The following is a 216,117-nucleotide window of genomic DNA, read 5'->3' as shown; positions in this document are numbered from 1 at the left end:
ACACCATCCCAGCCTAGGATGTCGATATTTTCTAAGTAAAAAGTGTTTATTTTCTATTTTCTGATATTAATTAGTGAATTGAGAGCAATCGTCGCTTTTAAAGCCACTACTGGGTGTTTTTTTTTGTTAAAATAAGTCTAACTGGCCAAGAAATTAGTTTTTTATTAATAATGCTGTTACCTGAAACGTTGATTACATGCTTGACATGCGGGACGTGCAGTCATGATGAATATGATTTAAAAGGTTTATGCACTAAGTGGGTTGTTAGTAGGGATATGAATGTGCATATCCGGGGTGGTTTATCATCAGATCTTTTAGAATAATTGCTATCGCATGCCACTTTGTTATTTTTTGAGTCGGTATGTTGTTTTTTCTCTTGTTATATCCCCTGCGAGGGCGATGGTACTTTATCTCAACATGAGCCGGCATCGCCGGGGGCATTAGTTGGTAGTATATAAAATGTTGAATTAGAAATTTTACTGGTTTGTTTTCTTCCCTGCGAAGGCAGGGATAATAAAATTCAAGACTAATAACGTATACCATGTGAGATGGTATCGTTTTTCTGCAAGTCTAATAGTAATAAACCAACTTAATGATATTAAGTTTTTATTAAAATTGAATCTTTGATTCAACCAACTTATATTATTTATAATAACATTATATTATCATCGATCACTAATTCGGGTCAGTAACTGAAGTTTCATTTACTTAGTGAGTGAGTAAATGCGGTGATATTGTTTATAACTTTGATAGTGATTTCGTTTTATTAGAGAACGTACCAGAAATCCCGTACGTTTTAGTTAGCATTAATTACTAAACTGTTATCGTCTGTAACAATTAGTAGGTAGACAAGTACCTATTATCAGTGAGATGAACACAAACTTCAAAGCATTTCAGAAACGGTGTTTTGGGGATGTGCGAAATAGATTTCGCGTTGTTTTTAAATAATGTAGAGTTGTTGATATAAACCAACTCATGTTCTTTTAGAAAATTATTTAGATTCCAATCTAATCATATAAATTAATTTTAATCTTTTATTTGTAGATACTTAATGATTGTACCAAATCTAATTTCAGGGTTAAAGAATTTAATTCTTTAACCCTCTCGCAGAATAACCATGTTACACCAGATGTCATTTCGTAAGATATAAAAGATTAATGCATGTATAGAATACATGATAATTACATGGTGTAATGTTATATTTAAATTAACCAACACTTGATAATGTTCTAGTCATTATTTAATACAGCATTTTTAATCTTACGTTATCCTGTGGATAAACAGGATAGAAGCTTTTCTTCTTATACCCGAGAAAGTCACTGATAATTCACAGGATTAGAAAATGTATACTACATTGTATCTAAACATTAAAAACAACTTATCCACAGAAAAGCAAGATCGTAATAATAGATGTTATAAAAGATCTTAGAAAAAGATCTTTACTTTAATGCCCTCTGTTTCTGCGCTTGTATCTCACTAAAACAAGCGTAGAATGCTTTTTCCCGGACTACTTGATGATCCTTCGTTTTTATCTGAGGTATTTTATGTTTTACCCTGATCATTTTGACGTTATTATTATTGGTGGCGGGCATGCGGGTACAGAAGCTGCAATGACTTCAGCACGGATGGGATGCAAAACGCTACTTTTGACACATAACATTGAAACGCTTGGGCAAATGTCTTGTAATCCGGCGATTGGTGGTATAGGTAAGGGACATTTAGTAAAGGAAATAGATGCTATGGGTGGGTTAATGGCGAAGGCTATTGATCAGGCAGGTATTCAATTTAGAATACTAAATGCAAGTAAAGGTCCAGCAGTCCGCGCTACTCGTGCACAGGCAGATCGAGTGCTTTACCGGCAGGTAGTATATAGAGCTCTAGCTAACCAACCTAATCTAATAATCTTTCAGCAGGCAGTGGAAAATTTAATTCTAAATGGTGATTGTATTATTGGTGTTATTACAAAAATGGGCGTAAAATTCCACGCTCGTACCATTGTGTTAACGGTTGGTACTTTTTTAGACGGTCAGATTCATATCGGCATGGATCATTACAGCGGCGGTAGAGCGGGCGATCCAGCTTCAGTTTCTCTATCCCGTCATTTACGTGAGTTGCGATTTCGCGTGAATCGACTAAAAACTGGAACTCCACCCCGACTTGATGTGCGTAGCATTAATTTCTCACAGTTGACACCACAGCATGGAGACAATCCACTTCCAGTTTTTTCATTTCTTGGATCACCGGACAGCCATCCTTCTCAGATCCCGTGTTATATTACCCATACTAACAATCGAACCCATGAGATTATCCGTCGCAATCTAGATCGTAGTCCGATATATTCAGGTACCATTGAAAGTATTGGACCACGTTATTGTCCTTCTATTGAAGATAAGGTCATGCGTTTTCTTGATCGGGATACTCATCAGATTTTTCTAGAACCAGAGGGGTTGACTAGTAATGAAATTTATCCAAATGGAATCTCAACTAGCCTACCCTTCGATGTACAAATTAAAATTGTTCATTCTATAAAAGGATTAGAGAATGCGCGTATTGTTCGACCAGGTTATGCGATTGAATATGATTTTTTTGATCCACGTGATCTGAAATTAACCTTAGAGAGCAAACTAATCGGAAGGTTATTTTTGGCTGGTCAAATTAACGGCACCACCGGTTATGAAGAGGCGGCTGCTCAAGGTATGCTTGCTGGACTGAATGCAGCGCGATTGGCAATAGGTAAAGATGGGTGGACACCACGTCGTGACCAGGCTTATTTAGGTGTTTTAGTCGATGATTTATGCACGCGAGGCACCAAGGAACCTTATCGAATGTTTACATCACGTTCTGAATATCGTCTATTATTACGGGAAGATAACGCGGATCTTCGTTTAACGGAAATAGGTCGAAGATTGGGAATGGTCGATGATATCCGATGGGCACATTTTTGTACTAAGCGGGAGTTAATTGAGTGTGAGCGTCAGCGTTTGCGTCAGATTTGGGTAAATCCTGAAACTAAGGGTATTAAGGAGCTGAATTCGCAACTTAATTCGCCGTTGGTACATGAAGTAAATGGTGAAGAACTTTTGCGTCGTCCAGAAATGAGTTATGTGAAACTAACTCGCTTGGATCAATTTAGGCCAGCACTCACTAACAACCAAGCAGCAACTCAGGTTGAGATTCAAATAAAATACCAAGGGTATATTGCTCGTCAACAGCTAGAGCGTGCATACCAGATACGTAATGAACATATTTTACTTCCTGCGTCTATGGATTTTAATGCTGTATCAGGTTTGTCTAATGAAGTTATTACCACCCTGAATGATCATAAACCAAACTCTATCGGTCAGGCTTCAAGAATTTCGGGTGTTACGCCGGCTGCCATTTCTATTTTATTAGTATGGTTGAAAAAAGAAGGACTGTTTTTCCCTTTATCTAAATGTGACAGAGAAAAGCAATCGTTATTGTGATTTAGATTTTCAAAAGAACATCTAACCTAGCTCATCAGGCACATGATCTTTTAGTATGTTCATGTTTGATGTTGTTTTTTTATCGAGGTGATTATTCTTAAGGCTAAATTAACGGGTACTTTATAAATAAGTGTTTTTATTATAAACTTAAAGAATACGGAATAAAACTCTAACGTTTCGGAACGACATAGAATAAAAAAATGATTTTATGCTGCATTTCCTATGTTTATGATAAATTAGTAAGAAGATATTTTTTTGAAGCAGCGGTGTAATCATACATTATTATGCTACATAACTTTTATTTAATCAGTTTAATGTAGATTGTTTTTTTTGAATTACGAAGTTTTTATATGATGAAAATTTGGGGTATAAAGTGTCCAAATCATATATAGACAGCTATATGTATAGATACAGAAGATACATTAATGATAAATTTTTTAACAAAATTGAGGTATTGGTCCGGTCTTGGTTGTGTAACCATAGGTTATAACTAATCGCAGTTTGTTATGGCAAATTTATAACAAAGCATTGTTTTAATGTATTTAATATATCTAAAATAATTTAATTTAAGTATATCAAATAAGATATAAAAGATTTCCGATTTTATGTTTGTAACAATTAAGATATATCAAATAAAATGTCTATGAGAGATACAAGTAATTTTACAAGATTTATTGTGAATAAGATAAATGGCGCGTCTATTTTCCTAAAAATATTAGAAGGAATCCTGCTTCTTAAATAAGAATAGAATTATTTAATAGGAAAAAGTATGTATATTACTATGTAACATAGTAGTAAGAAGTAACAAATATCCGCGTAGATTACTCTACTGTAACTGACTTGGCTAGATTACGCGGTTGATCGACGTTAGTTCCTTTGATTAGGGCAATATGATAGGCTAGTAGTTGCATTGGGATAGTATAAAAAATAGGAGCGAGAATTTGTTCTATTGGCGGTAAAGAAATAATTTGCATATTTTTACTTGGTTTAAAACCAGTATTTTTCTCCGCGAAAATATAGAGTAATCCTCTACGGGCTCGTACTTCTTCAATATTGGATTTTAACTTTCCCAGTAATTCATTATTGGGTGCAATGACAATGACTGGGATAGCCACATCTATCAGTGCCATCGCTCCATGTTTTAGTTCTCCTGCAGCATAAGCTTCGGCATGGATATAAGAAATTTCCTTTAGCTTTAAAGCGCCTTCCATCGCGATAGGATAAAGAATGCCCCGACCTAGAAATAGTGCATGCTGTTTATTAGAGAAGCCTTTGGCTAGTATTTGAATACGCTTATTAAGCGATAACAGTTGTTCAATTCGATTTGGAAGCCCCTGTAGAGCGTGGACGATATCTTCTTCCTCTTTTTTATCCATTCGACGTAGGCGAGCGAGATGCACCACGAGTATTAGTAGTACCGTTAATTGAGTTGTGAATGCTTTGGTAGAAGCTACACCGATTTCTGTGCCGGCGTGGGTCATTATCACCATGTCTGACTCACGAACTAGTGAAGAGCTAGCGACATTACAAATAGCAAGTGAACTAAGATATCCAAGAGTTTTACTCAACCGAAGTGCCGCCAAAGTATCAGCGGTTTCGCCAGACTGAGATAGGGTAATTAGTAAACTACCCGCGCGTACTGCAGGTTTTCTATAACGAAATTCGGAAGCAATTTCCACATCACAAGGAATATCAGCGAGCGATTCAAACCAATAGCGGGAAACTATTCCGGCGTGGTAGGATGTCCCGCAGGCAATAATCTGAACATGTTGAATTTGGTTTAATAAGGCATGAGAAGTATGATTATTCAATTCCGCGAGTGTCACCTGTCCAAATTTAAAACGTCTGGATAAAGTATTTTTAATTGCTTCCGGTTGCTCATAAATCTCTTTTTGCATATAGTGTTGGTATAACCCTTTACCATCGGCGTTATATTGTATCTGGGATTGAATTTCCGGCCTTTCTACGCTGGTACCTGTTTTATTCCATACTTGAATTGTATGAGGAGTGATTTCTGTAATATCCCCTTCTTCAAGGAAGATAAATTGACGTGTCACGGGAAGTAACGCTAGTTGATCGGAAGCCAGAAAATTCTCACCGACACCGCGACCAATTAGAAGTGGACTTCCGGAACGTGCGGCTACAAGTACGTTCGGTTCAAGGGTATTCATAATAACCGTACCATAACTACCTTGAAGCGCACTAATTACTCGTTGCATGATCTTAACTAGTGTCCCTCCTTTCTGGCTTTGTTCCCAATGTGCCAAATGTGCAATTACTTCGGTATCAGTTTCGGTAAGGAACAAATAACCATGTTTCCGCAGTTGTTCTCGTAGTGATTCATGATTTTCGATAATACCGTTATGGACGACAACAATATTTCCAGAAATATGGGGATGCGCATTGTTTTCCGTTGGCTCGCCGTGAGTCGCCCAGCGAGTATGGGCTATACCGGTAACGCCGAACACAGGATACGCTTGGGTGGCTTCGGTTAGGGCACTAACTTTTCCCACTCGTCGTAGACGTTGAAAATGTCCATCGTTATCCAATAGAGCTAGGCCGGCAGAATCATATCCACGATACTCAAGACGACGTAAGCCGTCCAACAGTATTTCAGCAATGTTACGCCGTGAAACGGCGCCTACTACTCCACACATTTTAGTTATTCCTTATTGAAGGATGGCTATTAGCTTTATAAGCTTAAATAAAATTTAAGTGGTTCATTAGGAAAACGGCATATTGGTCATAGTTGATTCTTTATTTTTTTTTGGGGGGTCGTGTCCAATTAGCAATGGGAAATTGAGGTATTCGACTGATGATCATTTCTCCGTCGTTAACATCGTGTGTTATGGTTGTCCCGGCGCCGATAGAGGCGCCATGCCCGATAGTTACTGGTGCTACTAATTGAGTATCGGAACCAATAAATACATCATCGCCGATGTGTGTCTGATGTTTTTTAGCCCCATCGTAATTACAAGTGATCGTGCCGGCGCCGATATTAACCTTTTTACCAATCTCAGCGTCTCCAAGATAGCTGAGATGGCCGACCTTAGAATCCTTACCAAGGTGGGTCTGTTTTATCTCAACAAAATTACCTACATGCACACCTTGTTCAATCTTATTACCTGGACGAAGGCGGGAAAATGGGCCTAAGGTGCTATATGCCGATATATGACTATCTTCGATAATGGTATAAGCATTGATAACTACATCATCACCGATAATCACGTTTTTTAAGATACAACCAGTACCAATCATCACACGATTACCAAGTGTTACTACTCCTTCAATAATAACATTGGTGTCAATAAAAACATCCTGTCCATGGTGAAGTTCACCGCGAAGATCGAAACGGTTTAGATCGGACAGCATTACTCCTGCTAATAGGAGACGCTCCGCCTGCTCTCTTTGATAAACTCGCTCCAATTGTGCAAGTTGGAGTCGGTTATTAACGCCTATAACTTCGCTTGGTTGATCAGGTTCTAGCGCATTAATTTTATGGCCTGATTTTTTGGCTATAGCAATAATATCAGTAAGATAAAATTCGCCTAGAGTGTTATGATTAGTTAACTGAGACAGCCAGCATTGTATATCACTGGCCTTGGCGGTTAGAATACCAGTGTTGATTTCTTTTATTTTTTTCTGTTCGTCATTAGCGTCTTTCTGCTCAATGATACTACTCACCTCACCGTTGGTACGTATGATACGACCATATCCCTCTGGATTCTCCAGCTTCACCGTTAATAGAGCAATCCCATCTTTCGGTTTTGCAGCTAACAAACGTTGTAGTGTCTTGGGAGAAATAAGGGGGACATCGCCGTAGAGGATAAGGACATCTTCCTCTTTGTGAAAACTAGGTAGCGTTTGTTGCACAGCATGCCCGGTACCTCGTTGTGTAGCTTGTAGTACCCAGTTCAAGGGTGTCTTTTGTTGGGCAAGTTTTTCTTGAAGTAATTTTCCACCATGACCGTAGACTAAATGTATGCGAACTCTACCAAGCTGTATAGCGGTATTAATGACATATTCTATCATGGCCTTACCGCCAAGAGGATGCAAGACTTTTGGCAAGGTGGAAAACATACGACTTCCTTTTCCGGCAGCAAGGATAACTACGCTTAATGTTCGATTCGACATTACTATTTTGTTGAACCTTATTTATCAAATAATAGTAAAAACATATTCTTGAGTATCTTCATAAGAAATGTTTTATAGGGAGGCATAAACGCCATTTCGCTAATATTATTAGATAGTTGGAAAGGAAAATGGCAATACGACTAGCATCTTGTAGAGAAAATTTTAGATTATGCCTGTAGGCAGGCAACGATCTACCAATCTAATTTAAAAGTCTAGTCATGAAGAACTGCATGATTTTGTAATTAATAGAAAATATCTATTTTCTTATTAGTTTAATAACCCGTAGTTTTGCAAGCGCTTGAGATAACTCAGCTGCCGCGTGGACGTAATCAATATCACTGTGGGCATTATACATCCGTTCTTCAATTCTACGTTTAGAGGCTATTGCTCTCGCTTCATCCAGATCTTCACCACGAATAGCCGTATCAGCTAGTACGGTAACAGTACTAGGCTGTATTTCAAGCACACCACCAGATAAGTAGACATACTCTTCATGGTCATCTTGTTTTACAATGCGCACCAAACCTGGTTTAATAGTAGTGAGTAATGCTACATGGCCAGGAAAAATCCCAAGTTCGCCTTCGCTACCTGTGACCTGAATTTTTTTAACCAGTCCAGAAAAAATTTTTTTTTCAAGGCTAACCACATCTAAATGGTAAGTTCTTTTAGCCATATTGTTCTCCCTGTAAGGTGTTACAGTGGTTTATTTTTTACGACTTCATCGATAGAACCTACCATGTAGAACATATGTTCCGGGAGATGATCGTACTCTCCATCCATGATGGCTTTAAAGCCACGAATGGTTTCTTTCAGCGGTACATATTTACCTGGTGAGCCAGTGAACACTTCTGCTACAAAGAATGGTTGAGATAGAAAGCGCTGGATTTTACGAGAACGAGAAACTATTAGTTTATCGTCTTCGCATAGTTCGTCTATCCCCAGAATGGCAATAATATCTTTTAATTCCTGATAGCGCTGAAGAATAGACTGCACTCTTCGGGCTACATTGTAATGGTCTTGGCCTACTATAAGGGGATCTAGCTGACGGCTTGTGGAGTCAAGTGGGTCAATAGCTGGGTAAATACCTAAGGAGGAAATATGACGACTTAAAACTACAGTCGCATCAAGATGGGCAAAGGTAGTGGCTGGTGACGGATCAGTCAAGTCATCGGCGGGAACATAAACAGCTTGTATAGAGGTTATAGAGCCCATTTTGGTAGATGTGATACGTTCTTGTAATATACCCATTTCTTCCGCTAAAGTTGGTTGGTAACCAACCGCAGATGGCATCCGGCCAAGCAGCGCTGAAACTTCAGTCCCGGCGAGGGTATAACGATAGATATTGTCAATAAATAGCAGAACATCACGTCCTTCATCACGAAATTTCTCTGCTATAGTTAAGCCAGTTAATGCTACGCGTAGACGATTTCCTGGTGGTTCATTCATCTGACCATATACAAGCGATACCTTATTGATAACGTTAGACTCTATCATTTCATTATAGAAGTCGTTACCTTCACGAGTGCGTTCACCTACACCAGCAAACACGGAATAACCGGAGTGTTCAATGGCTATATTGCGGATAAGTTCCATCATATTTACGGTTTTTCCTACACCGGCGCCGCCGAATAAGCCAACTTTTCCGCCCTTAGCGAACGGACATATGAGATCAATAACCTTAATTCCAGTTTCTAGAAGTTTTTGAGAACTAGTTAATTCTTCATAAGTTGGTGGCGCACGGTGAATAGACCAACGCTGTTCCTCATTAATATCACCTTTCAGGTCGATAGGTTCACCTAAAACATTCATAATGCGACCCAGCGTTGCTTTACCTACCGGAACTTCAATTGCGCGTTCAAGATCTGTGACTTGCAAACCGCGTCGTAGACCATCGGTAGAGCCCATGGCAATGCAGCGAACTAGGCCGCCGCCCAGCTGTTGTTCTACTTCAAGTATTAGTTTCTTGGCGCCGTTTTCTACTTCGAGCGCATTGTATATTTTAGGTACAGTATTTTGCGGGAACTCGACGTCAACCACTGCACCGATTACCTGGATAATATTTCCAGTAGCCATCTTCAATCCTCTACGTAATTCGTAATCTTAGTTTAAACTGCAGCGGCTCCTGAGACGATTTCTGTAAGTTCTTGAGTGATGCTGCTCTGCCGAGCTTTATTATAAATAAGTTGCAGTTCTTTTATCAGACTACCGGCATTATCCGTTGCAGCCTTCATTGCTACCATACGAGCAGCTTGTTCGCTGGCCAGGTTTTCAATAACACCATGATAAACTTGTGATTCTACATAACGATGCAGTAAAGTGTCTAGCAGCGTTTTGGGATCGGGTTCATATAAGTAATCCCAGTTTTTTTTATCCATATCTGATTCCACCACTTCTGGTAAAGGTAGAATTTGTAGAATCTTCGGAATTTGTGACATAGTATTTACGAATTTATTACTAATAAGATAAAGTTTATCTAAGCGCCCTTCATCATATGCCTGAAGCATCACTGTGATTGGCCCGATCAAGTCAGAGAGTAGGGGGTTGTCTCCCAGACCTGTAACTTGGGTGATTATCTTGCTCCCTATGGAGTGGAAGAAAGACACTGCTTTAGATCCAATAAGCGCTAGTTCAATGTCTATACCTTTTTCGTGCCACTTTTTCATATCTACTAAGAGTTTTTTAAAGAGATTGATGTTCAAACTTCCTGCTAAACCACGATCAGTTGCTACTACTAGATAACCTACATGTCTAACATTACGTTTATTTAAATAAGGATGTCTGTATTCCAGATTACCTACTGAAATGTGGCTAATCATTTTTCGCATCATTTCTGCGTAAGGATTACTAGACTCCATGCGTTCCTGAGTTTTACGCATTTTTGAGGCGGCGACCATTTCCATCGCTTTTGTGATCTTTTGCGTGTTTTGGACGCTTGTAATCTTCCTATGGATCTCTTTTTCGCCAGACATTTCGCCATCCCCTTATTGCGTTATACCCTGCAGAAGCAGGTTATAGCGTATTACCATAATTGGGTTGCTTTAAAAGCATCGAGCATACATTTTAATTTCTCTTCAATGTCTTTGTTATAATTACCAGTTTTGTTGATTTTTTGCATTACTTCATTCTCTTCGCGATTTGCGTAAGATATTAGCGCCGCTTCAAAGTCAATGATTTTTTCTAGCGCGATATCTTGTAAATAATTATTTTCGGCTGCAAATAGCATCAGTGCTTGTTGAGCAACGGACATTGGTGAATATTGTTTCTGTTTTAGTAGTTCGGTTAGTTTTTGACCGTAAATGAGGTGCTTACGGGTAGTATCATCTAGATCAGATGCGAACTGAGAAAAGGCGGCTAGTTCACGATACTGAGCTAGCGCGGTACGGATACCGCCAGATAGTTTTTTCATGATCTTACTCTGGGCGGCACCGCCTACCCGAGAAACGGAAATGCCCGGGTTTACAGCAGGTCGGACATTGGCATTAAACAGGTTGGATTCTAAGAATATCTGACCGTCTGTGATAGAGATCACATTAGTTGGAACAAAGGCGGACACGTCACCTGCCTGAGTTTCGATGATGGGAAGAGCAGTTAAGGAACCGGTTTGACCCATCACTTCGCCTTTTGTGAAATTCTTGACGTACTCTGCATTAACGCGTGAGGCGCGCTCCAGTAAACGGGAATGTAAGTAGAATATATCGCCGGGATAAGCTTCACGTCCAGGAGGGCGACGGAGAAGTAGGGATATCTGACGATAGGCTACGGCTTGTTTAGAAAGATCATCGTAAATGATCAGTGCGTCTTCACCTCGATCGCGAAAGTATTCACCCATAGCGCAACCGGCATACGGGGCCATATATTGTAGTGCAGCCGATTCGGATGCGTTTGCAATCACTACAATTGTATTAGTGAGTGCATCGTGTTCTTCTAATTTACTTACTACACTAGCGACAGTAGACGCTTTCTGTCCGATAGCAACGTAAATACATTTAATGCCACTAGCTCGTTGATTAATAATTGTGTCGATCGCTAGTGCTGATTTTCCAGTTTGACGATCTCCTATAATGAGCTCACGTTGGCCACGACCGATGGGCACCATAGAATCTACGGATTTATAACCGGTCTGTAGGGGTTCATCAACTGACTGACGTTCGATAACGCTAGGTGCACTAGCTTCAACTGCGGAGAAGGCGTCGTGCTGGATCGGTCCTTTACCATCGATAGGTACACCCAAAGTATTCAGCACACGCCCTAGCAGGCCACGGCCGACTGGTACCTCAAGAATACGGCCTGTGCACTTGATTTTCATACCTTCGGTTAGATCTTGATACGGTCCCATGACTACAGCACTGACGGAGTCGCGTTCCAGATTTAAAGCAATAGCAAAACGGTTATTGGGTAGTGCGATCATTTCACCTAGCATAACTTCAGATAAGCCATGCACACGGATAATACCGTCGCTAACAGAAACAATGGTACCCTCATTATGAGCGTTACTGACTATGTTAAACTGAGCAATGCGCTGCTTGATCAGTTCGCTGATTTCAATGGAATTCAGTTGCATGCTCCAGTTTCCTTAAGAGTTTAAGACGACTGCGAGTCGCTCCAGACGACTCTGTATACTGCCATCTATCACCATATCGCCAGCACGAATAATAATACCGGCTATGATAGTTGTATCAATTTCACAAGTCAGTGTAACTTTGCGTGATAGTTGTTTCTCCATCGCTGTGCTGATTTTTGCTAGTTGTTCTGCTGTTAATCTTTGAGCGGAAACAATTTTGATCTCTATAGTAGATTTTTTTTCTCTTTCAAGAAGAAGAAACTGCTCTAAGACATTAGGCAGAATCGCTAATCGCTTATTTTCCGCCATTACTCGAATCAGATTTTGGCCGAAAGTATCCAGTTGCTTACCACAGACTGCGATAAACGTTTCTGCCATTTTCTCAGGTGAAACGGCGCCTGAAAACATATCAGTGATCTGCTTATTTCGGCTGACCTCGGCAGAAAACACCAGCATTGATTCCCAGTGTTTTATCTTGTTCTGTTCTACAGCAAAGTTAAAAGCTGCTTTAGCGTAAGGACGAGTTATAGTTATTAGTTTAGACATCAACTTCTCTTTCTTTACAGTTTAGCAATGATTTTATCAATAATATCTCTATGAGTAACTTCGTCGACAGAACGTTCAATAATTTTTTTCGCACCTGTCAAAACTAATTGTGCAATATGTTTACGTAATTCTTCACGGGTGCGTTGGCGTTCCGCATCAATTTCTGCTTTCGCTTTCGTTAGGATTTTATTACGTTCTATCTCTGCTTCAGCTTTAGCTTCATCAATCACTTGTGCTTTATGCTTATTAGCTTGTTCAATGATAATTTGAGCGTCTGTTTTTGCTTTTTTTAGGTGATTGATTGCTTCAGCTTTAGCGCTATTAAGATATTTTTTAGCGCTTTTTGTTGCAGCTAAACTATCAGCGATCTCTTTCTGACGGTTTTCAATAACGGCTATTAACCCCGGCCATACATGCTTCATACAGAACAGAACAAACAGGATAAATGCAATCGTTTGTCCAAGCATTGTTGCGTTAAGATTCACAGGAGCATGCCTCTTTGTAAAGTTAACGGTTCGATATTAGTTGGTTGGATGTTTAATGTTACGTTACGGCGAACATTACGTATAGGCCCAGGCCTACAGCGATCATGGGGATAGCATCAACTAGACCCATAACGATAAAGAATTGTGTGCGCAGTAGAGGAATAAGTTCCGGCTGCCGCGCAGCACCTTCTAAAAATTTACCACCTAGAATGCCGATACCGATCGCGGCACCGATTGCCGCAAGACCCATCATCACACCGGCAGCCATGTACAGCAATTCTATATTTAAATTTTCCATGACATTCTCCAGTTTTTTAGTTAAACGTAGTATTAAAATAAATAGAATTAATGTTCTTCAGATGCCATGGCGAGATAAACAATCGTTAAGACCATGAAGATAAAAGCTTGTAGTGTAATAATCAGGATATGAAAAATAGCCCAAGGCACATGGAGAATCCATTGAGACCACCATGGTAAGAGACTAGTAATCAGAATAAAGATTAATTCACCCGCATAGATATTCCCAAACAACCGCAGGCCAAGAGAAACTGGCTTGGATAGGAGACTAACACCTTCAAGAATTAGATTAATGGGAATAAAAAATGGGTGATTAAATGGCTGTAAGGTGAGTTCTTTGATGAGGCCTTTTATTCCTTTCGTTTTTATACTGTAGTAAAGTATAAGAATGAAGACACCTACTGCCATCGACATTGTGATATTAACATCAGCGGAGGGCACGACTCGGAGCTCGGATAGACCTAGTAAGTGCTGACTGATATAGGGTAAGTAATCAATAGGAAACAAATCCATTAGGTTCATTAGGAAAACCCAGACGAAAATAGTTAGTGACAGTGGGGCGATAAGTTTACTTTTACCGTGGAATATGTCTCGAACGTTACTATCGATAAAGCTGATTACGAGCTCAACGAAGGTCTGCATTTTTCCAGGCACGCCATTAGTTGCATTTTTAGCAATGTTATCAAATATTTTCAGGAAAATCATGCCTAACAGTATTGAGAAGAATATGGAATCTATGTTCAACACCCAAAACGAGGTTATTGAGTGGGGATGTACTAATTCTAATGTACGAAGGTCTAGTTGAAGATGGTGCAGATGGTGACCTATATATTCCTCTTGAGTAGAGATGTCTCCTGATGCAGACATGATGCTTTTTACCCTTTAATGTATTAATTGTGAATTGTATCCAATGCTCATATCTTCTTAATTGGCATCGATAAATAGTTTATTTTCAATAAAATAAGTATAGGCTAACATCTCTTTGTCGCGATAGATGTAGTTATTAGAGATTTAAAAGCGTCAAAATCACTAGGTACATGGTACCTTTCTAACGATTTTACCGTTATATAAGGAGAGAAGATTCTATGAGTATTCTCTAGTAACCGGATGAACTCTGACTGAATCTGTATGAAACTGTCTTTCCTTCGCTCTGTCAAGCAAAGCAATGAAAAAATTAAACGTTATATAGCTCATCATGATACATACAAGGAGCACTAAAGATTCATACTTACTTACCAGAATGCAGTTTTCACTTTCCCGAAGAAAGTGGGGTATGATAACACGTAAAACTTAGTTCTGAAGAAGATTTATTGATTAGACCGACTTACTCTCGAAAGAATTGTATTTTTTTTTGAAATTTAGGTTTGGTGGTCTGTCTATTGCCAATAGATAGACAGTAATCTATGATAATAGGGCCTTGATCCAAATAATATCTATCCATTAAGGATATACGATACTAATATGGTGTGAATCTGAAGCATTTTACTACCATCAACATGGTAGTTGTATAGAACTAGTGCTAGTATGTTGGTTTTATTGTGTGATCAGATAAAATATCCATTTAGTTTTCAGTATATGGTCTAGATTAAGACCAGAATGGATATAATTTGGTCGAGATTGTTTTTTGTGGTTTATTGATGTTTTATTGGACGTTGAGAGAGCGAATATATATGCAATGACTCTATTAGATATCTAGTGTTCATGATAGATATTGAATTAATAATCTTGTATCTCTTTTAATAAAAAATCTGTCTTAATATTAGAAGATGTGATCAAGAATTATTATCTATTGTGTTTAAGTTCTTTAATTTTTCGAGAAAACCATTTGTTTTTTTGGAAAACATTATAATATAGATAATAAGAATTTTGTTCTTGATAGACACCACTTTCGATAATTTAGGCATTCTTGGTGTTTTTATGAAAAATCCGAGATTTATTGATAATGATTGATTGTTTATATCTGAATTGTTCTATCCTGACTTATCTATGTTCAGGTTTGAGTCTCGATTATTGTAGGTATGAATTATAGACGTGTTGTAGAATGATGCAGAAATCACCATGTAATCGTAATCACAAGTTAGATAACCTATATATTTATATGCATCACCTTATGTCAATAAAGACTCATATTTAATATCACTATTTTCATAGGTGTGGAATTAGTAATTCGATGAATTTGCATTCATCGTATCAATGTACCATAGCGATAAAATTACAATGTTTTAAAACATATTAAAGTGTGGATGAGCTATAGCTATTTAGAATGCTAAGAAATGTATAAATTATTTTTTTACCGATAAGAAGAGGGTGGCTATAGCGAAATATGCACGTCTTTGCCATTGTAGATAGGATTGATATAGCATTTCTTTTTGATTTCACGGTCATATCCGACAGCAATATTATGTACTTGAGAAATATTATGTTGTCATGTGAAATAAAAATTCATGGGAACTATTTTTATAGTGGTAAAATTTAGAATATATAGTGTACAGACATATTTTGCTAGAAGAGTTTTTCTTCATGCCTATGAAATAGGGAAAAATACCCTTCTAAAATTCTTTAGAAAAAGAAAGCATCATGTTTTCTGTTTGATTACGAGGAGACGCCTAATCACATTAGGATACGAAAAAATCAATAAAGAGATATTTTTTGTTTTGCACTAACATGTTCAGGTTAGAAAATAGGCTATGGCCTGCCTCATAATGCTATAAGGTCCATCAATACTAGTACCTTTGTTACTAGTGTTGATAAAGGTATCAAGCCGTTTTCTATCATCTTCCAGTTTTTTTTCCGGAGATTATCGTCTCCGATACATTGCTTTACATCCCTTATCTTCGATAGAAATTTTTATGATATAATGTTTGTCTTAGAGTAGATCTCTAACTCTTCCCTTATGTTAAGGGAACTCGATTGATGATGTATGATAAGAACATGATCTTCAGGTGTTTGTAGAATGAAAGAAAGAAGATCTAGTAAAAATTATCACGGTTTTATAAAACTGAGTTGAATAGGCAATAATCGTGCCAAAAAAAACATATGCCATCAGGTATGTTGCAGGCCAGCCAGTTGAGCGTATTTTTCCACCGCTTCTCTCTGACTACATATCTCAAGCGCAGATATTCAGAGAACCTTTACCAGATTCTCGTATTTTACGGGTAATGGTATGGAATATCTATAAACAGCAACTTGCTAATTGGCTATCAGTGCTTCAGGGATTTGGTAAAAATACTCAATTACTTCTCTTACAGGAAGCGCAAAGCACACCTGAACTAATTCGATTCGCTACTTCTCATTATCTGGCCGTGGACCAGGTGCCTGCATTGATTTTTCCTCAACATCCGTCAGGTGTGATGACTCTATCTGCCGCTCATCCAGTTTATTGCTATCCCTTACGTGAACGCGAGCCGTTGTTAAGATTAGCTAAGTCAGCACTAGTGACTGTCTATCCTATTTGCAATAATCAGTTGCTAATGGTGGTTAATATCCATGCAGTAAATTTTAGTCTAGGTATTGATGTGTACAGTAAACAGCTAGATACCATTGGTAAGCAGATCCGTAATCATATAGGTCCGGTTGTAATGGGAGGAGATTTTAATGCCTGGAGTCGACAGCGTATACTAGCGCTATACCGGTTCGCGGAACAAATGAAGCTTAGGGAGGTGAGCTTTATTGATGATCAGCGTAAACGCAGATTTGGACGACCATTGGATTTCGTCTTTTATCGTGAAATGAATGTATGTAAAGCCTCAGTGCTAGTTACTGAAGCTTCAGATCATAATCCTTTGCTAGTTGAGTTTCACCCAGTCTCGTCTCTCACGTGGTCATCAAGGGAGTCAAAAATTATCGGGATAAAGAAATAATTTGGATTATATTGATTGGGAACGAATTTTTTCAATACATATTACTTATGAGATATAAATTATTTAAGAGCAGTGTAGTATTTAGGTGAGGAAGTGGTTTGTGTCTATTGAGCTATGCTATATGACATCCATGGACTGAATTGTTTATAAATAATAAAGATGTCATGCTGTTTCTGATTATGGTTATATTTTCTATCTTTTATATGGAACATTTCTATTTATTCAGGATAGTTGTCATGTTGACTTAAAAAACATTTCCTATGTATATATAAAATAAGGTATAAAGTGGTTAAGTGTATTTAGAATTAAAGAGAAATCACTTATGATTTCAGCATTGTGCGGTTGAAAATTGTTAACTATATCTAAATATAAATGGGATTTATAGCCAAAATATATGAGATTGGGTTAATAATACAGTTGGGGTTTTAATAAATATTTTTAAAGACGTTAATGTTATAAACACTTGGTGAATTATGTAATTTATTATATAATTCAAAATGATATATTAAAAACGAGTTTTTCTCAGATTTTCATCTAGTGATTTATAAAAAATAATATGCAAAATATAGAATTTAAATCGGTGTTTCGATATTAATCGAATTTTATAAAACCAACAATATTTAAAATCTGAGTCATGATAATGAGACTTTTAAAAGTTTATTTTTTGACAATTATACACTGTTAGTGACGATTTAATTATTTCGCATACTAAAAAACTAATATTCTTTTTCAGAAATAAAGTTTTTTATATTTAAAACAAATCAAACTAATTGTACATAGTACAGGTTATAATTTCAAATATTGTTATAACGAAATTTTATAGCAGGGTTATGAACTGATTTGTGCATGCATTTCTTGCAGGGACATAACTTGAGCGGTGGCATCAGCGTTAAGAGACATTACGGTAGCAAACCCTCCGTTTATTGTTGTGTCGTACTGTACTTTGTACTGTAAAGCGCTTCGCCGGATCAGTTTGGAATCTTCAATCGCTTGACGTCCAGCGGTGGTATTAACAATATAGCTATATTCGCCATTTTTTATTCTGTCTTGAATATGTGGTCTCCCCTCATGAACTTTATTCACCAAACGCGGATTGATACCGGCTTCACCTAATATAACTGCTGTACCATGGGTTGCGTCTAGCTCAAAACCGTGTGTAATGAGTTTCTCAGCTAACGCTACTACTCGATCTTTGTCTTCTGTGCGCACTGAGAGGAGCGCACGACCATTTTTTTTCATGTTGGATTGGCTACCGAGCATAGCTTTGGCAAATGCTTCGGCAAATGTCCGTCCTACTCCCATCACCTCTCCGGTGGAGCGCATTTCCGGTCCTAGGATCGGGTCTACGCCTGAGAACTTATTAAACGGTAATACCACCTCTTTTACCGAGTAGTAAGGTGGGATAACTTCATTTGTTATTCCCTGTTCTAGTAGGGATTTACCAACCATCACCCGAGCGGCTATTTTTGCGAGTGGTACACCAGTAGCTTTTGACACAAAAGGTACTGTTCGCGCCGCTCGTGGGTTAACTTCAATTAGGTATACTTCATTATTTTTCACTGCAAATTGAACGTTCATCAATCCCTTAACCTTTAACTCCAATGCTAATCTTTTTACCTGTTGGCGCATGATATCCTGAATTTCTCGGCTTAAGGTATAGGCCGGTAACGAACAAGCTGAATCGCCCGAATGTACTCCAGCCTGTTCAATGTGCTCCATAATTCCTCCGATTAGAACGTTTTTACCATCACAAACCGCATCTATATCTACTTCTATTGCATCATTCAGGAAGCGATCAAGTAGTACGGGTGCATCGTTTGAAACACTAATCGCACTATAGAAGTAGCGAAGTAGATCCGAGTCGTTGTATACGATTTCCATCGCTCTTCCGCCTAGTACATAAGAAGGGCGAACCACGAGTGGATAACCGATTGTCGCGGCTTTTTCCACTGCTAGATCAATACTAGTAAGTGTGGTATTAGCAGGTTGTTTGAACCCCAAATATTTAACGGTCTGCTGGAATCGTCCTCTGTCTTCAGCTCGGTCAATGGAGTCAGGGCTAGTACCTATTATGGGTACACCAGCGGCTTCCAGCTCACGAGCTAGCTTTAGTGGTGTTTGACCACCGTACTGTATAATAACCCCTTTTGGTTTTTCAATGCGCACAATTTCTAATACGTCTTCCAATGTCACTGGCTCAAAGTAGAGACGATCTGCGGTATCATAATCGGTTGAAACTGTTTCAGGATTACAGTTAACCATAATAGTTTCATAACCGTCTTCTCGGAGTGCCATCGCAGCATGTACACAGCAGTAGTCGAATTCGATCCCCTGGCCTATCCGATTCGGCCCCCCGCCTAGTACAATGATTTTTTCACGTTCCTGATTAGGTTGAGATTCACACTCTTCATCATAGGTTGAGTACATATAAGCGGTATCGGTAGAAAATTCAGCAGCGCAGGTATCGACTCGTTTATATACAGGATGTAAGTTGTAGCATGCTCGCAATTTTCGAATATCGCCTTCCAACACACCAACCAAGGTCGCTAGGCGAGCATCGGCAAAGCCTTTTCGTTTTAGCTGCCGTAGATAACTGGGATTAAGGGCGTTGATACCACGTTTAGCCACGTCATTTTCCAGCTGAATTAACTCTTCAATTTGCACTAAGAACCAGCGGTCGATGTTAGTTAAATCGAATATGCTGTTGACCGACATGCCAGCACGAAACGCATCGGCTACATACCAGATACGCTCTCCGCCGGGGTTTTTTAGCTCGCGTCTCAGAGTGGTTAAAGCTTCAGGATCGTTTAGATTGATTTTAGGATCAAAACCATTAGCACCTACTTCTAACCCACGCAGTGCTTTTTGAATCGATTCTTGCTGGGTACGCGCGATAGCCATTACTTCACCTACTGATTTCATCTGAGTCGTAAGGCGATCATTAGTGCCGGGGAATTTTTCGAAATTAAATCGCGGGATTTTTGTTACCACATAATCGATGGAGGGTTCGAAAGATGCTGGTGTCCGATTCCCCGTAATGTCGTTCATAAGTTCATCAAGAACATATCCGACTGCGAGTTTGGCTGCCACTTTAGCGATAGGGAAACCAGTCGCTTTAGACGCTAATGCAGAAGATCGCGAAACACGTGGATTCATTTCAATAACGATCAGTCGACCAGTGGTTGAATTCACAGAAAATTGCACATTTGAGCCGCCAGTTTCTACACCGATTTCACGCACTACTGCCATCGAGGCATTACGCATAATTTGATATTCTTTATCAGTTAGAGTCTGCGCCGGCGCAACAGTTATAGAATCGCCGGTGTGAATGCCCATCGGATCGATATTTTCAATAGAACAAACGATAATGCAGTTATCTTTTCTATCGCGGATGACCTCCATTTCATATTCTTTCCAGCCGATTAGTGATTCATCAATGAGTAGCTCTCTAGTAGGAGACAGATCTAGACCGCGTTCGCAAATTTCTTCAAACTCTTCGCGGTTATACGCAATCCCCCCACCTGTACCACCCATGGTGAATGAAGGGCGAATAATACAGGGGAAACCAATATCGGCTACAACTGTGAGTGCTTCGGACATGGTATGGGCAACATTAGATCGGGCAGTTTCTAATCCAATTTTTTTCATTGCTTTATCGAAGCGTTGGCGATCCTCCGCCTTGTCGATGGCGTCAGCCGTGGCACCAATCATCTCTACACTAAATTCTTTTAATACACCTTCACATTCCAGTTTTAGTGCACAGTTTAACGCCGTCTGGCCACCCATAGTTGGCAACAGTGCATCTGGTCGTTCTTTTTCAATGATTTTACGTACCACTTTCCAATGGATGGGTTCGATATAAGTCGCATCGGCTATGTCGGGATCGGTCATGATAGTGGCAGGGTTAGAATTTACTAAAATTACACGATAGCCTTCTTCGCGTAGGGCTTTGCACGCTTGCGTACCAGAATAGTCAAATTCACATGCTTGACCAATAATGATAGGACCAGCGCCCAGGATTAAGATACTTTTTAAGTCGGTGCGTTTTGGCATCTCAGGCTCCTGATGCGTTAGTCTGTAAACGATAAGTGTCCATTAGTTCAATGAAATGTTCGAACAATGGGAAGGCATCCTGTGGACCAGGGCTAGCTTCGGGGTGCCCTTGGAAGCTAAACGCTGCTTTATCAATGCGACGGAGTCCCTGTACTGTGCCGTCGAACAGTGAAATATGAGTTACCTGAAGTGTGTCAGGTAGTGTGTGCTGATCTACAGAAAAGCTGTGATTTTGGGCAGTTATGATCACCCGGTCAGATTCTAAATCTTTTACTGGATGATTACTACCGTGATGACCAAACTTCATTTTTATTGTTTTGGCACCGCTAGCAAGTGCTAAGAGTTGATGCCCTAAACAAATTCCAAATAAGGGAATATCGGTGCTAAGGAAGGTCTGTATTGAGCTAATTGCGTACTCACAGGGAGCAGGATCGCCTGGGCCGTTGCCTAGGAAGATCCCATCAGGATGCATTGCCAGGACCGTCTCTGCGGGAGTTTGTGCTGGTACAACTGTTAGCCGACATCCAGAATCCACCAGTGCACGCATTATATTTCGTTTAATCCCATAATCATACGCTACAACATGATAAGGCAAGTTGCTTATCTCCGCGGAGAATTCTTCGGTTAAGGTGCCCCTCCCTTGTGTCCACTTATACTGTTTAGTAGTGGTTACTTCTTTTACTAAATCAATGTTGTTTAGACCGGGGAAAGCACGAGCTTTTCGCAGGGCTAACTGAGAATCTGGGATTGCTCCAGCAATGATACAACCGTTTTGCGTTCCTTTTTCGCGCAGCAATCGTGTTAGTTTACGTGTATCAATATCAGCGATGCCAACAATATTTTCTCGTTTAAGATAATCCGATAGCGACAGGGTATTGCGAAAGTTACTGGCGATTTGTGGGAGATCTCGGATCACGAGTGCCTGCGCTTGTATGCAAGATGATTCGTTATCTAATTGATTAGTTCCAGTATTTCCGATATGGGGGTAAGTAAGAACGACAATTTGACGAAAATAGGAGGGATCAGTAAGGATTTCTTGATAACCAGTGATTGAGGTATTGAAAACTACTTCCCCTACTGCTATTCCATTTCCGCCAATGGAACGACCGCGGAATTGGGTTCCGTCTGCTAGAACCAAGATCGCTGATTTTATCAAAACACTCTCCAAAGAATATGCAGTCATGATGTTTTTTCATATTGATTGATTTATTTAAAATAAATCAATCAATATGAAAAAACATTAGCAATCTAGCATTTTGGTGATTTGCCCGAATTTTAAAGATGAACGCGTATTTTGTCCACCTTTAAAGGGGGTTTCTGAATTTCTTTTACTAATTCATAGAAAAAATAGTATGAGGGAGTTTAAAAGAACAGAAAATATACTGAAAATCCAGATGTTCAGTATTGCATACGTTATAACTACTAAGCAGTGAGTACATGTGTCCTGTAAACGAAAAATTCTACATATTTTGTGGTATCTGCCCCCTAGTGAATTCGGACATGATGAGTCTGAGGAAAATAACTAAAATATTCTTATAAAAGTGATTAAAATTAATTAGTTAAATAGATTTGCATGTTCAGAAAAAGAATTCTATAATGTATCGAGATTCAGGACATTAATCATATCGAAAAGACCTTTTTGTTGCTTAGATAACCAGAGAGCAGCGCAAACTGCCCCCCTAGCAAAAGTCATCCTACTTGATGCTTTATGAGTGATTTCTAATCTCTCACCGATTTCGGCGAACATCACAGTATGCTCACCAACAATATCACCAGCTCGTACTGTGCTAAAACCAATGCTTTGTTCTTTACGCTCGCCGCTATCTCCTATGCGACTATAAACTGCATAGTGCGCAAGATCGCGCCCGAGAGTGTCGGCAATGACTTTTCCCATAGCTAGCGCAGTACCAGAAGGCGCATCCACTTTATGGCGGTGATGTGTTTCGATAATTTCGATATCAGCGTTATTCCCTATGACCTTTGATGTTTTTTCTAGTAATTTGAGCATAAGATTAACGCCAACGCTAAAGTTGGCAGCGAAGACAATGCCAGTTTTCTTCGCCGCTTTTCGGATGATCTCCTTCTGCTCATCGCTAAAACCTGTAGTGCCGATAACTATACCTTTATGATAACGCTGACAAAAATCAAGATACATCAGGCTGACGGTAGGGCGAGTAAAATCGATGAGGATATCAAAATCATCTTTTACTTTATGGAGATCACTGTTGAGCGTTATCTTGAGAGGCGTGATATGAGTTAGTGGAGTAGCATCTATATCACTTAATGTCGAATTATCACGGCTTAACATGACAGTCAGTATTGCTTTTGTAGAGTGTCTTACTGCATGGATCAGTTGGCGCCCCATACGGCCCCCCGGGCCGGAAATTGCAATTCGGATGGGTATGTTATTCATAGTGCTTATGACTCTCTTAGTTTATTAGTCATTTTAGCTTAACCGCGATAGAGAATCACTGCTATAGAAATTGTTTCTGACAATACAGAATTATGTTCTGGAAGGTTAATATGATAACTTATGAAGTTGATTTTGATTAAGCATTTAAAGAGAAAAGATAATTTTTACATTTTTCCTGATATTGATTTATCTTGTTTTGGGTTTTATCGGGTTAATATTGAATTTAAGTCTCGCATAAGACTGTGCGATGTTGATGGATGACTGATTAACTATTGTATTTTTATGAATCTAGTCTCGTTTATTACGATCAAATGATTTTAGATGTTTCTATGGAAACTCGTTGGTTAACTTAGTGCAAATAGCTATTTGAAGATACAGGCCATGCATTTAAAAATATTTTATTAGTTATAGATAAGATTATTATCTTTTCATGAGATATGATTGATTGTCTTATAAAAATGTTTTCTTTATCTTTCAGATTATTCTCTATCGGTTATAAGTGATTGATAAATAATGATTAGGTTGTGTATGTCTTGTTATCGAGGTAGTTGGTATAAAATTGCTATACCATGCAGTAGCAGACACTACTGTTTTGGTGTAAAGCATTTACACGCTCAGGATTTGGTGATTTTTATTTAGATCTCAAATATTCTCTATAAATATTCTATAACACTAAATAAAACTTTATTCTATCATAGATTTTCCTGAGAAATTTGTGGATTATTTTTCGGTCTATGAACAGGTATTAGTAAATTGTAAACTTAATATTAAATTGATGATATGGAATTCCATTATAAAAGACGATCTAAGTCTATCCACCATATCACTTAAATAAGTGATAGATTAAAAGAAGAATTTTAGAGATGTATGGCAATATATTAGCGTGTAATGATATTTCTTCTTGTTAAGAAATTAATGACACGTGGTGATAGTATATCAGACTCAACAATCTAAAGTTACTTGAATGGGCATGGCAAAACAATCGGATATTGCAGTTTCTAAAAACATAACACGGATATATTTCTAGCATTTAGGAAAATAGTATTTTTTACAAAATTTCATCTCTAACTAATAATTTTAAAAAAACACCCTCACCTGAGAAGACTAAAACTCTTATTTCATTGCTATCTAAATTAATATCTTTCAGCATTTTTCGGTGGGAAAGGTTTAAAAATAGCCTAGATAAGGGATTGCTTTATCCCATCATTGGGAAACCTTTAACGATCACACGCAGATATGATTTTACATTGTTTCTTTGTTGGATCATCGTATAGATGATGTGCGCTAAGATGCCTCTCTTTTAGAGAATGTCAGCACTTGTTCTTCGGTGATAATATTAACTATCTGAGCTATAAGTTTTAGCAGAGACAATTGACAAAACACCGTTATATTTTGGACAGCGCAGATATAAATTAAGTTCCCAATCAAGACATGGATTGGTAGATGCCGAATATCTAATTAGCCGCTGTTCACCTTATTATGTGTTTAAGTTATGGACTATATATTATCCAGTAATATGTGGTATATATGAATTTAATGAGCACCATATTACCATATTTCTTAAGAGGAAATTCTTCTATAAACGCGATTCTGGGTTCAATTGGATCTTTATTAAAGATGAATAATGTTAGTAGTGGGGGTAATTTATCAATATAATTGTGGAGTGTTCTGTGTTAATAGTGATACTAACCTATGTCATATTTTATATGTTCAACTCGCTATTATATGAATAATTCATTATATTATAGATGGATAAAAGTGTACCGTTAGTGTCATATTGTGCAGAGATACAATATAGTGGAAAGATTGTTCTTGAGCATCCTTATCAAAAGATGAAATATAAATGGTGAGAAACATTATCTTTTGGTATCTTGCATTTATTTTTATTGAAATTCGCTCGTATAGTATATATTATAACATAAATATATATATGTTTAGTGAGCTCTACCTGATTGAGTTTGCAAAGAGTGGGGTGTTTATGTACGCAGTCTTCCAAACTGGTGGTAAACAACACCGAGTAAGAGAAGGTCAAATTTTGCGGATTGAAAAACTGAATGCTTTAACAGGTCAAGTGGTTGAATTTAAACAGGTTATGTTAATTACTAATGGGGATGAGATTCAGGTAGGCGGTCCTTTTATAAAGGATAGCATGGTTATGGCGGAAGTCGTAGCTCATGGTCGCAGCGATAAAGTTATGATCGTGAAATTTCGTCGTCGTAAGCATTTTCGTAAGCTGCAGGGGCACCGTCAGCCATTTACTGACATTAAAATTACTGCTATTTTCGCTTCATAGGAAAGCAAATATATGGCACATAAAAAAGCTGGTGGGTCCACTCGTAACGGTCGCGATTCGGAAAGTAAACGTTTAGGTGTTAAACGTTTTGGTGGTGAAAGGGTAAATGCTGGAAGCATAATTGTTCGGCAACGTGGAACTCATTTTCATCCCGGAAGTAATGTAGGTTGCGGTAAAGATTATACCCTTTTTGCTTTAAAAACAGGACGAATTCAGTTTGAGGTTAAGGGGTTAAAGAACCGAAAATTTATTAGTATTATTGCTGAATAAGTTTTTTGTTTTATGCATCGTTCAGGGCTACTGGTATTGCATGCTGTAGGATTCCGTTCTTTACACTTATCGTTGGTCATGAAAATCCGCAGGAACATTAGTATTAGGCTCGCTTTTAGAAACCATGATATCTGTACAGAACTGTCTTTTTAGAGAGAAATCCATTCTTAATCATTCATGATAGTTGTTTTATTTTATGTCGTATTTTACATGTCTGTTATTAGTTAGTTTCTGATATTTTAGACAGGTAAATATGATCGCGTAGAAAATGCACCTCTGTATGTTTAGAACCCTGACAGATTAAGTCATTGCCATATACTTTAGGACAAGTAGTCAACCATTTTTATAAATCTATTACTCATTCTGTAATCAGTGTGAAGAAAATCAGTGTGTTTGAGGTTTTAGTAACTGCATCTTTTTAGGGGTACGTATTTTTAATAAAAATTATGACAAGTTAGTAAGAACAGAAGATAATTTTTACCATATCTTAATATCCGTGTTTACTCAAATTATGCTAATTTCTTAGTGCTGTTCTGATTCGTTTCTTGTTCGATCTCATTCAAAACTTTTTATTACAACGGCTTCAGTGGAAAAAGAAGAATGTAGTTATTCTTATGGAATCACCTCGCAAGATCTGTTATAGAGAGCGATCATGAAGTTTATTGACGAAGTTGTTATTCTTGTAGGGGCTGGTGATGGCGGAGATGGTTGCGTTAGCTTCCGGCGAGAAAAATATATTCCCCGTGGTGGCCCTGATGGTGGTGATGGTGGCGATGGCGGTGATGTTTGGCTATTAGCGGATAATAATCTCAACACTCTTCTTCATTACCGTTTTGAAAAAAGTTTTCGCGCTGAACGCGGAGAAAATGGGAGAATTCGTCGTTGTACCGGTAAGCGTGGTAAAGATATTCTAATCAGAGTGCCTGTAGGTACGCGTGTGTTAGACTTAAGCACTCGTGAAGTAATTGGTGATATGACTTGGAACACACAACGGTTAATGGTCGCCAAAGGGGGGAGGCATGGTTTAGGAAATACCCGTTTCAAATCTTCGGTGAATCGAGCACCGAGACAGAAGACCGAGGGGACTAAAGGTGAGACACGTGAGATCCAGTTAGAATTGATGTTATTGGCAAATGTTGGAATGTTAGGCTTGCCTAATGCTGGAAAATCTTTATTTATTCGTGCAATATCAGCCGCTACGCCAAAAGTTGCGGATTATCCATTTACCACATTAACGCCAAGTCTTTGCGTCGTGCGTATGGATAATGAGCAGAGTTTCGTAGTAGCAGATATTCCTGGCTTGATCAAGGGTGCTGCCGAGGGAGCTGGTTTGGGCGTTCGTTTTCTGAAACATTTAAAGCGTTGTCAGATATTATTACACTTAATCGATCTTGCGCCGGCAGATCAATCAGATCCGGAAGAAAACGCTCGTATTATCGTTACTGAGCTAGAACGCTATGATAAAATATTAGCAGAGAAACCACGCTGGTTAGTGTTTAACAAAATGGATCTACTACATGGAGAGTCTAGAGAGCGTGCTGAGTGTATTACTCAAGCTCTAGGCTGGAAAGCACGATATTATTTAATCTCAGCTGCTAACCAGGATGGCATCAAAGCATTATGTTGGGATCTAATGGCATTTATTAATGAATACAATAGAAAAAAACAGGTTAAAGAAAAAGATGAATTGGAAAAAACAGAATTTATTTGGAATGGGGCTTACTGAGTGCATTTTTAGTAGACGGAAGACGGAAGATATAAAAAATATTGGATCATAATAATTAAGATTATGGCAGTTTGCATGAAATATGTTGTTAGTGAATAATCTTTATGTTTTCCTCTTATCCTAATGCCTGGGAATGATCAGGATTCCGCTTATTGTATAAGTAGCGGTGATTGAGGGCGTGTACTGTTTATGTTTTTAATATTTTTAATCTTCAACTCTACCACTATATGTGTCTACTAGGAGGCAGTATCTAGAAAAAATTGCCACCACGGTTCCAATATCGCTAAACAATATAACCAGGTGGTTTCAATCTTTATCTGAGACTTAGAAATATCTTGGCGTATTTTACGATAAAGTTTTAATGATTTTTTATATTCTATATTAGAAGACTATGCCCCATGTATTAAGAATCTCTGGATGTGCATGCGCTCGATTATCTTTCCACATACCTAATCAGTAAAGTAATGAAATAACCCCTTAGATTTTATAAGGGAGGTTTTGGGTCAATATTTTCGATATACTGACAGTGTAGACTATGTATCGATAGGATTAAGAACAATTGAATGCCGAGATGATGACCGTTCTAGCATGGATAAGAAGTAGGAGAAGGATTTTTAGTATTCATACCCGGATTAATCTTAGATTGATACCTCTTTCTTATCTGTTGTTTTCTCAGGAGTTCATTTATATATGAGGGGTATTTTTATATCTATCGTATGCTGGGTTATCTAACTGATTTGATTTGTTTACTAAAATCAGTTAGATTTGTAGAGTATTCACTCCGTTTTTTCTAGTAAATATAACGAACAGATTCTCAGAAAGAGGTCAAAACAATTTCGTGATTCAATGGTGGAGATTAATATATATCTCTAGTCTCCATTTAATCTCAATGAGTGTGAAGTGTCATGGAAGTTGTAGAACGCATATTCATCAGCGAATGCGATATCAATACTGTTAAATCTCCTAAAATTTTAAGTCTTATTTTTAACTGTATCTTGCTTAACCCGTGTAAAAATAGAATAGCGTTGTTTTTAAAACGCATATCTCTTCAATTTTTCTATTGACTGATGCTTTGTTGAATAGAGACCTAGGGATATTTTATATGAATAATGGTTTATGGAGAAAAATAATTTTTATGAGAAGTTATTTTTCTCCATCACAACAATATGGTTATTAGAGTATGAGTGATATTTAATTTTTAATTAAAACACTTATCATGTTAATAAAAACACTTATTACCGAGTGAACCAGAATTTCGCTGGACAAGAAATAAAGTCATTGTATAGTACCGAGGCCGTAGAGTACTTGCCTATATATTTATTATATACAACGTCACTCATCATATGCGAATATTAAAACACTTTTACATAAACACTAAAATTTTATATTAAATTTAAATTAATAGCTTATTACGGGAAATAAAACTAGTTAATTATTAATGTCAATTTATTAAGTTATAATAGAATGGATAATGTAAAAGTCAATTAATTATCTTCTTGTCTTAAGAAAAAATATCATTATACGGGAGTAAGAATTTAATTAATGATATATAAGGCTCGATATTAGATAGTATCTAAACCAATTTTACATTAAAAAACCAAGGGTATGGGTGCAAAAAAATATTTATAAAAATCTTATCATTATAAGACATAAAAATATCACATTATAGGGATATATTTATAGCTCCAGAATTAAGTGTTATTATAAACAACATTAGTTTGAGTATGAAGTAATGGGGTGATGTCAGCTCTAAATTATTCTTAAAATATCCCACCTTCTGCTAGAAAATATAAATAGCATGTTGTTTCATGGTTATTTCTTCTGAATATATTCTTCAGAAGAAGGCTTGTTTTCTTGATTGGAGTATGTAATAATAGTATTATTGGTTTGTGATGCAGAACCTATTTATGTAAGCTTTTTTAGTAAAAGAGCATGTTCAGTAAAAAGCGATAGTCCACCATCACTTCTTCAACGAATTTCCTTCTTACATATCTGCCCATAAGTACATTTTGACAAACAAACCCTATTATCGCCGATGGCGGATTTTATCTTAACAAAGGAAAAGAGCGATGTCTAATAAAGTAACTGGTTTAGTAAAATGGTTTGATGCAGGTAAAGGTTTTGGTTTTATCACTCCAGCTGATGGCAGCAAGGATGTCTTTGTACATTTTTCAGCTATTCAAAGTAATGATTTTAAAACATTAGATGAAGGTCAGCGTGTAGAGTTTACCATTGATCAAGGACAAAAAGGTCCTTCTGCTGCTAACGTGGTTGCCTTATAATTTACGAAAAATACCAACCCCGTGGGGGGTCCAACCCAAGACCCATGGAAATTGCTAGTTAATATGTTCGCAAATGTAGATAAGTTCTCACTTTAATTAAAAGCATAACGTTTAACTTAGTACGGTATTAATCATTTGTGGTTTTAAAAAACATTCTTAATAATCTTCTTATAATTTTGAAAAATATGAGGAATCAAGACAGTAAACGATTCCTCTTTAATCTATATTTTATTTTTATAAGCAAGTTGTTTAAAAATAATCCCAAGCATATAAATTTTAAATTTAAGTACATAAATGTCTATTAGTTTTATAGGAATATTTCATACAACTAATAGCATAATAGAATGCATCATCTATTTAGATGATTAGCTTGATATTGCTGCATGAGTATTTTAATGTGCTGTTTTTACCAAAAAAACTATGAGAGAATGTCATCTGTGGAGTTAAAGTCTTCACTTCATGATTATGCTATGGTTTCAGTACTAGAAGTTAGTCATGTATTATCCTTAATAGCTGTATTGGTTTACTAAAATCTTAGTCTTTTGTTATAAAAAAATCTATTTTTAACGTTTTGCATACTATAGAGAGGAAGATAAAAGTAAAGATTTATCTTTCCTATAGTATTGTGTGGGTTAGATCACACCGCTCACCAGCGAATAAAATATTTTAAATTGGCTAATTTATATTTATAAATAAGCTCATTTTAAAGTTGTTTGCAGTATTTTAAGAGGGTATGTATGTCTTAATTTATCTCCATGTGAATAATTACTTAAACTTAGTTTTTTCTAATCATATCTTTTAGGATGTTTATTGGCAAAAAAGGTTATGTAGGGAAAATTTATTTCATGATCTAGTATGCAAGATCATTTTAGATCTCCTAGAAAGACAATAATGCGGTGAATCTATTTTATCTATAATTAGATAGTATGTGTGAAATTTAAACTTCGTTAAAAACATAAATTAATATAATTATCCATAAAAGCTATGATGTTTTATTCCATGATATTGAATGCCGCTTATCTAATTAGGGATATATTCAATATATATACACGATTCTTGTCCCAGAATTTATTTAAAAAAGAAGAAAACGTTCCTTACAACATGGTATGTTATTGCATAATTTATGGTGTAAAAAAACTGGATTTTTTATATGTAAGGTTAAAACTAAAAACACCTCGGTTAGTGTGAACTTGATAAGTGTATTGTATAGGAGAGATAGTTTACAGATATTAAGTTGAACTTGGGTGCATGGGTTTATTCCTGTTCAATGTATTAACAATAAAATAAGCCCCGCTTTGAGATGGGGGGCTTGAAGAGATTTGGCGGTGCGGACGGGACTCGAACCCGCGACCCCCGGCGTGACAGGCCAGTATTCTAACCGACTGAACTACCGCACCACATTTTACTTTTTAGTAAAGCCAGACAAATAATACGGTTAAAGCTTATTAACGTCAATCTTTTTATGAATTAAATATCATCTTTAGTAAAGATAACATCTTGTTTGTATTTTAACCGTATGAACAACTTTTACTTGATTTTCTTAGGTTTTTTTATGCGCCATAAACAACGTCCACCTTTTTTCTGGATTAAATCTAATTGTTGCTCATGAGCTAAAATTTCATCCGTTTTAGCGAGGATAACTTTCAGAGGTTCCCGTATCTGTTGTATACGCTGTATTTTTGGGGTTTCATCCTCTATTTTCGACCACGGTTCCTCTTTCATTGAAAATTTCATGGTGGTCTGACCACCAGTCATCAGTAAAAAAACATCTGTCAGGATGGAGGCGTCAAGTAAAGCACCATGAAAGGTGCGTTTAGTATTATTTATACTATAGCGATCACAGAGTGCATCGAGACTATTTCGCTTACCCGGGAATATTTTTTGAGCTAGAAGAAGAGTATCCGTCACCTTACAAAATGTATCAATTTTGGCGATACCGCGGTTTAACATCTCGAACTCGTAATTCATAAAACCGATATCAAAGGGGGCGTTATGAATTACGAGTTCACACCCCAAAATAAAATTTAGAAGCTCATCTGCCACTTCGGAAAATGTTGGTTTATCTACTAGAAAAGCGTCGTTAATACCGTGTACATCAAAAGCTTCAGAGTCGATAAGCCGGTCTGGTTTTAGATAAACATGAAAGTGTTTGCCTGTTAGTCGCCGATTGATAATTTCTACCGCGCCGATTTCAATAATCCTATGGCCTTCGTAGTGAATACCTAACTTATTTATTCCAGTAGTTTCAGTATCCAAAACGATCTGTCGTATAATATCAGTGCTCATAATGCTCATTTGTGTCAGACTTGATTTTTTAAGATTGAGAAAGTTTATCAAAGATGCGAAAACAGGTTCAGATTTTTATCGATGGTTCGTGTTTAGGTAATCCTGGACCCGGCGCCTATGGTGCTATAGTCCGTTATCAGAATTGCGAAAAAATATTTAGTGCTGGTTATTATCTCACCACTAATAATCGAATGGAGTTAATGGCCGCTATCATTGCATTGGAAGCGCTGACGGATGTCTGCGAAGTAATCATGAGTACCGATAGCCAATATGTCCAACAAGGGATTACTCAATGGATTCATAATTGGAAGAAGTATGGCTGGAAAACCGCAAATAAGAAACCGTTAAAAAACGTTGATCTATGGAAGCGCCTGGATACGGCAATTCTACCGCATACTCTGCGATGGAATTGGTTGAAGGGGCATGCTGGTCATCCGGAAAATGAACGTTGTGATAAATTAGCTCGAAGCGCTGCATCTCATCCGACGTTAGAGGATATCAGATGTTAACCGAGAATGTTAATAGTCAAAAATTAAGAAGATTGAACGTGATCTGTTCTTCTTTTAAGAATACTACTAATTAGTAGTTAGTTGAATAAGGTGCTGACACGTTGTAAAAGGAAGTTTTATTGTAAGGGGTATTAAGTTAAGAGAAAAGTGCATGTTCGTGCAAAAATAACACTTAGTCAACACGAGTGCTAGGAAGTGACTGCGAATAATTATTCCCGGACGTTCCTATTGGTGTTACGGTAATATCTGTAGATGAGTGTGGTATAAAACTTAAAAAATAATTACTCCAAGTCAATTAAAAGAAGTAGTTGTGTATAATAGCCCTGATATACAGTTGATATTGGCAGAGAATAGGACGATTTTCCAAGCGCTAAGACACTTAGACGGTTAAAGGTTGTGGATAATAACAAACCAACTATTATCACATTTCCTGCAAGTCCTATATGTCTCTGGTAAGAAATCGTATATTTACCAGTATTTATCTCGGCGCTCAGTAAGGCGATTTTGAGAAAATGCAACCCAATACTTTAGGCTAGAACGTTTTGAAATTGAACTTTAGTGCCTGACGATAATAAGGCCAACAGGGAATATCGTCCCATGATAAAGGGACGACAATAGTCTGATTGTTTTTCCCAGTTTTATCTTTGTCCTTCTTCTAAGGACTATCGCTAACATACTAAGGTTAATGATGAATCTTATCAGTATTCCCGCATTATCGGATAATTACATTTGGTTTTTATGTAATGATGATAATCGATGTTTGATCGTGGATCCTGGAGAAGCAAAACCTGTATTAGAGGCGCTCACTGCTCGCCAGCTAAGCCCTGTCGCTATTTTATTAACGCATAATCATCAAGATCATGTAGAAGGTATTCCCGAATTACTAAAACATTTCTTGTTACCTGTCTATGGTCCAGAAGAAACACACTCAAAAGGGGCTACTTGGATCGTTAGTGAAGGCGATAGCTTAACATTACTCAATCACAGCTTCACTGTGATAGCGTTACCAGGTCATACACCTGGACATATTGGATTTTATAGTAAACCTTGGCTGTTTTGTGGTGATACAGTTTTTTCTTCAGGTTGTGGTCGATTTTGCAGGAGCATGTCTAAAAGCATGTATCATTCTGTCCAGAAGATTAACCAGTTTCCTTCTGAAACTCTCATCTGTCCTGCGCATGAGTATACCATAAGTAATTTAGACTTTTCTTCTACCTTATTACCTAACGATAGCGTTATCAGAGGTTACCAACGTGCCATGAAGGCGTTGCGGTTTAAAAATAAACCCAGCGTACCTACCACGCTGTATATGGAGCGTCTAATCAATCCATTTTTACGTTGCCATGATATTAAGTTACAAGATAAATTAAATCATTATCCCTCCGCTGGAGAAGAATGGCGTATTTTTTTAGAAATGCGTCTATTAAAAGATTCTTTTAAATAAGTTAATTATAATCGTGCAGGGTGAAAATTATATGAGATATAGTGGTATGAATTGTTATTCATCCATAAATGACATTGATTTTTCATGAATTGGTAAAGAAAATTTGGAACCTGTAGTGAATGTAATTCAATTTATAATTTTGGTGAGAAATATCTTTTTTTGTAAAAATTCACTCTTGATTATAATGAAAGAAGCATGATTACAGAATATTTATGGGTATTGAATTTAGTTACATATTCATGGAGTAATAGTATAGTTACTCTTATTTCAAGAAGCGTTTTTTCTTGATTATATCCATTTTTTCAATTAGATGTGAATCCAATACAGAGTGAAATATTTTTCTGATGATTCTGGTAAGTCTCTAGATAATGTTTAATATTTTTTGATTCCTGCTGTTCAATAGGCAGGGAAATTCTGGATTTATTGCATATCGCTTTTGTGTATAATTTTCTTTATAGCAAATATGGGTTAATATAGAGAGTATTAAAGATCAGATACTGCATCTTTGTAGTTCAGTAAAAAGAGCTTAAGATTAAAGCGGTTAGGAAAAATAATAGTAGATCTATTGCGATCTAATCCTGACGTGGTTTCTGGACTATATTATTCCTATAATAGGATTGAGCAGACTTAATATTTTCCCTTTTTAAGGGATCATGCTATTTTTTATTAGAAAAGTACTCTAGTAGAGTTAGATAAAATTTTCTCTTGAAGATTTTTTTGATAGTCTTTCGTTCATTCCTGAACTGCATCATCAGGATTAGATAGACACGAAATAAGGGATGCATTATACATATGTGATACAACCTTGAAAGTAAAGGTCTTTTTTTATTTTTATATGGATATAATGTGTCTATTCAGATAGGTTAAATAAAAACTTATGAGGCAAGACTTTTTATAGATATGGCTCATATGATAATCTGGTAGTACAGGCTGAATTTGTGTATTTTTGTGAAATAGCGTGATATATAGCGCGATTTAAATCTATCGCTATCCGCCATTTAATAATATGGAATAGCATTAAAGGAATGATAAAATGCATATGGAAATTACTATGTGTATAGTACTTATGAGATTGATCTCATAGCTATAGATGCAGATCTATAATTGAGGATTGTGACAATGGTTTAATAGAGATAAAATAACCCCCAGAATTTATAGAAGTAATGGTGAATAGAACTTCTTGACAGGAAGTCAAGACATAGCCTGGAGTCGTGTGTTTAAGAGTAAGTCAACGCCTAGTTTCTCTCAGTTATCGAAATCCTTTCGCTCGTTTCAGAAGGTCATAAGCTAGTTGGATAGCTTGTGTTTTTTGTTTAGCTATCTCCATCATTTCTGATGGTAAACCTTTTGCTACCAACTTATCGGGATGGTGCTCGCTCATAAGCTTGCGATAGGCGCGCTTAATGGTTGAGCTATCGTCTTGAAGTCTAACGCCGAGTACATTGCAGGCATCGTCTAGGGTGGGTCTCTCTTCTTCCTGTTGTTGTCCTCGTGGTCGATACTGGCTCTGATGAGAATCACGATTTCCACTAAACTGTGAACCCGCTTCAATGATGCTGAGGAAATGATGAAATTGTTCACGGCTAATGCCAAGTTCTTCAGCAATAACATATAATACCTGGCGCTCCTTAGGATGTAGCAATCCATCCGCAAAAGCAGCCTGAATTTGGATTTCCAAAAACATTCGAATAAGATCAAAGTTATCAAAGCAAACCTGGCGAAACTTTCGTAGCTGGTTGCGCAGTGGAAAATAAGGTTTTTTCCCTTCTCGGAAGGCTTCCTGCGCGGTATTTTGTAGCGAGTTATTTAGCTGCATCCTTGTCATTAACATATGAGCATGTAGAATATCTGCTTCTGTAACCCGTCCCTTAGATTTGCTTAAATGGCCCATCACTTGAAAAGTAGTATAAAAAAAGATATCTTGTCGGGTTTGTTGATCAGAAAAAGAATCGGGCCCCATCCGGTGGGCGCTCCATGTTTTATCTAGTATATATCCTATTAGCAGAGCGAGCACTAGCGCCCAAAACCCGAATCCTGACAAAATCACTAGAAGAACGCCCAAAATTTTACCCCAATAACGCATATACTCCTCAATTCATCTATGCCGTCAGTATAAAATTGTTTTATCATACCTGTCATTTAACGCTATACCTAATAGTGTGCGGTTAAACGTCTGGATTTAACATTATCGAAACACTAATGAGAGTTATATAGTTTCTCAGTGTTTGCCGCTATAGTGGTATTTATATTGAAAGACCTGCAAGATCTTTATGAAAAAACGTTTATCTACGTTACTGGTTTTTCTAATCGGGTGCATTTTCTATAGCGAGCAGTTACGAGCCAATCGAGCAGGTAAATGCGCGGTAGGTACACCAATTGATAGCAAACGCCTGGTCAAGAATGATCTTAAGACGCTACCGGTACATATTCAGGCGGATAAAACTTCGCTACATTATCCAAAATATGCAATTTTTAGTGGTAATGTAGTTGTGAAACATGGGAATAACACACTGAAGGCTGATGAAGTTCAGCTTCAAAAAGAACTAGATAAAAACAAACATTCATTTCGTACTCTCATTGCTACAGGACATGTTGATTATTACAGTGATGAGATTAAATTACAGGGTCCAAAAACTTGGAGTAATCTTGAAACAAAAGATATTGATGTTTATCAAGGGTATTACCAGATGCTTGGTCGGCAAGGCCGTGGTAATGCTGACATTATAAAACAACGTGGCCATAATCGCTACACAGTCTTAGAAAATGGCAGTTTTACCTCCTGTTTACCGGGAGATGACAGCTGGATCGTGATAGGATCAAAGGTGATTCACGATCGTGAAGAGAAGGTAGCCGAGATTTGGAATGCGCGTTTCCAAATTAGAAAAACACCGCTTTTCTATAGTCCATATTTACAAATACCCGTGGGTGGGAAGCGTCGTTCTGGTTTTCTAATTACGCATGCTAAATATGGCAGCAATAACGGCTTTGAGTTTAGTGTACCTTACTATCTCAATTTAGCGATTAACTATGACGCTACGATAACACCGAATTACATGAGTAAACGAGGCATTCAAATACAAAGTGAATTCAGATACCTGAGTCAGGTTGGCGCGGGGCTGGTGGAATTAGATTGGCTTCCTAAAGATAAGATGTATAGCAGCGAGCATAGTAGTAAAAATGATCGGTGGTTGCTTTATTGGCGGCAGAATGGAGTAATGAATCGGGTCTGGAGTTTTAACGTTGACTACACTAAAGTGAGCGATGCAAACTATTTGCGTGATCTCTATTCAACTTATGCCCACAGTACAGACGGATATACTACACAAAAATTTAGTTTTAGTTATCCTCATGATAACTGGGATATTATTTTTTCTTATAAGCACTTTCATGTATTTGATGTTAATAATAGAGATGTTTATAGCGCAGCTCCTCAACTGGATCTCACCTATTATAAAAATACTGCTGGTCCGTTTAATTTTAAAGTATTTGGTCAGGTGGTTAAATTTAGTAACGCTAAAAACCATGCTGCCCCCGAAGCTATCCGATTACATATCGAGCCTACACTGAACTTTTTGATAGCTAATAGCAGTGGGAGTCTGAATGCTGCAGCTGCGATTATGGCAACTCATTATCAACAGGAAAATATCCATTATTATAATAACAATACAAGTACCAGTCACCATTTAACAAGATCGGTTCATCGCATTTTACCACAGTTTAAAATCGATGCTAAGATGCTATTTGAACGCGATATAGATCACTGGATAAACTATACTCAAACACTTGAACCGCGGCTCGGATATCTCTGTAGGCTTTATCGAAATCAGAATGATATCGGAGTTTATGATTCTACCATCTTAGAAACTGATTATTTAGGACTTTTTCGAGATCGTATTTATAGTGGTCTTGACCGTATCTCCTCTGCTAATCGATTGGCTAGTGGTATAACAACCCGAATTTATGACGATAATCATATGGAGAGATTCAACGCTTCCTTGGGTCAAATTTACAACTTCTCACGGTCCCGTACTGGTGATCCCACTAGTGATAGGAATCATTATGGTAAGACTGGCAGCGTAGTATGGGCGGGAGATGGATACTGCCATATCAGCAATGACTGGGGAGTTCGCGGGAGATTTCAATATGATTTTTATCTAAATAGTGTAGAACTAGGCAATCTGATATTGGAATACCAGAGTAAACAAAATCGTATCTTACAACTAAATTACCGTTATGCCAGTTCGAAATATATTAAGCAGATATTTTCTGACATGAATCATCCCGGGTATCAACAGGGAATTTCGCAAGTAGGACTCAGTGCTAGTTTACAGGTGGCTCACCAATGGTCGTTAGTTGGAGTGTATTATTACGATATCAAAGCAAATCATCCGTCAGATCAGCAGATTGCTTTTCAATATAATACCTGCTGTTGGGGTGTGAATGTGGGCTATGAGCGAAAAATTATTGGTTGGAATCAGGTCTACAACCCGTCTATTAGCCAGTATGACAAGAAAATCTCATTTAATATCGAATTGCGTGGTTTGAGCAGTAATCATGGAGCAGATCAAGATAAAATGCTGGGTTCTGGTATTCTACCTCACGGTCTGCTGTTTTAATAGTTCATGTTTGATGTAAACACAAACATTAAATCCATATGCGCGACTGATATATATAGGAACGATATGAAAAAACGAAAGTTTATCCTCGCCTTTATCCTTTGTATATGTACTAAAGGCACCTTCGCTGCGCCGCAGGTTTTGGATAAAGTTCTCGTCGTGGTTAATAAAGATGTTATCTTGGAAAGCGATGTCAAGCACATGCTTACTACGATGAAACTTGCCGCTCAAGATGCCAATCAACCGCTACCAGATAAAGCGATGCTATATCGCAATATTCTAGACCGACTTATTATGAACAATATCGTTCTACAACTGGCTCAGAGTGCTAATAGCACCTCTGCAATCAGCGATAAACAACTAGATCAAACAATAATGGTCAATATAGCTGCTGAGCAGCATATGACTCTTGATCAGCTACGTCGCCGATTATTGCATAACGGTATAGATTATGAGATTTATCGCGATCAAATCCGTCAAGAGATTCTAATTGCCGAGATACGTAACGCTGAAATTCGACACCGTATCACAATTCTTCCGGAAGAGGTAGATTCACTAGTATGGCAGATTGCTGCGGAAAGGGATAACTTTGCTGAATTTAATCTTAGTCATATCTTAATCCATTTTCCCAAAAACCCTACGGAAGATCAGCAGGATCAAGTGGAAGCTGTAGCGATATCTTTAGTAAAAAAAATTAAGAATGGTGCAGATTTTAGCAAGTTAGCAAGAATTTACTCTTCTAGTCCACAGGCGAAGAAGGGTGGCCTAATAGGGTGGCGAAAATTTAACGAGCTAGATTCTCTTTTTAGAGAATCTTTAAAAGGTATGAAGACAGGTGCTATTGTTGGTCCGATTCGTTCTGCTATTGGTTTTCATATTTTAAAAGTTAATAATAAACGCGAGGGTGATCAGAAATTAGCGGATACGGTAGTTCATACACGGCATATTTTTTTACGAACTGCAGTGGGTAGGACTGATCAGCAAGCTCTGAGAAAGCTGAAGGTAGTAGCAGCACAAATTAAGAGCGGCCGTATCACCTTTAATGCCGCTGCTAAACAGTTCTCCGAAGACTTAGGTTCAATGAACTTAGGCGGTGATCTAGGCTGGAACTCTGTTAATGAGTTTGATCCAGCATTAGGAAATGTAGTGACACATTTAAAAAAGGGGGAAATCAGTACTCCAGTTCACTCCTCTTTTGGCTGGCATCTCATTCAGCTGCTTGAGACTAGTCCCGTAGACAAAAGCGAATCTGCTAAGAAAGAGCGCGCCTATGTATTGCTCTTTAACCGTAAGTTTGCTGAAGAGACAGAAGCGTGGATACAAGAGCAACGTACAGCAGCTTATGTAAAAATCATTGATAATCATGTTGAATAATCAACGTGTTATTATCTCCCCCGGAGAACCTGCTTGGATTGGACCTGATTTATCGCCATACTGGCTCAGTATGCTTGGCCCGTCGAACTAGGCATTTGTGCTGATCCCTTGCTGCTGATAGCAAGAGCTAATCAGCTTAATTTACCACTTCGGTTACATTTTTATCATCCAAAGCAATCAGTTACCCTGTGTCCTTCCGGAGAACTGACGGTGTTGACGGTTAATGTCCTAGAGCTAGTTGTGTCAGGCTATCTCAACGCTGCTAATAGTAATTATGTTATGGCGACTCTAGCTCGTTCCTGTGACGCCTGTTGCACTAATGAGTTCGAAGCGTTACTTACTGGTTTAGTACATAAAGGTATTATTAATGAAATTGGTCTATCATTTAGCGGCCATACCGAATATTTTTCACATCGCAGTGATCGAAATCAGGTTGTTATGATGTTAGTCCGTAAGTCGTTGCGAGTTACGCTAGCGACCACTCATTTACCTTTGAAGTCAGTTTCAAAGGTAATGACTTGTGATTCTCTAAATCAAGTATTCATGATACTAGTCCAAGAACTTCAGCAGGAATTTGGCATTGTTCAGCCGTGTATTTATGTCTGCGGTCTTCATCCTCATGCCGGTGAAGGTAGTTATATAGGCTGGGAAGAAATCGAGGTAATGATACCAACCCTAAATGCGCTACGAACTAAATGATATAATCTTGTTGGTCCATTGCCTGAAGATACGATATTTCAGCAGAAATATCTGCGAAAAGCAGATGCGATACTGGCGATGTATCATGATCAGGGGTTACCAGTAATGAAGTTTCAGGGGTTAAGTCGAGCGGGTAATATTGCAGTTGGACTACCTTTTATTCGTACTTCTGTTGAGCATGGTACTGCTCTTGAGTTAGCCGGATCAGGACAAGCGGAGGCTCCGAGTATTAAAATGGCACTGAATCTCGTTATAAAAATGATTAAACATTGTCATGAATAAGTGTATTCATAAGTCACGGATATTGCGCAAGCGTTTCGGACAGGTTTTTTTACATGACCGATATATTATCAATGCTATTGTTTCTGCCATACAACCTCTTTCTGGTCAAGTGATCGTGGAAATCGGTCCCGGCCTAGGTGCACTGACTGAGGTGGTCGCTAAGTATGTCGACGTTATGACTGTGATCGAGCTCGATCGTGATTTAGCTCGCCTATTGGCTAACCATCGTTTTTTACATTCTACGCTTAATGTCATACAGCAGGATGCCATGACTGTTGATTTTGCTGCTCTATCTATTGAATTAGGTCAGTCATTACGATTATTTGGTAACTTGCCCTACAATATTTCCACCTCTCTTATGTTTTATCTTTTCAGATATACTCATGTAATTCGCGATATGCACTTTATGCTGCAAAAAGAGGTAGTTAACCGGCTGATAGCCAGTCCGAATGCTAAGACTTACGGTCGTTTAAGCGTGATGGCCCAGTATTATTGTCAGATTATTCCGATTCTCGAAGTGTCGTCTACCGCATTTCGACCAGTCCCAAAAGTGAATTCAGCTGTTGTGCGGCTACTCCCTTATACTCGCCTACCTTTTAGGGTTCGTGATGTAAGCAAACTGGCTACTGTGACTCATTTAGCGTTTAGTCAGCGACGAAAGACGTTACGTAATAGTCTAGGTAATTATTTTAGCGAGAAAGAGTTGGCGGAGCAGGGAATTGATGCAACGCTGAGAGCGGAAAACTTGAGCGTTGAATATTACTGTCGGTTAGCAAATGTGCTAGCGGAGCGCGCTATTTTAGAAGAAGAATCGGAGTGTTTTCATGATTAACCCCCCCCATGTTTGTATTCAAGTTCAGAGTATGTATATCGAGACACAGTCTCAGCCGGAAAAGGAACGTTATGTATATGCCTATACAATTAGATTGCGTAATATAGGACGGTATATCGTCCAGTTAATAGGACGTTATTGGTTGATTACTAATGCTAATGGTCAAGCAAGTGAGGTACAAGGGGAGGGAGTAGTCGGTGAAAAGCCTCATATTCTTCCTGGGGGTGAGTTTCAATATACCAGTGGTGCAGTGTTAGAAACCCCGATCGGTACAATGCAGGGACATTACAATATGGTGGATGATCAGGGACACGCATTTCAGGTTGAAATTCCTGTGTTTCGATTAGCGATTCCTTCTCTTATAAACTAATTCATGTCAACTTATTTTATTGGTGATATTCATGGCTGCTATGAAGAGCTAAAAATTATATTGGCAAAGGTTAAATTCAATGCGGCATTAGATACTCTGTGGTTGACGGGCGATCTTGTTGCGCGCGGTCCCGATTCATTAAAGGTGTTACGTTTTGTCCGAAGTTTAGGTGATAGCGTTCGTATGGTACTTGGTAATCACGATTTGCAATTACTGGCGGTCTATGCTGGTGTGAGTCATAACAAGTTGCAAGATCATATTACATCTTTGCTAGAAGCACCAGATTCTGATGTGTTAATGCACTGGCTACGTCACCAGCCGATACTACAAGTTGATGAGGAAAGAAAATTAGTGATGGTCCATGCTGGTATCACACCGTATTGGGATTTGTCTACAGCACGCCAGTGCGCTCAAGAGGTGGAAATGGTGCTTAAAAGTAATAATTATGCATTATTTCTTAACGCCATGTATGGGGATATGCCGAATAACTGGAGCTCAGGACTAACTGGGCTTTCTCGCTTACGATTGATTAGTAATATTTTTACTCGAATTCGCTATTGTTTTCCCAATGGTCAACTAGAAATGCACTATAAAGACACACCTGAAAAGACGCCGGTGAATCTAAAGCCTTGGTTTGCCTTAGGGGGTCCGATCTCTGACCTTTATAGTATTGTTTTCGGTCACTGGTCCTCGCTAATGGGTCAAGGAACACCGAAGCATATTTATGGACTCGATACTGGTTGCTACTGGGGCGGTCAACTCACCCTACTGCGTTGGGAAGATAAGACATTTACTCGTGTGCCTAGTGAACTTTAAGTAATTATTGCCTTGATTAACTTATATATTCAATGAATTTAAATTTTACATTCAGAGTTACATGTATTTTTTTTATTGTAGTCGTTTCTCTAATATGATTATGAGTCTTAATAATTATTTTGAGTCATTGCATAGATTGCTTTCTGCTTTTTCAGATACCACCTAGTTTTGACCATGTCATTTATAATAAGATGGTATACATTTTATTATAATTTATTATGATACCTAATCATGCATTAGGTCACTATATTTTAACAATGTGTAAGAAAATGAAAGTAATTATATATTTTTATCTACATATGAATGATTAAACAAAAACCTGTTTTAGGTGATAAGAGAAAAATCTAATATGTATTGGATTTTTGCGAACAATGTTTAAAAGGTTAATTAATTCAGTAAATTATTTTTAATATCAAGCCTATTTCTGAGTTGATCGCTTATCTTTGGATGGATCATGGCGCTATGTTACTGTATTGCGTAAATACGTTGGCGTTGCTAGTGAAACCGGTTGTGCTAAACCATGGCGATAGAGACACAGAGCTAGAGGAAGCATGTCCCGTGCGCTTGGGAATCGTGTTGGTCCTTTAGTGAGTATAAATCCGTCATGATGCAGTTGTGTCAGATCACTCTGCCAGCCAGTGCCCGCAGTGATCCATAATCCTTGTAGTTCTGCGCTTACTGCTGGTAGTGAATCGATGGACACAACTACTTCGTGGTCTTCTCCTAACCAGACGCCTAACCCTTGACGGCGATAGGGGGCTAAATAGAGTTCTCCCATACGTGCATCTATCGCACTCATTACTTGGCACATCCTCGTTTGACGAAAAGTACCCTCGGCTAGTGTTGCTAGCGTGGATATACCGATAACTGGTAAATTAGCTCCCAGAGCTAGCCCCTGCGCAATGCTGATACCAATGCGTATACCAGTAAAACTGCCTGGTCCACGGCCAAATGCAAGAACATCAAGATGTTTTAGTAAAATATCTGCCTCTACCAGTAGGCTATCTATCATTGGTAAAATATGCTGCGTATGTTCTTGGGGTGCGATAACAAAGCGTTCTAGCAGAACATCATTCTCAAGCATGAGAGCAGCAGAGCATGCTTCGGTCGCGGTATCAATGGCTAAAATACGAGTGGACATGAAAACCTCAAGTGGGAAACAATAGTATGTTTAAAGATATTCTTCAGAATATAGCAGGTGTACTCTGGAGAAAAACGGTTAGTTTTTTATCAGAAGACTGTATTTTTTAAGTTATTAACTTAATTACGCAGGTAATAGAACCGACAGAAAACCGTTCTCTACGCTTCTTTTAAATATTAAGTAAATCATGTCTCTGCTTTTGCTATTAAAGGTGCGATGCGTTTTTGAGATAATTGCATATCCATAGTAAAATATGAGAATAATTAAGCGTTATGGGTAAATGATCCCCATGCTTTACAAATGACAGGGTATTGCTATTTTTTAGAGAAAAACGGGTTTTCTCTTTCTAAGACTTGTCTAAAAAACATCCCTACATTCCTACAATCACTATATTTCACTAAGATTTAACTTATTATACATGTATTTAATTGGTAAAAGTTTTTTATAAAATAAAGTAAAAAACATGTTTTGTGTAAAGCATTTAAAATACTATCTATTTAATTATTTTGGGGTGGATATAAAATTTCTTTTATAAAGTATAGAAGGTTTCATGGCGCTACCTGTCCTCGGTGGTGATCGTGTAATATGATGTATTTTCTGTTGTATAATATTTAGATAACGGTTAAAAAATAAATTTTTTACTGAAAGTATGGAGATTGATTTTAAATCTTATATCATATTCTTTTAATGAAAGGAATTAGGTTACAACTTGTATATAGATGTGTGAGAGAAAACAGATTTTCTTCACTCTTCGATTTGTGAAAATAGTATAATCAAGAGATTTGAAGGATCTTAAGAAGACGTTCTAAAAAACTGCATTGTATTCTGATCAATAAGTTTGAGATTAGTTGTTTACTGAACATGGTGGTTTGTAATGAGTAATTATCTTATATGTGAATTTACTCGGCAGACTGAAAACAGAGTGTGTGTATCGTATTGGATATCTCTTTTTGTATTTTTCTTATACTTCGTTCAATGTATAGTTAGTGAATATCTGGTTCACTAACACTGTTAATATTTAATTGTTATAATTAGTGATAAAATCATATATTTAATTATAATTAAATGGCGTAGTTATGCAAGAGTTTTTAAAAGGTCTTCTTGAAGTATATTGTATTTGATATTAACTGTTGTGTTTATGACGTTAAGGTAATTTTTTTATTATCTCAGCTGTCGATTACTAGACACTTGTAGAAAATTTAAGGGAAAAGGCACATGGATGCCTTAAGTCATTAAAAGAGTAACAAAAAATATTTTTAAAAAAAAGTAGACAGTTAACATATAAATTCCGTAGTATGCAAACACTAAAGAGTGTTTTGCTAGAATGTGCCCGTAGCTCAGCTGGATAGAGCGCTGCCCTCCGGAGGCAGAAGTCTCAGGTTCGAATCCTGTCGGGCACACTATCTTTTTTTAAAGGTTTACTGAGCGGAATTCCATATTTCGATAATAATTATCAATGGTGATTGTAGCTCAGTTGGTAGAGCCCTGGATTGTGATTCCAGTTGTCGTGGGTTCGAGTCCCATCAGTCACCCCATTATCAATACATAAGTATGCGAAGGTGGCGGAATAGGTAGACGCGCTAGCTTCAGGTGTTAGTGTCTTAACAGACGTGAGGGTTCAAGTCCCTCTCTTCGCACCATATCTAGACACCCCTGTATATTCTTTTTCTTATGAGCTTATGCATTAATCTTTTCATGTTTATAACATCGGCGAGTAGCGCAGCTTGGTAGCGCAACTGGTTTGGGACCAGTGGGTCGGAGGTTCAAATCCTCTCTCGCCGACCATTTTTAAATACTTTTAATATCACGCGCTAAACGGTAGCACATATTGGAAAAATGTTTTAAAATTTCATAATGATTTCGGTAATCTTCAACCTTACGGTTGAAGATCTTAATACAAGATAGTGTAAAATTTCTAACTGCTATGGAATATCTATAGTATACAAGATGTTTCTTATTTGTTAAGAGTATCCTGTCATTATTAATTCTTTTTAGAGATTATGACCTACTAAATATTCTTCTATTTCAAGTGTTGAATTTTATCAGTTAAATTTACTTTCCTTTATGGAATTATATTTTTAGGTTAAAAACATAGTTCTCGGTTAAATAACCTAATGACTGATACAGGAATATAGCCTTGTCTAAGATTTGCTTTCATCATGGCATGATAAGTACTGAGAAATATAGCTGAAACTAGAAATAATCATGATATATTCCTATAATTCTTTTAAAAACTTAAGTTTTACTTAAGATAAAGTATATGCTTATATCGATTTTAATTAATCGTAATGATAGTAATTCACTAATGTTTACACAAAGCAAAAACATAATGGTATTAATACTAAGGATATTTCGGTTGAAATAGAGGTTATATTCTCTCTTTTCAAGAGGTGAGTTATTGTTTCTGTATAAAAATATTTACTTGTTATTTGTATAATATATCAATGATCGTCTATTTTTTTTAATTTCTCAGTAAATTTCGTAAAATTCCAAATCCATTTAAAATGAAGTATGTAAGATACCAGTTTTAAATACATGCTCGGAATTTTATATTTTCTCTATATAATTTGTAAACTTCAATGATATTTTATATCCCTCAAGGAAATTAATCCTGTAATTCATTTGGAATTATTTTACGTGATTTCAATCAAGTATAATCTATGATTATCTGTTAACCGATAATAAATGTGGATTTATAGAGAGTTTTTAAATATACATTAACGTGATAGCAGAATGAATTCAACTGTTTTATCTAAGGATCAAAAGGTCTGACTGATGTGTTGTTAAACCTCTGGTTATATCATGTGACATGTCAAGACATATGTTAATAATATTTATTAAACTGAGAAAAATATTCAAGATATAACTTATTATGTTCTTGAATGTAATACCGAGATTCATTTAAAACTGTGTCTATTACTATTAATAGACACAGTCTTGTAAAAATTCTTACACGGGAAATGAAGTTATTTAATAAATAAAAATAAATGCATCGGGTGATATGATATAATTATATGTATTAATATTAAGTGTATTTTTCGGGATTTCTATCTTCACTATTAAAAGTGATATAGAATTTTTCTAATTACACAAATAATTTGATTCAACTATTTTATTTATAGTAGTAACTATATTGCCCTGTTATAATATATATAACTTTTGTTTGTTTTCATTTAACACTGTTCGTATATGAAAGATATCCAGGATATATATATTGGTACATAGCATGATGCTATCTTAAAATCATAATGGTTTTTAAATTTATTTTCTTGAGTCAGATACCGGTAATCCTTATTTTTCACTCTTTATTTTCAGATTTAAACCTTTCCTATTTAAATGGAGCGAAATATATAATTTTATTTTTTATTACAAGGTGTCACCAGGTAATGATATTATCTCTTCAATAATATTGGATTTTTATAGTTAGCTCTTGATTTTTAAAAACCAAGAATAGATCATGATAAATACAGAGGGTTATATCCTGCGTTTAAATGAACATGGTGATATTGTTTTGTGTTTTTTATTGATTTTTAATTTTTTCTCCGTCATATACTTTTTTCCGGATAAATAAGAGATGAGAGAGTTTTAAGTTTATAAAAAACCGCCCTAATTCTAGGGAATATAGTTGGAGTCGAAATAAAATAGAAATGCTATATTTAGATGAATCGCACGTCTTTGTTTATAAAAGATAGAGTTTAGTTTATATATAAATATGAGGTATCGAGCACATAGATAAAATAGATCTTTATAGATCTATTTATTATTGATATTAATCCTATGCCTAGATAGATTTTTTTCTATCTATTAAAGACTAATATATAACGATTTTTATCGAATAGGGTGGAAGTTGAATACTTCAATCTAAATTAAATCTAGAAAATACATTGAATAGAATCAATCGGATTATGAGATAATCAGAAAAATACATTTTATACGGAGAGAAGTATGCTTAAAAATATACCCACGTTAACCCATCAGCAACAGCAAGAGGCTGTTGAGAAAATTCAGGCACTAATGGCTAATGGCATAAGTAGTGGTGTAGCGATTACAGAGATCGCGCATGAGCTATACGCCAACCACGTTGGTGAAAGAATTTCTCTATATTAGACAGAATAAGGAGAGTTAAAGTTTTTTTTGAAGTACTATGGAAATATACCGAGCGTTCCTCATGATACACGATTGATTGCGATACAATGCAATCAGACTCTATCGTTGTATTATGATGTACCAATATATTATTATCAGACATATTGTCTTAGACAAGAGTGTCTGTGTAACAAGTAATATATTGGTATTTAGAGCTTCCGTGAATATAACAATAGATTGAATTTTTAATCATGTTTTAATCTTAAAATATTTAACTATCTGTTAATATATGAGAAATATATTTCTTTATATTGAAAATGATATATATTGATAATATACGAGTTTCATTCTTATTTAAGCAAGTCTGAATGGATTTCCCACCAAAAATGTTTCCTCTCTCTAAATGTATTAAGATTGATCATGCGTAAATTTTAATAGATAATATTTATCTAACTTTATTGAATTTCTGTTTATACACATTAGATGTGAAGAGATGTTTTTAAGAGTTATCAGAATATGAAAAATCTTAATTAAATACCCATGGACACTCATTATTGTTTATGTACGTATAAGTATACGGAATCTTTTTAAAATTTTAGATAAAAACTCATCATATTACTTTTTCTTTTATATATAAAATATTATATCTTGGGTATGTCTGTATTGATATATCAGAAAAATACTTGCTAATGAATAGCCTTGTTTATACTGTGATTTAATTATGCTCATTGAGCAAATCATACATAGTATTACCTCAGGGTTCATCTATATTTATAAATATATAAAGTAGTGGAATAATACTGTTCGTATAGGAGAGAGATAAATAAAACGTCAGTATTTCCATCTGAATATAATAATTGAGATGGTACCTATTAATAGGTTTGAATTTTAAATTAAAAATAACCTTTATCTCAAGTATGTCGCTACTAAATAAACTATTTAACTCTCTTACTTCCTGTTATTATGTAATAGGAAGGCTTGACGTGATGCTGTGATTTATATTAAAAAGCCAAAGCTAAATTAATATTGATTAGCTAATATCTAGTTTAGGAAAAGGATTGTATCCTGAAGTTTTTTATTATCAGCCTGCGAATGAATGTAGTTTTTCTAGTAGTCATTACACTTTTACTTGAATCGTTCCTGGATTCTTAAATTAATACTAAGACATAAAATGCATCAGTATACGGTATATACATGATAAATATAATTACGATATGATCGAATATCAAAGTTCCATTAATTATAAGTTTTTATTTTAATTATTCATATCTTGGTGTCACTTAAGGGATCTTTTTTGCAAAAGTAACGTTAGCATTATGAATGAAAAAAATTTGGTGGAGCTCTTTTCTAAAAGAATGAATATCTCAGATTCATGATAAGTTTTATTATATTTAATTAGCTTTCTATATTCCATGAATTAAAAATATTATCGGTTAGTTGCGTTGAGTGATCGTTTAATCAAATAAAAAAGGCATAAGTTCATAGTGATCATCCTAAAAAATCTGTGTTTGATTGTTTATTTCGGATTTCAAATATTCATAATCGCAAGGAAATATAATAAATCAACAGTTATTCTTTCATTAATTATTTTAGATAACTTATATTGATAAAATAGATATTTTTAATATGTCAGGTTATAATATTTTTACAGGCTATTGTAGTGTGATATGGCATATCACTAATTATATCTTCTTCCTATATTAGAGTTCGAAATGTCACTGAAGTGTATTCTTTAGCTTTTTGTATAAGAAAATAAGTAATTTTATCATGATTTTTTTATGTTTGTTAAATTTACTTGAAGATGAAATAAAGTTTTGTTAATGGACTAATATTAAAAGACTTAGTAAGATGTATAAAAAGTTTTTTTATTAGGTACGGTTTTTGTGTTAATTAGGAAGGTATGACATTCATCAAGAATGAATTATAAATAAAATGAATAATAAATAATAAATAGGAATAATCAGATAGCCTTCGATTACTTAATGTTCTGGCGTAAGTATTTTTATGCTTGAACTCTATTAAGCTGGAGTACGACAAAGACATACATATAGAATCGATAACTATCTTATGAAGAGACCATCACAGTTTTCTAAAAAGGTAATGAAATTTTTAATAAATATTGGTAAGCATATCGCAAATCTTTAACTATTTCATATTTTAGCATTTATTAATACATCTATCTTATAGATGCTATTATCTTTTCTGGAATTAATATAGACCATTTCTAATATAAAGTATGATTCTGACTACTTTCAAATAGTGTAATTTTATCATAAAGATAAGGGTTTATATAATTATGATTTTTGGTATATAGTGCTTGTTCTTTTAGTAAATATTTTGCTATAAATAATCGGATGGGATAATGGTAAATATAATGATGAAAGATTGAATATTTATCGTGGGACTTATTTTTTAAATAAGATCAAAAAATATTTTTGAAAACTAAGATACCATATCTTTATTATCGTATCTCGGATGACAATAAAGTATCTATCTCAAAAGAATATTTGATTTTATTTTTTGTATATATGCTTTTATGATCGAGGATCATCTTTATCTAAAGATGTAGCGAGATATTAAAATCAATACTCAGCGTCTATTATATCTTTTTACCGTTATCAATTTCATAGAAATTGCGATAAGTATTAATACAAGGTTAATAACAAATGATTTAGAATAAATCATTTATCCATTTAGAGTATCATCGTTTAAGATTGGCGATTATGTATGTTGTCCTCTTTAAGTAAGCACTAAGTCCTACATTATCAATAGCTAGGGCACAAAATCAGAACAAGTTAAGATAGTGTGAGGATATTTTCTGCGTGATTAAAATCACACCGTCTTCTCCAGAATTGAGCTAATTGTTTGATTCGTTGTATTGCGGAAGAGTAACGGACGGGGGGCACAGTACCTGGTGTCCTATACCAGGTCAAAAGACAGGATCCTTGACACAAATCGTGTTATAACTCTCTATCTTAGTTTTTCTCTTACTCATGACTATAGTAGCGAGGATCATGTTCTGGCTGTACTGAGGTATCCTTTACGTCAAGCGGAGTATGGTCAGTTATAACGCTAGATTAGTCATGCTTTTTTATATTTCTCACTATTGCATTTGTTATTGAATGTGGTGTAGTGGTGTCTATCAGGTTTAATCGACTACCCTTGTCGAAAGGTGTCATTAGTAATTTTATTTCTGCTCTCGAATATGATTGGGAGTGTTGTGAAATGTCATTTCAGCGGGAGTCTTTTTGACGGTTTGTCTAGGACAAACTATGCCATTATAATTTATATATCATGGTATGGTAACAAGAATCTTATTGGGTCGTTTTTTATACCCGGGGACTGATTTTTTACTGTAGGTTGGATAATGATTAGTCATTGTAATATTTCATATCAACCTGGTTAATGTTACATATCTAGTCACTTTTTAAACGGGTTTACTAGTAGTGTTTTGGCAAACAGCGTTAAGTTAAAGTTTTAGTAATTTTTTACTATATGGTCTCCTTGTACAAGGACATTCCTATGTATTAATAAAGTTCTATTAGTAGTTAAATTAGTACTAATTTGCTTTCTTCTTAGTTTTCATATGATATGAAAAGTTCTTAATGATTGTTAAGAACTGATATAAAGTTTAGTGCAATCATGAGTGTAATTGTGCGCTGTGGTCAATATTATGATGATGTGGAGTAAGAGATTGATATAAATCTAGCACGGTGGTTCCTTATAGGGAAAAGATTTTATTTGATAAATAATATGGTCTATTGAAAATAAATGATAGGCTTAATAGATATTAAGCCAGATTTAGATGAAATGCTCAATGGTGAAGTATCTGAAAATAATTTAGTAGTATTGCGGTTAATTTATTTATGATTTTGGTTATATTAAAACGCTATAAGCCCAGTGTTGGATAAGTGCATTTCAGTTCTTAAGGATATTACTGATATCTAGAAAGTGTTTAACAAGAACACGAGAGTGTTTAGAGTGTCTTTCTTGAAAAGAAAAAACGCTTGAATTTAAAAACGAATATAATTTTCAAGCCAATAAAATATAGGTAAGGATTGCAATAGTATTGCATCAATTTATCAATGAAATTGAAAGAGGTGAGTTTTATTTAAATGTTTTAAATATGGGTTAAACTCTTTCATAAACCATGAAAGTAGTATCACTATTCCATAGTGATTGAGTACAGGATAAATTATATCATTAGCTTACAATTTTATGTTTGTGATTAAAGTGATGAATAATTGTTGTTCATGATTTTTTATTGGCCTGTTGTGTTCTTCGACTAAAACATTGATTGAGAAATATATCAGTGAGCTGAGAATAGTGTTTTATATTCATCTCTGTGAAGTCTTCTTAATTTAGAAGACGCTTATAAAATACCTGCTGATTTCCTCTGATGACTCAACGGATAGCTATGGAAGATATGCGTTTGAAATTATCTAAACACATTACCCGAATTAATTATCTAAAGTCTTACTTGTATTAGAGATGGATTAGAATTGAAAAAAGTGATTTGATTCATATGGTTAAAAATAGAAAATTGACAGTGATTTTTCTATTTTTTATATTCTTTCCCATCTAGATATGGGTGACGCCTGATTTATCATTTTAATTAAATCAGTGATTAAGCCTGATTGTTATATAGGGAGATATAGCAATTTAAATGTCATTTAAATAAATCATCACGTAAAAGACACGTGTCTTTTCAGGAAAAACCGTCATAAATTCAATAATCAGCTATCGTGTTGTTTTCAAATGATATATGGTGTGACTATACTGTGAAATAATAGTAGTGTTATTACGATTTTCATATGATCCTAGAGGTATACTTGTGACTTGTCTGTGGTAAAAAAATAAGATTTTTAGATCATTTTAATTTAACGGTGAAGGAGAATGTTTGTCATATGATATTTACATCTTGTATCTTTAAAGATATTTTATGGGATATTTTAATATCAAAAGGTTAAGCGATAAGGGGTACTATAATAAAGTGGAGTAATATACATTAGTGTTAATAACATAACTCAATGAGTGTTAGTCATCTTTATAAGGGTAAAGAGCGGTTCATGTACAATGCTTCTTGGTAGATCGTAATACATAATCATGTATTTATAGATGATAGTAAGGAACGTTTAAACCTTCTCTTATATCGTAAGAAATGTTGCTAGTATTGGGAATCCATAGAGTGACTGAGAAAGAGTTCTATCTAGCTTGTTGTCTTTAGTTGTTGTTACCTATATACATATATTCAATCATTGAAAAATGTGTAAGTATATAGGTGAAAATCTATTACTGATATTTTTATAAAAAGCTTACAAGCGTACGCTTTTTATATATTTCACTCAAGAATTAAGTATGCTCAGCATTGATAGTGAATTTACTTTAATTTGAGTAGACTGGTTGTATGCTAATAGATTTCCAACATCTCTCTAAAAGAGAAGTGATCGCATTAGGGGATATTATAGAATAAGGTTATGGTAACTGTACTAGTTAAAACTGATATAGATGATTAGTAACGTGTATCAGAAAAGTTTATTTCCAAATAAAACAATTTAGGAATTACGGTTGATGGCATTGACTCTATGTTTCAGTCACCGAAAGTTTTACCCAATAAACCAGCTTTATTACACACTAGATCTGCGCTTATATGTATCGAAGATATCTCTCCTCATACCCTGATTAATATATATCCACTTCACTCTCTCTGAGACAATCTGCTTAGTACGGTGGGGGGATTGTGTTAGTAAAACACCGGCGTCAGTGAATCGGTATTAATGCCATTGTCTCTATGGTTAAAATATTCCGATCTGAGTTAGTGGCTAGTATTAGTATTTGATATCCATTTAATATTCAGTAGAAAACTGCCTTCTTCTTTTACTAGAAATTTTTCAATGACTATAGAATTTTAAGTTTCTTTAAAAGCGTTTCCGACCAGCAGATTCTTTATAGCAGATTTTATTTTCATAAATGTTATAGAGAGGATCTCCACTTTCTCCGTTGCTAATCTATTTGTTTAAATAACTATTTGTTCGCTGTCCTGTTACATAGCAGCATATAATAGTGCTTGTTGGGTACCTGTGAGATTTTTTATGGCTTAAGGTGGACGCAGTATGGTAGGTAAGGAAGTGTTTTCTAAAAGCCTTGAAGCTTTTTCGTTGATTGGTATTGTTCGCATTGGGTTGAAATTTATAGATTTCCAGCTTAGAAGGTGCGTACTATTCCCTTTACCATTAATATGTCTAGCCTAATAATATTTATCGATATTTTATGTTTTTTGAGAAAGATGTAACCAAAAGAATATTGATCGGGTGATGTTGATATTTTTCATGTTGTCTCTAGAGACTTGTCATTCTCTGACGAGAGATAGATATATATCAGCACGATTAGAGCGTGAAGTTGCCTAAAAACATAGCATATTTATATATGCTATGCTCAAATAATTACAATGTTTATGATATCGTGATTTTTTCTTAATGCCGGAAATGACGCATGTGGGTAAATAGCATGGCAATGCCATGTTCATTCGCGGCAGTAATAACTTCATGGTCTCGAATCGAACCGCCTGGCTGAATGATGCATTGTACACCTATTTTTGCTGCAGTATCAATTGCATCACGAAACGGAAAGAAAGCGTCTGAGGCCATTGCTGCTCCGTTAATATTTAAACCTTCGCTTATCGCTTTAATGGCGGCAATTTTTGCCGAGTAAATTCGGCTCATTTGCCCAGCGCCGATACCGATGGTGCGTTGATCGCGGGCATAAACGATAGCATTAGATTTAACAAATTTTGCCACCCGCCAGCAAAATAGTGCGTCTTGCATTTCTGCCTCGCTTGGTTGTCGTGTGGTAACGGTTTTTAAATTTTGTAGGTTGAGTACATCAATATCGCGTTCTTGTACTAGTAAGCCTCCGTTGACTCGTTTGAAGTCTAACCCCAATGTTTGGTCTTTCCAAGAGCCGCTACTGATTAGTATTCGTAGATTTTGTTTATCGGCAAGGAGGGGTAAGGCGTCCTCATCGACGGCTGGTGTGATAATCACCTCAACAAACTGTCGGCGTAGGATTAGCTTAACGGTATCGGCATTTAGCGGCCGGTTGAAAGCGATAACTCCACCAAACGCGGAAGTAGGATCGGTCTGGTAAGCTAAATCGTAAGCTGCTAATAGGGTTTTACCGATAGCTACCCCGCATGGATTTGCATGCTTAACAATAACGCATGCTGTATCTGTAAAAGTCTTCACACATTCAAGTGCGGTATCGGTATCAGCAATATTGTTATAAGAAAGCGGTTTTCCTTGGAGTTGTTGTGCAGTGGTTACTGATGCTTCATAGATCTCAGGATCGGAATAAAATGCTGCTAATTGGTGGCTATTCTCACCGTAGCGCATGTTTTGTCTTTTGATGAAATTGAGATTTAGAGTTCGTGGAAAGCGCCCAGAAGGCCGTTTTGTGTCGTCATAATAGGCGGGAACTTGACTGCCGAAATAGTTAGCTATCCTATCATCATAAAAAGCGGTATATTCAAATGCCTTTATCGCAAGGTTAAAGCGGGTTTCGAGGGTGAGTGAACCGTTGTTCCGATCCATTTCCGCGATCACTGAAAGATAGTCCGTGTTGTTGACCAAAATCGCTACATCTTTATAATTCTTAGCGCCAGCTCTTATCATAGCGGGACCGCCTATATCAATATTTTCCACTGCCTCTTCACGGGTACAGTCTGTCTGGGATACCTTGGCGGAAAAGGGATAAAGATTGACGACTACCATATCGATCGACGCGATTCCGTGTTTTTGCATAATAGTATCATCAAGGTCACGACGACCGAGAATCCCTCCATGTATTTTAGGGTGAAGTGTCTTTATGCGTCCTTCCATCATTTCAGGAAAACCTGTGTAGTCAGAAACTTCGGTAATCTGAAGACCTGATTTCTTTAGTAGATATGCCGTTCCGCCGGTGGCAAGTAGTAAAACGCCCCGGTGGGATAAAGATTGAGCAAACTCTAAAATACCGGTTTTGTCGGAGACACTGAGTAGTGCGCGGTTGACAGGACGTAGTGGTTGCATAAGAATGACCTTTCATCTGAGTAGTAATTTTAAGGTTAACTAGCCTGGTTTGGTAATACGGAACTGTATTGTCATCTGCAGGCATTCAAGTTTAACTAGAAACATTCATTTACATATATTGAAGAATGCTTGTGAATTTTTACTTGGTGATTCTTGTGAAGAAAAGTCCGTTAAAACATGTACAGAGCTATGTGTTTTTGAACAATAGTGGTTAACGTAACAATATGATTATATAGGTTCTTTTATGTTTAAAAATTTACGATATACAACATATTGTATAGCTACTCAATACACAAGGCATAAATAGATCAAATAATATGAAAGTTGACTTTCTTGACTTGACTTTATAAGAAAAATATCTATTATGTCTATTGGTGTCGGTTGAGGCACATTGGCACATCGTTCTTTAACAATTAATCAGACAATATATGTAGCAGTCACATAGATACTATGTGACTATAAAACGTCACATATTCAAGAGTAAATCAACGCATTTTTATAAAATGCTAGTCTTTATTCTTTAAGCATCAAGCTCGTGCATATAAAGAGCTTGATGATGTTTTAAATTGAATGCTTCTGACAGATCTAACACATTCAAATCATGCAGCGGAGGGGTTAATTCTATCTTGGTATTTGCCCTCGTAGAGAGTAATAACTATTTGAAATGATAGTTAATACCACATAATATCGCACGATCAAAGTGAAGGGATTTTGACATCCTTACACTACCGGATAAACTTAGAGCACTTTACTACCTACTAGTAGGTAACGTACTAATTCACTAGGCAGGATTCTGCGCTAGTTTACGAGGGGATAATCAGCAACACTGGCACTGAGATGCGGTGCAAACTCTTACCAGGAGTTTGGAGTCTAGAAATATTGCACATATAGAGGGAAACTCTGGTGTAGGTATGCCGTGTGTATTGAAGAAGGTTTTCGGGTTATACAGCACTTGCGGTCAGAAAAACAATAGTGTTAATACTGCCATCGATTAATATTATCCGCACAAGAAGCACCGACTCACTCCATGCCAGCATCTGCGGTAATACCGATGGGGATGTAAGCGTTAATCTGAATTATTAAGCGTAAAGCGTACCTAGGGGATATATTAAACTAGATGTAAAATTCCCGAGCTCAACTTAGGAACTGCATTAAAAACTTGGTAAGTTAGAGACTCGTAGTCTGGAGTGGGATGCCACGTGTATCGGTGAAATTCGCATGGATTCCGAAGAATACTAGTAGCGAAAGCAAGTTCCTCTGGAGGTCCAGGTTGACACTCAGGCATGCAAGCATGAGAAGAAAATAGAAGATTCATATACCCTGGTAGTAGTGCAAGACTGTACATGATATTGGTTTGAAAATTGTGGCCTTTCAGTTATTACTTTCCATCCTAACGTGTTAAATCAACCATCTGGAGGAGTACGGCCGTAAAGTTGAAACTAAAATGAATTGATGAGAGCTGTCACACGCGATGGAGCATATAATGTAATTTGATGCAACGCGAAGAACCTTGCCTATTCTTTAATATCTAAAGAACTTGCTTAAGCATACGTGAGCAGCAGCTTCCCCGCAGAAGCGTTAAGAGAGCTACTACATAGCTTGCGGCCGCTTATGTTTTATAATATTGAGTTAAGTCCCACAACAAACGTAGCCCTTATCTTTTTTCCAGCGATAAAGTCGGGAACTCAAAGGAGACTGCCAGAGATAAACCGGAGAAAGGTAGATATGACATTAAGTTATCATAATCCTTAACGGTGTATACAAAGAGAAGGCGTCTCTTACAAGAAGCAAATATTATACAGTGTGTCGTAGTTCGGATTGGAGTCTGCAATCCGACTACACGAAGTCGGAATCGCAGTAATCATTACATCAGAATGCTATGCTGATGTATGTTTCCGTAGCCTTGTATACACTGCCTATAACATTATGGATAGTAGTAAATTGTAAAAGAAGTGAGATGAATAGCTTAACGTACGGGAGAGCGCTCACCATTTTATGATTCATAACTGGAGTGAAGTTGTAACTAGGTAACCGTAGGAGAGTCTGCAGTTAGATCAGTTTCTAATCTAGATGATATGTTAAGTGATATGTCTACAGAGATTGTCTGATAACCATAGTCAGTAAAAAATTTAGGCTTGTAGCTCAGATGGTTAGAGCGCACCCCTGATAAGGGTGAGGTCGGTGGTTCAAATCCACTCAAGCCTACCAGTTAGGTAGGTATTTATGGTTGGGAATGGAAGTATATAGTCCATAAATAGTGAAACCTTATGCTGAATTATACAACATAAGGATGTCCCTTAGATCATGAAGGGACGCTCTTCTTACAATGTCAAATATTATAGGGGCTATAGCTCAGCTGGGAGAGCGCCTGTTTTGCACACAGGAGGTCAGCGGTTCGATCCCGCTTAGCTCCACCATTTTCTAGGCATGAGCAATTCACTGTATTTTGTTAAAAATACAAGAGTCTTAGCATATATTAATATAATTATAAATGTATCTTTAAAATTATTATGAGCGTATTTTTTACGCCTGTCTTTTGTTACAGTAATATTAAAAAGAGGCGTTACATTCACACTGTCTAGTGTTTTTCCGCATAAAGGAGTCACTGTGTGTACAGATTGTATGGTGCACCAACGGTGGTTCCATTTGCCAATATACTACTTATTGATAGTATAAATTCGTCATTTTTAGAGAAAACTGATTTTTTAACAAATTTAAAAATGTTAGTGTGAGGGGTCGACAATATTAAGAGGCGGGATAATTCTTATTTCCTACATCTTGTTTAGGGGCGTAGTTCAATTGGTAGAGCACCGGTCTCCAAAACCGGGAGTTGGGAGTTCAAATCTCTCCGCCCCTGCCAGCTATAAAACCTTTTTCATGTTGGATATCAAACGGTTTTTTCCTATGTAGTGCGTGGGATAAACAGCATCAGATATCTCAAATATTCTATATTATTTAAATTCAATCTAAGCTAAAAGTCGCACTATTCTATGGTTCTACCAAACGACACACTAGCTATGCTAATATGATTTTTGTTTTAAAAATTTAGCTTGAAATTTTGTTGATTTTAGATAGGTAGCACTGTTAATTGATGGTATAGAACGGATTGGATGTTATTTTTCGTTGTATATTTTGATATCTAGACAGATATAGAAGAGACTTCATTAAAGATCGATAATAACAATATAACTACGTAAGATTTTACATAGTGTTGTATTCGTTTTTCGATTTTAAAATTACCAGTACAGTTTAAAGAGAGTAAGTTTTTTAGAAAGATTGCTAGTTTTATTAAAAATGAAGAAAACAAAATATTTTTAAAACGTGAAAGTGACTTCCTGTTATAAAAGGAATAAATCGTGATCTTCTCTTTTTTAACAATATCTTTTTTCATTTTTCTGATTAGAAATTGATGGTGACTAATTAGCATGTATATGAGAATTTATTTATAAAATAGAACATGGTTCAAGATGATTTTATAGTCATGTTTAATATATGACTTTTTTATGTAATGCTATATTTAAATATGATTCAAGAATACTCTCGCCCCCTATCCAGGATCCTACCGGCGTTACATGGGGATATCAGAGTCCTGTTATGCTTTTTCATGAAGTTAACTTTCATCTACAACTTATCCCCGATTTTTTCTCATATCTATTGTATTGCCTATATTAATGCGAGGCACCGGTCAGTCTCTGTGAAGTAATTGGCACTGAAAATCGGTAGTGTAGACAATCTGATTTATTGGCAAGATCACCTTGAGTTTAATTAAAGATGATTATCTGCATACTACTTGTAGTTATGAACTGCTTTTATACCTTAATATAATTTTAAATTCCAATAGGATTGCAGAAGTAAAAAAAATAAAAAAGAGTGTGAGGCATAAAGAAAATAGCACCTGGTACTTATCAGATTAGTAAATAACTCCTCACCTTAAAGCATTTTCTTTTGCTTTCTATTGCTAAATTCCGTTTCTAGATCATGTTCGGTGAAAATTTTTTCAGATTTAGTAGCTATCTATTTTGGATGGCTTAAGTAATTGGTTAAGGGTAGCGATAGCAACAGCCTCTTCATCACGATCATTATTAATGAGATCCCACTATCTATTGTGAATGAATGAATACATCTACCTGTAGAGTTTCTCAACCATATTAACCGTGAATGGAGAGGGATTTGTATTAAAACCAGGTGTCGTTATCGTTCACAATCTGCCTATTCAGTAGATTTTTTCCTAAAAGCATTTCTATCCTAAACATATTCTTTTCCTTGATGATTCTTAGTCTGGAATTCTATGATTTTCATCACCTTACTAAATAGTATTGCGGTTTTTAACTTTTAATTCTATGTATTTGATTGTTTTCTAAACATAATATGTTTGCATCATTATATAGTACTAAAATAATCAGTGGTATTTTGATAAGTCAATGTCAATAATGTTTATTGACATTGATGTCTACTTATACTGCTTAGTCATGATTCATGACAAGATGGTATTAGAGGGATATATTTGGTAATAAAAGTTCAAGATGCTTCATTTTATGAAGAGGTAATAAATGCTTTTTAGCGCGGTATGTTTATTAACATAAGTCAATCACCTGTATTCATTGTCACTAAGTATAACAAAACCGTATAACATTGTCCGTATTCTGTCAATTTAAAATTGCTTTAGATCACTGTGTATATAGCTCTTACATGGGAAGTTAATATAAAATGCAGAAGCCAGATTCTTTTGAGTGTAATACTATACATAAGCATATTGAAGTAATCATGCTATCCGATATCTAACCTTAAAAGTTTAGTAAATAATTTTACTTCTTTGGCTAATTGATATATTTCTCTATATCAAGATTGCTGTGCTTTCTGTTTAAATTGGTCAGGATTTCTTATTTAAGAAATAATCCTATAAAGAAAATATTAATAATCAATCGTAAACGAAGGAAAGAGTCTTATATATGGATTTATTCTTCTACTGTAGGGAGTAATGAAATTTAAATGTTTTGTTTTATATGGTTATAGTTGTTTAATATTTTTATCCGTATCTAAAAAATAAAATCTGGGTGTATATACAATGTTGCATATAGGCATGGCTTCTAACGATGCTATTCCGGATATATCAATAATGGTAAGACATTTACATATCGTTTTTAGTATCAGAGAAAAATGAATGTATACGTTGATCTGAAGAACTGAATATAGCGCGATCTCTGGATCTATCAACTCATTTAAAAATCAAGGTATATGAGAAATACATAAGGTATATAAAATGCATTTGCAAATTAGTTATTACCATTTGAGTGAAGTGTATTCGATGAAACGCTATCTACATCTTACGTTCTATAATCAGAAATGACCGCGATTAGTATTAAGGGGAAATATGTTTTTAATCTATAAGGATGTTTTAAAATTTAATCTAGGAGCTTTAACAAGATATCTTGTTTTTTAGATATTGAATAGAACCTTAGATATATGCATCAATAGTATATTTTGTTATTATTTTGACATTCATTAAATGAGGTCTATTTGCTAGATAGAAAGAAGATATCCATTGACTTTATCGTCTAATTGTTTTAACCAGTAATGAGTGTAATAAAAAATAATGATAACGCCAACCATCATGCCTATCCGCTTCAGCCAAAGAACCATTGTTACCATCACCAATATCACTATGGGTAGCGGCGCGGGCTGAGGCATACAGGAATCTAGAAAAAAGCCCGCACTGTCAAGGTGCGGGCTTTTTTTTCAGCTTATTATCAGGAGATAAAACAGAAATGCGAGTACTGAAATTCGGCGGTACCTCTATCGCTAACGCAGAATGTTGTATGCGTATCGCCGATATCATTGAGAGTAATAGCCGCCAGGGACAGGTCGCGACGGTATTGTCCGCTCCGGCTGAAATTACTAACCATCTAGCGGCGATGATTGATTGCACACTTAACGGGATTGATATTCAGCCGAATATCCTTGCCGCTGAACAGATCTTTACCGGGATTTTAGATGGTCTAGCCGCTGTACAGGCGAGGTTTTCACTCGCGCTACTGCGTAGTTTGGTGCAACAAGAGTTTTCAAAGATTGAGCATTTGTTACATTCAGTTTCATTGCTAAAATATTGCCCAGATAGCCTGAAAGCCGCGTTTATTTTCTGCGGTAGCCAACTATCTGTCAAGGTCATGGAGGCGATTTTACGCGCCCGTGGTTTTGCAGTAACGGTTGTCGACCCAGTGAAAATGATACTTGCAAAGGGCAGTTATCTAGAATCTACGGTGGATATTGTAGAGTCCAGGCAGCGTGCTAAAAACGCTATGATTCCTATTGATCACATCATTTTAATGGCGGGATTAATAGCTGGTAATAAACAGGGGGAGGTAATGGTATTGGGTAGCAATGGTTCCGATTATTCCGCGACACTGCTAGCAGCCTGCCTTCGCGCCGATTGTTGCGAAATTTGGACGGATGTAGATGGTGTCTATACTTGTGATCCCTATCAAGTGCCCGATGCGCGTTTACTAAATCAACTTTCCTATCAGGAAGCGATGGAGCTTTCTTATGTTGGTGCTAAAGTTCTCCATCCCCGTACGATCATCCCGATTGCACAGTTTCAAATTCCCTGCCTTATTAAAGGCATCAATAATCCTCAGGCTCCTGGCACGTTAATTGGGCCGACAAGCGGTAAGGAAGACAATCCAGTTAAGGGAATCACCCATTTAAATCATATGGCGATGATTAATGTATCTGGCCCGGGAATGCCAGGCATGATCGGTATGGCTTCTCGGATTCTTGATAGTATGTCACGTTCCGGTACTTCCGTGGTACTAATCACTCCATCTTCATCGGGATACGGAATAAGTTTTTGTGTATCGCAGTCTGTGGTTCTGGATGCTCGCGAGGTGTTAGAGAGGGAATTCTCTCGAGAGCTTACAGATGGTCTATTAGAACCAATAGAAATCATTTCTAGCTTAGCGATTATTTCGGTAGTGGGCGATGGAATGCCAACACAACGAGGGTTTGCCGCAAAGCTATTTTCAGCACTAGCCCGGACCAATATCAACATTATCGCTATCTCGCAAGGATCCTCTGGGCGTTCTCTTTCGGTGGTGGTGGAGAATAACAATACAAGTACTGCTGTGCGGGTCGCACATCACATGCTATTGAATACGGATCAGGTTATCGAAGTTTTTGTTATTGGAGCGGGTGGTGTTGGCGGAGCGCTGATTGACCAGATCCGTCGTCAGCATTTGTGGCTTAAGGCTAAACATATCGATTTGCGGGTCTGTGGTATCGCTAACTCGCATACGTTACTCATCAATGTACGTGGTATCGATTTGGTTAACTGGAAAGAAGCGCTTACCGAGGCCCGTGAGCCTTTTAATTTAAAGCGTCTCATTCGTTTAGTAAAAAAAGATTATTTGCTGAATCCAGTGATTGTTGATTGCACTAGTAGCGAGACAATAGCCAATCAGTATGCGAATTTTTTAGCAGACGGATTTCATGTGGTAACCCCGAATAAAAAAGCGAATACTGCCTCAATGGATTATTATCGTAAAATACGCGCCACAGCAGCAGCTGCGAGACGTAAATTTCTTTATGATACTAATGTCGGGGCTGGTTTGCCGGTTATCGAAAATCTTCAGAATTTATTGAATGCTGGCGATGAGTTGAGTCGATTTTCCGGTATTCTTTCTGGATCTCTTTCCTTTATTTTCGGTAAACTTGACGATGGTATTTCGCTCTCAGCATCAACACTTTTGGCACGGGATAATGGTTATACGGAACCTGATCCGAGGGATGATCTTTCTGGTATGGACGTGGCGCGAAAGCTTCTGATTTTGGCGCGCGAAGCGGGATATGAATTAGAACTGTCGGATATTGATGTGGAGCCGGTACTACCAGGTAGTTTTAATGCCGGCACTGATATAGCCGATTTCCTTGCGAAATTGCCTGCCCTAGACGATGAATTTGCTGTTAGAGTTGCGAAGGCTGCCGCTAAAGATCGAGTGTTACGTTATGTAGGTAGCATTGATGAAGGGTGCTGTAAAGTTAAAATTCAAGAAGTTGGTGCGAATGACCCGTTATTTAAAGTAAAAGATGGAGAAAACGCGCTGGCGTTCTCAACTCGTTATTATCAGCCGTTACCGTTAGTGTTGCGCGGTTATGGTGCCGGAAATGATGTCACTGCTGCTGGAGTTTTCGCGGATCTTTTACGCACGCTGTCATGGAAGTTGGGAGTTTAACATGGTTAAAGTGTATGCGCCGGCCTCCATCGGGAACGTTAGCGTAGGTTTCGATGTGCTGGGCGCTGCGGTGTCGCCGTTGGATGGGACCCTGTTAGGCGATTGTGTTAGCGTGACGCGTGCTGATAACTTCACCCTTCAGAACGGTGGTCGATTTGTCAATAAATTGCCGATAGAACCAGAGAAAAACATTGTATATCAATGCTGGCAGCGATTCTGTGAGACGGTAGGAAAAACGGTACAGGTGGCTATGCGGCTTGAAAAAAACATGCCTATTGGCTCTGGCCTAGGTTCCAGTGCTTGCTCAGTAGTGGCAGCACTAGTGGCAATGAACGCTCATTGCGGGCGTCCATTAAGTGATGACCAAATGCTAATACTGATGGGGGAAATGGAGGGACGAATTTCCGGTGGTGTGCATTTTGATAATGTAGCACCCTGTTTTCTTGGCGGTATGCAGCTTATGCTTAATGAGAACGGGATTATCAGCCAGGCGGTTCCGGGATTTTCTGATTGGCTGTGGGTAATGGCCTATCCAGGTATTAAAGTAAGTACTGGCGACGCACGGGCAATTCTGCCGGCACAGTATCGTCGTCAGGACTGTATTAGTCATGGTCGTTATTTGGCGGGATTTATTCATGCTTGTCATACCCGCCAGCCGGCACTTGCGGCTAAATTGATGCAAGATGTTATAGCTGAACCTTATCGTACCCGTCTATTACCTGGTTTCGCTGACGCGCGTCAGGCAGTTGGCGATATTGGTGCACTAGCTTGTGGAATTTCAGGCTCGGGGCCGACATTATTTGCTATCTGTGATCGCACAGATACCGCTTTAAGAGTCGCCGATTGGCTACGGAAGCACTATTTGCAAAATGAGGAAGGATTTTTTCATATTTGCCGCTTAGATATATCGGGCGCCCGTATAATAATGGATTAAATAATGAAACTTTACAATATTAAAGAACACAATGAGCAGGTTAACTTTATTCAGGCGATTAAGCAGGGTCTTGGGCGTCAAAGAGGACTGTTCTTTCCTATGGAGTTGCCAGAATTTCCTAAATCTGAGATAGCCGAGTGGCTAAAGATGGATTTTATAACTCGAAGTGCGAAAATTATATCAGTTTATATTGGTGATGAACTACCATTTGAGCAAGTGTTACAGCGAGTAGAAGAGGCGTTTAACTTTCCAGTCCCAGTGATCCCAGTAAGCCAAGATGTCGCCGCACTGGAGCTCTTTCATGGTCCAACTTTAGCATTTAAGGATTTCGGAAGCCGTTTTATGGCACAGATGCTTACTAAAGTTAACCAGGGCTATCCAGTTACTATCTTAACTGCTACCTCCGGTGATACGGGGGCTGCAGTGGCGCATGCGTTTTACGGTTTAGATAATATACGAGTCATAATTCTCTACCCTGCAGGTAAAATTAGCCCCTTGCAGGAAAAACTTTTTTGTACATTAGGCGGTAATATTCAGACTCTAGCGGTTGAAGGGGATTTCGATGTTTGTCAAAATCTTGTAAAACAAGCTTTTGATGATAAATACTTAAGGAAGATGCTCGGGCTCAACTCTGCTAATTCTATTAATATTAGTCGGCTCTTAGCGCAGATTTGCTATTATTTTGAAGCGGCGGCGCAGTTGTACAAACAGACAGAAAATCAATTGGTGATTTCGGTACCGAGCGGTAACTTCGGCAATCTGACTGCTGCGCTACTAGCTAAAACCTTGGGGCTACCTGTGAATCGTTTCATTGCTGCTACAAATATTAATGATACCGTACCGAGGTTTTTAGGTAGCGGAAAATGGATACCTTATCCCACCATGGTGACGTTATCCAATGCAATGGATGTTAGCCAGCCAAATAATTGGCCTCGCGTGGAAGAATTATTCCGGCGAAAACGATGGGAGTTATCGACTCTTGACTATGGATGTGTCGATGATGAAACTACCGCAGAGACAATGCGCGAGCTTTTAGAGCTGGGTTATACTTCTGAGCCGCATGCTGCTATTGGCTACCGTGTCCTACGCGATAGTCTTCAGCCGGGTGAGTTTGGTTTGTTTCTCTGCACTGCTCACCCCGCCAAGTTTAAGGAATCAGTGGAAAAAATCCTCAATAAAAGTATATCGTTGCCACCGGAATTAGCGATGCGAGCAACCTTACCGCTCATGTCATCGTGTATACCGGCGTCGTTTAGCGCCCTGCGTCATTTTATGTTAGGGGTGGTTACATAGAATACCTTGAAAACACTTCGGAGATATTTATCTTGGAATGGCCCCCGAATTGTTTTTTTGATTTAGTCTATTTAGATGTCATATATCTATATGACCATGGCCGTTCTGACTTAACGAACTATATGGCTAATTATAAGAAACATATAGATAAATACCCTGCACTATACTTTACTCGATTACGTTAGCATATAGTGCTAATTAATTTTTAATTAATGAATCTTTTATTTTTGTTATAATACAAGTGTCATCCTATTGCCAATACAGTGATCGTCGATAACGAGTGATTTTATCTTTTTTGGCGATTGTGTTGGTTTTTATTGTGTTTTTGATTTTTAGGAAAAACTATGCACTTTCTTTTGAGTCTATACCAATGACATGATAGTGGTAAGAAGGTACTTCTCATGCGAGATTTGATATTCGATAATTTATCGATCAATATCGAGCATCTAATTGATAGGTTTCTTAACACATTCACCAGATTCACATCGAACGAATATCAATGGGTACAAGTAAAAAGCAAAAAGGATATCTCTTTGAGAGATAAAAACTTGGTTCAAATTCTATTTGGTGTGATTTAGATGTATCTTCTTAGCTATGATTACGGTGAGTAGTTACGTTTAGGCTAGTCATGTTTTCTGTTTGAAAAGGTTGAATATTACTCGGATGAGAATTTTTTTTTCAGTTGTCACTGCTGATGAATATACCTTCACCATTTTATTACTCAACCAGCTTTCTTATATCGATGAGGTAAAACGAATAGGTAGTACATCTTAGCCAAATCATGACACGGTGTATAAGTAAGTTTTCTGTCCTGAAGGATGACATCAGAACAAGTGTTACTTTTTATAGTGCTATCTTTAATTCTTTTAGAAAATATTTAGATTAAATCTTTAAAATGTAGTGCCCTTTTCCTTCTACTTACTAGATAGAAGAAGTTTTCTTCGTTAATTTTAGTGTGCATATTTCTTATTTTTTTTACTTGCTCTGTTTTTAAAAGGTAGAAAATATAATTGTTTCCCTTTGAAATAAGATTAGACGTTGCAGTCTAGGCTGCATAACCTACAGAATCATGAACCGTGAAGGAAAGTAGCTATTTATTAAAAATCGGCCAACTGTTAGGAAGTGGTTAACTATGTATCTTGTCACTGCTATTGAATCCTTACATAAACTTTGGTATGCAAAGGTTTTTTCTTAATATCTAATAAAGGATATTAAGTATAATATGGTTATATACCCTGAATTTTATAAGAAGAATACAGTTAAGATAGATATTTGCTGATGCGGCTATTCATCGTTTTGCGTTAGATAACTAAAGAGAATAAAACTAATTCTACTGTTAATAATGCCTAGTATGCCGTAGTTAAAAGTACGCAAATGAAAGAGAACAGTATTGATGTTTAAATAGACATAGGGTTTTGGAAGTTCATGTGTTCATACGTTGGGAAATGGCCCGTGGTTTCTTGGATAGGCGATTCAAGTGCTGGAAGATATCCTGTGTGTCTTAATGCAGCGGTCATCTAAAACTTTTCTCTAGCTTTTTAGATAAATGTGAAGATAGATTTTACATCTAGTGATATGTTGATATTTCTGATTAGAAGCGTAAACGTTTGGAAATGGGTTTGATTTTACATACATCATACACTACACTTTACTTCAGCAACAGGTGCTGAACGCCTGTTGTAGATAGATGATATGAAGCTTTAAATGCAACTCACGATTACTATAAATCATAAAGATTTGAATTTTTATGAAAGTTTTTTAGAGAGAAGAAAATAAGTTGGTTTAAATAAGTCATCTCATCTTGTATACGTGATGATGATGCGGGTTTACTTTTAAAGTAAACATTTTATCTATACGCATTACTATATTTAAAATTGTATGGAGCTGGCGGGATTTGAACCCGCGTCCGGGATTTCTACACTGTTAGCACTACATGCTTAGTCCAGTTTTTATATTCACTTGTCAACTGCAAGTGGACATGCCGCTAACAAACTAGCCTAATTAGATTTAACGTTTTAGCCTTAGGCAAGACATTTGCGCGATCTCTTATGACTTTGACCTCTCTTGATCCCCTTTCTAAGAGAGGAGACTAGGGAGAGAGGGAATCTTCAGTGTATTAGACTGATTACGCTGCTAAGGCAGCAGATTCGTATTGCGAGTGGTTTGCAATTATTTTTTTTGAGGCTTTTTTCGAGGCCAGCCTCACCTCGGCATGCACCTTGAGCTTCGTAAATCCCGTCAAATCCATAATCAGCCCCATATTGTTATTCCATGATAACTATATTATAGAAGTTAATCAACTCTATTGTTTAGCATGTTTCATGATACGAGCTTTATTGAGTTGCCATTCTCGTGTCTTGATCTCCGTACGTTTATCGTACGCCTTCTTGCCCTTGGCAATGCCAACTTTTACTTTTACCCAAGCATTTTTCCAATAGATTGAGAGGGGCACAATAGTGTAACCTTCTCGATTAACGCGACTAAATAGCGAATCCAGCTCATGTCTATGGAGCAATAGCTTTCGGGTTCGTATTGGATCAGGGAAAACATGTGAAGAAGTAAGAAGCAATGGTTGGAAGGTAGCGCCAAAAAGGTAGGCTTCTCCATCTCTCAGTATAACATAACTCTCCCTGATATTCCCTTTGCCAGCCCGTAGGGACTTGACTTCCCATCCTTGTAATGACAATCCTGCATTAATCTCTTTTTCAATAAAGTATTCGTGCTTTGCACGATTGTTTTGCGCAATCGTGCAAGAATGTGGTTTATGTGTTTTTTTCTTTTGCATGCTAACTAATATTATACATTTAAGTGTGGAGAAGAAAAGCTTTTGCGTCATCTGGACAGGTTTTTATTATAAATCTAGCCTGGCGAGGTATGTGTCATTGTTTTTTATCTTATTGGAGATAAATGATAATATGGTATTGAAGTGTTTAAGATGGTCATTAATATAGTGTATATGACGTGTTTCGCTTTATGTCCATATAGCACAGAGAAAACATGTTTTCATTAATGATCTAAATTTTACTCTAGCATTTATTTTAAATATACTACAAGTGGGATACTGAAGTAAAACAGTAAGGAATTTAGTAGTGAAATGCATCTTTCTAAACTAAGTATCAGTTACTCATTAAGTAATTAGAGATTATATCATTAGCAATACCTACATTTCAAAATTCTGAAATGTAAACTGTTATAGCGTTTTACACTCGATTATGGTTTCACCGTTAGTGAAAAGGTTTCTCATACTGAGAAACCTTGATTTTATTTACCTGCTATAAAAAAACGAGGTTTTATATACCTGATATAAATATCAGGTATATAAAATGGTATTTGGTAACACCTTAATTCTTAAATATATGGATTAAACTCTCTAATGATAGATTGCGTAAAAAAGTATCGAAGATTAATTAAAATCTTAATTTGTATTGTATAGAGACGGATGATGATTTATCGAGTGTCATGATTTATACTAAAAAAACACTGAATATGTTTCTATCTGAAAGAAATTGCGTCACTAATTTTATACAGTTAATTATAAGTCTTGATTTTTTATCTTCGATGAACACTCTGTTTTATGTTCAAATTATGTAACGTGTATTGAAAACTAGTAGTATTCAGGAATTCACATAGCCACTCTTACAGAAAATCTAGTACGAAAAATCACAGGGAAAACAACAAATATTTCTAAAGAGCTGTTATGGTTAAGTTCAAATTATAGAGGATAAGACATATAAAATTTTGTTCTCTAGCACTACCATCTCCTCGTATTAGGTATTGATCGGTTCAGAGAACCCATAACATTTAGTTAAAGTAGATGTTATGGGTTATTTGAGTAAAGTATATTTTTGTTTTTTTTTGAAGTATTCATTGCCTTATTTCAAATATTTTATCGTCATGATATGTGACCTCAGATTGTGTCTCTTCCCAAACTATATTGCTATAGAAACAATTGAATGACGAGAGTTGCTGTCATAACAGGGGGCGATATGTTAGTCAGTATAAGACATGAATTTCTATGAAAGAAAAGAATTTAGTTGAATTTAAATCTTGCAAAATAATCTTATTTTTTTTAGAAGTCACAGATTGCAATAACAAAAAATACGCGCTGTGGTAGGAGAGAATTGTGAAAAAATATCTGGTCGGCGGCGCCGTTCGTGACATGATATTGCAACTTCCTGTTACAGAAAGAGACTGGATTGTGGTCGGGGCAACGCCGCAAGAAATGTTGACTCAAGGTTATCAACAGGTCGGTAAGGATTTTCCAGTATTTCTTCATCCGAAAACCCGGGAAGAGCATGCGCTAGCTCGAATAGAACGCAAATCTGGTCAAGGGTATACTGGTTTTATTTGCCATATTTCGCCATTAGTCACTCTAGAAGAAGATTTGAGTCGCCGTGATCTCACCATTAACGCTATTGCTTGCGACGATTCAGGGAATTTGATCGATCCTTATCAAGGGCAAAAGGATATTCAGCAACGATGTTTGCGTCATATTTCAAGTGCCTTTCAGGAAGATCCACTAAGAGTGTTAAGAGTTGCGCGTTTTTCTGCACGTTTTGCACATTTGGATTTCCGGATTGCCCCAGAAACACTAGCGATAATGAAATGTATGACTGATGAGTTGCCGCTGCTGCCTTCTGAACGCGTCTGGAAAGAAACAGAGCGAGCACTGGCAACCCAGAACCCGCAGGTCTATTTTCAAGTCTTGCGAGATTCTGGTGCATTAAACGTTTTGTTTCCGGAGGTGGATGCGCTATTTGGTGTTCCGTCCCCAGCAAAATGGCATCCGGAAATTGATACTGGTATACATACCCTGATGACGGTGTCAATGGCAGCCCGGTTGACGGATGATATTGCGGTAACTTTTGCCTCGCTTTGTCACGATCTAGGCAAGGCGTTAACTCCGCGTGCACTGTGGCCTAGCCATCACGGTCACGGTCCAGCTGGTGTTAAAGTAGTAGAAAGATTATGCCAACGCCTGAAAGTACCAAACCCGATGCGGGATTTAGCAAAGATTGTGGCACGATACCATGACATATTACATAGTGCTGAGAGCCTGACTCCGAAGATGTTGACGAAACTCTTTAGAGAACTGGATGTGTGGCGTCATCCACAACGCTTAGAGCAGATCATCCTTTCTAGTGAAGCTGATGCGCGCGGGCGTTCCGGATTTGAAAATCAGGTCTATTCGCAGGGTGAGTTTTTACGCGAAGCGTTCCGTATAGTCGATTCAGTCACGGCGCGTGACGTAATTATGTCAGGATTTTCAGGCATGCAAATTGGGGAAGAGTTGAATCATCGACGCCAGAAATTGCTGGTTACCTGGAAGCAAGAGCGGGAGAGTTTGCATGGTGCGATGATTAAAGACTGAATTACCGCTCTTCTATCTCTTCTGGCCTGAATACTTAAAAGTTTCTCTTCGTGGAGTGTTAAAATAGTAGGGCATTCCCATTATAGATTTAGTTATGGTGGTTTCTATCTATTTTAGATGGTTATTTGATTTAACTATACCCATTAAGATTAAAATAATTTATTGTTTGATGAAGCGATTATTATCTGTCTCTTTGAAAGCGGGATCGTTAGTGGTATGCTTTTTCTTTAGATTTATATCGTTTTCTAGAAACCAGATTTTAATTTTACGCTATAAATAAAAAAGAGAGTCTTAAATTGAATGTGTTGAGTGAGTTTTACATTCATTTATGTGGGTTTAGTTTTGTACTATATTTTTATATTATCTACTAATATTGTAGTAGGTAAATTTTGTCTTAAGTAAGACTTAATCATAGTGAGGCGTCTATTGATACGGAATGATTTAATTTTAGTTTTGAGAACAGTGATTATGTTTGTAAAGTATGCATTACATATGTTCTTGAATTTTTTAATTATGCTTTTCTCTATATTTAGCGCTAAACTAAGATAGCGCTCGCTATATTATACTTTATATATCATCGAATGCATTTATGTTATGGGAGGACTGGAATATTTGCGTCGTTTTAAAAGATAACCGATGTATTTTTTGCTGAGCTATAAGTGTTTCCTAAGTTAGTTGCGATGTTGTGCGTTGGCTGTACTTTTCTTTTTTTATGTGTAGAAGACATTGTGTATTTAGATAACTAGTGTTTTTATTTTTTGATAATTTGTTCTCATCAAATATATTTGGTACATGCTTATAGTGCTAATCTAAACAGCAATTCTAGATTAAGTAAGATATAACCTGATACAGGTAGTGATGTATTTTTGTAAGGGTATGACGAGAAGACACAATCCATGTTAGGGAAAGGACAGGTTATTTTAAATCAGTGAGCAATGTTGTCTGTAACCCAGACAGAACAAACGAGTAATTTATCAATAATTATATTTATCGATTGATAGACAAAGTTATTCTGGCAATGTGATTATGGTTAGTAAAAGCGAATCTAGATATGTTAGTTTCCGAACTGATACTGTTGTAAACAGTGGTATGACGACAGTGTTATTCTGTTTATATGATTGTTTATCAGACTGAGTAGAAAACATTAGTATTATCACCAGGAACTACACAGGTGGTTAAACTAAAGTGATGGATAAATTGTTTAAAAATTTTAAGAAGAGTAAGTTTTTTACTTAGATGAATATAGCATAATGATATAATTATAATTTGTAAATTTATAAATACATTGAGTTTAGATTATTAGATACATGATCTAACCCTAAACCCTAGGGTTGACTTAAAATGCAAAATGTAACTTACAATTTAGGTTTTTTATATCATGCTTAAGTATTCCAAGTAACCTTGGCTACCCCGGGGGTAGATAATATGACATTATAAGATATAACATACAGTTAGCGGTTGAAACTTATATAAACTACGTTTTAAATAAACTTAAAACTACGTACTATTATTGCTTAGTATACTCGAAGCACTCAATCAGTGATCTCTTAGTAGAGAGATTAATTCTTTTTCTATAGGACTTCTCTGTATTACAGAGCTGATGTTGAACCTCCATCATACTAAAACACCCTAAAACCACAATTAGTGATTTAGCGGCCCCCTTGACCCAGGCAAAGAGAAACATAATCAATACCAGTCTAGATCATGGTAAAGAAGCTATTTGTGTTCTACAAAAATAATCTTTATTTAATCGCAGGATAACTCTTAAGGTTCTAAGTTCAATTCTACAAAACGTTTACCTCTATGCTGATTTACGTGAAATTATGTTAAAACATGACATTCCATTTCAGAATGAAATATGCATTATTCAAGTCATTTTCCTCTTTCACTAGGTAAACAGTACTACTGAGATAAATTATTACTGTATCTCCTGATTGATATTGTTTGAATATGGGTGTTAAGCGGAAAAAGCTATAGAGGCTGGAACGATAATCCATTCTTGATTGCTGACTGGTTACATATTGCGAGGATTGTTTCTTATTTAAGAATAGTGGCTCTATTCAAGGGTTATTGAAAATAATTCACTAATTCAAGCAGGATTCTTCTATGTTGAAATAGGAGAGCTATAGAGAATGTTTACATGATATCAATAGTTATGATATGGGTGATATACCTAGTTTCGTTACATAAGAATAACAGATGGTTAAAGAATCGTAGTCGATTATCTATATCATGGTATCGGCTATTTTAGGAAAACCTAAATGGATTTCATGCGTATTAGGCGGTTATTGATAAATAGTAATCAATAATATAGTTATGCATTCTGCTCTGTTCTTCATTAGTTCTAACTCGCAAGAGTTACTTCTTAAAATACTGAAAAACTTGTAGACGATATTAATAGCAAGCAAAGGTGTTATTATTTTCTGATTAATTTTAAACTATAAGGAAATTATAAAAGTTTATCTAACAATACATATTGTATATTTTAGCTTGAATATTATTATAACATACCAGAGTAACTGTAAGATAAACAGGTAGTAAATGCAGTAGAAATATACTTATCTAGACCTTCTTCGTTATCATCACGTTTTTTTAAAGTTTAAGAGAGATTGCTAGTGAGATTTTTGATCTGAACATACGGACTGATAGTCCTCCTACTCGTGAAGCCCCAGTAATGGAAAATAGTTATGCCGATACTATGATTCTACTATTAACTTACTGAGTAAGAAGTTGATATATCAGCATCTGATTTACTGGTGATATAAAGGATTAATTAGTTAAAATATTCTCTATTACAGAAATTTTTTCTATATTAAAAAAGGCCTCGCGTATTTTTATGAGGTAATTCGATATAATTGAGTTTAAATATTAGTTTTACTATTGTTATGAACAATCGCTATTGTCCTTATAATATATAACAATACAAATAAATTATAGAGCTGCGTTACTGAAATAACATTTCAACGTTAGGGATCCTGAGATAGATTTTGGTATAGATTTTCGTTAAAAGAGATAAAAGTCCCAGTAGGTACATTTTACTAATAAGCTCTTTAATATAATTAGAATTAATTTAGCATACTGTAGTGATAACTTAATCGTTATTCAATTCCTGGAGTGTCTTATACGGCTAATGAAGTGGGTGGTGATAAATAGATTCCTAGTTTTTTCCTACTATTATAACGAGGTGATATTACTGAAGGAAATTTTATTAATTTATCGGAAATATCCGATAATTCATAATATCTCAGTACTTTGTGTGGTTAAGTAAAAGTAGGAGTAGTACGCTATTGCCATTGAAAAATAAGGTGTTGTCCATTCGAATCTTTTCTTATTATTATAAATAATTTATGGTATCGCGCTTTTCAGTCTAGAATTGGAGCAGAGTTTATCTAAACTACTTTATTCTGGCAATAATACTGTATCTGATTTTTAGATAAAAATAGCATAAATTCAAATGGTGTAGTAGACGTAATTAATATAATTACTGCATCCTTTCAACAAGGCGATACAGGGGGATAATGGGTGGCGTATAGAGTGAAGTATACAGGCTTTGTAATTTGTAGTTTCTAAATTTTTAAGCATCTAATCGATTTAAGATCATCTTAATTTAGTTACGGGTATTGCTAAACTTTTTTATGTCACTGATGTGTTTATAGAAGCGGCCAACCTAGCAATCGGCAATGATGAATGAATTTCATTAGTAACAATTTATTTTGATTCATCGAGACATACATGGATACCATAATAATTATCCACCTTGTTAAAATAGAATATAAAATAGCTATTTTGCTATTTTGCTATTTTGCTATTTTGCTATTTAATTCCTGAAGTGTTTATAGAGTAATCTAGTATGATTAATAAAATATATTAAGCATAAAATATATTAATTAGATAGATCAACATAAGTTTTATATTAAATAACTGTTTCTTGAAGCCATGTATTTATCTGTAAGTAAAATAGCTTTTTAAAGTTAAAATCGTATTGATTTGCAATAATTTTTTAAATTCTGTGAGCAACTCTGTAGTTGATAATTGTAGTTTTATTAAATAAATTCACAGTGATATAAAAACACTAGAGAACAAGAAAGTGTTTCATAATTTAATATTGATAAAGTAATTTTACTTGTCCTGATTGTGTATATATGAAAGCCATTTTATATTTTATGAAGACTAGTGAAGTTAAATGAATCGTTTAGATAGAATTCTGATTATTCTTCTAGAAATATTTTTTAATGTATTGTGGAATATTATTCATAAAAATGATAAGAGTCTGAGGCTATAGTTAATTTTTCAAGTATGTAGTGCGGGTATAAATTTCTTTCGGGTATATGGTATAGTTGAGTGAAAATCAGCGACCGTTAAACGGTTAGCATAAGCTGGACGTAAGTGGATCAGAGAATCTATATCTTGGTAAGACATTCATCTAAAAAAATGTATAATGTGAATTATTATGTTAAGTATGTAGTTTTTCTGAAAAACTAGATATACCATAGATGGGGTATTTTAGTAGTGTTTTCTACCTAACGTTATTAATAATTTTATAAAGATGCAATACTAGCGATACAGGAGAAAATCGTTTTGTCTACTTGTCGAAGACAAGATGTATCTCGCTATTATCGTATGAATAGCGATGATGGTTTATCTTGGATAAATAAAGTGAATCATAGAAATGGTGTTTCAATGAGTTTAACATATAAAAATTTCAGATAAATCTTCTTCTGTTCTGTTAGCAAGGATTATCTATGCGCTTCTGATTCATTTTGATAAAAAATGAAAGCGTCAGTTTTAGTTTCACCATTTTTAATCTTGGTGTTGCTACTCATACGCTATAACTATTTCTATTAATGCAGTGAGAGATATTGTGGCTTATTAATACAATTTTACTAGTCCGTGATGACGTATCTAAGCGATAGGGAAGCAATTTAATTTTTATGATAACACCTAGAGCGAAAACATGGTGGGTATAGATACCGATTCTTCATTATCACTTACACTATGTTGGTTTGAAATTAGGAAAATCAGATACACATATTATTTCAATTTACTAAAGACGTGCTATGTAACTAGGTTACAGAATAATTCCTGTATATAGTTAAGATTTTTATATTAAAAAAAATCAGTTCTTTTCTTGATCCTAATCCTACGCAAGGTTTGATAGTATATTTAATACGGTTTTTTAATATTAAGCTATCCCCCTTTTAGCAAAACTATTAGTTTTGCTCATGCTATCTATTAAGAGAGATTATGTGCGTGTGTTTTTAACAGTCTTTAACATACTTAATTGGTAATATAGACATTCTACTTTTTATAAAAATACGATATTTGATCATTAATTATTGATATTAAATGTATTAATAATCTCAAGGTCTAGTAAATTACAGACTCTGAAAAGTAACGAAGAAGAGAGATCTCTTTCGAGATGCCGCATGTGTATTCGAATTTTATATTAATTTTTTATCAATAAATGTGAATACTATTTCTGAGTGAAGAGAAGATTCAATTGTATATTATAATGGTTTCGATGAAATATGAATAACGTGGTTGCCAGTTTTATCATGGCCGACTTTATTATTATCATATATTTAGGTTCTTCGCGTTATCGGATAATAAAGGGTTTAGGTGGGTTTGTTAAGAAATTTACTGTTGGAAGGTTAATTTTTATATAAAATCTTATCGATTGTCCTTGTTTATCATAAGGAGGATATAAATACTGTTCTTGAGGTAAAATAATATAATGATTTATCTGTATTTTAAAGTAATTAGGGTTACCAAGAGTATCTAGTAATTAATAGGATCGTGTTCGTTGCATCTAACTGGTATAATCACTCAGAAATGACTCCTTTTTATAATAATAGAATATGATATTAAAAAATACAGTGAACTTTATTAATATATAAATTAGGTTCTCGTTGGTTTAAAATTTATGAGACTTATATCTTATAAAACGGTATGTCTTCATAAGAATTTTATGGTGTCTATATTTTAATTCCTGAAACCTGTGATATCAGTGTTCAGTATATTTTCGATTCATGTAGACTCATGTAAACTCATGTAGACTCATGTAGTAAGATTAATTTAAAAGTAATTTTTTAAAATGTATAGCATACAGTATAATTCTCTATGAATTTGTATGTAGAGGTGAATCTTTATATAAAGAAATTACGTAAAATCTTATAATTTTATTTTTATGTTATTTTATTTCATAAATGAGATTGAGTTTTATCCCTCTAACAAAATGAAAGTACACTTAATCTAGCCCGCCCTGAATATCGTTCACTTTATATATCCCATCGTCATATATTGCTTAAAACAGCATTAATACAAAGAAATATGAATGTGTTTTTATTAGAAAATACAATATAGATTATTATATTAGTCGCATAAAATATTTATAAACAAAGGCAATAGTCGGTTGTATTTATGGTGATATAGGAGATGTAGTAGATAAGATGATACTCTTCTTAAGAGTGATGTAGAGATTGAGTTTAAATCGTATTGATATGTTACATGAGATAATTAGGTATTGCTTCAGTTGGAAAAGGATAGTAAAACTTTATTTGAGTTTATGAAAGATGGCTAGGCAGAGAAACATGAATCATTGGAAATAATATGTTGCTGTTGTATAAGTGGAATATGGTGATGTCTACCAATATTTCAATGATAGAAAATAAACCCCATGTCTTCACGAAATGTATAAAATAGATCTTACTTGATTTCATCAATACTCTGTAAAAATAGATACTTCAAAAAAAAGATAGAAGATCCATTCTTCAATTAGACTAACATAATCGTCAAGTATCTTAGTACTCTACTGAAAAACAACTGCATTTAGTGTAGACATAATATTAATATATAGTATTATTTATAATAATTGACAACAAGAGATAAAAAGTTGTTTGCCGCTGTGATCAGTGATAGGAATCTGGATACAGAATCCTTCATACTTTCGATGAAATTTATTTTAACAACCAGAAAACATATTTTTCTATATCTTATTAAGACACTGCCCTTTCTAAACGTGCTCGTTACTTATGCTAGTGACGGTCTTAAATTCATGGAGTAACGCTATGAATGATTTACAGAATTTAAAAAAATTCACTACTGTCGTTGCTGATAGTGGAGATATTGAGTCTATTCGTCATTATACACCACAAGACGCCACTACTAACCCGTCCTTGATTCTAAAAGCTTCTACCTTAGTAGGTTATCAATCACTGCTGGAAGATGCGTTAAGCTATGCTCGTAAACAAGGAGGAACACAAAAAACGAAGATCATTAACGCTAGTGATAAATTTTGTGTAAATATTGGTGTAGAAATTTTAAAAATTGTGCCTGGACGTATCTCTACCGAAGTCGATGCACGCCTCTCCTTTAATCGCGGCATGTGTGTAGCTAAAGCACGTAAATTGGTTTCACTTTATCAAGAACAGGCAATTGATAAATCGCGTATTCTCATTAAGCTTGCTGCTACATGGGAAGGGATCAAAGCTGCGGAAGAGCTCGAAAAAGAAGGGATTAAGTGTAATTTGACATTGCTATTTTCTTTCGCACAGGCACGCGCCTGCGCTGAATCTGGTGTCTATCTAATTTCACCGTTTGTTGGTCGAATTTATGATTGGTATCATCAACGGAAGCCACTTGATCCATATTTAGTCGAGGAGGATCCTGGTGTGGTTTCAGTACGTAAAATTTACACTTATTATAAACAGCATCGTTATCATACTGTTATCATGGGTGCTAGTTTCCGTAAAGTGGAGCAGATTTTAGCTCTTTCAGGCTGTGATCGATTAACTATTTCCCCCTACTTACTGAAAGAATTATCTAAAAACAATCGACATTGTGATCGTAAATTATCTCCTGATACCGGAGTTTTTCATCGGCCGACACCTTTATCTGAATCAGAATTCCGCTGGGAGCATAATCAGGATGCGATGGCTGTAGAGAAACTAGCCGAAGGCATCCGTCAGTTTGCGATTGATCAAGAAAGCCTAGAAAAACTGTTAACGGGAAAATTATAATCTTTGGAGCATCTAAATGACATCAAGAAAAATGCTTGCGAATGCTATCCGGATATTAAGCATGGACGCCGTACAAAAAGCGAATTCTGGGCACCCTGGTGCACCAATGGGAATGGCCGATATCGCTGAGGTTTTATGGCGTGATTATATGAACCATAATCCGTTAAACCCGAAATGGGTTAACCGCGATCGTTTTGTTCTTTCTAATGGGCATGCTTCAATGTTGCTCTATAGTTTACTGCATCTTACCGGTTACGATTTACCAATGGTAGAATTGAAAAATTTCCGTCAGCTACATTCTAAAACACCGGGACATCCAGAATATGGCTATACGGATGGTGTTGAAACGACTACTGGACCCTTGGGTCAGGGTATTGCTAATGCTGTGGGGTTAGCAATAGGGGAACGTACTCTAGCAGCGCAGTTCAATCGTCCTGGATATAATATTGTTGATCATTATACCTATGTTTTTCTCGGCGATGGTTGCATGATGGAAGGTATCTCTCATGAAGTCTGTTCACTGGCCGGTACGATGAAGTTAGGAAAGCTCATAGCATTTTACGATGCTAATGGTATATCCATAGATGGCAATATTGATAGCTGGTTTATGGATGATACTGCTCTTCGTTTTGAGGCCTATGGATGGCATGTTGTGCGAAATATAGACGGCCATGATAGCAATTCCATTAAAGTAGCAATAGAAAACGCACGCTCCGTCAACCAACGTCCATCGCTCCTAATATGTAAAACTGTCATTGCCTTTGGTGCTCCAAATAAAGCCGCTACCAAAGATGCACATGGAGCCCCATTGGGGGAAGAAGAAATTTCTGCTACCCGAAAAGTACTAGGTTGGAAAGAGGCACCGTTTGTAATACCCCCACACATCTACCAGGATTGGGATGCAAAAGAGTTAGGGAAGCAGAAAGAGGCTATCTGGAATGACATATTCATCACCTATGAAAAAGATTTCCCCGAGCTAGCACAAGAGTTTAAACGTCGTATAAACGGTCAATTGCCTACCTGTTGGCAGGTGGAAAGTCAAAAAATTATTGAGCAGTTGCAGGATAAACCGGCAAGCATTGCAAGCCGTAAAGCCTCTCAGAATACGCTGGAGGCGTTTGGCCCCATGTTGCCGGAATTTCTCGGCGGTTCAGCAGATCTGGCTCCTAGTAATCTAACCATTTGGTCTAAATCGCGTTCTATCGCTGACGATGCTGCTGGTAATTATATTCATTATGGGGTGCGTGAGTTTGGGATGACAGCCATCGGTAACGGTATTGCTAACCATGGTGGTTTTTTGCCGTATACTGCCACCTTCCTGATGTTTGTTGAATATGCCAGAAACGCCGTGCGGATGGCGGCGCTCATGAAAATGCGTCATATCATGGTTTATACCCACGATTCTATTGCATTAGGTGAAGATGGTCCAACTCATCAACCAGTAGAACAATTAGCTAGTCTTCGCATGACTCCCAACATGAGTAACTGGCGTCCCTGCGATCAAGTGGAAACCGCAGTCGCCTGGAAGAAAGCCATTGAGCGCTATGACGGTCCTACTGCCTTAATTCTATCACGTCAAAACTTACCGCAACAAGATCGTACATCGCAGCAAGTGCTAGATATTGCGCGAGGCGGTTACATCCTAAAAGACTGTCAAGGAGACCCAGAACTGATTCTGATAGCTACTGGTTCAGAAGTGACCTTAGCGGTAGCTGCTTATGAAGAGTTACAAAAAGAAGGCTGTAAAGTGCGTGTTATATCACTTCCCTCTACCGATATCTTTGATTTGCAGGATGAGGGTTATCGTGAATCAATTTTACCGACGAGGATTACATCCCGTATCGCCATTGAAGCGGGTATTGCTGATTATTGGTATAAGTATGTTGGGCTAAATGGCCAGATTGTTGGTATGACAACCTTTGGTGAATCAGCGCCCCCTGGAGAATTACTCACGTTCTTCGGTTTCACTGTTGAAAATGTGCTAAAAAAAGCGCGTTTGTTGCTGGAATAATTTCCATCTGGATTCTGGGACTCATGATTCCAGATATGGTGATGATTACCATCACCTCCAGGCGTACTGGTTTCCTCCTGACTCACTCGTTAAGAGTGGGGTTGTGTCTATTATAACACGCGGGCGATACGGGTTCTTAAAGTATTTATGATAGAGAAGAAACGACTTGTTTTAAATCTATACGGAAGACTAGCATTAATACTAATGCGTTATGTATAGTTTAGTTGCAAAAACTTTGTTCTATAAAACGTAATAGTTTAATGATTGGTAGATATTGTTGATTTTGTATTAACTAACGCATTTATTTTGGAAGTTTGTTAGAAGCCAAATCTGACAAAGTATCAAAAAAAATAAATATTTCTTGACGATATAAATATAGCTTGTAATGACTTTTTCTATAGTTGGACCATATTAAAATTCTTTCCCATCATGTATCAAAAAATAGAAAAAATCAACTGAATAGTCAGAGAATCAAGACCCTCTTAAGGGATATTTTGTGAAAAACCATATAGCTAGATATTTTATCTAGTGTAAGCCAAAAGATTTTCCCCATAGAATCGTAGTGATAAACTATATATTTTTCACCAAGTGAAAAAAATGAACGATACTTTTTCAGAAAAATTTTGATAAAAATATCAATCTGTGATTTCTTATAACAGATTTTTTAAAAATTAAAATATGGCTTATATATTTCTTGATAGTGCTTAGTCATGCAAAAACTTTCGTAAAAATTTCAAAAAAGTATTCTAGATTTTTATTTTTTTAAAAACCGTTTCAGCGCTAGCGATCTATGTCTAGTAATCATGGAACTCTAAGATTTTATATAATGCTTTTAAGGAAATATTCATATATTACGATGTGAATTACAGAATTTATATCACTGATCAATTGCCTAATATTATATTTTATGTAAATAGTTATTTGAACTTGACTGAGATAAGGTACAGGACAGAATATAGATATAGTCTTTAATTAAAGGAGAGAGATAAGTCCATTTTTAGACTATGAAAATAACTTCTTTTTTTAAGAAGACAAAGAAGATGATTTTAATCTTTAATATTATAATGTTTCGATTTATCGAAAGAATAAGAGTGAATTTATATTAATATAATCTCTTCAATTACCTAAATTATGTATTTCTTATTAAGATGGTTTGTAATTTGTCGAAATAAATAAAAGATCATATCATTTATTATTGATGAATATCGATTATTAGGTATCGTTTTATAAACAAGTGTGATTGAAAAGAATTCAAATAATCATTCATAATATAGGAAAAGGTTTTTGTCTCATTTTAGTGATTATTTTTCAATAAAAAATTTAATGATTTTAAACCTTCTTTTCTATATTTTTATTGCTTATAGATATAGGCTCTCTCTTATTTAGAGAGTGATAACGGTTTTGTAAAAACAGTTTCATATCGATAATAGAAAATAATGTTACTTCAAATAAGGCATAGATCCTTGTTAAAGTAGGAAGATAGTAAATGAAAAACATATTTTGAAGAAATTTTTATGAGTATGAAGACATTTTAAATTATTAATGATTCATCGGTATAAAACCAAGAGCGTTGCTAATTAATAATACTTATTTACCATTGTACTCAGCATTTTCTCTTGCTCTTTATATGTGTTCTTTCTAAAACAAAATAAAAGGAATATATTAGGTTTTTCTGAGCCTAAAAATGTATTTTGTGAAAAAAAACGCATGTACTATGATTATAGTAAAAAGCAATTAGTATCAAAAAAAATATCTTATTCTATGGTTTTATGTGTAATAATAAGAGTCTAGTAAAGTTTGTTTTTATTATTTTGTATAAGATATTAGTGAAAAGTTATCACTGATTTTTGTTAAAAATCTAAGCATCATGCTACTGAAATATATTTTTTATGGAATCAGTATAGGGTGGTGAAATACTGTTGTTTTCTATAAAAACACTAGCGGTTAGATAAACATCATTAAAACTATTTTAGTATCCTGCTATATTATTTAAATATAGTTTTGTTAAATTTCATTTGATTAATTGATTATATTGATGCCGATAGCAGGGTTTGAACCTACGACCTTCGCATTACGAATGCGCTGCTCTACCAACTAAGCTATATCGGCGGAAGAAAAATCATAATGGCGCTGTTCTTCAGGTGAACGTTACGCAAAACCAGAAAAAGAGTCAATAGATAGGTAAGAAACTTTGAAGAAAAATCTGATAAATCACTTCATGAATATTGTAAGTGAATATTGATTATAATCTATAAATATGTTGTATTATGGTTAAGAATTAGTTATTTAGTGTCTTCTTTCCTCTTATTATTTTGATCTTACTTGTTTATGTCATTAATGACTATTAATGAGAAAATATTACTGTGCTTTAGCGTTATAGGAAAAGCAGGCTAACGGCCTAGGTTTTGGCCTGATTGTACTTAAATTAAGTTTAGGTTGTATTTGTTAGCTAGACATTTGGAAATGAACTATCTACATTATGGATGAATAAGTTATCTTTATTTATAGAAAAAGCTATAGTTTTTCCTAGTTGTTATAGGTATTTTTATTTAAAAAATCATAATACTCCCTATGAAAAACACTGTTAAAATTTGAGCATCTAGATGCAGTGGGTTTTAAGCGAGGTTTATTGAACTAAGCATTGTGTAGTTCCTTTATGTATAATATAAAAGAAATCACTTAAGATTAATAATGAAGTTTTTCAAATGCCAAGAGATTAATTATCTATATATACAAAATTAAAACGCATCTGCAAATGCCAATATGACTTTATTATGACACATATTTTATGTTGTATGAATTGTCAGACTTGATGGGTCGTTAATCTGTGCTTTCTGAAAGTAATAGTGAGTAAATTCATACTTATTTGTACGAATATTAACTCAGTATTTTTTATTATTCCATCATGGTCTCATAGAGAATAGCATAAACGGTGTTTTTAACATATTAAGCGTATCCATTTGTATAAATCTGTTATTTTAATAGGTCATCTATGAATATTTATATTTATATTTTGACTGTCAGCCATTCATGGTACTATTATTTATAGTGCCTATAATTTGTATCTAAGATTTAGTACATAGTTAAATTCGACTCATTGAATCAATAACTCTAGCTTATAGAAATATGAAGAACACAGATATACAACAGGTAAAAACGTTTTATAAATAAGATTCTTAATTTAATATATAGTAGTGCTTAAAAAGAAATTACATTACTCTGAATAAAAGATATCTTTCTGATAGAAAGATATCTTTTATTCAGGTAAACATCATTTAAAACTGAATGTTTAGTAGAGTATTTGATTAGCTATTCACGTTATCCCACTTAAATATGGAACTCGGAGAAAGCAACAATATAATTGAGATTTATGTGTTAGATAAAACTTCGTTCCCATTGTTTAATGGAATATTATCAAAATAAAATCACTAAGTGATTTCTACAATCTATAGCACACTCTTTGAGTGATTTTATAGTGAGACTTGTATTAGTCTCAGTATGTATAAGATGATGCGTATAACATAAAATCAAACACAATAAAATAAAAAAAGAAAAGATGCGGTAGAAGTAGTAATAGTATCAACTATATTGATTATAGTGTGAAAATGGTTCATTTATAGCTCAGATATAATATTTTTGATTCGGTGAGAACTTATCCGAGCTATAAGCGGGTAATAACGCTTAAGAAAAAACAAAATTTAAATGTATTACCTTCGCAAACTGTAAGGTATGATATAAATTATTTAATTGTCATGTTGTGTTTTTATTAATTTTTCACCTGTTACTCGGGTGAGTCGCCTGTACTACTAAGTTAGCTTCATAGGCGGAATTGATAAAATCGTTTAACTGAACGCGGTTTTTAAGAGTTAGTTAGGATTAAGAGCAATACAAAAAGTTTGATAAGATATCTTGAATCTTTCACATATTATAACTTTTCCTTTAATCAAGGACATTGTGTTTATGTTGGGTTTTTTCACTGGTTCTCTAAGGGAGTGCGAGAGTGAAATTGTTAACGGTGAGTATATTTATTCCAGTTTATAACGAGTCGCTGCCTTCATTTCGCGTATGAATTTCGTTAGTTTTTTTAGCATTATTGAGGGATGATTGATGTTATTTTCAATAATGTGAATAATAGCTGACCCGGAGATGGCACCAGTTGCGCCAGATTGTAACGCAGCGCGTACATGACTTGGATTAGAAATGCCAAATCCTTGTATCGTCGGTGCAGCATGATATGCTTTTAGCATTTTAATCAAATGCGTAAGTAGTGTTGTATTTTCTGGTTTTGCGCTGCCAGTAACCCCGGCTCGTGAGAGTAGATACGTATATGCTCGACCATGTAACGCAATTTCTCGTAACAAATTATCGTCGATGTTAGGAGGGCAAATAAAAATGGGCGAGATACCATGGCGTGTCGCAGCAATTCGAAATGGTAAGCTCTCTTGAAGAGGTACATCTGCAACTAGCACTGAGTCGACTCCAACTTCGGCACAACGGGCGTAAAAAGCGTCAATACCATGATTATAGACTAGATTGGCGTACATTAGTAACCCAATCGGAATAGCAGGGAATTTTTGGCGAATGGATACTAACATTTTAAAACAGTGCGTCGGCATGACACCAGAGGCAAATGCGCGAAGGGTAGCATTTTGAATAGTAGGCCCGTCCGCCAGCGGGTCGGAGAACGGTATCCCGAGTTCTAAGGCATCGGCACCGGCGTGAATAAGTGTATCAATAATTTTCAGGGAGAGTGATGGATTTGGATCACCAAGCATCACAAATGGTACAAAGGCACCTTCATTCCGGTTCTCCAGCTGATTAAATAGTGTTTGATAACGCGTCATCAAATTTCTCCTCGTGTTGATAGAATATCATGAACGGTAAAAATATCTTTATCGCCCCGGCCAGACAAGTTCACCACCAGGATCTGTTCCTTATACTCCGGCGCTGCTTGAATCATACGAAGAGCGTGAGCTAGCGCGTGAGATGATTCTAATGCCGGGATGATTCCCTCATGGCGAGAGAGCCGCCTAAAGGCGTTTAGTGCTTCTTCATCGGTTGCTGATACGTACTCAGCACGCCCGATGTGTTCGAGATAAGCATGCTGCGGCCCTACCGAGGGAAAATCCAAGCCGGCAGAGATGGAGTAGGACTCTTCAATTTGCCCCTCTTCAGACTGCATTATGGGCGATTTCATACCGAAGTAGATACCTGTGCGACCATGTTTAAGTGATGCACCATGCTGGCCAGTTTTAATACCCAATCCCCCCGGCTCGACGCCTATCAGGCGAACGCTGGGTTCATCAATGAAATCCGCAAAGATACCAATAGCATTAGAACCTCCGCCAACGCAAGCTATCACCGCATCTGGCAGCCGCTGCTCATGCTCATGAATTTGTTCGCGTGTCTCCTGGCCTATTATACGCTGAAATTCGCGTACGATAGTTGGGAATGGATGTGGACCAGCAGCAGTACCGAGCATATAGTGGGCGCGGGAATAAGTGCTAGACCAATCTCGCAAGGCTTCATTGCAGGCGTCTTTCAGCGTAGAAGAACCGCTATGTACTGGAATAACTTCAGCCCCCATTAACCGCATGCGAAAGACGTTTGGAGATTGCCGTTCCATATCTTTAGCACCCATATAAATACGACATTTCAATCCCAGTAGTGCGCAAGACAGGGCTGAAGCAACTCCATGCTGACCCGCGCCGGTTTCTGCGATGATTTCGGTTTTTCCCATACGTTTTGCCAGTATCGCTTGGCCTAATACTTGGTTGGTTTTGTGGGCACCGCCGTGCAGTAAATCTTCACGTTTTAGATATAGTTTTGTTCGAGTACCGATAGTTAAGTTTCGGCACAGCGTCAAGGGCGTTGGACGGCCGGCATAATGGATTAGTAGGTTATGGAATTCAGAATGAAAAGTCGGATCGCCCTGGGCACTGATGAAGGCATCTTCTAACTGAAGCAGTGGAGGCATTAGAATTTCTGGCACGTACATGCCGCCAAATTCCCCAAAATAAGGATCGAGTCGTGTCATGGTTTATTCTCTTACTGACAGTGTCAGACTGAATATTAATAGGCGCGTAGCATTTGAAATGCCTTGGTTAGTTTATGATGGTCTTTAAGACCCGGTGCACTTTCTACGCCAGAGTTAAAATCTAGTCCAGCGCAGCCAAGACGGGCTGCAGCTCTGCAGTTGTCAGGTGAAAGCCCACCTGCTAATATCACGTTATCTAATCTTGTCCCATGTAATAGCGTCCAATCAAAAGTCGTACCGCTTCCTCCGCCGTTATCAAGAACGTACCGCACGACGTGGGCTAAATTACGCAGAGGTAGATTATATCGTACATCTACTGCTTTCCAAATTTGACAATTAGATGGAAGAGCGTGCTGTAGTGCGTTAATATAAGTCTGATCTTCGTGGCCGTGTAGCTGTACCGCTGCCAGTGAAAGCGCTTCGGCTGTCGTGGCTACATGGCTTACTTCCGCATCGAGAAATACGCCAACATAGCGGAGTGAGGCGCCAGTTACCACAATACGGGCAGTTTCTGCATTCACATATCTTGGGGAGCCGGGAATAAAAATAAGCCCGCCATAAATTGCGCCAGCCTCCATAGCGGCATGGGCATCTACAGCTCGGGTTAGCCCGCACACTTTGTTTTCTCCAAGTAGCACCCGTCGTACTGCTATCGTTAAGTCAGGTTCGGCCATTAGTGAACTGCCAATTAAGAACCCAGTAGCATACTGACTCAGTTCACGAATCTGGGAATAATGATGGATTCCAGATTCGCTGATAACTTTAACCCCTTTGGGTAGTCCTAGACCCAAGGTGCGTGTGCGATTCAAGTCAATAGATAGATTGCGCAAATCACGATTGTTAATGCCTACTACCTTCGCCTGTAAGGTAATCGCTCGTTCACGCTCTTCATCGCTAATAACTTCGGTTAACACTCCCATTTTCAGACTCTTCGCTACTGCTGCCAGTTCACAGTAAGTATTGTCATCAAGAATAGATAACATCAGCAGAATAGCATCTGCTTGATATAAACGTGCTAGATAGATTTGCCAGGGATCGATGATAAAATCTTTACATAATATGGGGTGACTCACTGAGTGGCTCACCTGATATAAGAAATTAAAGTTACCCTGGAAGTATTTTTCGTCAGTTAATACCGACATTACATCGGCATATTGTCGGTAAATTCCCGCAATAGCGATAGGGTCAAATTCATTTCGGATTAGACCTTGGGAAGGTGACGCTTTTTTGCATTCTAGAATAAATGCTGTATGAGAACAGGATAGTGCTTCATAAAAACTACGCGTGCTAGGATGAATCTGATGATAAAAACTCTCTAGCGGATATAATTGTTTATGCTCAGCTACCCATTTATATTTGTCTGCGACAATTTGCGCCAGTATCGTTTCCTGCATTGTGTTTATCCTTTTTCTGCTAAAGCTAACATGCCCAAATAAGGAGAGCCGCTATGAATTTCATGTAGTGCCCGATGGGTATTATCACGCAGATTTTCATGCCCGAACAATTTGAGTAGCAAGGCAACGTTAGCAGCGACGACAGCTGCATGCGCGTACTTACCATTACCTTGTAATAAACATTTTAAAATGTCACGATTTTCTTCTGGGGATCCTCCACGGAGAGCGTCTGCTGATTGAGTTAATAGGCCAAAATCCGCTGCGTTCAGGGTGTAACTGTCAATCATCCCTTCTCGCAACTCCGCTACCTGCGTCGGAGCGTGCAGCGCTACCTCATCCATTCCACCGCTGTGTACTACTGCAGCGCGATGATAATCCAGCATCTGTAGGGTTTTTGCAATTGGCAAGACTAGTTGCGGACTATAAACGCCAATTAGAGCTAATGGTGGTCGGGCAGGATTAAGCAAAGGACCAAGTATATTGAAAATAGTACGTGTTTTTAATAGTTTACGTACTGGCATGGTGTAACGCAAACCGGAATTATATTGTGGAGCGAATAAAAAACATATCCCCAGTTCATCCAGTGCCTGACGTGAAATTTCTGCCGGCATATTCGTGCGAATCCCGAAAGCTGTAAGAAGGTCTGCGGAACCTGAACAGCTAGACACACCCCCATTCCCATGCTTAGCTATATGTGCACCGCAGCTGGCACTAACGATGGCGCTAGCAGTGGAGATGTTAATACTATTGCTGCTGTCACCACCTGTTCCGACTATATCTGCAAATAGATAATCAGGACGAGGAAATGAGCTGGCGTGGGCTAGTAGGGCTGATGTGGCGCCGGCGATCTCCTCGGGGTGTTCTCCGCGTACTTTCATACTAATAAGCACAGCTGCTAGTTGTTCGGGGGCTAACTGTCCTTGAATAATGCCTTCGAATAGCTGCTGGCTTGTCTCACGGTTCATACGTCCCCCAACATAAAGATGTTCCAGAATTGTTTGCATAGAGAAGTCCTTGTGGTTATATTTGCGCTGATGCAAATGTTAAATTTAACGAATGTTTTCCAGAATACTTAAAATTCATACAAGGTGGTATTGGAAGCTTCAGATCCACGCTGTGTTATTTTTTAGTTGTTATAACAATGCTGTTGTGGATGTGTATTGACGATGAGAAAAAGCAGAAATTTTGTTATTTGTTAGTACGTGATCATTTTTAGAGGTTCTATTCGTGATAAGTAAGACGGATGCGGATGAAGGGTCACTAGCTATGTAATTAAGTCAGAAATCTTAATATATTGGCAGTTAGTATTCGCTATATCCACAAAGGAAGAAGCAAGATTTATATATTGTATAATAGTAAGGATATGATAAGTTTCTCCGTTAGTGACTTTTGGTAAAGTACTACTGGAAAATTTTATATATTATGGAGTTATCAATTTATAGGTAAGAAAATTCATGTTATCTAGCGATAACATGTTAGATATCAAAATAGATTTTTCTGTACCCTGATGGTGAATAATAAAATTGATAACAATAAGTTCTGTATTTTTCTCTCGTTTCCTAATATGTTAGGGGGCATCCTAATCCTAGCATTAATGTCAGCTTTAAAATTATCAGGCATACCTTTTCTACCCGCACTCGATCTTCATGTTACCTTTTTAGGTTTGTCGTTATCGAGTACACCTGATGAAGTTAAATCGGAATATGGATATTGATTGAGGGTAAGGCATAAATCATCTCAATATCTTGATGTGTATAAATTACCGAAGTAATGGTATCGAGTTTTTAAATAATGAAGCTTTAACGTTATAGAAATTCCTCATGATTAGATGATAGAGTTTATTTACCACTCTGTAGTTTAATCGTAAGGTTTTTCGCTTAGAAATAAGAGGTTTATCTATGTATCATTCATTCAATTGATGCCACCATGCAACGAGGCATGGATAGCGTAAAATAAAGTTATAAATTCCTTGTTATTCACTTTCAATGCGGGATAAATAGTCATTAGAGATATTGGCTACAGATTAAATAGGAAGTATTGTATTCGACCCCTGGTCGTGTAGTCTTTTGAATCGACACGGTAGCAGGCATTAGAGATATAATTTGGGGATATGCCATGTTGGTTTAACTCTTCACGTGAGTAGTAAGCAGCACTTTTATCTAAGCTCAGAGCTGAACTTTAAACTAGTAACGATACCTATATCTAGTTCTAGTATCATGAGAGCGCCATATGATCCAATGATACATAGTAAAAAGGTTATGGTGTGAAAAATCAAATGACAGATATTATTATTGATAGATAAAACCAACATTTTTTCATAACGTTGTTTTGATTTAAAAAAGAAATTTTTCCCTTCTGAATGACTTTCTAGGTATCTGATGTGAATTTTTTCTCTAGAGGTTCCTAACCAGGATGGAATCCTTGTTTTCGTAGGGAGAGTAGCGGTTATTCTTTAAACAAATAAACACAAGTCAGATTGTATCGTAAATTTTTCGAAGATTAAAAATAGTTATTTGAATTAAAATATTCATCATTGTATATATGTATAATGAAATTTATAAATGTTTTTTATATTTCGTGTTTATTAGATAAATTCTTATCCATGTTCTCACACCAAAAGTGTCGTTAATAGACAAGTCTTGTATGCAATTTTTAGCATTTCTATGCTATAAATTTATCTCGGGTACTAAAAAATCATCATAAGATATATATAGACTATCTTTTAGTGTTTAAAAATGTTTCTTTTTTTACTCAATCAATACTTTTCATGATGTTTTTTTCTTGAATCATGGTAACCAAATAAAATTTTATAGAAGTGGATAAAAGACTGATGTATGGTAATAATCTAAACACTGTTATATTATTCAACATAAATAATATCCTATCTGTCATTATTTTAATAATATGATTTTATCAATTAGAATCAAAACATTATAAGTGAAAGTGTGAATATTCCGTTATTTAATTACGGAAAAAAAACACTGATACTGATTCTAATATGTCCAGAACAAAATATCGATCCAATCCAATGAAGATATTTTTAATCTTTATAGCACTTATTTTTAGTTGAGTAACACTAATATTAATTATAGTAATTATTCACATTTTAACAAGTATTATCCAAAGAAATATTTTAAATAAAATAACAGGTTTCGTGTTTTTTATAAATCAATTTATTAACTTATTATTTTTACTTTATACCGACTATATAGCATATAGTGAATTATGATTATAATCATAGTTCTGAAAATACGCATTATTCACTAAATCAAGAGCGTATTTATCAAATAGATTACATATTTATATAATTAATACGAAGTCATTTAGAAATATAATAAGATTTCCTTTTTACTACAATGAGCAATAGGAAAGATCTGGCATGCGAAAGATATTGCTCTGTCTTTAAGAAAGTCGAAGATGATGGTGTGTACTCCTGATTCCAAAAATAATTATAACTTTGGATATTTTAATATTAGGTTCAATCGTATTCATATGTTTTAATATTAAGAGCAAGAGTAGTATTGGCAGCAATGTGGCAATAAGATACAGTCAGTAATAATAAAGTATAGTTGTAAACTAATAATCAAAAACAGTAATATGTTAATTAAGAAGAGTGGTAATGTTAGTCTTAGATATTTATATTAATGTTTTATATAATAAAAATGTGCATGGTTTTATCTGTTTTGTTTTATGATCAAAATCCATCATACATAACACAGCATGCCACTAGTAATGCAATTATCAGTATTGACTGATTGTTATTGTATGATTTAGTTAATATATTCTAAGGTTAATTAGAAAGTTGGTTATGGATTATAAAATCCATACTGTCCAGACAAAACCGTTAATCATTTTATTATATACCAATAAAATTGTACATTAATATGATATAAGCCCTGAATAGATGTAACCTTGTTTTAAGTGAGAAAAAAATATTGCAATACCCCGCACTTCTTAAATTACCATGGTACAGCGGATTAATTTGTTTTCTTAATAGATTTAAATTAGTAATCAGATGATGTTGCGATGGGAATTAATTTTCTTTCATGAGTGAATTCATGATTTTAATCGTACTATTTGGTTTTTAAAACTAAATTATCCGTTATCATAAGACAGGATGGAAATCCAGCATACATGAAGAGAAGATCACCAGTTGATAATATCAATCTTTTTACTCAATTGTCTTTATAGTGAAATGCTTAATGACATATAAGCAGGTATAAATTAACGTTCATAAAGTTATTTATCTAAGCTTTTCTTGAAGTTGTTTTTAGTCATTCAGCTTTAAATAATATAGCAATCTTTTATTTGTTATCATAAATCTACATTTGGTACTATTCTTAATAGTGAAGATTTATCTCTTCATGTTATATCAATTTGAAATTGATATTAGTCTAGAAGTGGTTTTTAGAAGAACTTTCATGCGTCTAGTAGTATTGGCATACTATGCGGTTCGTGTATTGGATATATTGGTCAAGTACCGTATTGTTGTGTATATGAAAATAATATTTTTTGAAGACAAAAGTATATCTACTCTTGGGAAGAGTAATATTAATTTTGGATAAATTGCAATAGTAAATAATTGATTTAGATTAAGTAAAGAACCTTGTGAATGGATGGTAGTTTGTATTATTTAAAAGTAAATGCAAGTATCTTAAATAGTGTATCTGATATTAATGCTAGAATATTGTTTCCTAATATTTTTATAGATATTTAAAAGATATATGCTTCATGGAGTAAAAAATTAACCAGATTCGTAGTTTTTTTATGCTTGATGTTGTCATTTTACTCTCTGTTGATTGAAATTGCATAATTAATGGGATAATTTTAAGTGAGATGTAGTTCAGCCACTGCATATTGATTATATCATTTAGAATACATTTTATTTCTTGAATAGAAAAATCTCTTATTAGCGTTTTTTTTATAGAAAGAAATTTGTTCATGTTCTTTCATTGCTAGGTAATAAGTATCGTTAGATAAAAATTGCATGTTTAGGATGCGACATACTGGTACATACCGACCCCCCCCAGCGTTATAGGTTCGCTGAATTTATCTTTTTAAAATCGTAAAAGATAATACTTTTGAGCAGTATAAGTGGGCATCTCTAGATATTAAAAGCAAGAGGTAAGGAATTGAAATATCGTCTTTTAGGTCTATAAAATGTAAGCTTAAATAGTGATATAACTGTGATCAGTTTTTACTGAATGATATGATTGGTCAGAACCGTCCTTGTATCCATTCGTATCAAAATGGATGAAGTGTTCCTATTTTATATGAAATATATAAAATATACTATATAACAACGAATGGATTTGTAATGAAAGGGTGAGTAGCAAAGTTAAATATTTTTTTACAAAAAAAAGAGAATAAAACTTAGAAGATCCGTATTAAATATTTTTAATTATGTAAAAACATTAAGGTGTCATGAACAATATTCAGCGTCTATTGTAGTAGACGCTTATATATTTTAGATTTCAATACAATCAAAAATCAGAAATATTTAATAACTTTATTTTGACGGAAATCCCTTTTTATTGGTCTACATACTAAACTTAAGATATAGTAAGGTGTCTATTTATTCCTTACATTCCCTTCTATATCGGGAAGGGGTTGTAAGTGTAAACAGGAACAAAACAGATAATCATCTAAATTGGGATGATAGGAAGAATCATAAATCAACATAGATTAAATCTGCTATGTCACTAATGAACCTCGTGAGCTCTGGAGTTAATCAATGCACTACGGTGATGGAATTATGTCGCTGATGATCCATGAGAGAAGCCATCTGCCAAAAACATAGCTTTTATGCCACGTACTGCCTGCCGTATTCGCTCTTGATTTTCAATTAATGCAAAACGTACATGAGTATCGCCATAATCGCCAAACCCGATCCCAGGGGATACACAGACTTTTGCCTCAGCCAGCAACTTTTTGGCGAATTCCAAAGATCCCATTTCGGCATAATGATCAGGAATTTTAGCCCAGACATACATCGATGCTTTAGGGATTCCCACCATCCAGTCTATTGCATGTAATCCCTTTACTAGCATATTTCGTCGTTGGCGATATTGCTCGGCGATACTGTGCACGCATCCTTGGTCTCCCTCCAAGGCAGCGATAGCCGCAACTTGCAGCGGGGTAAAAGTACCGTAATCATGATAGCTTTTTATACGTGCTAGCGCGTTAACTATGACGGAGTTTCCTGCCATACAACCGATACGCCAACCAGCCATGTTATAGCTTTTTGATAAGGTAAAAAATTCTACTGCGATCTTTTTAGCGCCAGAGACTTGCAAAATAGATGGTGCCTTCCAGCCGTCATAAACAATATCGGCGTAGGCTAAATCATGCACTACAATTATATTGTATTGGCTTGCCAGAGCTATGACCCTCTCAAAAAAATCCAGTTCTACGCATTGAGTAGTTGGATTGGATGGAAAACTGAGGATTATCATTTTTGGCGTAGGAACGCTTTCACGAATTGCTCGTTCTAACTCATAGAAAAAATCTACTCCCTCAAGTAGCGGAATAGAACGTACTTGAGCACCGGCAATTACGGCACCATAAATATGAATGGGATAGCTAGGGTTTGGTACTAATACGGTATCCCCATAATCCAGTGTGGCAAGCATTAAATGCGCTAACCCTTCCTTCGAGCCAATAGTGACAATCACCTCGCTTTCCGGATCAATATCAACCATATAGCGATCTGCATACCAGTGTGAAAAAGCACGGCGTAAACTTGGAATACCCCGAGATATAGAGTAACCATGGGTATCTTTTCGCTGAGCTACCGTACATAACTTCTCCACAATATGTGATGGTGTCGGACCATCAGGATTACCCATACTGAAATCGATGATATCCTCTCCACGCCGCCGTGCTGCCATTTTTAATTCTGCGGTAATATTAAAAATATAGAGAGGGAGACGTTCAATGCGCGTAAAGCGATGTAGAGAAGCCAATTTAGTCATAATATCCTCTGATGACGTAGTCTGCCCAGACTATCTGAGCGACGCTCCCCTATATTTGGGGTTACTCTGGAAACGATCTCATTTATTAAAAGTTGTTGGCTAAGATAACTTTTTACGTTTCATACTTCATTTAGTTTAGATAATAAGATTCATTTTTCTTTCCCGTTTTACAAGCGATGATAAAACATCATGTTGATTAGTGTTCATAACTAGGTAAAGTTATCAGGTAAAAGAAGTCTACATCTATTGTTTAAGGTTTATCAATTCCTTTAATTAACTATGTAGAAACATTAAAAACATAAAGATTTTAAGAATTATCGTATTAGTTTCTGAGAAACTTCTAGCGATTGATTTTTAAAAAAAGTTAGTCTCTTCTAAAGAATGCTGCTGTTATTCTGAGTTAATTTCTACACTCTATCACTTCTTGATTAGGAATGAATTACTATTTACGTAGAGACTAAGTGCAAGAATAGTAGAAATGAATAATGGAGCATCACAGTGTCAATTGTGTGTCCAGTACCCTAAATGATCTATAGGAAGATGTTTTTACGCATTCTAAATCATATCCTATACGACGTTTTTTGTAAAAATATAGTAAGTAACTTGATGGTTTCAGTGATCACTACATAACCTACTATTTTCATAGTAGAAATAGTATGCAAGCATAATCCAGAAATATATTATTCTTGAATAATATAATAAGCGTCTATAAAATATACCAAGAGTGACATTTTTAAAAAAACAATAAGATATCTCATGTGGTATCTGATGATACTTTATCTCATCACTGTTTTAAGGGTGTATTTTTTAATAGAAAATATGAGGATGGCTCAGATTTATTAACAATAGTGAGATCTCACATATCATATAATTATATCGCTCGCTAATAGTTATCAGTTTTGACCTCAAGATTGTATTAAGAGATAAATGTGCAATCTGGTGTAAGGATGGGGGGGGTTGACTATGTGCTATTTATAGAAGCTCGTCCATATGCAGATATAAATCTATTTTTATACTGTTGGATACTAGGATTTTGATGTGTTGTACGTGATCCCATATAAATTCTCTACTTCTTTTCTGCTAATACATTGATCTTATATAATTATGAGAAAGATGGGTGGCAGAGATTCAGAATTATGAGGAGTTGCTAAACAATTTCGTTGGAAAAATGATGGAATGGTTTAGAAACATAGGCATGGTAATGATCATGCCAATAGCATGATTGTATTTTGATCAATCACAAACGATAATTGTAATGCCTGTATTTATTATGATCGATACAGAATATCCTCTCTTCTAGAGAATCGCCCTTATTGGAGAGTGATCTTGATCTGGCTGATACAGAGGAGCATTTCCTGAACTTTGATTATAGATCCCGAAGAACTTGCTGATATTAAAGAAAGTTGCGTTATAAGTGTGTATATAGAGCTATGCCCGATATAGCGCAAGATCATGTTTGGTTTCTCCATTACCAGGATATTTGAATATAGTGATTTTTAATAAATTGGAGCTGTATTTTAGCTAGCAGCTAAAATACTAGGGATTATATTTATACTTAGAGCGGTCATTTTCTATATTCACGATAATTGTCTATCTACCGCTGCGTTGAGCGCCTTGATTAAGGAAGGACAGATAAAATATTTTTGATGACTCTTAAGTAATGCTACTAGAGTAGCATCTCTCTCATTACTAAGTAACTATAACATTAAGGGCTATCACTTGTACGAGACAGTTGTTTAGAACCGATAATATTTTGTATACATATATATGTGAATATGTCTATGTAATAAGAAGGATATCCATTTGTGATGTAGAGATTATTTTTTCAGTTGTAATACTCTGGGTGAAATTAATTTACTTAACTACATCGACAGCCCTATTCTCTTTCTTTAGAATATGAAGAAAGTTATTGCTGATAAGGTTTTTTTTATGATTATTAGCTTGATTGCTGCCTTAGCGATAGATCGTGTAATTGGAATGAAAAATGCCATGCCCTGGCATCTTTCTGCTGATCTAACTTGGTTTAAGTATCACACAGTTAAAAAACCGGTCATCATGGGTCGGAGAACATTTGAATCTATCGGACAGCCGTTAGTAGGAAGACGGAATATTGTGTTGAGTAGCTATCCTGTCAATAATAATTGTATTATTTGGTCGGCAACTTTAGCTCACGCGCTCACTGCTGCGGGTGATGTGCCTGAAGTGATGGTAATTGGTGGGGGTAGAGTTTACGAAGATTTTCTCCCAATAGCCACAAGGCTTTACCTAACTCATATAAATACAGAAGTGACTGGTGATGTCTGGTTTCCCGACTATAAGGGAGATGAATGGTATGCTACTTTTAGGGAACGTCATGACTCTAAGGAGAAAAACATTGATGGCTACTGCTTTGAAATCCTAGAACGATATAGATAACAGCATGTATTGTTATCAGCGTTCCTAACGGTGGATTATAACTATAAATTTGAATATTAAGTAACTCAAGGGTTATTAATGCTCATTTTGTTTTGTTGCCAAAGGTTATGATAGAATCAATTTAATATTTATTCTTCTTATGAAGAATCATAACATACATGTTTCGCAATATATATTTTCCCTATCCATATATCTATTTCCTTGATTTTTGGTGAATATATAAAAACCACCATCTAGCACAGAGTTTTTGAAGTGTTAGGAAGCAATAATAATACTTGATGGTAATATCAATAGACCCCGTCTTAATTAAGACTAGCATGAGCTATCCATCTACTAAACAACCATTAATAACTTCAATTTAACCGTCTTAAAATGAATCCATTACTTTTAGTAGTATGTGTGAGAAAGTTGGGATAGAGAAAGACTTATTTCCTAACTGATTCACAGTCTTAGTGAAGAGTTCTGATATTTAAGAACAGCTGAATATTTCACTAGCTATTATAAACCTCATGTATCTGATGAAGTATTGCCATACAGGTTCAACAGGTCTATAGCTAATTAAATTTAATGGAGGGATATGAATAAAAATAAGGAAAATCAAAACAAAGTGTTCTCTGTTATGACAGATATTTGCTTTTTATAATCTATATAATGCAATTTATATTGCGTCATTTATTTATATATTCTAATTCTATAGAATAGCCCTGATAATACTTTTGTATAGGAGTATATATTTTCGATTCAATGGCATTTTATCGATCTATAAAAAAATATAGATAGTTTATCCATATAAGATAATATTGCCTTCATGATTTTAATTGCACACGACTATATAGTCATCTATTGAATCCTGACAGATAATAGAAAAATATTTACATGGGTTTTCTCTTTGACTTGAAATAATACACTGAAAAAGGAAAATATGCATTTTCCTAATTGTATTAAGATCGTGATATAATATGGTTATCGCAAACTTGTTACTGTATCTATACATGAAGGAATATGCGTGCAATGGTATATATCTTTATAAGATGTTCTGAAAATCTATTATCGCTATTTGCATGAAGATGTATATACGCACATTATAGCGATATTTGTAGTCCTACAAATAGGCATTGCCTGCATCAGTTTTTAGGAATAAAGGATTATTGCGGTTTAGCATGAAGTTGGTGCAAATTTTAATGCAAGTTTTTTAAATAATCAATGCAATTACATCATTATTAGCGATGCCTCATTAAAAATCTACGTTATGACTCAATCAGGATATGTTTTATGTCGCAGAATACATTCACGCCGGCTTTTGATTTTATCGCTGCCGGTAAGCAAGTTCTTGCTATTGAGCGGGCGGGTCTAGCACAGCTGGGTCAATACATCAATGACGATTTTCGCTACGCTTGCGAAGCGCTATTTCGCTGTGCTGGTAAAGTAGTTTTAATGGGCATGGGTAAATCTGGCCATATAGGTCGTAAAGTAGCAGCTACCTTCGCCAGTACTGGCACCCCGGCATTTTTTGTGCATCCTGGGGAGGCTAGCCATGGTGATTTGGGGATGGTATCTCCCCAGGATATTGTTATCGCACTTTCTAATTCTGGGGAATCTCACGAGGTATTAACATTGATTCCAGTACTAAAACGTTTGCGCATCCCGCTTATTTGTATGACTGGACAATTAAATAGCACCATGGGTAAAACGGCGGAAATCCATCTTTGTGTAAACGTGCCAGAAGAAGCCTGCCCGTTTGGTTTGGCGCCGACTACTAGCACGACAGCTGCATTGGTGATGGGTGATGCCTTAGCGGTAGCGTTGCTTCGAGCAAGAGGATTTAGCGCTGAAGATTTTGCTTTATCCCATCCCGGAGGTGTATTAGGACGTAAACTACTGCTACGCGTGAGCGATATTATGCATACCGGCCATGATGTCCCCTTAATCGCCCCTACAGCTTCTCTCCGAGAAGCGCTCCTAGAGATCACCCAAAAAAATCTTGGCATGACGGTGATCTGTGATGCAAAAAATATTATTAAGGGGATTTTTACCGATGGTGATTTACGGCGAATTTTTGATATGGGTATCGATCTTAATCGGACGATTATTAGTGATGTTATGACCCCGGGTGGGGTACGGATTTTACCCGATACGTTGGCAGTGGAAGCACTTAATCTCATGCAAGCGTATAATATTACTTCACTGATGGTAGCACAAAGCGACTTCTTAATAGGTGTAATACATATGCATGATATGTTACGTGCTGGCGTTATATAAAAGGAGCATTATTATGCAAGAGAGCTCCATGGTTGATACATGCTATGGACCAGTATCATACCAAGTATTACAAAGTGCTCGCGCTATTCGTCTGTTGATTTTAGATGTAGATGGCGTAATGTCAGACGGTTTAATTTATATGAGCAATACTGGTGAAGAATTTAAAACGTTTCACGTCCGAGATGGTTATGGTATTCGTTGTCTACTAATATCTGGTATTGAAGTGGCTATTATGACGGCACGCTCGTCGGCCAAGCTTTTAGAGGACCGTTGTTCTTCGCTTGGCATTACACATCTTTATCAGGGGCTGTCGGATAAGACTTTAGCGTTTAGAGTGCTCTTGAGTAAACTGACATTCACGGAAAAAGAAGTCGCTTATATAGGCGACGACTTGATTGATGCTAAGGTAATGAATCAGGTCGGTCTAAGTGTGGCTGTGGCGGATTCTCATCCGTTATTGTGGCCCAAGGCTAATTACATTACCCGTCTTACCGGCGGTCGAGGTGCCGTACGGGAAGTCTGTGACCTGCTACTACTCGCACAAGGAAAACTCGATAATGCTACAGGTTAGTCGATATGAGTAGGATGATATATTGGATTACGGCGTTATTAGGATTAGTCGCATTAGTTTTAACTGCTTGGTATGTAACGGACACCGATACAGCGAAAATCTCAAAATCGCCGAATACCAGTGAGCCTACCTATCAGACTGAATATACCACTACGGTAGTGTATAACTCAGAAGGAGGGATTCATTATCAGTTGGTAGCTGCTCATGTAAATTATTTTGCTGAGCCACAGATAACCTGGTTTACTAAACCGTGTGCCACGACTTTTGATGAAAATAAAGTGCCAGCTTGGACGGTGAAGGCGGATAAGGGTAAGCTCATTCAAAACAGACTCCTTTACTTACATGGCCATATTCAAGTAGAGAGCCTGACTGATATCTCTCAGCTTAAACGTATAACAACAAAAAATGCAGTTATTAATTTAATTACGCAAGAGATCTTCTCAGATGATGAGGTGACCTTATCTGGTACTGGTTTTAACTCCACCGGAATGAAGATGCGCTGCAATTTGCGTAACAAAACAGCTGAGTTGATGGAAAGAGTGAAAACTTATTATGCATTTGCTGAATTATAATATCATCTCGAGTCACCTTTTATCGGCTGGTTTTATGATGCTTAGCGCGTCAGCGTTAGCGTTGAGCAGTGATAATCAACAGCCTATTTATATCGATTCTGCAAAGCAGGCAATAGATATGCAGACGAATACTGTTACCCTAACTGGTAATGTTGTGGTTAAACGCGGCTCTATTAATCTTTGTGCCGATCGCGTAGTAATTACTCGTTTCGCTGGTAAAGATGATAAGGAAGTAGCTGAAGGGTACGGGAATCCGGTTACCTTTTCTCAATTGCAGGACGATGGTAAACCGATACACGGTTGTGCACAGAAGGTGCGTTATGAAACCAAAAATAATTTACTGATTTTGACAGGTAATGCGTATCTGGAGCAGTTAAACACCAATGTGAATGCTGATTGCATTATCTATTTCGTCAATAAAAAGCAAATGGAGGCTTTCAGCAACAAAGGTAATCAGGTTACTACTGTACTGTTACCAGCGGAGTTTCCGGATAAAGAAAATAAAAATAAAGATCTCAATAGTTAAGTGAAGCATTTATGGCAACATTAATTACAGAAAATTTAGCTAAAACCTATAAAGGGCGGCGTGTAGTAGAAGACGTTAGCCTACAGGTAAACTCTGGTGAAATTGTAGGATTGCTGGGGCCTAACGGAGCTGGGAAGACAACTACGTTTTATATGGTGGTTGGTATTATTGTTCGTGACGCTGGCCGCATCATGATGGATGATGACGATATTAGCCTTCTACCCCTCCATATCCGAGCACGTCGCGGCATCGGGTATTTACCGCAAGAGGCCTCAATTTTTCGTCGTCTTAGTGTATTCGATAATCTCATGGCAGTATTGCAAATTCGTACGGATCTTACTACTGAACAACGCCATGACCGGGCTAAAGACTTAATGGAGGAATTTCATATCCGCCATCTTCGTAACAATCTTGGCCAGTCTTTATCAGGAGGTGAACGACGGCGAATGGAAATTGCTCGTGCATTGGCTGCGAATCCTAAATTTATATTACTTGATGAACCTTTTGCCGGTGTTGACCCGATTTCAGTGATAGATATCAAGAACATTATTAAACATTTACGCGATAGCGGCCTTGGTGTACTTATTACTGATCACAATGTGCGTGAGACGCTCGAGGTGTGTGAGCGAGTTTATATTGTTAGCCAGGGGAAGCTTATTGCATCTGGTTCACCGGCTGATATTTTGATTAACGAACAGGTCAAACGTGTTTATTTGGGTGAAGAGTTTCGTCTCTAATTCGGTGATATCACTGCCGTAGTGTATAAGAATAGTTAACAAAACATATGCAGTCTATTTATCATTCAAACTAAATGAGCAAGCACTTATGACACCTCTTTTACAAGAGGTAATCCGTCCAGTGCGATTTTCAATGATGAAACTCTACCAGGAAATTTAGATAGCTCTGTAACCTATTCTTTTTCTTAATGAAACTGATCTGGATAACGCGCTGCCGATACAAGATAGGAAATAGCCTGAGTGCTAGATACATCTGTGATAACAGAAGAAGAAATCCGAGGGAATCACTGCAGATTAGGCTTGTGTAGAATAAAACATATTGAAATAGTACAGTATTCACTACTAACTATCAGGATAGATGATTTTTGGTTTATCAGAATAAAACAATCGAAATCCTGCAGGACTATCTTATATGGTAGGAAGAGTTGCTCTTCTTCTGCTACGTCTTGGATCCCACTGTCCTTATTTTGATCGTTGCCGCTTTTTAGCAGCATTGGTTTTTTATGAGTGACGTTAGATGAGAGTGTATAGAATATAGACAGTGAAATTTTAACTTAAGATAACATTAAATTATTGCTAAAAGATATTAAGTACATTTAACTGTATATGTACTGATATAATAATTCTTATTATTTCCCATGCTTGAGGATTTCATCGTCTTTGTTCGATTTTTCTTAATAAATGCGGTAAGACTTCGCGTCAGTCATTATTTTAGTCTTCTGTAGATGCATGATTTTCGTACTCTACTACCTTTAAATAAAGTCAAGAACTATCTTCACGCAAGTGATTGAGCGCTTTCTAACCTCTGCATTTACATTTAAAGCCGTCTATTAATTCTGGTGTATCATAATGTGTGCTTCTCAACTACCAAGTATTCCACTATAAAGCACTCTCTCCGTTCGTTTTATTAAGCATCAGTAGGTAGTGATAAATAGTATTCATAATGCTTTAAATAAAAAGTTCACCTTTTATTCGTTTTTAGAAGATGCCTGAACTGATTAAAAATCCAGAAAATCACTTTTATACCTAAGAAAAATAGAGAATTATCTTTTCCACTGTCAGATATCGATACTCCAATAAAAAAAGAATAGTTTTATCTTTAAGTTAAGACGTTTTCTTTAGTTACATCAAAAGAATAAGGAGAGGAAAATGGTCTTTAACGTCTTTTTATATATCAATTACAAGATCTATTTCTATAAATTATCTAGAAAGACTGTTTAGTGGTAGCTTACTTACCTATTATCTCATCAGGCTAAGATAATGAAAAAATGTTAAAATATCAAACGTCTATATTCATTTCATCTCTGAACTGCCGAAAATATTTTTTAATCTAAACAGGGAAGGAATACACTATGACACTCAAGATGATGGAGGTGATATAAAGATCACAAACACTCTACGAGAATTGATAGAAATAAAAATCACGAAGTGTGATAGTGCTTTAATTATACTTTTAGGTATGTATTGTCTTAAAAACGGGAAAATATAGCAGATTCTTGTAGCGAAGGGATATTGTAAGCGTGTTTAAATAACCTATTTCATAGAAATGAATGATGTGGATGCCGCTATAAATCGATCTATCTATATGATCATGAAACACGCAGAGAAAGAGATGAAAACAGTATTACTTTAACGTAGCCGATAACGCTACCGACACCCCATATTGTCTCGTTATATCTATAATAACTAGCGAGCTAATGAGTCTTAAAGGTTAACCAGCGCCTAAGTGACCTGACATGAGTAACAAGATAACAATGCAAATCGATTCAGTATTAAACATTGAGTGTACCCGTAGCGATATTCACTGCCAAAGCAAAAAGAGAGTGCTGGAAATTATCAGCGAACTAGCGGCAAAGCAACTTAACCTTTCACCACAAGTGGTGTTTGATGCCGTATTAACACGTGAGCGTATGGGTAGTACTGGTATCGGTAATGGTATTGCGATTCCTCATGGTAAGCTGGAAGAAGATACATTGCGTGCAGTAGGGGTATTTATCCGTCTTAAACAGGCTATAGGGTTTGATGCTATCGATAATCAGCCTGTAGATTTGTTATTTGCACTACTGGTCCCAGTGGAACTCTGTAAAGCCCATTTATATACCTTATCACTAGTGGCGCAGCGACTTGCGGATAAAACTATTGGTCGTCGTTTGCGCGCTGCGAAAAGCGATGAGGAGTTATATCAAATCATGATTGAGACGAAAAATGGTAACTGATGTCTCGGTCCCGTTCTGGACGCGGGATGAGGATTGTGGAGGTATTTCTGTATTGCCGTGGAGTCAATCAGTATGGTCGAGTCGGGGAGGGATATATCATGATAATATTTATGATAGTCAGAAGTTGATCCAATTTATTTAAATCTATTGCGCTAGCGCGTACTAAAGAATATGGGTTTTAATTATGTTGATAATCTGTCAGTGCCGTTCCTGCCTCAGATGGTGATAGGTAAGTCACATGTGTACTGCAATGAATATCGATATGCGATATACAGTAGAAGTTTTGAAACATTCCATATCGATAACCTTCCAACAGCTACTATCTCTCCGCTGATTTTTGAGATGCTGAACGTAATTTTTTTAACCGTCGCTGTAATGGTAGCTGTAGGTTGAATTCACTTTCAGTAAGAAATATTTTTTTAGAAATTGCTGTGGATAAAGAGCGATTTCTAGTTGAGCCGCTTCGCTCGGGTGATTATCTGGTGATTTACATCTCTGAGATGTCGGTACATGAGCTTACCGCAATGTTACGAAATCGCCTATTTGGTAACTATAAGTGCATTTGTATTGTGTGGTTGAAAAGATGGCATCCTGATCGATCCTGATTATGTGTTGAATGTGGTGTTTTATCTGATTTCCATTGTAGCATTCTATGTTTGGATTTTAATCTGATTAGATTGCCCTGTGTCAGTATTTCTTCGAGTTATATCGAAATATAGATATTATCTATTAGACCCGTAGTTGCTTATAACTCTGGTTGCCAATGCGGGAAACCAATAATTTTGGTTATCTGATCCTAGCGATACATTGTCCCGGAAGTAAACACTGTTTGGTTTATATTCCCGAGGGATTTACAGGCTATTTTCGTTCCCGTAATAAAACATCTAATCGCGTTATTGCATTTCGGAAAAATAAAACGGATGACGATAAAATAAACGATAGAAGTTAAAATATCTTACGGCGTATACACTCTTCTTTTGTAAAGAAGCTCTGTAAGCTTATACGGTTTTTCGATGCCGACCTCTTCCTCACATAACGATATTGAGGATGAAGCTAATAACGTTAAAATATTGTTGACAATACTAAATTGCTAAGAAATAAATGTTTTATGTCAGCACTACTAGGGTAGTAAAAGAGACGAGTGATCTCGGTATTAATAGTTGTTGTCTAATATCAGATTTGATGATAAGTCATCTTATTCCTTATGCTTCTGTTTTTTGTTGGTACGTATATTCTCTATATTATGCGATTGTTTTAGTGGGATTTGATCGGCCTAGTAATTTATTGATAATAGAATCCATCATAACCCAATATTTTAAAGCGAGTGCTCTCTTTCTTAAAGAGAAGGGTCGTTCTTTTTAAAATCCATCAATTACATTGTTTATTCTATTGTTTATATATTATTGTGGTAGTGTTTTTATTTTTAATCGTCATAGCTATATAGCTAAGTAATTTTATTTTGATTAAACCATATAAACTCAGGATAGAACATTTTTTCTTCTATAAAGAAAACTTCTTTATAAGGAAAAGTTTATGTAAGATACTTTAGCGAGTAGATAATTGGCTTGAAATTGATAATCAATCTGATTGAAAGGATAAGAAAACCATTCTGAATAGAGATAATACTATTATCATTGATAATGATAGAGATAAGGTCTATGTAATTGGTTAGTTAAAATCGCTAAGTGAAAGGAGGAAATTAGTATAATTATCCGTTAATATTAGTGAATCAATGCTTATAGAGTACATGCTTGTATATTTATTGGATATAAATCCGATTGATTTACTAATAGACTATAAATAAAATGAAAAAAAAGAAAGAGCACCTTGCGATTAAAGTGCTCTTTGTGAAATTATTTGATTTTATATCGTGTTGTTTAATATTGAGGAGATTTGAGATAAGTGGGATAGCGTTGCGAGGGGATCATCACGACCTTTATTTTTTTACTTTTGACTTCGACGCCAAAAGGTGCCTTGGGTATTATCTTCTAGCACGATTCCCAATGCATTTAACTTTTCCCGGGCGTAATCTGCTTTTTCCCATTGTTGGGATTGTCGTGCGGAGTTTCGCTGTTGTATTAGAGAAGAAATCTCTTCATGATTATCTAAATCATCTATGTAGCGTTTTTGCAGAAAGGCAATGGAATCTTGATGAAGCAGTCCAAGAATGTTACCAAGATGTCGCAATGTTGCAGCCATGCCCTGTGCTTCCCTCATATCTTTACTTTTCATGCGATTAACCTCATGGGCTAGGCTAAATAGGACCGAATAAGCTTCTGGGGTATTAAAATCGTCATCCATTGCTATAATAAATCGTGATGAAAATTCTTCTCCTCCACTGGGCGCGGCCGTTTTATCCGTATCTCGCAGTGCTATATAAAGCCGCTCAAGTGCTGTTTGCGCTTGTTGAAGATTATCTTCATTGTAAGTTAGTTGGCTTCGATAATGACCACACATCAGAAAATAACGCAGTGTTTCGGCATCATAATTCCTCAAGAGGTCACGTATAGTAAAAAAGTTATCTAATGATTTTGAGATTTTTTCACGATTACACATCACCATTCCGGCATGTATCCAAACATTTACGTAGGGACTGCCATAAGCGCAAGTGGATTGTGCAATCTCATTTTCGTGATGTGGGAAAATCAAGTCTGAGCCTCCACCATGAATATCAAAATGATGCCCAAGTACTCGGTTATTCATAGCCGAACATTCAATATGCCAGCCCGGCCGGCCAACCCCCCATGATGATGGCCAACTTGGTTCGCCGGGTTTAGACATTTTCCACAGTACAAAGTCCATGGAATTTTGTTTGCCATTCTCCCTTGTAACTCGAGTACTTTCCTGAAGTTTTTTGGGGTTTTGGCGGGATAGGCGGCCATAATCGCTAGCGCTTTCTATAGAAAACATCACATCTCCGCTAGAGCTTATATAGGCATGTTTTCTTTTTATGAGCTGGTCAATTAATTTAATAATTTCGTCCATGTAGTGCGTTGCCCGTGGTTCATAATCTGGACGTAGGATATGTAACTGATCAAGATCTCTGTGCATTTCTTTAATCATACGATTACTAAGATACTGAAAACTTTCGTTATTTTCAGATGCACGTTGAATTATTTTATCTTCTATATCAGTAATGTTACGGACATATTTTACTTTAAATCCGCGATAACGAAGATAGCGAGTAATGACGTCAAAAATGATAAAAGTGCGTGCATGGCCAATATGGCACAAATCATACACGCTGATGCCACATACATAGATACTAACGTGACCGGCTTTAATAGGTTTAAATTCTTCTTTTTGGTGCGTGAGTGTATTAAAAATTTTTAGCATTAAAAGTAATTCCATCTATTTATAAAATCGTTTATCTAACACCTCCAATTATAAAGTTTAACAGACTTCACGAGGAAATTACATGTTTGTCATGCAACTTGTTCTAATGCATATGGTTTTATTGTAATTAATGATTGTATATTATCGAGGTATTGTGTACTGGAACATTTCTGCTCTGAAAGGAAGATGGTTTTTCGAGGGAGATGTTTAATATGCGAGGCATAAATTCAAATTGCTTTACTTTATTTTTGAAAACATTTTACTTAAAATAATGTTGTAATATTTATATTATATACTTTTAATGAGGTTTATTTGATTTTATAGATATTTTATGATTGTGATTTGGTTTTTGTAAGCCAACATGGATAAAAAACTGATTGATAAATCATATATACTTTCTTGAATACCACTTAAACTTTATATATCAGTATACACTTATGAATTTTCGAATCTATTGTCTATATAGACAATAGATATTAGTGATATGATTCAAGTAAGTGATACCGTATTTTAAATAAATAGCATGATATTGATATATAATCTTTCGATTTTTATGAAAAAATACACCTTCCATATAAATTAACCTGAAATCGGGTAAGCATCCAATATAGCGATTCTCCATGTATTCCTCATTGTTTATAGATTGTATTGTTATTTATTCTATAATTTATTGCGGGTTCTCTAGTAACCTTGCTTTTCTCTTTTTATAGGTTTTACATGTTCATTCCTGAATTTTCAACCCCACTTGATACCTAACACTGCATTCTATTTAGCCACTATAGGCGTCGATTTAAGTGATGGTGTTGAGATAAAAATCTTTTTCTTTTATTGATCTTATGATTTAATGAGTTTTAATGTATCGGATGTATTGCTAAGAGCGTCATTAGATATAAGGTTCTGATAACATCTTATATGTTATTGTTATTCTTATGAATAAGAGAAATGCTTATTCATATATATAACTTTGATAAAATCCTTAATTTTAAGCGTATCCAACTTAATATTTTCTTTTAAAAATGCAAGAATTCCCAGGAATTAATCTTTTATAGATTAAATGGTATTTTCTACTCAATACTTTTTTTTGGATAACGTCTCTCTTTTAGAGAGAAGTGTATTACTATAATATGATCTTAAGTTATTTTATAGAATAAATAGAGTAGATTAATAGAATATTTTTTTCTTGATCATCAATTTTATCGCTTGATTATAGTTTATCTGTTATTGTGTATTTTAGTCTTAATAACCTAATATTTGGTGTTAGTAGACACATATTTGCGAGTCAGTATCGATATTGCGACGGATTTTCTCATCTCAAAATAGAATTTCTATATTTTTTATAATTACACTATCAATATTTATTAAATAGTTAATTCAGGTGTTTGGTTCAGATCGTATAAGAAGCGTGTTAGATGAATTGTTATCTTGTGTTTTAGAAAGAAATTAAAATCCGTAGTTGTATTGCGAAATTCTTTATGTTCCATTCTTATTATGTGAGTACAGGAAAATTCCCACATTTCTTATCTATATAAGAAAAAATAAATCTAAGCGAGATATGTTAGAGTAAATAAATGTATATAAAATTTTTCATAAAATAACGGAGAGAATAAATGATCTTTTTCAGAAAATTAAGCGTGAATTTTTAATCAAATAATGTCTTTCTGAAGAACATGTAAAAAACATGGTAGTTTTCTACCAAAGAATCCTATTTTAGTTTTTGATAAATCGTTGCTTAATATATTTTATAATCCTATCTAAGGATAGAGAACAGGTTATTAAGCTGTGAAATAAAGTTATTTTCGAACTACAGAGATAAAACTGTATAATGTTTTTGTTTACTGTATTTTTTATTACGATTCTTGTCAGAATAGTAACATTGGCAATAAAACCTATAATTCTTAGCAAGAAAAGAGTGAAGTAATGTGTATCTGAACTTCAAGATTAGATATGGATAAGTCCACTTTCTAAAAGGATTAAGTATTTTATAAGACGTCACATATGAAAAGATTTCACGAAGAGCGATCAAAGTATGTTTTCATCTTGTATTTGTTAAATATAAAAAACGGTATTTATTCTGAAATGGATAGGCTCAGTATAATCTGTATTGATTAAGTAAAATTAGAGTGGTTAGCTATATTTTTTATGAAAATATAAAGATCGTTTTATATGAAAAATGAAATAGACTTATAATTAAATTAGATTAATCTAGTAATTTTTAGATAAATTACAATGCTAGCCCCATGATTGAGGAAGATTAGTGAATAAAAATATTATTTAATTTCTTCATGCATGTGCAATATTTTTTCCATAAGGCGATTATTTTTTAAAATTAAAAACAATGTACAACCTGATCATTCAATGAGACATAACGGGTTATCGAAGCTATCCAAACTGAGCTGAAGAGCTCGTAGGATTGAATATTAAAAGAAAACCACCACCGTACACATCTTACAGGATATACCATTAAAGGTATTTGATTTACTTTTTCATACACGAAGGTAAGCGCGAACGCCGTCTAGGAACATTTGGGTTGAGATCATGACTAATAATAATCCCATTAATCGTTCAAGAGCGCTTACCCCTTTATTGCCTAACAATCGCAAAAAGACGTTTGATAGCATGAGGATGACGACAGAGAGACCCCAGGCGATTAGCAATGCTAGGATCAACTGATTAATTTTTTTAGGATATTGATGAGATAAGAGCATTAATGTGGCTAAAATGGAGGGTCCAGCTACTAGTGGAATGGCTAGTGGTACTAAAAACGGTTCTTCTCCTGCTGGAAGTCCGGAGCTATTTCCCTCTAGCGCAGGAAAAATCATTTTGATAGCGATTAAAAATAAAATAATTCCACCGGAAATTGATACCGTTTCGGTGTGCAGGCTGAGGAATGAGAGAATATGTTCCCCAGAAAACAGAAAAACAAGCATAAGCAGTAGTGCTATTAACATTTCTCGGATGACAATAATTCGTCGCCTTTTTGGTTCAAGATGTTTAAGAACCGACATGAAAATCGGTAAGTTGCCTAAGGGATCCATTATTAAAAATAATAAAACGGTAGCCGATATCATTTCACTCATTATTACCTCGATGTGATTAGCGTTGTTACTCCGGCAAGAGATATAGTATAAACAACACTGTTGAAAAAATTTAAAATTAAACAATTTTAAATCTATTTTTTAAGCACACATTTATAATGTGAACAGAATAATTTGTCACGCAGAACTTTTGATTATGGTGGATGGTCATAGACCCTCGAATAATCTTGTCATATATTGTCTTTGTTTTTAAAAACAAGTGATAGTCTTAAAAATAAGACGTTTAATCTAAAAATGGGAATTTAAGTGATATGCTTCCTTATATGAATCTGTGTGTTAATTATTATATGATAACTGTATTCGATAGTATCTGATAAATACAATATGTTTAGTTAGTAGCTTCTGTATATTAAGTAAAGTTGATGTTATTAAGTATTAATCAAGAGTAAAATAGCCATTTCTTCTCTTCTTTTACAGAAGAGACTAAAGTTTATCTTTATTAGGGCAGCCAATATTCTCTGAGACAGATAACAGTATTAGCATAGCCAGTTACTTGATCATATCTTTTCAATATGGATCAGGAAAGTATTATGCAGGCAATACATTATCCTCCGTATAGTCTCTTGCAATCCAGGCTATGCATATTGATCTCAGTAAGAGTGTAAGATATGCCTATTTAGAATGTCTTGAGAGTAGATGTTCAGCTAAAGAATTTCTAAATATTGCTCATGGATATAATGTGGCAGCGCTTAATGCTAAATGACTATGGTATCTAACCATCTAACCATATGAGTTTTTATTAAAACAAAGACAGATTACATTAATTCTCTTTTGAGATACATTTTAAAAATGTAGAATATACCTAATGAACAAATCTAAGTCACGACTCATTTTTGAAAATTCAGGATACTCAAAAATGGAGTATAGTTGTTTTTTGAAGAGGTTAAGTTTACCGTGTGCTAGCTGGTATAGATTATCTATACTATGTTAACACCTAACATTCTGTGAAGTGACTATTATGATAATAGCAAACATGTTAGGTGAAAGGTAATCTAAAATCACTGCTATAGAATAAAAATAATGAATTTGTAGTTCATGTTTTCCACCCCGATTCAATCAGTTTTGCATTATTCTCATTTTAGGATGAATTCGTAGATCAGCATACAATCATGTACGAGAATATTAATTCTTATCGATTATTTTTATTTATGGATAAGGGGTAATAGGGGAATTGGTTGGGAGTAGAATATTGTAATTACTTCTCTTCATTAGTATAGGTATCAGTACTCTTACGTTTTAAGCGACACTTTAAATAAACAATAAGTCAATATATCGATATTAATTAATCGTTCTGATATCTCTGAAGTAACTCTTTATTAATTACAAAAATATAATGATTATAAAGAACATTTCTATATTCTTATTTTTTAAAGATTTTTTAAAATGTTAGGCTCATTAAGAATATTTTTCTTACGCAACTCTTATCGCGATCACCGTAAGATTATTGCTTATTCTGGTAAAAATTTTAGTGTTATTCTGAAACAGTAGAAATTATGGTCATCCGAGTTCATACAATAAGTTACCTTTGTGTGAATATTGAGTATAGTTAAGAGATGTGATATTGAATATACTTATTATATTAAAAACTGATATTCTGTATTAAGGTAGAAGATCTATTAAATTTTTTATTTATGTCTATCTTAGATATTAACGTTGGGTTAGGTTGTTATTTTATGAAAATATGGATCAATGTTTATTATAAACCTAGGGTTTATGATATCAAAAAAATATTTTTATAAAAAGGGAATCCTTTATCATCTGGATACACGCTTAATAAGCTTGAGGTCATAATGTATCAGACTTCATGTTCTGAGAAGCGTAAGAGAAGACTATAGGATTATTGGAACATAATCAATTTGGGATTAATAATGATCCAGCCTATTCGTAATAAATTCTCTTGTGGTAAGAAAAATTGATTAATTGTTTACGTATAGTAAAGTTATAATTAAATGAGTACCTTATCGCATATTTTTATATGTTAATAAAATAATATTCTGCACTAGTCCCATGATTCCCTTCTTATTATCACACGATTGATGAAGATATTTAAATAGAAATAAACGATTTTTTGTTTTAACTACATTATCTATACATATGTAAGTAATGTGGATTACATAGGGTTTCTATAGATAGAAATGGGAAATATATGACATATTAGTAAAGTGGTCTTTCTATTTTAAAGAAGAGTCGCTCCATTCTGTTCTTGAAAAATCTGGATTCATACCAGTGCCTCATAAATATAATTAGATATTTGTGCTAGATCTTGTTTAAGATGGTTACGTTTTATCCTCTTCTTATATTAAGAAGAGTTACCATATTACAATATTTGATAAAAAAGTCACTTTTATGACATTTCTATAGCGTGCTGACCCCCGTTTTTATAGATAGTGGACTCTAAGTACTATCCTCCATATTAACTTCTATAGATACGTGGGGAACTCTCCTTCCATTACTGATCAGTATCTAATAAAATACATGTTCAAGATGTGTGGTGAGGAATGTTTAAGAAATATCATATATTAGATATGATATTATCTTTTGATAATAGATAAAAATATCAAGTAGTGAAAGTTATATCTATAAAATAACTATTTCTATTTTATTTTTTTATGGAAAACATTCGAAAGTCATGGTGTGCTGAACTTTCAGGTTTGATGCTTAGATTATGGTAATTAATGTTTTATTTTTTCATTCCCCACATTCTATTTATACGAAAATATTTTAAACTACCGCGCAAAGCGGTAAAAAATAGATATTTATCCGCACATTTTTAGCCAGTCTTTTAAAAGACAACGTGTTTGTTTTAGAGGGAGCTATCTCTTTTTTTTAAACGGTATAAGAATCGTCTAGACTCGATATAAAACATGTTTATAATCGTCAACACTATTATATTATCATTGTTTGTAAAATAATAATTTTAGCGAGTTAAGAATATTCAATACGCGGAGTGTGCAATATGATTTATGTCTTGAAGTGTAGAGGTGTTTTTCCTAGCATATAAATAAAGACGATACAAGACTTTATCTTAAATAATCATTTAATACAATAAAATATCATAGACAAGAATTAATATAATAATTGGAGATGGGAGGGATCAATCCAATAAAGTAAAAAATATTTATTATTAATTATTGAATAGATTAATGGATCTGATGGATTTGAACATGTTGAATAATATGTCAATTTTTATAAAAATTTTTAGGTTTGTTTAGTGTTTTGACAATAGGGATGTTGCTCTCTCTTTGTGAGAGACAAGTACACTATTAAAAACTCGCAATTTAATATCATTCGTAATGAGATGCTCGCTATTTATATTCTGTATTTTTCATGTTTAGGATATGTAACATAGTATCAACGTATGGATTTATTTGAACTTAGAAATTGACAAATACTCTTATTTATCTTCTGTATTTTGTGTAGCTTGGTTTGTTTATAAAGTGTTCTTGTACTGAACCCGGCCTCCAGTTATCAATAATATCTATTGGATAAAGAAAACAAGGTGAGCATGCAGTAGAAAATATTTTCCCCAACTTATCGATTCATCAAGACGATAAAAATTCATAATAGGATAATTGAATAATATATAAGAATTTATTATTTGCAATGAGTCTAATATACGAGTAAAATCCTAAATTTTAAAAAACGCTCAATAGTAGTAGGATAAAGAATAAAAAAATCTATTTTATCTAAAAACATTGGTTAAGTTTCAGCTCTCATTACTACGATGCAACCATTATTCGGTAAGTACTAAGTGAATAAATGATTGTATTTTGTTTGATAAAAGATGACAATAGAACATTGTGTGTTTAAGCGATTCACTTTTCGTGTAGATATCACTACATATCAAATATCAGTATTATAGTTTATATAAACTATGTGATTAAAGTTAAGTTGTGTGTCGATATTGACGCTCTCTCACTAGAGAATCTACTATTATGATTAGTGCTGATATCACTTATATATTCCTATCTTCAAAGCCATCTTAACCAATCAATGAAAAGCTGTTTTAGCTAAAAAGTACTAGTATTGACATTTAATTGGATATGAATAATTGCGATACTGATTAAGGCGTTAGTGGTATGAAGCAGAAAGAGCATCACTGGAATGGTAAGTTTGCTGATGGCCTAAGCATTACGTCAATTGTATGATTCATTCCCTTCTTACAGCGTACTGGTATATGCCAGCAGTAAAAATAACCATACGAAATAAATAAAATGTAAATTTTATATTCTACCACTAAGGTAATTTATTACCTAATTTTATATTCTGCTTGAGGATGACTGCAGTACTATCCTTCCCCTAAGGGAAGGATGAATTTTTACTCCTAGCGTACAATGCGAAGATGTAGAATAAAACGCCTTGCTGGTTTTCTTAAGATATAGTAGATATGTCTTATCAAGACTGTACTATTATATTTACATCATGTTTAATTCCCTATATAAGACTGTTCAATGAGTTGATAATATGGATCCGGAGTAAGAAACTTTCTTGGAAACAAATGTATATTTATTGCGCTATCGTATTGCCGATTAGTAAGATACTCTACTAAGTATCGAGACTTATCGGTATGTTATTTCATTCTTGCGCATGAAGTTCATCAAGGAGTGCGTAAAAGCACTCATCGGCAAATCCTACCCAGTTCGTACCCTCAAAGAATGAACGGTTGACAGCGCGTGTTGGATACGGTACCAATGACTTCATTAATTAAATATGATACTGGAACTCAAAGAGTTTATATTCGTGTCTGTTCAACTACTAAGCCTGCCACACGCGAACTTTGTCCGCAGCGGGCTGGTGCAGGGTATTCAAAACTAAATTTAGGGCATTCTAGATTAAAACCCGCGCAGTGCGCGGTTTTTTTATGCCTGCCGTATGCGTAAACCTACAGAATAAGGATCGACCATGAGCCAACAAGTCATTATTTTCGATACGACGCTGCGTGATGGCGAACAGGCGCTGCAGGCGAGTCTTAGCGTGAAAGAAAAACTTCAGATTGCGCTAGCGCTTGAAAGAATGGGCGTTGACGTTATGGAAGTAGGGTTTCCGGTATCCTCTCCCGGTGATTTTAAATCGGTTCAAACGATTGCACGTCAGATTAAAAATAGCCGAGTATGCGGTCTTGCTCGTTGTGTAGATCGCGATATTGATGTCGCCGCTGAAGCGCTGCGAGTAGCGGAAGATTTTCGTATCCATGTATTTCTAGCTACATCAACCTTGCATGTGGAATCTAAACTGAAAAAAAGCTTTCATCAAGTCGTGGAAATGGCAGTGCACTCAGTGAAGCGTGCCCGCGAGTATACTAATGACGTGGAATTTTCCTGCGAAGATGCCGGCCGTACTCCGATTGATAATCTATGCCGTATCGTTGAAGCCACTATTAACGCCGGCGCCCGCACCATTAATATTCCTGATACGGTAGGATACACAACCCCGTATCAGTTCGGTGGTATTATTACTTCTTTATATCAACGGGTCCCTAATATAGACCAGGCTATTATTTCGGTACATTGTCATGATGACCTAGGTATGGCGGTTGGTAATGCTATTGCCGCGATCCAGGCTGGTGCTCGTCAAGTGGAAGGTACTCTTAATGGTATCGGCGAACGTGCTGGGAATACTGCATTGGAAGAGGTGATTATGGCTATTAAAGTGCGTCATGACTTACTAAACGTATATGCTAATATTCACCATCACGAAATCTACCGCACTAGCCAGGTAGTCAGTCAATTGTGCAATATGCCAATTCCCGCCAATAAAGCAGTGGTAGGTGCCAATGCTTTCGCCCATTCTTCCGGGATCCATCAAGACGGAGTGCTGAAAAATCGTCAGAATTATGAAATTATGACACCGGAAACTATTGGTTTAAAAGAAGTACAGTTAAATCTAACTTCCCGTTCAGGCCGTTCAGCCGTGAAACACCGCATGAAGGAAATGGGCTATCAGGAAACGGACTATGATCTGGGAGCACTGTATGACGCTTTCCTAAGACTTGCCGATAAAAAAGGACAGGTTTTCGACTACGATCTAGAAGCGATGGCATTTATCAATAATCAGCAGGAACAATCAGAGCATTTTCGTCTAGAATATTTTAGCGTTCAATCTAGCTCCGCCGATATTTCTACTGCATCGGTAAAACTGGCCTGTGTTGATACAATTCATGTTGAAGCAGCTACTGGTAATGGTCCAGTAGATGCCATCTATGAAGCGCTGAATCGCATTACACATTTCTCCATTCAGTTGGAAAAGTATCAGCTAACTGCTAAAGGTCATGGTCGGGATGCGCTGGGAAAAGTTGATATCGTTGTGGAGTATCAGGGACGCCGTTTCCACGGTGTGGGTCTAGCTACGGATATTATAGAGTCCTCTGCTCAGGCCATGGTGAATGCTATGAATAATATCTGGCGTGCAAAACAGGTTGGCATCGCACTGCAGCGCCTTCACGACCATAATAATACTAATCAAGATATTCAGGAAAGGGTGCGATAATGAGTAAAACCTACCATATTGCAATTTTACCTGGAGATGGTATTGGTCCGGAAGTTATGGAGCAGGCCTATAAAATCCTCAATGCAGTTTGCCAACGGTTCAGCCTGCATATTTCTACTAGTGAACATGATGTAGGGGGTGTCGCTATAGACCGTCACGGGAGCCCATTGCCTGCTTGCACTATCTCCGGCTGTGAGAGGGCAGATGCGATTTTATTTGGATCGGTAGGTGGTCGAAAATGGGAACATTTGTCTGCGGAAGCACAACCGGAACGTGGAGCATTATTACCCTTGCGTAAACATTTTAATTTATTTTCTAATTTGCGACCTTCACGCTTGTATCGAGGGTTAGAAATGTTCTGTCCTCTTAGAGATGATATCGCTAAGCGCGGGTTTGATATCCTATGTGTTCGCGAACTGACCGGTGGTATTTACTTCGGTCATCCGAAAGGTCGCGTAGGTATCGGGTTACATGAGCATGCTTTTGATACTGAAGTATATTATCGCTTTGAGATTGAACGCATTGCCCAGATTGCCTTTCAATCTGCTTGTAAACGACGCAATAAAGTAACTTCTGTTGATAAAGCAAATGTGTTAGAAAGCTCTATGCTGTGGCGTGAAGTGGTGAATCAGGTCGCGAAGAACTATCCAGAGGTGGAGTTATCACATTTATATATAGATAATGCGAGTATGCAGCTGATTAAAGATCCTGCCCAGTTTGATGTGATACTTTGCTCTAATCTATTCGGTGATATTCTTTCTGATGAGTGCGCAATGCTTACCGGCTCGATGGGTATGTTACCCTCCGCGAGTTTAAATGAAAAGGGTTTTGGGATGTATGAACCAGCGGGTGGCTCTGCACCGGATATTGCTGGGAAAGATGTTGCTAACCCTGTGGCACAGATCTTGTCCGTAGCCTTATTATTGCGTTATAGCCTACGGTTGGACATCGTTGCAGAAGCGATTGAGCGTGCAGTAAATCAGGCGCTAGAAGCCGGCAACCGAACTGCGGATTTATCCCGTTTCGCCGCAATCGGCACTCGAGAAATGGGCGATGTGATCGCAGCGTTAATCAGGGGGGGGGTATAATTATTATGGGCAAATCGTTATACCAAAAACTATACGATGCGCACGTTATCCATGAGGCAAAAAATGAGATGCCCTTGCTGTATATTGACCGGCATTTAGTGCATGAAGTCACCTCGCCGCAGGCGTTTGATGGTTTACGCACGAAAAAACGTACTGTTCGACAGCCGGGTAAAACCTTTGCCACCATGGATCACAATGTTTCCACACAAAGTAAAAATATTTATGCTTCTGGAGAGAAGGCTCGTATTCAAATGCAGGAACTGATAAAAAACTGTGCAGAATTTGGCGTCCAGCTGTATGATCTCAATCACCCTTTCCAAGGAATTGTACACGTAATCGGCCCTGAACAAGGTATGACTCTGCCAGGTATGACTATCGTTTGTGGAGATTCCCATACTTCCACTCATGGAGCTTTTGGTGCCCTAGCGTTTGGTATTGGAACCTCGGAAGTAGAGCATGTTCTTGCGACACAGACGCTAAAACAAGGCCGGGCTAAAACTATGAAAATAGATGTTACAGGCCAAATTGGGCGAGATATCAGTGCAAAAGACATAATCTTGGCGATTATTAGGAAAGTTGGCTCGGCTGGCGGTACTGGCTACGTAGTGGAATTTAGCGGTGATACTGTCCGTATGCTCAGTATGGAAGGACGGATGACTCTATGTAATATGGCTATCGAAATGGGGGCAAAAGCGGGGATTATAGCGCCAGATAATACCACTTATACCTATTTGCGAAATAGGCAATTTACTCCTAAGGGTATTCACTGGGATCAAGCTGTTATGTATTGGGATACTCTAAAATCGGATGATGATGCTAGTTTCGATAAGGTGGTTACGATAAATGGGCAGGATATCGCACCACAGGTGACGTGGGGAACAAACCCTAGTCAGGTCATTGCAGTGAATCAGTTTATCCCCTCACCGGAGTCATTCAACGATCCAATAGAGCAGAATTCTGCTGCCAACGCGCTAGCATACATGGATTTGCAGCCTGGTATGTGTCTGACGGACGTAGTGATTGATAAGGTTTTTATCGGTTCCTGTACTAACTCACGTATTGAAGATTTGCGAGCTGCAGCAAAAGCTGCTAGTGGTCGCTTTGTTGCTTCTGGTGTTCAGGCAATCGTTGTGCCAGGTTCTGGTCCTGTGAAAGCCCAGGCGGAAACAGAAGGACTAGATGAAATCTTCCTCACCGCTGGTTTTGAGTGGCGGCTCCCTGGATGTTCTATGTGCTTGGCGATGAATCATGACCGTCTGAATCCAGGTGAGCGCTGTGCTTCTACTAGCAATCGGAATTTTGAGGGTCGTCAGGGTCGCGGAGGACGTACACATTTGCTTAGTCCTGCGATGGCTGCGGGTGCAGCGGTGGCAGGACGTTTTATTGATATCCGAGAATTGCATAAAGGAAAGACAGATGGCTAAATTTACGCAGCATACCGGTATCGTAGTTCCCCTTGACGCCGCTAATGTAGATACTGATGCGATTATCCCCAAGCAGTTTCTACAAAAGGTAACACGTACTGGTTTTGGGCAGCATTTATTTAATGACTGGCGATTTTTAGATGAGGCTGGCCAAGAGCCTAATCCAAATTTTGTGCTGAATCAGCCACGTTACCAGGGCGCCAGTATTCTGCTGGCTCGTGAAAATTTTGGGTGCGGCTCTTCGCGTGAGCATGCGCTTTGGGCCTTAACGGATTACGGTTTTCATGCGGTGATAGCACCAAGTTTTGCTGATATTTTTTATAGTAACAGCTTCAATAATCAACTGATTCCAGTTCGTCTTACAGAAGAACAGGTAAACGCACTGTTTTCTATAATAATGACGCAGGAAGGAATGACTTTAAGCGTTAATTTGGAACGGCAGGAGGTGGTGGTTAAGGATAAGATTTATCCTTTTTCGATAGACCGATTCCGCCGACATTGCTTGATTAACGGTATTGACAGTATCGGTCTAACGCTAATGCAGCATGCAGCTATCAGTCAATATGAAAGGCGTCAACCGATATTTATGCATTAAGATTTTCTCTAATATTACGTCAATATCTTATTGGTTTTCTCTAGCGTTAACTGTATTTTTATAGTGTAGTTATAAGTTGTCATCTATACAGGCTACATGTGTCAATAAGACATAATGTGACTAAAAGCTTAGTTTTATCTGAGCTCTTATCGAGATGGGTCTTATTTTTTATTTTCACAAACCAAAATCACTTCCCTAGAAGTGATGTCTGATATGACCCTTCTAGGAAAGCGCGTGAGACCAGAATGAAATCGGATAAAATAGCGTAATAGTCATTTAATATTAACAGGTTATCACTAGTTTATATATGATAATTTCGTTAGCAGCGATTAGCGCGCTTACGTTCATTTTGAGTCAGGTAACGTTTACGAAGACGAATCGATTTTGGCGTGACCTCAACTAATTCATCATCATCAATAAATGCTATTGCTCGCTCCAGTGACATCTTGATCACTGGTACGAGAGTAGTAGCTTCATCTGTACCGGATGCGCGCATATTAGTCAGCTTCTTACCGGTTAAACAATTTACTGTTAGATCGTTAGAGCGCGTGTGAATACCGATAATCTGACCTTCGTATACCGCAGAACCATGTCCGAGGAATAGACGGCCGCGATCTTGAAGACTATATAGGGCGTAGGCTACAGCTTTACCTTGACCGTTGGAAATAAGTACGCCGTTTTGTCGCTGAGCGATGTCTCCAGGACAGAGGTTATCATAGTGGCTGAAGCTAGAATAGAAAAAACCAGTACCCGAGGTCATAGTGAGGAAAGTACTCCGAAAACCAATTAGTCCCCGGCTTGGCACCATGTAATCTAGACGGATCCGATCTTTTCCTTCTAGTAGCATATTTTTCATCTCACCTTTACGAATACCCATTGCTTCCATGATTACCCCTTGATGCTGCGCTTCAATATTAAGCGTTACTGACTCAAAAGGTTCCTGTTTAATACTATTGACATTGCGAAAAATTACTTTCGGTCGGGAAACGCCAAGCTCGAATCCTTCTCGCCGCATATTTTCAATAAGCACGGAGAGATGCAGCTCGCCCCGCCCAGAAACACGAAAGGTATCAGGATCTTCAGTTTCTTCTACCCTTAGAGCGACGTTGTGTACCAGTTCTTTCTGCAAACGTTCCAAAATTTGACGGGAGGTAACGTATTTTCCTTCTTTTCCACAGAACGGAGACGTGTTTACACCGAAGGACATGGATACAGTAGGTTCGTCAACTGTTAATACGGGTAGTGCTTCTATTTTTCCTGGATCGCAAATAGTATCGGAAATATTTAATTCGCCTAACCCGATAATCGCAATAATGTCACCTGCTTCGGCTAGTGGGGATTCGATACGTTGGAGGCCCATATGACTTAAGACCTGCCCTACTTGAGCGTTACGGCGTTTCCCTTTGTTGTCTACTACGGTTACATTTTGCTTGGGCTTGACTGAGCCTCGTTTGATACGCCCAATGCCAATAATGCCAAGATAACTGTTGTAGTCAAGCTGAGACAGTTGCATTTGGAATGGTCCGTCGACGTCGACATTTGGGGCATCGACATGCTTTACGATGGACTCAAACAACGGAGTCATATCATCTGCCATATCGTCATATTCTAGACCGGCGATCCCGTGGATCGCTGATGTGTAAACAATTGGAAAATCAAGCTGATTATCGGTTGCCCCTAAGTTAACAAACAAATCAAACACTTGATCTACTACCCAGTTTGGACGAGCGCCTGGACGGTCAACTTTATTGACAATGACAATGGGTTTTAAATTGTAGCCAAACGCTTTTTGCGTTACGAAACGGGTCTGTGGCATCGGACCATCCATTGCGTCAACCAATAGTAATACCGAGTCTACCATTGACATAACACGCTCAACTTCCCCTCCAAAATCAGCGTGGCCCGGTGTATCGACAATATTAATGCGGTAATCTTTCCAGTTAATAGCAGTATTTTTAGCTAGGATGGTGATCCCGCGTTCTTTTTCTAAATCGTTAGAGTCCATTATGCGTTCAGTGGCATTGTTACGCTCATCAAGTGTGCCGGACTGTCGCAACAATTTATCAACCAAGGTGGTTTTACCATGGTCTACATGCGCGATGATGGCGATGTTACGCAAGTTTTCAATCACGACGTTGCCTTCGATGTCAGGGGTAACACAATATTATACACGTATTAGACAAGGGACTAAACAATATCTGTCGTTATTGTGGATGGTATTATTTTATAGGTTATCGGGCTCTCCGATTACTAAATTTGGTTTTGGACTCTATTTATTAGTTGTTTTATTTAGATTCCCATAAAGTGTTTTTAGAAAAAATATTTGCATCTTCTTGATTTTTGTGTGCGTGTAATGCAATAAATCATTTGATTTAGATTGGCATAGGAGAGCATGAAAAAGCGTATATCAAACGATCTTGATATACGGGTAGTGATGCGCAACATGTAATGAATGTAATCATGACTACTGCTCGAATTTGTTAAAAGCGATATTGAGCAGATTCATAACAGGATTAATAAAAGAATTATGTTCTGAAACAGATCAGGTACACGATAGTTTTATGCACATTAGAAAGATAACGCTTGTTTGGCTGATATTGACGTATGCCATCTGTTTAATCTTGATAATTTATTTCAACATAAGGCGAAATATTTAACCACTTATTATACATAATTAGCATTAGTTTCTATATCTAATAATTACAATAATTACAAATTTAGTGAAGAATAAAATAAAAAATAAGAGTGATATGCGTTATTACACAGGCTCTCCATCCTGCGTTGATATTGTCTAATTATAATAAAGTTATTGAATAATGGTTGCATAAAGTAGTTTTCTCTTTCTAGGAACTGTATTACTTCGTTGTGGAGATGCATTATCATAAAGTTTTATTTTTAAGCATCTTCTCTGAAGAACAATTCTATTATTTCACCATGTTTATGAACTAGGGTTTGGATAAGTGTTTAAGACAAAGAATCTTTTTTATTTTTAAAGTTTATTTATATGGACTGCTTGATTTTAAAATCAGGAAAATCATTTAAGAAGTGCAGGTTTATTTAAAAAAACAGTACAAAATCGCAACTGCAGAAGATGCTTAGATCAAATGAGACACTACAATAAATAAAAAATCAGATATGGCTTTATTTAAAGCAAGAGATCCTTTATTAATATGAGTAAATATTGGCCAGAATTATTACTTGGGTACAGGTTTGCCTGTGACCAAATCATCATAATATTAGATGACTATCTTAAGGCTGATAGTAGAAAATGCCCAGAAGATTAAGTGGATGCTGGTTTATATTGAGTCAGAGTTATTAAAGATACCGCGGAGGAAAAATAATGTTGGAAAATTGTAGTATTTCCATCTAGCCAGATGAAAACTAATTAGTTTGGTTATTTTAGCTAGTCAAGAGAAACTATTGACGACCAGAATTTCTCTTCCTCAATTCCATATCTGCTTATTTATCAGGTATCTATACCTCTGCTTCAGGAAAAGAATGAATTTATAATAGGGGAGTGTTTTCTTTGTTAATGGAAAAATATTTAGATTGTATTTTAATATTTTTATCTAAAAAATACAAAAACATAGTTTTTAGGTAATCAGATAAAAAGATATTTTTATAATTTCTTTTTTCCTTTTTCTTTTTCTTTTGTTCTCGATTTTATTACCCACAATGCTTATTGTGTATAATATTTCTTATACAAGACACAACCAGCCGGTAAAACTTAATGCGTTTTTAGTTTGAAGTAGGATTTAAATGTTAAACTTACTGACTGTGCTATGTGTTACTGGATATATTATCTGGCGTTTTATCTATATCTGATTCTAGCTTTTCAAGTTTTATATCATGGATGTGTGCTGTACTTAAGGTAAAATGCCTGGAACAGCAGTGTGCGCCAATAGAAACGATTTTCGCTGTCGCTACTAAGTCTCTTGCCTTTTCGCCCAAGGAATAACGCATTATGTTAGAACTGCTGTTTCTACTGCTTCCTTTAGCTGCTGCTTATGGTTGGTATATGGGGTGTAGGAGTGTGGAGCAGGATAAACATAAGGCCACCAATCGTCTTTCTAAAGATTGTGTAGCTAGAATGGATTTTTTACTTGATAATCCGCAGGATAAATCCATAGATTTTTTTCTTGAGATGTTGAAAGAGGAAACTAACGCTCTTGAGGTGTATTTGATGTTAGGGAATCTATTCCGTTCCCGTGGCGAAGTTGATCGAGCTATTCGAATTCACCAGGCGATGATAGAAAGTACTGCCTTAACCTTGAATCAACGTCTTTTGGCGATACAGCAGCTTGGTTGTGACTATATGGCAGCCGGGTTTTATGACCGCGCGGAAAACATGTTTAGTCAGTTGCTTAATGAAGATGATTTCCGTTTTAGTACGTTGAATCTTTTATTAAAAATCCATCAGTCAACTAGTGAATGGTTGAAAGCTATCGACGTCGCTAACAAGTTGGTCAAGCTTGGCAAAGCGCAGTGCTTAGCAGAGATTGCCCATTTTTATTGTGAGTTAGCGCTTCAAGCACTTGGCCGTGATGATATGAACCGTGCTGTCCTTTTTTTAAAAAAAGGAGGCGATGTGGATAAAAATAGTCCACGGGTGTCTATTATACGTGCCAGAATTTACATGATGCAGCAAGATTACGCTGCCGCCGTTTATGAATTGACGCGGGTGCTAGATCAAGACCGAGAAATGGTGAGCGAAACGTTGCCAATGCTACAGACCTGTTATCAAATTTTAGATGAACCGAGCGCTTGGGCAGCATTTCTTAGGCGGTGTGTAGAAAAGAATGGTAGCGCGTTAGCTGAATTGTTGCTAACAGATGTTGTTGAACGTGAAGAGGGAGCTAAAGTTGCGCGGACGTATCTTAATCAGCAATTGCGGCAGAATCCAACGATGCGTATGTTTTACCGATTGATAAATTTTTATCTTATAGAGGCAGAAGGGGGCCTTATTAAGGAAAGTTTACAGATGTTATATAATATAATTGGCCAACAGATTTATACTAAACCTCGTTATCACTGTCAGAAATGTGGTTTTACCTCTCAGAGGATTTATTGGAATTGTCCTTCATGTAAATCCTGGTCATCCATAAAGCCTATACGTGGTCTGGATGGACAGTAACTCAGATTCTTATCTGAGAATCATTTATCTCTTAGCAGAGAGAAATCGGTAATGGCGTTATTATTGCTAAATGAGTACAGTCGTTTTCTGACTAATTTGGTGGAGATAGCAAAACATTTTCAGCGTAATAGAGTATTATTTTTTTATTTAGTCACCATTAGGGAGATAATGACTAAATATAGAGCACGGTATCTCTCTACGCTATAATTTAAAAACCCTCCCGTTGAATGAAAGTGCTGTCATTACATTATATCTTCTCAACACTTCTTTTGTCGCTTGAAGGTGCATTTATTTGCAAAAGACCTCATTGCATCAGAAAGTTATTGTCTATTGAGATAGACAGACCATACTAGGAATGTTTCTTGATTTAAATTTATTTTATTAATGTCAAATATGGTTTGTAAGTTTCTTTGATTATCTGTCTGATCTAATGGATTAGCAGTAAAGATATCCGGTAAAGATTCTAAAATAAAAGTGGTTTATTAACTAGGAATTTGCTTTTTTTTCAAGGAGGAGAGGGGTACAAACTTATTGATATTAACGAACGTGCCCTATTATAAGATTTAGTTTAGTATTTGAAAAGATACAGTGTATTTTCATACACAGAAAATGGGTGTTCGTATCTAACTGCCGTCTTTAGTTTGTCTGGTAAATTTGATATACATGCTGCCATGTTATCTGTACTGAAAGATAGAATCGCTAGTATGTTAACAACAGAGAAAAATTTCTTCATAGATGATTATCGGAGTTTTTCCTAAACGTGTAATAGCATCATTTATAAAAATAGATAGATATTAACGTGATTATGCATGACATTATATGCCAGTGTTAATTAATAAGCGCTGGAATAATATATTCCACTTATTGGTAGAGATAAGTCTAGTGATAGAAAAAATAGTTAATTAACATTACATCATATATATGATAAACGGAGTCTCTATTTTTGACTGGATGTTTTGCGTCTTATTTTTTAACAATTCCTTTAAGATTCCAAGAGTACATAGAGAAATACTATGGTATACACCATATTTGACAATATACTCTATGAGTCGTCTTTGTTTTGTTTGATCAACCTCCGCCCTTAAGGAGGGTAGGGTATAAAGAAGTATGCTGAATTATATGTATAGATGTCTACTTTTGTATTAGTAAGCCGCCTTCTCCCTTTTATAAGGGGGTTTGTAGATTTATGGAATTTTATTGTTAATATTAATTAGATTTTATTCTAATAACCATATTGGCTTCATCTTTTTCTTCTGATAAGAAGCAGATTATATAGATCATTATCTAATCTTTTAAACTTAATTAATGCTGGAGATTTTCTAGACTGTTAGATTTCTATATGGGCCAGTTTATCAAACTAATTACAAAACTCACATAAGAGAAGTTCGATACAGGGTATATCTATCTCCAGAATAATTGATCTTGTACTTGATTGATATAATGCAAGAAAATTAAAGATGTTTAACAGTGAAGCAGTGTATTAACAAACACCTATATTCATTTATAACGGGCATTTTTATTCGATCAAGTAATTATGTGAATTGTGTTTTAAAACCATTATTTCTGTTTTTATGTTATTCTCTTTATCCTAGAGAATTAATATTTTTATCTCTTGAATTTATAATTTTTTAATTTTATGTTTTTCAGTAAAACGCCATCTATAATTTATGGAAAAATTATAGCAAAGTGAAACTTTGACTATGTAAAAAGAAAGAACACTCTCCGTATAAGAGATTATATACAACACGTTCCGTCATGGTGGAGAATTTAGAAAAAATAGAACACAGAGAATTCCGATTGGCGCGTGTCCTGTTTCAGATGCTGGTCAAATGTACGGTAGGTAGTAGGATGCGCGCTATTAATTTGGTTTTGGAGAGCAATATGCAGCTTAAACGTGTGGCAGACGCCAAACTACCGACCCCCTGGGGGGATTTCCTGATGGTGGGATTTGAGGAAATTGCTACTGGACATGAGCATCTAGCGCTGGTGTATGGTGATGTTACTACTGGTGTGGTGCCGATACCGGCGCGCGTCCATTCTGAATGCCTTACTGGTGATGCTCTTTTCAGTCTTCGGTGTGATTGCGGCTTTCAATTGGAAGCTGCGTTAAGTTATATCGCTGAAGAGAAGTGCGGTATTTTGCTTTACCACCGCCAGGAAGGTCGTAATATAGGTCTTTTGAATAAGATTCTTGCCTACGCCCTACAAGATTTAGGCGCTGATACGGTTGAGGCTAATCATCAGCTTGGTTTTGCAGCCGACGAACGAGATTTCACTCTGTGCGCTGACATGTTTAAACTACTGGGTGTGGAAAAAGTACGTCTTTTGACTAACAATCCCCAAAAGGTTGAGAGTCTAATCGAAGCAGGCATTAATATTAGCGAACGGATACCTCTGATTGTTGGTCGTAATCCGCAGAATACTCGCTATCTGGATACCAAGGCGGCTAAAATGGGGCATTTGTTTAATAGGATGCTAATAAGAGATAAATAGCTAATTAAATTGATTTTAAATGCGTAACTTGTATCGAGCATAGAACTAATTCATAACAGACAATGATATTGCTGTGATAAATATTTTTTTAAACAACAATTTCTCAGAAATTATCATGATTACTAAATGTTTAGCATAGTATTCATGCACGTTTTGTTTAAATTATCTTTTATGGTATAATGCTTATTATAAGAAGCATTATGTAGTTGTGAATATTTCATACCGCAACATTAGAGTATGTGTTGGAATACTAGTCTATCGATGCAGTTCGTTGTAACCTTAATTCTGTTTGATACCTTTACAGTAAAGGTTGTTTATTGAAATAATGGGTTATATTATATTTGATACCTCTAGTAAAAAGTTCTTAAAAAACTTAAAAAGGTTTTATAATATATATTATATATGTTCATAACATTGTTTTAATAATAAATTTATTAGCATGTTTTGATATGCGTTTGGATATTTTTATACTTTTACTAGCGCGTTTTAATAAAGACAAGCAGACACTGAGATAAACGAAGAGGTAATATATAACTTTTTTACTGATTTTCATATATAATCCATTGACTTTTATTCTGTTTATATTAACAGTTTCATAAAATCAACAGCATTAATAATATCATAGATATTAATTTACTGTGTAGTACTTTGGTATGTCAGTATAAAACACTTACTTATTTAAGCGATGATGATCAAGCTTAACCAGACAGTAAAGTATAGCCCCGAGTCTTGTACTTGAAATGAAAAAAAATGACTTTATGGTACATCCATACCACGCCAGTAATTTTACTGGTTTATGCTGTGTGTTTATAAATATAGTAGGAATATAAAAGGATAATTTAATATTCAACGCTTCATATAAGCGATGAAAACTCAGTATGCTTATAGGCTTATATAACACCCATCGAATTCCGTGATTCCTATCTAAGATAGATAGAATTATCTAGGTTTAAAGAAGAGTCGATATTAAAACATGGAATGATTTAAAGGTTAGCAGCTTCTTTATTAGAAGCTGGATGAAATAATTAAACGAACTCTAGAAAAATTAAATAAATCTATTGGTGTAGGTTTTTTTTTGATGACATGGGTTTTTATCCTAAGTTATAAAAGCAGATCATACTTAATATTAAACCTCTTCAATATGATTTAACTTACTGCTTTTCGATGGCTATCGATTGTGGATTTAGGGGGCATAGGACAAGTTTCAAAGCATTTTTAAACCTTCTATAATCGTTATTATAAAGACATTAAGACACGGAACGTCCACTATATAATAGTGTCTGAACTCACAGAAATGCTATATATGTACCTATATTTTATAAATTGAGTGGAATTATAAAGGATATTGAATAAGGCTATGTTGTATCTTGAGCACTGTATCAAAACACAAGGTTTATCAACATTCTCTCTCCTAAAAAGAAGAAATTTTCAGAATCAGTGTTGATTAGTAGAATTCCATCATAGTCTATAAAAAATCATTAATAAAAGATTAATGTTTTAAAACATTAATCTTTTAAGTATGACTAAGAGAAAAAAGCATTGTGATCTTTCTTCTCCATTGTGGATATTAATTGAAACTTAATCGTTTTACTGTACTTTTTCTAGTTGGTGAGATTTCTAATGAGTCTTGCTATGTGCATAGCAACCTCCCTACAGACTGCTACCCGCATCCTTCTAGTTAGAAGTGGAGCTTTTATTTTAGAGATCTTTAAATAATAATTGCTATTGTTTATGTTTTACTAATATATGAATTAATACAATAATACGTTTAGAAAACATGTTCGCTACCTAACGGGTCCATTTTTAATAACGAAGTTAGCCGGTGTATAATTAATACACAGCAGTACCTCGTGCACCTGAATGTATTTTTATTTCATCTAGAATTACCATATTAATAGTATATAGCATGTATACAGTTTCGGCCATAGGTATGATGGATAATGGTTATGTTAGTTTGTATTCTGATAACAGTGAGCATAGCCGCCGATCATGTAAGTATTGTAAATCATTTTCTCACTAACTTTTGTTAAACCCCCAAACGTTAATATTCTGTTTATGCTTCGAAAAGTGTGCATACATCTCTAATAGAATGTCCGTTAATACATGTATCAGTCTGTAAAACATAGTACTATCTTGATGGATTCAGGCTAATTATGGTCAGTGTTTCTCAGTATAACCTATCGTAGATGATAGAGAGTGCTAATCTTCATTGGTAGATTCCCACTAAAATTAGACTGAGCAGTTAAGAGTCATGGTAGGGCGCTAGTAGATGCTCATTCTCCATGTTCAGTACTTTTTAGTTGTAAAACCTTTCCATATTTTTCAGTATTTTTTCGGCTATTAGGCTATCTCGTATTGTAGCAATAATGCATATGTAGTTATTTTATTTATCATTACATCAGAATATGATATCTAGATTCATGTTAATGTGTAGTATCTTTTATACAACTCTAACTGTAGACTATTTACCATTATATCTTTAGTGCAGTATAGGAAGATTTATCTGCGAGGTAGAAGAGAGTATAGATGAGAGAAAATCCGGATAATTTATCAGGATAATCAAATTGATAATAACAGAAAGAAGGAATTTTACGAAGATAAGAGTAATAAAGATATTGACACTGAATTTAAGTAGGGCATAAATGAAAGGGATGCCGCTAAATCGGCATCCCCTCGTTCATTGATTAACGCAATAATATAAAAATGTTTGAATTGCCTCGCACAATGTTTAGTGCTATTATCACTGGTTTTTTCTCCAGTATTTTTCGGAACTGGCTGATGCTCTGTATCCGTTCACGATTAATCCCGATGATGACATCATCTTGTTGGAGACCAATTTCAGCCGCTGGTGAGTTTTTGAGAACCTCCTCTACTCGTATTCCCTGTCTGCCGTCTGTTAGGTAAGTGTTACGGAGGGAGGCTCCTTGTAATGCGGGGGTAATCATTCCATTACTACTCACAGTAGATGTACTGTCATCCAGTATTACAGGTATTATTTGGCTCTTGCCGTTACGCAGTAAACCAAGTTTCATCGTTTGACCGGGTGTACTCGTGGCGAGCTTAACCCGTAGTTCAGCGAAGCTCTGGATGGGTTTATTTTCTACTGAGATAATAACATCTCCAGACTTAATACAAGCTTTTTCAGCAGCGGAATGCGGTAGAACTTCACTAATAAAGGCGCCTTGGTCAGTTTCAATATTAAAAACTTTAGCAATGTCCGCGGTTAATTCAGCGCCCTTAATGCCAAGCTGCCCCCGTTTTACTTCACCATATTTAATAATCTGCTGACTTAGGTTTTTGACAATATTACTGGGAATAGCAAAACCGATACCTATATTTCCCCCTCCGGGTGCCAAAATAGCAGTATTGATTCCAATGAGTTCTCCGTTGAGATTAACCAGCGCCCCTCCAGAATTACCGCGGTTCATGGAAGCGTCAGTCTGAATAAAATTCTCTAATGACTCTAAATGGAGACCTCTTCGACCTAGGGCGGATATAATACCAGACGTTACCGTTTGGCCAAGACCAAATGGATTGCCGACTGCGATCACGAAATCTCCGACTTTTAAGGCATCAGAGTCTGCTATCTTGATTTCCTTAAGATTTTTCAAGGAAGGTAACTGAAGCAGTGCCAGATCGGTCGGCTCATCTCTGCCTATAAGTTTAGCCTTGAATATCCGACCATCATTGAGCTGTATTGTTATCTTGTCTGCATGATTTACAACATGATTGTTAGTGATTACATACCCATCCTCGGCATTGATAATCACTCCCGAACCTAATCCTAGTTCTTCAAATTGATGTATTTCACTATTATTTCTTGGGATATCGCCGAAGAAATATCTAAACTCTTTAGGTAATATAGGGCGAAGGATTGATTGGGAGCCTTTAACATGAATGCTCACTACTGCCGGCAGCACTGTCGTAAGGATTGGGGCTAAGCTGGGTATAGATTGTCCTTCAATTTTGATTGGCAGGGCTGCCTTCACTCCTAAAAAAAGGAGTAAATTTAGTCCAATACTGAGGGCTAATACTCTAAATAGAGGTGTTGTTTTCATTATGTGTTAACTCGCTTATTTTCATCTCTGATTTCATGATGTATAAACCCGATAAGGGCATTATAATTGTTATTCCAACTTGATTGGAGAAGAAAAAGTTCACTCAAGAGCCTTATTGATATCAGTGACGATTTGTACGCAGCAAACCGCTGGTAATTTCCGGATAATCTCGTGGCTGCCTTTCTGCTGAAATTTTATCATTACCTTCGCGTGTGTTGACATCTGTGTTTATGTTTTCCTCCTCGTGTGCTACTGTTTCTGTTTCAAGTAAAGCATAGTGGAACGGATTGTCTTCTCTGCTTTGATTTGGCAGAAGACTATTAGAGCTTTTAGCCATATGTTGATAAAGTTGACGGTAACTGTCGGCTATATTATTTAGTAATTCTGCACTTCGAGCGAAGTGACTGGTAAGTTCTTTACGATACTCATCTAATTCAGCTTGGCTTTTTTCTAATTCGTATCGAAGCGTCTGATGTTGACGTATCTGATGAGTACCAAATCGCATAGCGAGAACACCAATAATGATACCAATCATCAATCCAGTTAGTGCATATTCCCAGGTCATAAGACCTCCTATTTTAACTTTGTTATCCCGTAGAGCGTTATATACAGTTAGCTGCACTATAACTGTTAATGTAGTATGAGTGGAACCGGAGAGTATGATGATATATTAGCGATCGTTGGAATTGGGTTATTGTATTCGATCGCACTGCTATTTAAGATGTTCTTTTTATTGCCGTTTAGGAAACATCCGTCATATGCAAACTACTTCTCCGTTGTCTGTTTATCAGAAGTTCCTGGAGCACTCAGAACATCAGCCTGATAGCACTCAAGCTGCTGTTATTGAACGATTAGATTGGATTCACCAGCAGTTATTAAATACGGCACCAACCGCTGCAGTAAGCGGTAAATCTAGTTTGTTTAAACGTCTATTCAAGGTTAAGCGTACAATAGATACATCTGTGAAGGGATTATATATATGGGGGGGGGTGGGCAGAGGGAAAACCTGGCTCATGGATTTGTTTTATTATAACTTACCCGGTAATCGTAAGTTACGGTTACATTTTCATCGTTTTATGTTACGCCTCCATGAGGAAATGACTCGCCTACAGGGTAACCTGGACCCGCTAGAGATAATTGCTAACAGATTTAAAGCCGAAATTGACGTACTTTGTTTTGATGAATTTTTTGTTACCGATATTACTGATGCCATGTTGCTTAGCAGGTTAATGCAAGCGCTATTCGATCGTGGCATAACTCTTGTTACCACTTCTAATACCCCACCCGATAATCTTTACTGGAACGGTTTACAGCGTCCTCTTTTTATGCCAACCATTGCATTAATTAAACGTCATTGCCATGTAATGAATGTAGATGCCGGTATAGATTACCGATTACAATCTTTAACTCAGGCCAATTTTTGGCTAACGCCTCTTGGAGAGAAGACAGACCGGGAAATGATGAAGATATTCCACGATTTGGGAGGGAAGAGACTGTCAATAGAGCGCGACGTGTTCGTATTTAAAATCAACCAGCGGCCGATGTCAATCCTTGGTTTAAATAACGGTGTGATTGCAATAGATTTTAAAGAGTTATGTGTTGCTGCACGTAGTCAAAATGACTATATTGTTCTCTCTAAAAACTTTCATAGCGTATTAATATATAATGTACAACCAATGGACAGCGAGCAAGAAAATACCGCTCGCCGTTTTTTGGCACTTGTAGATGAGTTTTATGAGCGCCGTGTAAAACTCGTGGTTGGGTCCAGTGTATCGATGAGGATGTTGTACCAAGGACAACTGCTGCGTTTTGAGTATCAGCGGTGTTTATCGCGCTTGCAGGAAATGCAGAGTGATAAATATCTTAAGTGCACGCATCAGCCCTGATTTTGTAAAAAAGGTCGATTTTTTTAGATGACTTCTTTATAATAGCTCTATCCAAATACACTATTTATTGAAGCGTTTTTATTTGTTAACGCGTAACCTACATTGAGTAAGATTTTAATGAAAACTTTTACAGCAAAACCAGAAACAGTCAAACGTAACTGGTATGTTATCGACGCTGAGGGGAAGATTCTTGGTCGTTTTGCTGCTAAACTAGCTCATCATCTTCGTGGTAAGCATAAACCGGAATATACACCGCATGTTGATACTGGTGATTATTTGATTGTTTTAAATGCTAAAAAAATAGCCGTCACTGGTAAAAAGCGTAATGAGAAAATTTACTATCATTATACTGGTTATGTTGGTGGAATTAAACAAGCGACTTTTGAAGAGATGGTGACCCGTCGTCCTGAGCGCGTGATTAAAATGGCAGTGAAAGGCATGCTGCCAAAAGGACCGCTAGGTCGGGCTATGTTACGTAAACTAAAGATTTACGCTGGGGCTGAGCATAACCATCCAGCACAGCAACCAGAAGTTCTAGAGATTTAATTCATCGGGATTATAGGAAATGGCTGACAATCAATACTACGGCACTGGTCGCCGCAAAAGTTCTTCCGCTCGCGTCTTTGCTAAGCTAGGAACTGGGAACATCATGATTAACCAGCGCAGTCTAGAACAGTATTTTGGTCGTGAAACTTCTCGGATGGTAGTGCGGCAGCCATTAGAGTTAGTCGGCATGGTTAGTAAATTAGATCTGTATATCACAGTTAAAGGTGGGGGTATATCCGGACAGGCAGGCGCCATTCGTCACGGCATTACTCGTGCTCTACTAGCATACGACGAAACATTGCGTTCTAACTTGCGAAAAGCTGGTTTTGTTACTCGTGACGCCCGTCAAGTTGAACGTAAGAAAGTTGGATTACGTAAAGCACGTTGTCGTCCTCAGTTCTCTAAACGTTAATTTTTCACGTTCATAGGAGTGAGAAGTATCAGTTTTAATCCTAAAGTAGAGATATTGATAATAATGAGTAGTGATACTACTAATCCCATTAGGGATTAGTGTGTATAAGATGTGAAATATAAATTTTACTTATTTCGTTTTATCTTCTAGTTGAATATGCTGTGCTAGCATCGGCGATTTTCATGAACTACAGAGAGATTTTCAAAGTATATGTTTGTATATAGGGGATGATCTTGTTGTGTATAGTATATAATACTAGTCAGTATTAATAATAACTTTTTATACTTATCTGTATATTACAAAAACATCCCGCGTCGAGTTATTAGTGTAGTCATATCTTTAATATATAAAATATTATTTGATATCTCCAAACTCAAATCAAAATATAAAGCCATTTATTTGCATCATACAAAGCAATAAAATAGGAATTATCTCTTTTCAAAAAACTCATATTTTAAAGGTATTAAAACATGATGAAAGTCTATAAAAAATATATATGTTTAAGTTTAAATTGCTTTGGAAATCATAAATCATAAAACTTGAAGGTTGATTTGAAAATCCATAGGAGATGGACCCGGAAGAGGATACAATATATCTTTCTTCAAAGACTTATTTAGGTTGAATTTCTTGTTATGCTAGAAAAAAAGCCATCTAATAAAGCAAATTTTTCTTATGACCGTCAGGTAGAAGAGCTGAAAATTCCCCCTTATTCACTCGAAGCAGAGCAATCAGTATTGGGGGGATTAATGTTAGATAACGAACGGTGGGATAATGTAGCCGAGCGAGTAACAGGTAAAGATTTTTTTAACCGTCCGCACCGTCTTATCTTTACTGAGATGCAGCGGTTACTAGAACTCGGTAAACCTATTGATCTAATTACGCTATCGGAATCTTTAGAACAAAAAGCAGCTTTAGAACCCGTTGGCGGGTTTGCTTATCTGGCAGAGCTTTCAAAAAATACCCCCAGTGCTGCAAATATTTCAGCTTATGCCGATATTGTACGTGAACGCGCCATTGTTCGGGAAATGATCGCTGTAGCTAATGAAATCGCTGATTCTGGTTATGATCCCCAGGGACGGAGCAGCGAGGATCTTCTAGATTTAGCCGAATCTCGGGTCTTCCAAATAGCAGAAAACCGTGCTAATCAAGAAGATGCTCCGAAAAGTATCGAACGTCTTCTTGAAGATACAGTAACACGTATAGAACAATTGTACCAAAAACCACATGATGGAGTTACCGGTGTATCTAGCGGTTATCTAGATCTAGATAAAAAGACAGCTGGATTACAAAAATCAGATTTAATTATTATCGCCGCTCGTCCATCTATGGGAAAAACTACCTTTGCTATGAATCTCTGCGAAAACGCTGCCATGACCGAAGATAAACCAGTATTGATTTTTAGTTTAGAGATGGCTGGGGAACAGATCATGATGCGTATGCTAGCGTCTCTATCTCGCGTGGATCACAGCCGGATTCGCACCGGTCATCTAGATGATGAGGATTGGGCACGCATATCAAGTAGCATGGGAATTCTGCTAGAAAAGCGCAATATATATATTGATGACTCTTCAGGATTAACTCCGACAGAAGTGCGTTCTCGAGCGAGGCGCGTATTTCGAGAAAATGAAGGGCTAAGTTTAATTATGATTGATTATCTCCAACTAATGCGCGTACCATCTCTCTCCGACAACAGAACCCTAGAAATTGCTGAAATTTCGCGATCATTAAAGGCGTTAGCTAAAGAATTACAGGTGCCTGTAGTAGCGTTATCACAGCTGAACCGCGGCTTAGAACAACGAGCAAATAGGCGCCCTGTTAACTCCGATTTGCGTGAATCCGGATCTATCGAGCAAGATGCTGATCTTATTATATTTATCTATCGTGATGAAGTTTATCACGAAAATAGCGATATGAAGGGGATCGCTGAAATTATTCTTGGGAAGCAACGTAATGGTCCTATTGGTACATTTCGGTTGGTTTTTAACGGACAATGGTCACGATTTGATAATTATGCTGGCCCGAAATATCATGACGAGTGATATTATGCGATATATCTTTCTTAGAAGTGACGTTCTCGTAGACGGTTGATCACTCGACTTAAATTTAATCCTTGATCCTGTAATAGAACGAGGAGATGATAAACTAGATCTGCGGTTTCATTGGTGAGTTCTTCCCTGTTATGAACAGTGGCAGCTAGGGCGGTTTCTATTCCCTCTTCGCCCACTTTTTGAGCGATGCGCTTTGTTCCACTAGCGTAGAGGCTGGCGGTGTAAGAACTCTGAGGATCAGAACTTTTACGTTCTTTAATGAGGGTTTCTAGTGTATAAAGAAAAGCCCAATCACTCGCAGCTGGATGGAAACAACTGCTAGTACCATTATGACAAGTTGGTCCTTGGGGAGTCGCTAAGATCAGTAAAGTATCGTTATCACAATCTGGATGGATCTGAACTACCCTCAAAATATGGCCGGAGTGTTCACCTTTAGTCCAGAGGCGATTTTTACTACGTGAGTAAAAAGTCACTTGACCAGATTTTTGGGTTGCCTGTAGCGAATCAGCATTCATATATCCTAACATCAAAACTTCACCAGAGACGGAATGTTGGATGATGGTGGGTAAGATGCCGTTATTTTTTTGCCAATCTATCTGTTGATTCTGTTGCGTAGTTAACATGATCTAATTTTTATTCCTTTTGCTAGCAAAAATTGCTTCAACTCATTAATATTAATAATCCGGTTATGAAATACTGATGCAGCTAGTGTTCCATCTACTTGTGCCTCATGAAATGCTGCTAGAAAATGTTCCATGGTGCCGGCACCACCGGAAGCAATCAGTGGTACGTGACAGCGTTCACGTACCTGCCGAAGTTGCAGAAGATCATAACCATTACACACGCCATCCTGATTCATCATGTTCAGAACGATTTCTCCCGCGCCACGCCGCTGTACTTCTTCTACCCAATCCAGTGTTTGCCATGACGTGATTTTGGTGCGGGTTTCATTGCCAGTATACTGTTTTACCTGATAACACTGGAGGGTGGTGTTAAACCAGGTATCAATACTAAGAACAATACACTGAACGCCGAAGTGATCTGCTAAGCGACTGATAAGTGAAGGATCTTCCAATGCCGGTGAATTAATAGAAATTTTATCTGCGCCATAAGAGAGGATTTCATTTGCCTGCTTTACGTTCTGAATACCGCCTGCTACGCAAAACGGAATATCAATAACTTCGGCAACTTTAGCGATCCAGCGTTTATCCACGACTCGATTGTCGGAGGAGGCCGTGATATCATAAAAAACAAGTTCGTCGGCTCCTTCTTCGGCATAGCGGCGGGCTAGTGATACTATATCGCCAACGATTTTTTGATGACGAAATTGGGTCCCCTTGACTACCCGACCTTGATATACATCCAAACAGGGGATTATGCGTTTTGCCAGCATATGATCGCCTCTGCCATGGTGAATTTATTTTCCAACAGTGCACGACCTACGATAATGTTTTCTACGCCGCTGTGACGTAGCCGTGCGATATGTTCCAAACTTCCGATTCCTCCAGAGGCTTGAAAAGCGATATTAGGCCAGGTATCGCAAAGAGAGTGATAGAGCGATACGTTGCTCCCTGTTAGCGTGCCGTCCCGGGAGATGTCAGTACAGAGTACGTGTTTTAATCCTAATGGATAATATTGCGCTATCACCTGCTCTAGGCTCAATCCAGAATCTTCTTGCCAGCCACTTATTGCCACTCTTCGGTTTCCGTTATCATCGATTCGTATATCCAGCGCTAGAACTAGTAAATCAGGGCCGAAGTGTTCAAACCAACGCGTTACTTCCTGAGGTTGCTGCACCGCAATTGAGCCGATTACTACTCGAGTTGCACCTGCTTCTAGGAGTATTTTGACATCCACTTCACTGCGGATACCACCACCAACCTGCACTATCGCAGGTGATATACTGGTCAGTAGACGCGTGACGAGAGACTGCTGACGCGCCTGTGGATCTCTGGCTCCAGTTAAATCCACGAGGTGAATTACCTCTGCGCCTTCTCGTAGGTACTCCTGTAGACATAGTAGCGGATCAAGGTTGTAATTTCGTCGTGTCTGATAATCTCCCTGATGTAGACGTACCACGGCACCGTCAATAAAATCCAAAGCGGGTATAATCACTGATTACATCTCCAAGAAATTTTTTAGCAGCTGTTGCCCGGCGGCACCGGAGCGCTCCGGATGAAATTGCACGCCGAAGAAATTGTTGTGTTCTATAGCGGCGCTAAAAGGTGCGCCATAACTGGCGTGAGCAATAGTGGCAGTACATATTGGCATGGCGTAACTATGAACAAAATAAAAAAATGCTTTCTCATTAATATCGCGAAAGAGAGGATGACCGGTCTGCTGTTTTACTTGATTCCAGCCTATATGGGGAAGCGGAAGACCGATATCTATTATGTGTGTTACGGGTACGTCAATAATTCCGAGAGTGCTAATTCCATTATTTTCGTCACTGGTTTGAGCGAGTAGCTGCATGCCAAGACAAATACCCAACACTGGTTTTGTACAAGCTTTGATTAGCGAGATAAGCCCCCGCTTATTCAGTTGATTCATTGCTGCCTGGGCAGTACCGACACCGGGAAGAAATAGTTTATCTGCTTGCAAGATTATTTTAGCATCGTGACTGATGATCGGTTGATAGCCTAGGCGAGAGATAGCGGCACTAACTGAGAACAAATTGCCGCAGCCGGTATCCAATATTACCAAGTTCATATTAGAGAACCCCTTTTGAACTAGGTAGGGTGTTGCTTTCTACGCGTATAGCCTGGCGCAGCGTTCGGGCAAAGACCTTAAATAGACTTTCCACTCGATGATGGTCATTTTTACCCTCCGTGTATAAATGGAGGCTGCAGGACATAGCATTAGAAAAGGAACGGAAAAAATGTTCGACCATCTCGATACTGAGTTCTCCGACGCGCTGGAAGCTGTATTCCACTTTGTATTCCAGATGTGGTCGCCCGGAGATATCCATAGCACAGCGTGCCAAGCATTCATCCATTGGCAGCATAAATCCGAAACGACTGATGCCATGTTTATTTCCTAAAGCCTTATTGATCGCTTCCCCTAGTGCTAGAGCCGTATCTTCTACCGTATGATGATCGTCAATATGTAGATCTCCCTGTACACTAATATTTACTCGAATCCCGCCATGTGTGGCTATTTGATGAAGCATATGGTCAAAAAAACCGATACCAGTGTTGATATGGCTTTCACCTTCCCGATCCAGCCAAATTTCAATTTCAATAGAAGTTTCTTGAGTTACTCGCTTAACGTGTGCATGACGATCACGATGGGTTAGTAGTTTACTGATTGCGCGCCAATTGAGGGATTCACGCTGATACCGTAGTCCAGTAATCTCCATATTAGCTGCAAGAGCCATATCGGTTTCTCTATCCCCAATGACATAGCTATGAGTCTTATCTAGTACACCCTGCTTCTGCCATGCCTTGAGTAGTGCGGTTTGTGGTTTGCGGCACTTGCACCCATCGGTCAATAGATGTGGACAAATTAGCACCTCATCAAAAAAAATGCTTTGGGAGGTGAAAATACTCATTAAGAGATTATGGGGTCCATCAAAATCTTGTTGAGGGAAACGAGTGGTACCTAGACCATCCTGGTTACTAATCATAACCAGTCTGAAATTGGTTTGTTGCAGTGCCAGGAGCGCGGGGATAACGTCAGGTTCTAGCGCTAGCTTATCTAGATGGTCCACTTGAAGGTTCTCTATGGGTTCTCGGATAAGCGTACCATCACGATCGATAAAGAGGACTTTCTGATTCACAGAGACTCCTTTTTGGAAGAGGAGATAGGGGTGAGCGCATTGAATGCTTCTACCAGGCTTTGGCATTCTGTCTGGGTGCCAATCGTAATGCGAAGACAATCAAGCAATCCGGGTTGTTTGCTTTGATCCCGTAAAATCGTACCCTGATTCCATAAAGTCTCAAACACCCGATAAGCTGGATTACAATGAACTAATAAATAATTACTAACGCTTGGGTATACTGTGCGTACACTTAAGCACTGCCTCAAGTTGTATGCCAGACTATCTCGAAGAGCATTGATCTCTGCTACTCGAGCTTTTGTTTTTTCTAACCCTTCGGTCGAAAGTGCCTGTTCAGCGATATCTGAAACTGGTAGCGCTAGAGGATAAGGGGTAATGACTTTTAATAATAACTGAATTATCTCTACATTAGCTAAAACAAAACCGCAGCGAAGGCCAGCGAGAGCAAAAGCTTTAGAGAGTGTACGTAAAATAACCAAGTGCGGATAGATAGTGAGCCATTTCACGACGCTTGCCTGGGGACAGAAGTCGATATAGGCTTCGTCCACTACCAGTAGAGATCCACCCTTTTTATAGGTAATCTCTAGTAGTTCTCTCAGGATGTCAGGGTAAATAAGGTTTCCTGTAGGATTGTTTGGATTGCAAATATAAATCAGCTTTACACCATTAAGTTGTGCGCGAATAGCTGAAAGGTTAAGTTGCCAGTCTTGTCGGGTTAAAACGGTACGCCGTTCAATACCAAAGGTTTCGGCGCTAACGCTATACATGCCATATGTGGGCGGACAAAATAGAATAGCATCGGTTCCTGGTTCACAAAAAGTACGAATTAATAGTTCAATACCTTCATCGGCTCCACGACAAACTATAACTTGTTCCGCTTTGACACCAGAATAAACCGCATAGGAGTTGACAACAGCTGTCGGCTGACAGGAAGGGTAACGATTCAGATCACCGTCTCGAAGAGCATAGTACGGTGACCGAGGGAACTCATTAGCGTTTAACCAAATCTTTCCTTGACCGCCTAGTCGGCGTGCTGACTCATAGGGTTCTAGCGCTAGCACATTACTACGAGCTAAGTGAGTAATACTCATAGTATCTCCTTAAGTAAGGAAGTGCGTAGTGTGATGGCATTTTTATGAGCAGTCATCCGTTCAGCTTTCGCTAAAGTTTCGATGGTAGGGGCTAGCGCCAATAAACCGGCAGGCGTTATTTCTTGTACTGTCATCCGTTTTTGAAAATCCGCTACTCCAAGGCTAGAACAGCTGCTTGTATAACCGTAGGTTGGGAGGACATGGTTGGTCCCAGAGGCGTAATCCCCCGCGGATTCTGGCGACCAGTCGCCTAGAAAGACGGAACCAGCATTGGTAATATGTTCTACCCAGCGTTGAGCATCTCTGGTTTGGATAATTAGATGTTCCGGTCCGTAACAGTTACTGATACGCATAGACTCAGTCAGATCGGCTGTAATGATGAGGCGGCTACTCGCTAACGCTTGACACGCAATGGCGGCTCTAGGTAACAGGTGTACCTGGTATTCAGTTTCCTGGGCTACCCGATTCGCTAACAAAGAGTCTGGAGTAAGCAATATCACCTGAGAGTCGGGACCGTGTTCCGCCTGTGATAACAGATCGGCGGCAATAAAAACTGGATTTGCTTGTGAGTCAGCGATGACCATGACTTCGGAGGGTCCGGCAGGCATATCAATAGCAGCACCGTCTAGGTTCTGACTAACCTGACGCTTTGCTTCGGTAACCCAAGCATTACCTGGGCCAAAAATCTTATCGACTCTTTCGATGGATTCAGTGCCGAATGCCATTGCGGCAATAGCCTGTGCGCCGCCGACCTGGTAGATATTTTGGACCCCGCATAGCGCAGCCGCATATAGAATTTCATCGGCGATTGGCGGCGGTGAGCAGAGAACTACTCGCCGGCAGCCGGCGAGTCGCGCGGGTATTGCTAGCATCAGTACTGTTGAAAGCAGGGGCGCGGAGCCACCTGGAATATAAAGTCCTACCGAAGCTATTGCCCGAGTTAATTGGCGGCAGTGTACGCCGGGCTGCGTTTCCACATTTACCTCTGGCAATTTCTGGGCACTGTGAAAACAATCGATATTAGTCATTGCTATCGATATCGCCTGTTTAATTTCCGAGGGTACTCGATACCCGGCTTGGTCTATAGCCGCTGCAGTAACACGTAAATGAGGTGTGTCAGTGCGGTCAAAACGGATATTCAACGCGTGTAGCGCCCTATCGCCTTCGTGGCGGACCTGATGCAAAATCGCACTAACTGTGATGCTGACATCCACCTGGACATTGTTTACTGGACGGGTTAATAACTGTGCCTGGCCTGCTGCATCGAAATCACTCCAGCATACCGGTTGGGAAAAACCAGTAGTAGCCATAACTTTTATTCCATCATCTTTTCAATGGGGAGCACTAGTATTGAGCTGGCACCGAGGGCTTTCAGATTTTCCATGGTTTCCCAAAACAAGGTTTCACTACTGACCATATGCATTGCTACACGGTGTTGATCGCCAGCTAATGGTAGGACGGTTGGGCGCTCTGCACCAGGCAGTAAGTTGATAATTTGATCTAGCTTCTCAGTGGGTGCATGTAACATGATATATTTCGATTCCCGGGTTTGAATTACTCCTTGGATTCGAATGAGCAATTTGTTGACCAGTAATTGCTTGGCTGCTGACAGTTCTCCATCACGCTGGATAAGGCTAGCTTTAGAACGATAAATAACCTCCACTTCTCGTAAACCGTTAGCCTCAAGGGTCGCCCCTGTAGACACCAGATCACAAATAGCATCAGCAAGACCTGCGCGTGGCGCAACCTCTACGGATCCATTGAGTAAACAGGATTTAAAGGTGATATCGAGTTTATCAAAGTATTGCTTGAGTAAGTGTGGGTAGGAGGTAGCAATACGTTTCCCTCGGAGGCATTCGGGACTGCTCCAATGGACGTCTAAAGGCAGGGCTATTGATAGTCTGCAGCTACCGAAATCCATTCGGCGGAGAGTAGAATAACGGGGATTGTCTCCTTGGGCACGACGGGCCAGCACTTCTTCTTCTAACACATTTTCGCCAATGATCCCGAGATCTACCACACCGTCCATTACCAGCCCAGGAATGTCATCGTCGCGTACTCGCATGATATCAAGAGGCATGTTTTCAGCAAAGACTAGAAGGCGTTGCTGCTGCAGATTAATTTTTATTCCGCACTGCTCTAGCAGCTGTTGCGATTCTTTGCTTAATCGCCCCGATTTCTGCATTGCTATCCGTAACCGTGATTTATCCAAGATGATTTCCTCTAGGGTAATTAAATGATTTACCCAAGCCAAAAAAAAACCTCGGAAGAAAGCTGCCGAGTATGCTCTCTGATATCCAGAGTTGCTGGAAGATTAAAACGTCTTGTAACACTTATTGTCCAAAAGACTATTTAGAATGAATGATTATTCAGAAGGTTTTGCATTATCTATTTTACATGTAGTCTTATTGCGCTATCTTGTGAAGAAATAATTACAATAACCTAGCTATGTTTGATGTATAGTGCAACACTTTTTTATCTTAAAGGCCATTACTCACATGATTAAAATTCTTAAAACTTATCGGTAGTGGACATTAATGGGTTTGCGTATAATGAAAAAATGGAAATGATTAGAATAAACTAAGGTGAGCAATATCATTGCTGCTGTTTATTAATGGACTGACCTATTTGTAAGTAGTAATTATTTTAAGTAGAGCTGGTGACGTTAATAAGGATAGAATATTATCAGATAACCCTAATGGTTCTTCTGTAAATCAATCAAAATGATTTAACCATGGTTTTTATTGAATCCTCAATGTTGATCAAAATTATTCTTGATTATATGGCGAATGTTATGATAAGATTTTAATCTTGCGTCCTTAATCAAGATGTGAATGATACCTTTTTCACCAGATGATTTATATTCTCATGAAATCAAGCGTTCATGTTATATGTTTTTGAATGCATGAATTGGAGTAGAAGAGTGTTCTTTATCGAAAGTCTGCGTATCAGTAATTGTATTGCATGTACATTCTACAATGTCTTTTAGTAGGTTAAGCATCGATTTATAGCTTTCCAGCTAGGAAAGTGTGACTGCGCGGATAGCCACATTTTTGTTCGAATTGTGTGGGGTAAATTTATTCTTGATTCTTAGTAATGCTCTATTAAGAGATTTATTTAAAAAATATGTTAATAACAGCTTATTATTTTTACTATGGAAAAGGTATCAATGACTTATTAATGTATTTTTTGTAAAAAAATCATCTATTAGATGTTATCACTCCTTACTGGGGTGTGATATGTCTAAACTTTTCTTGATAAGACATGATGAACTTATTAATACCATAATATCAATTATGTTTATATGTTTTTATTCAAGATATTAATCGTAAGAAAATACGTTCATATAAAAAATTATAGAAAATAAATGATTCAATGGTTTTATTACAAAATTTTAAGAATATGACTTCTGACGTTCATTTTCTATGCAAGCACTCCTTAGCAATTATATATATTGTGATATAACCTTAAAAGGCAAATAAAAACTTGCCATTATGCTCGACTTTTTTAAAAAGTCTTAAAAAACCACTCCCGAAAGAGTGATTTTTTCACTAGTAAGTAATGAGGTTGAGCATTATTTATTATTTCTTCCTAGTCCTGCATTTAGGAGTTCCGATAAGTTAGCTGAAGCTTCATCGGCGGTAATCGGTGGTGAGGCTGCGATTACCCCGGGATTCCGTTGACGATAACGCGCAAGTTCTTGATGATGCGCATAACCAGTACCCGCTGGGATTAAACGTCCAACAATAACATTTTCCTTCAAACCACGTAGCTCATCTCGTTTTCCGGCAACGGCGGCTTCGGTTAGCACGCGCGTAGTTTCCTGGAATGATGCTGCAGAGATAAAGGATTCCGTAGCCAGCGAGGCTTTTGTAATACCTAAAAGATCACGTATATAGCTCATTTGCATCTTCCCGTTATTTAATGATTGACGGTTGGCCGTCTTGATACGTGAGTATTCTGCCTGTTCGCCTTCTAGGAAATCCAAGCGACTGCTGCTAGTAATTGTTGCTTTACGTAACATTTGACGAATAATAACTTCGATATGTTTATCGTTAATTTTAACGCCTTGGAGGCGGTAAACCTCCTGGACTTCGTTGACAATATATCGAGTTACAGCATGTACGCCACGTAAACGCAAAATGTCGTGTGGTGATTCTGGACCATCTGAAATCACATCACCTCGTTCTACTCGCTCACCTTCAAATACGTTAAGCTGACGCCATTTCGGGATCATCTCTTCATAGGTGTCTTTGCCGTCTACCGGAGAGATAACTAGGCGACGCTTCCCTTTAGTGTCTTTACCAAAAGAAATGATACCACTAATCTCAGCTAGAATCGCCGGTTCTTTTGGACGGCGTGCTTCAAAAAGATCAGCAACACGTGGTAGACCCCCGGTAATATCTTTCGTGCCACTGGTCTCTTGTGGTAGGCGAGCTAGCGTGTCACCACCGGTAATTTTTGCACCGTCTTCTAGTTGTACGATCGTTTTCCCTGGTAAAAAATATTGTGCTGGTATATCAGTACCCGGCAGTAGAACATCGTTAATATTAGCATCTACAATTCGTAGTGCTGGCCGAAGATCTTTACCCACGCCAGTACGTTCAGCGGTATCTAGTACCACGATAGAAGATAAACCGGTTAATTCATCAGTCTGTCTAGTAATACTCTGTCCCTCGATCATATCAGTGAGACGTACAAAACCGTCGACTTCGGTGATAACTGGCATGGTATGTGGATCCCAATTGGCAACGATTTCCCCGCTTATGATTTGCTCACCGTTCCCTTTAGCCATGACAGCACCATAAGGTACTTTATAACTTTCTTTTGTACGGCCAAATTCATCAATGACCTTAAGTTCAGTATTGCGTGAAGTAATTACCAGTTTACTACTGCTATTAATGACAAATTTGGCGCTACTGAGACGAATAGTCCCTTTGTTTTTGACTTGGATGCTTGATTCCGCAGCAGCACGAGATGCAGCGCCACCGATATGGAAAGTGCGCATGGTCAGCTGGGTACCAGGTTCGCCGATGGATTGTGCTGCGATTACCCCGATAGCTTCGCCTTTATTTACTAAATGCCCCCGTGCCAGATCTCGACCGTAGCAGTTAGCACACACACCAAAATCAGTCTCACAGGTAACGACAGAACGCACCTTAACGCTATCTATAGAATTTTCTTCTAGAATATCACACCACTGTTCATTTAATAGAGTATTACGGAAGACCAAAACATCTTTGATACCAGGTTTTAGGACGTCTTCCGCTGTGACGCGGCCCAGAACGCGTTCGCGCAACGGTTCTTTAACATCGCCACCTTCGATAACCGGCGTCATTACGATACCCGAAAAGGTACCACAGTCATCCTCGGTTACAACCAGATCTTGCGCCACGTCGACTAAACGACGTGTCAGGTAACCTGAGTTTGCCGTTTTTAGTGCGGTATCGGCTAAACCTTTACGTGCGCCATGGGTAGAGATAAAGTACTGGAGTACATTCAAACCTTCACGAAAGTTTGCTGTAATTGGTGTTTCGATGATGGATCCATCAGGCTTTGCCATCAGGCCACGCATACCGGCCAGTTGGCGAATTTGTGCTGCTGAACCACGGGCACCCGAATCTGCCATCATAAAAATGCTATTAAATGATACTTGCCGTTCTTCTATTCCATTTCGGTTAATCACCGTTTCAGTAGATAGATTATTCATCATGGCTTTGGCGACTCGTTCGTTAGCCGCAGCCCAGATATCTATTACTTTATTATAACGTTCGCCGGCTGTGACTAGACCAGACTGGAATTGCTCTTGAATTTCAGCTACTTCAGATTCAGCTTCATCGATTATTTCGGCTTTTTTTATCGGGATCACCATATCATCGATGCCCACTGATGAGCCAGAACGGGCAGCGTAAGTGAATCCAGTGTACATTATCTGATCGGCGAAAATGACGGTGGGCTTCAAACCTAGTACTCGATAGCAGGTATTAAGCATCTTGGAGATGGCTTTTTTACCGAGTGCTTGATTTACTAATGAAAACGGTAGTCCTGTTGGAACAATCATCCATAGGATAGCCCGGCCGATAGTAGTATCTACTATATGAGTCCTCTTCACTAATTCGCCGTTATCGCATTTTTCATATTCTGTAATGCGTACTTTAACGCGTGCATGCAGCTCTGCTATCTCGGCGCGGTAGATGCGTTCAGCTTCTTTTGGCCCGGTTAGAATCATCCCCTCACCTTTACCATTAACGCGATCTCGGGTCATGTAATATAAACCGAGTACTACATCCTGAGAAGGTACGATGATGGGTTCGCCATTAGCGGGAGATAAAATGTTGTTAGTAGACATCATTAGCGCACGCGCTTCTAATTGAGCTTCTAGAGTCAGCGGGACATGTACTGCCATTTGATCACCATCGAAGTCAGCGTTATATGCCGCACACACAAGAGGGTGAAGTTGAATGGCTTTTCCTTCAATCAGTACTGGTTCAAATGCTTGAATACCTAGACGATGCAGTGTTGGTGCACGGTTTAGCATAACTGGGTGTTCACGGATAACCTCGTCCAGTATATCCCAGACTACTGCTTCTTCTCGTTCTACCATTTTTTTTGCAGCTTTAATCGTAGTGGCAAGGCCACGTAATTCGAGTTTTCCATAAATGAAAGGTTTAAATAACTCTAGCGCCATTTTCTTGGGCAAACCGCATTGATGTAAGCGGAGATATGGTCCGACGGTAATTACCGACCGGCCGGAGTAGTCAACACGCTTACCTAGCAAATTCTGACGGAATCGACCTTGTTTACCTTTAATCATATCAGCCAATGATTTTAGCGGACGTTTATTAGAACCGGTAATGGCGCGGCCCCGTCGGCCGTTATCCAAGAGAGCGTAGACTGATTCTTGTAACATGCGTTTTTCATTGCGTACAATAATATCCGGTGCGGCTAGATCTAGCAGTCGTTTCAAGCGATTATTACGGTTAATGACCCGGCGATACAGATCGTTTAGATCTGAGGTTGCAAAACGCCCCCCATCCAGCGGTACAAGCGGACGCAGATCTGGTGGTAGCACTGGTAGCACAGTCAGAATCATCCACTCAGGTTTGTTACCGGACTGAATGAAAGCTTCTAACAATTTAATGCGTTTAGTCAGTTTTTTTCGCTTGGTTTCGGAGTTGGTTGCTTCTAGTTCTTCGCGTAGCTGTTTACATTCCTGATCTAAGTCCATATTTTTCAATAGATTTTGTATGGCTTCAGCGCCCATCTTGGCGTCGAATTCGTCACCAAACTCTTCTACTGCGTCTAAATACTGCTCTTCTGTTAAAATTTGACGGCAGTGAAGTGTGGTCATGCCACTTTCCACTACGACATAGGATTCAAAATACAAAACTCGTTCGATGTCGCGAAGTGGCATATCTAATAACACACCAATACGGGATGGAAGAGATTTTAAAAACCAAATATGTGCGGTGGGTGAGGCTAGCTCGATATGACCCATGCGTTCACGACGCACTTTAGTCTGGGTTACTTCAACACCACATTTTTCACAGATTACGCCGCGATGTTTTAAACGTTTATATTTACCGCAGAGGCATTCATAGTCTTTTACTGGTCCAAAAATACGGGCGCAGAATAGACCGTCACGCTCTGGTTTAAATGTACGATAGTTAATAGTTTCCGGTTTTCTCACTTCACCGAAAGACCAGGAACGGATCATATCTGGTGAGGCTAGCGCAATCTTAATTGCATCAAATTCTTCAGTCTTAGTTTGTGATTTCAGAAATTTAAGTAAATCTTTCACAGATTGGCTCCTGTCGGAGTTGGAGCTGTTAGGCGCCTGAAACGCTCAAGCGTCCTTATGATCAGTGCAAATTGCACCCGTGCGAACATTAATCGTTTTCCAGCTCGATATTAATACCTAGAGAGCGGATTTCTTTCAACAAGACGTTAAAGGATTCTGGCATGCCGGGTTCCATCATATGATTGCCATCCACGATATTTTTATACATTTTAGTGCGACCATTAACATCATCTGATTTGACGGTAAGCATTTCCTGCAGTGTATAGGCTGCCCCGTAGGCTTCTAGTGCCCATACTTCCATTTCCCCAAAACGTTGGCCACCGAATTGCGCTTTCCCCCCTAGTGGTTGCTGAGTTACTAAACTGTATGAGCCGGTGGACCGTGCATGCATCTTATCATCAACAAGGTGGTTGAGTTTGAGCATGTACATGTAACCTACGGTGACATCACGCTCGAATTTTTCCCCAGTTCGCCCATCAAACAAAGGGATCTGACCGTAGATTGGAAGGTCAGCAAGCTTTAGCATCTCTTTAATTTCTTTCTCTTTAGCGCCATCAAATACTGGTGTGGCGATAGGCATTCCTTCTCGCAAGTTCTCTGCTAGACGGAGAACTTCTTCGTCGGAGAAAGTGCTGAGATCCACTTTTTGGCGTACATCATCACCCAGATTATAGGCTTTCTGGAGAAAATCACGTAGTTTATCCATCGTCTCATGTTGTTTCAACATGACGTTAATTTTATCACCGATGCCTTTTGCTGCCATACCTAGATGTGTTTCTAGAATTTGACCAATATTCATTCGTGATGGTACACCCAGTGGGTTCAGAACGATATCTACAGGTACGCCATTTTCGTCATAAGGCATATCTTCAATTGGATTAATCTTTGAGATAACGCCCTTATTGCCATGACGGCCTGCCATTTTGTCGCCCGGCTGAATCTGACGTTTCACCGCCAGGTATACTTTTACAATTTTTAGCACACCTGGAGCTAGGTCATCGCCTTGGGTGATTTTTCGCCGTTTAGCTTCTAGTTTTTTCTCAAACTCGTTTTTAAGCTCGTCATGTTGCTCAGCTAGTTTTTCGAGTTGGTTTTGTTTTTCTTCGTTAGCTAATCCTAATTCTAGCCATCGCTCACGGGTCAGTGTGTCTAGCATATGCGATGCAATACCGTTGGCGATTAATACTTCACGGATACGGATGAATAGCCCAGCTTCAAATATTTTTAGTTCTTCAGTCAGGTCTTTTTTGATCTGATTCAGTTGCATTTCCTCGATTTCCAGGGCGCGCTTATCTTTTTCGACGCCATCACGTGTAAACACCTGGACATCAATCACAGTACCGGAAACGCCATTTGGCACACGTAGCGATGAGTCTTTCACGTCAGAGGCTTTTTCACCGAAAATGGCCCTTAACAGTTTTTCTTCCGGCGTTAATTGCGTTTCTCCTTTCGGAGTCACTTTACCCACTAGAATATCTCCGCCAGTCACTTCTGCACCAATATACACGATGCCAGACTCGTCTAGCTTGGAGAGCGCTGCTTCTCCCACGTTTGGGATATCAGCAGTAATCTCTTCAGGTCCAAGCTTAGTGTCGCGAGACACACACGCTAGTTCCTGGATATGGATAGTGGTAAAACGATCTTCCTGTACTACGCGTTCGGAAACGAGCATCGAGTCTTCAAAGTTGTAACCGTTCCACGGCATGAAGGCGATACGCATATTCTGACCTAGCGCTAGCTCACCCAGATCTGTAGAGGGACCGTCCGCCAAAACATCGCCACGTTCAATCGGTTCATCCAGCGAAACACAAGGCGTCTGACTAATACAGGTATTTTGGTTAGAACGGATATATTTTGTTAAATTATAAATATCGATCCCCGCTTCCCCCGGACACATTTCATCCTCATTGACGTTAATCACAATACGTGAAGCGTCTACATATTGCACAATTCCACCGCGTTTTGCTACAGCAGTAACGCCCGAATCCACTGCAACCGCACGCTCCATGCCGGTGCCAACTAGAGGTTTGTCAGTACGTAGGGTAGGTACTGCTTGGCGCTGCATATTTGCACCCATCAAAGCGCGATTGGCGTCGTCGTGCTCTAGAAATGGAATCAGTGAAGCGCCAACTGATACTACCTGTTGTGTGGAGACGTCCATGTAGTTAACCTGGTCTCTGCTGAACAAGCTGGCTTCCCCTTTACTCCGGCATGTTACTAATTCATTAATAAATCTGCCGTCTTCACTGAGGTTGGTGTTAGCTTGTGCGATAACGAAATTACCTTCCTCAATTGCCGATAAATAATGGATTTCGTCGGTAACTGTACCCTCTTGCACACGTCGATACGGTGTTTCCAGGAAACCGTATTCGTTGGTTTGTGCGTAAACAGAGAGAGAGTTAATAAGTCCAATGTTTGGTCCTTCGGGAGTTTCAATGGGACATACGCGTCCATAATGGGTTGGATGAACATCTCGTACTTCAAAACCCGCTCGCTCGCGGGTTAGACCACCTGGACCTAATGCAGAGATGCGTCGTTTGTGAGTAATTTCGGATAATGGGTTATTCTGATCCATAAATTGTGATAGTTGACTGGATCCGAAAAATTCTTTTACTGCTGCTGAAATGGGTTTAGCGTTGATCATGTCTTGTGGCATGAGGGTGTCTAGATCACCTAAAGATAGACGTTCTTTCACAGCTCGTTCCACACGAACTAACCCAACACGGAACTGGTTTTCTGCCATTTCACCCACCGAACGGATTCGGCGGTTTCCTAAATGATCGATATCGTCAACTTCGCCTTTACCGTTACGAATATCAATAAGCTTCTTTAATACATCAAGGATATCGTTCTTGCTAAGAATACCGGAGCCTTGAATTTCTTCACGCATAAGAGAACGGTTAAACTTCATCCGCCCGACTGCTGAAAGATCGTAACGATCTTCTGAGAAGAAGAGATTTTCAAACAAATTCTCAGCCGCTTCGCGGGTTGGTGGCTCGCCAGGACGCATCATGCGGTAGATTTCTACTAATGCGCTGAGTCGGTCACTGCTTGGATCTACACGTAATGTCTCGGAAATATAGGCGCCATGATCTAAGTCGTTGGTAAAAAGTGTCTCAAGACTTGTAATTCCCGCTTGGTTTAGCTTGGTTAGCAGGTCTAGTGTCAGTTCGATATTAGCGGGAACGATGATCTCACCAACATTTTTATCAATATGATCTTTTCCTGCCACCTTGCCTATAATGTATTCGGCAGGAACTTCAATCTGCGTTATGTTGTCTTTTTCCAGCTGGCGAATGTGACGCGCCGTAATACGGCGGCCTTGTTCAACATAAACGATTCCATTGACCTTGATATCAAATGAAGCAGTTTCACCACGTAACCGCTCAGGTAGAAGTTCCATTTGTAACTTGTTATCGTGAATTTTATAAATTACTTTATCAAAGAATATATCTAGGATCTGGCTGGTGTTATAATTAAGCGCGCGTAGAATAATTGTAGCTGGTAATTTACGACGGCGATCGATACGGACAAATAAATTATCTTTCGGATCGAATTCAAAATCTAACCAAGAACCGCGGTAAGGAATAATGCGTGCGTTGTAAAGCACTTTCCCAGAGGAGTGGGTTTTACCCTTATCGCTATCAAAAAATACGCCGGGACTACGGTGTAGCTGGGAGACAATAACACGTTCAGTGCCGTTAATTACAAACGTGCCATTGTCAGTCATGAGCGGAATTTCACCCATATAGACTTCCTGTTCTTTGATATCTTTTACTGTACTTTCAGTGGCTTCTCGCTCATAAATAACAAGGTGTAACTTTACGCGCAACGGTGCGGAAAAGGTTATCCCGCGGATCTGGCACTCTTTAACATCAAAGACGGGTTCGCCCAGACGGTAACCGACATATTTTAGTTCGGAGTTACCGCTATAGCTTTGTATGGGAAATACAGAACGGAAAGCGGCTTCCAGTCCGTACTGACCTTCTGGATCTTGCTCGATAAATTTTTGAAATGAATCAAGCTGAACCGAAAGAAGATAGGGAACGTCCAAAACTTGTGGGCGTTTTCCGAAATCTTTTCGAATGCGTTTTTTTTCGGTATAGGAGTAAACCATAGGGTTCCTCAGCTAGGTGACAAGTCGACCTATTCTGTCCGTTGTGTTAGGACAGCAATATGCAACGTGATTGATCGTGATCGGAGAATAAATATTCTCTCCGTCATACCTATTTCTGCCACTCTTAAATCATTTCGCTGAACTTTGCTAAACCAGGGAGAGGGTTTGGCAGACGATGCAGTATATTAAGTCGTCGATAGAAAAATATTAATTTTATTAGTACGTTAATAGAATAAAATCCCATTGATTTTTTTTACACATCGAAAAAAGGCCGCGATGGACAGAAGACTATCAGCTCCGTTTAGACTATAACCTATAAGGTAAGCTTATTTAATCTCAACAGACGCGCCCGCTTCTTCTAAGACTTTCTTCAGTGCTTCAGCGTCATCTTTGCTTATGCTTTCTTTTAGAGTGGCGGGGGCGGATTCTACTAGATCCTTAGCTTCTTTTAACCCTAGACCAGTAGCGCTTCTTGCGGCTTTGATGACTGCAACTTTGTTTGTTCCTATTGCGTTTAGGACAACGTCAAACTCAGTTTTTTCTTCTACGGTTTGAATCGGGTCACCACTAGCTACATTTACAGTAGCCATGGCGGAAACGCCAAATTTTTCTTCCATGATAGAGATAAGTTCTACCACATCCATAATGGACATTTCAGCAACTGCGTCTAGAATTTGTTCTTTAGTGATAGACATAACCAGTGTTCCTAGAATTCAGAAAGGTATTGATGTGTTTGCAATTTGTTTAGAATTAAGCATGCAATTCTGTTTCTTCTTTTTGATTGCGAAGTGCGACTAACATGCGAATTAGTTTGCCTGAAGAGGCTTCTTTCATGGTAAACATTAATTGGGCAATAGCTTCTTTATAAGTGGGGAGAGTTGCTAGGCGGTCGATCTGCGATCCTGGGATAATTTCGCCCTGAAAAGCGGCGGCTTTAACTTTAAAGTTAGTATTTTCTTTAGCAAAATCTCTAAACAAACGAGCGGCTGTACCTGGGTGTTGATGAGAAAATGCAATTAGAGTTGGACCGATAAACATATCGTTTAGACACTGGAAAGGACCATCTTTAACGATCTGGCGCATGAGAGTGTTACGAACAACGCGCATGTAGACACCGGTTTCACGACCTGCCTTACGTAATTCAGTCATTTTATCTACTGTTATGCCGCGAGAATTTGCGACAACAGCAGAAATCGCGTTTTTAGCTATTTCGCTGATTTCTTCAATAATAGCTTGTTTTTCTTGAAGATTTAATGCCATTACGTCGTGCTCCTGGATTTATCCGGGAAATCGCTCCCGGAACTTATTTCATATACCGTTATAGTGACAGTAGGCGTGAACATACTATTGAGCATGATCTAGCAAACAAATATGATATGTAGGCTCTGTCACCATCGAGGTGGAAAAAACAAATGCCATTACAGACACTGGGGGTGTCTTGATGGCGGCTTAGATGGGCTAAGTTGCCACCAAAATAATCTTGGTGTGTTGCGGCCAGGATAAAAAACAAAGTGCTCTGGCGAAGCTTGGGATGATAAATTCTAGACAAATCTAACGTCCGCGTACAGTAATAATTAAGTGGTGACCATAGATAGACTGTTTGGATCAATGGTAACACTTGGTCCCATAGTGCTAGAGAGGATGACTTGCTTGATATAAATACCTTTAGTCTGGGTTGGTTTGGCTTTTTTTAATGCTAGAAGCAAAGCTTCTAGATTTTCTTTTAATTTATCGGATTCAAAATTTATTTGACCGATAGTAGTATGAATGATGCCATGTTTATCATTTCGGTAGCGGATCTGACCTGCTTTTGCGTTATTAACCGCTTCAGCAATGTTCGGGGTGATGGTGCCGACTTTAGGGTTTGGCATCAGCCCGCGTGGTCCGAGGATATGGCCTAGTTGCCCGACGACACGCATTGCATCCGGAGAGGCGATTACTACATCAAAGTTGCATATGCCTTTTTGGATCTGATCTGCAAGCTCATCCATACCAACCAAGTCTGCATGAGCGGATTTAGCCGCTTCAGCGTTAGCGCCCTGAGTGAATACGGCCACTCTTACATGACGACCAGTACCGTGTGGAAGCACAGTAGCACCGCGAACATTTTGATCGGACTTGCGTGCATCTATTCCTAGATTAATTGCAACGTCAACACTTTCAATAAACTTGACGGCAGGTAGTTCTTTTAGTAGTGCTAGGGCTTCGCTGATATCGTACTTCTTAGTAGAGCTGATTTTATCTCGAATAATGCGCATGCGTCTGCTGAGTTTAGCCATTTTTAATCCTCGACAACTAAGCCCATAGAGTGCGCGGTGCCTAGAATGGAGCGGGAGATTGCTTCCAGGTTGGAACCAGTCATATCAGTCGCTTTGATTTCTGCGATTTCAAGTATCTGAGCACTGCTAACGGTGCCTATTTTATCTATATTTGGTTTTCCGGAAGCGACTTTGATGCCTGCGGCTTGCTTTAGCAGTGCCGCTGCTGGCGGGGTCTTGGTTATGAAAGTAAAAGAACGATCGGAATACACCGTGATAACTACTGGAATTGGTAGCCCTTTTTCAAGGTTTTCTGTTTTAATATTGAAGGCCTTGCAGAATTCCATGATATTAACGCCTTTCTGACCTAGAGCCGGACCTACTGGAGGGCTGGGGTTGGCCATGCCTGCGGCAACTTGAAGTTTAATATAGGCTTGTATTTTTTTAGCCATTTTGATTTCCTTGTCATGGGTAATAACGCCAGTTATGGCTCCCCATATATTATAGATAACTGTGTTTTAAAAAATAAAGCATATAAAAGTAAAATGCTATTTTTAATTAATTTAACACCTTGAGCAAGGGAAAGTGACTTAGCCTTTTTCAACCTGACCGAAATCGAGTTCTACTGGAGTGGCTCGTCCAAAGATTGAAACCGATACCTTCAGACGACTTTTTTCGTAGTCAACTACTTCTACTACACCGTTGAAATCAGCAAATGGACCATGGTTAAGTCGAACTAACTCACCCGGTTCAAAAAGGGTTTTTGGTCTTGGCTTGTCCCCAATTTGTTGTAAGCGATTCATAATGGCATCGACTTCTTTCTCACCGATGGGCGCAGGACGATCTGAGGTGCCTCCGATGAAGCCCATGACACGTGGTACACTGCGCACCAAATGCCAGCTAGCATCTTGCATTACCATCTGTACTAAAACATAGCCCGGAAAGAATTTCCGTTCGCTTTTTCGCCGCTGACCAGCGCGAATTTCAACCACTTCTTCTGTTGGCACCATTACTTCGCCAAACAATTCCGTCATGTCATGTAGCTTAATATGCTCACGGAGAGACTGCGCTACTCGCCCCTCAAAGCCAGAAAACGCCTGCACAACGTACCAGCGTTTTTTGTGGAATTTGCACATCTTAGAACCTCAGGCTAGTAATGAATGATATTACATAGACCAGAATTCCATCTAGCCCCCACAGGATCAGTGCCATTACGGCGGTCACTGTTGCAACGATTAGCGTAGTATGTAACGTTTCTTGGTGGGTTGGCCAAATTACTTTACGTACTTCGATGCGTGCTTCACGTGCAAACCCAATTAGAGACTTCCCCTTGGAGGTCATCATAGCCACACCACCCGCAATAGCTAAAATCAAGACTTCGGTAAAAGTGCGTAGAGGTAGGCTAAAGTCGCGATAAAAATAGTTCCCAACGATAGAGATAACCAACAGCATAAAAACAATTAACCACTTAACCATTTCGATGCTGCGTTTACTGCTTTGAGTTATGATATTGATACTCATAGAAAACCTGTCACAATAAAGTTTATTAACTGTAAGCACACGTTAGATGATCAAGAAAAACGTTTGAAGGCTTATACCGCAATATGAAATCGTATTTTACTCATGACAAAAATTTAAATATCAGGAAACTAATAGTATTATTTGTCACGGTTAAAAAAGGATGTGACATGATGCGCTTGCATTGTATCTTGCGTCAAATATTTATTCGATAAATGCTAGGATTTCTTGAATAATAGATGACTTTAGCAACCATACTGCGTTAACAATATTGGCACTTTTGTTTATGGAGAATTGGCGAGCATATTTTATATAATAGCGAAGGTTTATCAGATTAACCTTAATTTGATTTTTTTTCACTAATTTATCGACGGTAGTCTTTAAAGAAGAGGGTGGGGTAGCTCTTGGTTTTATTTTCACGCAGAAATGGCATTTAATTTTTCCTGTGTATGGCTTGGCTGCATTTCGTAAAACTTGATAATACGCAGTAAGTGTTTTCCGTTGTTTTCTCCGGTATATCCTTATTTTTAGCGACACTGGGAATATGCAGCGTTGATGAAGATGATGATGGATATTTTTAAGCAGTACAAATTTAGTGCGTCACCAATTTTCGATGGTGGTCTTTGTGTTGGAGTAGAGCTTCTGAAGGTTTGTGTAAGGTGGGTGCTTTTTTCTTCAGAAAAGCAATGTTTGCAATTTTGAAATAAGTTGTCTCGAGTGAAACAAAGATGTGTAACCTGGAATATCACTATCGTACTAATAATCATTGCATTTTATTTTACGAATTTCATTGATTTTTCATCATAAATCATATCATGTTTTTGTTTGTTATCATCATGTATATTTGCCTAACGATTTAGTAGGTTAGGTGCTGGCTGGTTTTCGTTATGAAGTAGTTGCTAATGGTAAGTGTCAAAATTATACTATCTATTTTAAAATGCAGGTTTATACATGGTTTTTTACATAGTCGATTATGTTCGTAAGAAGCCTATGTATGAATAGTACATAGTCAGGGCATCGTATTAATAACGTGTGTTGTTCCGTGCATTGTTAATAGTAACATCAGGCGTTTTTAATACACTGATGATTCAATTAAATATAGGTATGATGTCGACATGGACCGTGCATAGAGGATTGGTGCTGATGGTATGGATCAAGATCCTTGACATGGAGCAATGTGGTTGATAATAGTGCCGCGCATGTATTGTTTGATATGTAAAGGTTTTTAGAGATTTATTCTGTTTTTGAAGATATAAGTATATCGGTACTTTGACTATATTAATTAAACAATATATCCAAAGATATTTGGTCTTTAAAAATCCGCTTAGAAAGCGCCTAATAGTGGTGCTGATAAGCAGATTTGAACTGCTGACCTCACCCTTACCAAGGGTGTGCTCTACCAACTGAGCTATATCAGCAAAATTGGAGCGGGTAGTGGGAATCGAACCCACATCATCAGCTTGGAAGGCTGATGTAATAACCATTATACGATACCCGCCTCTTGCAATGCACTTATTTAATATTTTTATGGATTAGGACCTGACTCATAGGCTCTGGTTTAATATTATATTAGGGTGCGTTAGTTACTTCAACCAAAAGATTACTGAAAGGTTTCGCTTTCGAGTCCTCTACTCGCTAAATCATAAAATTTAGCATCCTACTGGATAGGAATTTGGTGGTGGGGGAAGGATTCGAACCTTCGAAGTCTATGACGGCAGATTTACAGTCTGCTCCCTTTAACCACTCGGGAACCCCACCGGATTTTGGGGTGCCGGCAGAAGGATTCGAACCTTCGACCTACTAATTACAAGTCAGTTGCTCTACCAGCTGAGCTATACCGGCACTAAGTGCTGCGCATTTTAGGTGAGAGCGGACGATTGATGCAACAAAAAAATTATAAAAATTTCATTTTTTTTAGAAATGACCTGATATTAAAAATACACGTTATTATTTTATTTAAAGCAGTAGCATATTCCATTAAAAGCTATATATTATCATATTGGACGTAATTAGGTAAACTCCTGGTTTAGACTGTATTGAGGTCTTCCTGATTAGATACTATCGGATTATAGATGTCCCTGTAGGTAAGGGACCATGATAGCGAACGAATTATTCTATAAAATAGCAGAAAAATACTCTTCGATATATACGAAGCTGTTGATACCATGCAGTTTCTTGCCTTTTCGGGTTGCTTTACTATGTCTTGATATAGATTATGTGACAGGTTACCTCATGTTATGATAAAAGCTATGCAGCCTCCGAGTACGCCATATCTGCAATTTAATCGAAAACAGTGGGCTGCGTTACGTAATTCCGTGTCGCTGACCCTTACTGAGAGCGAAATCATTAAGTTAAAGGGAATGAATGAAGAGCTGTCTCTTGCGGAAGTAGCAGAAATCTATTTACCCCTATCGCGTTTGCTTAACTTATATATTAGCTCCGATTATCGTCGCCAGACGGTGTTGGAGCATTTTTTAGGCACTGACGATCAGCGAATTCCTTATATCATAGGTATTGCGGGTAGCGTTGCCGTTGGAAAGAGTACAACAGCTCGTGTCCTACAGTCGTTACTTAGTCGCTGGCCCGAACATCGTAAAGTGGGACTGGTAACGACCGATGGTTTTTTGTATCCGAATCGGGTGCTGAAGCAGCGGAATCTCATGAAGAACAAAGGCTTTCCTGAGTCTTATGATATTCGAAGCCTAATTAATTTTCTTTCGCAAGTGAAATCGGGAACACCGCGTGTAACCGTTCCAGTTTATTCCCATTTGATTTATGACGTTGTACCTAACGCAGAAACAGTAATTTCCCAGCCAGATATTGTGATTCTGGAGGGGTTAAATGTATTGCAAAGTAGCAGCGATTATAATTATGATCCTGATCATATGTTTGTTTCCGACTTTATTGACTTTTCTATTTATGTTGATGCGCCTGAAATACTTTTGCGGAGCTGGTATATAAATCGTTTTCTGAAATTCTGTCAGGGAGCATTTTCCGATCCTGACTCTTATTTTCATGATTATTCTGCACTTTCCGAACAAGAAGCAGTGGTGCTTGCTAGCAAACTATGGACTGAAATTAATGGGAGAAACTTGCGGAAAAATATCCTTCCCACCCGGGAGCGCGCTAGTTTGATTCTCGGCAAAAGCGTGAATCATCAGGTGGAAAGCGTTTATTTACGCAAGTAGTCTTCACTATATAGAAGTGTGTTTATTGAGATGTTTTTTATGTATAGTCAGTAGTTCGAAGTCTTTTAAAGTGATTTTTAAAGGTTGAAATGATGCATGAAATTTATTTATTCGAAGATAACGTTTTATTAATAACTGGTATTCATATAGAGACTCTTTAGTCTACATAAAAGCAGCACTATTAATCTAATTAATTAAAAAATCTTTAAATATTTACACAATAGGCATAGAGCACTGTTTTAATAAGAAATGTTATGTGGCGCTCTTTTAAGACAATAGAAACGATTAAAAATAATTCCTCGAAATCATGTGTTTTTTGAATAATAGATATCTTGTAATATACAATATATTATTGATTTCAATCAAATTAACAAACTATATTTTTTTGACAAATATAGTGGTAATTTAAAAAAATCTTGATATTACATACTATATATAAGTGGTGTAATTTAATCGTCTCTCTAAATAGAGAGAATGGTCGCGGACTAAAAAACCGAAAACTTAATATTATTTATCAACAAAATAGATATAGAAGAAACTTGGTTAGGATTTTCAATCAGAATTCGCTATTCATTAAAGTTCTCATATTGTCAAAAGTATTATATATTATACACTTACGATATGTTGTCTGTTTAAGGTAATATGTAATGTTTTTTTGGGGAAAGCAAGTGTATGCATAAATATAATTGATTTTTTACGATTTTTAAATATTTTTTATTGCAGTTTTATATTGTATTTAAATTTCGTATTTCTTTCCTACTGGAAATGCGATTTTTAGTTAATGAATATGTCCTGAGAACAAATAGTTTTCTTAAAATTATTTAGGCCGCCTGAAGAGGCGATATACACTTGTTGAAAAACAATTAGGGGTCTAATCATTAACCTTTAAGTATTAGGAGGTATAGTTCTTACAGTTAAAGCACGACGTATACCCGATACTATCTTTTCAAAAGATTTTGTATAGCATAAAAAATACTTTTTATGAAAAAATGACGTGATAGCAGAAGCTCAAGAGCATAGTGAACCCTGCATCTAACTATTGTAACGATAGTGTGGTAAAAGGATGTCACATGGACGCTTGATTTGAGGTTTCGATGCCAGTTTGATTTATGTAAAATGACGAAAAATATAAAATCAATGGTAAAGATAACGGTGAAGTCATCATCTTCTATAAAAAGAAAAGTACTGCCCATATGAGCCGTGTTATATATTTAACGTTATGCATAAACAATATTTATTATCTGTTAATTCTCTTGATATTCGCACCCATACGCCGCAGTTTTTCTTCGATGCAATCATAACCGCGATCGATATGATAAATGCGATCCACGCTAGTTACACCTTCAGCGATACAGCCAGCTAAAACTAAGCTAGCTGAAGCGCGTAAATCGGTGGCCATTACCTGTGCACCGAAGAGCGTCTCGATACCATGGCAGATCACTGTATTATTTGTCACTTCTGCTTGCGCCCCCATCCGCATCAACTCGGGGATATGCATGAAGCGATTTTCAAAAATAGTTTCAGTGATTATACCTGTCCCGTTGGCTACGAGATTTAATAAACTGAATTGTGCCTGCATATCTGTAGGAAATCCAGGATGGGCAGCAGTGCGTACCCGAACCGCTTTTGGTTGATGCCCGTGCATATCTAGACTAATCCAGTCAGTGCCGACCGTAATATCCGCCCCTGCTTCCCGTAGCTTAATAAGTACGCTATTCAGCATGTCAGGACGGGTAGAGTGACAGATGACACGTTCTCTGGATATGGCGGCTGCCACCAAGAAAGTCCCGGTTTCAATACGATCTGGAAGTATCCGATAAACACCGCCTCCAAGTCGTTTAACCCCTTCGATGGTGATTTTATAAGTGCTAGCGCCGGCACCGCTAATCTTCGCGCCAAGGCTTATAAGAAAATTAGCGGTATCAACAATTTCCGGTTCCCTGGCGGCATTTTCGATAATAGTGGTGCCCATCGCTAATGTTGCAGCGCTCATAATTGTTACCGTCGCGCCAACGCTGATCTGATCCATAACAATATGAGCACCGCGCAAACGTCCAACTACAGATGCTTTAACGTAACCGTCTTCTAACTCGATAGTTGCCCCAAGTTTCTCCAAGCCACTGATATGGAGATCTATGGGTCTCGCCCCGATGGCGCAGCCACCCGGTAATGATACTTTCCCCTGGCCAAAACGCGCGACTAGCGGTCCTAGTGCCCAAATCGATGCGCGCATCGTTTTTACTAGCTCATATGGTGCGAAATACACGTTGACATCGCGGGCGTCTATATATACTGAGTCATTCCGTTCAACTTTAGCACCAAGTTGGCGCAGTAGTGTCATTGTGGTGTCAATGTCTTTTAATTTAGGGACATTTTGTATTTCCACTGGTTCCTCTGCCAGTAACGTAGAAAATAAAATCGGTAGGGCGGCATTTTTGGCACCTGAGATTGTAACTTCGCCGCTTAATCGGGTAGGACCCTGGATATGAAATTTATCCATTATAACTGCTCTTTTATTTAATGCACAAAATGATTACCCCTAAGGGTAATATTTACAAACTATTACAGCGTGCGATGGCTATCCCACTCTTCCTGGGTATAGGTTTGAATCGATAAAGCATGAATGCGATTATCTGATATGTATTCCATCAGTGGTGCATAAATCATCTGCTGTTTTTTTACTCGGCTCATGCCGGTGAAGTGATTGCTGACTGCAATCACCTGAAAATGAGTACCATTGCCGCTTACATGGACTGCGTCTAATTCTAGGGTATTCATTAGTAGGGCTTTAATTTCAACGTGTTCCATACATAGTCTTTCATTTTCTAATCGGGAATTGTAGCTCTATCTTAGAGCAATTCATGAAGATCGGGAACTAGGAATTAGATTAACTATAATTTTATATTGTTATGCTTTGGACTATATTGCCGATTATCTATGAGGGGTGCAAGATTTTTATCTGTAATAAAAGGAGTGCTATAATCACGGATTATATTTTAGAAAGTGGGATGCTTTTATTTTGGATTGCTTAGATTCAGTTGTGTGTCTATTGACATAGACTGTACAAACGTTTTACGACTAAACAATTTGCTTTTTATCCTTGTATAGAGTGATAACAGAGGTAATCTATTGCGATAAACATATTTTGTATTTTTATTGGGATTTATTTAGTTTTTAATGATGATAAGAGTTAAAAAAATACAGATGTATGCTATATTCAATATAACTAAATCTAGGATTTATACTGGTTTATTTTTATGAATGTAAAATAAGAAAAAGATAAAAATGAAATTAGGTTTTTAGTAAAAATAGGATTTTTAAATTTATACAATCCAGTTAAAATTTAATTATTTATCTATGATATTTCTTTTTATTGATGCATGACTTTTCGTCATGGAAATTTCCTAACGTGATTCTCATTGAGAAATGCAAATTGATTATATATGCTCTCAAAAACAAACTGATCCAGGTGATTTATGTTTAACTGATTGTATTTATTTAAATTTCTTTATTTTAATTTGATAGGTTTTCGGGGAAAATAAATTCTTAATTAACTATTATCATTTTTTAAATGTAATAATATTATTTTTTATCACTATTCTAGTGCCGTGACTTTTATTGGTATTGAGAATTGGAATATTTTCTGTTAAATTAAATTTACGTGACATTGTCGATTTTTCTTTGGGGTTGGATATTGTTATGATTATATTATATTTCATAAGTATAACGCAACATTAATTCGAAGATACTCTATAGTAGATTATCTATTTTGTAGATGTCAACTCTGGGTTTTTATAAAAAACAGGTTTTTAAAAAACCTACATAGGATATCATTTAAAGTCAATCAATTCGTAATTGATTTAATAAATACTGAAAACCAAAGACCATATTTTCTTGAAAATATTGGGGAGTTACAATTAATATATTTCCAGGGGACTATATAGGATCACTAGATGTCATCTTCAATTATTTTTCCTTCTCGTTTCCCATTGCCTTCAATCTATTTGCCGTTAACACTTATTTCTCAGGAGGATTGGGGATTAGTCCGGCTTAACGGTGCGGAAAGTATGAAATATTTACAGGGCCAGTTAACTTGCGATGTCGCTTCATTAGATCCTGAGCACTTTAGCTTTGGTGCTCATTGCGATGCTAAAGGGAAGATGTTAAGTTACTTGTGCGTCTTTTACCACGGAGATGGGGTGGCTTTTATTGAACGGCGTAGTGTACGCAATAGTCAGATCGCTGAATTAAAAAAGTACGCTGTCTTTTCCAGAACCAATATTATTGCCGATGATGAAACGGTGATGTTGGGTGTTGCTGGTTTTCAGGCGCGGCGAGTACTTGCCCGGTTCTTTAGTAGAGTGCCAGATGAAATCCATCCCGTTTCGCATAATCAGGAAACCACTCTGCTTTATTTTAATCTTCCTAGGCCTCGGTTTTTGTTAATAACAACTCGATCGGTATGTATTTCCTTGCAAGACCAGCTAATCGGTCAGGCGCAGTTTAACGATAGTCGGCAATGGCTAGCACTGGATATAGAGGCAGGCTATCCAGTAATTGATAGTGTTAATGCAGCGCAGTTTATCCCACAGGCGGCTAATCTACAGATGTTGAATGCTATTAGCTTTAATAAGGGGTGTTACGCCGGCCAAGAAATGGTAGCACGTGCTAAATATCATGGAGTGAATACACGAGGTTTGTACTGGCTAGCTGGGAAAGCCAGCTATCTTCCCACTGTCGGTGACAAGTTGGAGCTGAAGATTGGTGATCATTGGCGCCAAACTGGTACAGTGCTCGCAGCTTGTAACTTGGAGGATGCCACTGTCTGGATACAGGCAGTGCTGAAGAAAAATTTAAAACCTAACAGTCTTCTGCGTGTTAAGGAAGATCAAAGTAGCGTTTTGTCTCTACGACCGTTACAGTATGTGATTGATTAAATGTTTGATAAAATTAATCCGTATGATATCACGGATGAAGTTGTTTTACATTATAGCATATAAATCAGCGGGCGTATATTGCTGAGAATACATTTTTACTATTTTTTTATCTGTATTAGCGACTCGCTTGGAAAGAGAGCTGTTTCATCATTCATTTATAAATATATAAAAAATCTATAGCTAGAGTTTAATATGCTGTATTCCGTAAAGGGATGCAATGATTGTTAGTATTTATTTCAGCCACCGTTATATTCACAAGTGTATTTACGGTTCTTGTATTAATAACGTTAAGACTTCTTGTTATACACATAGTGAAGTAATTATCTGGATGTAAAATGTTATCCGGTGCGGATAATTCCAGTAAAAGTAAAGAATACAAAAAGATAAGTTAGCACTTTATACATCCTCCATAAGGTGAGGGGTAGCGCATGCTTTGTAAGCACTGCACAATATATATCCTAGCGACATGCAGCACTCTGGGATAAGATAGAGTGCTTAAAGCTAACTAATTGTATTCCAAGTATCACGTTTAGAATTAAATTGATCGATTTAATAGAAAAACTATTTTTAGTTAGAGTATATTAGTTATAGTGAATCACAGATATCGTCTCTTTAAGAAAGACGTGATTTGAGTATGGAATTATAAAGACAATTAATTTTAGTGCATTAAAAAGTGATATTATAAATGTTAACTGAATTACTTTTGAGTGACCTGCCATGTAGTATTAATGTAGAAAGCACACCATCCAGTAGCCTTGCCGTCTTTTTTAGAGGCAGCGTATTGTTGCTTTGTTTTACGGCTGAAGCGTACAAAAGTCGCGTTACCCTTGTCATCTTGTAGAGGTGCATCGGCTAAATATCGTAGTTTTTCTGGCAAGCGATCGCGAAAACGGGCTAGTTCTGAAATTAGAGGGGCTCGGGTTTCTCTAGATTTCGGAAATGTGTTAGCGGCCAAAAATATCCCTGCTTCTCCCTCACGTAGTACAAAGTACGCATCTGATTTCTCGCACGGCAACTCAGGTAGCAATACTGGATCTGCCTGTGGTCTTGCGACTTCGCCGGTGCGCAGAATTTTACGAGTGTTTTTACACGCATCGTTTGTACAGCCCATATATTTCCCAAAAGGTCCTACTTTCATCTGCATGTCAGCGCTACATTTCTCACATTGGATGACGGGACTATTTTGACCTTTGATACGGAAATCACCTTGTTCTATATCGTATGTATCACATTGCGGATTATTTCCGCAAACGTGAAGTTGATGATGGCTGTTAATGATATAATTATCCATAGCGGTGCCGCATTTTCTACAGCGGCGGCGTAAGCGCAATGCATTTGTTTCTGCATCCTCACCTTCCAAAACGTTTAGAGCTTCAGATGCTGGAATGAGATTAATAGTGCTTTTGCATCGCTCCTTTAAGGGTAGGCCGTAGCCCGAACAACTTAGGAAGACGCCGGTACTAGCAGTACGGATTCCCATGTTTCGGCCGCAGACTGGACAATCAATGACGGTCATCACGATTGGATTTGGGCGCATGCCTCCGTCTTTCGGATCTTTCGTGGCGTTTTCTAGCTGCTGGGTGAATTTTTCAAAGAATATATTTAAGAGACTCTTCCATTCCTGCTGATTTGCTGCTACCTGATCGAGGGTATCTTCCATTTTAGCAGTAAAATCATAATTCATTAGTTCATGAAAGTTTTCTGTTAGACGATCGGTAACGATTTCTCCCATCTTCTCAGCGTAAAAACGTCGGTTTTCTATATGGACATAGCCGCGATCTTGAATTGTAGAGATAATCGATACATAAGTCGAGGGTCGGCCAATGCCTCGTTTCTCTAACTCTTTGACTAGTGAAGCTTCGCTATATCGCGGGAGTGGTTTGGTATAATGCCGACGTGGCAGCAATTTAGTTAATTGAAGTCTTTGGCCAACTTCTACCGTCGGTAAAGTCTTATCTTCTTCGATCGTACGTATTGCCGGCATTAGTTTTATCCACCCATCAAAACATAGTGTTCTGGCTCGAGCACGTAATTGAAACTCACCGGCGGTTACGGTGAGTGTGGTGCAATTATATTGCGCTGGAGTCATTTGGCAGGTAATGAATTGACACCATATGAGTTGATATAGTTTTTGTGCAGAAGATTCCATGTCTTTTAGTTTTTCTGACAGAGTATATACCTCGGAGGGGCGAATCGCTTCATGTGCCTCCTGGACATTATTTTTAGTGGCATATTTATTAGATCGCTTCGGTAGATAATGGTGTCCGAAAGAAGTACGGATATAATTTCGAGCCATGGTTAGCGCATCCTGACTCAAATTAGTAGAATCGGTACGTATATAGGTAATATACCCGGCTTCATACAGTTGTTGTGCTAACCTCATGGTTTTTTTTACTCCATAGCCCAGGTGGGAACTTGCTGCCTGTTGCAGTGTGGAGGTGGTGAATGGCGCTCCTGGTTTGCTCATGCTCACTTTATCGTCACGATTTCTAACTACATACTCTGAATTTTCCAGAAGATTTATTGCTGATAACATTTCCTGATGATTAATTGGTTTGAAGAGTTTTTTTCCTTGATGTGTTACCTGCATCGTTAGTGCGGTTTGTAGATGAGCGTATAATTCCCAATACTCTTGCGGTACAAATGTTTTAATTTCCCGTTCGCGCTCTACTATGAGCCTAACTGCTACTGACTGGACTCGACCACCTGAAAGGCCGCGAGCAATTTTCTGCCATAATAACGGTGAGATCATATAACCGACGACGCGGTCCATAAATCGCCTTGCTTGCTGAGCATATACTCGGTTCATGTTTAGTGCACATGGATTTTTAAAGGCTTGAGTGATCGCGTTGTGAGTGATCTCATTAAATACGACGCGGCTAAAACGTTTCTCATCACCGCCGATCACTTCACGTAAATGCCAGGCAATAGCTTCTCCTTCTCGGTCAAGGTCTGTTGCTAGATAGATATGATCGGCTTTTTCTGCAAGAGTTTTTAGCTCGGTTACCACTTTCTCTTTGCCGGGTAAAATTTCATATTGCGCTATCCAGTCATGGTAAGGATCAATTCCCATTCTGTTGACTAATGGATGCTGCAGATCGTGTTTGTTTTTTTTCTTGTTACTAGAGTGATTGTGTTTTTGATAGACGGAACCGTTAATCGGCAAATCGCGAATATGACCAACGCTTGATTTCACAACGTAGTCTTGACCTAAATATTTATTAATCGTTTTTGCTTTGGCTGGCGACTCAACGATAACGAGAGCTTTACCCATATTTACCTCTACCGGAGTGATGTTTACTGCAATCAAGAGATGTGGGCGTACTTTTATATTGCTTCAGCACCATCAAAAATCAATTTGTTTTTATCAGTGTCATTTGATAGTAGAGTAACATCTCAAGTTATTATGAATTCGATTATTGATCTAAGAAGCATAAGAAATCGCTGTCTATTTCTTTAGTAATCAGTAAAACAATAACTGTCAGATGTATGAAAGGTATCACTGTACATGATAAAAAAACTGGTGCAACTAATCAGAAGAAAAAAACGGTTTTACCTACTGATTTATTAGAAGAATCATAAAACAAATAAATAAATCATGGTCTGTTTTTAACAGATGCAACTGGGTATGAAATAAGAAATGAGTGAAAATAGAATTGAGGAAAACGCATTTTTAAATATTTCCATTGAAGAAAAAAAATACTAATCACCAGTGATCTAAATATTATATAAACTATAAAGTTTATAGTTAGACATGCTGAACATCAAGAAAGTAAAAAACGGAAGCATTATGGTTTCTTGGTGGTGTTTTTTTTTCTAAGGAAAGCTGAGATAAAAATAACACTCAGATTGTTTAATACGGCGAGATAGCTATATATTGTTCAATAATATTTTATCTATAATATTGAATCATGATCACAGATTTTTTATACGTCAGGTAGTCCTATATAGACTTGTTATGTATATATATTCTATATATCAAAAATATTTTTGATATAGTCACGATTCTTCAAAGTAAAATCGATTTCGTTTAATATCAAGGATCATTTTACATTACATGATACCGTTTGTTTCTATTAGAAATGTTTTTTCTAAAATAGAATATATTCTAAAATTTTAGAAGAGATGGCAGGGATAAAGGCTATACGCCATGATATAAAAAGGCGCCAAAAGGCGCTTTTTACCCCAGGATGAAAGAAAGTTATTGCTTTTTCTTGGCTTTTCTATTAGGTATGTCAGTAATAGCGCCTGTGTAAACTTCTGCCGCCAGGCCAACTGATTCATACAGGGTCGGGTGTGCATGGATACTCAGTGCGATATCTTCCGCATCACAGCCCATTTCAATCGCTAAGCCGATTTCACCTAAAAGCTCGCCGCCATTTGCGCCAATTATTGCACCGCCAATCACTCGATGGTTTTCTTTATCGAAAATGAGTTTTGTCATTCCATCTGGATAGTCGGATGCAATTGCACGACCGGATGCTCTCCATGGAAACGTAGAAACTTCATAGCTAATGCCTTTTGCTATTGCTTCTTTTTCTGTTACACCGATCCATGCTACTTCTGGATTGGTGTAGGCGATAGACGGAATCACTTTTGGATCAAAATAGTGTTTCTTACCAGCAATAACTTCAGCAGCTACATGTCCTTCGTGGATGCCTTTATGTGCTACCATTGGTTGACCGATGATATCACCAATAGCATAGATGTGCGGTACATTAGTGCGCATTTGTTTATCGACGTGTATAAAGCCACGATCATTCACTGTGACTCCAGCCTGGCTAGCATTTAGTAACTTGCCGTTTGGCATACGACCAATCGCCACTAGTACGGCGTCATAATATTGCGTCTCTACTGGTGCGTTTTTTCCATTCATGGTGACATGAATGCCGTTTTGTTGTGGTTCTATTGAGATAACTTTCGTTTCTAGCATCAGATTAAAATGGCAACTAATATGTTTGGTAAAGATTTTTATTACGTCCTTATCTGCTGATGGAATGACCTGATCAAACATTTCTACCACATCGATTACTGATCCCAAAGCATGATAAATAGTAGCCATTTCCAACCCGATAATACCCCCGCCTATGATTAGCAGTCGCTTTGGTATTGAGCTCAGGGCAAGAGCATCACTTGAGTTCCATAAGCGAGGATCGTCCTGAGGAATAAACGGTGGTAAAATTGAGTGTGAACCTGCTGCGATGATAGCATTTTGGAAGGTGATGTTGGTAATACCATTGCTTCCTTCCACTTGGAGGGTGTTGCTACCAGTAAATTTACCAGAACCATGTAGCACCTGGACTTGCCGTGCTGTAGCCATATCTACTAGACCGTTCGTCAGTTGTTTGACTACTTTTTCTTTCCAGGTTCGGATTTTATCAATATTAATTGTTGGGTCGTTGAAGACGACCCCATTTTTACTCATTGCCTTAGTTTCTTCAATCACTTTGGCAAGGTGTAATAAAGCTTTCGAAGGGATACACCCTACATTTAGACAGACCCCTCCTAGAGTGGGGTAGCGTTCTACTATAACGGTCTCTAAACCCAAATCTGCGCAGCGGAATGCTGCGGAATAACCACTCGGCCCTCCCCCCAGCAGCAGAACCTGGGTCTTTATTTCAGTGCTCATCATGACCTCTTAGTTATTTATCCGGCGGGTCAGACGTCTATTTTATTACGTATATTCAGTATAATATACACTCTCCACCCTCCACCGGGGATGTTTAAACCCCGAACATTATACATGAATGTTAATGGACTGTAAAGTATGATATGATGTCGTATATGTATTACGACCACTGAGTGGAAATACTGCAGTCCGATAATATGTTGTAAAAAAGCAGAAAAGATTTGGGCATTATATTAGCAATCGGCGGATGTCTGATATCATGCTATTGATACAGTTAATAAAGCGTGCACCGTCAGCGCCATCGATAACTCGGTGGTTATAGGATAGCGAGAGGGGTAGCATTAGTCGTGGTGTGAATTCTTTACCATCCCACACCGGTTTCATCGATGATTTAGATACTCCAAGTATCGCTACTTCTGGGGCCTTGACGATAGGCGTGAATGCCGCTCCTCCAATTCCCCCTAGGCTAGAAATAGTAAAGCAGCCACCTTGCATATCTAAGGTGGTGAGCTTGCCTTCACGGGCTTTTTTTGAGGTCTCCGCTAGTTCGCGAGAGAGTTCCATGATACCTTTCTTATTTATATGGCGAAAGACCGGTACTACTAAACCATGAGAAGTGTCTACAGCTATCCCGATATTAATATATTTTTTTAACGTTACTTTAAGAGTATCTGGAGATAGTGAGCTGTTAAAGAGTGGCCACTCTTCCAGTGCTTTGGCGACCGCCTTCATAATAAATACTAGCGGGGTTATTTTTACCCCTAGCTTTTTTTTCTCCGATACAGTGTTTTGCTGTATACGGAATCTTTCCATGTCAGTGATATCTACTTCATCGAATTGAGTTACATGAGGAATCATGATCCAATTTCGGTGAAGATTGGCGCCGGAAATCTTTTGAATTCGCTTCAGCTCCACTACTTCAGTGTCGCCAAATATGCTGAAATCCACTGTCGGAGATGTTGGAAATTCCAGATTCATACTACCACCTCCAGCTGATGTGTTTTCGGCATACTGGATTATTTCTTGAATATAATCCTGGATATCTTTTTGGAGAATACGGCCTTTACGTCCAGTTCCTTTTACCTTTGTTAGGTTGATTCCAAATTCTCTTGCTAGCCGTCGGATAATGGGACTAGCATGTACATAGGCATCATTTTCGGCAAATTCATATTTAGTTTCAGGTGGCGAGACGCTGGTATCAGAGATAATCTTAATTTTTTTGAGGGTACCTATTAACGTCGATGGCACTGCTATCGCACCTGTCTCACTTTCTAGGTTCACTAGGGAGTGTGCGGTACAAATTTTATCGCCTACCTTAATCATAATCTTAGTAACTTCTATTTCGGTGTCAGAAGCATCCAGTATGTTCATCGCTTTATTACTAATTCTGGAATTTAGCGAGGTTGTGTCGTTAGAGGTAACCTCCACTACCATGATCAGTGAGTCTTCACTTGTTTTTTCGCTAGTACTAAGCATCGTTGGGGAACGGGAGGGGATCATATCTTCCTCGATAGTAAGAAAGGACTGATCGGTTTTAATTTCATCATCTACCTTTACTAAAACCTCAGCGAGGTTCATTGATTCCTCTTTTATATTAGAGAGTTGATTTTTTATCTCTGGTTCTTTACTAGCAGTATTTTCAGCAATACTTTCTAATTCATCAAAGGTCATAATCAGTTTACCGGTGGTAACTTGATCACCTACCATCACTTTGATCTCTTTTACCTTTCCTTCCTGTGGTGAGGGAATTTCCATAGATGCTTTGTCCCCTTCCACGGTAATCAGTGATTGCTCTGTTTTCACCAGATCACCTACTTTAACCAAGATTTCCGTGACTTCTAGGGCATCTAGACCGATATCTGGTATATTGATGTTAATAGCCATGATTTACTCTACCTTTATGCTAACCGGGGGTTAACTTTATCGGAATGAATACCGAATTTACGGATGGCCTCAGTCACCAGATCGGTACTGATATCACCACGTTTAGCTAATATACCCAGCGCTGCAAGCACTACATAACTAGCATCCACTTCAAAGTGATAACGCAGGTTTTCACGACTATCGGAACGCCCGAAACCGTCAGTACCTAAAACCTGGTATTCATTAGCCGGAATGAAGTTGCGGATTTGCTCAGCAAATAGCTTCATATAATCCGTTGATGCTACTGTTGGTGCATCGTTAAGAATACTGGTTATATAAGGCACGTGCGGCTTTTGAGTTGGATGTAGCATATTCCAGCGTTCACAATCTTGACCATTTCGCGCAAGTTCGGTAAACGAGGTGACACTATAGACATCCGAACTTACCTTATATTCTGTTGATAAAATTTGCGCTGCATCACGGACATGACGCAGAATTGCGCCAGAACCCATAAGTTGTACTTTGCCTTTATTGCCTTTTAGTGTTTCTAACTTGTAAATTCCTCTTCGAATACCTGCTTCAGCCCCATTTGGGATAGCTGGCATAGCATAGTTCTCGTTTAGTGTTGTCAGATAGTAGTAAATATTTTCTGGTTTATCACCGTACATCCGAATCAGCCCATCGTGCATGATGATGGCGACCTCATAAGCATAAGCAGGATCGTAGGAAATGCAGTTCGGGATAGTCAGTGATTGGAGATGGCTATGACCGTCTGCATGCTGCAAGCCTTCGCCGTTTAAGGTAGTACGACCCGAGGTACCTCCAATTAAAAAACCTCGCGCCTGCTGGTCACCTGCTGCCCAGCATAGATCACCGATACGTTGGAAACCAAATATTGAGTAATAGATGTAGAATGGAATCATCGGAAAATCATTAGTACTATAAGAGGTGGCTGCTGCCAACCAAGAAGATGCTGCTCCAAGCTCATTAATCCCTTCTTGTAAGATCTGCCCTTTCTCGTCTTCGCGATAGTAAGCTATTTGCTCCTGATCTTGAGGTGTGTACTGTTGACCGTTTGAGCTATAGATACCTATCTGACGAAATAAGCCTTCCATGCCAAAGGTACGAGCTTCATCGGCGATAATTGGGACTAGTCGATCTTTGATCGACTTATTTTTTAGCATAACGCTTAGTACACGTACAAAGGCGATAGTAGTCGAGATCTCTTTCTTTTGCTCTTCTAGAAGTGAGGCGAAGTCATTAAGGGTGGGTAACTCCAGCGCCTTACTGAAGTCTTTCAGTCGGCTTGGCAGATAACCATATAGAGCTTTTCGCCGCTGATGAAGATAGGCATACTCTTCAGAGTCTTCATTAAAGGTGATATAAGGCAGTGACGCGATCTTTTCATCGCTAATCATGTTTAAATTAAAACGATCCCGAAAGTAACGTATTCCTTCGGTATTCATTTTTTTTACTTGATGTGCGATATTCATGCCTTCTGCGGTTATACCCATCCCGTAGCCTTTAATCGTGTGAGCAAGGATTACCACGGGTTTCCCGGTGGTGATCTTTGCTTTATGTAGGGCAGCGTAGATTTTCTTGGGGTCATGGCCACCACGATTTAGGGCCCAAATATCTTCATCGCTCATCTCTTTTACCAGTGCCGCGGTTTCTGGATATTTCCCAAAGAAATGTTTGCGAACATAGGCCCCATTCTTCGATTTAAAAGTTTGGTAGTCGCCATCAAGAGTTTCATTCATCAGTTGTACCAGTTTTCCGGAGGTGTCTTTACGAAGCTGATCATCCCATTGGCTACCCCAGATTACTTTAATCACTTCCCAGCCCGCACCTTCAAAGACCCCCTCCAATTCATGGATAATTTTTCCATTACCTGTTACGGGACCATCAAGACGCTGGAGATTGCAATTAATGATGAAGACTAGATTGTCTAGTTTTTCGCGCGTTGCAATAGTGATTGCACCCTTAGATTCTGGTTCGTCCATTTCACCGTCACCTAGGAAGGCATAAACAGTTTGATGAGTTGTATCTTTCAACGCTCGGTGGTGTAGATATTTGAGGAATTTAGCTTGATAAATAGCGCTAATTGGGCCGAGGCCCATGGATACTGTTGGGAATTGCCAGAAGTCAGGCATTAGCTTCGGATGTGGATAAGACGAAAGGCCTTTACCATGAACTTCCTGACGGAAGTTGTTCATCTGTTCTTCAGTTAGACGGCCTTCAAGAAAGGCACGAGCATAGACACCAGGAGCAATGTGACCTTGGAAATAAACCAGATCGCCGCCGTCTTTATCGTTTCGTGCGCGAAAAAAATGGTTAAAGCAAACCTCATAAATGGTGGCGGAAGATTGGAATGAGGCTATGTGGCCGCCCAGTTCTAAATTTTTCTTTGACGCATGCAGTACGATCATCATGGCATTCCAGCGAATAGCTGAACGGATACGGCGTTCTAGTTCTAAGTCGCCAGGATATTTAGGTTCCTCCTCAATTGGAATGGTATTGATATAATTATCTAGAGGGCCAGCATGCGCGATGCTTACTCCACCTTTTTTCGCTTGTTTTAGTACCTGTTGAATTAGAAATTTCGCGCGTTCAATACCTTCTTCACGGATAACCGATTCGATCGCCTGAAGCCAGTCTCGTGTTTCGATCGGATCCACGTCATTGTATAAACATTTTGACATGTTGCTATTCCTTATCTACCTTAATATTTGTTTAGTTCCAGTCTATTTTCTTTTGCTTTGGCTCTAAAAGTATATAAATAACAGGTTAATGCCTGTTTAGTCACCAACGCCATCATTTCTCAGCGATTAATTCTGATGTGTCTGGAGACGTCGGAGTGATCGTACATACCGGGTGTATGTTCGGTTTAGAACTAGTAAAACTTCCTCAATGAATGCTAGATAGCGCTATAATGTTTCATTAGCTTTTCCGGTTTGCATTCGACTATAGCTGCGAAGATTTTGGCGCAGTGTGTACTTACTTGCGTTAGCATTTCTCGGCGCGAGTCAAACGATTTAAAATTTTAACGTATATATTTTCCAGCATTGAAGCCATATAGTGTAGTAGATACAATAAAATAGCATTGTGTGTAGTGTCTGTGATGGCGATTTGATCATGCATGAAGGCGCTGGTCTCCGCGTCTAGATTGCTGCTGTCCTGCGCCGCTTGCGTTTCCTGATGGAATTGATGAATTTTCGCAAAATCCTTTTCAGTATCGCATAGTACTGTATAATAGGCAGAAATACCTTCGAGGGTGTGCTGCATTTGTATAAATTATACTTGAGATTCAAGATGTTCCGATAGAAATTCAGTTAAAAGTTTCGCTGAAACCCTACCATGTTTTTTTTGCACACATATCCAATAACCCTGTTGAGTAATAAGGGGGGAAATATTAACCTAGTTTAAGAGAGCACACTTGGGAGGCATTTTTTTACCAGAACGTAGCGTATCTTCTCGCATTAAATATTTTCACTGTTTTTATTATATTCTATTCGAAAATCTTGGTTTCTGAATCTTAGTATAGAACAGATCTAATCTAATTCGTGGATTTCGAAGCAGTCAATTAGTAATATCAATTATATTGAGTCGAAATTAAAAATAACAAGGTATTTATCTTCTATCTATCATAACTTTGAGGCCAATGATTAAAATAGGTGCATTTTTATGAAAATCATATATATTTTACATTATGTTCATTGAACATAATGTCATGTTTTCGGGGTAAAACTGTCATTTTTCTGCCGTTTCGCTAGAATGGTATCATCCGAGTTCAGCTATTTTCATAGAAAGATGCTTAATTATAAATATAATCAAGAGTAAAAAAATCCTTTAGAAGATTGACTATTGAAGTTCAGGTAAATGACAAGTTTCTCTTTGTTTTGTCTATGTATGTTGGCATAGGTTGAGAACCTGATTGTAATTTTAACCTTAGGTTAAAAGACACCGGCGTTGTATTGTGAAATTACTCTCCTTTTTTAGTTTTTTTAGAGTGTAATGAACGGCGGCTTTGCCGACAGTCATATAAATCAGTATTACTATTGAAGTACTAGATTAAAACTATTCGTAGATCGTTGCATTAATTGATGGTTTTAACAGTGCCACTGTAACCCACTAAGATAGAATGGTATTCCTCAGGAATAAGGAATATGCAGTTCTTACTATATATGTCAAACATGTTAATTTTTTATTCGGAAGACCATTTTCAATCCTAACAAGACTATTGTTTAGCAACAGGTATTAGCTTTGAATATCCATTCACTCCTCACTTGGGTAAGATTGGTTGCAGAAATAGTATTATTATACTCCCGATAGAAAAAACCCATCATTGATTTTGATCTTTATAAGAATCATAGTGTATCGAAAACGGGGCTAGAAATATTTTTCTATCCTTCATCCTTTTATTCTTCTATCCCGCATCCTCCTATCGTTAGGGGGATGCGGGTTTTTTTATGGAATCACTATAAGTCTTACGGATATATTGTAAAAACATTCTAAATCTGTAATGTTAGAATATTTTCTATTTTTTATAATCTGAATTAGATTTGTATGTTTTCTATCTAATTTAAAAGGTTTTTTATAAATGTTCTCTTCTTCAAAAAAGAATAAAATTATTTCTTGAAAAATCGAAAAGAATTCGCTCTGTTCTTCGTAGAACAGATCTAGATATTATCCTAGGTGTTACCCATTCGACAGAATGGGGTTTTCGGAGTGGGTAGTGGATGATTGTGGCGCTATTGAATTCACTTAAAGCCATATAGATAACAAGTGAATACGGAGTGGTTTTTCGGTTTCTTAGATTCTCGGTCTTTTTTTGTTTTGATATATATTATATCCAAGATAGATTTAATTGATTGCATAAATCATGTAAAATACATGGGGTTGATTATCTATATCCATGCGTTAATTATTTGTAAATGACTATGTGTAAGGATGTTGAAGAGAAAAAGTATATTCTTTATTTTTTCTGTAAGAGAAACCATCACTTGTTTGATAAGCTAGATATTACTGGAGACGTCTATACGGAATAGATGAGTTTATCTGAAACAGAGCAGACGGCACCAAAGTTGCCGCATGAAATATTTAACAGACAAGAGCTCAATTATCTGTATATAGATCTAAAGTGTAGCTACTTGATGTGCGATTAATCACAGCTTCTAAACTAAGAAGGGGGGCGTATATTAAGATAAATATCTTTTTGATTTTTTCTTGTTTTTAATTGGCTTTAAATCTGTCGAATATATTAGAAATATACTTTATCTGATAATTATCATTATCAGTAGATTTTTGAATATTTTGTCTTTTTGTAGGAGATAAAATGTTTTGTCACTAATAATATTTCTATATTAGAAGTGCTAAATAAGAATTGATATAACATGTCTCTTATGAGAAGAGAAGACCAAAGATTCTTGCATTACTGTAAAGATAATGAGTTTTGGGTGATAAAACTATTTCAAATGGGTAAGAGAGTTATTTTAGAGAAAGACAGTCCTAATCGTATTGCTCACGCAATACGCGAGGTTTATAAAAAGAGGTTTTTTATTATCTATTGATGCTGGTAAGCATCTATGGAATTTAGCAATACGATTCTTTGTCAAAAGTGGTGGGATGGGTATTAACTAAACTAGTTTCTAGATATTTTCTGGATCTGGAATTAACTAAGAAGAAAAAACAGATCTTTTTTTATGTTCTAAGAACTCTGTTCTAGTCTAGATATTTTAATGAGCATTACATATTTTAGCTATAGAGTTTCTAAACATGTTAGAGGAAAACTTGTTCAGGTAATCTTTCTCAATTTAGGGTAAATGGTATGATGAGTATGAATCTGTTTGTATCATTTTAAAATCGTAACAGTTGAACCTTCTCGTACGATCTTAACCAAGTACTCCTTATGACTATATATCGAGTAGTAATCGACAATTAGGATAAGGAATCAAGCGGTTTTTAACCGGTAAAAAGATAATTTTATAAGGAGGCGTGATTTTAACTATTTCACTATATAATAAAATTTTTGAGTGATTGAAGGGCTGTCAGGAGGAGATCTTGAAAATCTACATTTCTATTTTAATGAATTAGTTAAAGTTATACGATGTAAACATATGTCATTCGACAATCTGGAATTGTCGCGATCAGTTTTACATACTAAAACACCGTTGTGATCCAGGGAAAATAAATAAAGAGTTAAATCTGAATCTTTAAAAAAAATCGTATCGAATAAGTAATTCGATAGCAACCATATGTTTTTATATAATCCTCTATTTATATAGGAAGTTTTGTAAATAGGATTACAGTTAAGGCAAGACTGTAAAATCTAGCCAAGCTACTCTATAATTTTGGATATTTACATTGAGGTAAGGGGAAGATTTTTAGGGTGAGACAGTTAACGTGACGTATAAGATAGTTGCCCTGACTGGCGGTATTGGCAGTGGCAAAAGTACGGTAGCCAACGCCTTTAGTATTCTTGGCGTACCCTTGGTAGACTCTGATATGATTGCGCGTCAGTTGCTCCAGATAGATAAAGCAGCCTTACGGGCTATCACTCAATATTTTGGATCTGCTGTGTTAAATCCGGATGGATCGCTATATCGTGCTGCTCTGAGAGAGCGAATTTTTAGAAATAAGGAAGAGAAAATCTGGCTTAATAATTTTCTGCATCCTCTTATTCAAGAGCAAACGAAACAACAATTTAATATTATTCAGGCGCCGTATATCCTTTGGGTGGTTCCACTTCTTTTTGAAAATAACTTACAGAAGTATGCTAATCGAGTGTTAGTAGTGGATGTTGATCGTGAGATCCAAATTACACGTACGCTACGCCGGGATAGCGTTAGCCGTGAGCAATTGGAAAGCATTATTCAGACGCAGGTATCGCGTCAGATACGTCTGGCCTACGCAGACGACATTATTGATAATAGCGGGCGTCCTGAGGAGATAATGGAACGTGTTGCTAGGTTGCATCGATGCTATCTTGCGCGTGCTGCGTTAGTAACTCCACAGGATAAATCACCATGAGTGATGTTTACGCGACAACTGTGTTGTTTGAATACCCCTTAAATGAAAAGATACGTATCTGGTTGCGCTTAGAGTTTCTTTTACAGCAGCTCTATCGACACCAAATATTAAGCAAGATTACGAATGCTTTAATGTTTTTTCGTACATTATCAGATCTTCGAGATATCCTAGAACGCGGCGATATCCGCAGTGAAATGCTCAAAGAGCTGGATCGTCAGCAACAAAAATTATTGTTATGGGAAGGCGTTCCAGGTGTGGATGGCGAACGTATTAGCACCTTGTGTTGCGAATTTAAACGCTGTGCTACAACGTTGATGGCCGCCCCTCGCTTAGGGCAAGTTTTACGTGAGGATCGCTTAATCGGTGCCGTCCGACAGCGCCTATCCATACCCGGTAGTGGCTGTAGTTTCGATCTTCCAGCGCTGCATAGTTGGCTCCATTTGCCATCGCAACAGCGGGATGCACAGGTAGAAACCTGGTTACAAACGCTAGATCCTCTGAATTCAGCGTTAAACCGAATTCTTGATATTATGCGTCATTCCGAACCGTTTAGGAATAAAATGAGTTTAAATGGCTTTTATCAGGATAATGCTGAGGATGGTGATTTACTGCGACTTCGGATCCCGGTTGAGCCTCAACTGTATCCGCAGGTTTCTGGTCATAAAACTCGTTATGCTATCCGTTTTTTATCTTTAGATAGCGAAAACGGTGTGGTGCCTAACCGCTTGGCGTTTGAATTGGCCTGTTGTTAGGAGAACGGGAGGATGAAAAAATATTGAGACTGTCCTCTGTCCTATCTGAGGAAAAAGAGTTGCATGGATTGGGAAAAGCTTCTTTCGACCTTTTGTAGTAAATAGTACTAATTAATTGATTTTATAGAGTAGACTTTAGAAGAAAAGCGTATCTTAATTGATGTGGATAGTGCGAATAGTAATAAGTGGAACCATGAAATTTCAAAGTACAGAGAGTGCCTGAAGAGGATAGGTAGATCACCAATCAACTGGTTATGAATTCAGGGTCTTCTCTATCAAATCATGAAGCACATGGTAGCGGTTTTTATCTGCCATCATTGATATATCAAAAATCAAACGGGTGAGATCAATACGATACTCCCTCTATTTTTATACAGGTCGTAAATAATTCTGCTATTAATTGGAGGGAACTTTTCAGCGAACAACGCGTGCTCTGGTGTCCAGAGCACGCGTTGTTCCTCATTAGCGCAGGGCGTGCCGGACCACTGCTCTACAATAAAGAAATACAATACCATTTTTTGTGCATCAAAGTGCTGCTGGGTAATTGAAAATAGCTTAGAATGTTTAACGTTAATGCTTGTCTCTTCATGCAATTCGCGGTAAAGAGCCTGTACTGGGTGGGGTCTCCCGGGGTTTTATCTTGCCACTTGGAAACTCCCAACCCCCCCCTCCCATGGGGATCTTATCCGGATGACGTGCGATAAATATTTTCTGTTTTAGATTACGGATAATGCCTATCGCGATGATCTGTGTTGACATAGTTGTCAATGCTTCTTAAGGTATCACGCAAGCGTAATCCGAGATTATTAGATAATAAGTAAACTATTTTTAATAAATAGTCTGATTAAAAGTCGACTAGTACTGACCTAAGATAATGAAGTGACTTAATTTTGATGACAGTATCTAGATTGTGTACAGTCTCTATATCGTAACGATATATTCACCATTTGACTTTTAGTTGATGTTAAATTTATTTTAGGTTTTCTGAGTTTATCTATCGGATAAAAATGATATGCACCTTAGAAATATCCTACTAGTTCAGCCTAATAATAGGTATATTGAACTCCCTAACTTTCATCGGCGCTCAATCCGAATTCATAGATAAACCGCTTTCTTTTTCAGCGTGATTTATAACATCTTTATTATCATGTCAATCAGGTTGTCGTCAATATTAAGGGACTAATATTTTTTGTGAGTACATTGATTTCAGGTACTACTTATTAAATATCAGGGGTGTGGTAATTTTAATCTCAGTATTCGTTTCAAACGGCACGATTATAATGAAAATTCTATTTTTATAGCAGGAATAGTATTCACTAGACTATCGTCTCAACTAGGTACTCAGTAAAGTATTTATTGAAACATCAACTATTAAGTAAATTACTTCACCACAAATAGATTTGATAAAAATCATAAAAAGATATACTGATATCTGACACAAAGACAGTATCTTCAAGGTATATCGAGTAATTAAAGCAAGTCATGTTTCACAGTAGCTTACTGTAGTTTTCCGTGGCAGTGTTTAACTTTTTTTCCCGAACCGCAGGGACAGTAATCATGACGTCTTACTGAATGCTTTGCCTGCCTCGAGCCAGTGATCCCCCCTTGGAGGTACTCCTCTCTTGGGAGGATTATGGGTTCTAACTGATATTGTCTGGGTATGCATTGTACTTCCTTGCTTTCCTGAGGTTTTAGCATTACGACTCCTTCTTGCATACAAACCTGTGCTTTGCTAAGAGTGCTTAGCACTTCATATTTTAAAGATTCTAGCATGGCGCTGAACATTAAGAATGCTTCACGCTTGTATTCTTGTTTCGGGTCTTTTTGTGCATATCCACGTAGATGGATACCCTGACGCAGATAGTCCATTGCTGCTAAATGCTCTTTCCATAGAGAATCGAGTGTTTTTAGCATAATGTTTTTTTCGAAGTTGTGCATCAGCTCTCTAGTAACTTTCTCCTCCTTCTTCTGGTACTGAAGGATTGCCTGCTCTAGTACGCGTTGGCGTAGGGTTGTTTCCTTAAGGTTTGGTTCATGCGCTAGCCATTGACTAATAGGAACATCCAGTTCAAAGTCTTCCTTAAGACGTAGCTCTAACTCCGGGACTTCCCATATTTCTTCTAGCGAATCTGGTGGAATATGCTGATCAAGGAGTTTTTTTAACACATTTCTTCTTATATTTTCAATGGTATCGCTAATGTTCTCCACGTCAAGTAGTTCGTTGCGTTGAGTATAGATCGCGCGTCGCTGATCGTTAGCAACATCGTCATATTCTAGTAATTGCTTACGAATATCAAAGTTGCGGTTTTCGACTTTACGCTGGGCATTGGCAATGGCCTTAGTAACCCATGGGTGCTCGATGGATTCACCTGGCTGCATGCCTAGTTTCCGCATCATGCCAGAAACGCGATCTGAGGCGAAAATACGCATCAAGGCATCTTCCATTGACAGATAAAAACGGGATGAACCTGCATCGCCCTGCCTACCGGCACGTCCGCGTAGTTGATTATCAATGCGGCGTGCTTCATGACGTTCGGTACCAATAATATGCATCCCGCCAGCGGCGAGAACAGCTTCATGACGCACTTTCCAGGCATTCTTGATAGCGATAATCTTCTGTGCATCTGGTGATTTGAGAGCCTCGATTTCTGTTTTCCAACTTCCGCCCAAAATGATATCAGTGCCGCGTCCAGCCATGTTGGTCGCGATGGTCACTGCCCCAGCCTTCCCCGCCTGTGCAACGATCTCTGCCTCCATCGCATGGAATTTAGCGTTTAATACTTTATGTGGAATACATGCTTTCTTTAGCTCGGCAGAAATCAGTTCTGATTTTTCAATAGAAATAGTCCCCACCAACACTGGTTGATTGCGTTTTGTGCATGTTTTTATATCGTTGATGATCGCCTCGATTTTTTCTTTTTCCGTCATATAGATTAAATCGGGTAAATCTTTACGGATCATTGGACGATTTGTCGGGATTACGATTGTATCGAGTTTATAAATTGTCTTGAATTCAAACGCTTCAGTATCAGCGGTCCCAGTCATTCCGGCGAGTTTCTCATAGAGTCGAAAATAATTTTGAAAGGTAATGGATGCTAACGTCTGATTTTCGTTCTGAATTTCTACATTTTCTTTGGCTTCTATTGCTTGATGTAGGCCCTCGGACCAGCGGCGCCCTAGCATAGTGCGGCCAGTATGTTCATCAACAATGATTATCTCACTATCTTTAACAATATAGTCTACATCACGGGCAAAAAGTGTATGGGCACGCAGGGCGGCGGTTACATGATGCATCAGAATAATGTTTCCCGGTGAGTAGAGTGATTCCCCTTCTATTATAATGCCGCTCTTCATAAGAAGTTTTTCAATCAGAATCAGCCCTCGTTCGGTTAAGTGTACTTGGCGAGATTTTTCATCTACCGAAAAGTGCCCGTTCCCTTGGAAACCTTCCGAGTCTTCTTTATCCTGACGGATTAAGTGAGGGATTAATGTATCAATATGGCGATACATATCCGAGCTGTCTTCTGCTGGGCCAGAGATAATGAGCGGGGTTCTGGCTTCATCGATTAAAATAGAATCTACTTCATCTACTAATGCATAATATAATTGACGTTGCACGCGTTCTTCCGGACTGAACGCAATATTGTCACGAAGATAATCAAAACCGTACTCGTTATTAGTGCCGTAGGTGATATCAGCAGCATAGGCGGCACGTTTAGCGGGCGCTGTTAGTCCAGGCAGGTTGATCCCAACATTCAGTCCGAGGAACTCGAATAGAGGGCGATTATTCTCTGCATCACGTTGCGCAAGATAGTCATTGACTGTTACGACATGCACGCCCTTGCCAGCGAGGGCGTTTAGGTACGCCGGCAGAGTAGCGGTTAGGGTTTTACCTTCACCAGTAGGCATTTCAGCAATCCGACGATCGTTAAGTACTATGCCACCTATCAATTGCACATCAAAATGACGCATCCCAAAGACGCGTTTACTAGCTTCACGTACTACTGCAAAGGCTTCTGATAGAAGGCTATCGGCGCTTGTCCCTTGGGAAATTCGGTCGCGGAATTCAAGAGTTTTAGCCGCCAGTTCTTTGTCGCTTAGCGATTCTATTATGGGTTCGATCTGGTTGATAGCATCTACCGTCTTGCCTATGCAGCGTAGGATACGATCGTTACGACTGCCAAAAATTTTAGTAAGTAATTTTGCTAGCATAGTTAGTCACATCTCATCATGATCCCATCAATCGGCGGTCAAAAAAGGTCTTTTGGAAGCTTTACAGTTTTAGAGAGGCCGACACCACTCTATAGGCGATCCGGCACGTGTTTCCTAAAGCTGTGTTAGACTAATACTGATTCAATAGTTCATAAAGATGAACTGGCTCCTTTGAGGCGCCTAGCATGCCAGGCGCCGTACTGTGTTATAATGTAATCAGTCTAATCATGTAATCCGTTTGTTAATAATAATCCTAGACCACCTGCGAAGAAATTTTGGAGTTCAGGCCATAGAGAAATGATCGATAATTGTACTTATGGCACGCTGATACCCGTAATCGATAGAGTGGAGTAGATAATGTGGTATTCAATTGAGTCCCCCTCTGGTTAAAGGTAGCCTAAAAGTTACTCTCCCGACCAAGTGAGAGATACTGGTTCTCAAATTGATGGAGGATATCCTCTCATCCTGGCAATAATAACGACAGATTAAAACTAGGTGGTGTGCTCCTAACAGGAGATGCGCCTAGAAATTACAGTTGCTAAGCTATCGCCAAGGATTTAGAATTTTCATGATCTAAGAATGCATCATGCTGGAGTGTTAGTATGCGCGATAGTTTTCCTCATTTAATCGATAGTTTTCTCGACGATGCCGGTAGAGCAGGTCAAGTTGCTCTATCGCGGATTCAGCGACGTGCTCTCATGCTGATAAATCTTAATCGTGCAGTGAACTCGCAGCTTTCAGTATTGCTTCGTCCTTGGTGTCGTGTTGCCAACGTCCGTCAGGGTGTAATTGTAATGGAAACTGCGAATGCTAGCTGGAAGATGCGGTTATGCTATGAACAACCCCAATTATTATCCGCATTAAGAGTAAAGATTCTACCATCATTGTTATCTATCGACATCAGGATTAACCCAGGGTTGGCGAGAAAACAGGAATTAAACGTTCCACATAATGTTAGAGACCTCTACTGTTATCAGGATTTTAAAAAAAATCGGTGTTTAAGCTTAGAAAGTGCTGCGTACATTCGTGATGTAGCAGGGCGTTCTGAAGGGAAATTAAAAAAAATCCTGGAAAGACTAGCAAAACTGGCAGGAGAGAGTGGCCCCTCTGTCTGTTAAAGAACATAAATATCTAATGAATATTCAATCAGTCAAAAAACAAAAAATAGCGGCGTCGTGAAGCGTGATGTCATCACGCGCCGTTTACGCTCATGCTGTAACGCATGAAGGCGCCTGAAAAGCTAGTGGGAGTTCCGCTTCATTCTTAAAGGTTAGAAGTTCCCAGGCTTCTTGACGACTTAGCAAAGCTTGCAATAGTTGATTATTCATGGCATGACCAGACTTAAAGGCGCTAAAAGCGCCAATAATATTATAGCCGCACATAAATAAATCTCCGATAGCATCGAGCATTTTATGGCGGACACATTCATCTTTAAACCGAAGACCATCTTCATTCAGTACTCGATAGTCATCGAGTACGATAGCACAATCGAAGCTCCCGCCAAGAGCTAGGCCGTGGGATTGCAAATGCTCAATATCTCGCATAAAGCAAAAAGTGCGCGCACGGCTGATGTGTCTTATGAATGACTCAGACGAGAAATTCAGGAAATAATGTTGGGTACTTGCACTAACTACAGAACGTTTGAAATCAATGGTAAAATCAAGACTGAAACCATTATACGGTGCAAGCTCGGCCCATTTATCTCCATCTTCAACGCGGACTGTCTGTTTAAGGCGTAAAAATTTTTTAGCGCTATTAAGCTCTACAACGCCAGCATCTAGCAGCAGATAAACAAATGGGCTGGCGCTGCCATCCATGATTGGGATTTCAGGCGCATCTACTGTGATAATGATATTATCAATTCCTAAACCTGCTAGAGCTGCATTTAGGTGCTCAACAGTAGAAATCCGTACCCCATTCTTGTTTATTAAACAGGTGCAAAGTATGGTATCACGCACTAACCGAGCGGCGGCAAGAAAATCAACTGGTGGGTTCAAGTCAGTTCGGCGATAGATGATACCGGTATTTGCCGTTGCAGGGCATAGTGTTAGTGTGACCTTTCTCCCAGTATGTAATCCCACACCGGTAGCCTGAACAATACGCTTTAGTGTCCGCTGTTTGATCATCTGTTTTCTCGCAATATTCAACGGTACCGCTTATTTTTTCTTTATGAAAACGGACTGATGAGTGTAGCATAAAGAGGGATATTTCCCAAAATTCAGGGTTTAATCTGCCTGTTTACGCAGGAAAGCTGGAATGTCTAGATAGTCTGGTTCTTTACCCCTCTGATTATTTGCCTCATTGACTGCCTTTACCGCCGTTTTTGGGTCCGGATTGAGTGAAGAGATACCTGCAGGATGATCGCGGTAGCGGTTATCCATAATTGGTTGATTGTTCGGGTTATTGGTTACAAGGGTGATTTCTTGGCGTTTATCCATCCCAATACCGGTGGCTACAACAGTAACGCGCAGTTCATCGTTCATTTCGGGATCTAGGGAAGTACCAATTACCACTGTAGCATTATCAGAAGCGAATGCACGAATAGTATTGCCCACAGTTTCGAATTCATCTAAACGCAGATCGAAGCCGGCCGTGATATTGACTAGAACCCCGCGGGCACCGGAAAGATCGATATCTTCCAGTAACGGGCTAGAAATAGCCATTTCAGCGGCTTCTTCCGCGCGATCTTCTCCAGAAGAGGCACCAGAGCCCATCATGGCATAGCCCATTTCTGACATCACAGTACGTACGTCGGCGAAGTCGACATTCATTAGACCGGGACGGGTAATGAGTTCCGCGATACCCTGTACAGCACCTTTTAGCACATTGTTAGCGGCACCGAACGCGTCTAATAATGAAATGCCGCGACCGAGGACTTTTAGTAGTTTATCGTTTGGAATAGTGATCAACGAGTCGACATGTTTGGAGAGTTCCGAGATGCCCTGCTCAGCAAACGCCATTCGTTTTTTACCTTCGAAGTTAAAGGGTTTTGTAACTACAGCCACAGTTAGAATACCTAAATCTTTGGCGACTTCCGCAACAACTGGTGCAGCACCCGTTCCGGTCCCCCCCCCCATGCCGGCGGCAATAAATACCATGTCGGCACCTTCAAGTGCTACTCGCAGGGCTTCACGATCTTCTTCGGCGGAGTTTCGACCAACTTCGGGATTGGCGCCGGCTCCTAGTCCTTTAGTAATACCACTCCCGATCTGAATAGTTTGACCAACTGCTGTCTTACGTAATGCCTGCGCATCCGTATTGACTGCAAAGAAGTCCACTCCTTCAATTCGTTCACGTACCATATATTCGACAGCGTTACCACCACCGCCTCCAATACCAATAACTTTAATCACTGCATCATTGGTTAATTCCATAGGTTCAAACATAATTTTTCTCCGTTTTGTACCTGTCTCTTCGGAATCGTCTGGCGTTAGGGCCAGATGTAATCTTTAAAAACGCTAAAATTTTTTCCGTAACAATCTGCTACACTGCTTAAACCATGTGGTGATTGATGTTCGTTTTGCTATATTTACATCATTACTTAAATGTGACTCTTTACCGTAATGCAGCAATCCGACGGCGGTAGAACAATAAGGTTCTTCTGCATAATTTATTAGGCCGCTGATATTCAACGGCTGTCCGATGCGCACCTGAGTATGGAAGACCTGCTGCGCACATGCGACTAAACCGTCGATTTTTGTAGCGCCACCCGTTAATACAATGCCTGCAGCTAGATAGTGCTCTAGTCCCTGTGTTTGCAGTTGTTCCTGTAGGCGTAAAATTTCATCATTTACCAGATTGAACAGCTCGGTGTAACGCGGTTCGATTACCTCGGCAAGGGTCTGGCGCTGCAGACTGCGTGGCGGTCTTCCGCCCACACTCGGGACTTCTAGGCTTTCATTCCTACTCACTACTGATCCAAGTGCGCAGCCATGGCGGACTTTTATGACTTCAGCATCAGTTGGTGGTGTACTAAAGGCATAAGCAATGTCGCTAGTGACAACATTGCCGGCATAAGGAATCACCTTAGTGTGTCGAAGAGCCCCCGCAGTATACACCACGATATCCATCGTGCCGCCGCCAATATCTACGACACAGACACCGAGCTCGCGTTCATCTTCGGTCAACACTGCATAACTGGATGCCAAACCGGAAAAAATCAATTGGTTGACTTTCAGTCCGCACCGTTCAACTGCTTTTATAGTATTGTTTGCCATATCATTATGGCAGGTAATAAGGTGAACATTGGCCTGCATGCGCACTCCAGATAGACCAATGGGATTTTTAATTCCTTCTTGATAGTCAATTGAATAATCCTGCGGAATAACATGTAGAATTCGGTGTTCATCGCGTACGCGTACGGATTTCGCAGTATGTACTACAGATTCCAAGTCTGTTTGGGTGACTTCTTCGTTAGAAATTGGCACTATACCAATTTCATTCTGGCAGCTGATATGTTTTCCGGATAGAGCAAGATACACTGACGAGATATGACAGTTCGCCATTAGTTTTGCCTGATCGATGGTGTGCTGTGCACATTTTACCACTGATTCCAAATCATTGACGCCACCTTTGTCCATACCTCGCGACGGACAACTGCCAATGCCGATGATGTTTACTATGCCATCGGGTAGAATGTCTCCTACCAGGGCAACCACCTTGGCCGTGCCGATCTCCAGCCCCACTATTAATTTTCTTTCCGTCGCTTTAACCATTGTGCCTGTACCTGTGCCTATTACTGTTTTCAGGTTCGAGATTAGCTGTAACCTAATTGATTATTATGGCTGAGTGGTGTATCAAGTTCACTTAGTTTATACGTTTTTTAGCGTTATGCGTTGGTTAAACAAGAAGCGGATCAAGCTTAATAAAGCGCTGCTTTTAGTTAGTCGCTCTGTCTTTTCAGTTTAGGTAAAGCCGTATATTTTCCCATATTCTCAACTGCCACGATAAGTATTATCGGTGCGCTATATTATTTTGACACCTTGAAAGGAAACTTAGCGCTCTTTACTGCTTCATTCTATGATTTGAGGGATCCGCTAACATGTTTTATTTGGTATATTCTTGGTTATACAGTGTTGAATTAAGTTAGTTTTCTATCTGTTGACGCCATATTATAAATATGTTTATACTACTATTCCGTACATGTTTTTACTATTCTAGTAAAATCTAGGTATAGATTAAACGCGTTAAATTTAAATTCTTTCAACGACTGTAATACACATTACCTCACTTTATTAAGAAAGATACGCACAATTTTGATTCAAGAATATTGCGATCTTTCGTCGTATTATGTTTGTCGCTTGTCGCATTTTACTCATATGGTTATAATTCCTGTAATAATGTTATTTGATTAGTATCAGACTCAGCAATAATAAAGGATAAATGTTTTTATCTAATTTACATAGCACCTATGTTCAGTAGAAAAATTAGTTCTGCGAGGGTGGTGTTATTGGCATATCCAGCAGAAGACCTGTCTAGCTCTCTTAGAGCTTTGTAGTTTAATTTCTATCTGAGATATTCCAATCCGCTGCAGTTGCAGTAATTGTTCAAGGAAGTCAGTAAAGAGTAAATTATTTCACTAAAATTTTGGGTTAGGTTAAAGCTTAAGATTGCTATCGGCTAATTTTCGCGCAATTTTTCCCACTGTGCCGGCGCCTTGCATTAGCACTAAATCGTTATGCTCCAGTGTTAGCCCTAGCGTTACCGATAGCGCATCTATGTCTAGAACTAAAATGGGATCTATTTTACCTCGTTTTCGGATTGTTCGGCACAGGGAACGGCTATCGGCGCCAGGAATTGGTGCTTCTCCGGCCGGATATACATCTAGCATAAGCAAGACATCCACGCTCGAGAGTACGTTGGCAAAGTCGTCGTATAAATCCCTCGTCCTAGTATAGCGGTGTGGCTGAAATACCATCACCAGTCGTTTGTCAGGCCAGCCGGTACGTGCTGCGTTAATGGTAGCATTAACTTCAGTAGGATGGTGGCCGTAATCATCCACTAGCATAATCTCACCTTTTTTTCCATTGATATTGCGTAAGTCATAATGTCCTAAATCGTCAAATCGACGGCCGGTACCCTGAAATTTCAGCATCGCCTGTAAAATATTTTCGTCATTGATCCCTTCGTCACTTGCTACCGCAATTGCTGCTACCGCATTTAAAGTGTTGTGCATACCTGGTGCATTAAGCTTGACTTGTAAGTCAGGTTTGTCTTCTCTTATAAGAGAGAATCTGGAACGTGCACCGTTCTGTCGGTAATCACGAATGCGTAATTCAGCATCGTTGCTAAAACCGTAGGTGGTAATTTGCCGCCTAATGCGTGGCAGTATTTCACGAATCACTGAATCGTCAATACACATCACAGCGCGGCCATAGAAAGGCAGATTATGTAGAAAATTAATAAATGTCTGTTTTAAATTTTCAAAGTCGCCTTGATAAGTATCCATGTGGTCTTTTTCGATATTGGTAATAATTGCCACCATTGGCTGCAGATGCAGAAAGGAAGCATCACTTTCATCCGCCTCGGCAATTAAGTAACGACTACATCCTAGACGAGCATGTACACCAGCAGCTTTCACCAATCCGCCGTTGATAAAGGTTGGATCGAGACCAGCTTCAGCATAAATACTGGCCACCATGGCGGTCGTGGTTGTTTTTCCGTGAGTACCAGCAATAGCAATACCGTGACGAAAACGCATTAACTCTGATAGCATCTCAGCGCGTTGGATTACCGGAATGTGTGCTTCTTTAGCTGCTATAATTTCTGGATTATCAGAGGTGATCGCACTTGACACCACGACAACGCTAGCGTTACAGATATTCTGAGAGCGATGGTTGAAATAAATCTGTGCGCCTAATTTTGTGAGCTGTTGCGTGACTGCATTCGGTGATAGATCAGACCCACTTATTTGATAACCTTCATTAGCGAGAACTTCTGCGATACCCCCCATCCCAGCGCCACCAATACCGATGAAATGAATTCGTTTAACTCGGTGCATCTCGGGGATAAAAGTTCGCAGTCTAGCCAGTTGTTGTGGATTCACTATATTATTTCTTTATTTAAAAATATTGAGGACGGCATATGGGACCCCTCTGGTTTTGTCGATATGTGGTTTTCAGGATTACACCGCAGCCGCTACTTCCCGCGCAACCCGTATTGTTGCGTCGGGAATAGCCGTTTCCCTTGCACGCTGCGCCATAGTTAGTAGTGTAGAACGATCCCAATTCGCAAGTACTGCGCTCACCCGTTCGACTGTGAATTCTGTCTGCTCGATGATTTTCGCTGCGCAGACTTTCACCAGGGGGGTTGCATTCCAATATTGCTGACGATCTTGATGTGGAAATGGCACAAATAAAGCTGCTAGACCGGCAGCTGCAATTTCACTCACCGTCAGTGCACCGGCACGACATACCATCACGTCAGCCCAGGCGTAAGCAGCCGCGATATCATCGATAAACTTTACTGTTTTATATTGTGTCTCCCTGATGAGAGCATAGCCTTGACTGGCTTCTGCCAGCTCGTCTTTACCCACTTGATGCCATAGAGTCAATTGATTCGGTAAACGAGCAGCGACTACCGGCATGACTTGATTCAACACGTGTGCACCTTGACTACCGCCTAATACTAGTACTCGAAGTGGTCCAGTCCGATATTGAAAACGTATTTCTGGTGGCGGCAGTGATGATATTGCATCACGTACCGGATTGCCTACTACTGCCGCATTAGGGAATGCCCCGGGGAATGCTTGGAGCACTTTTTGAGCAATCTTTGCTAGGAGACGATTAGTCAGCCCAGCAATACCGTTTTGTTCGTGCAGTACTAATGGAATTCCGCAGGACCAGGCAGCCAAGCCACCTGGTCCGGAAACATAGCCACCCATACCGAGTACTACATCCGGTTGCCAGGAGCACATTATTTTCCGTGCTTGGTATATAGCGGGTAAAATGCGTAATGACGCTTTCAGTTGAGATTTGAGTCCTTTACCGCGTAGGCTACCAATTCGGATATAGTCTATATCTATGCCATGCTGCGGGACTAAATCAGCTTCTATGCGATCAATAGTACCTAGCCAGCGAACCTGCCACCCCTGTGTGATTAGGTACTCAGCCACAGACAGTCCTGGAAAGACATGTCCGCCTGTACCTCCAGCCATCACAATGAGTCGTCTTGTTTTTTGTACCATCGTCCTTTTCCTTACCGAACTCTGTATTTTGTCAGGCGCGTATCAAAATTCTTGTTGAAGAGTAGAATTCTTGTTAATATAATAAACATCAAGATCTATTTGTCCCTGATTAGGAAGGATGTCTAGCCTTGGATAGACAGGATGCTAGCGCTTGAAAGCTAAACTAGACACTGATATTATAGGGCAAAATCGGAAAACATTAGTTAATTTTTAGTGTACCATTACCGAATGGTTAGGTTTTCTTAAGTAAGAAAAAATTTTTCAAAAGTTCCAGCATTACACCCTAGTGCCTACCCTTGTATCTAACACAAGGAAAATAAAGTAAGCAGTGTGCTGCCAGACGCGATTAATGATTAACTAAGTTAGTAGTGATTCCTGAATGATGATGCTTTAAAATTCAGAATAAACGGAATTGCTAGATACGATCTAGGTCGGCAATAGTAAGTAAGACTACCTATAAAGTTCATAGACTAATAATCGATCAAGTGACTCTGTCAGCTTACTAATAATCAAAAAAAAGACAGCTAGAATGGGTATACAACAGATCCATAACGCTTCTAAGGTGAAGCGGAGAGAGTAGCACGAGTGTTATCTAAATTGTTAGATACTTATGCGTTTATGAAATTTTAAGTAGTTACTGCATGGTTTAATAACTAACAGTACGTCTCATATATAACTAGATAGTATAACAATGTCTTTTTGGATAATTCGGTTAACGAATTATGCAGTGGGTGGACACAATCTACCCACCCGTACTTTACTTTTTAAGTAAAAGATTACGTTTAAAATTATTAGTCAAGATGCTACTGCGAATCGCAGTAGCATCGAATATCTCGCGCTATCGGATTATTAGGGCGATAGCTAAGAATAGATAAAGATAGCATAAACATGCTAGAAAATATTGCACGTAATAAAATAATACGCATTATTTGAGAGGTATCTCCTGATCGTACTTGAGCGCTCTCATAATCATGAGAAAGCCAATACTAATTAATTTGACAGTTTTTATTAACGTGATGTGTTACTAACATCAGTATACGTTACTATACGGTATGGTGTGATCTAGATCTCTACAACCTTAAGCCACTATGTGGTTTTTAAGTTAAGAAAGCGCATTATCCCAGCTCACGAGCTAGCCTAGTAAACATTTCACCGCGCATTTCAAAATTAGCAAATTGATCTAAGCTAGCGCAACCTGGCGATAATAGCACTAGATCTCCTCTCTTTACCCGAGAGGCGATAATTTGCATTGCGTGCTCCAGTTTTTCTGTACATGTCGTATTATTGGAACAAAGGGATGAAAGTTTTTTTCTATCCTGACCGAAACAATAAAGCTGTACTTTTTCGCTCTGTAGCCAGGACTTTAACGGTGTGAAATCAGCGGATTTACCATCCCCGCCCATCAGAAGATGTAGCGTGCCTACTACTTTTGTCGCATTTATAGCTGCTGCTGTACTGCTCACATTGGTTGCTTTAGAGTCGTTGATCCAGCGTACGCCGTAGCGTTCATGGATTAACTCAAAGCGGTGTGTCAAACCGCGAAATTGGCGCAGTCCTGCCAGACTAGCCGTGCGATCAATCCCAATAGCGTCTGTCAGCGCTAGGGCTGCTAGAGCATTAACGTAGTTGTGGCGACCTACGACGCCCATTTCAGCACAGTTGAGGAGCACTTTTTCCTGTGCCATTAGCCAGGTTTGTTCCTCTCGCTGACTCAGGGAATAGTCACTTCCCTCGGAGCAACTAAAACCGATACAACGCATGTCATATCCACCGGTTGGTAGAGTGAGCGCATCGTCCGTATTGACAACACAAATTTCAGCATTGTCGTAAATACCTAGTTTAGCTTCTCGGTATTGCTGTAGACCGAACGGATAGCGATTCATATGATCTTCGCTGATATTGAGAATGGTAGCTGCCGCAGCTTTTAGACTATGGGTTGTTTCTAACTGAAAACTTGATAACTCTAGGACATATAGTTCTCGAGGCGGATGCAGCAGCATAAGTGCCGGTAAGCCTATATTACCGCCGACACCAACCTGTCGGTTGGTTCGGGCGATCATTTCTTGTACCATACGGGTTACGGTACTTTTGCCGTTTGATCCGGTTATCGCTACTATCGGTGCTTTTGCTTCACGTATAAACAGCTCAATATCGCCGATGATGGCGATACCGGCCGCTGCTGCCGCCGTCAGGTCTGGATGCGATAGGGGTATACCAGGACTGGTGATAATAAGTGTAGCGTCGAATAACCATTGTTTATTTAGTTCTCCCAGATATCGCGGTATCTCAGCGGGTAATTTTTCCAGGCCCGGCGGTGTAAAACGAGTATCCATCACCCGAGGTGTTACGCCGCGGCGCCGAAAAAAATCAATGCACGAAAGGCCGGTAAGCCCTAGTCCGATAATTAGAACCTGTTCGCCCCGATAGTCCGTCATAGTTAACGCACCTTCAATGTTGCTAATCCGATCAAAACTAGTATTAGCGAAATAATCCAAAAACGGACGATGACGCGTGGCTCAGGGCAACCTTTTAATTCATAATGGTGATGAATGGGTGCCATACGGAAAATACGCTGACCCCGTAATCTGAACGAACCTACCTGTAAAATGACTGAGAGTGTTTCCACGACGAATACACCGCCCATTATAAGCAATAAAAATTCTTGGCGTACCAGGACGGCGATAGTCCCGATCGCCCCTCCAAGCGCTAATGATCCGACATCACCCATAAACACCTGCGCCGGATAAGTGTTGAACCATAAAAATCCCATGCCGGCGCCGACGCATGCTGTACATACCACCACCAGCTCTCCAGCAAAGCGTACATATGGAATATGTAAATAACCTGAAAAATTCACATTACCAGTAGCCCACGCTACCAGTGCGAGGCCCCCCGCGACAAACACAGTTTGCATAATCGCCAGACCGTCTAAACCATCGGTTAGATTAACGGCGTTACTAGTCCCCACAATAACAAAGTAAGCCAAAACTACGTACCATATTCCAAGCTGTGGTACAATATCTTTAAAGAAAGGTATGACCAATTGGGTTGCTGGCGTATCTTTTCCTACCTCAAACATAGTAAACGCCACCGGCAGTGCTATCACGGACTGCCAAAAATACTTCCAGTAGGCAATAAGGCCTTTGGCATTTTTACATACTACCTTGCGATAATCATCAATAAAACCTATGGTACCATACCCCAGAAGAACAAATAGTACACACCAAATATAAGGGTTAGACGGATAAGCCCATATAAGCACTGAAATCGTAATTGAGGCAAGGATCATCAATCCACCCATAGTAGGCGTACCATCTTTGCTGAAATGTGATTCAGGTCCATCATGGCGCACTATTTGCTGGACTTGTAATCTTTTCAGCCAGGTGATTAGATGCGGTCCCATCCATAGGGATAGAAATAAGGCGGTCAAGAGGCTTAGAATGGCACGAAAGGTTAAGTAAGAAAAGATATTAAACCCTGAATAAAACTTAACAAGATGTTCAGCGAGCCAAACTAACATACTGCTTTCTCCTGTAAAGTGTGTACAATTTGTTCCATTTTTGCACAACGTGAACCCTTAACTAATATAGTTATTACTGCTTGCTGGGAAAGCAGTAGCGCTAGGTAAGCGGTAAGCGCCGCTTTATCTTGAAAATGTTTATTTCGGCCACTGGCCTCACCAATAAGGTAACTTCGGTTGCCAATGCTTAATACTTCATCAATAGTAGTCAAGGTAATGGCTGTGCCGACCTGTCGATGAGAGGCATCCGATTGTTCTCCTAATTCCGTCATATCACCTACCACCATTACGCGATACCCCGGCATATCTGCAAGAACTTGTACGCCAGCAGTCATGGACCCAACGTTGGCGTTATAGGTGTCGTCAAGTAACAGTTGACCAGGGCCAAGTTGTATGGGGAATAGTCGTCCCGAGATGGATTTCACTTTTGCCAATCCGCTAGACACTGCCTTTAACCCGGCCCCAACCGACATCGCCAATGCAGCGGCAGCCAAGGCATTAGCGGCATTATGCTTGCCTAGTAAAGGCAGTGATATTGGGCATGTTCCTTTCGGACTATGCAGAATAAAATGTATCCCTTTCTGATCACTTATAATATCACTAGCAAAAAAATTGGTATTCTTCTGGGTATTAATACTGAAACTCCAGACTTTTTTATGGATTAGAATCTTCTTCCAGCGTGCCCAAGCATGGCTATCAGCATTAAAGATGCCTCGTCCGTTTATCTGAAGACCAGTAAAGATCTCACCTTTGGCCTTTGCGATATTCGACAGTGAACCGAATCCGGCTATATGTGCCTCAGAAAGATTGTTTACCAGGGCAGTTTCTGGATGTACCAGATCAGTAGCTCGAGCGATCTCACCAAGATTATTGGCGCCTAGCTCAATAACTGCAAAATCATGTTCCTGCGTTAAACGCAGCAGTGTCTGGGATACACCGATATAGTTGTTATCATTCTGCTCTGTTGCAAGGACGCAACCGCATTCTTTCAGGATTGTGGCGGTCATTTCCTTCACTGAGGTTTTTCCAGAAGAACCTGTCAAGGCGATAATTCTTGCCGGTACTTGCTGGCGTATCCATGCACCAATTTTTCCTAGGGCTTGGTAAGTATCAGAGACAATCAACTGAGGTACATCTAGAGATAATCGACGATTAACTAGGAGCGCTGTAGCAGTATTTTCGATGGCTTCTTTAGCAAAATCATGAGCGTCGAATCGCTTCCCTTGCAGCGCAATAAATAAACATCTTTCTCTTTGGTCGATGCTTCGGGAGTCGGTGATTACATTTAAGATAATGTGATTTTCGCCTACCAATTCGGCGTTAAGAATGTGTGCCATGGTATTAAGATTAAATGGAATCATGCCAACACCCTAATATTTTTGCAACCGTGGTACGGTCTGAATAGACCAACCGCTTCTGATGAATGATTTGATAATCTTCATGGCCTTTCCCGGCTACTAGGACTATATCTGTCGGCGAAGCTTCCATTATAGCGCTGGTTACCGCCTCTACACGGCTTGCAATTACCTGGGTACGGTTCACATCTAGTAACCCACTTTTAATATTGTTAATAATATCCTGTTCAGCCTCCCCCCGCGGATTGTCATTGGTAATGATTACCCGATCGGCATATTGCTCGGCTACAGCTCCCATTAGCGGCCGCTTACCTTTATCGCGATCGCCACCGCAACCAAAAACGCACCAGAGTTTACCGTAGCAATGAAGCCTAGCTGCTATCAATGCTTTTTCTAGTGCATCAGGGGTGTGAGCATAATCAACTAATGTTTGAGGATAGCCAGGGGCGTAAAACATTTCCATACGTCCAAACACTGATTGTAGATGGTCAGCCGTGTCAAGAAGTTGTCGTAGTGAGTAGCCGAGTCCGAGTAGCGTTGTTAGCGCTAGTAGCAGATTGCTAACGTTGAATTCTCCAAGCAATGGACTCTGGATGGTTCCGTCTCCCCAGCTAGAGCGAAAGGAAATATCCGTTCCGCGCGAATGATACTCTATTTTAGACGCGCATAACCATCCCCCCTTCCATTGAGTGGGCAAATTGCTGTGGATTGATACGGCAATTGCCTCTGGTAGCTTATATAGCCATCGCCGGCCGATAGTATCATCAATGTTGATGATTCGCAGACCAACGTCTAGTTCATTTAATAGTCGCCATTTTGCCGCTTCATACTGCTTCATATCACCATGATAATCTAGGTGGTCACGACTTAGATTAGTGAAAATTGCGGCAGAAAAGTGCAACGCGTTGACTCGGTGCTGTACTAGGCCGTGAGAGGAGACTTCCATAGCTGTAAAGCTCGCGCCTTTCTGATGCAGCTGTGATAGTGTTTTTTGCACTTCATTGGCTAAGGCAGTAGTATGTGCGGCAGGTCGCATATGTCCAATCATGCCGTTGCCTATAGTCCCCATGACGGAGCTTACCTCTCCTAGTAATTTTGCCCACTGTGCTAAAAGATGAGCGGTAGTGGTTTTACCATTGGTACCGGTAACGCCAACCAGGCGAAGTGCCCAAGAGGGCTGATCATAAAAACGTCCAGCCAGCGCGGATAACCGTTCATGCAGACGATGTAAAAAAATGAGAGGGATGCCATTTAGCTCATAGATTTTACCTTCTTCGGCCTCAGAGTTCGTTTGTGCAATAACTGCGGAGACACCTTGCGCGATGGCTTGGAGAATATAGCGCCGTCCATCTGTCTGATATCCAGAAATAGCTAAAAATAGATCGCCTGTGGCTGCATGACGGCTGTCCAGTGTCATTTCCTTCAGCATGCGATTCGGAGCATTAGGCACCCAAGGCGCGAGTAGATTGCTCAAATTACGATTTTCCACTAATGCCTCTTTCGATTATTAACGAGCGTGTAGGATCGTTTTCCGAATTGCGCTAGTACATCTGGATCTATGTTTATATTGCGCAATTTTCCATTACATGATGGCAATGAATATTGATGTAATGGTACTCTACTGTAGAATGTGCTGGCTTGTAGGGCAGTTGTCACCATGATCAGCGGTAAATATTAGATTACTGATAGAACTGCCCCCCAAGGTGATCTAGGTGGTTATATTGATTGATATAATTGTCATTTGATATGTTCTTTTGGGTAGTGTGGCTATTGATAGCAATATGATGGCCTTGATGCTAGATGTTCAGGGCACTACTACTAGTAGTTTTAAGATTGCTGTTATGTCTAATATATCGTGTCTTATCGATATAAGAAAGATGTGTTCTTTGGGTCAGAAGAGAACAAGATAGGTGATATAGAGTTCTCTCAGCATACCTATATCGCCGATTCTAGCGTTAACGCACTCATTGTAAGAAAGTCACTATAAGTATGTCGTGGAAAGAGAAAGTATTTTTTCATGCACATTGAAACAACGTGATTGATAGGACAATAAGTGATGATAAGTTTTTTTTGGACTAGCTCTCTGTATTTCTTCCTAGTTGACGCTCAGGCGTGCGTTAATTCCGGATACGTTGATAGTAGCAGAGTTGCACCCCAGATTGGTGTTTTTTTTAACATTCCAGTTATAGTTTATTTAGAGTAACCTAATGTATCTTAAATTTAATAGCTATTAATTATATACCATCAAATGGTAAATTAATTATGAGCATTATAAATTGACTGTAAGTCTGATATGAAAATATTATGTAATAATTATATTAGACAGCATATCTATGCTGATGTTGGTTAAGGCTTATTCCCTATGATCATTTAGGTCTATCAAATCAATTTGATTGTTGTAACCGATCGTTAGCAGAGAATCGGTGGGATCTCCTATTATTTTGGGCGGGAGAAGAAGCCGGTGGTATTCGTGATACATATTATCTTTTAGTGGCGCATTCCCTCTGTATAAGTGATGCGATAAAGATATAACAGCCGAAGTGTTACTTATAGTGAGATGATAAGGATCATGATGATATGGTAATCAGAAATACTAGAGGTAGAGTTTGTTTTTTTCTATTGATACTTACATTAAATCAATATATCGAGCATTTATCGATATATTGATTTATCTAGATTACTGCGAAAAAAAATATTTTTGTGATGGGTTTATGGGCTATATATAAAGATATTCTATGATAAGAATAGTCTTATGGTTTTAATTATCAAACATATTCATTCGTGACATGATGAGTTTGATCAGTGATTTTCAAAAACAATTGAGTAAAACAGTGGTGAAAGCAGTTACCACTTTCCTTGTTTTGGCATAGTATTAAAAATAATCTCACTTAGGCTTTACCATGTGTTATTGGTAATTGTGGCAGTTTCTCAGCGAACCGAAGCAGCGCACTTCTCGCCCGAGGATTATTATTTACCTCTTGTAATGAAGGCGTTATTCTCCCGATTGCTTTCAATTGACGATGATCAGTGTACTGTCTTGAAATTTGCATTTCTGTAAGTGGGAGTCCTGCCAGGATTTGTGGTCTTTGACTGTATTGACGAATAAAATGCTTCACTAGACGATCTTCTAGTGAATGAAAGCTAATGATTGACAGTCTGCCGCCGGGGGCCAGAACTTTTAGAGTGCCCTTTAGTACTCGTTCGATTTCTTCAAGCTCACGGTTAATATATATGCGGATAGCTTGGAAGCTTCGTCTTGCTGGATGCTTATGTTTATCGGGAAATGGGATGGTATCGACAATTAACGATGCAAGTTCAAAAGTACGTGTTATGAGTTTCTGGCGATTTCGTAGAACAATAGCCTGAGAAATACGCTTTGCAAAGCGTTCTTCACCGAAGGTCTTTAAGACCCAGGCGATCTCCTTCTCCGATGCTTTTGCTAGCCATTCGGAGGCAGATTGAGTGCGTGTAGTATCCATACGCATATCTAGCGGCCCGTCATGCATAAATGAAAAACCACGGTCCGGATCATCGATCTGCGTCGATGAGACGCCAAAATCTAATAATATTCCGTCAACTCGGCCTAGCAAGTTCCATGTTGTCATGTAATCTACTATGCCAGAAAAAGATCCATGGATAATAGTAAAACGCGCATCATTAATGGTTTGTGCTGCTTGAACTGCCAGGGGATCGCAATCGATCGCGAACAATTTTCCTTTCGGTGCCAGTCTTGATAAAATAAGACGTGAGTGCCCACCACGACCAAAAGTTCCATCTAAATAAATGCCATCGGAACGGAGATTCAGGCTGTTTACTGCCTCATTGAGTAATACGGTGGTATGTAAATGATATTTTGACATAGTTATTCTTGATATGATTAGTAATCAACCAGTAAGCAGTAATACCCTGCTTAACCCTTAAGGTTGATGGCATCTTTAGATGTATGACGTATGTAGCTAGTGGTATTTGGTACTCCCGTTTATCAGTGGTGAAAGTTGAATATGTCACTCAACAGCATATATACTCGACAATTTTAACAGTTTGACTTTAATGTTTTTAGGGTGGCATGGGGGAATGAAATGTTGTTAAGTAAGAGTCATGCTAAAATCGACATAACTTTCCGATGCTTCATTCTTAAAGTTAATCAAAAATAAATTATGAGAGATATCTCCATGAATTCTTTGGAAATTTGACTTACTACTGTATGATATATGCCTGCTTTTAAAGCAGTGTGTGGAAGTATATAAATAATTACAAGGTATTGTCAAAGGATTAAATTCTTTGAAAAAAACTATTGAAGTTCCTAATTACCATGTTAAACCGGTGTAGATAAGACATCGCGAAAGAAAAGTTAAAAACAATATTTCTCTCATTCATCATGTATGAAAAATTAAGATTTCCTAAAAGTAAAGGAGATCATGTACTGTTTGAAACAGTATAATGAGATGGTTTTAGGAGGAAGATATTGATCATGAATATATAAATTTAAATTATAGTACTTTTCTAATGAGCAATGCCTTTGCTTCATATGTGATCTGATAAATTATAGGTGTCTTTTTTGCATACAAATATATTAGTTATACTAATATAGTGGATATATCTATTTATAGATCGCATGGATACTTTTATCCAAAGCACATATTATGAGTGTATTATATACAATACAGTCTAAAAATAATTAGGCAGGATTGCCTTTTTCTTCAGATCAGTAGTATCGTCGCTGTCATACGTCTCAGCGATTATGATGTTGTGTATAAAAGTTAAAATATAGTATTCAAGCGCATTATCGGGATACTTGTGGTATTTCTTCACTCTGGAGTTTTTATTGTTTTTGCCCATGATAGGCGAACTTTGCGACAGAAGATCTAGAGTTAAAATATTTTTACTATAACGAAAGTGGTGAAGTGTATTGTTCTGGGAACATAGCTGATAGAAGATTTGATGTAGAGAAAATATTATGATAGCATATCTCCGTATTTAGAACGGAGGAGTATATTTTCGGTTGAAGTTGTACTTCAGAAAAATAATAAGCGTGCGTCATCTCTAGTTTAGCCTTATTAAGGCTTTGAAGTTACAAAGTATTTTATAAAAAGATATAATATTCCACGCTAGTATTACTGCTTAAGCACTGAAGCAGTGCTTAGTGAAATATAATTTCATTTACCATCCAATAAAGTTTAAGTAGCCATATAAAAATATTATCTATGTCTGCAACACAGATAATTATCTTCTTAGTCTCGAAATTTTAAATTAATCTGTTGCTTAAGTTACTCTCCAGTCGATAGGTTGCTGGTTGTGCTGTTTAAGCAGAGTGTTAGTTCGGGAGAAATGATGACAGTTAAAAAATCCGCGATGGGCGGATAAGGGGGAGGGATGTGCTGTTTTGAGAATATGGTGACGTCTTAAGTCAATAAGACCGGCTTTTTTTTGAGCCTCGGCACCCCATAACAAAAAAATGATTCCTTCACGGTGTATGTTGAGTATTTCAATTACTTTATCAGTAAATATTTTCCAACCCAGGTTACCGTGAGAATGGGCTTTCCCCGCTTCCACCGTCAGCACCGTATTGAGTAAGAAGACTCCCTGTTGTGTCCATTGCTGTAAACAACCGTGTTTTGGTATAAGAAATCCAGAAATATCCCGAGCTAATTCTCTATAAATATTAAGTAACGAAGGTGGGATAGGCACGCTTAGGTTGACAGAAAAAGCAAGTCCATGCGCTTGACTAGGACCGTGATAAGGATCCTGTCCTAAGATGACCACTTTTACCGCATTTAATTCTGTAAAACGAAAGGCATTGAAGACATCCTTATCTGGCGGATAGATGGTAATTCCTGCTGTCCGTTCTTTAGCGATAAAATCTAGAGTGTTTTGGAAATAGGGTAGTGTTTTTTCCTGTGAAAGAGTATCTTGCCAAGTGAGCTTGTGTGTCATGATAGACTCCATGATGAGCCTTTGCTAAATGTTGTGATTTGCATTAATAATAATTTTAGGATACCATTTTTTTCGAGTTATATTGTAGAATGAAATACATCTCCCTGTTCTCACAGGGGTGGGGGCAGTGGCGAACCTATTCACTAGAATACAGTGACTGATTCTTTAGTTTCTCGTTGAGAAACCTTTCGAAGCGAACTCGCCTATATTATTAATCTTCAGATATCGCGTTGAGTCTAGAGTGGATTCTATGTCAAGCTTCGTACACATAGGGTTCTATTTATATTGCTTGCATATTTTGTATTTTTTCATATTAATAAGACACTTTATAATTCTTTTTAAATGTTATTTGTTACTAACAAATTGATGTGACTGAACATGGTGCGTAATTTTAGTTTTAAAGGTATATAAAAATTCATATTCTCGTATGCTTTATCTTTATGTATAAGTAAATCCGTAAGATTTTGTATCTCATGTAAAAAAATATTTTCCACACAAAATAATTTATTATGTTTATCATCTATACAAGATGAATGCGAATGGAAGTGATTTAAATATTTAGTTATGATAAATGAAAGCTTGTTATCAACCTAAATCTTATGTTCGACTTAAGCTCGAAGCCAAGATTCTTATCTTGGCGTGAAGATACAGCATTATTATTTTTATCTGTTTATCACATCCATCAAGGTATATGACAGCATGGTTATACTGAAAATCCAGTAATGAAAACGGTAATTTTTAGTATATAAAATTGATACACTATAAGTCATAACATCTAATATTGGTGGTTTAGCAATAACCGTAATTCATTAGGCGGTGATAACGGCGATTCAGTAATTCTTCTATACTTAGACCGTCAAGATCGGCGAGATCCGCTAATAGCTGTTTTTTTAGAGAAGCAGCAATCGTTGATACATCACGATGGGCACCACCTAGCGGCTCTGGTATGATGGTATCGATAAGTTCTAATTCTTTTAGGCGCGATGCGATGATTCCCATCGCCTCTGCTGCGTTCGGTGCTTTATCCGCACTTTTCCAGAGAATGGAAGCGCACCCTTCAGGAGAGATTACCGAGTAAATACTATATTGCAGCATATTGATTTTATCACCGACACCAATCGCTAGCGCGCCACCAGAACCGCCTTCACCTATGACAGTGCAAATTATCGGAATCCGTAGGCATGACATTTCTCGAAGATTTTTGGCAATAGCTTCAGATTGCCCTCGCTCTTCTGCACCCACTCCTGGATAGGCACCTGGGGTGTCAATGAAGGTAAGGAGTGGGAGATTGAATCGATCTGCCATCTGCATTAGTCGGAGAGCCTTTCGGTAACCTTCAGGAGCTGGCATTCCAAAGTTGCGTCGAATTTTTTCTTTGGTTTCCCGTCCTTTTTGGTGGCCGATGATCATAATTGGTCTTGAGTTTAGACGCGCAATGCCGCCGACAATAGCTTTATCATCGGCATAGGAGCGGTCACCGGCTAGTTCGTCAAAATCAGTAAAAATATGGCGAAAATAATCTAGTGTATAAGGACGCATTGGATGTCGTGCTAGCTTGGCAATTTGCCAGGCACCCAGATCAGAAAAAATTTTTCGCGTTAGCTCTACGCTTTGTTCACGTAGACGATGAATTTCTTCATCTAAATTAATGTCTAATTTTTCGTCTTGACGGCTAACTGCTGTCAGAGAATCAATTTTTGCTTCCAGCTCTGCAATTGGCTGTTCAAAATCAAGAAAATTCAGACTCATAGTATTCCTTACTAATCAAATTCTAATTTCACCTGTTCATTTCCTACAAGTGTTCGCAAATCATTCAGTAAACTGTCACTGGGCTTCACTCTCCATGTTTCTCCAAACCGAAGCCGTGCATGCATATTTTTTCGTTGATAATAAAGATGTACTGGAATCGTCCCAAATCTATGCAATTCTAACGACAAACGGAGACGTTTTAGAAACTGCTCATCAATTTGTTTATCGGTTAGCAATATACCAAGTCCATGTGCATATTTTTCACGTGCTTCATTAATGTCCATGATTTCATGCGCGATCATCTTTAAACCGCCGTTAAAATTATCAATGTTCACTTCTCCCTGAGCGATAAGAATACGGTCTTTTTTTAGTAAATGCTGGTATTTTTCTAGTGTTTTTCTAAACAGAAGTACATCTAGTCTGGCAGAATGATCGTCCAAGGTACAAATGCCGATTCGGTTGCCACGCTTAGTGAGTATGACTCGAGTAGTGAGTACTATGCCTACTGCGATAACTATTGTTCCGCGTGAGGTGGGGTGTAGATCCTTGAGACGAATCCCACCCGTATATTGTTTAATTTCGTAAAGATATTGAGTAATTGGGTGGCCCGTCAAGTAGAAACCAAGCGTGTCACGTTCTCGATCTAAAAGTACCTGCTCAGGCCAAGGTAGCACGCTATTATACACACTCTCTACTGTTTCCATTGGTTGAGTAATTATGCCGAACATGTCACCTTGACCAATGGCCTCAGTTTTAGCGTGTTGATTAGCAGTCTTGAGAGCACTGCTGAGAGAATGAATCAGCGCTGCGCGATGCGGACCTAGGCGGTCAAAGGCACCAGCCATAATTAGCTTTTCAAGAACTCGGCGGTTGATTTTTTTTATATCAGCATAGGCACATAGATCAAATAATTTACGAAATGGACCGTACTGGTTTCGTGCCTTAATAATGATTTTAACAGGTTTTTCTCCGACACCTTTAATTGCTCCGATTCCGTAAACTATTTCACCGTTTTGATTAACGTAAAAATGGTATTGACCGGTGTTAATATCTGGTGGTAATACCTTAAGACCCATGCGTAAACATTCGTCAATCAAGCCTACTATTTTTTCAGTATTGTCCATATCTGCAGACATCACTGCCGCCATAAATTCGGCGGGATAATGTGTTTTTAGCCATAACGTTTGATACGAGATTAGCGCATAGGCAGCAGAATGGGATTTATTGAAGCCGTAGCCGGCGAATTTCTCGAGAAGATCGAAGATCTTCATTGATAGTTTTCCGTTAACACCAATACTTTCTGCTCCGGATTTAAATACCGAGCGTTCTTTAGCCATTTCTTCGGTTTTCTTTTTCCCCATCGCACGTCGTAGCATATCTGCACCGCCTAGGGTATAACCTGCAAGAACCTGGGCTATCTTCATAACTTGTTCTTGATAAAGAATGATACCATAGGTTGGTTCGAGAATGGGTTGAAGCGATGGGTGTTGCCATTCAATATCGGGATAAGAGATGGCTTCACGTCCATGTTTGCGATCGATAAAGTTATCTACCATGCCTGATTGTAACGGTCCGGGGCGGAATAATGCTACTAATGCGATAATATCTTCAAAACAATCAGGTTGTAGACGCTTAATTAGATCTTTCATACCGCGCGATTCTAACTGAAATATTGCAGTGGTTTCGGAGCGCTGCAGCATATCAAAACTTTTTGCATCCTGTTGTGGAATAGTAGTGATATTGATGGGTTCTAGACCTTGTCGTATACGTTGTGAATTAATCATATCTAGTGCCCAGTTTATGATCGTGAGAGTACGCAAGCCGAGAAAGTCAAATTTTACTAGGCCAGTGCATTCCACATCGTTCTTGTCGAACTGGGTAACTGGATAGTTGCCTTCAGAATCACAGTAAAGTGGTGTAAAATCAGTAATTTTAGTGGGTGCAATTACCACGCCTCCAGCATGTTTGCCTGCATTTCGTATCACCCCTTCAAGCTTTTTAGCCATGTCAATCAATGTCTTGACTTCTTCATCGCCATTATAGATTGTTTGCAATTGCGGTACGGTAACCAAAGCTTTTTCTAGGGTCATTCCAGGATCGAGTGGTATCAGTTTCGCAATGCGATCGACGAAACCGTAAGGATGTTCCAATACTCGCCCGACGTCACGAATGACCGCTTTTGCTGCCATCGTACCGAATGTAATGATTTGGGAAACCGCGTTGCGGCCGTATGTTTCGGCTACGTGATCAATTACTAGATCGCGTTTTTCCATGCAGAAATCAATATCAAAATCCGGCATCGATACGCGTTCTGGATTTAAAAAACGTTCGAATAGTAGATCAAACTCTAATGGATCAATGTCGGTAATTTTTAATGAATAGGCCACTAAAGAGCCTGCACCAGATCCTCGACCAGGTCCTACAGGTATCCCATTATCCTTAGACCATTGGATAAACTCCATCACGATTAAAAAATAACCTGGAAACCCCATCTGGTTTATGACCTTGAGTTCAGTATCTAAACGTTCGTCATAGGAAAAGCGTTTTTCTTCTCGTGTATTGCCGTGAGGAAAGAGGAGGGTTAATCGGTCTTCCAGACCTGCGTGTGCACATTTGATGAGGTAATCCTCAGTAGACATTTCACCGGTCGGAAATTGGGGTAGGAAATATTCATCGAGACGGATGATCACATTACAGCGTCTAGCAATTTCTACGCTGTTCGCTAAAGCTTCCGGAAGATCAGCGAAGAGTATACACATTTCTTCTTCGGTGCGCATATACTGCTGTGGACTATAAGTGCGTGGTCGTTTACCATCACTAAGAGTGAATCCATCATGAATCGCTACCCGGATCTCATGGGCATCGAAGTCGCTTACATTGTTAAATCTTACGTCATTAGTTGCTACTATCGGTAGGTTTCGATTAGCTGCTAATTTCACTGCAGCGTGTAGATAACGCTCTTCTTCTTCTCGACCAGTGCGGATAAGTTCTAAATAATAGCGGTCGGGGAAATAGAGTTCGTAGAAGGCTAAACACTGTTCTACTTGAGACATCTTGCCACGTATTAAGTACTTGCCAACATCCCCTTTTCGTGCGCCCGAAAGTAAAATTAATCCTTCGTTATGCTTCATTAACCAATTTCGGTCGATGACTGGTCCAGCAGCGCTATATCCGCGTTTGTAGGCGTTTGAAATTAGCAGAATTAGATGCTGGTAACCCACATTATTGGCTGCCAAAATACTCAAATCCGCTAGTTCATTGCCCAACATGTCACTATGCATGAAACAATCAACGCCTATAATTGGTTTAATACCCGCCTTATGTGCGGTGTTATAAAATTTAATCAGCCCGCATAAATTGCTAAAATCGGTAATAGCTAGCGCTGGCATATGCAGAGATGCCGCTTTTTTTACCAATGCGTCAACTTTGGTCAGCCCGTCGATCATAGAATAGTCGCTATGTATATGCAGATGAATAAAACGTGGTGCGGCCATGTTTTTTACCTGATTTTAGATGGTGACGCTACGATGCATGACTCACTTATGCCAGTGGTTCTAGTACGTGTTTAGTACTGAAGCAAAGCTTCATTGATAATGCATGGTTGCGCTATATAAGGCTAGTTTTTCTAAATGAATCTAGGTCAGAAACCTTTATTATGGGGGAATCCATATCCTGATAACTAAACTACAGTACTTTAATGTTCCAGACGTGTATTATTTTAGCAATAAAATGGGAGGTGCGGATTGATTCAAGTAGACTATCGATTTTAAAAGCAGGAGTATCGGCGCAGAAAAATTACTATCCAGTAAAACATAATGATAGATTAATATCGGCCTCGTAATAGTGAGCTGTATTACTAGCATTGCAGCTTAAAATAAATTCATTATTTTAATATTAAGCCATTGATATATCGCTAATATATTAGGTTAGTGTACATTAGTAATGTTTCTGTGTAGTGTATTACAACGCGTTCAATAAGTTTTTAAGTCTTCCAAACTTGAGAACAGATAAGTGGGATTTAGGCTTACAACTGGGGTCCTCTACTTTGCCTATTAAAGACCCCCTCGCTTTGTTAACGCCCAAGATACGTATTCTTTCTAGATGAATATAAGATTAAGTTATAGGTAGCATCAGTAATGAAAAAGCATTAACGATTAATTAACGCTAATACAGCGCTTGCTGCTTGTTCATCGGCATTACAGCGAATCTCTTGATGTAATTGGCGAAATGTGGTTACTAGCGCGTGGCGCTGATGATTGTCATCAAGCAGCATTACTAGAGCTTCTGCTAGTGCAGTTGGCTCGCAGGCTTTTTGTAATAATTCCTTAACGAGCTCACGGCCAGCCAGCAAATTAGGTAATGATACCCAAGGGGTTTTCACGAGCCATCGTGCTAACGTAAAAGTTGGTGATTTCATTCGGTAGGCTACTACCATAGGGCACTTTGCTAACATACACTCTAAAGCGGCGGTACCCGAAGCCAGCAGCGCTACATCTCCGGCAATCATTGCCTGATGGGATTGATTATCATTTAAAAGTCTTACCGGGAGGGGTAGTGCTACCTCTGCTTGGATGCGTTCAAATTGTGCTCGCCGGGCTGAATTTACGAGTGGCACGATAATTTCAAGCCCTGGGAAATGTTGTCTCACCCGGTCAGCAGCACGCAGAAAATCTGCGCTTAGCATCGCTATTTCACTTTGGCGGCTTCCTGGTAGCAAGGCTAAGCAGCGCACGTGGGGGGGAATACCTAGTGCTTTACGTGCGGCCGCTTTGTCCGGATCAAGTGGTATCATGTCAGCTAGTGTATGCCCGATAAACTGACATGGAATGTTATAGCGATCGTATAATGCTTTCTCAAATGGCAAGAAGGCTAATATGTTGTCTGTAGCTCGGCCGATTTTAAACACTCGTTTTTTCCGCCAAGCCCACACAGATGGACTGACATAATGAATAGTACGAATTCCAAGTCGTTTAAGACGACTTTCTAGAGCAAGTGTAAACTCTGGAGCGTCAATACCAACAAAGACGTCAGGTAGTAAAGCGGCAAAGCGGCGTGTCAGGTCGCGGCGGATACGTAAGAGCCGAGGTAGTCGTTCAATTATTTCCATAATACCCATTACTGCTAGTTCTTCCATATCATACCAGGCTTCCATCCCTTCAGCCTGCATTCGCGGACCAGCAACGCCGACAAAGCGGATCTCTGATAAATGTCCGCGTAGCGCACGTATTAACCCAGCGCCAAGAATATCACCAGAGGTTTCTCCAGCCACTAAACCGATAGTAATTGGACGTGCTAACATGATCAGCGAATGATCCCGCGCCGTGAGCGGGATAAAAACTTAAGGAAAGTATTGACTACTTGATGTTCCTCTGCGAGTTCGGCTAAAGCCGACTTAGCTTCATCCAGGGTTTTACCGCTGCGATAAATAATCTTATAAGCAGCGCGTATCGCGCTGAGTTCGACTCGATCGAAACCACGACGTTTCAGGCCTTCGATATTCAAGCCGAAGGGTGTAGCATGATTACCTTGAGCAATAACGAAAGGTGGCACGTCTTGGGTGACACCGGAACAACCGCCGACCATAACGTGTGCACCGATAATACAAAACTGATGCACTGCAGTCATACCGCCAATAATAGCGTAGTCGTCCACTACCACATGGCCAGCTAGGGTTGCATTATTGGCCATAATACAGCGATTACCGACATTGCAATCGTGAGCAACATGGGTGTTTACCATGAGTAAATTATCACTGCCGATCCGAGTAACTTCTCCTCCTTGTATCGTGCCACGATGAATAGTTACACTCTCTCTAATTTGATTACGGTGCCCGATTTCCACCCGTGTTGCTTCCCCAGCATATTTTAAATCTTGATTGACATCGCCTAGAGAGGAAAAGGGATAAATCTGATTGTCTTCACCTATATAGGTAATACCGTTCACGACTACGTGGGATTGTAGCACCGTGCGTGCGCCGATTTCAACCTGAGGTCCGATAACACAAAATAGACCTATATGTACGTTAGCGTGGATAATGGCCCCATCTTCTACGATGGCGCTGGGATGTATAAAGGCAGATGGATCAATCACGTATTCAGGCCACCTGGCGACGGGCGCACATCATCGACGCTTCGCAAGCCAGTTCGCCATCAACTTTAGCAATACCCGTAAAGCGTGCGACGCCTCGACGCTCTTTAATAAATGCCACTTCAAGAATCATTTGATCACCTGGTTGAACGGGGCGCTTAAAACGAGCTTCATCAATAGCGGCAAAATAATACAGTTCTCCTGGTGCTAGTTTGCCCTTGCTCTTAAATGCCAGAATGCCGGTCGCCTGCGCCATAGCCTCCAGAATGAGCACGCCAGGAAAAATTGGTTTTCCGGGAAAATGCCCTTGAAAAAAAGGTTCATTAAAGGAAACATTCTTTACTGCTCGCAGGAATTTCCCTTGCTCAAAATCCAGGACGCGGTCTACCAGCAGAAACGGGAATCGGTGAGGCAATAGCTCTAATATCTCTTGAGTATGCAGAGTATGAGTTTCAGTAGTCAAAATACTCTTCCTGTCTATAAAACGTGACATTAAGAACACGGCTTGCTTTAATCTGATTAGGAGATAACAAGCAGGTTACGAATATAATAATGGCGTCCTGATTAGCATGCCTTTGATTCGTATCATCTCATAGAGGGGGGTAGAACCAATTAGTTTTTTTCTAATTTTCGCTCAATAGCTTTTATACGCTTGCTTATATCGCCAATATTCATGACTAAGGCGGCGGTTTGACGCCATTTTTTATTTGGTTGCAGGGGAATTCCGGACGAATATACGCCTGGTTCGGTTATTGAACGCATAACCATGCCCATACCGCCTACTGTGACTTTGTCACAGATTGTTATATGACCGTTAATAACGCTCGCACCGCCAATCATGCAAGATCGTCCAATAGTGAGACTACCTGCCATGACAACTCCGCCGGCAATTGCCGTGTTGTCACCAATAACTACGTTATGTGCAATTTGGCACTGATTATCAATAATCACACCATGACCAATGCAAGTGTCTTCTAATGCACCGCGATCAATAGTGGTGCAAGCGCCGATTTCCACCCGATCTCCGATAATGACACGGCCTAGTTGGGGTATTTTAATCCAGGCACCGCAATCGTTGGCATACCCGAATCCATCAGAACCTATTATGGTGCCAGATTGGATAAGACACCGTTCACCAATAGAAATATCGTGATAGATTGTGACGTTGGCCCACAAACGCGTACCAGCACCAATACAGGTATTCTTACCGATAAAACAGCCGGGGCCGATTATCACGTTATCTCCCAGAATAACGCCAGATTCGATAACAGCATTAGCGCCTATCGAGACCTGTTGTCCCTGTTTAGCATCAGGCGAAATTACTGCTCTTTCACCGATGTTTGCAGTAGGTTTGGGTGTAGTATCCATTAATTGAGCCATACGAGCATAAGTTAAATAAGCATTAGTAACAACCAGGGCTGAGCTAATGCACAATGGAAGATTGTCCTCAGTGAGGATAACCGCTGATGCTTGACAGGAAGAGAGTTTGCTACGAAAGCGGTTATCTGAAAGAAATGTAATTTGACCTGATTTCGCGTTGCCTATGGAGGCAATACCAGTGATCATGATCTCACCATCACCATGCAATTGTGCATCCAACTGCTGTGCTAAATCAGCCAGTCGAATTGAAGGCATGATTTATTTTACCTCTTTCAAAACATCAGCGGTGATGTCTTTTGTGTTGCTGGCATAAGCTACGACGTTAATATCTATCACTAGATCAAACCCTTCTTTACTGGCAACCGTTTTCACCACGCCTTGGATGTAGTGAAGAATTTTATTTCGTTCCTCAGTTTGCCGACGACGATTGTCCTGCTCAAATGCTTCTGCTTTGTGAGCAAATATTTCTCGCTGAGCTATAACGGATTTTTCTAGTGTATTGCGTTCGCTAACTTTCATGACAGCGGAATCTTGCTGAAGATGGCGTATTTTAGTTTGTAAATTGTGTTCCATAGACTGAAGTTCAGTAGCGCGGCCTTTAAATTCATTTTGCAGCTGTTTAGAAACTACAGCACGCTGTGGAGATTGCTGGAAAATTCTGGAGACGTTAACCAC

115 protein-coding genes, 13 tRNA genes, 1 rRNA gene, 1 other RNA gene, 3 pseudogenes and 1 other annotated feature (1 of these 134 cut by a window edge) are annotated in these 216,117 nt (G+C 38.1%); of the genes and pseudogenes, 53 read left to right on the top strand and 80 right to left on the bottom strand.

The window, feature by feature from the left end:
* Window positions 1-1,544: 1,544 nt before the first annotated feature.
* The gene (gene mnmG, locus GFK82_RS03905; protein WP_226810914.1) at window positions 1,545-3,464 is read left to right on the top strand and encodes a tRNA uridine-5-carboxymethylaminomethyl(34) synthesis enzyme MnmG; all 1,920 of its coding nucleotides are present in this window, start codon (window positions 1,545-1,547) and stop codon (window positions 3,462-3,464) included.
* A gap of 821 nt (window positions 3,465-4,285) precedes the next feature.
* Here the strand turns inward: mnmG and glmS are convergent.
* The 10 genes from glmS to atpB all read right to left on the bottom strand — a co-directional run bounded on the left by glmS (window position 4,286) and on the right by atpB (window position 14,354).
* Window positions 4,286-6,121 (bottom strand): glutamine--fructose-6-phosphate transaminase (isomerizing), encoded by a 1,836-nt coding sequence (gene glmS / locus GFK82_RS03900; RefSeq protein ID WP_226810913.1) that lies wholly within the window; start codon window positions 6,119-6,121, stop codon window positions 4,286-4,288.
* A gap of 100 nt (window positions 6,122-6,221) precedes the next feature.
* On the bottom strand, window positions 6,222-7,598 hold the full coding sequence (gene glmU / locus GFK82_RS03895; protein ID WP_226810912.1) for a bifunctional UDP-N-acetylglucosamine diphosphorylase/glucosamine-1-phosphate N-acetyltransferase GlmU: 1,377 nt from the start codon (window positions 7,596-7,598) through the stop codon (window positions 6,222-6,224).
* A gap of 256 nt (window positions 7,599-7,854) precedes the next feature.
* The gene (locus GFK82_RS03890) at window positions 7,855-8,271 is read right to left on the bottom strand and encodes a F0F1 ATP synthase subunit epsilon (protein WP_226810911.1); all 417 of its coding nucleotides are present in this window, start codon (window positions 8,269-8,271) and stop codon (window positions 7,855-7,857) included.
* 20 nt (window positions 8,272-8,291) lie between these two features.
* A complete protein-coding gene (atpD, locus tag GFK82_RS03885; protein WP_226810910.1) occupies window positions 8,292-9,671 on the bottom strand; it encodes a F0F1 ATP synthase subunit beta in 1,380 nt (459 codons plus the stop codon).
* 32 nt (window positions 9,672-9,703) lie between these two features.
* Window positions 9,704-10,567: a F0F1 ATP synthase subunit gamma gene (gene atpG, locus GFK82_RS03880; protein ID WP_226810909.1), complete on the bottom strand. Its 864-nt coding sequence runs from the start codon at window positions 10,565-10,567 to the stop codon at window positions 9,704-9,706.
* Between the two features lie 50 nt (window positions 10,568-10,617).
* Window positions 10,618-12,159: a F0F1 ATP synthase subunit alpha gene (atpA, locus tag GFK82_RS03875; RefSeq protein WP_226810908.1), complete on the bottom strand. Its 1,542-nt coding sequence runs from the start codon at window positions 12,157-12,159 to the stop codon at window positions 10,618-10,620.
* Between the two features lie 12 nt (window positions 12,160-12,171).
* Window positions 12,172-12,705: a F0F1 ATP synthase subunit delta gene (gene atpH / locus GFK82_RS03870; RefSeq protein ID WP_226810907.1), complete on the bottom strand. Its 534-nt coding sequence runs from the start codon at window positions 12,703-12,705 to the stop codon at window positions 12,172-12,174.
* A 14-nt stretch (window positions 12,706-12,719) separates the two neighbouring features.
* Window positions 12,720-13,190 carry a F0F1 ATP synthase subunit B gene (gene atpF, locus GFK82_RS03865; RefSeq protein WP_226810906.1) on the bottom strand — a complete coding sequence of 157 codons (471 nt, stop codon included), beginning with the start codon at window positions 13,188-13,190 and terminating at the stop codon, window positions 12,720-12,722.
* 58 nt (window positions 13,191-13,248) lie between these two features.
* Entirely contained in the window at window positions 13,249-13,488 is a 240-nt protein-coding gene (gene atpE / locus GFK82_RS03860; protein WP_226810905.1) for a F0F1 ATP synthase subunit C, read from the bottom strand.
* Between the two features lie 47 nt (window positions 13,489-13,535).
* Complete coding sequence (gene atpB / locus GFK82_RS03855; protein WP_226810904.1) at window positions 13,536-14,354, bottom strand: F0F1 ATP synthase subunit A; 819 nt, start codon at window positions 14,352-14,354, stop codon at window positions 13,536-13,538.
* 2,153 nt (window positions 14,355-16,507) lie between these two features.
* On the opposite strand from atpB, the gene GFK82_RS03850 reads away from it, so the two are divergent.
* Window positions 16,508-17,347: an endonuclease/exonuclease/phosphatase family protein gene (locus tag GFK82_RS03850; protein ID WP_226810903.1), complete on the top strand. Its 840-nt coding sequence runs from the start codon at window positions 16,508-16,510 to the stop codon at window positions 17,345-17,347.
* Between the two features lie 828 nt (window positions 17,348-18,175).
* Here the strand turns inward: GFK82_RS03850 and carB are convergent.
* The 3 genes from carB to dapB all read right to left on the bottom strand — a co-directional run bounded on the left by carB (window position 18,176) and on the right by dapB (window position 23,813).
* Window positions 18,176-21,400 carry a carbamoyl-phosphate synthase large subunit gene (gene carB, locus GFK82_RS03845; RefSeq protein WP_226810902.1) on the bottom strand — a complete coding sequence of 1,075 codons (3,225 nt, stop codon included), beginning with the start codon at window positions 21,398-21,400 and terminating at the stop codon, window positions 18,176-18,178.
* Window position 21,401: 1 nt separating this feature from the next.
* Window positions 21,402-22,556, bottom strand: coding sequence for a glutamine-hydrolyzing carbamoyl-phosphate synthase small subunit (carA, locus tag GFK82_RS03840; RefSeq protein WP_226811307.1), 1,155 nt, complete (start codon window positions 22,554-22,556; stop codon window positions 21,402-21,404).
* 435 nt (window positions 22,557-22,991) lie between these two features.
* Window positions 22,992-23,813 (bottom strand): 4-hydroxy-tetrahydrodipicolinate reductase, encoded by an 822-nt coding sequence (gene dapB, locus GFK82_RS03835; protein WP_226810901.1) that lies wholly within the window; start codon window positions 23,811-23,813, stop codon window positions 22,992-22,994.
* A 1,978-nt stretch (window positions 23,814-25,791) separates the two neighbouring features.
* Between dapB and rplU the strand changes: the two genes are divergently transcribed.
* The 4 genes and pseudogenes from rplU (at window position 25,792) to cspE (ending at window position 30,384) form a co-directional block, all read left to right on the top strand.
* The gene (gene rplU / locus GFK82_RS03830; RefSeq protein ID WP_226810900.1) at window positions 25,792-26,106 is read left to right on the top strand and encodes a 50S ribosomal protein L21; all 315 of its coding nucleotides are present in this window, start codon (window positions 25,792-25,794) and stop codon (window positions 26,104-26,106) included.
* 12 nt (window positions 26,107-26,118) lie between these two features.
* Window positions 26,119-26,376 carry a 50S ribosomal protein L27 gene (rpmA, locus tag GFK82_RS03825; protein ID WP_226810899.1) on the top strand — a complete coding sequence of 86 codons (258 nt, stop codon included), beginning with the start codon at window positions 26,119-26,121 and terminating at the stop codon, window positions 26,374-26,376.
* Between the two features lie 652 nt (window positions 26,377-27,028).
* A pseudogene (gene cgtA, locus GFK82_RS03820) lies at window positions 27,029-28,090 on the top strand (Obg family GTPase CgtA); the annotation flags it as partial.
* 2,081 nt (window positions 28,091-30,171) lie between these two features.
* Window positions 30,172-30,384, top strand: coding sequence for a transcription antiterminator/RNA stability regulator CspE (cspE, locus tag GFK82_RS03815; protein ID WP_226810898.1), 213 nt, complete (start codon window positions 30,172-30,174; stop codon window positions 30,382-30,384).
* A gap of 1,320 nt (window positions 30,385-31,704) precedes the next feature.
* On the opposite strand, the gene GFK82_RS03810 is transcribed toward cspE, so the two are convergent.
* Together GFK82_RS03810 and dnaQ are read right to left on the bottom strand one after the other, a co-directional pair.
* Window positions 31,705-31,781: transfer RNA gene (locus GFK82_RS03810), tRNA-Asp, on the bottom strand.
* Window positions 31,782-31,911: 130 nt separating this feature from the next.
* Entirely contained in the window at window positions 31,912-32,670 is a 759-nt protein-coding gene (dnaQ, locus tag GFK82_RS03805) for a DNA polymerase III subunit epsilon (protein WP_226810897.1), read from the bottom strand.
* 53 nt (window positions 32,671-32,723) lie between these two features.
* Between dnaQ and rnhA the strand changes: the two genes are divergently transcribed.
* Together rnhA and gloB are read left to right on the top strand one after the other, a co-directional pair.
* A complete protein-coding gene (gene rnhA, locus GFK82_RS03800; protein ID WP_226810896.1) occupies window positions 32,724-33,179 on the top strand; it encodes a ribonuclease HI in 456 nt (151 codons plus the stop codon).
* A gap of 688 nt (window positions 33,180-33,867) precedes the next feature.
* Window positions 33,868-34,623, top strand: coding sequence for a hydroxyacylglutathione hydrolase (gloB, locus tag GFK82_RS03795; protein ID WP_226811306.1), 756 nt, complete (start codon window positions 33,868-33,870; stop codon window positions 34,621-34,623).
* Between the two features lie 1,249 nt (window positions 34,624-35,872).
* Here the strand turns inward: gloB and djlA are convergent.
* Complete coding sequence (djlA, locus tag GFK82_RS03790; RefSeq protein WP_226810895.1) at window positions 35,873-36,706, bottom strand: co-chaperone DjlA; 834 nt, start codon at window positions 36,704-36,706, stop codon at window positions 35,873-35,875.
* A 187-nt stretch (window positions 36,707-36,893) separates the two neighbouring features.
* Between djlA and lptD the strand changes: the two genes are divergently transcribed.
* From lptD to apaH, 6 genes and pseudogenes are all read left to right on the top strand, one after another.
* Window positions 36,894-39,239 carry an LPS assembly protein LptD gene (gene lptD / locus GFK82_RS03785; RefSeq protein WP_226810894.1) on the top strand — a complete coding sequence of 782 codons (2,346 nt, stop codon included), beginning with the start codon at window positions 36,894-36,896 and terminating at the stop codon, window positions 39,237-39,239.
* Window positions 39,240-39,305: 66 nt separating this feature from the next.
* Window positions 39,306-40,613, top strand: coding sequence for a peptidylprolyl isomerase SurA (gene surA, locus GFK82_RS03780; protein ID WP_226810893.1), 1,308 nt, complete (start codon window positions 39,306-39,308; stop codon window positions 40,611-40,613).
* Window positions 40,603-41,594: pseudogene (pdxA, locus tag GFK82_RS03775) on the top strand (4-hydroxythreonine-4-phosphate dehydrogenase PdxA). Before surA ends, pdxA begins: the two are co-directional and overlap by 11 nt.
* Window positions 41,587-42,426 carry a 16S rRNA (adenine(1518)-N(6)/adenine(1519)-N(6))-dimethyltransferase RsmA gene (gene rsmA, locus GFK82_RS03770; RefSeq protein ID WP_226810892.1) on the top strand — a complete coding sequence of 280 codons (840 nt, stop codon included), beginning with the start codon at window positions 41,587-41,589 and terminating at the stop codon, window positions 42,424-42,426. Before pdxA ends, rsmA begins: the two are co-directional and overlap by 8 nt.
* Window positions 42,419-42,796: a Co2+/Mg2+ efflux protein ApaG gene (gene apaG, locus GFK82_RS03765; protein WP_226810890.1), complete on the top strand. Its 378-nt coding sequence runs from the start codon at window positions 42,419-42,421 to the stop codon at window positions 42,794-42,796. The genes rsmA and apaG overlap by 8 nt, the downstream gene beginning before the upstream one ends.
* 3 nt (window positions 42,797-42,799) lie before the next feature.
* On the top strand, window positions 42,800-43,612 hold the full coding sequence (gene apaH, locus GFK82_RS03760; protein WP_226810882.1) for a bis(5'-nucleosyl)-tetraphosphatase (symmetrical) ApaH: 813 nt from the start codon (window positions 42,800-42,802) through the stop codon (window positions 43,610-43,612).
* A 460-nt stretch (window positions 43,613-44,072) separates the two neighbouring features.
* Here the strand turns inward: apaH and tsaB are convergent, their stop codons facing one another.
* Window positions 44,073-44,753, bottom strand: a complete 681-nt coding sequence (tsaB, locus tag GFK82_RS03755) for a tRNA (adenosine(37)-N6)-threonylcarbamoyltransferase complex dimerization subunit type 1 TsaB (RefSeq protein WP_226810880.1) — start codon at window positions 44,751-44,753, stop codon at window positions 44,073-44,075.
* 1,326 nt (window positions 44,754-46,079) lie between these two features.
* Here tsaB and GFK82_RS03750 point away from each other — a divergent pair.
* The 5 genes from GFK82_RS03750 to GFK82_RS03730 all read left to right on the top strand — a co-directional run bounded on the left by GFK82_RS03750 (window position 46,080) and on the right by GFK82_RS03730 (window position 48,860).
* Window positions 46,080-46,153: transfer RNA gene (locus GFK82_RS03750), tRNA-Arg, on the top strand.
* Between the two features lie 59 nt (window positions 46,154-46,212).
* Window positions 46,213-46,288 (top strand) — tRNA-His (locus GFK82_RS03745).
* An 18-nt stretch (window positions 46,289-46,306) separates the two neighbouring features.
* A tRNA-Leu gene (locus GFK82_RS03740) sits at window positions 46,307-46,393 on the top strand.
* A gap of 68 nt (window positions 46,394-46,461) precedes the next feature.
* Window positions 46,462-46,538 (top strand) — tRNA-Pro (locus tag GFK82_RS03735).
* Between the two features lie 2,160 nt (window positions 46,539-48,698).
* The gene (locus GFK82_RS03730) at window positions 48,699-48,860 is read left to right on the top strand and encodes a YoaH family protein (RefSeq protein ID WP_226810877.1); all 162 of its coding nucleotides are present in this window, start codon (window positions 48,699-48,701) and stop codon (window positions 48,858-48,860) included.
* A 6,452-nt stretch (window positions 48,861-55,312) separates the two neighbouring features.
* Here GFK82_RS03730 and purH read toward each other — a convergent pair.
* Window positions 55,313-56,905, bottom strand: a complete 1,593-nt coding sequence (gene purH / locus GFK82_RS03725) for a bifunctional phosphoribosylaminoimidazolecarboxamide formyltransferase/IMP cyclohydrolase (protein ID WP_226810875.1) — start codon at window positions 56,903-56,905, stop codon at window positions 55,313-55,315.
* 538 nt (window positions 56,906-57,443) lie between these two features.
* Here purH and GFK82_RS03720 point away from each other — a divergent pair.
* From GFK82_RS03720 to thrC, 7 genes are all read left to right on the top strand, one after another.
* Window positions 57,444-58,970, top strand: a 16S ribosomal RNA gene (locus GFK82_RS03720).
* Window positions 58,971-59,036: 66 nt separating this feature from the next.
* Window positions 59,037-59,113: transfer RNA gene (locus GFK82_RS03715), tRNA-Ile, on the top strand.
* A 133-nt stretch (window positions 59,114-59,246) separates the two neighbouring features.
* A tRNA-Ala gene (locus tag GFK82_RS03710) sits at window positions 59,247-59,322 on the top strand.
* Window positions 59,323-59,689: 367 nt separating this feature from the next.
* Window positions 59,690-59,765 (top strand) — tRNA-Trp (locus GFK82_RS03705).
* A gap of 2,761 nt (window positions 59,766-62,526) precedes the next feature.
* Window positions 62,527-62,643: a sequence feature (Thr leader region), on the top strand.
* Window positions 62,644-62,670: 27 nt separating this feature from the next.
* The gene (thrA, locus tag GFK82_RS03700) at window positions 62,671-65,130 is read left to right on the top strand and encodes a bifunctional aspartate kinase/homoserine dehydrogenase I (RefSeq protein WP_226811305.1); all 2,460 of its coding nucleotides are present in this window, start codon (window positions 62,671-62,673) and stop codon (window positions 65,128-65,130) included.
* 1 nt (window position 65,131) lies between these two features.
* Window positions 65,132-66,064 carry a homoserine kinase gene (thrB, locus tag GFK82_RS03695; RefSeq protein ID WP_226811304.1) on the top strand — a complete coding sequence of 311 codons (933 nt, stop codon included), beginning with the start codon at window positions 65,132-65,134 and terminating at the stop codon, window positions 66,062-66,064.
* A gap of 3 nt (window positions 66,065-66,067) precedes the next feature.
* Window positions 66,068-67,357, top strand: a complete 1,290-nt coding sequence (thrC, locus tag GFK82_RS03690; RefSeq protein ID WP_226810873.1) for a threonine synthase — start codon at window positions 66,068-66,070, stop codon at window positions 67,355-67,357.
* Window positions 67,358-69,233: 1,876 nt separating this feature from the next.
* Here thrC and ssrA read toward each other — a convergent pair.
* Window positions 69,234-69,615, bottom strand: a transfer-messenger RNA (tmRNA) gene (gene ssrA / locus GFK82_RS03685).
* Window positions 69,616-69,659: 44 nt separating this feature from the next.
* Window positions 69,660-70,142: an SsrA-binding protein SmpB gene (smpB, locus tag GFK82_RS03680; RefSeq protein ID WP_226810870.1), complete on the bottom strand. Its 483-nt coding sequence runs from the start codon at window positions 70,140-70,142 to the stop codon at window positions 69,660-69,662.
* A gap of 1,338 nt (window positions 70,143-71,480) precedes the next feature.
* Here smpB and GFK82_RS03675 point away from each other — a divergent pair.
* The 3 genes from GFK82_RS03675 to tkt all read left to right on the top strand — a co-directional run bounded on the left by GFK82_RS03675 (window position 71,481) and on the right by tkt (window position 82,757).
* Window positions 71,481-72,728 (top strand): multifunctional CCA addition/repair protein, encoded by a 1,248-nt coding sequence (locus GFK82_RS03675; protein WP_226810863.1) that lies wholly within the window; start codon window positions 71,481-71,483, stop codon window positions 72,726-72,728.
* A 7,067-nt stretch (window positions 72,729-79,795) separates the two neighbouring features.
* Window positions 79,796-80,746, top strand: a complete 951-nt coding sequence (gene tal, locus GFK82_RS03670) for a transaldolase (RefSeq protein ID WP_226810851.1) — start codon at window positions 79,796-79,798, stop codon at window positions 80,744-80,746.
* 16 nt (window positions 80,747-80,762) lie between these two features.
* A complete protein-coding gene (gene tkt, locus GFK82_RS03665; protein WP_226810849.1) occupies window positions 80,763-82,757 on the top strand; it encodes a transketolase in 1,995 nt (664 codons plus the stop codon).
* Window positions 82,758-84,793: 2,036 nt separating this feature from the next.
* Here tkt and GFK82_RS03660 read toward each other — a convergent pair.
* From GFK82_RS03660 to alaC, 6 genes are all read right to left on the bottom strand, one after another.
* Window positions 84,794-84,866 (bottom strand) — tRNA-Thr (locus GFK82_RS03660).
* Between the two features lie 1,916 nt (window positions 84,867-86,782).
* A complete protein-coding gene (trpA, locus tag GFK82_RS03655) occupies window positions 86,783-87,601 on the bottom strand; it encodes a tryptophan synthase subunit alpha (protein WP_226810848.1) in 819 nt (272 codons plus the stop codon).
* On the bottom strand, window positions 87,601-88,794 hold the full coding sequence (gene trpB / locus GFK82_RS03650; protein WP_226810841.1) for a tryptophan synthase subunit beta: 1,194 nt from the start codon (window positions 88,792-88,794) through the stop codon (window positions 87,601-87,603). Before trpB ends, trpA begins: the two co-directional genes overlap by 1 nt.
* A 35-nt stretch (window positions 88,795-88,829) precedes the next feature.
* The gene (gene trpCF / locus GFK82_RS03645; RefSeq protein WP_226810839.1) at window positions 88,830-90,188 is read right to left on the bottom strand and encodes a bifunctional indole-3-glycerol-phosphate synthase TrpC/phosphoribosylanthranilate isomerase TrpF; all 1,359 of its coding nucleotides are present in this window, start codon (window positions 90,186-90,188) and stop codon (window positions 88,830-88,832) included.
* Window positions 90,189-90,193: 5 nt separating this feature from the next.
* On the bottom strand, window positions 90,194-91,192 hold the full coding sequence (gene trpD, locus GFK82_RS03640) for an anthranilate phosphoribosyltransferase (RefSeq protein ID WP_226810832.1): 999 nt from the start codon (window positions 91,190-91,192) through the stop codon (window positions 90,194-90,196).
* Window positions 91,193-95,941: 4,749 nt separating this feature from the next.
* A complete protein-coding gene (alaC, locus tag GFK82_RS03635; protein ID WP_226810830.1) occupies window positions 95,942-97,162 on the bottom strand; it encodes an alanine transaminase in 1,221 nt (406 codons plus the stop codon).
* A gap of 1,929 nt (window positions 97,163-99,091) precedes the next feature.
* On the opposite strand from alaC, the gene folA reads away from it, so the two are divergent.
* The 8 genes and pseudogenes from folA to GFK82_RS03595 all read left to right on the top strand — a co-directional run.
* The gene (folA, locus tag GFK82_RS03630) at window positions 99,092-99,577 is read left to right on the top strand and encodes a type 3 dihydrofolate reductase (RefSeq protein WP_226810824.1); all 486 of its coding nucleotides are present in this window, start codon (window positions 99,092-99,094) and stop codon (window positions 99,575-99,577) included.
* Window positions 99,578-100,849: 1,272 nt separating this feature from the next.
* Complete coding sequence (gene kdsD / locus GFK82_RS03625; protein ID WP_226810818.1) at window positions 100,850-101,836, top strand: arabinose-5-phosphate isomerase KdsD; 987 nt, start codon at window positions 100,850-100,852, stop codon at window positions 101,834-101,836.
* Between the two features lie 13 nt (window positions 101,837-101,849).
* Complete coding sequence (gene kdsC / locus GFK82_RS03620) at window positions 101,850-102,407, top strand: 3-deoxy-manno-octulosonate-8-phosphatase KdsC (RefSeq protein WP_226810816.1); 558 nt, start codon at window positions 101,850-101,852, stop codon at window positions 102,405-102,407.
* Window positions 102,408-102,412: 5 nt separating this feature from the next.
* Window positions 102,413-102,979 carry an LPS export ABC transporter periplasmic protein LptC gene (gene lptC / locus GFK82_RS03615; protein WP_226810815.1) on the top strand — a complete coding sequence of 189 codons (567 nt, stop codon included), beginning with the start codon at window positions 102,413-102,415 and terminating at the stop codon, window positions 102,977-102,979.
* A complete protein-coding gene (lptA, locus tag GFK82_RS03610; RefSeq protein WP_226810813.1) occupies window positions 102,960-103,505 on the top strand; it encodes a lipopolysaccharide ABC transporter substrate-binding protein LptA in 546 nt (181 codons plus the stop codon). The genes lptC and lptA overlap by 20 nt, the downstream gene beginning before the upstream one ends.
* An 11-nt stretch (window positions 103,506-103,516) precedes the next feature.
* Window positions 103,517-104,242: an LPS export ABC transporter ATP-binding protein gene (lptB, locus tag GFK82_RS03605; RefSeq protein WP_226810808.1), complete on the top strand. Its 726-nt coding sequence runs from the start codon at window positions 103,517-103,519 to the stop codon at window positions 104,240-104,242.
* A gap of 1,736 nt (window positions 104,243-105,978) precedes the next feature.
* On the top strand, window positions 105,979-106,458 hold the full coding sequence (ptsN, locus tag GFK82_RS03600; protein ID WP_226810806.1) for a PTS IIA-like nitrogen regulatory protein PtsN: 480 nt from the start codon (window positions 105,979-105,981) through the stop codon (window positions 106,456-106,458).
* A 353-nt stretch (window positions 106,459-106,811) separates the two neighbouring features.
* A pseudogene (locus GFK82_RS03595) lies at window positions 106,812-107,063 on the top strand (RNase adapter RapZ); the annotation flags it as partial.
* Between the two features lie 1,339 nt (window positions 107,064-108,402).
* Here GFK82_RS03595 and cysS read toward each other — a convergent pair.
* From cysS to GFK82_RS03975, 3 genes are all read right to left on the bottom strand, one after another.
* Window positions 108,403-109,794, bottom strand: coding sequence for a cysteine--tRNA ligase (cysS, locus tag GFK82_RS03585; RefSeq protein ID WP_226810800.1), 1,392 nt, complete (start codon window positions 109,792-109,794; stop codon window positions 108,403-108,405).
* Between the two features lie 2,483 nt (window positions 109,795-112,277).
* The gene (locus tag GFK82_RS03580) at window positions 112,278-112,871 is read right to left on the bottom strand and encodes a YhgN family NAAT transporter (protein ID WP_226810794.1); all 594 of its coding nucleotides are present in this window, start codon (window positions 112,869-112,871) and stop codon (window positions 112,278-112,280) included.
* 4,593 nt (window positions 112,872-117,464) lie between these two features.
* Entirely contained in the window at window positions 117,465-117,590 is a 126-nt protein-coding gene (locus tag GFK82_RS03975; RefSeq protein WP_282100976.1) for a hypothetical protein, read from the bottom strand.
* A 201-nt stretch (window positions 117,591-117,791) separates the two neighbouring features.
* Between GFK82_RS03975 and leuA the strand changes: the two genes are divergently transcribed.
* Genes leuA through leuD form a run of 4 tightly spaced genes read left to right on the top strand, consistent with a single transcriptional unit; the run spans window position 117,792 to window position 122,482 of the window.
* The gene (gene leuA, locus GFK82_RS03575) at window positions 117,792-119,375 is read left to right on the top strand and encodes a 2-isopropylmalate synthase (protein WP_226810793.1); all 1,584 of its coding nucleotides are present in this window, start codon (window positions 117,792-117,794) and stop codon (window positions 119,373-119,375) included.
* A complete protein-coding gene (gene leuB / locus GFK82_RS03570) occupies window positions 119,375-120,463 on the top strand; it encodes a 3-isopropylmalate dehydrogenase (RefSeq protein WP_226810785.1) in 1,089 nt (362 codons plus the stop codon). Before leuA ends, leuB begins: the two co-directional genes overlap by 1 nt.
* A 5-nt stretch (window positions 120,464-120,468) precedes the next feature.
* Window positions 120,469-121,887 (top strand): 3-isopropylmalate dehydratase large subunit, encoded by a 1,419-nt coding sequence (leuC, locus tag GFK82_RS03565; protein WP_226810778.1) that lies wholly within the window; start codon window positions 120,469-120,471, stop codon window positions 121,885-121,887.
* Window positions 121,880-122,482, top strand: coding sequence for a 3-isopropylmalate dehydratase small subunit (gene leuD, locus GFK82_RS03560; RefSeq protein WP_226810776.1), 603 nt, complete (start codon window positions 121,880-121,882; stop codon window positions 122,480-122,482). Before leuC ends, leuD begins: the two co-directional genes overlap by 8 nt.
* Window positions 122,483-122,801: 319 nt before the next feature.
* On the opposite strand, the gene typA is transcribed toward leuD, so the two are convergent.
* Window positions 122,802-124,613, bottom strand: coding sequence for a translational GTPase TypA (typA, locus tag GFK82_RS03555; RefSeq protein WP_226810775.1), 1,812 nt, complete (start codon window positions 124,611-124,613; stop codon window positions 122,802-122,804).
* Window positions 124,614-126,446: 1,833 nt separating this feature from the next.
* Here typA and lapB point away from each other — a divergent pair.
* Together lapB and ribA are read left to right on the top strand one after the other, a co-directional pair.
* On the top strand, window positions 126,447-127,616 hold the full coding sequence (lapB, locus tag GFK82_RS03550; RefSeq protein ID WP_226810758.1) for a lipopolysaccharide assembly protein LapB: 1,170 nt from the start codon (window positions 126,447-126,449) through the stop codon (window positions 127,614-127,616).
* A 1,881-nt stretch (window positions 127,617-129,497) separates the two neighbouring features.
* A complete protein-coding gene (gene ribA, locus GFK82_RS03545) occupies window positions 129,498-130,109 on the top strand; it encodes a GTP cyclohydrolase II (protein WP_226811303.1) in 612 nt (203 codons plus the stop codon).
* Window positions 130,110-132,793: 2,684 nt separating this feature from the next.
* On the opposite strand, the gene GFK82_RS03540 is transcribed toward ribA, so the two are convergent.
* Entirely contained in the window at window positions 132,794-134,170 is a 1,377-nt protein-coding gene (locus tag GFK82_RS03540; RefSeq protein WP_226811302.1) for a Do family serine endopeptidase, read from the bottom strand.
* A 118-nt stretch (window positions 134,171-134,288) separates the two neighbouring features.
* Window positions 134,289-134,732 carry a Z-ring associated protein ZapG gene (zapG, locus tag GFK82_RS03535; RefSeq protein ID WP_226810757.1) on the bottom strand — a complete coding sequence of 148 codons (444 nt, stop codon included), beginning with the start codon at window positions 134,730-134,732 and terminating at the stop codon, window positions 134,289-134,291.
* A gap of 193 nt (window positions 134,733-134,925) precedes the next feature.
* Here zapG and zapE point away from each other — a divergent pair, with 193 nt between their 5' ends.
* The 4 genes from zapE (at window position 134,926) to dnaB (ending at window position 139,050) form a co-directional block, all read left to right on the top strand.
* Complete coding sequence (zapE, locus tag GFK82_RS03530; RefSeq protein ID WP_226810755.1) at window positions 134,926-136,053, top strand: cell division protein ZapE; 1,128 nt, start codon at window positions 134,926-134,928, stop codon at window positions 136,051-136,053.
* Window positions 136,054-136,170: 117 nt separating this feature from the next.
* On the top strand, window positions 136,171-136,599 hold the full coding sequence (gene rplM, locus GFK82_RS03525) for a 50S ribosomal protein L13 (RefSeq protein WP_226810754.1): 429 nt from the start codon (window positions 136,171-136,173) through the stop codon (window positions 136,597-136,599).
* 19 nt (window positions 136,600-136,618) lie between these two features.
* Window positions 136,619-137,011 (top strand): 30S ribosomal protein S9, encoded by a 393-nt coding sequence (gene rpsI, locus GFK82_RS03520; protein WP_226810752.1) that lies wholly within the window; start codon window positions 136,619-136,621, stop codon window positions 137,009-137,011.
* 632 nt (window positions 137,012-137,643) lie between these two features.
* Window positions 137,644-139,050 carry a replicative DNA helicase gene (gene dnaB / locus GFK82_RS03515; protein WP_226810750.1) on the top strand — a complete coding sequence of 469 codons (1,407 nt, stop codon included), beginning with the start codon at window positions 137,644-137,646 and terminating at the stop codon, window positions 139,048-139,050.
* Between the two features lie 20 nt (window positions 139,051-139,070).
* On the opposite strand, the gene hisIE is transcribed toward dnaB, so the two are convergent.
* From hisIE to rplJ, 12 genes are all read right to left on the bottom strand, one after another.
* Complete coding sequence (gene hisIE / locus GFK82_RS03510; protein WP_226810748.1) at window positions 139,071-139,682, bottom strand: bifunctional phosphoribosyl-AMP cyclohydrolase/phosphoribosyl-ATP diphosphatase HisIE; 612 nt, start codon at window positions 139,680-139,682, stop codon at window positions 139,071-139,073.
* The gene (hisF, locus tag GFK82_RS03505; protein WP_226810746.1) at window positions 139,676-140,452 is read right to left on the bottom strand and encodes an imidazole glycerol phosphate synthase subunit HisF; all 777 of its coding nucleotides are present in this window, start codon (window positions 140,450-140,452) and stop codon (window positions 139,676-139,678) included. Before hisF ends, hisIE begins: the two co-directional genes overlap by 7 nt.
* Entirely contained in the window at window positions 140,434-141,174 is a 741-nt protein-coding gene (gene hisA, locus GFK82_RS03500; protein WP_226810742.1) for a 1-(5-phosphoribosyl)-5-[(5-phosphoribosylamino)methylideneamino]imidazole-4-carboxamide isomerase, read from the bottom strand. Before hisA ends, hisF begins: the two co-directional genes overlap by 19 nt.
* A 3-nt stretch (window positions 141,175-141,177) precedes the next feature.
* Window positions 141,178-141,768, bottom strand: a complete 591-nt coding sequence (gene hisH, locus GFK82_RS03495; RefSeq protein WP_226810740.1) for an imidazole glycerol phosphate synthase subunit HisH — start codon at window positions 141,766-141,768, stop codon at window positions 141,178-141,180.
* A gap of 1 nt (window position 141,769) precedes the next feature.
* Complete coding sequence (gene hisB, locus GFK82_RS03490) at window positions 141,770-142,837, bottom strand: bifunctional histidinol-phosphatase/imidazoleglycerol-phosphate dehydratase HisB (RefSeq protein ID WP_226810738.1); 1,068 nt, start codon at window positions 142,835-142,837, stop codon at window positions 141,770-141,772.
* On the bottom strand, window positions 142,834-143,928 hold the full coding sequence (gene hisC, locus GFK82_RS03485; RefSeq protein ID WP_226810736.1) for a histidinol-phosphate transaminase: 1,095 nt from the start codon (window positions 143,926-143,928) through the stop codon (window positions 142,834-142,836). Before hisC ends, hisB begins: the two co-directional genes overlap by 4 nt.
* Window positions 143,925-145,238 carry a histidinol dehydrogenase gene (hisD, locus tag GFK82_RS03480; protein ID WP_226810735.1) on the bottom strand — a complete coding sequence of 438 codons (1,314 nt, stop codon included), beginning with the start codon at window positions 145,236-145,238 and terminating at the stop codon, window positions 143,925-143,927. Before hisD ends, hisC begins: the two co-directional genes overlap by 4 nt.
* Before the next feature lie 5 nt (window positions 145,239-145,243).
* The gene (hisG, locus tag GFK82_RS03475; protein WP_226811301.1) at window positions 145,244-146,143 is read right to left on the bottom strand and encodes an ATP phosphoribosyltransferase; all 900 of its coding nucleotides are present in this window, start codon (window positions 146,141-146,143) and stop codon (window positions 145,244-145,246) included.
* 1,359 nt (window positions 146,144-147,502) lie between these two features.
* Complete coding sequence (gene rpoC / locus GFK82_RS03470) at window positions 147,503-151,729, bottom strand: DNA-directed RNA polymerase subunit beta' (protein WP_226810733.1); 4,227 nt, start codon at window positions 151,727-151,729, stop codon at window positions 147,503-147,505.
* Window positions 151,730-151,817: 88 nt separating this feature from the next.
* The gene (gene rpoB, locus GFK82_RS03465) at window positions 151,818-155,846 is read right to left on the bottom strand and encodes a DNA-directed RNA polymerase subunit beta (RefSeq protein WP_226810732.1); all 4,029 of its coding nucleotides are present in this window, start codon (window positions 155,844-155,846) and stop codon (window positions 151,818-151,820) included.
* Between the two features lie 326 nt (window positions 155,847-156,172).
* Complete coding sequence (gene rplL, locus GFK82_RS03460) at window positions 156,173-156,541, bottom strand: 50S ribosomal protein L7/L12 (RefSeq protein ID WP_226810731.1); 369 nt, start codon at window positions 156,539-156,541, stop codon at window positions 156,173-156,175.
* Window positions 156,542-156,596: 55 nt separating this feature from the next.
* Window positions 156,597-157,106: a 50S ribosomal protein L10 gene (gene rplJ, locus GFK82_RS03455; RefSeq protein ID WP_226810729.1), complete on the bottom strand. Its 510-nt coding sequence runs from the start codon at window positions 157,104-157,106 to the stop codon at window positions 156,597-156,599.
* On the opposite strand from rplJ, the gene GFK82_RS03970 reads away from it, so the two are divergent.
* Window positions 157,100-157,228, top strand: a complete 129-nt coding sequence (locus tag GFK82_RS03970) for a hypothetical protein (protein ID WP_282100974.1) — start codon at window positions 157,100-157,102, stop codon at window positions 157,226-157,228. The two genes, rplJ and GFK82_RS03970, sit on opposite strands and share 7 nt — an antisense overlap.
* Before the next feature lie 192 nt (window positions 157,229-157,420).
* Here the strand turns inward: GFK82_RS03970 and rplA are convergent, their stop codons facing one another.
* The 8 genes from rplA to GFK82_RS03415 form a co-directional block, all read right to left on the bottom strand.
* Window positions 157,421-158,125 (bottom strand): 50S ribosomal protein L1, encoded by a 705-nt coding sequence (gene rplA, locus GFK82_RS03450; RefSeq protein WP_226810727.1) that lies wholly within the window; start codon window positions 158,123-158,125, stop codon window positions 157,421-157,423.
* 2 nt (window positions 158,126-158,127) lie between these two features.
* Complete coding sequence (rplK, locus tag GFK82_RS03445) at window positions 158,128-158,556, bottom strand: 50S ribosomal protein L11 (protein WP_226810719.1); 429 nt, start codon at window positions 158,554-158,556, stop codon at window positions 158,128-158,130.
* A 138-nt stretch (window positions 158,557-158,694) separates the two neighbouring features.
* Window positions 158,695-159,240: a transcription termination/antitermination protein NusG gene (nusG, locus tag GFK82_RS03440; protein ID WP_226810717.1), complete on the bottom strand. Its 546-nt coding sequence runs from the start codon at window positions 159,238-159,240 to the stop codon at window positions 158,695-158,697.
* Window position 159,241: 1 nt separating this feature from the next.
* The gene (gene secE, locus GFK82_RS03435) at window positions 159,242-159,625 is read right to left on the bottom strand and encodes a preprotein translocase subunit SecE (RefSeq protein ID WP_226810700.1); all 384 of its coding nucleotides are present in this window, start codon (window positions 159,623-159,625) and stop codon (window positions 159,242-159,244) included.
* Window positions 159,626-160,964: 1,339 nt separating this feature from the next.
* Window positions 160,965-161,040 (bottom strand) — tRNA-Thr (locus GFK82_RS03430).
* Between the two features lie 5 nt (window positions 161,041-161,045).
* Window positions 161,046-161,120 (bottom strand) — tRNA-Gly (locus tag GFK82_RS03425).
* Between the two features lie 175 nt (window positions 161,121-161,295).
* A tRNA-Tyr gene (locus GFK82_RS03420) sits at window positions 161,296-161,380 on the bottom strand.
* A gap of 11 nt (window positions 161,381-161,391) precedes the next feature.
* Window positions 161,392-161,464, bottom strand: a tRNA-Thr gene (locus GFK82_RS03415).
* 395 nt (window positions 161,465-161,859) lie between these two features.
* On the opposite strand from GFK82_RS03415, the gene coaA reads away from it, so the two are divergent.
* A complete protein-coding gene (coaA, locus tag GFK82_RS03410; protein ID WP_226810699.1) occupies window positions 161,860-162,810 on the top strand; it encodes a type I pantothenate kinase in 951 nt (316 codons plus the stop codon).
* A gap of 1,237 nt (window positions 162,811-164,047) precedes the next feature.
* On the opposite strand, the gene murA is transcribed toward coaA, so the two are convergent.
* The gene (gene murA, locus GFK82_RS03405) at window positions 164,048-165,310 is read right to left on the bottom strand and encodes a UDP-N-acetylglucosamine 1-carboxyvinyltransferase (RefSeq protein WP_226810697.1); all 1,263 of its coding nucleotides are present in this window, start codon (window positions 165,308-165,310) and stop codon (window positions 164,048-164,050) included.
* Window positions 165,311-165,372: 62 nt separating this feature from the next.
* Window positions 165,373-165,618 carry a BolA family iron metabolism protein IbaG gene (gene ibaG / locus GFK82_RS03400; protein ID WP_226810695.1) on the bottom strand — a complete coding sequence of 82 codons (246 nt, stop codon included), beginning with the start codon at window positions 165,616-165,618 and terminating at the stop codon, window positions 165,373-165,375.
* Window positions 165,619-166,763: 1,145 nt separating this feature from the next.
* On the opposite strand from ibaG, the gene ygfZ reads away from it, so the two are divergent.
* Window positions 166,764-167,747 carry a tRNA-modifying protein YgfZ gene (gene ygfZ, locus GFK82_RS03395; RefSeq protein ID WP_226810686.1) on the top strand — a complete coding sequence of 328 codons (984 nt, stop codon included), beginning with the start codon at window positions 166,764-166,766 and terminating at the stop codon, window positions 167,745-167,747.
* Between the two features lie 697 nt (window positions 167,748-168,444).
* Here the strand turns inward: ygfZ and topA are convergent.
* The 5 genes from topA to GFK82_RS03370 form a co-directional block, all read right to left on the bottom strand.
* A complete protein-coding gene (gene topA, locus GFK82_RS03390) occupies window positions 168,445-171,021 on the bottom strand; it encodes a type I DNA topoisomerase (RefSeq protein WP_226810684.1) in 2,577 nt (858 codons plus the stop codon).
* A gap of 927 nt (window positions 171,022-171,948) precedes the next feature.
* A complete protein-coding gene (gene lpdA / locus GFK82_RS03385; protein ID WP_226811300.1) occupies window positions 171,949-173,376 on the bottom strand; it encodes a dihydrolipoyl dehydrogenase in 1,428 nt (475 codons plus the stop codon).
* Between the two features lie 228 nt (window positions 173,377-173,604).
* Complete coding sequence (locus GFK82_RS03380) at window positions 173,605-175,260, bottom strand: 2-oxo acid dehydrogenase subunit E2 (protein ID WP_226810683.1); 1,656 nt, start codon at window positions 175,258-175,260, stop codon at window positions 173,605-173,607.
* Between the two features lie 14 nt (window positions 175,261-175,274).
* Window positions 175,275-177,941, bottom strand: a complete 2,667-nt coding sequence (gene aceE / locus GFK82_RS03375) for a pyruvate dehydrogenase (acetyl-transferring), homodimeric type (protein WP_226810671.1) — start codon at window positions 177,939-177,941, stop codon at window positions 175,275-175,277.
* 304 nt (window positions 177,942-178,245) lie between these two features.
* Entirely contained in the window at window positions 178,246-178,524 is a 279-nt protein-coding gene (locus tag GFK82_RS03370; protein WP_226810670.1) for a hypothetical protein, read from the bottom strand.
* Window positions 178,525-181,641: 3,117 nt separating this feature from the next.
* On the opposite strand from GFK82_RS03370, the gene coaE reads away from it, so the two are divergent.
* Window positions 181,642-182,268 carry a dephospho-CoA kinase gene (gene coaE, locus GFK82_RS03365; RefSeq protein WP_226810668.1) on the top strand — a complete coding sequence of 209 codons (627 nt, stop codon included), beginning with the start codon at window positions 181,642-181,644 and terminating at the stop codon, window positions 182,266-182,268.
* The gene (gene zapD / locus GFK82_RS03360; RefSeq protein WP_226810666.1) at window positions 182,265-183,020 is read left to right on the top strand and encodes a cell division protein ZapD; all 756 of its coding nucleotides are present in this window, start codon (window positions 182,265-182,267) and stop codon (window positions 183,018-183,020) included. The genes coaE and zapD overlap by 4 nt, the downstream gene beginning before the upstream one ends.
* A 332-nt stretch (window positions 183,021-183,352) precedes the next feature.
* Here zapD and GFK82_RS04120 read toward each other — a convergent pair whose 3' ends face one another.
* From GFK82_RS04120 to secA, 3 genes are all read right to left on the bottom strand, one after another.
* Window positions 183,353-183,613, bottom strand: a complete 261-nt coding sequence (locus GFK82_RS04120) for an NUDIX hydrolase (RefSeq protein ID WP_226810664.1) — start codon at window positions 183,611-183,613, stop codon at window positions 183,353-183,355.
* The gene (locus GFK82_RS03350; RefSeq protein WP_226810663.1) at window positions 183,606-183,779 is read right to left on the bottom strand and encodes an NUDIX hydrolase; all 174 of its coding nucleotides are present in this window, start codon (window positions 183,777-183,779) and stop codon (window positions 183,606-183,608) included. The genes GFK82_RS04120 and GFK82_RS03350 overlap by 8 nt, the downstream gene beginning before the upstream one ends.
* Before the next feature lie 738 nt (window positions 183,780-184,517).
* Window positions 184,518-187,232 carry a preprotein translocase subunit SecA gene (gene secA, locus GFK82_RS03345; RefSeq protein WP_226810662.1) on the bottom strand — a complete coding sequence of 905 codons (2,715 nt, stop codon included), beginning with the start codon at window positions 187,230-187,232 and terminating at the stop codon, window positions 184,518-184,520.
* 602 nt (window positions 187,233-187,834) lie between these two features.
* On the opposite strand from secA, the gene GFK82_RS03340 reads away from it, so the two are divergent.
* The gene (locus GFK82_RS03340) at window positions 187,835-188,350 is read left to right on the top strand and encodes a DUF721 domain-containing protein (RefSeq protein WP_226810654.1); all 516 of its coding nucleotides are present in this window, start codon (window positions 187,835-187,837) and stop codon (window positions 188,348-188,350) included.
* A gap of 90 nt (window positions 188,351-188,440) precedes the next feature.
* On the opposite strand, the gene lpxC is transcribed toward GFK82_RS03340, so the two are convergent.
* The 18 genes from lpxC to skp form a co-directional block, all read right to left on the bottom strand.
* Window positions 188,441-189,358: a UDP-3-O-acyl-N-acetylglucosamine deacetylase gene (gene lpxC, locus GFK82_RS03335; RefSeq protein ID WP_226810651.1), complete on the bottom strand. Its 918-nt coding sequence runs from the start codon at window positions 189,356-189,358 to the stop codon at window positions 188,441-188,443.
* A gap of 99 nt (window positions 189,359-189,457) precedes the next feature.
* Entirely contained in the window at window positions 189,458-190,618 is a 1,161-nt protein-coding gene (ftsZ, locus tag GFK82_RS03330) for a cell division protein FtsZ (protein ID WP_226810649.1), read from the bottom strand.
* 72 nt (window positions 190,619-190,690) lie between these two features.
* Window positions 190,691-191,947, bottom strand: a complete 1,257-nt coding sequence (gene ftsA / locus GFK82_RS03325; RefSeq protein WP_226810647.1) for a cell division protein FtsA — start codon at window positions 191,945-191,947, stop codon at window positions 190,691-190,693.
* Between the two features lie 881 nt (window positions 191,948-192,828).
* Window positions 192,829-194,277 (bottom strand): UDP-N-acetylmuramate--L-alanine ligase, encoded by a 1,449-nt coding sequence (gene murC, locus GFK82_RS03320; RefSeq protein WP_226810641.1) that lies wholly within the window; start codon window positions 194,275-194,277, stop codon window positions 192,829-192,831.
* A 78-nt stretch (window positions 194,278-194,355) separates the two neighbouring features.
* Window positions 194,356-195,417: an undecaprenyldiphospho-muramoylpentapeptide beta-N-acetylglucosaminyltransferase gene (gene murG / locus GFK82_RS03315; RefSeq protein ID WP_226810638.1), complete on the bottom strand. Its 1,062-nt coding sequence runs from the start codon at window positions 195,415-195,417 to the stop codon at window positions 194,356-194,358.
* Between the two features lie 1,115 nt (window positions 195,418-196,532).
* Window positions 196,533-197,852 (bottom strand): UDP-N-acetylmuramoyl-L-alanine--D-glutamate ligase, encoded by a 1,320-nt coding sequence (gene murD / locus GFK82_RS03310; protein ID WP_226810636.1) that lies wholly within the window; start codon window positions 197,850-197,852, stop codon window positions 196,533-196,535.
* Window positions 197,853-197,854: 2 nt separating this feature from the next.
* Window positions 197,855-198,937 (bottom strand): phospho-N-acetylmuramoyl-pentapeptide-transferase, encoded by a 1,083-nt coding sequence (gene mraY, locus GFK82_RS03305; protein ID WP_226810635.1) that lies wholly within the window; start codon window positions 198,935-198,937, stop codon window positions 197,855-197,857.
* Window positions 198,931-200,298, bottom strand: a complete 1,368-nt coding sequence (gene murF / locus GFK82_RS03300) for a UDP-N-acetylmuramoyl-tripeptide--D-alanyl-D-alanine ligase (protein ID WP_226810633.1) — start codon at window positions 200,296-200,298, stop codon at window positions 198,931-198,933. The genes mraY and murF overlap by 7 nt, the downstream gene beginning before the upstream one ends.
* Window positions 200,285-201,781 carry a UDP-N-acetylmuramoyl-L-alanyl-D-glutamate--2,6-diaminopimelate ligase gene (murE, locus tag GFK82_RS03295; RefSeq protein WP_226810631.1) on the bottom strand — a complete coding sequence of 499 codons (1,497 nt, stop codon included), beginning with the start codon at window positions 201,779-201,781 and terminating at the stop codon, window positions 200,285-200,287. The genes murF and murE overlap by 14 nt, the downstream gene beginning before the upstream one ends.
* Window positions 201,782-203,180: 1,399 nt before the next feature.
* Window positions 203,181-204,152 (bottom strand): 16S rRNA (cytosine(1402)-N(4))-methyltransferase RsmH, encoded by a 972-nt coding sequence (gene rsmH / locus GFK82_RS03290; protein ID WP_226810629.1) that lies wholly within the window; start codon window positions 204,150-204,152, stop codon window positions 203,181-203,183.
* A gap of 1,402 nt (window positions 204,153-205,554) precedes the next feature.
* Complete coding sequence (gene ung, locus GFK82_RS03285) at window positions 205,555-206,226, bottom strand: uracil-DNA glycosylase (protein WP_226810623.1); 672 nt, start codon at window positions 206,224-206,226, stop codon at window positions 205,555-205,557.
* A 789-nt stretch (window positions 206,227-207,015) separates the two neighbouring features.
* Window positions 207,016-207,975: an acetyl-CoA carboxylase carboxyl transferase subunit alpha gene (gene accA / locus GFK82_RS03280; RefSeq protein WP_226810621.1), complete on the bottom strand. Its 960-nt coding sequence runs from the start codon at window positions 207,973-207,975 to the stop codon at window positions 207,016-207,018.
* 11 nt (window positions 207,976-207,986) lie between these two features.
* A complete protein-coding gene (gene dnaE, locus GFK82_RS03275) occupies window positions 207,987-211,469 on the bottom strand; it encodes a DNA polymerase III subunit alpha (RefSeq protein ID WP_226810615.1) in 3,483 nt (1,160 codons plus the stop codon).
* 653 nt (window positions 211,470-212,122) lie between these two features.
* Entirely contained in the window at window positions 212,123-213,274 is a 1,152-nt protein-coding gene (gene lpxB / locus GFK82_RS03270) for a lipid-A-disaccharide synthase (protein WP_226810613.1), read from the bottom strand.
* A gap of 2 nt (window positions 213,275-213,276) precedes the next feature.
* Window positions 213,277-214,065 (bottom strand): acyl-ACP--UDP-N-acetylglucosamine O-acyltransferase, encoded by a 789-nt coding sequence (lpxA, locus tag GFK82_RS03265; protein WP_226810611.1) that lies wholly within the window; start codon window positions 214,063-214,065, stop codon window positions 213,277-213,279.
* Window positions 214,066-214,069: 4 nt separating this feature from the next.
* The gene (gene fabZ / locus GFK82_RS03260) at window positions 214,070-214,525 is read right to left on the bottom strand and encodes a 3-hydroxyacyl-ACP dehydratase FabZ (RefSeq protein WP_226810610.1); all 456 of its coding nucleotides are present in this window, start codon (window positions 214,523-214,525) and stop codon (window positions 214,070-214,072) included.
* Window positions 214,526-214,674: 149 nt separating this feature from the next.
* Window positions 214,675-215,697 carry a UDP-3-O-(3-hydroxymyristoyl)glucosamine N-acyltransferase gene (lpxD, locus tag GFK82_RS03255; RefSeq protein ID WP_226810602.1) on the bottom strand — a complete coding sequence of 341 codons (1,023 nt, stop codon included), beginning with the start codon at window positions 215,695-215,697 and terminating at the stop codon, window positions 214,675-214,677.
* A gap of 3 nt (window positions 215,698-215,700) precedes the next feature.
* On the bottom strand, window positions 215,701-216,117 hold the 3' portion of the coding sequence (gene skp, locus GFK82_RS03250; protein ID WP_226810595.1) for a molecular chaperone Skp. Its footprint extends 81 nt past the window's final position; 417 of the gene's 498 nt are visible here — the last part of the coding sequence; the start codon falls outside the window, past its right edge — the gene reads right to left on this strand; the stop codon is at window positions 215,701-215,703.

It is taken from the genome of Candidatus Steffania adelgidicola (genome assembly GCF_020541225.1).
GTDB classification, from domain to species: Bacteria; Pseudomonadota; Gammaproteobacteria; order Enterobacterales; family Enterobacteriaceae; genus Steffania; species Steffania adelgidicola.
This window is presented reverse-complemented; position numbering and strand designations above follow the sequence as displayed.

Bases quoted from the DNA above. Each gene is read 5' to 3' on its own strand.
- dapB (WP_226810901.1), bottom strand. From the start codon at position 23,813: ATGAATAACATACCCATCCGAATTGCAATTTCCGGCCCGGGGGGCCGT.
- nusG (WP_226810717.1), bottom strand. From the start codon at position 159,240: ATGTGCAAATTCCACAAAAAACGCTGGTACGTTGTGCAGGCGTTTTCT.
- rpoB (WP_226810732.1), bottom strand. From the start codon at position 155,846: ATGGTTTACTCCTATACCGAAAAAAAACGCATTCGAAAAGATTTCGGA.
- dnaB (WP_226810750.1), top strand. From the start codon at position 137,644: ATGCTAGAAAAAAAGCCATCTAATAAAGCAAATTTTTCTTATGACCGT.
- cspE (WP_226810898.1), top strand. From the start codon at position 30,172: ATGTCTAATAAAGTAACTGGTTTAGTAAAATGGTTTGATGCAGGTAAA.
- hisD (WP_226810735.1), bottom strand. From the start codon at position 145,238: ATGGCTACTACTGGTTTTTCCCAACCGGTATGCTGGAGTGATTTCGAT.
- tkt (WP_226810849.1), top strand. From the start codon at position 80,763: ATGACATCAAGAAAAATGCTTGCGAATGCTATCCGGATATTAAGCATG.
- rplU (WP_226810900.1), top strand. From the start codon at position 25,792: ATGTACGCAGTCTTCCAAACTGGTGGTAAACAACACCGAGTAAGAGAA.
- leuD (WP_226810776.1), top strand. From the start codon at position 121,880: ATGGCTAAATTTACGCAGCATACCGGTATCGTAGTTCCCCTTGACGCC.
- lptB (WP_226810808.1), top strand. From the start codon at position 103,517: ATGGCAACATTAATTACAGAAAATTTAGCTAAAACCTATAAAGGGCGG.
- ribA (WP_226811303.1), top strand. From the start codon at position 129,498: ATGCAGCTTAAACGTGTGGCAGACGCCAAACTACCGACCCCCTGGGGG.
- rnhA (WP_226810896.1), top strand. From the start codon at position 32,724: ATGCGAAAACAGGTTCAGATTTTTATCGATGGTTCGTGTTTAGGTAAT.
- ftsZ (WP_226810649.1), bottom strand. From the start codon at position 190,618: ATGTTTGAACCTATGGAATTAACCAATGATGCAGTGATTAAAGTTATT.
- kdsC (WP_226810816.1), top strand. From the start codon at position 101,850: ATGCAAGAGAGCTCCATGGTTGATACATGCTATGGACCAGTATCATAC.
- rsmA (WP_226810892.1), top strand. From the start codon at position 41,587: ATGAATAAGTGTATTCATAAGTCACGGATATTGCGCAAGCGTTTCGGA.
- lpxD (WP_226810602.1), bottom strand. From the start codon at position 215,697: ATGCCTTCAATTCGACTGGCTGATTTAGCACAGCAGTTGGATGCACAA.
- atpG (WP_226810909.1), bottom strand. From the start codon at position 10,567: ATGTCTGGCGAAAAAGAGATCCATAGGAAGATTACAAGCGTCCAAAAC.
- topA (WP_226810684.1), bottom strand. From the start codon at position 171,021: ATGGGTAAAGCTCTCGTTATCGTTGAGTCGCCAGCCAAAGCAAAAACG.
- zapG (WP_226810757.1), bottom strand. From the start codon at position 134,732: ATGACCTGGGAATATGCACTAACTGGATTGATGATTGGTATCATTATT.
- ung (WP_226810623.1), bottom strand. From the start codon at position 206,226: ATGACACACAAGCTCACTTGGCAAGATACTCTTTCACAGGAAAAAACA.
- accA (WP_226810621.1), bottom strand. From the start codon at position 207,975: ATGAGTCTGAATTTTCTTGATTTTGAACAGCCAATTGCAGAGCTGGAA.
- smpB (WP_226810870.1), bottom strand. From the start codon at position 70,142: ATGCAAAAGAAAAAAACACATAAACCACATTCTTGCACGATTGCGCAA.
- rplK (WP_226810719.1), bottom strand. From the start codon at position 158,556: ATGGCTAAAAAAATACAAGCCTATATTAAACTTCAAGTTGCCGCAGGC.
- dnaQ (WP_226810897.1), bottom strand. From the start codon at position 32,670: ATGAGCACTGATATTATACGACAGATCGTTTTGGATACTGAAACTACT.
- rplM (WP_226810754.1), top strand. From the start codon at position 136,171: ATGAAAACTTTTACAGCAAAACCAGAAACAGTCAAACGTAACTGGTAT.
- glmU (WP_226810912.1), bottom strand. From the start codon at position 7,598: ATGTCGAATCGAACATTAAGCGTAGTTATCCTTGCTGCCGGAAAAGGA.
- apaG (WP_226810890.1), top strand. From the start codon at position 42,419: ATGATTAACCCCCCCCATGTTTGTATTCAAGTTCAGAGTATGTATATC.
- rpmA (WP_226810899.1), top strand. From the start codon at position 26,119: ATGGCACATAAAAAAGCTGGTGGGTCCACTCGTAACGGTCGCGATTCG.
- rplL (WP_226810731.1), bottom strand. From the start codon at position 156,541: ATGTCTATCACTAAAGAACAAATTCTAGACGCAGTTGCTGAAATGTCC.
- leuB (WP_226810785.1), top strand. From the start codon at position 119,375: ATGAGTAAAACCTACCATATTGCAATTTTACCTGGAGATGGTATTGGT.
- rplA (WP_226810727.1), bottom strand. From the start codon at position 158,125: ATGGCTAAACTCAGCAGACGCATGCGCATTATTCGAGATAAAATCAGC.
- trpD (WP_226810832.1), bottom strand. From the start codon at position 91,192: ATGCAAACAATTCTGGAACATCTTTATGTTGGGGGACGTATGAACCGT.
- ibaG (WP_226810695.1), bottom strand. From the start codon at position 165,618: ATGGAACACGTTGAAATTAAAGCCCTACTAATGAATACCCTAGAATTA.
- rpsI (WP_226810752.1), top strand. From the start codon at position 136,619: ATGGCTGACAATCAATACTACGGCACTGGTCGCCGCAAAAGTTCTTCC.
- GFK82_RS03975 (WP_282100976.1), bottom strand. From the start codon at position 117,590: ATGAAGTCATTGGTACCGTATCCAACACGCGCTGTCAACCGTTCATTC.
- cysS (WP_226810800.1), bottom strand. From the start codon at position 109,794: ATGCTAAAAATTTTTAATACACTCACGCACCAAAAAGAAGAATTTAAA.
- zapD (WP_226810666.1), top strand. From the start codon at position 182,265: ATGAGTGATGTTTACGCGACAACTGTGTTGTTTGAATACCCCTTAAAT.
- leuA (WP_226810793.1), top strand. From the start codon at position 117,792: ATGAGCCAACAAGTCATTATTTTCGATACGACGCTGCGTGATGGCGAA.
- tal (WP_226810851.1), top strand. From the start codon at position 79,796: ATGAATGATTTACAGAATTTAAAAAAATTCACTACTGTCGTTGCTGAT.
- dnaE (WP_226810615.1), bottom strand. From the start codon at position 211,469: ATGGCCGCACCACGTTTTATTCATCTGCATATACATAGCGACTATTCT.
- lptC (WP_226810815.1), top strand. From the start codon at position 102,413: ATGAGTAGGATGATATATTGGATTACGGCGTTATTAGGATTAGTCGCA.
- atpH (WP_226810907.1), bottom strand. From the start codon at position 12,705: ATGTCTAAACTAATAACTATAACTCGTCCTTACGCTAAAGCAGCTTTT.
- tsaB (WP_226810880.1), bottom strand. From the start codon at position 44,753: ATGTCCACTCGTATTTTAGCCATTGATACCGCGACCGAAGCATGCTCT.
- thrA (WP_226811305.1), top strand. From the start codon at position 62,671: ATGCGAGTACTGAAATTCGGCGGTACCTCTATCGCTAACGCAGAATGT.
- mnmG (WP_226810914.1), top strand. From the start codon at position 1,545: ATGTTTTACCCTGATCATTTTGACGTTATTATTATTGGTGGCGGGCAT.
- murA (WP_226810697.1), bottom strand. From the start codon at position 165,310: ATGGATAAATTTCATATCCAGGGTCCTACCCGATTAAGCGGCGAAGTT.
- apaH (WP_226810882.1), top strand. From the start codon at position 42,800: ATGTCAACTTATTTTATTGGTGATATTCATGGCTGCTATGAAGAGCTA.
- ptsN (WP_226810806.1), top strand. From the start codon at position 105,979: ATGAGTAACAAGATAACAATGCAAATCGATTCAGTATTAAACATTGAG.
- ftsA (WP_226810647.1), bottom strand. From the start codon at position 191,947: ATGGTTAAAGCGACGGAAAGAAAATTAATAGTGGGGCTGGAGATCGGC.
- rsmH (WP_226810629.1), bottom strand. From the start codon at position 204,152: ATGTCAAAATATCATTTACATACCACCGTATTACTCAATGAGGCAGTA.
- alaC (WP_226810830.1), bottom strand. From the start codon at position 97,162: ATGACTAAATTGGCTTCTCTACATCGCTTTACGCGCATTGAACGTCTC.
- carB (WP_226810902.1), bottom strand. From the start codon at position 21,400: ATGCCAAAACGCACCGACTTAAAAAGTATCTTAATCCTGGGCGCTGGT.
- GFK82_RS03370 (WP_226810670.1), bottom strand. From the start codon at position 178,524: ATGCAGCACACCCTCGAAGGTATTTCTGCCTATTATACAGTACTATGC.
- atpB (WP_226810904.1), bottom strand. From the start codon at position 14,354: ATGTCTGCATCAGGAGACATCTCTACTCAAGAGGAATATATAGGTCAC.
- secA (WP_226810662.1), bottom strand. From the start codon at position 187,232: ATGCTAGCAAAATTACTTACTAAAATTTTTGGCAGTCGTAACGATCGT.
- murF (WP_226810633.1), bottom strand. From the start codon at position 200,298: ATGATTCCATTTAATCTTAATACCATGGCACACATTCTTAACGCCGAA.
- GFK82_RS03350 (WP_226810663.1), bottom strand. From the start codon at position 183,779: ATGTCAACACAGATCATCGCGATAGGCATTATCCGTAATCTAAAACAG.
- thrB (WP_226811304.1), top strand. From the start codon at position 65,132: ATGGTTAAAGTGTATGCGCCGGCCTCCATCGGGAACGTTAGCGTAGGT.
- hisC (WP_226810736.1), bottom strand. From the start codon at position 143,928: ATGAGTATTACTCACTTAGCTCGTAGTAATGTGCTAGCGCTAGAACCC.
- GFK82_RS03970 (WP_282100974.1), top strand. From the start codon at position 157,100: ATGCCATTACGTCGTGCTCCTGGATTTATCCGGGAAATCGCTCCCGGA.
- lptD (WP_226810894.1), top strand. From the start codon at position 36,894: ATGAAAAAACGTTTATCTACGTTACTGGTTTTTCTAATCGGGTGCATT.
- GFK82_RS03340 (WP_226810654.1), top strand. From the start codon at position 187,835: ATGCGCGATAGTTTTCCTCATTTAATCGATAGTTTTCTCGACGATGCC.
- leuC (WP_226810778.1), top strand. From the start codon at position 120,469: ATGGGCAAATCGTTATACCAAAAACTATACGATGCGCACGTTATCCAT.
- atpA (WP_226810908.1), bottom strand. From the start codon at position 12,159: ATGCAACTGAATTCCATTGAAATCAGCGAACTGATCAAGCAGCGCATT.
- lpxB (WP_226810613.1), bottom strand. From the start codon at position 213,274: ATGTTAGCACGTCCAATTACTATCGGTTTAGTGGCTGGAGAAACCTCT.
- GFK82_RS03730 (WP_226810877.1), top strand. From the start codon at position 48,699: ATGCTTAAAAATATACCCACGTTAACCCATCAGCAACAGCAAGAGGCT.
- trpA (WP_226810848.1), bottom strand. From the start codon at position 87,601: ATGACGCGTTATCAAACACTATTTAATCAGCTGGAGAACCGGAATGAA.
- rplJ (WP_226810729.1), bottom strand. From the start codon at position 157,106: ATGGCATTAAATCTTCAAGAAAAACAAGCTATTATTGAAGAAATCAGC.
- kdsD (WP_226810818.1), top strand. From the start codon at position 100,850: ATGTCGCAGAATACATTCACGCCGGCTTTTGATTTTATCGCTGCCGGT.
- hisF (WP_226810746.1), bottom strand. From the start codon at position 140,452: ATGCTGGCAAAACGCATAATCCCCTGTTTGGATGTATATCAAGGTCGG.
- gloB (WP_226811306.1), top strand. From the start codon at position 33,868: ATGAATCTTATCAGTATTCCCGCATTATCGGATAATTACATTTGGTTT.
- murG (WP_226810638.1), bottom strand. From the start codon at position 195,417: ATGGTACAAAAAACAAGACGACTCATTGTGATGGCTGGAGGTACAGGC.
- surA (WP_226810893.1), top strand. From the start codon at position 39,306: ATGAAAAAACGAAAGTTTATCCTCGCCTTTATCCTTTGTATATGTACT.
- purH (WP_226810875.1), bottom strand. From the start codon at position 56,905: ATGCAACCACTACGTCCTGTCAACCGCGCACTACTCAGTGTCTCCGAC.
- coaA (WP_226810699.1), top strand. From the start codon at position 161,860: ATGATAAAAGCTATGCAGCCTCCGAGTACGCCATATCTGCAATTTAAT.
- hisH (WP_226810740.1), bottom strand. From the start codon at position 141,768: ATGAACTTGGTAATATTGGATACCGGCTGCGGCAATTTGTTCTCAGTT.
- ygfZ (WP_226810686.1), top strand. From the start codon at position 166,764: ATGTCATCTTCAATTATTTTTCCTTCTCGTTTCCCATTGCCTTCAATC.
- glmS (WP_226810913.1), bottom strand. From the start codon at position 6,121: ATGTGTGGAGTAGTAGGCGCCGTTTCACGGCGTAACATTGCTGAAATA.
- zapE (WP_226810755.1), top strand. From the start codon at position 134,926: ATGCAAACTACTTCTCCGTTGTCTGTTTATCAGAAGTTCCTGGAGCAC.
- atpE (WP_226810905.1), bottom strand. From the start codon at position 13,488: ATGGAAAATTTAAATATAGAATTGCTGTACATGGCTGCCGGTGTGATG.
- secE (WP_226810700.1), bottom strand. From the start codon at position 159,625: ATGAGTATCAATATCATAACTCAAAGCAGTAAACGCAGCATCGAAATG.
- trpB (WP_226810841.1), bottom strand. From the start codon at position 88,794: ATGACACGACTCGATCCTTATTTTGGGGAATTTGGCGGCATGTACGTG.
- hisIE (WP_226810748.1), bottom strand. From the start codon at position 139,682: ATGTTAACTACGCAACAGAATCAACAGATAGATTGGCAAAAAAATAAC.
- aceE (WP_226810671.1), bottom strand. From the start codon at position 177,941: ATGTCAAAATGTTTATACAATGACGTGGATCCGATCGAAACACGAGAC.
- GFK82_RS03890 (WP_226810911.1), bottom strand. From the start codon at position 8,271: ATGGCTAAAAGAACTTACCATTTAGATGTGGTTAGCCTTGAAAAAAAA.
- GFK82_RS03380 (WP_226810683.1), bottom strand. From the start codon at position 175,260: ATGGCTATTAACATCAATATACCAGATATCGGTCTAGATGCCCTAGAA.
- folA (WP_226810824.1), top strand. From the start codon at position 99,092: ATGATTATTAGCTTGATTGCTGCCTTAGCGATAGATCGTGTAATTGGA.
- lpxC (WP_226810651.1), bottom strand. From the start codon at position 189,358: ATGATCAAACAGCGGACACTAAAGCGTATTGTTCAGGCTACCGGTGTG.
- atpD (WP_226810910.1), bottom strand. From the start codon at position 9,671: ATGGCTACTGGAAATATTATCCAGGTAATCGGTGCAGTGGTTGACGTC.
- lptA (WP_226810813.1), top strand. From the start codon at position 102,960: ATGCATTTGCTGAATTATAATATCATCTCGAGTCACCTTTTATCGGCT.
- lapB (WP_226810758.1), top strand. From the start codon at position 126,447: ATGTTAGAACTGCTGTTTCTACTGCTTCCTTTAGCTGCTGCTTATGGT.
- GFK82_RS03580 (WP_226810794.1), bottom strand. From the start codon at position 112,871: ATGAGTGAAATGATATCGGCTACCGTTTTATTATTTTTAATAATGGAT.
- lpdA (WP_226811300.1), bottom strand. From the start codon at position 173,376: ATGAGCACTGAAATAAAGACCCAGGTTCTGCTGCTGGGGGGAGGGCCG.
- djlA (WP_226810895.1), bottom strand. From the start codon at position 36,706: ATGCGTTATTGGGGTAAAATTTTGGGCGTTCTTCTAGTGATTTTGTCA.
- trpCF (WP_226810839.1), bottom strand. From the start codon at position 90,188: ATGCAGGAAACGATACTGGCGCAAATTGTCGCAGACAAATATAAATGG.
- murD (WP_226810636.1), bottom strand. From the start codon at position 197,852: ATGACGGACTATCGGGGCGAACAGGTTCTAATTATCGGACTAGGGCTT.
- thrC (WP_226810873.1), top strand. From the start codon at position 66,068: ATGAAACTTTACAATATTAAAGAACACAATGAGCAGGTTAACTTTATT.
- mraY (WP_226810635.1), bottom strand. From the start codon at position 198,937: ATGTTAGTTTGGCTCGCTGAACATCTTGTTAAGTTTTATTCAGGGTTT.